General features: G+C 44.2%; 165 protein-coding genes, 1 pseudogene and 1 riboswitch (2 of these 167 only partly in view). Of the genes and pseudogenes, 92 read left to right on the top strand and 74 right to left on the bottom strand.

Annotated elements, in window-relative coordinates; genetic code table 11:
- A protein-coding gene (locus AC3CH3_RS09085; protein ID WP_488537010.1) for a helicase-related protein crosses the window boundary here: on the top strand, positions 1-1,158 show its end. 1,221 nt of this gene lie to the left of the window's left edge; 1,158 of the gene's 2,379 nt are visible here — the last part of the coding sequence; the start codon falls outside the window, past its left edge; it ends in the stop codon at positions 1,156-1,158.
- A 203-nt stretch (positions 1,159-1,361) separates the two neighbouring features.
- Positions 1,362-1,739, top strand: coding sequence for a hypothetical protein (locus AC3CH3_RS09080; RefSeq protein WP_019821854.1), 378 nt, complete (start codon positions 1,362-1,364; stop codon positions 1,737-1,739).
- Positions 1,740-1,891: 152 nt separating this feature from the next.
- Here the strand turns inward: AC3CH3_RS09080 and AC3CH3_RS09075 are convergent, their stop codons facing one another.
- The 7 genes from AC3CH3_RS09075 to AC3CH3_RS09045 all read right to left on the bottom strand — a co-directional run bounded on the left by AC3CH3_RS09075 (position 1,892) and on the right by AC3CH3_RS09045 (position 7,960).
- Complete coding sequence (locus tag AC3CH3_RS09075; protein ID WP_019821856.1) at positions 1,892-2,995, bottom strand: phosphoribosylaminoimidazolesuccinocarboxamide synthase; 1,104 nt, start codon at positions 2,993-2,995, stop codon at positions 1,892-1,894.
- Between the two features lie 308 nt (positions 2,996-3,303).
- Entirely contained in the window at positions 3,304-3,711 is a 408-nt protein-coding gene (locus AC3CH3_RS09070; protein ID WP_017072931.1) for a SulA-like leucine-rich domain-containing protein, read from the bottom strand.
- Between the two features lie 290 nt (positions 3,712-4,001).
- Positions 4,002-4,190, bottom strand: a complete 189-nt coding sequence (locus tag AC3CH3_RS09065; protein WP_004733419.1) for a hypothetical protein — start codon at positions 4,188-4,190, stop codon at positions 4,002-4,004.
- Positions 4,191-4,355: 165 nt separating this feature from the next.
- Positions 4,356-5,441 carry a tetratricopeptide repeat protein gene (locus AC3CH3_RS09060; RefSeq protein WP_488537009.1) on the bottom strand — a complete coding sequence of 362 codons (1,086 nt, stop codon included), beginning with the start codon at positions 5,439-5,441 and terminating at the stop codon, positions 4,356-4,358.
- Between the two features lie 157 nt (positions 5,442-5,598).
- Positions 5,599-6,264: a YiaD family glycine zipper/OmpA-like lipoprotein gene (locus AC3CH3_RS09055; RefSeq protein ID WP_488538173.1), complete on the bottom strand. Its 666-nt coding sequence runs from the start codon at positions 6,262-6,264 to the stop codon at positions 5,599-5,601.
- 113 nt (positions 6,265-6,377) lie between these two features.
- Positions 6,378-7,067, bottom strand: a complete 690-nt coding sequence (locus tag AC3CH3_RS09050; RefSeq protein ID WP_123961915.1) for a DUF2786 domain-containing protein — start codon at positions 7,065-7,067, stop codon at positions 6,378-6,380.
- Between the two features lie 209 nt (positions 7,068-7,276).
- Positions 7,277-7,960 carry a DUF3334 family protein gene (locus AC3CH3_RS09045; RefSeq protein WP_019821868.1) on the bottom strand — a complete coding sequence of 228 codons (684 nt, stop codon included), beginning with the start codon at positions 7,958-7,960 and terminating at the stop codon, positions 7,277-7,279.
- Between the two features lie 222 nt (positions 7,961-8,182).
- Here AC3CH3_RS09045 and ydiJ point away from each other — a divergent pair, with 222 nt between their 5' ends.
- The 3 genes from ydiJ to AC3CH3_RS09030 all read left to right on the top strand — a co-directional run bounded on the left by ydiJ (position 8,183) and on the right by AC3CH3_RS09030 (position 13,524).
- Entirely contained in the window at positions 8,183-11,218 is a 3,036-nt protein-coding gene (gene ydiJ / locus AC3CH3_RS09040; protein WP_488537008.1) for a D-2-hydroxyglutarate dehydrogenase YdiJ, read from the top strand.
- Between the two features lie 67 nt (positions 11,219-11,285).
- Entirely contained in the window at positions 11,286-11,747 is a 462-nt protein-coding gene (locus AC3CH3_RS09035) for a methyltransferase family protein (protein WP_019821872.1), read from the top strand.
- Between the two features lie 151 nt (positions 11,748-11,898).
- Positions 11,899-13,524 carry a S1 family peptidase gene (locus AC3CH3_RS09030; protein WP_488538172.1) on the top strand — a complete coding sequence of 542 codons (1,626 nt, stop codon included), beginning with the start codon at positions 11,899-11,901 and terminating at the stop codon, positions 13,522-13,524.
- Between the two features lie 120 nt (positions 13,525-13,644).
- Here the strand turns inward: AC3CH3_RS09030 and AC3CH3_RS09025 are convergent, their stop codons facing one another.
- The 6 genes from AC3CH3_RS09025 to hutC form a co-directional block, all read right to left on the bottom strand.
- Positions 13,645-14,370, bottom strand: coding sequence for a DUF3581 domain-containing protein (locus AC3CH3_RS09025; RefSeq protein WP_010438254.1), 726 nt, complete (start codon positions 14,368-14,370; stop codon positions 13,645-13,647).
- A 226-nt stretch (positions 14,371-14,596) separates the two neighbouring features.
- Positions 14,597-16,129 carry a histidine ammonia-lyase gene (hutH, locus tag AC3CH3_RS09020; RefSeq protein ID WP_102428045.1) on the bottom strand — a complete coding sequence of 511 codons (1,533 nt, stop codon included), beginning with the start codon at positions 16,127-16,129 and terminating at the stop codon, positions 14,597-14,599.
- Positions 16,130-16,143: 14 nt separating this feature from the next.
- On the bottom strand, positions 16,144-17,838 hold the full coding sequence (gene hutU / locus AC3CH3_RS09015; RefSeq protein ID WP_019821879.1) for a urocanate hydratase: 1,695 nt from the start codon (positions 17,836-17,838) through the stop codon (positions 16,144-16,146).
- Between the two features lie 60 nt (positions 17,839-17,898).
- Positions 17,899-18,927 carry a formimidoylglutamase gene (gene hutG / locus AC3CH3_RS09010; RefSeq protein ID WP_488537007.1) on the bottom strand — a complete coding sequence of 343 codons (1,029 nt, stop codon included), beginning with the start codon at positions 18,925-18,927 and terminating at the stop codon, positions 17,899-17,901.
- Entirely contained in the window at positions 18,914-20,164 is a 1,251-nt protein-coding gene (gene hutI, locus AC3CH3_RS09005; RefSeq protein ID WP_488537006.1) for an imidazolonepropionase, read from the bottom strand. The genes hutG and hutI overlap by 14 nt, the downstream gene beginning before the upstream one ends.
- Before the next feature lie 113 nt (positions 20,165-20,277).
- Positions 20,278-20,991 carry a histidine utilization transcriptional repressor HutC gene (gene hutC, locus AC3CH3_RS09000; RefSeq protein ID WP_488537005.1) on the bottom strand — a complete coding sequence of 238 codons (714 nt, stop codon included), beginning with the start codon at positions 20,989-20,991 and terminating at the stop codon, positions 20,278-20,280.
- Between the two features lie 181 nt (positions 20,992-21,172).
- Between hutC and AC3CH3_RS08995 the strand changes: the two genes are divergently transcribed.
- The 7 genes from AC3CH3_RS08995 to AC3CH3_RS08965 all read left to right on the top strand — a co-directional run bounded on the left by AC3CH3_RS08995 (position 21,173) and on the right by AC3CH3_RS08965 (position 26,502).
- Entirely contained in the window at positions 21,173-21,916 is a 744-nt protein-coding gene (locus AC3CH3_RS08995; RefSeq protein ID WP_488537004.1) for a sporulation protein, read from the top strand.
- A 383-nt stretch (positions 21,917-22,299) separates the two neighbouring features.
- A complete protein-coding gene (gene thrS, locus AC3CH3_RS08990) occupies positions 22,300-24,228 on the top strand; it encodes a threonine--tRNA ligase (RefSeq protein ID WP_016768282.1) in 1,929 nt (642 codons plus the stop codon).
- A gap of 83 nt (positions 24,229-24,311) precedes the next feature.
- Positions 24,312-24,782 (top strand): translation initiation factor IF-3, encoded by a 471-nt coding sequence (gene infC, locus AC3CH3_RS08985; RefSeq protein ID WP_017063602.1) that lies wholly within the window; start codon positions 24,312-24,314, stop codon positions 24,780-24,782.
- Between the two features lie 104 nt (positions 24,783-24,886).
- Positions 24,887-25,081 carry a 50S ribosomal protein L35 gene (gene rpmI, locus AC3CH3_RS08980; RefSeq protein WP_004738430.1) on the top strand — a complete coding sequence of 65 codons (195 nt, stop codon included), beginning with the start codon at positions 24,887-24,889 and terminating at the stop codon, positions 25,079-25,081.
- Between the two features lie 42 nt (positions 25,082-25,123).
- Positions 25,124-25,477: a 50S ribosomal protein L20 gene (gene rplT / locus AC3CH3_RS08975; RefSeq protein WP_004733517.1), complete on the top strand. Its 354-nt coding sequence runs from the start codon at positions 25,124-25,126 to the stop codon at positions 25,475-25,477.
- 211 nt (positions 25,478-25,688) lie between these two features.
- The gene (gene yqfB / locus AC3CH3_RS08970) at positions 25,689-26,003 is read left to right on the top strand and encodes a N(4)-acetylcytidine aminohydrolase (protein ID WP_488537003.1); all 315 of its coding nucleotides are present in this window, start codon (positions 25,689-25,691) and stop codon (positions 26,001-26,003) included.
- Positions 26,004-26,052: 49 nt separating this feature from the next.
- On the top strand, positions 26,053-26,502 hold the full coding sequence (locus AC3CH3_RS08965; RefSeq protein WP_488537002.1) for a hypothetical protein: 450 nt from the start codon (positions 26,053-26,055) through the stop codon (positions 26,500-26,502).
- A 141-nt stretch (positions 26,503-26,643) separates the two neighbouring features.
- On the opposite strand, the gene AC3CH3_RS08960 is transcribed toward AC3CH3_RS08965, so the two are convergent.
- The 4 genes from AC3CH3_RS08960 to AC3CH3_RS08945 all read right to left on the bottom strand — a co-directional run bounded on the left by AC3CH3_RS08960 (position 26,644) and on the right by AC3CH3_RS08945 (position 32,110).
- Positions 26,644-27,882 (bottom strand): leucine-rich repeat-containing protein kinase family protein, encoded by a 1,239-nt coding sequence (locus AC3CH3_RS08960; RefSeq protein WP_488537001.1) that lies wholly within the window; start codon positions 27,880-27,882, stop codon positions 26,644-26,646.
- Positions 27,883-27,997: 115 nt separating this feature from the next.
- Positions 27,998-29,572, bottom strand: coding sequence for an ATP-binding cassette domain-containing protein (locus AC3CH3_RS08955; protein WP_488537000.1), 1,575 nt, complete (start codon positions 29,570-29,572; stop codon positions 27,998-28,000).
- Between the two features lie 526 nt (positions 29,573-30,098).
- On the bottom strand, positions 30,099-30,677 hold the full coding sequence (locus AC3CH3_RS08950) for a TetR/AcrR family transcriptional regulator (RefSeq protein ID WP_488536999.1): 579 nt from the start codon (positions 30,675-30,677) through the stop codon (positions 30,099-30,101).
- Entirely contained in the window at positions 30,674-32,110 is a 1,437-nt protein-coding gene (locus tag AC3CH3_RS08945) for a coniferyl aldehyde dehydrogenase (protein ID WP_488536998.1), read from the bottom strand. The genes AC3CH3_RS08950 and AC3CH3_RS08945 overlap by 4 nt, the downstream gene beginning before the upstream one ends.
- A gap of 579 nt (positions 32,111-32,689) precedes the next feature.
- Here AC3CH3_RS08945 and speA point away from each other — a divergent pair.
- The 3 genes from speA to AC3CH3_RS08930 all read left to right on the top strand — a co-directional run bounded on the left by speA (position 32,690) and on the right by AC3CH3_RS08930 (position 54,096).
- Entirely contained in the window at positions 32,690-34,579 is a 1,890-nt protein-coding gene (speA, locus tag AC3CH3_RS08940; protein ID WP_016789240.1) for an arginine decarboxylase, read from the top strand.
- Positions 34,579-35,505, top strand: a complete 927-nt coding sequence (speB, locus tag AC3CH3_RS08935; RefSeq protein WP_010438310.1) for an agmatinase — start codon at positions 34,579-34,581, stop codon at positions 35,503-35,505. Before speA ends, speB begins: the two co-directional genes overlap by 1 nt.
- Positions 35,506-36,180: 675 nt before the next feature.
- The gene (locus AC3CH3_RS08930; protein WP_488536997.1) at positions 36,181-54,096 is read left to right on the top strand and encodes a retention module-containing protein; all 17,916 of its coding nucleotides are present in this window, start codon (positions 36,181-36,183) and stop codon (positions 54,094-54,096) included.
- A 76-nt stretch (positions 54,097-54,172) separates the two neighbouring features.
- Here AC3CH3_RS08930 and AC3CH3_RS08925 read toward each other — a convergent pair whose 3' ends face one another.
- From AC3CH3_RS08925 to AC3CH3_RS08905, 5 genes are all read right to left on the bottom strand, one after another.
- Entirely contained in the window at positions 54,173-54,937 is a 765-nt protein-coding gene (locus tag AC3CH3_RS08925) for a transporter substrate-binding domain-containing protein (RefSeq protein ID WP_488518035.1), read from the bottom strand.
- Positions 54,938-55,241: 304 nt separating this feature from the next.
- Complete coding sequence (locus AC3CH3_RS08920) at positions 55,242-56,996, bottom strand: sodium:solute symporter family transporter (protein WP_488536996.1); 1,755 nt, start codon at positions 56,994-56,996, stop codon at positions 55,242-55,244.
- Positions 56,997-57,860: 864 nt separating this feature from the next.
- Positions 57,861-58,487: a bifunctional 4-hydroxy-2-oxoglutarate aldolase/2-dehydro-3-deoxy-phosphogluconate aldolase gene (locus AC3CH3_RS08915; protein ID WP_017069898.1), complete on the bottom strand. Its 627-nt coding sequence runs from the start codon at positions 58,485-58,487 to the stop codon at positions 57,861-57,863.
- A gap of 73 nt (positions 58,488-58,560) precedes the next feature.
- Positions 58,561-59,493 (bottom strand): 2-dehydro-3-deoxygluconokinase, encoded by a 933-nt coding sequence (kdgK, locus tag AC3CH3_RS08910; RefSeq protein ID WP_488536995.1) that lies wholly within the window; start codon positions 59,491-59,493, stop codon positions 58,561-58,563.
- A gap of 34 nt (positions 59,494-59,527) precedes the next feature.
- Positions 59,528-59,863, bottom strand: a complete 336-nt coding sequence (locus tag AC3CH3_RS08905) for a cupin domain-containing protein (RefSeq protein ID WP_009846518.1) — start codon at positions 59,861-59,863, stop codon at positions 59,528-59,530.
- Between the two features lie 333 nt (positions 59,864-60,196).
- Between AC3CH3_RS08905 and AC3CH3_RS08900 the strand changes: the two genes are divergently transcribed.
- The 10 genes from AC3CH3_RS08900 (at position 60,197) to AC3CH3_RS08855 (ending at position 80,100) form a co-directional block, all read left to right on the top strand.
- Entirely contained in the window at positions 60,197-62,395 is a 2,199-nt protein-coding gene (locus AC3CH3_RS08900) for a heparinase II/III domain-containing protein (protein ID WP_171330558.1), read from the top strand.
- A 2-nt stretch (positions 62,396-62,397) separates the two neighbouring features.
- Positions 62,398-64,566 (top strand): heparinase II/III domain-containing protein, encoded by a 2,169-nt coding sequence (locus AC3CH3_RS08895; protein WP_488536994.1) that lies wholly within the window; start codon positions 62,398-62,400, stop codon positions 64,564-64,566.
- 316 nt (positions 64,567-64,882) lie between these two features.
- Entirely contained in the window at positions 64,883-65,737 is an 855-nt protein-coding gene (locus AC3CH3_RS08890; RefSeq protein WP_237300208.1) for a fumarylacetoacetate hydrolase family protein, read from the top strand.
- 390 nt (positions 65,738-66,127) lie between these two features.
- Entirely contained in the window at positions 66,128-66,844 is a 717-nt protein-coding gene (locus tag AC3CH3_RS08885; RefSeq protein ID WP_488536993.1) for a FadR/GntR family transcriptional regulator, read from the top strand.
- A gap of 781 nt (positions 66,845-67,625) precedes the next feature.
- Positions 67,626-69,404: a sodium:solute symporter family transporter gene (locus AC3CH3_RS08880; RefSeq protein ID WP_017076740.1), complete on the top strand. Its 1,779-nt coding sequence runs from the start codon at positions 67,626-67,628 to the stop codon at positions 69,402-69,404.
- A gap of 218 nt (positions 69,405-69,622) precedes the next feature.
- Positions 69,623-71,701, top strand: coding sequence for a DUF4962 domain-containing protein (locus AC3CH3_RS08875; RefSeq protein WP_488536992.1), 2,079 nt, complete (start codon positions 69,623-69,625; stop codon positions 71,699-71,701).
- Between the two features lie 636 nt (positions 71,702-72,337).
- The gene (locus AC3CH3_RS08870; RefSeq protein ID WP_004733521.1) at positions 72,338-73,219 is read left to right on the top strand and encodes an NAD(P)-dependent oxidoreductase; all 882 of its coding nucleotides are present in this window, start codon (positions 72,338-72,340) and stop codon (positions 73,217-73,219) included.
- A gap of 1,027 nt (positions 73,220-74,246) precedes the next feature.
- Complete coding sequence (locus AC3CH3_RS08865; RefSeq protein ID WP_488538171.1) at positions 74,247-76,118, top strand: methyl-accepting chemotaxis protein; 1,872 nt, start codon at positions 74,247-74,249, stop codon at positions 76,116-76,118.
- A 236-nt stretch (positions 76,119-76,354) separates the two neighbouring features.
- Complete coding sequence (locus AC3CH3_RS08860; RefSeq protein WP_488536991.1) at positions 76,355-78,106, top strand: polysaccharide lyase family 7 protein; 1,752 nt, start codon at positions 76,355-76,357, stop codon at positions 78,104-78,106.
- 425 nt (positions 78,107-78,531) lie between these two features.
- Positions 78,532-80,100 carry a polysaccharide lyase family 7 protein gene (locus tag AC3CH3_RS08855; protein ID WP_488536990.1) on the top strand — a complete coding sequence of 523 codons (1,569 nt, stop codon included), beginning with the start codon at positions 78,532-78,534 and terminating at the stop codon, positions 80,098-80,100.
- Between the two features lie 687 nt (positions 80,101-80,787).
- Here AC3CH3_RS08855 and AC3CH3_RS08850 read toward each other — a convergent pair.
- Together AC3CH3_RS08850 and AC3CH3_RS08845 are read right to left on the bottom strand one after the other, a co-directional pair.
- Positions 80,788-82,596, bottom strand: a complete 1,809-nt coding sequence (locus AC3CH3_RS08850) for a hypothetical protein (protein WP_488536989.1) — start codon at positions 82,594-82,596, stop codon at positions 80,788-80,790.
- 189 nt (positions 82,597-82,785) lie between these two features.
- On the bottom strand, positions 82,786-83,646 hold the full coding sequence (locus AC3CH3_RS08845; protein ID WP_488538170.1) for an oligogalacturonate-specific porin KdgM family protein: 861 nt from the start codon (positions 83,644-83,646) through the stop codon (positions 82,786-82,788).
- Positions 83,647-84,148: 502 nt separating this feature from the next.
- Between AC3CH3_RS08845 and AC3CH3_RS08840 the strand changes: the two genes are divergently transcribed.
- On the top strand, positions 84,149-85,000 hold the full coding sequence (locus AC3CH3_RS08840) for a polysaccharide lyase family 7 protein (protein WP_488536988.1): 852 nt from the start codon (positions 84,149-84,151) through the stop codon (positions 84,998-85,000).
- Positions 85,001-85,066: 66 nt separating this feature from the next.
- A complete protein-coding gene (locus tag AC3CH3_RS08835) occupies positions 85,067-86,104 on the top strand; it encodes a polysaccharide lyase family 7 protein (RefSeq protein ID WP_488536987.1) in 1,038 nt (345 codons plus the stop codon).
- A 241-nt stretch (positions 86,105-86,345) separates the two neighbouring features.
- Here AC3CH3_RS08835 and AC3CH3_RS08830 read toward each other — a convergent pair whose 3' ends face one another.
- The 3 genes from AC3CH3_RS08830 to AC3CH3_RS08820 form a co-directional block, all read right to left on the bottom strand.
- Positions 86,346-87,713: an MATE family efflux transporter gene (locus AC3CH3_RS08830; RefSeq protein ID WP_488536986.1), complete on the bottom strand. Its 1,368-nt coding sequence runs from the start codon at positions 87,711-87,713 to the stop codon at positions 86,346-86,348.
- Between the two features lie 148 nt (positions 87,714-87,861).
- Positions 87,862-88,584, bottom strand: a complete 723-nt coding sequence (locus AC3CH3_RS08825) for a FadR/GntR family transcriptional regulator (protein WP_488536985.1) — start codon at positions 88,582-88,584, stop codon at positions 87,862-87,864.
- A 174-nt stretch (positions 88,585-88,758) separates the two neighbouring features.
- Positions 88,759-89,535, bottom strand: coding sequence for an SDR family NAD(P)-dependent oxidoreductase (locus tag AC3CH3_RS08820; RefSeq protein ID WP_019820730.1), 777 nt, complete (start codon positions 89,533-89,535; stop codon positions 88,759-88,761).
- 342 nt (positions 89,536-89,877) lie between these two features.
- Here AC3CH3_RS08820 and AC3CH3_RS08815 point away from each other — a divergent pair, with 342 nt between their 5' ends.
- The 3 genes from AC3CH3_RS08815 to AC3CH3_RS08805 all read left to right on the top strand — a co-directional run bounded on the left by AC3CH3_RS08815 (position 89,878) and on the right by AC3CH3_RS08805 (position 93,421).
- Positions 89,878-90,597 (top strand): FadR/GntR family transcriptional regulator, encoded by a 720-nt coding sequence (locus AC3CH3_RS08815; RefSeq protein ID WP_019822229.1) that lies wholly within the window; start codon positions 89,878-89,880, stop codon positions 90,595-90,597.
- Positions 90,598-90,842: 245 nt separating this feature from the next.
- Positions 90,843-92,705 (top strand): DUF294 nucleotidyltransferase-like domain-containing protein, encoded by a 1,863-nt coding sequence (locus tag AC3CH3_RS08810; protein ID WP_017069961.1) that lies wholly within the window; start codon positions 90,843-90,845, stop codon positions 92,703-92,705.
- A complete protein-coding gene (locus AC3CH3_RS08805; RefSeq protein WP_019822233.1) occupies positions 92,705-93,421 on the top strand; it encodes a 3'-5' exonuclease in 717 nt (238 codons plus the stop codon). Before AC3CH3_RS08810 ends, AC3CH3_RS08805 begins: the two co-directional genes overlap by 1 nt.
- 134 nt (positions 93,422-93,555) lie before the next feature.
- Here AC3CH3_RS08805 and AC3CH3_RS08800 read toward each other — a convergent pair whose 3' ends face one another.
- Both AC3CH3_RS08800 and AC3CH3_RS08795 read right to left on the bottom strand, forming a co-directional pair.
- Positions 93,556-94,281: an oligogalacturonate-specific porin KdgM family protein gene (locus tag AC3CH3_RS08800; protein ID WP_019822235.1), complete on the bottom strand. Its 726-nt coding sequence runs from the start codon at positions 94,279-94,281 to the stop codon at positions 93,556-93,558.
- Positions 94,282-95,324: 1,043 nt separating this feature from the next.
- A complete protein-coding gene (locus AC3CH3_RS08795) occupies positions 95,325-95,936 on the bottom strand; it encodes a toxin-antitoxin system YwqK family antitoxin (RefSeq protein ID WP_017061462.1) in 612 nt (203 codons plus the stop codon).
- 510 nt (positions 95,937-96,446) lie between these two features.
- Here AC3CH3_RS08795 and AC3CH3_RS08790 point away from each other — a divergent pair.
- Entirely contained in the window at positions 96,447-98,219 is a 1,773-nt protein-coding gene (locus AC3CH3_RS08790) for a sodium:solute symporter family transporter (protein ID WP_488536984.1), read from the top strand.
- Positions 98,220-98,304: 85 nt separating this feature from the next.
- Positions 98,305-99,921, top strand: coding sequence for a polysaccharide lyase 6 family protein (locus AC3CH3_RS08785; RefSeq protein ID WP_019822240.1), 1,617 nt, complete (start codon positions 98,305-98,307; stop codon positions 99,919-99,921).
- A gap of 206 nt (positions 99,922-100,127) precedes the next feature.
- Here AC3CH3_RS08785 and AC3CH3_RS08780 read toward each other — a convergent pair whose 3' ends face one another.
- The gene (locus tag AC3CH3_RS08780; protein ID WP_488536983.1) at positions 100,128-100,640 is read right to left on the bottom strand and encodes a peptide-methionine (S)-S-oxide reductase; all 513 of its coding nucleotides are present in this window, start codon (positions 100,638-100,640) and stop codon (positions 100,128-100,130) included.
- A 240-nt stretch (positions 100,641-100,880) separates the two neighbouring features.
- On the opposite strand from AC3CH3_RS08780, the gene AC3CH3_RS08775 reads away from it, so the two are divergent.
- The 3 genes from AC3CH3_RS08775 (at position 100,881) to tnaA (ending at position 105,920) form a co-directional block, all read left to right on the top strand.
- Positions 100,881-101,993, top strand: coding sequence for a YcjF family protein (locus AC3CH3_RS08775; RefSeq protein ID WP_488536982.1), 1,113 nt, complete (start codon positions 100,881-100,883; stop codon positions 101,991-101,993).
- Positions 101,980-103,680 carry a GTPase family protein gene (locus AC3CH3_RS08770; protein ID WP_488536981.1) on the top strand — a complete coding sequence of 567 codons (1,701 nt, stop codon included), beginning with the start codon at positions 101,980-101,982 and terminating at the stop codon, positions 103,678-103,680. The genes AC3CH3_RS08775 and AC3CH3_RS08770 overlap by 14 nt, the downstream gene beginning before the upstream one ends.
- Positions 103,681-104,447: 767 nt before the next feature.
- The gene (gene tnaA / locus AC3CH3_RS08765) at positions 104,448-105,920 is read left to right on the top strand and encodes a tryptophanase (RefSeq protein ID WP_488536980.1); all 1,473 of its coding nucleotides are present in this window, start codon (positions 104,448-104,450) and stop codon (positions 105,918-105,920) included.
- Positions 105,921-106,041: 121 nt separating this feature from the next.
- Here the strand turns inward: tnaA and AC3CH3_RS08760 are convergent, their stop codons facing one another.
- On the bottom strand, positions 106,042-106,926 hold the full coding sequence (locus AC3CH3_RS08760; RefSeq protein WP_488536979.1) for a LysR substrate-binding domain-containing protein: 885 nt from the start codon (positions 106,924-106,926) through the stop codon (positions 106,042-106,044).
- 272 nt (positions 106,927-107,198) lie between these two features.
- On the opposite strand from AC3CH3_RS08760, the gene AC3CH3_RS08755 reads away from it, so the two are divergent.
- Positions 107,199-107,438, top strand: a complete 240-nt coding sequence (locus tag AC3CH3_RS08755) for a VPA0252 family protein (RefSeq protein ID WP_019822255.1) — start codon at positions 107,199-107,201, stop codon at positions 107,436-107,438.
- Between the two features lie 265 nt (positions 107,439-107,703).
- A complete protein-coding gene (locus AC3CH3_RS08750; RefSeq protein ID WP_019822257.1) occupies positions 107,704-108,021 on the top strand; it encodes a Dabb family protein in 318 nt (105 codons plus the stop codon).
- Positions 108,022-108,114: 93 nt separating this feature from the next.
- On the opposite strand, the gene AC3CH3_RS08745 is transcribed toward AC3CH3_RS08750, so the two are convergent.
- Entirely contained in the window at positions 108,115-109,335 is a 1,221-nt protein-coding gene (locus tag AC3CH3_RS08745) for a DUF3103 domain-containing protein (protein ID WP_488536978.1), read from the bottom strand.
- A 325-nt stretch (positions 109,336-109,660) separates the two neighbouring features.
- Complete coding sequence (locus AC3CH3_RS08740; RefSeq protein WP_488536977.1) at positions 109,661-111,484, bottom strand: M4 family metallopeptidase; 1,824 nt, start codon at positions 111,482-111,484, stop codon at positions 109,661-109,663.
- 528 nt (positions 111,485-112,012) lie between these two features.
- On the opposite strand from AC3CH3_RS08740, the gene AC3CH3_RS08735 reads away from it, so the two are divergent.
- The 14 genes from AC3CH3_RS08735 to AC3CH3_RS08670 all read left to right on the top strand — a co-directional run bounded on the left by AC3CH3_RS08735 (position 112,013) and on the right by AC3CH3_RS08670 (position 121,985).
- Complete coding sequence (locus AC3CH3_RS08735; RefSeq protein ID WP_102428449.1) at positions 112,013-112,780, top strand: BRO-N domain-containing protein; 768 nt, start codon at positions 112,013-112,015, stop codon at positions 112,778-112,780.
- Between the two features lie 144 nt (positions 112,781-112,924).
- Positions 112,925-113,374, top strand: a complete 450-nt coding sequence (locus AC3CH3_RS08730) for a hypothetical protein (RefSeq protein WP_488536976.1) — start codon at positions 112,925-112,927, stop codon at positions 113,372-113,374.
- Positions 113,375-113,414: 40 nt separating this feature from the next.
- A complete protein-coding gene (locus AC3CH3_RS08725; protein WP_488536975.1) occupies positions 113,415-113,972 on the top strand; it encodes a cysteine hydrolase family protein in 558 nt (185 codons plus the stop codon).
- 427 nt (positions 113,973-114,399) lie between these two features.
- The gene (locus tag AC3CH3_RS08720) at positions 114,400-115,818 is read left to right on the top strand and encodes an SLC13 family permease (protein ID WP_488536974.1); all 1,419 of its coding nucleotides are present in this window, start codon (positions 114,400-114,402) and stop codon (positions 115,816-115,818) included.
- A 6-nt stretch (positions 115,819-115,824) separates the two neighbouring features.
- Positions 115,825-117,180: an ATP-binding protein gene (locus tag AC3CH3_RS08715; RefSeq protein WP_488536973.1), complete on the top strand. Its 1,356-nt coding sequence runs from the start codon at positions 115,825-115,827 to the stop codon at positions 117,178-117,180.
- Positions 117,167-117,640 carry a response regulator gene (locus tag AC3CH3_RS08710; protein ID WP_017062404.1) on the top strand — a complete coding sequence of 158 codons (474 nt, stop codon included), beginning with the start codon at positions 117,167-117,169 and terminating at the stop codon, positions 117,638-117,640. Before AC3CH3_RS08715 ends, AC3CH3_RS08710 begins: the two co-directional genes overlap by 14 nt.
- Before the next feature lie 423 nt (positions 117,641-118,063).
- Positions 118,064-118,504 (top strand): hypothetical protein, encoded by a 441-nt coding sequence (locus AC3CH3_RS08705; RefSeq protein ID WP_488536972.1) that lies wholly within the window; start codon positions 118,064-118,066, stop codon positions 118,502-118,504.
- A gap of 90 nt (positions 118,505-118,594) precedes the next feature.
- The gene (locus AC3CH3_RS08700) at positions 118,595-118,828 is read left to right on the top strand and encodes a hypothetical protein (protein WP_488536971.1); all 234 of its coding nucleotides are present in this window, start codon (positions 118,595-118,597) and stop codon (positions 118,826-118,828) included.
- A gap of 74 nt (positions 118,829-118,902) precedes the next feature.
- Complete coding sequence (locus AC3CH3_RS08695) at positions 118,903-119,370, top strand: cold shock domain-containing protein (protein ID WP_488536970.1); 468 nt, start codon at positions 118,903-118,905, stop codon at positions 119,368-119,370.
- A 43-nt stretch (positions 119,371-119,413) separates the two neighbouring features.
- Entirely contained in the window at positions 119,414-119,920 is a 507-nt protein-coding gene (locus AC3CH3_RS08690) for a GNAT family N-acetyltransferase (RefSeq protein WP_488536969.1), read from the top strand.
- A gap of 85 nt (positions 119,921-120,005) precedes the next feature.
- Complete coding sequence (locus AC3CH3_RS08685) at positions 120,006-120,455, top strand: GNAT family N-acetyltransferase (protein WP_488536968.1); 450 nt, start codon at positions 120,006-120,008, stop codon at positions 120,453-120,455.
- Entirely contained in the window at positions 120,448-120,840 is a 393-nt protein-coding gene (locus AC3CH3_RS08680) for a hypothetical protein (RefSeq protein ID WP_488536967.1), read from the top strand. Before AC3CH3_RS08685 ends, AC3CH3_RS08680 begins: the two co-directional genes overlap by 8 nt.
- Positions 120,841-120,929: 89 nt before the next feature.
- On the top strand, positions 120,930-121,481 hold the full coding sequence (cyaB, locus tag AC3CH3_RS08675; protein ID WP_488536966.1) for a class IV adenylate cyclase: 552 nt from the start codon (positions 120,930-120,932) through the stop codon (positions 121,479-121,481).
- A gap of 21 nt (positions 121,482-121,502) precedes the next feature.
- Positions 121,503-121,985, top strand: a complete 483-nt coding sequence (locus tag AC3CH3_RS08670) for a tetratricopeptide repeat protein (RefSeq protein WP_488536965.1) — start codon at positions 121,503-121,505, stop codon at positions 121,983-121,985.
- Positions 121,986-122,084: 99 nt separating this feature from the next.
- Here the strand turns inward: AC3CH3_RS08670 and AC3CH3_RS08665 are convergent, their stop codons facing one another.
- Positions 122,085-123,113 (bottom strand): methionine synthase, encoded by a 1,029-nt coding sequence (locus AC3CH3_RS08665; RefSeq protein WP_050648264.1) that lies wholly within the window; start codon positions 123,111-123,113, stop codon positions 122,085-122,087.
- A gap of 45 nt (positions 123,114-123,158) precedes the next feature.
- Positions 123,159-124,136, bottom strand: coding sequence for a DUF1852 domain-containing protein (locus AC3CH3_RS08660; protein ID WP_029405689.1), 978 nt, complete (start codon positions 124,134-124,136; stop codon positions 123,159-123,161).
- 343 nt (positions 124,137-124,479) lie between these two features.
- Here AC3CH3_RS08660 and AC3CH3_RS08655 point away from each other — a divergent pair, with 343 nt between their 5' ends.
- From AC3CH3_RS08655 to mnhG, 11 genes are all read left to right on the top strand, one after another.
- The gene (locus AC3CH3_RS08655; protein WP_488536964.1) at positions 124,480-125,289 is read left to right on the top strand and encodes a sulfite exporter TauE/SafE family protein; all 810 of its coding nucleotides are present in this window, start codon (positions 124,480-124,482) and stop codon (positions 125,287-125,289) included.
- A gap of 228 nt (positions 125,290-125,517) precedes the next feature.
- Positions 125,518-125,865 (top strand): DUF6404 family protein, encoded by a 348-nt coding sequence (locus AC3CH3_RS08650; protein WP_488536963.1) that lies wholly within the window; start codon positions 125,518-125,520, stop codon positions 125,863-125,865.
- Between the two features lie 205 nt (positions 125,866-126,070).
- Positions 126,071-127,075, top strand: a complete 1,005-nt coding sequence (locus AC3CH3_RS08645; RefSeq protein WP_488536962.1) for a metal-dependent hydrolase — start codon at positions 126,071-126,073, stop codon at positions 127,073-127,075.
- Positions 127,076-127,285: 210 nt separating this feature from the next.
- Positions 127,286-128,902: an endonuclease gene (locus tag AC3CH3_RS08640; protein ID WP_488536961.1), complete on the top strand. Its 1,617-nt coding sequence runs from the start codon at positions 127,286-127,288 to the stop codon at positions 128,900-128,902.
- A gap of 570 nt (positions 128,903-129,472) precedes the next feature.
- Positions 129,473-130,408: a universal stress protein gene (locus AC3CH3_RS08635; protein WP_019823000.1), complete on the top strand. Its 936-nt coding sequence runs from the start codon at positions 129,473-129,475 to the stop codon at positions 130,406-130,408.
- A 372-nt stretch (positions 130,409-130,780) separates the two neighbouring features.
- Positions 130,781-133,396: a hydrogen gas-evolving membrane-bound hydrogenase subunit E gene (mbhE, locus tag AC3CH3_RS08630; RefSeq protein WP_488536960.1), complete on the top strand. Its 2,616-nt coding sequence runs from the start codon at positions 130,781-130,783 to the stop codon at positions 133,394-133,396.
- Positions 133,396-133,749: a Na+/H+ antiporter subunit C gene (locus tag AC3CH3_RS08625; protein ID WP_488536959.1), complete on the top strand. Its 354-nt coding sequence runs from the start codon at positions 133,396-133,398 to the stop codon at positions 133,747-133,749. The genes mbhE and AC3CH3_RS08625 overlap by 1 nt, the downstream gene beginning before the upstream one ends.
- Positions 133,746-135,299, top strand: a complete 1,554-nt coding sequence (locus tag AC3CH3_RS08620) for a Na+/H+ antiporter subunit D (RefSeq protein WP_488536958.1) — start codon at positions 133,746-133,748, stop codon at positions 135,297-135,299. The genes AC3CH3_RS08625 and AC3CH3_RS08620 overlap by 4 nt, the downstream gene beginning before the upstream one ends.
- Positions 135,296-135,772 (top strand): Na+/H+ antiporter subunit E, encoded by a 477-nt coding sequence (locus AC3CH3_RS08615; protein WP_019823010.1) that lies wholly within the window; start codon positions 135,296-135,298, stop codon positions 135,770-135,772. Before AC3CH3_RS08620 ends, AC3CH3_RS08615 begins: the two co-directional genes overlap by 4 nt.
- A 28-nt stretch (positions 135,773-135,800) precedes the next feature.
- Complete coding sequence (locus AC3CH3_RS08610) at positions 135,801-136,061, top strand: cation:proton antiporter (protein WP_009699163.1); 261 nt, start codon at positions 135,801-135,803, stop codon at positions 136,059-136,061.
- Positions 136,061-136,357: a monovalent cation/H(+) antiporter subunit G gene (gene mnhG / locus AC3CH3_RS08605; RefSeq protein ID WP_488536957.1), complete on the top strand. Its 297-nt coding sequence runs from the start codon at positions 136,061-136,063 to the stop codon at positions 136,355-136,357. The genes AC3CH3_RS08610 and mnhG overlap by 1 nt, the downstream gene beginning before the upstream one ends.
- A gap of 508 nt (positions 136,358-136,865) precedes the next feature.
- On the opposite strand, the gene AC3CH3_RS08600 is transcribed toward mnhG, so the two are convergent.
- Positions 136,866-137,510, bottom strand: a complete 645-nt coding sequence (locus AC3CH3_RS08600) for a copper homeostasis protein CutC (protein ID WP_019823016.1) — start codon at positions 137,508-137,510, stop codon at positions 136,866-136,868.
- A complete protein-coding gene (locus AC3CH3_RS08595; protein WP_019823018.1) occupies positions 137,503-138,270 on the bottom strand; it encodes a copper homeostasis protein CutC in 768 nt (255 codons plus the stop codon). The genes AC3CH3_RS08600 and AC3CH3_RS08595 overlap by 8 nt, the downstream gene beginning before the upstream one ends.
- 247 nt (positions 138,271-138,517) lie before the next feature.
- On the opposite strand from AC3CH3_RS08595, the gene AC3CH3_RS08590 reads away from it, so the two are divergent.
- Positions 138,518-139,393: an AraC family transcriptional regulator gene (locus tag AC3CH3_RS08590; RefSeq protein WP_139137173.1), complete on the top strand. Its 876-nt coding sequence runs from the start codon at positions 138,518-138,520 to the stop codon at positions 139,391-139,393.
- 232 nt (positions 139,394-139,625) lie between these two features.
- On the opposite strand, the pseudogene AC3CH3_RS08585 reads toward AC3CH3_RS08590, so the two are convergent.
- Positions 139,626-139,895, bottom strand: a pseudogene (locus AC3CH3_RS08585) (carboxypeptidase M32); the annotation flags it as partial.
- A gap of 392 nt (positions 139,896-140,287) precedes the next feature.
- On the opposite strand from AC3CH3_RS08585, the gene AC3CH3_RS08580 reads away from it, so the two are divergent.
- A complete protein-coding gene (locus AC3CH3_RS08580) occupies positions 140,288-140,566 on the top strand; it encodes a hypothetical protein (protein WP_017063787.1) in 279 nt (92 codons plus the stop codon).
- Positions 140,567-140,864: 298 nt separating this feature from the next.
- Here AC3CH3_RS08580 and AC3CH3_RS08575 read toward each other — a convergent pair whose 3' ends face one another.
- Positions 140,865-142,337 (bottom strand): carboxypeptidase M32, encoded by a 1,473-nt coding sequence (locus AC3CH3_RS08575; protein ID WP_488536956.1) that lies wholly within the window; start codon positions 142,335-142,337, stop codon positions 140,865-140,867.
- A 296-nt stretch (positions 142,338-142,633) separates the two neighbouring features.
- On the opposite strand from AC3CH3_RS08575, the gene AC3CH3_RS08570 reads away from it, so the two are divergent.
- Entirely contained in the window at positions 142,634-143,269 is a 636-nt protein-coding gene (locus tag AC3CH3_RS08570) for a LysE family translocator (protein ID WP_019823030.1), read from the top strand.
- A 106-nt stretch (positions 143,270-143,375) separates the two neighbouring features.
- Here the strand turns inward: AC3CH3_RS08570 and AC3CH3_RS08565 are convergent, their stop codons facing one another.
- The 4 genes from AC3CH3_RS08565 to AC3CH3_RS08550 form a co-directional block, all read right to left on the bottom strand.
- Positions 143,376-144,851 carry an aerolysin family beta-barrel pore-forming toxin gene (locus AC3CH3_RS08565; RefSeq protein ID WP_019823032.1) on the bottom strand — a complete coding sequence of 492 codons (1,476 nt, stop codon included), beginning with the start codon at positions 144,849-144,851 and terminating at the stop codon, positions 143,376-143,378.
- 555 nt (positions 144,852-145,406) lie between these two features.
- Positions 145,407-145,868: a hypothetical protein gene (locus AC3CH3_RS08560; protein WP_019820340.1), complete on the bottom strand. Its 462-nt coding sequence runs from the start codon at positions 145,866-145,868 to the stop codon at positions 145,407-145,409.
- On the bottom strand, positions 145,865-146,671 hold the full coding sequence (locus AC3CH3_RS08555; protein ID WP_488536955.1) for a winged helix-turn-helix domain-containing protein: 807 nt from the start codon (positions 146,669-146,671) through the stop codon (positions 145,865-145,867). Before AC3CH3_RS08555 ends, AC3CH3_RS08560 begins: the two co-directional genes overlap by 4 nt.
- Before the next feature lie 363 nt (positions 146,672-147,034).
- Positions 147,035-148,405, bottom strand: a complete 1,371-nt coding sequence (locus tag AC3CH3_RS08550) for an alanine/glycine:cation symporter family protein (protein ID WP_488536954.1) — start codon at positions 148,403-148,405, stop codon at positions 147,035-147,037.
- A gap of 128 nt (positions 148,406-148,533) precedes the next feature.
- Positions 148,534-148,653: riboswitch (glycine riboswitch) on the bottom strand.
- Positions 148,654-149,261: 608 nt separating this feature from the next.
- Between AC3CH3_RS08550 and AC3CH3_RS08545 the strand changes: the two genes are divergently transcribed.
- Positions 149,262-149,996: a chromosome segregation ATPase gene (locus tag AC3CH3_RS08545; protein WP_019820347.1), complete on the top strand. Its 735-nt coding sequence runs from the start codon at positions 149,262-149,264 to the stop codon at positions 149,994-149,996.
- 262 nt (positions 149,997-150,258) lie between these two features.
- A complete protein-coding gene (locus AC3CH3_RS08540; RefSeq protein WP_488536953.1) occupies positions 150,259-150,546 on the top strand; it encodes a hypothetical protein in 288 nt (95 codons plus the stop codon).
- Positions 150,547-150,647: 101 nt separating this feature from the next.
- Here AC3CH3_RS08540 and AC3CH3_RS08535 read toward each other — a convergent pair whose 3' ends face one another.
- From AC3CH3_RS08535 to AC3CH3_RS08510, 6 genes are all read right to left on the bottom strand, one after another.
- Positions 150,648-152,189, bottom strand: coding sequence for an alanine/glycine:cation symporter family protein (locus tag AC3CH3_RS08535; protein ID WP_146489951.1), 1,542 nt, complete (start codon positions 152,187-152,189; stop codon positions 150,648-150,650).
- 581 nt (positions 152,190-152,770) lie between these two features.
- Positions 152,771-153,943: an ABC transporter permease gene (locus tag AC3CH3_RS08530; RefSeq protein ID WP_019820702.1), complete on the bottom strand. Its 1,173-nt coding sequence runs from the start codon at positions 153,941-153,943 to the stop codon at positions 152,771-152,773.
- Complete coding sequence (locus AC3CH3_RS08525; RefSeq protein WP_488536952.1) at positions 153,940-155,241, bottom strand: ABC transporter permease; 1,302 nt, start codon at positions 155,239-155,241, stop codon at positions 153,940-153,942. The genes AC3CH3_RS08530 and AC3CH3_RS08525 overlap by 4 nt, the downstream gene beginning before the upstream one ends.
- Positions 155,242-155,248: 7 nt before the next feature.
- On the bottom strand, positions 155,249-156,223 hold the full coding sequence (locus AC3CH3_RS08520) for an HlyD family secretion protein (protein WP_019820704.1): 975 nt from the start codon (positions 156,221-156,223) through the stop codon (positions 155,249-155,251).
- A 3-nt stretch (positions 156,224-156,226) separates the two neighbouring features.
- A complete protein-coding gene (locus AC3CH3_RS08515) occupies positions 156,227-157,684 on the bottom strand; it encodes a TolC family protein (protein ID WP_488536951.1) in 1,458 nt (485 codons plus the stop codon).
- Between the two features lie 215 nt (positions 157,685-157,899).
- Positions 157,900-158,127, bottom strand: a complete 228-nt coding sequence (locus AC3CH3_RS08510) for a hypothetical protein (RefSeq protein WP_009846577.1) — start codon at positions 158,125-158,127, stop codon at positions 157,900-157,902.
- A gap of 617 nt (positions 158,128-158,744) precedes the next feature.
- Here AC3CH3_RS08510 and AC3CH3_RS08505 point away from each other — a divergent pair.
- From AC3CH3_RS08505 to AC3CH3_RS08480, 6 genes are all read left to right on the top strand, one after another.
- Positions 158,745-160,397, top strand: a complete 1,653-nt coding sequence (locus AC3CH3_RS08505) for a sensor histidine kinase (protein ID WP_488536950.1) — start codon at positions 158,745-158,747, stop codon at positions 160,395-160,397.
- Between the two features lie 69 nt (positions 160,398-160,466).
- Positions 160,467-161,162 (top strand): response regulator, encoded by a 696-nt coding sequence (locus AC3CH3_RS08500; protein ID WP_019820707.1) that lies wholly within the window; start codon positions 160,467-160,469, stop codon positions 161,160-161,162.
- A 410-nt stretch (positions 161,163-161,572) separates the two neighbouring features.
- Positions 161,573-163,075 carry a glucose-6-phosphate dehydrogenase gene (zwf, locus tag AC3CH3_RS08495; RefSeq protein ID WP_029405316.1) on the top strand — a complete coding sequence of 501 codons (1,503 nt, stop codon included), beginning with the start codon at positions 161,573-161,575 and terminating at the stop codon, positions 163,073-163,075.
- Positions 163,072-163,788, top strand: a complete 717-nt coding sequence (pgl, locus tag AC3CH3_RS08490) for a 6-phosphogluconolactonase (RefSeq protein WP_488538169.1) — start codon at positions 163,072-163,074, stop codon at positions 163,786-163,788. Before zwf ends, pgl begins: the two co-directional genes overlap by 4 nt.
- 29 nt (positions 163,789-163,817) lie before the next feature.
- Positions 163,818-165,266 (top strand): decarboxylating NADP(+)-dependent phosphogluconate dehydrogenase, encoded by a 1,449-nt coding sequence (gene gnd, locus AC3CH3_RS08485; protein WP_017059712.1) that lies wholly within the window; start codon positions 163,818-163,820, stop codon positions 165,264-165,266.
- A 416-nt stretch (positions 165,267-165,682) separates the two neighbouring features.
- Positions 165,683-166,096, top strand: a complete 414-nt coding sequence (locus tag AC3CH3_RS08480) for a VF530 family protein (protein ID WP_010438513.1) — start codon at positions 165,683-165,685, stop codon at positions 166,094-166,096.
- Positions 166,097-166,213: 117 nt separating this feature from the next.
- Here AC3CH3_RS08480 and AC3CH3_RS08475 read toward each other — a convergent pair whose 3' ends face one another.
- From AC3CH3_RS08475 to AC3CH3_RS08455, 5 genes are all read right to left on the bottom strand, one after another.
- On the bottom strand, positions 166,214-166,405 hold the full coding sequence (locus AC3CH3_RS08475; RefSeq protein WP_017059711.1) for a hypothetical protein: 192 nt from the start codon (positions 166,403-166,405) through the stop codon (positions 166,214-166,216).
- Positions 166,406-166,640: 235 nt separating this feature from the next.
- Entirely contained in the window at positions 166,641-167,399 is a 759-nt protein-coding gene (locus AC3CH3_RS08470) for a sulfite exporter TauE/SafE family protein (RefSeq protein WP_488536949.1), read from the bottom strand.
- Positions 167,400-167,595: 196 nt separating this feature from the next.
- Entirely contained in the window at positions 167,596-169,116 is a 1,521-nt protein-coding gene (locus AC3CH3_RS08465) for a tripartite tricarboxylate transporter permease (protein WP_488536948.1), read from the bottom strand.
- Between the two features lie 10 nt (positions 169,117-169,126).
- Positions 169,127-169,627, bottom strand: a complete 501-nt coding sequence (locus tag AC3CH3_RS08460) for a tripartite tricarboxylate transporter TctB family protein (protein WP_029405318.1) — start codon at positions 169,625-169,627, stop codon at positions 169,127-169,129.
- A 247-nt stretch (positions 169,628-169,874) separates the two neighbouring features.
- On the bottom strand, positions 169,875-170,846 hold the full coding sequence (locus AC3CH3_RS08455; protein ID WP_488536947.1) for a tripartite tricarboxylate transporter substrate binding protein: 972 nt from the start codon (positions 170,844-170,846) through the stop codon (positions 169,875-169,877).
- Between the two features lie 499 nt (positions 170,847-171,345).
- Between AC3CH3_RS08455 and AC3CH3_RS08450 the strand changes: the two genes are divergently transcribed.
- The 11 genes from AC3CH3_RS08450 (at position 171,346) to AC3CH3_RS08400 (ending at position 187,319) form a co-directional block, all read left to right on the top strand.
- Entirely contained in the window at positions 171,346-174,519 is a 3,174-nt protein-coding gene (locus AC3CH3_RS08450; RefSeq protein ID WP_488536946.1) for an HD domain-containing phosphohydrolase, read from the top strand.
- 390 nt (positions 174,520-174,909) lie between these two features.
- Positions 174,910-175,629 (top strand): GntR family transcriptional regulator, encoded by a 720-nt coding sequence (locus tag AC3CH3_RS08445; protein WP_029405319.1) that lies wholly within the window; start codon positions 174,910-174,912, stop codon positions 175,627-175,629.
- Positions 175,630-175,729: 100 nt separating this feature from the next.
- Positions 175,730-176,626, top strand: a complete 897-nt coding sequence (gene prpB, locus AC3CH3_RS08440; protein ID WP_019820715.1) for a methylisocitrate lyase — start codon at positions 175,730-175,732, stop codon at positions 176,624-176,626.
- A 147-nt stretch (positions 176,627-176,773) separates the two neighbouring features.
- Entirely contained in the window at positions 176,774-177,985 is a 1,212-nt protein-coding gene (gene prpC / locus AC3CH3_RS08435; protein WP_488536945.1) for a bifunctional 2-methylcitrate synthase/citrate synthase, read from the top strand.
- Between the two features lie 101 nt (positions 177,986-178,086).
- Positions 178,087-180,723 carry a Fe/S-dependent 2-methylisocitrate dehydratase AcnD gene (gene acnD / locus AC3CH3_RS08430; RefSeq protein ID WP_488536944.1) on the top strand — a complete coding sequence of 879 codons (2,637 nt, stop codon included), beginning with the start codon at positions 178,087-178,089 and terminating at the stop codon, positions 180,721-180,723.
- A gap of 9 nt (positions 180,724-180,732) precedes the next feature.
- Entirely contained in the window at positions 180,733-181,905 is a 1,173-nt protein-coding gene (prpF, locus tag AC3CH3_RS08425) for a 2-methylaconitate cis-trans isomerase PrpF (protein WP_488536943.1), read from the top strand.
- A gap of 119 nt (positions 181,906-182,024) precedes the next feature.
- Entirely contained in the window at positions 182,025-183,929 is a 1,905-nt protein-coding gene (locus AC3CH3_RS08420) for a propionyl-CoA synthetase (protein WP_488536942.1), read from the top strand.
- Positions 183,930-184,076: 147 nt separating this feature from the next.
- Positions 184,077-184,523: a hypothetical protein gene (locus AC3CH3_RS08415; protein WP_488536941.1), complete on the top strand. Its 447-nt coding sequence runs from the start codon at positions 184,077-184,079 to the stop codon at positions 184,521-184,523.
- A 238-nt stretch (positions 184,524-184,761) separates the two neighbouring features.
- Positions 184,762-185,163, top strand: a complete 402-nt coding sequence (locus tag AC3CH3_RS08410; RefSeq protein WP_019824723.1) for a YMGG-like glycine zipper-containing protein — start codon at positions 184,762-184,764, stop codon at positions 185,161-185,163.
- Positions 185,164-185,354: 191 nt separating this feature from the next.
- The gene (locus AC3CH3_RS08405; RefSeq protein ID WP_017100229.1) at positions 185,355-185,834 is read left to right on the top strand and encodes a GNAT family N-acetyltransferase; all 480 of its coding nucleotides are present in this window, start codon (positions 185,355-185,357) and stop codon (positions 185,832-185,834) included.
- Between the two features lie 72 nt (positions 185,835-185,906).
- Positions 185,907-187,319 carry an NUDIX domain-containing protein gene (locus AC3CH3_RS08400; protein WP_488536940.1) on the top strand — a complete coding sequence of 471 codons (1,413 nt, stop codon included), beginning with the start codon at positions 185,907-185,909 and terminating at the stop codon, positions 187,317-187,319.
- A 102-nt stretch (positions 187,320-187,421) separates the two neighbouring features.
- On the opposite strand, the gene AC3CH3_RS08395 is transcribed toward AC3CH3_RS08400, so the two are convergent.
- The gene (locus AC3CH3_RS08395; protein ID WP_488536939.1) at positions 187,422-188,231 is read right to left on the bottom strand and encodes a Cof-type HAD-IIB family hydrolase; all 810 of its coding nucleotides are present in this window, start codon (positions 188,229-188,231) and stop codon (positions 187,422-187,424) included.
- Positions 188,232-188,416: 185 nt separating this feature from the next.
- On the opposite strand from AC3CH3_RS08395, the gene queE reads away from it, so the two are divergent.
- Together queE and queC are read left to right on the top strand one after the other, a co-directional pair.
- Positions 188,417-189,085, top strand: coding sequence for a 7-carboxy-7-deazaguanine synthase QueE (gene queE / locus AC3CH3_RS08390; RefSeq protein ID WP_488536938.1), 669 nt, complete (start codon positions 188,417-188,419; stop codon positions 189,083-189,085).
- Between the two features lie 58 nt (positions 189,086-189,143).
- Positions 189,144-189,839: a 7-cyano-7-deazaguanine synthase QueC gene (gene queC, locus AC3CH3_RS08385; protein ID WP_488536937.1), complete on the top strand. Its 696-nt coding sequence runs from the start codon at positions 189,144-189,146 to the stop codon at positions 189,837-189,839.
- Here the strand turns inward: queC and AC3CH3_RS08380 are convergent.
- From AC3CH3_RS08380 to AC3CH3_RS08365, 4 genes are all read right to left on the bottom strand, one after another.
- Positions 189,799-191,826, bottom strand: coding sequence for a diguanylate cyclase (locus AC3CH3_RS08380; RefSeq protein WP_488536936.1), 2,028 nt, complete (start codon positions 191,824-191,826; stop codon positions 189,799-189,801). The two genes, queC and AC3CH3_RS08380, sit on opposite strands and share 41 nt — an antisense overlap.
- Before the next feature lie 162 nt (positions 191,827-191,988).
- Complete coding sequence (locus AC3CH3_RS08375; RefSeq protein ID WP_017062305.1) at positions 191,989-192,339, bottom strand: DUF2750 domain-containing protein; 351 nt, start codon at positions 192,337-192,339, stop codon at positions 191,989-191,991.
- Between the two features lie 136 nt (positions 192,340-192,475).
- Entirely contained in the window at positions 192,476-193,093 is a 618-nt protein-coding gene (locus AC3CH3_RS08370) for an OmpA family protein (RefSeq protein WP_488536935.1), read from the bottom strand.
- Positions 193,093-194,400, bottom strand: a complete 1,308-nt coding sequence (locus tag AC3CH3_RS08365; RefSeq protein ID WP_019824716.1) for a TolC family outer membrane protein — start codon at positions 194,398-194,400, stop codon at positions 193,093-193,095. The genes AC3CH3_RS08370 and AC3CH3_RS08365 overlap by 1 nt, the downstream gene beginning before the upstream one ends.
- Positions 194,401-194,803: 403 nt before the next feature.
- On the opposite strand from AC3CH3_RS08365, the gene AC3CH3_RS08360 reads away from it, so the two are divergent.
- Positions 194,804-207,571 carry a Calx-beta domain-containing protein gene (locus AC3CH3_RS08360; RefSeq protein WP_488536934.1) on the top strand — a complete coding sequence of 4,256 codons (12,768 nt, stop codon included), beginning with the start codon at positions 194,804-194,806 and terminating at the stop codon, positions 207,569-207,571.
- A gap of 77 nt (positions 207,572-207,648) precedes the next feature.
- Here the strand turns inward: AC3CH3_RS08360 and AC3CH3_RS08355 are convergent, their stop codons facing one another.
- Positions 207,649-208,842 carry a class I SAM-dependent methyltransferase gene (locus AC3CH3_RS08355; RefSeq protein ID WP_488536933.1) on the bottom strand — a complete coding sequence of 398 codons (1,194 nt, stop codon included), beginning with the start codon at positions 208,840-208,842 and terminating at the stop codon, positions 207,649-207,651.
- A gap of 128 nt (positions 208,843-208,970) precedes the next feature.
- Positions 208,971-210,374, bottom strand: coding sequence for a methyl-accepting chemotaxis protein (locus AC3CH3_RS08350; protein WP_102432723.1), 1,404 nt, complete (start codon positions 210,372-210,374; stop codon positions 208,971-208,973).
- An 88-nt stretch (positions 210,375-210,462) separates the two neighbouring features.
- Here AC3CH3_RS08350 and yccX point away from each other — a divergent pair, with 88 nt between their 5' ends.
- Complete coding sequence (yccX, locus tag AC3CH3_RS08345) at positions 210,463-210,750, top strand: acylphosphatase (RefSeq protein WP_048660773.1); 288 nt, start codon at positions 210,463-210,465, stop codon at positions 210,748-210,750.
- Positions 210,751-210,809: 59 nt separating this feature from the next.
- Here yccX and AC3CH3_RS08340 read toward each other — a convergent pair whose 3' ends face one another.
- From AC3CH3_RS08340 to AC3CH3_RS08315, 6 genes are all read right to left on the bottom strand, one after another.
- The gene (locus tag AC3CH3_RS08340; RefSeq protein ID WP_017057205.1) at positions 210,810-211,139 is read right to left on the bottom strand and encodes a TusE/DsrC/DsvC family sulfur relay protein; all 330 of its coding nucleotides are present in this window, start codon (positions 211,137-211,139) and stop codon (positions 210,810-210,812) included.
- A 160-nt stretch (positions 211,140-211,299) separates the two neighbouring features.
- Positions 211,300-211,965 carry a Bax inhibitor-1/YccA family protein gene (locus tag AC3CH3_RS08335; RefSeq protein WP_102432721.1) on the bottom strand — a complete coding sequence of 222 codons (666 nt, stop codon included), beginning with the start codon at positions 211,963-211,965 and terminating at the stop codon, positions 211,300-211,302.
- A gap of 295 nt (positions 211,966-212,260) precedes the next feature.
- On the bottom strand, positions 212,261-213,025 hold the full coding sequence (locus tag AC3CH3_RS08330; RefSeq protein WP_137002007.1) for an amino acid ABC transporter ATP-binding protein: 765 nt from the start codon (positions 213,023-213,025) through the stop codon (positions 212,261-212,263).
- A gap of 22 nt (positions 213,026-213,047) precedes the next feature.
- Positions 213,048-214,145 carry an amino acid ABC transporter permease gene (locus AC3CH3_RS08325; RefSeq protein WP_019823217.1) on the bottom strand — a complete coding sequence of 366 codons (1,098 nt, stop codon included), beginning with the start codon at positions 214,143-214,145 and terminating at the stop codon, positions 213,048-213,050.
- A gap of 1 nt (position 214,146) precedes the next feature.
- Positions 214,147-215,352 carry an amino acid ABC transporter permease gene (locus AC3CH3_RS08320; protein WP_019823219.1) on the bottom strand — a complete coding sequence of 402 codons (1,206 nt, stop codon included), beginning with the start codon at positions 215,350-215,352 and terminating at the stop codon, positions 214,147-214,149.
- 71 nt (positions 215,353-215,423) lie between these two features.
- Entirely contained in the window at positions 215,424-216,452 is a 1,029-nt protein-coding gene (locus tag AC3CH3_RS08315; RefSeq protein ID WP_010440731.1) for an amino acid ABC transporter substrate-binding protein, read from the bottom strand.
- A gap of 480 nt (positions 216,453-216,932) precedes the next feature.
- Here AC3CH3_RS08315 and AC3CH3_RS08310 point away from each other — a divergent pair, with 480 nt between their 5' ends.
- Positions 216,933-217,874 (top strand): precorrin-2 dehydrogenase/sirohydrochlorin ferrochelatase family protein, encoded by a 942-nt coding sequence (locus tag AC3CH3_RS08310; protein ID WP_019823221.1) that lies wholly within the window; start codon positions 216,933-216,935, stop codon positions 217,872-217,874.
- Positions 217,875-218,023: 149 nt separating this feature from the next.
- Here the strand turns inward: AC3CH3_RS08310 and AC3CH3_RS08305 are convergent, their stop codons facing one another.
- Complete coding sequence (locus AC3CH3_RS08305; protein WP_017059699.1) at positions 218,024-218,506, bottom strand: YajQ family cyclic di-GMP-binding protein; 483 nt, start codon at positions 218,504-218,506, stop codon at positions 218,024-218,026.
- A gap of 12 nt (positions 218,507-218,518) precedes the next feature.
- On the bottom strand, positions 218,519-219,577 hold the full coding sequence (locus tag AC3CH3_RS08300; RefSeq protein WP_488536932.1) for a 3-deoxy-7-phosphoheptulonate synthase: 1,059 nt from the start codon (positions 219,575-219,577) through the stop codon (positions 218,519-218,521).
- 207 nt (positions 219,578-219,784) lie between these two features.
- Between AC3CH3_RS08300 and AC3CH3_RS08295 the strand changes: the two genes are divergently transcribed.
- Together AC3CH3_RS08295 and AC3CH3_RS08290 are read left to right on the top strand one after the other, a co-directional pair.
- On the top strand, positions 219,785-220,672 hold the full coding sequence (locus tag AC3CH3_RS08295) for a putative PEP-binding protein (RefSeq protein WP_019823226.1): 888 nt from the start codon (positions 219,785-219,787) through the stop codon (positions 220,670-220,672).
- A 176-nt stretch (positions 220,673-220,848) separates the two neighbouring features.
- Positions 220,849-221,334: a PaaI family thioesterase gene (locus tag AC3CH3_RS08290; protein ID WP_017630032.1), complete on the top strand. Its 486-nt coding sequence runs from the start codon at positions 220,849-220,851 to the stop codon at positions 221,332-221,334.
- A 108-nt stretch (positions 221,335-221,442) separates the two neighbouring features.
- Here AC3CH3_RS08290 and AC3CH3_RS08285 read toward each other — a convergent pair whose 3' ends face one another.
- Complete coding sequence (locus AC3CH3_RS08285) at positions 221,443-222,798, bottom strand: hypothetical protein (protein ID WP_019823229.1); 1,356 nt, start codon at positions 222,796-222,798, stop codon at positions 221,443-221,445.
- A gap of 28 nt (positions 222,799-222,826) precedes the next feature.
- On the opposite strand from AC3CH3_RS08285, the gene AC3CH3_RS08280 reads away from it, so the two are divergent.
- Positions 222,827-223,735, top strand: coding sequence for a CvfB family protein (locus AC3CH3_RS08280; protein WP_017059694.1), 909 nt, complete (start codon positions 222,827-222,829; stop codon positions 223,733-223,735).
- Positions 223,736-224,039: 304 nt separating this feature from the next.
- On the opposite strand, the gene rsmF is transcribed toward AC3CH3_RS08280, so the two are convergent.
- From rsmF to AC3CH3_RS08260, 4 genes are all read right to left on the bottom strand, one after another.
- A complete protein-coding gene (gene rsmF / locus AC3CH3_RS08275; RefSeq protein ID WP_019823231.1) occupies positions 224,040-225,461 on the bottom strand; it encodes a 16S rRNA (cytosine(1407)-C(5))-methyltransferase RsmF in 1,422 nt (473 codons plus the stop codon).
- A 169-nt stretch (positions 225,462-225,630) separates the two neighbouring features.
- Positions 225,631-228,288, bottom strand: coding sequence for an MlaD family protein (locus AC3CH3_RS08270; protein WP_488536931.1), 2,658 nt, complete (start codon positions 228,286-228,288; stop codon positions 225,631-225,633).
- Positions 228,275-229,558, bottom strand: coding sequence for a PqiA/YebS family transporter subunit (locus AC3CH3_RS08265; RefSeq protein WP_488536930.1), 1,284 nt, complete (start codon positions 229,556-229,558; stop codon positions 228,275-228,277). Before AC3CH3_RS08265 ends, AC3CH3_RS08270 begins: the two co-directional genes overlap by 14 nt.
- A 54-nt stretch (positions 229,559-229,612) precedes the next feature.
- Positions 229,613-230,686: the 3' portion of an ABC transporter ATP-binding protein gene (locus AC3CH3_RS08260; RefSeq protein WP_488536929.1), read on the bottom strand. 723 nt of this gene lie beyond the right edge of the window; the window shows 1,074 of its 1,797 coding nt (coding positions 724-1,797); the start codon falls outside the window, past its right edge; its stop codon occupies positions 229,613-229,615.

Genomic DNA, 230,686 nt, shown 5'->3' with positions numbered 1-230,686 from the left:
ATTGACGCTTTGTATGCCGATATCGTTACTCGAATCAAAACCAAAGCATTAAAAGAAGCGATGGTCGATCTCACGGCGGCGCTATCTGTTCCTGCTCGCCTATATCAGTTACCTAATAATGCAGAACATCTAGAAGCGCTCGCTCAACAAGAAAAAGAAGAGTGTGATTTATCCCTGTTAATTCAGATTGTTCGCGGTCGTGATTATCCGCATCTTGAAATAGACCAGCAGGCTTTGAATGAAGCCCAAGGTTTGGCGAAGCAAATGCGTGAGGTGTTTGAACTTCCCCAGTTAGAGGTTGCCTCTCGCTATCAACGTACCGCTCTACTTGAAACTATTATTCAGTTGCACCCTGAATTGGTGTTTGTACGCCGACTGAAAAGGAAAGAAGCGTTTGCCAACGGGATGTTAGAGGTTGTACTTGGTCGCCAAAATCGTTTCCCTGACAATGCGCAAGCGATGTTGGTGTTGGACACTCACAGCTTACCGGGAAGAGGGGTTAAGCAAACACTGACCTTAGCGACGGTCACTGCACCTATTCCTCTTGAGCTTATAGTTGATGCTGAGTTAGGAGATTGGGAGCAAGGTGAAACCGTTGTGAATGATGATGGCGTCTTTACCGAGATGGCGTTGATGTACGCAGGCCGCACGATTACAACCAAGCTTGTCGCGGCTGAAGGGCAACTATCATTAAAGCCTATCGTCGATCTCGTGGTAAGTGGTGCTCAACTTCCTGGTTTTGCAAAGGTTCGCACTCAAGAGATTAAGCATTGGCAGCTGTATGTGAAACTCGGTCTCGATGAGCCAACACAATACACACCAGAAATTGAGAACATTAACTTTGAGCTATGGTTTATAGAGCAGCTTGAAGTGTTAGGGGTTACTGATGTCAGCGAATTGGAAATGTTTGACCACTCAGACATACCGTTCGATGGCATTCCAACTTGGCTCTATTCAGAATTTTCGGAAAAATACCCGTTTGCATTGAGCCTTGCCGACTTGCAACTCGATGTAGAATACTTGCCCGCGAGAAAGCTGATTTACGTTCACTATCAATCGGGTAGTCGAAAGTTATCGCCAAAACGTTGGGAGCTGCCGACATGGTCAGGCTGGCGCATTCAGTACAAAAAAGCGAGCCGAATAATTGATATCAAATAGATGGATAAGTTTTATCTCTAAAATATTAATCAAATAGGTGCATATATGATTTTTCAGTGCTTATTTTGTTACAAGTTTGATTTTTATATGCCTTTTTAACCAATCAAAAGGTCATAAAAGACTATTCTTCTATATCCTATTGCTATAAAGAAAGAGTTGATAGATATTGAGTATATTGTGTTGCCAAAGTGTCGGGGGACATCATGGATAAACAGGAAGAGACGCGTGTAGAGTTCGATTACACAACATTTCTTGGCGCCTCATGCAGTAAAAAATGGACTTTTCTGGAAGCACTCACCACAATTGCGCCAGTATTCAGTACCGTCTGGCGAGATAGCATTAAAGAGCTAGCAAGCCCTGAAGATCGTTTATGGCAGATGGCATTGAAATCAATGTCGACGCGTAAAAGTGATGAGTCGAATATTGTGACCTTACTCAAGCTCGCGAAGCTGGAAGGAATCAATGAGCTCAAAGTAGTGATGCCATATTCTCTTGAAGAAGAGCAGATCGAGTATATTGAATCGCGCAGTCATTTAGTGATTGCGGGTAATTCTGGAGAAGAGTTCACGATTAGGCTGTAACTTCAGTTTGCCTATAACCTCTTTCAGGAATAGTAAAACGCACACGTAAAAAGGGCCTCAAATATTGAGGCCCTTTTAGTATCTAAAACTTGTGTATACGAGCTTATTAGCTTTCTAGCTTTTTACTTTGAGATAAAGAAGCAATAAAGCGACTAGTCGATTAGCCCATAGTCAGCGCGCAGAACATCAATGATCTCTTGCTTAGGATTTTCGCTCAAGACAATCTCAGCACCTGTGATTTTCGCAGCGATATCAAGGTAAGTACGAGACAGAGACATTAGCGAATCAAGAGGTAGTTCATTGTCACGAGCTAGTGCTTCACGTTCTGGCATACGTTCTTTGTTCAATAGAATGTCGGCATCAGGGAAGTAGTTAAGCAAGAACTGACGGAAGCCTTCTTTTGAGTTCTCAACGATGTTGCCGTTGTTGTATTCCTGAGTATCCCAAATGCGAGATGAATCTGGAGTACCAACTTCGTCCATGTAGATAAGTTTTTCTTTGCCCTGAGCATCGTTGACGTAACCAAATTCAAACTTAGTGTCGACAAAGGTTTGGTCTACTTTCGCCAGTGCTTGGCTGATCACGTTGAAGCCTTCTTTTAGCAGCTTCTCGTAATGCGCGATGTCACTTGCTTGAGTAAAGTTGAACGCTGCGAAGTTATCTTCGATGTTGTTACGTGTGATGTTCACATCGTCAGCTTCTGGAACACCAGGGATACCTTTCAAAATCCCTTTTGTTGAAGGCGTGATAAGTAGCTCAGGCAGCTTCTTGTCTTTCTCTAGGCCTTCAGGTATCTCAATACCGCAGAATTCACGTTCGCCGTTCGCGTAAGCACGCCACATAGAACCAGTGATGTATTGACGACAAATCGCTTCAATCATTACAGGGCGAGCTTTTTGTACAATCCATACGAATGGGTGAGGGATATCAAGGATATGACTGTCAGCAAGGCCGTTGTCTTTAAACAATTTGAACCAGTGGTTAGAGATAGCATTTAGAGCTGCTCCCTTACCTGGAACACCTTTCAGATTCCCTTCACCACGCCAGATACAATCAAATGCAGAGATACGGTCACTGATCACCATGATTGCTAAAGGCGCATCTGGTGCTACATCGTAACCTTTCTCTTTAATTAGTCGTTGGCTATCTTCTTCAGTTAACCAGTAGACCGAACGAACCTTGCCACTGTGGACAGGTTTATCAGTACGGATTGGTAGGTCATCATTTACGGCAAGAACTTGATCAGCAAGGCTCATTTAGACATTCCTATTTTTTATCAAACGTCATACAGAGAAGTGCGGTGTGCACATGATTAGACGGGCATTATACCCAATCTACTATTTGCTTCCAGAGAAAAAGCAAACGATTGCTAAATCTGTTGATCAAATAAAAACCCCCGCCTAACAATCCGCTAAAAATTTGGCGAATTGTAGGGCAGGGGAAGGCAGTATATTTGGACTGTGTTTTGGAGCTATGCTGTTAAGTTAACTTAAGTTTGTTAGCTAAAAGATTAAGCTATGTTTGTGGACCGTGTTTTTGAGCCAAATGTTATTAAGCATATGGTCTAGTGAATACGCTCTGAATTTGCATCCATAAAGAAGACTTCACATTGAAAGCGTAACCCCAATGTTCTTAGGTACTGTTGGCTGAACTGATCAATCGATGAACTTGCAACTATCGCACTTGCATTCTTAGATCGAATGGCTTTCTCGACAGTCTCTACCTCAGTCATTTGATGAGAGGCTTTCATATGAATAACGCGGTCGCAGCAAACATTATGTTGCTTAAGCTGCTTAGCCGATGGTCTTGGTGTTTGAGCCGTAAACAGTAACCACTGATGTTGATTGGACAGCAACGCCATTCTTGCAAACAACGCTTCCTCGTTTGAATTTTTGCTTTTACGAGAAACTGATGTAAATGCGCAGTGAACTAGCGGGCTAGAGTGTTGGGCTTTAACGTGTGCTTGAATCATTTTGCTGTCCTTATATACATGCTGTATGTGTATACAGTAGTTTTAGTCGCTTATAAGATCAAGCGTTTTTTGCGGGATTATTGGACGATTTAGTTTGTAATTATGGATGGAAAACAATTAAATCATTGAAATAATGCGATAAATTAAATTTGAATGAATTTACTGTCTTGTCTCATAAGTTGAAAAAATGTGAGCTTTATACATCTGTATAGAAGAGAGAAGAGAGAAGATCTAAAACCGCAGGCACAAAAAAAGCGCCTTAGGCGCTTTCTTATATTTCACGGTGTTGCTTATCTCAATGTCGCTTGGGAGAGTTTTGCTCTCATTTCCATTTCACCAATATTGAACTGGCGAACATCAATGGTTGCAATATCATTGCATTCTTTACATGCATGATGACACTTACCATCTAGGTAGTCGTGCTTTTTAACTAGGCTTGGCTTTTTGCACCAATCACAAACGCCTTCTATTGTGAACATATTCTCTCCTCACCTGTTTAAGTCAGGTGTATTTTCGGCGCAGATTATGACACAAGTAAGACCCATTAGTTAATAGTTTGTTACCCATTTTTGAGAGGGGGATCGATTGCAACACCAATAAAATCGATATCTTTAAGAGCTTGAAAAATGAATATGTGTATTTGTTTACGGTCTTGTAACATTTTGTGAAATGGTTTTTAGCGCATTGTTCAAACGTTTCATTTCTTCGTCACATCCGTGACCATCTGGATGGTAGATCTTTGATAGCTGTTTGTATCGGATCTTGATGCTTTTCTGGTCAGGAATTGAGCTGGGCGTGTAGCCAAATAGCGCGCAAGCCACCTGTAAATGACTTAGACCTTTGCTGTTTTTCTGCTTTTTCAATTCGTGGAACATAGTGTGCAGCTGGCGTTTTTGCTGCTTAATCGTAAGGTCCTTCGAGCTAAGCTGTGCTTCAAGTGATTGTTGTTGCTGTCGCGAATCACCCGACTTTAGAGCTTGTCTTTTTCTTGAGATAACGAGCGTCGCAATGATGCTGACCATTGAAATCAACACGGCTAAGGCTGTGCCAATCAGATAGTCTGAATGCGTTAGGTTAGAACTGGAGAGGTTAGAGCGTGATGCTTGGTTAGATTGAACGTGCTTAGATAACCCCTGACTTGTGTCTATTTCAGAGTCGATGCTGTCATCGAGCTGTTCTATTGAAGAGATCTGTTTTGCACGTTGCTGGTTGAATTGTGCTTCCAAAATGCGGTTGTAGCCGTCTTCTGCTTGTGGATTATCTTTTAAGGCTGCTTCATACCATAGCTGCGCTTTATCTAATGGTTGAAGGAGGTCTTGTTCTAGCGAGGATTCGTAGAGTTTTGCGACCTCGATAGGCGCGCGCTGGTTACCTTGCAACGCTGCTTTAATAAACCATTCCAAAGCAAGCTTGTTACTTTGTTCAACACCTGTACCTGCCAAGTACCATTCACCCAGTCTAAATTGCGCGTTTGGGTTGCCGTTTTCTGCTGACTGCGTGTACCAATACAATGCATCACTGGTGCTAACAGGAACGTCGACACCCGATTCATAAGCTTGAGCCAATTGGTATTGAGAAACTGGATCTTGAGGTTGTGATTCTAGTGAAAACTCATCACTGCTTGCTGCGTGCACGAAATGTGTGGTGAACAACGGTATCGTGGAAAAGATGAGGGCTAGAAATAGAGTTCTAAGAAGTGATGATGGCAGAATGTTGGATAGGATCAGCAAAAGATAAGTCTCGTAAAAAAGCCCAGAATCGATATGTCAGTATGAATACGCTTTATGGTCGTTGATTATTATTATCACGTTAAATGAGTAACATAACTGATAATCAACTATATAGAGGTTATTTCAATAGATAAAGACGGACTGGGCTTTAATCGTGCTACTTAAGCGGCAAGATTTGAATTTCTACGCGACGGTTACAAGCACGACCTTGAGAGGTGTTGTTGTCACACAGAGGGTAACGCTCACCGTTACCACGAGCAATGGCACGACCTGCAGCAACGTCTTGAGAGATCAAGAATGCACGAACAGATTCAGCACGACGCTCAGAAAGGATTTGGTTCGTCGATTCGCTGCCAGTGCTGTCAGTATGACCTTCAATCACTAGGCTAGTGTCTGGGTATTCAACGAGGATGCGAGCCACGCCGCGAAGGGTGTTGTGAATGCTTGATTCCAAAGCGTAAGAGCCAGAATCAAAACCGATGCCGTTTTCTAGGCGAAGTAGAAGTTGGTTCTCACCGACACGTTCAACTTGAACGCCTGAATTCATTAGCTCTTCACGAAGGGCTGCTTCTTGTCGGTCAAAGTAGTAACCAATACCACCACCAACAGCCGCACCACCTGCTGCGCCGATAAGTGCACGTTTACCACGGTCTTTAGAGTCACCAGTTGCAGCACCAGCAACGGCACCAGCGAGTGCACCAATTAGAGCGCCTTGAGTTGCAGAGTTAGTCTCAGATTCGCCAGTTGTCGCGTTTTGGCGTTGAGTTGCCTGACAACCCGTTAGAGCGACAGCAAGTGCTAGGGCTAGTGTGATTTTCTTCAACGTATTTTCTCCATCATGTACTTCTGTCAAACGAATGAATGTGAATGACAAACATAGTCCTGTAAATCTTATTGATGGTTTTTATCAATACGCTGAAGCAATGTAAAGTGGCTCTATGATTTAGTTATCTTTTTAGCTGCCTGGGTGCCGCCAACCGGTCGATTAACAGACAATTTACGACCTTTCTTCAAACCAACTTCATAATCAGCAGTAAGGTTTTTCATCGCTTCTTTGAGTTGTTGCTTGAACGTTTCGCGGTCTATATTTTTGAATTCTTTATCAATGTAGTTATTGATCTTGTTGTTTGATTCGTCGTCTGGAGTGATGGTTGGCAGCTTTTCAAGCGCACCTTCTACCCAACCTGAAACAAACGAGTTAACGCGACGTGTCACTTCTAAGGATCCTGTGCCTGAGCCAGCAAAGCTATTTCTGAATTGGCCAGTGTGCTCATTCAGTTCGCGATAAATAATATCGAACGCAAAGGCTGCGAAGATAGCGCGATCGGCTTCACCAATGAACTCAACACGCTTAAGGCCTTTGTGATTCAGTAACACGGCTTCTACGCCAAACTTGGTGTTGATACCGCGAATAACACGCAGCAGTGTAGAACTGATATTTGCAGGTAACAGGTGACTGGACTGAGTTTTCCCCATCTTGATAAATTCAATATCGTCTTTTTCGAGACCATATTTCAGCATCAAGTTATGCGCCATTTTTATCGCATTGGCAGCTTCATTGACGTTCGCAGAATTTCCAAGCTCAAGACACTTGGCAATTTTCTTTAGGGCTTTTTTCTTATCCATCGACAATTTAATCAGTACCGCAAATTTTTAAAAGTCCAACATTTTACATGTTTTCGCGGGTAACAGAAAGGCAAAACTCGTTTGATGACTCAGTGAGACGGGGAATATCGGACAGCAGAAGCTAGCTTGGTTACACAAACAAAAACGCCATCAAGAGCATTGATGGCGTTAGTGACTTGATTTTTTAGAGTGACTAGAGCATTAGCACGCTAGATACCCAGTTCATCGAGTAGATCTGCTGCAGAATCGTTGCCTGAGCTTTGTGCTGGCTTGTTTGATTCTTGCATTTTTTTCTGAGTTGCTTCAAGAATGCTATCCGGGCATTCGTCTTCTGCGATTTCAAATTCTTCCAACTGGATGAACTCTGTCTTATCCATTGCAAGCTCAAGATAGAAGATGTTGTTATTTGCAGTAGAGAAGGTCACACGGCGAGCTTGTGGGCGATCTAGGTTGGTATCAACAGACAAGTTCACTTGCTTGTTCAGCGCAAGCATTTTCGGTTGGTTTTGTGTGATGTTGGTTTGCAGCTCTTTGCGGATTTTATTGGTGAAATCGCCAACCAATTGGTTCATCAACTCACCCAATACATCACCCACTTCGTCTGAAGTATGAAGCACAGCAAGCTCGTTTTCAGGCATGCCCATATTGCGCATGTAATTGGTGTAGATCTCTAGCGCTGCTTTGGACGTAAAATTAATAACAACGAGACCAGAAAAGCCGCCGTCAAACAGAACGAAGCAACCAAAATCTGGCTTTAGGCTTGTCTTGTTGATCTTTTGAACCATGGCTGAATAGGACACCTGAGAAGCCGTCGCTGAAGTCAGTACGCTTGAGACTGATTGGCATAGTTTAAGAAGGATATCTTCAGTTGTGACTGTTTTGTTTTTTTTCATTGTGATGTGCTCGTGGAGATGTCTTAAACAAAATGTTATTCAGTATATTGTTACTGAATTAAGACGAAAGTGACTATTTCTCCATTCTTGCACTGAGATTCTGATTTGATCACCTTTTTATATGATCTTAATAGTAGTAAAGTGACGAAATTCAAAGAAAATTATTAAAAATCTCAGATAACCCAATGCTGATAGGATCAGCGAAGTAGGGGCAGGAAGCAAATGTTACCAAGACTTCAACTCAATGCTGATGTCGATCCAGTTGTCGTACGCTTTTTAGATGAACTAAAAACAGCGGGCTTTACTGGCGACATTGAATCTCAATTTTCTAGCCGTTTGGCTGTGGCGACTGATAATAGTGTCTATCAGCAATTGCCGCAGGCGGTCATCCTTCCTAAAACAACGCAAGACGTTGTGCTTATCGGTAAAGTGGTTTCTAAATCCGCTTACGAACGCGTGACTTTTTCCCCTCGTGGCGGCGGTACCGGAACCAACGGACAATCTTTAACAAAAGGTGTCGTGGTTGACCTGTCGCGATACATGAATAAGGTTCTTGAGATTAACGAGAAAGAAGGCTGGGTAAGAGTTCAGTCTGGTGTCGTTAAAGATCAATTGAACGACGCTGTTCGCCCTTATGGTTACTTTTTCTCTCCAGACCTTTCTACCAGTAACCGAGCAACCTTGGGTGGCATGATCAATACCGATGCTTCGGGCCAAGGGTCATTGAAGTACGGCAAAACGTCTGACCATGTATTGTCGCTGCAAGCGGTGTTCGCAGATGGTTCATGTCTAGAATCTGATTTATCACACGGCTTACCCGTTGAGGGTGAATTCGCTCACCATGCACTTGCAGTAACTGAGGCGGTTTGTCGAGACAAGCGCGCTCAAATCTTAGATAAATTCCCTCCGTTGAACCGCTTTTTAACAGGTTACGATCTAAAGAATGCAATCAACGAACAAGATGACAGTTTTGACCTGACTCGCGTTCTATGTGGCGCAGAAGGTTCTTTAGCATTCATTACAGAAGCAAAGCTCAACCTAACGAAGATTCCAAAAGCGCGCACACTGGTTAACGTGAAATACAACACGTTTGATTCTGCACTGCGTAATGCGCCGTTCATGGTAGAAGCGAAAGCACTGTCTGTTGAAACGGTGGATTCAAGAGTATTGAACTTAGCGAAGCAAGACATTGTTTGGCACACCGTGAGCGACCTGCTGACCGATGTTCCTAATAAAGAGATGCTTGGTATCAACATGGTTGAGTTTGCAGGACAAGATGAAGCGGAAGTTGAACAGCAAGTTCAAGCGCTGACTGCACGCCTTGAAACCATGGTTGAAAGCGAAGAAGCCGGCGTGATTGGTTTCCAAGTTTGTAGCGATTTGGCGAGCATTGGCCGAATCTACAACATGCGTAAGAAAGCAGTGGGTCTGTTAGGTGCGGCGAAAGGCCGAGCTAAGCCAGTCGCTTTTGCTGAGGATACTTGTGTACCACCAGAAAACTTGGCGGATTTCATCTCTGAATTTAGAGTGTTACTCGATTCAAAAGAGTTGAATTACGGCATGTTTGGTCACGTTGACGCGGGCGTATTACACGTTCGTCCAGCATTGGATCTGTGTGATCCGATGCAAGAAGCCTTGATGCATGAAGTCTCTGATGAAGTGGTTAAGCTGGTGGCTAAATACGGCGGCTTGATGTGGGGTGAACACGGTAAAGGCTTCCGTTCTGAGTATGGCCCAGACTTCTTCGGTGAAGAGCTGTTTACCGAATTAAGACGTGTTAAAGCAGCATTCGACCCGCATAACAAGATGAACCCTGGCAAGATCTGTACGCCTTTAGAAAGTGACGCTGAATTGGTGAAGGTTACTGATACCAAGCGTGGCTTTTACGACCGTCAGATCGACGTACAAGTTCGTGACAGCTTCAAGCAAGCGATGGAATGTAACGGTAACGGCTTGTGTTTCAACTACGACACTAGCTCGCCAATGTGTCCTTCAATGAAAGTCACGGCTGACCGTCGTCATTCACCAAAAGGCCGCGCAGGCTTGGTAAGAGAGTGGTTGCGTCAACTGACTGAACAAGGCGTTGATATTCTCGATTTAGAACAAGAAGCGCTGAAGGATAATACTCCGGTTAAAACCATGGTGGAACGTGTTCGCAACACGATGAACAAACGCCACGAGTACGATTTCTCACATGAAGTTCATGAAGCGATGAACGGTTGTTTGGCGTGTAAAGCGTGTGCGAGTCAGTGTCCGATTAAAGTCGATGTGCCGAGCTTCCGTTCTCGATTCTTAAACATTTATTACTCGCGTTATCAACGCCCTGCGAAAGATTATTTAGTGGCGAACATTGAAACCATGCTGCCGCTGATAGCGAAAGCGCCAAAAGTAGTGAACGCTGCATTGGGGCAAAAATGGATACAAACCGCAACGGCGAAAACAGTTGGCTATGTCGATGCGCCGTTGATGTCAGTGCCTACGCTAAAAAATCGTCTGGCGAGCAAAGAGCTGCAACTCTTCGATTTACAGTATCTAGAAGGGCTCTCTTCTGAGCAGAAGAAACAGCACGTGTTGATCGTTCAAGACCCGTTTACTAGCTTTTATGATGCAGAGGTAGTCGAAGACTTCGTTACTCTGGCTCAGAAGCTTGGCAAAACACCGGTGTTATTGCCGTTTAAACCAAATGGTAAAGCACTGCACATCAAAGGCTTCTTAAGTCGTTTTGCGCGTGAAGCGAAATCAACATCGGATTTCTTGTCAATGGTTGCTGATATCGGTATACCTTTGGTGGGTGTTGATCCTGCACTGGTGCTTTGTTACCGCGATGAATATGTTGAGATCTTGGCTGACAAGCGCGGAGACTTTGATGTACTGACAGTGCATGAATGGTTAATGCCATCGTTGGGTGAGTTTGAAGCACGTTCTGCAAGTGAAGAGATGTGGTACTTGTTCGCTCACTGTACTGAGAAGACCAAAATGCCGAACGCTGAAAAAGAGTGGGGTGCTATCTTCAAACACTTTGGTGCTGCGTTAACCAGCGTTCCTGTCGGCTGTTGTGGCATGGCGGGCACCTTCGGGCACGAAGTCGATAAGCTACAAATGTCGAAAGATATATACGGTTTAAGTTGGAAGCCAAGGATGCAAGACTTACCGAAAGAGCGTTGCTTAGTGACGGGTTATTCCTGTCGAAGCCAAGTGAAGCGTTTTGAGGGTGAGAAGCTTGCCCACCCATTACAGGCGCTCGCAAAAATTCTTTAATACATTTAGCCCAGCAATTGCTGGGCTTTTTTCTAAACTAACAATGGAATTGTTAATAAGGAAAGCTATGAGATTTCTAGAGTTAAAAGTACCACCCGTTGCACTGTTCATTATTGTATTCATGGCCTCGTACTTCTGTGCTCAGCAGTTGAGCCAAGGAACATTGGCACTGCCTTATGGAATAGCTGTGCTCGGTATCGGGATTGTATTGAGTGGCGTTATTGGAATATCAGGCATATGGGAGTTTCGTAAACAGAAAACCACCGTTAATCCGATCAAAGTCGAAACCGCATCCGCAGTCGTGGACAGTGGAATTTTTGGCTACACGCGAAACCCAATGTATCTAGGGCTATTTATCCTACTGTTTTGCTTTGGCTACTTCTTCCAAAACCTATTCAGTGTTTTGCTCAGTTTTGTATTCGTAATCTACATGAATCAGTTCCAAATTAAGCCAGAAGAACGCGCTCTAGAGCAATTATTCGGTGCGGAATATGTTGATTACAAACAAAAGGTTAGACGCTGGATCTGATGTGGATTCAAATACAATTAAGTAATCAGATAAGAATTATTATCGTTTGGTTGATCTATATCACAAATTAATGTGTTTTAGGTTTCATATTGATTTCTTATAAAATAGTCTGCGCTTCATTATTAAAATGAATAAAGGCTAGGTAATGAAAATTGTTCAGGCGAAATGGTTGTCGCTAGGTGTCTGTGTAGTGAGTCTGTCTTCAACGTCGGTGTTGGCAGATGTTTCAGCTCGAATTATAAACGGTAAAGAAGCAACACAAGGAAATTGGCCATTTATGGCTGCGCTAGTCTCAAGAAACGTGAATGCTTATGACGGTCAGTTTTGTGGTGCGAGCTTTATTGGCGAGAGATATGTCCTCACCGCTGCTCACTGTGTAGAAGGTAATGGCCGTGAAGATCTCGATGTGGTGATTGGCGTATCCAATCTTTCTACCTCTCAAGCAGCACAACACAGGTACGCTGTTGAAAATATATATTTACATCAGTATTACACTCCTAATCCTATAAGTAACGACATAGCCATTATTGAACTCGTCGATAAGCCATCGGAGTCTGTGGTTAATCTCGCTGATGCCTACATGCGCGGTAACCTGAATGATGGTCAGATTCTAACCGTCATGGGCTGGGGAGATCATGACGCATCAGATGATTATGCATCGAAGAGTGAGCTGTATCAGGTGGATGTTCCTTTAGTTAACCAGTACGAATGTAATAGCGTTTCTCACAGTGGCTATGCGTCAATTGGCAGTGATGCATTCTGTGCGGGTTACAGTGATGGTGGTTATGACTCTTGTCAGGGTGACAGTGGTGGCCCAATCGTTGTCTCGACAAATGGAACATATGAGCAACTAGGCATTGTAAGTTGGGGTAAAGGCTGTGCACAGGCCAATGCCTATGGAGTGTACACCAATATTAGTTATTTCGATGATTGGATTAATGAGCAGAAAGCAGGGTTTAGTTATCGTCAAATGGAAACGTTAGGTGCAAGATTATTGGCGCCTATCTCACATACCTTTGAATTTACCAATAAATCTGACCAAAACATCGAAGTAAACCGTGTTTATCCAATCTCTGGTAGTGATACTTATATAACTAATGATGGGTGTAGCACTTTAACTGCAGGGCAAAGCTGTGAAGTAGTGGTGAGTTATAACCTAAACTCAATTGGCGAACATAAATTTGGCATTAATGTTGAAACTGATTCACTACTGGGCACGGTTACATCAACGGCTTCTGTTATAGGGGCGAGATCTGTAACGAATACTGTAAACTCTTATGTGAGTGTACCAAACGGTGGTGTCTACAGCACACAAGCGTGGGGTACCGAAGGATCAACAATCGTCTCTCCATCAATAGGTAGCGGCGAATCGATAATGTTGGTTGTAGAGGGTATACCGACCGGGACAGTGTCTTTCGATGTGACGGTATCGTCTGAGTTGGATCATGATTACCTTGAAGTCTATATTAACGGACGAGAATTCTATGTAGATTCGGGTGAACTTGCTGGCTCGCTAAGCCTTCCGCTGGTGAGAGATTCTAATAATAGTTTTGCTATTAAGTATGTCAAAGATGGCTCCGTTTCCCTCGGGGATGACAGAGTTACGGTCAACAACTTTGCTTATGCCGATGAGATAAAGACACCCGATCCAGATGGTTCGCAGGATGCGAGAAGCTCTGGTAGCAGTGGCGGTTCTCTGGCTTGGCATTGGTTATTTATGCTTTTAGGCGGTTTGATTGTACGAAAGTTACCTTCACCACTGAAGTTTAAAAAGTAACCAGTACAAATATAATTTGATGGTTAAGAACTAAAAAGCCCAGCTTGAGGATATCAAGCTGGGCTTTATTGATCTTGTTCTAGAGCTATTTACACCACTTGATGTAAATAAGAATGCTGATTATGCAGCGGCTGCGAACTGAGCTAGAAACATCTCTTTGCGCTCGTTGAAGCGGTTTACTAGGTCGTCTACAGAAGCTTGGTCGTATGGCTTAAGACCACTTGCTACCATGCGTTTCACGCCTTTACCGACTACTTCACCGTCTTCTTTGAAATCGAAGTTCAGGGTCACGATGCCACGTTTGCCTTCAACATCAAAAGTCGCGCCAGAGAATTCAACTTCTGGGTGAGACAGGTCTAGGCGAGTAAATTCAACTTCCATGCTCTCGTAAATCACAAGAGGACGTTGGCAGTTGATCATCATTTGTTGTTCTTCCATAAGAGGAACCATGATGTGCGGGAAGTTCATACCAGAGAACTTAACGTAGTTTGTTACCACGTGCTCGATGAATGCTTGGTCGTGGCTCTTTTCACCTTCACAAGACATGTGTAGGTACTCTTTGCCTTTCTCGTCAACCAGTGAGCTTTCTTTCTCACATTTGTTGTCAACGCTTAGCGCAATACCGTTACCCACCATACCGGAAAAATCAAAACGCATTTTTTGGCTGATGCCTTCTTTCTGTAGAAGAACTGCAAACAAAAGGTCGCCAGGCACGCAGAAGCGCTTGTTGTCTTCATCGTGAATTGGGTTGAAGTCAGCGGCTACTTTTTTAGCAAAGTGGCTAGCTTGTTCACGAGTGAATTGAAATTGATTGTCTTCAGTAGAAAAGTAAGGTGTCAGAAACATAGTATCGCTATTAGTCATCAAATCTGGGGTGGATTATAGCTAACTAACTTCGCTCTAATGGTCTATCCAGTTAACTTTGCTTATATATCAATCGATTAGATAAATACGTTGGATGGTATGTGACGATTTTAAGGGGAATATGGTCTTTGGCTCAATGCAACAAGGGCTAATCAATAGCCCTTGTTTATATAAAACTCTAATGGGTGTTGTTCAGATTGTTTCTCCCTTAAAAGCTACACAGAATACCTTCTGGCATTAGGTGATTGTGCACTGATAATTTGAGCAATAGGTTCGCTTGCTCGATATCTGGTGAGAAGTAGCGATCTTTGTCGTAGAAGCTGACTTTCTCGCGCAGTATCTGTTTTGCTTCTTCTACTCGAGGAGAAGAGAGATTTGGTGCTCTAAAATCTAAGCCTTGTGCTGCTGCTAAGTATTCAACAGCCAAGATGCCACGGGTGTTTTCTGCCATGTCACGCAGTCGACGACCCGCAAAGGTTGCCATAGATACGTGATCTTCTTGGTTTGCCGATGTTGGAAGGCTGTCTACTGATGCTGGGTGTGCCAGTGTTTTATTCTCGCTTGCCAGAGCAGCAGACGTTACTTGAGCAATCATAAAGCCTGAGTTAACGCCGCCGTTATCGACTAAGAAAGGTGGAAGTTTGCTTAGTGCGCTATCAATCAACAGTGCCATTCTTCGTTCAGAAAGGCTACCAATTTCTGCAATCGCAAGTGCTAGGTTATCCGCTGCCATTGCCACAGGTTCTGCGTGGAAGTTACCACCTGAAATAATGTCGCCGTCTTCAGCAAATACTAATGGGTTATCCGATACCGAGTTCGCTTCAACGTTTAACGTTTCTGCTGAATTACGAATTTGCTGTAAACAGGCACCCATCACTTGAGGCTGACAACGCAACGAGTAAGGGTCTTGAACCTTTTCACAGCAAGTGTGTGACTCACCAATCTCACTCTTTTGATCAAGCATATGGCGGTAAGCAAGCGCGGCATCCATTTGGCCACGATGACCACGAACGCGATGAATTCGAGGATCAAACGGGCGACGACTACCCAGTGCGGCTTCAACAGACATTGCACCACACACAGTCGCAGACGCAAACAAGTCTTCAGCTGCGAACAGACCTTCTAATGCAAAGGCAGTCGATGCTTGTGTGCCGTTTAGCAGCGCTAAGCCTTCTTTCGGCGCAAGTGTTATTGGCTCCAAGCCAGCGATCTGCATTGCTTCTAAGCCAGTTATGATTTTGCCGTTGTGGCGTGCTTGGCCTTCACCTAGCAGAACGGTACTCATGTGGGCGAGGGGAGCAAGATCTCCAGATGCACCTACTGATCCTTTTTGTGGAACACATGGGTAAACCTGTGCGTTCACAAGATCGATAAGGGCATTAATCACTTTGAGGCGAATACCTGAGTAACCACGAGACAAGCTGTTAATTTTTAACACCATCATCAAGCGCACAGTTTCATCAGACATGAATTTACCAATGCCCGCTGCGTGAGAAAGTACGATACTTTTCTGTAGTACTTCTAAATCTTCAGGGGCTATTTTGGTATTCGCTAATAAGCCAAAACCTGTATTGATGCCATACACGGTGCGATCTTCAGCAATCACTTGCTCGACAACGTGCATGCTCGCTTCAATATCTGGAATCGCTGCTGGATCAAGTGATAAGTTCACAGGGCTACGGCTAATCTTACGCAGTTCAGGTAGGCCTAGAAGTCCTGGTTTAAGTAATAAATTCAACATGTTCTCTCCAGACATTAAAGGCGACGAAGTTCTTCGTTTAGCATAGGTAAATCAAGCTTCTGCTCTTTAGCACACTGCTTGGCAATATCGTAACCCGCATCAGCATGACGCATAACGCCAGTGGCCGGATCATTGTGAAGTACACGAGCAATGCGCTGTGATGCGTCTTCACTGCCGTCACAACAAATCACCATACCTGAGTGTTGCGAGAAGCCCATACCAACGCCACCACCGTGGTGCAAAGAAACCCAAGTTGCGCCGCCCGCTGTGTTCAGAAGGGCATTCAATAGAGGCCAATCTGATACCGCATCTGATCCATCCATCATGCCTTCTGTTTCGCGGTTCGGGCTTGCTACTGAGCCTGAATCTAGGTGGTCTCGACCGATAACAACGGGTGCTTTCAGTTCACCATTTTTAACCATTTCATTGAATGCTTGGCCTAAGCGTTCACGGTCTTTCAATCCAACCCAACAGATACGAGCTGGTAGGCCTTGGAACTGAATGCGTTCACGTGCCATATCTAGCCAGTTATGTAGATGTGGGTTGTCTGGAATCAGTTCTTTTACTTTTTGGTCTGTTTTGTAGATGTCTTCTGGGTCACCAGACAGTGCCGCCCAACGGAACGGACCGACGCCTTCACAAAATAAAGGTCGTATATATGCGGGAACGAAGCCTGGGAAATCAAATGCGTTTTCCACACCTTCTTCCAGTGCCATTTGGCGAATGTTGTTGCCGTAATCTACGGTTGCAGCACCACGGTACTGAAGATCTAGCATTGCTTGAACTTGAATCGCCATCGATTGTTTAGCGGCTTTCACCACTTTTGCTTCATCAATGGTGCGCTCTTGTGCGGCTTTCTCCATCGTCCAACCTTGCGGCAAGTAGCCGTTCAGAGGATCGTGGGCAGATGTTTGGTCGGTCACCACGTCAGGCGTGATATTACGTTCAACAAGCTCTGGGAATACGTCTGCGGCGTTACCTAATAAGCCAACAGAGATTGGCGTGCCTGACTCTTTAATCATTGCCATCGCTTCATCTAAGCTGGTGGCTTTTTTGTCTACATAGCCAGTACGTAAGCGGTAGTCGATTCGTGATTCATCACACTCCACGGCGATCATTGAGAAGCCAGCCATCGTTGCAGCAAGAGGTTGAGCACCGCCCATGCCACCAAGACCACCCGTTAGAACCCATTTACCGTTCGCTTCACCTTGGAAGTGCTTCTTCGCAATCGCGACAAAGGTTTCGTAAGTACCTTGAACGATGCCTTGAGAGCCAATGTAAATCCAGCTGCCTGCTGTCATTTGGCCGTACATCATCAAGCCTTCTTTATCGAGCTCGTTGAAGTGTTCCCAGTTTGCCCAGTGTGGAACAAGGTTCGAGTTAGCGATCAGTACGCGAGGTGCGTTTTTATGAGTCGGGAACACGCCTACAGGTTTACCTGATTGAACAAGTAACGTTTGATCGTCTTCTAAACGTTCTAATACTTCAACAATCTTGTCATAACATTTCCAATCACGCGCAGCGCGACCGATACCGCCATACACAACCAGTGCATGTGGGTGTTCTGCCACATCTGGGTCTAGGTTGTTCATCAGCATACGCAGCGGTGCTTCTGTTAACCAAGATTTAGCGCGCAAAGTGGTGCCATGAGGTGCGCGAATTTCGCGAGTCGTGTCGAGACGAGGGTCACTGTTGTGGTGTTCCGTCATTTTGGAATTCCTTCTGTTTCACGTTATATCGTTGTAGTTGTAGCTATCGGTATAGCTGGATTAGTCGCTGGCCATTGCACTGGCTATATCCCAACACAAACGTGCCGCCAATCGAGCCGTTTGGCCATCGACGTCGTAGTCTGGGTTGTATTCCGCAATGTCCGCGATAATGAGTTTTTCACTGTGTTGGAAAATCTGTTCGAGAAAAGGAGCGAGTGCTTCATAGCTCACGCCTCTTGCTGCTGGTGCACTGACACCCGGTGCAGTCGCCGCGGGGAATACATCGAGATCAATGGTGACATAGAGGTAATCACACTCAGCGATGAATTTTTGCAACTTAACCAGTTGAGCGGCTTGGTTTACTTGGGTCATGTTGCGGTCGTGTTCATACCACACACCAAGTTGGTCGGCTTTGTTGAATAGCGCTTTGGTATTGCTGGCTGCACTCACACCAAGGCAAGCGTAGTGAAACGGCCATTGATGTATGTGGCAGTAATCACTTATCTGGTTAAAAGGCGTGCCTGAGCTCGGTTTAATATCGGCGATTTCGCTTTCAAATTCACGAAGATCAAAGTGAGCATCAAAGTTAACGATGCCGATCTTAGGATTGTGTTCTGATTGAATGTTATTTAGGTGCTCAGCGAGACCTTGAAAAGAAGCCCAAGCCACTTCGTGACCACCGCCAAGGGTAATCACTTTGTTGGTTGATAAAGCATTAGCAATAACAGAAGCACACTGTTTTTGGCTGACTTCGAGCTGGCCATCATTGCACTCGATATCACCAATATCTGCGATGTGTGCGTCACTGTGCCAAGCCATATTAGCCAACGCTTGGCGAATCAGGTTGGGTGCTTGTTTCGCGCCCACGCGTCCTTTATTTCTTGCGACACCGGCATCGCTGGCAAAGCCCACCAAGGCGATAGCGCTGTCAGTCAGATCGTCACTTAAATCACTACTTTGCACTTGCTTGGTAATGTGATGAACGCGAGTACCGAGTGCGTCATCTTCAAGATCATTACGCCCAGTCCACACAAAGTTATGTACGGTTTTTACGTTCTCTTGGATGCCGTTGGACTTAGATTGAGTCATGACACACCTCGCCATTAACAATGCGTTTATGCAGATGAGGAACACCGACTTGATAGCTCAAGTCGGCAGGGTGCTCGATATTCCAGATAGCTAAATCTGCGGCATAACCCACTTCGACTTTGCCTTTGGTTTGTGAGTCGCCAATGGCAGCCGCAGCATTACACGTCACGCCACGCAGTGCTTCTTCAGGCGTTGTGCCAAACAGGGTGCAGCTCATGTTCATCATTAACGTTAGGTCAGCAAAAGGAGAAGTACCGGGGTTTAAGTCGGTCGCTATCGCCATTGGAATGTTGTGTTCGCGAAGTAGGGCAATAGGTGGCTGTTGAGTCTCTTTTAGGAAATAGAAAGCACCGGGTAATAAGGTTGCAACTGTGCCTGATTCCGCCAGCGCTTTGACTCCGGCTTCATCTAAGTATTCAACATGATCAACAGAGAGAGCACCGTATTTCGCTGCAAGCGCACTACCACCCATATTAGAAAGTTGTTCAGTGTGGCCTTTAATCGCGAGGCCATGTTCTTTGGCCGCTGCAAATACGCGTTCGGTTTGTTCTAGGTTGAAGCCGATAGATTCGCAGAACACGTCAACTGCATCGGCGAGTCCTTGCTCTGCAGCTTTAGGAATGATCTCTTGGCAAACCAGATCGATATAGCTGTCCGGTTTCTCTTTATATTCTGGTGGAATAGCATGGGCAGCAAGGAGAGTGGTCGTGATCTTAATACGGCGATGATTCTCTAACGCTTTGGCTGCACGCAGCATCTTGAGCTCATCTTCAAGTGTTAAACCATAGCCAGATTTTACTTCGATGCTGGTTACGCCACTTCTTAGCAGACCATCAAGTCTCGGCAAGGCCATTTCAACCAGTTCGGATTCTTGCGCTGCGCGTGTTGCAGTGACTGTCGCTAGAATGCCACCGCCTTGCTTGGCGATGTCGGTGTAAGACACACCATTCAAACGCTGCTCAAACTCGTTGGCGCGATTACCCGCAAATACGAGATGAGTATGGCAATCAATTAACCCAGGTGTTACTAGCTTGTTTTTGCAGTCATAGGTGACGTAATCCAAAGAACCATCAACACTTACTTGTTCTAATTCAGAAGCAAGTGCCTCGTGGTTTGAACAAGAGATGGATACGATCTTACCGTTTTCGATAACGATATTTTGAGGGGAAGAGGGCTGATAACCATCGGCTCCCGAACTCATGGAGACCACTCGTGCGTTTTTGAGGATCAAATTCATAATCACCTAGATCTTTGCTAAACATTAAATGTATATACAAATAAATAGGCTAAACGCTGACCCGAATCAAGTTGATGTTGCAAAAATGTGATCGGCGAGCAGGATGATGTTCTTTAATCTAGAAGTATCTTGGAGCTTAATTTGTACTTAGAGCCGGGATGGTAGAGCAATGCAAAGCTGATGAGCCGTTCTTTGCTCCATGTTCTTCTATTCAAAAGAAGGCAAGGCTCTGATTCAGAAAGCTTTAGTGACGTTCTGATCTGTAAGTCTGGAATAATGGCTTCAACCGTGTGTTCGATAGCACTTAACGGGCAGCTTTTTGAAAGGTATTCGTTGGGTGTAGAGCTTGAAAAGTCTTGCTCTAGGTATTTTGGAGCGGCTCGAGAGTTCACCCAGCGCGCTTCCAATTGTATCGGTGTATTGTCGGCAAAGTGGATGATTTCACTATAAAATACTTCAGCGTTAATCATCACACCTAACCGTGTAGCCGTGCTTTCATCAGCCTTGATACTATCGTGTTTGATAACTTGGCTAGTATACGTTTGGCCACGGTCTTTGATCTCTTGCGCGATGTTGTTGATATCAAGCAGAGGAGATTGCGCTTTTTCGTCAGGCTCACAAACAAAAGTGCCCAGTCTTGGCTTCCTGATGAGCTTGCCTTCAGACACCAGATCTCGAATGGCTTTATTGACCGTCATTCGACTCACATTGAACTGCTCGGTGAGTTCGAGTTCTGTGGTTATCTGGTAACCCACTGGCCAGTGACCACTGGTGATATTGTCGTCTATGAACTGTTTTATCTGAAGGTAGAGCGGCGCTTTCGACATAATGAAACCTTATTTGACTATACAAATAGAGTAACGGATTTTTTCACGATTTCAACATTTCCTCGGGCAATGTGACCTTATTCAACATAGATGGGGCAAATTGCTTGATTCTGTGGGGCAAGTGTCGCAAATTGTCACGCAATAACTATTCGTAAATCAAATAATTACAAAGGGAAATAATATGTTTAAGAAATTAAAGGCCTCGTTGGGCATCGGTGCAGCAAAAGTTGATACCGTCTTAGATAATATTGACGTTTTCCAAGGTGGAGAGTTGTCTGGCAATGTTCACATTGTTGGTGGTGACGTTGAGCAACAAATCGACCTGATTAACTTAGTTCTCAACACCGAAGTAAAAGTCGAAACGGAAGACAGCACCAGTTACGAAACTTTTTCACTAGGTCGTATTCAAGCGGTAGAACCATTTGTGATCCAATCGGGTGAAACCAAATTGGTGCCATTCCGTCTTAAGTTAAATGATGAAACGCCAGTCACCGTCTTGAACGCACAAATGAACCAATGCCATGTGTGGGTTGAAACCAACCTAGATATCGGCTTCGCGATCGATCCTAAAGACCGCGACTTTATCTCCGTTCATCCACTACCAACAGTCGCTAAAATCATCCAAGGTGTGGAAGCATTGGGCATGGCAATGGTGAAAGCAGACGTAGAGAAGGGCTTCTTGAAAGGCAACAGCTTTGCTTCTCGCTCTGGCTGTTACCAAGAGATTGAATTTCGCAGTGGCGGCTTCATGAATAACAAAGAGATCGAACTGTCATTCATCGTAGATGGTTCTATGGTTCACTGCCTAGCAGAAATCGACCGCTCACTGAGCTTCCGCGGTGACCAATACATTTCATTCAGCTTACCTGCTAACGCGGCTGACTCAGACATCCACAATGCAGTCTCAAGAATCATGAGTGCGTAGTTCCCTTTCTGTTAGTAGTCGCTTTTTCTATTAATAGAGACAAGACAGTACGATTTCTATAGCCGAACTTATCCGTTCGGCTTTTTTGTATTGTAGATAAAGCCAACGAATTACTGATTGAGCTATGGGTTAGGCGTTAGAAGTATCTATATAGAAGAGACATTTCAGTCATATAGTTTTGTGGTGCTGCGGGACTAACATTGTCATTTCATATTATTTCGTTACAATGTTTGGCTACTCACAAATGGGGCATCTGTATTTGCTTCTATGTGGGTATCTTTATTATGCATATATCCCCAATCAGCGTACTAGTTGATTGAAAGACATATATTAAACATTTTCATGTGTTGCTTGGTGTGCAACACCACTGTAAAGGACAAATAATGCCAATTATTACTCTTCCTGACGGTAGTCAGCGTCAATTTGACAACCCTGTATCAACTCTAGATGTTGCCCTATCAATCGGTCCTGGTCTTGCGAAAGCAACCATTGCTGGTCGTGTAGACGGCGAGCGTGTTGATGCTTGTGATCTTATCGAAAACGATGCAAGCCTAGAAATCATCACAGCTAAAGATGAAGTTGATGGCCTTGAGATCGTTCGTCACTCTTGTGCTCACCTTTTAGGCCACGCGGTTAAGCAGCTTTTTCCAGAAGCGAAAATGGCGATCGGTCCTACTATCGATAACGGTTTCTACTACGATATCGACCTTGAGCACTCTCTAACGCAAGAAGATCTAGAAAAGATTGAAAAGCGCATGAAAGAGTTAGCGAAGACCAAGTACCAGGTTGTTAAGAAGAAAGTTAGCTGGCAGGAAGCGCGCGACGCATTCGAAGCTCGCGGCGAGACTTACAAGATTGAAATCTTGGATGAGAACGTTTCTAAAGACGATCGTCCAGGCCTGTACCATCACGAAGAATACATCGATATGTGTCGTGGTCCACACGTACCTAACATGAGCTTCTGCCAGCACTTCACTCTACTTAACGTAGCGGGTGCTTACTGGCGTGGTAACAGTGACAACAAGATGCTTCAGCGTATCTACGGCACTGCATTCCACGACAAGAAGGCGCTTAAAGCTCACCTTGTGCGCTTAGAAGAAGCGGCTAAACGTGACCACCGTAAAATCGGTAAAGCGCTTGACCTATTCCACATGCAGCAAGAAGCACCAGGTATGGTGTTCTGGCACCACAACGGTTGGACTATCTTCCGTGAGCTAGAAGTATTTATTCGTCAGAAGCTGACAGAGTACGATTACCAAGAAGTTAAAGGCCCATTAATGATGGACCGTGTTCTTTGGGAACGCTCTGGTCACTGGGATAAGTATGCTGAAGCAATGTTCACAACCTCTTCTGAGAACCGTGAATACGCTATCAAGCCAATGAACTGTCCTGGTCACGTTCAAATCTTCAACCAAGGCCTGAAATCTTACCGTGATCTACCGCTACGTATGGCTGAGTTCGGCTCATGTCACCGTAACGAGCCGTCTGGCGCACTTCACGGCATTATGCGTGTTCGTGGTTTTACTCAAGATGATGCACACGTATTCTGTACTGAAGACCAAGTTCAACAAGAAGTTAAAGCTTGTATTGAAATGGTTTACGATACTTACACAACTTTCGGCTTCGAAAGCATTGTTGTTAAGCTATCTACTCGTCCAGAACAGCGTGTAGGTTCAGACGAAATGTGGGACCGTGCAGAGGCTGACCTTAAGCAAGCGCTAGAGGCAATGGACATTGCATACGAGATTCAAGAAGGCGAGGGTGCGTTCTACGGACCTAAGATTGAATTTACTTTGCATGATTGTTTGGACCGCGCTTGGCAATGTGGTACAGTGCAGCTCGATTTTGCATTACCAGAACGTTTAGGTGCTACTTACGTAGGTGAAGATAACGAGCGTCACACGCCAGTTATGATCCACCGCGCGATTTTAGGTTCACTAGAACGCTTCATCGGTATTCTTATTGAAGAATACGCTGGCTTCTTCCCAACGTGGTTGGCGCCAGAACAAGCAGTTGTAATGGGCATTACAGACAAACAGTCTGAATATGTACAAGAAATTACGAAAAAACTGCAAAAAAGTGGATTTAGAGTCAAAGCAGACTTGAGAAATGAGAAGATTGGCTTTAAAATCCGCGAACATACTTTGAAACGTGTACCGTTCATGCTTGTGTGTGGTGACCAAGAAATGGAAGCCGGCGAAATTGCAGTACGTACACGTAAAGGTAAGGACCTTGGCAAATTTAAAGTGGATGACTTTATTTCATACATCCAAGCCGAGGTTTCAAGCCGTAAGCTCAATCTGGAGGAATAGCTATTAAAGGCGGAAGACGTGGCCAACAACCGGCCAAACAAAACCAGCACCGTTTAAACGGTGACATTCGTGGCGTTCGTGAAGTGCGTCTAACTGGCGCAGACGGCGAAGCTGTTGGTGTAGTATCAATCGCTGAAGCGATGGAAGCTGCAAATGAAGCTGGTATGGATCTTGTAGAGATCAGCCCTAACGCCGAGCCGCCAGTTTGTCGTGTGATGGACTACGGTAAGTTCCTCTTCGAGAAGAGCAAAGCTGCGAAAGAGCAGAAGAAGAAGCAAAAGCAGGTTCAGATCAAGGAAATTAAATTCCGACCTGGAACTGATATTGGAGACTATCAGGTAAAACTACGCAACCTGACTGGTTTCCTAGAAGACGGCAACAAAGTGAAGGTAACAATTCGCTTCCGTGGCCGCGAAATGGCTCACCAAGAAATCGGTGTTGACGTTCTTAATCGTTTGAAAGCGGATACTGAAGAATTTGCAGTAGTCGAATCTTTCCCAACGAGAATTGAAGGTCGCCAGATGATCATGGTGTTGGCCCCTAAAAAGAAGTAATTAACGGCTTTGCAAGTAATTGAACCCTGCAGCCTCAGGTTGCGGGGTTTTATTCGCCCTAATTACTATGTTATTAACAACTCAACAATGCGGAGTTATTCATCATGCCTAAGATGAAAACCAACAAAGGTGCTGCTAAGCGTTTCCAGAAAACTGCTGGTGGTATTAAGTTTAAGCACGCTGGTAAACGTCACATCCTGACTAAGCGTACTACTAAGAACAAGCGTCAGCTACGTCCGAACTCGATCCTTCCTAAATGTGAAGTTGCTCAAGTTCTACGTATGATGCCATACGCTTAATTCTTTTTAGTTTATAAATTCGTTTAGTTTAGGAGAAGCATAATGCCTCGCGTAAAACGTGGTGTACAAGCTCGTGCACGTCATAAGAAAGTTCTAAAACAAGCTAAAGGTTACTACGGAGCACGTTCACGTGTTTACCGCGTAGCTTTCCAAGCAGTTACCAAAGCTGGTCAATACGCTTACCGTGACCGTCGCAACAAGAAACGTCAATTCCGTCAACTTTGGATTGCACGTATCAACGCGGCATCTCGTCAAAATGGTCTATCTTACAGCCGTTTCATCAATGGCCTTAAGAAAGCATCTATCGAGATCGACCGTAAGATTCTTGCTGACATCGCAGTATTCGACAAAGCAGCATTTGCTGTTCTAGTTGAAAAAGCGAAAGCATCTCTATAATTTAGAGTTAGCTTAAAGGTTTAAGAAAAGGAGAACTTCGGTTCTCCTTTTTTATTGCCTGTAATTTGTCTCTTTTAGAGATTCCCAACTCCTTCCTCCGTCAGTCTAGGGAATGACGAGATGAACTTCCGCATCTAATTTTTATTCGCTTGAACAGTCATTCTGGTATATAAACATCTACCTAACCTTTAATGTTAAGCGACCAATATAAATGACCGCACCAACGACTATGACGTTCTTTGGACGTTTTGAATCTGACATCCTTTCTGGCAAAAAAACCATTACCATTCGCGATGAATCTGAGCGCAATTACCAACCTGGTAGCGTTGTAGAAGTATCAACGTTAGAAGAGGGGCGTGTATTCTGTAATCTTAAAATCATCAGCGTAGAACCAATCCTGTTTGATGACTTAGGCGAGTTCCATGCACAACAAGAGAATATGACGCTGCAAGTACTGAAAGACGTGATTCAAGATATCTATCCGGGTATTTCTCAGCTTTACGTTGTTTCTTACGAGCTAGTTTGATTGCTAACAACGCACGTTTGGTGCAGTTCTAGGATGGATAGGAGGAATTATGACTGAGTTATCGAGCGACACTAAGCTGCAAATCTTGCTTCAACTTTATTGTCGTGAGCAAACTGACCCGCCGTTAATTCCTCGTACCGGTCTCGACATCGATCTTTACGACAGCGAAGCGTTTTTAGTTTGGCGTGCAACCAAGCGCGACTTTGTTATCAGTGATATTGAAAACCGTGTTTGGGTAAAAAGCTGCCCGGGTGGCTATATTACTGAAGTGCATTTTAAAGCGGATGGCACTCTAACTGAGTACCGTTTGTTTGACCGCTTTAAAACGGTAGGGCAGTGGCAGCTAAAAGATGGTTTGGTACACGTCGAGATTTTAAAGGGTGAGAATCGATACCAGTTTGCTGTTGTGGCTCGTTCTGACCTTAATATTCACTCTGCGGTGGAATATAAAAATGGTGAGCTGCATTCGTATCTGAAATTGGTGCAAGCTAAGCGTTAATCCCTTTTAGCCGACCTTGCTTGTCCAATAAAGTGAGTGATGCACTAAGAATAAGAAAGCCAACAGTGATGTTGGCTTTGTTGTTTTCAATTCGACCGAGTACTTCTAATCAACGCGCTATTAAGCTATTCAGTTAAGCCATTAAGCTTTGAAGTTCGCTAGTTGACTATAAAGCTCGCTGTCTTGATCTTGCTTTGCACAAATCGTCAGTAGGTCTTCAATAAAGTACTTTAATGCGCGAGCTTCGATACGACGAATGCCTTGTTGCTGCTCTTCAGTTAGGTAGCCGTAGATAGTTGCCGCTCCAAAGTCGCCAAAGATCATCTGACCTTTTTCGTTCACTAAAGTGTTGTGAGCGTATAGATCACCATGACAGACTTTGTTGGCATGAAGGTGTTCAAACACATCAACCATCTGTTCGGTAATGCTATTAATCTGAGTAATTGAAAGCTCAAAGCCTTCATTGAACGTATCGCGAGTACAGCTTTCAAGAGTAGGGGGTAAGCCTAGGTTGTAATAGTTGCTTGGGATAAGCTCCATCACTAATGCGAGATAGTCTGGTTCATCGACTTGAGCTATCGACTTCACTAGGTTGCGATGATGACCAGCCTGCAAACAAGCTTCGAGCTCATCGTGTGGGTAGCCGTCGCTTGTTACTTCACCTTTAAATACTTTTACAGCGACTTCCTGTGGGAAATCAAAATCGCCGTTCAACCAGTTAGCATGTGAAATTACGCCAGATGCCCCCTGACCAAGTACTTGATTCAGTGAGTAGCATTGCGAGCTTACAGCAGGCACGCTATCTAAGCTGCTCGGGTGTTTGCAAAACGGGTTACCCGCAAATGCTAGCCAAGCCAGCTTTGGTAGCTTAATAAGGAACTCAGGGAATTCAGTCAACTGGTTTGCAGACAGGCGGACCAGTTCGAGGTTGGATAGGCTTTCCATGCTTTCTGGTAACACGCGAATCTTGTTACCCGCCAATGCCAGTTTCTGTAGTCGTGGTCTTTCACCTAGTGAGCTTGGCAGAATCTCAATCTCATTGTCGGTCAGGATTAACCAACGTAGTTGAGTAGGCAGAGACTGCTCGCTAACGGTTTTGATTTGGTTGGTTTTGAAGCCAACCATTTCGAGTTTAGGAAGTGACCCTAGAACATCAGGCAGGTGCGTAAACAGGTTATTCGACGCAAAGATAATACGCAGATTGGTAAGCTGTGATAACTCGGTTGGTAGATCTGACAGCTGATTGCCTGAAAGGTCTAGGATCTCAAGAGAATCTGCAAGCTCTATGATTTCTAGAGGAAACTCGGTGAGACTTTCCGACAGTTTTAAGCGCTTAATACCGTTTAGTTGCCCTGATTTTAATTGTTCTAGAGTATGCAAACCTTAGCCTTATGAATAGATGTTCGAGGCGCGTAGTTTACTTGTCTCAATCAAGAAAGGCGAGTATCCGGAAGAATACTCGCTTAACTAAACTAAGTGAACGAATTTACGAAGGTTAAAGTCGTATATGATTTTGGCTGACGCCGACCTCCTCAACAAAGTCGCTGTCATGACTCACCAAGATAAATGCGCCTTGGTATTCACGCAAAGCGGACGCCAATATTTGCTTTGAGTCGATGTCTAGGTGGTTGTCCGGTTCATCGAGTAATAGAAGTGGGGTGTCTTGCTTGTGGCTAACGATCAATATCGCCAGTTTCATTTTTTCACCACCACTTAAATGTGCCACTTTTCGGTATACGGAATCTCGCCTGAACCCTATTCCAGCGAGCAAGGTTCGGGCGTCACTTTCTGTTAACCCAAAGCTGTGTGTCATCAAACTATCGAACATGGTGTCGTTGGTGTCTAACAGGCCAAAGTGTTGATCCAAGTATACGGTCGCCCCTAAGTGCTTAATGGATCCGATATAGTTCGAGTGTTGGCCATGAATGGCTTTTAACAGTGTCGACTTTCCACACCCATTAGCACCGGTTAGATAACACCGTTCCCCTTGTGATAAAGAGAAACTGATTGGCGCACCTGAGCCGTAAATAAGGCGGCAGTTTTCAACGGTTAACAAAGAGCTCTTTTTACTGCTATTACTTTGCTGTAGATACAAAGCTTTTGGTTTCAGCCGTTCCTTCAGTTCTTTAAGCGACTGAAGTTTATGTTGGTTTTGGTCAATGAGATTCCTTTGGCTTGTCGCAGACGCGGCTTGGCTTTGTCCTGCTTTATCTTTCATCGCATCCAATAAGATCTTGGGTTGGCTACCTGACTTTCTGAGTCGGTTTCCCTGAGATTCTCGCTGTTGCGCCTTTTCCTTGTTGGCTTGAGCTTGACGCTCGAGTCGTTTCTTTTCGGACTGATGATGCGCGATCTGTTTGTTGAGCGCTTCGCTTTGGCTAGACACTTGTTTGAAGTAATCATCATAATTTCCTTTATAGAAACGTACACCCAAGCTATTGAGATGGTAGATCCCGTCCATTTGTCTCAATAAGCTTCGATCATGGCTGACGACAAGCACTTTGCCTTCAAACAACTGGCACTGTTCGAGTACCCAATTGCGTCCATCGTTATCCAAATGGTTCGAAGGCTCATCGAGGATCAGTATGTTGTGGTCTGACGTAAACAGTTGATGAAGCTGTAAAAGGGCAAGCTGCCCACCGCTTAGTGTGTTGCATGGCGTGGTCAACTCGCTGGTTATTTTCAGATTGGCCAATAGCCTCTGAATGTTGTCTTGCAAATCCCAATCGTCACCAACGATGTCAAAATGTTGATGCTCGCAGCTGCCTTGCTCTATCGCTTTTAATGCATCTAACTTTTCGGTGAGCCCTAAGAAGTCAGCGATGGTGGTGGCGGAATCCAGTAGCGTTGATGGCAACTGAGAGTAAAAGCCGATCGAACCTTGGCGCGAAATACTGCCTGTTGTGGGCTGTTTTTGCCCGATCAGTAACGAAAGAAGTAGTGACTTTCCAGCCCCATTCCTTCCGACTAGGCCGGTGAGGCGAGTGCTCAAATTAAAGGTGATGTCTTTGAATAACCACTCACCAGTATCGAGCTGGAATGAGAGATTGTTGGCTAATATAGTAGGCATAAAAATACCTCCCTTTACGTGTAAACGAGTAAAAGGGGTGAGGCGCTTTTTCTATATAGAACCCTACATAGAATTCTATGTATGATCGCCAAAGACGTTACTTAGGTAGCGTACCAATCAAAGATAGGAAATAGAGTGCTGATCTGATTTCTGTCTTTAACGTACTGATCTTAAAGATGTAGCTTGTCAAAAAACGGATCTTTAAGAGCTTGATTTGTCGCGAAAATAGATGACGAAGTAACGCCCACTAACCCCGAGTGTCCAAATGATTTTTATAAAAATAAATCGGATGTCAGGATGTTAGTACTTCATTATGGCGTTATTCTCTTTTGAAATGATGGTGGGATGGTACTGAAAGAAAGTACTCTGAGTCAATATGTTGAGGTGATTAAATTGTGTTCAAATAATTAAAGCGCCTGTGTGGCGCTTTAGTGATCATTATTGGAGGTAAGTTGAGTCTAGAACTTATATCTTTGGGTTTAGAGCTTAGAGCTTAGAGCTTAGAGCCTTGGGCTTAAAGCTAAAGCTACTTGTTTTGCCCACCAACGGCGCGCCAACACATATCAAAGCTATCGTTGATGTACTTCGATGTTTGCTCTGGTGGAGACTCGCTTTGTTCAATCAGCCAGTTTGCACAAATCAGAAAGTGGCTATGGATGAAGTGCCTCACAAGGTTAATGTCTAACACCATTAATTCACCATCCTCTTGCCCTTTCAAAATGATCTCGTCTAACGATGCGAACATCTGTGAAACAATCATTTCTCGAGTTTGAGTCGTCGGGTCGAAATGAACATTGGTGAAGAACTTCATCGCAACTGGATTTTCTAACGCCCATTCAAGCCCTGTAATCCACATGAACTTAAAGGCTTGGTAGCGATCTTCTACTGCCACATCAGTGTGCGGTTGAAGGGTCGAGAATAGCTCTAACTTCAGCTCGCGAAACAGTTCATCAATCAATAGAGATTTGTTTTCGAAGTGGTGGAACAGCGTCGCTTTCGCTACACCAGCTGTTTTCGCTATTTGTCCAGTAGATGTGCCCTCTAGCCCCTGTTGAGAGAATAGCAAGAGTGCAGCATCTAGGATTTTTTGTCTTTTGGTGATCATCTATTGAGTACTTTGAACATCAGTTTCTTGATTGGGTTGTTGTAAGGAGGATGCATTAACTTGGTGAAGTTGATTTTTCCTCTGCTTAGAACGGTTTTGGCATGGCTAAAGGTCTTGAAGCCTTCAATGCCGTGATAGTGTCCCATGCCTGAAGGGCCAATGCCACCGAACGGCGCGTCTTCTGCTGCCACATGCACTAGCGAGTCGTTAATACAAACACCGCCAGAATGCGTATTCGATAAAAACTGGTCTTGGGTCTGTTTATCATGGCTCATCAGGTACAGAGCCAGTGGGCGTTCTCTGGTTGTGATGTAGCTTATTGCTTCTTCAATCGAATCATAAGGCACGATAGGAAGCACAGGGCCAAACAACTCTTCTTGCATTGCCACCATGTCGTCATTCACTTCGGTGAGAAGGTGCGGCGTCATTCTGTGGTTCACGTCGTCTTGTGCTTGCTCGGTTACCGTGTGAATAACCGCGCCTTTGGCTTGTGCGTCTTCGATGACACCTTTCAAGCGATTGTATTGGCGCATGTTGATCACTGAGGTTAAGTCTTTGCTCTCAATACCGGCTTTATAAAGCTTCTTGAAATAACGCTTATAGGCTGTGATGAACTCGTCCGATTTTTCTCGCGGCAATAAGATGTAATCAGGCGCTACACATATCTGGCCAGCGTTTAAGCTTTTTGCAAACAGGATACGTTCAACAGCGTCAGCTACATCAAAATCAGGGGCAATGATGGTTGGAGATTTGCCGCCTAACTCCAGGGTAACCGGTGTTAAGTTGTTAGCCGCTGCTCTCATAACGTGTTTACCCACAGCGGTTGAGCCTGTGAAAAGGATATGGTCAAACGGCAGTTGGCTAAATTTAGCAGAAACGTCAGCTTCGCCTTCGATAATTGCGACCTGATCTTCATTAAAGCCTTCAGCCAGCATGGCTTTTAAAACACGGTTGGTCGCAGGAGTAAACTCAGACATCTTGAGCATCGCAGTGTTACCCGCCGCTAACGCCGTGATCAGAGGCCCTAAAGAGAGCATGACAGGAAAGTTCCAAGGCACAATGATGCCGATAACGCCAACAGGTTGATAATGCACAGTTATCTTAGCCGGTGTTAGCATCAAACCTGCTTTACGGCGCGATGGCTTTAACCATTTCTTAAGATTCTTATCACTGTAATTAATTTGGTGAAGAGAAGGGGTAATATCAGCGATCAAGCTATCGTGTTTTGCTCGATGGCCATAATCTTCAGACACTGCGTTAATCAATTGCTCTTGGTTGCGTATTAGTAATGCTTTTAAGGTGGAGAGATTTTTTCTTCTCTGCTCAAGCGTAGGATTAACATTATTGCGGTAGTGATCTTTTTGTCGGTTGAAGATCTGATCCATGTCGTTAATGCTCGACGGGTTTGGTTCAAAGTCTAGATTATGGCTCATAGTATCTCCTAAATTCGAAAGCTGACCGATTGGTTGGTCAGTTAAATCTACGCGAAGATTTCGACGTTTACAAGAGATGAACGGAAAAAGCTCAATATTTGAGCGGTCACAACGTTGAAGCGAGCGGTTTTTAGTTGGAAAAACGAGGTACTAATGGGTACAGAATCATAGGGTATATGCAGTGCTGGTGATAATGGGAGCTCTGACTGAGAAGTGCTGATATTTGTCATGACCTTGACTTAACCTCACTTATTTTTCGAAAAACTTGATGTATAACTAGCATTTTTTGCACCTAAATTTTTGTGGGAAAGTGCTTGAGTTGTGATGCATTTCAGCATGTTTTCTAGCCTAAAACCTTGTAATTCCTTACTTGTCACTTTAAGTCGGATCGTCGATAAAAAAATGTAATCGTAACCACAAATATCAATGGTTGGACTCACTCTTAATAATATCGGTTAATGCAGCCAACAAATCGTTTTTGAGCGTTTTTTGTTGGGTTATACCTCGCTATTCCAAAGAGGTATCTTCTGTCGATGGCCCTATAGTGTGAGGTCTCTAGAATTGGAAAATTCGGTTAATTTGGAACGCATCCGTGCTGAGTATAATGTAAAGCACTGGAGCCAAGGTTTTTATGGAATTGATGATAACGGCGAGGTGTATGTTTCACCGAGCGAAACCGATCATCAAGTTCCGCTTAGTCAGATCGTAAAACAGTTAGAGCAGCGAAATATTGGTTTGCCTGCTCTTGTGCGTTTTCCTCAAATAGTGCATCAACGTGTGCACAATATCTGTAACGCATTTAACCAAGCGATCGACGAATATCAGTACGACAACCGTTACCTGCTTGTTTACCCGATTAAAGTGAACCAGCAGAAAGAAGTGGTTGATGAGATCTTAGCGAGCCAAGCTCAATTAGAGCAGAAGCAATTGGGCCTAGAAGCGGGTAGCAAGCCTGAACTATTAGCGGTATTGGCGCTGGCTCAAAAAGCGAGCTCGGTGATTGTGTGTAATGGTTACAAAGACAGAGAATACATCCGTCTTGCGCTGATTGGCGAAAAGCTAGGTCATAAAGTATTTATCGTTCTAGAGAAGCTATCAGAACTTGATCTTGTTCTTTCTGAAGCGAAAGCGCTTGGGGTGAAACCTCGTTTAGGTTTGCGTATTCGTCTTGCTTCTCAAGGTGCAGGTAAATGGCAAGCAAGTGGTGGCGAAAAGTCGAAGTTTGGATTGTCTGCATCACAAGTATTGACCGTTATTAAACGTTTAAAAGCAGAAGACCAACTCGATGTTCTCGAGTTAGTGCATTTCCATCTTGGCTCACAAATGGCCAATATTCGTGATGTGCGAAATGGCGTGAGTGAAGCGGCGCGTTTCTATTGTGAACTGCGCGATATCGGGGCTCAATTGAAGTACCTCGATGTGGGTGGCGGTTTGGCGGTTGATTACGACGGCACACGCAGCCAGTCTTCAAACTCAATGAACTACGGCTTGCTTGAGTACGCTCGAAACATTGTGATGACAGTCGGGGACATTTGTAAGCTCTACAATCAGCCACAACCTGTGATTATTTCGGAATCTGGTCGTTCGTTGACTGCGCATCACGCTGTGCTTGTGACTAATGTGATCGGTACAGAAAGCTATTTTCCGGAAGATATGGCGGCTCCAGAAGCTGACGCACCAATGTTGCTACACAACATGTGGAAGAATTTCTTAGAACTAGATGCAGGCAACGATGACCGAGCGTTGATCGAGATCTATAACGACACTCAGAGTGATATCGCAGAAGCGCACAACCAGTTTGCAACAGGCATGCTGAATCTTCAGCACCGTGCTTGGGCAGAGCAGATGTCTTTGCGTATTAACTACGAACTTAGCTCTCGTATGAGCACTAAGAACCGTTACCACCGTCCTATTTTGGATGAGCTGAGCGAGCGTTTAGCCGACAAGTTCTTTGTTAACTTCTCGTTGTTCCAATCGTTGCCAGATGCTTGGGGTATCGATCAGGTATTCCCTGTGTTGCCTCTAAGTGGTTTGGATAATGCGGACGAGCGACGCGCTGTTGTATTGGATATCACCTGTGATTCTGACGGTACGATTGATCAGTACGTTGACGGTCAAGGTATTGAAACGACTCTGCCAGTTCCTGCATGGAACCCAGATGAACCATACCTGATGGGCTTTTTCTTAGTAGGCGCATACCAAGAGATCTTGGGTGATATGCATAACCTATTTGGTGATACCCACAGTGTCGTGGTGAATGTTGATGAAAGTGGTCAAGCGAATATCGACTACATCAATGAAGGCGATACGGTTGAAGACATGATGCGTTATGTTCACATCGATACGGATCTGATTCGTCAGAACTACAAAGATTTGGTCACGGCGAAAGTACCAGATCAAGAGCAACAAAGCGTACTTGAAGAGTTAGAGCAAGGCTTGATGGGTTACACCTATCTTGAGGATTTTTAATGAACGATCTATTTACTAAACCAGATTACTCGCTGTACTCCAATGCAATGACGTTTATGCGTCGTCCATTGGTGCAAAATCCAATCGACAATGATGCTGATGTGGTTGTGCTGGGCGCGCCGTTAGATATGGCTACGTCGGGTCGACCGGGGGCTCGTATGGGGCCTGATGCGATTCGTCGTGCGTCGGTGAACTTGGCGTGGGAAGGCAAAAAATTCCCTTGGGACTTCAATGTATTTGAACATACTTCAGTGATTGATGCTGGCGACCTTGTGTTTGATTGTGGTGATGCAGAAGACCTAACTCAACGTTTGGAAGCGGCGGCTGATGCGATTCTAAGCAGTGGTAAAACTCTGTTAGGTTTAGGTGGCGATCACTTCATTACACTGCCTTTACTTAGAGCATACGGCAAGAAGTACGGTGAGATGGCTTTGATTCACTTCGACGCGCACACTGACACTTACAGTCAGGGCAGTCGTTACGATCACGGCACTATGTTCTACCATGCGCCAAATGAAGGTTTAATTTCGCCTGAACATTCAGTGCAAATTGGTATTCGTACAGAGTACAAGCAGGAAGGCCACGGCTTTAACGTTATTAACGCGATGCAAGCGAACGACATGAGCGTGGACGAGATCATTGCTCAAGTGAAAGGCATTGTCGGTGATAAGCCAGTTTACCTAACGTTTGATATCGATTGTCTGGATCCTGCTTTTGCCCCAGGTACAGGTACTCCGGTATGCGGCGGTTTGAATTCAGATAAAGTTTTGAAAATCATCCGAGGCCTGCAAGGCATCAATATGGTTGGTATGGACGTTGTAGAAGTTTCTCCAGCGTATGACCAAAGCGAGATTACAGCATTAGCTGGTGCGACGATTGCTCTCGAGCTGCTTTACGTTTGGACGGCGAGCCGCTTAACAAAATGACACTAGTGGTTAGTTGTATTTGTTAGCTAACCGAACGTGTCACCTATTTATTCAGAAGCCCATCAGGTTGAACCTGATGGGCTTTTGTTTTTAAGAGAACTAAAATCAAAGGTTTAGGGCTGTGAAAATCGTCTTGCCGTTTCCGTGAACTAATGTGCCGATAGCTACGTAACATACAAGTTATAGCATGGCTTTTGAGCGAAAATTCATCACCTTGATCTTGAGTAATGTCTCAAAGCTGGGACTTACCTCGCTTTACTAACGATGGATAGCTCACCTCAACTAATACCCTGTATTCGTTAATGATTTATCAATTTGATTACTGTATATATTTATAAAATGAAAAGGTGCAATTACATTGTGAAATCACTTGTATATTAATCGGCATCCTACTAACTTTTAGCTAGTCTTTTTAAGCTTTCAAAGAAAGCTTAAATATTAGAAAAGACGTCTCTTAGCACAGACATGGCATTTTTTATGGGGAAGACTAGGCTTAAGAGTAAGTAAACTATAAAAAAAACAGGCGAAACGGAACTGACTCATCACATACATCTGTCTACGTAATTGATTGTTAATGAAGAGAATAAGTTCTGAATATAATTTAAGCCTGAAACCGTTATTACTATTATTTTCACGATGTTGGGCAATACAGCATTTTGTGACCTCGGGGGATATATGGGTATTGAAGTTTCGCGCCAAGCTGCAGTTGTAGAGGCAGTGAGTGGAGAAGTCATTGCGGTTAAGTCTGACGGAAGCGCACGAAAAATTTCAGCTGGCGATATTATTCGTGAAAACGAGATTGTTATCACTGCCAACCAAGCAGAGGTTGTATTAGGTACCCCAAACGGTGTCACTGAGGTGGCAAGCAATTGTGTTGGCTGTGTTGATCAAGATTTAGCGTGGGCTGATGCTCCGATCGCTGGAGAAGTTAATTTTGACTTACAGCAAGCCGATGCTGGAGATTTTGATGATGATGAATTTGCTGCAATCCAAGAAGCTATTTTAGGTGGTGCCGATCCGACTCAAATCTTAGAGGCAACAGCGGCTGGTGGCGGACTAGGCTCTGCGAATGCCGGCTTTGTGACGATTGATTATAACTATACAGAAACTCATCCATCGACATTCTTTGAGACCGCTGGTTTAGCAGAACAAACCGTTGATGAAGACAGAGAAGAATTCAGGTCGATCACTCGTTCCTCGGGTGGTCAATCAATCAGTGAAACACTGACTGAAGGCTCCATATCTGGCAATACTTATCCCCAATCTATAACAACCACAGAAACGATTATTGCTGGTAGTTTAGCTCTCGCTCCTGACTCTTTCGTACCAGAAACGCTATCCCTAGTTTCACTGCTTAGTGAATTAAACAGCGACATTACTTCAAGTGGTCAGCCCGTCACCTTCACGTATGACGCGGCGACGAACTCTATCGTTGGTGTTCAAGGTACCGACGAAGTATTACGTATCGACATTGATGCCGTCAGTGTTGGTAATAACATTGAGCTTTCTCTAACCACAACGATTTCTCAGCCGATTGATCATGTACCGTCTGTTGGCGGTGGTCAGGTTTCTTACACTGGCGATCAAATAGATATTGCCTTTGATATTCAAGGCGTAGACACTGCTGGAAATCCGCTAGCAACATTCGTTAACGCACAGGTTTCGGTGTTTGACGGGATAGATCCGTCTGTTGAAAGTGTCAATATCACTAACGTTGAAACTAGCAGCTCGACAATCGAAGGGACGTTCTCAATTATTGGTAGTGATATCCTTCAATCAGCCGTATTTGATGCAAGCGCACTCGACCAGTTTGATGGGTTGCTCAGTGACAATCAAAACACGCTTGCGAGACTTTCTGACGATGGAACAACGATTACTCTGTCCATCCAAGGCCGAGGTGAGGTTGTTCTCACCATCTCACTAGATACCGATGGTACTTATAAATTCGAGCAGTTTAATCCAATAGAACAAGTGGGCTCCGATTCACTGACGTTCGATTTACCGATCACGATTACCGATTTCGACCAAGATGTTGTAACCAATAACATCAACATTGTTATCACTGATGGCGATAGCCCAGTCATTACTAATGTCGACAGTATTAGTGTCGATGAAGCCGGCATCATTGGTGGCTCACAAGAGGGAACCGCGCCTGTAGCGGGGAGCGGAAGTATCACTGCCGATATTTTCGAAAGCGACATCATCGACCATTATGAACTGGAGCCGACGGAATTTAATACGGGTGGCACCTTGATTTCTAATGGTGCGGTGGTGCTACTCGAGTTGGTTGGTGAAACCAACGGTGTAAGAACTTACGAAGGCTATGTAGAGGTCAATGGATCGAGAATTACGGTCTTTGACGTTAAAATTGATAGCCCTTCATTGGGCAACTATGAGTTTAATCTTTATGAAGAACTTTCTCATCAAGGCGCTGAAGATGCGCTGCTAACTTTTGCATTGCCAATTTATGCTGTTGATGCCGATGGAGATCGTTCCGCACTATCTGGCGGTTCGAACACACCAGAAGCTGCTGAAATTCTCATCAATGTCACAGATGATGTTGTTGAGCTAGTTGATAAAGTTGAGTCAGTCACGGAACCAACTTTAGCCGGCGATACCGTTGTTTCGTATAACCTATTCAACTTCGAAGGCGCTGATGGCTCGAAAATTCAATCTTTTAACTATGATGGTGTTGATTACTCACTAGATCAGAGCTTGCTGCCAGATGCTGTTCAAACATTCAGTTTTACTGAGGGTGTTGTAACCATCTCACTAAATGGCGATTTTAGTTTTGAAGTTGCGCGCGATATTGACCATACAAACAGTGAAACCATTGTAAAACAGTTCTCATTTTTAGCTGAAGATGGTGATGGAGACACTGACACTTCAACGCTTGAGCTAAGTATCACTGACGGCCAAGACCCAATTATTGATTTGATCCCGCCTGTTACTCTCTCAGAAGCCAACCTTGCTGATGGATCTTCTCCAAGCGGAAGTGCGGTCAGCGCTACCGAGACGATTACCTTTACTGCTGGTAGTGATGATGTAGCTAAATTTCGTATTGAACCAACTGAATTCAATGTCGGCGGGGCACTGGAATCGAATGGGTTTGCGGTTGAGATAAAAGAAGACTCTGCTAATCCGGGCACTTACATCGGTTTTATTACCAACGGTTCTGGCTCGGAAGTTCCTGTGTTTACCTTAAGCTTCTCAAGCACCACGTTAGGTGAATACACCTTTACCTTACTTGAAGCGCTAGACCATGTGGATGGCCTAGATAAAAACGATCTAAGCTTTGCTCTTCCAGTTTATGCGGTAGACAGCGATGGCGACGATTCATTGGTATCTCAGCTTAATGTGACCATTGGTGATGACGTTCAAATCATGCAAGACGGCACGTTAGATATCATCGAGCCAAATCTTGCTGACGGTACTGTAACAACCAACACCATTGATGTGATGCCTGATCAAAGTGCAGATGGCGCGACTATCACTCAGTTTACCTATGACGGTGTCGTAAATACACTCGATCAAAGCATTTCAGGCGAGCAGCAGTTTAACTTCGCAGAAGGTAGCTTGTTCATCACTCTTGAAGGTGAAATACGTTTCGAGCCAAAACGCGATCTCGACCATAGCATGAGCGAAGATATCGTGAAGTCGATTGTGGTGACCTCAAGCGACTTCGATAAAGATTCGGTGACTTCAACGGTTACATTGACGATCACCGATGGCGATATCCCAACCATTGATCTTATTCCAACGGTTAGCTTATCTGAAACGAATCTGAGTGATGGTTCGAACCCGAGTGGTAGCGCGGTTAGTCAAACCGAGACGATCACTTTCACCAACCAAAGTGACGATGTTGAGAAATTCCGTTTAGAGCCTAGTGAATTTAATGTTGGCGATTCTCTCACGTCCGATGGTCTGGTGATCGAGATTAGAGAAGAACCTGCAGGTTCGGGTAATTATATCGGTTTCACGACTGATATTTCGAATACTGAAACTACCGTTTTCACTCTTGATTTCAGCAGTACTAATTTGGGTGAATACACCTTTACGCTTATCGAAGCGATTGACCACACGCCGATTCAAGGGAATAACGACCTAACATTCAACTTGCCAGTTTATGCCGTCGATAGCGACGGTGACGATTCTTTGATGTCTCCGTTGGAGGTGACGATCACCGATGACGTTCAAGTGATGGTCAATAGCTCACTCAATATTGAAGAGCCAACGGTTGCGGATTTAGCGGCAGGCACGCCGACCACGACAACGGTTAATGTTCTCGATGAAGAAGGTGCTGATGGAACGACCATTACTCAGTTTACCTATGATGGTGGAGCGGCACTAACACTTGACCAAAGCGATACGGGTGAACAGAAATTTGATGTTGCTGAGGGTTCGCTGTATATCACCCTACAAGGCGACGTGCGTTTCGAGCCTAATCGTAATTTGGACCACACAAGTGGAGACATTGTTAAATCGATAGTGGTGACCTCAAGTGATTCTGATAACGATCTTGTTTCTTCAACGGTTACGCTGACCATTACCGATGGCGATATTCCAACCATTGATAATGTACCAAGTGTTACGTTATCTGAAACCAACCTGAGTGATGGTTCTGCTCCAAGTGGCAGTGCGGTCAGTCAAACTGAGACGATTACCTTCACCAACCAAAGTGATGATGTGACGAGTTTCCGTATTGAACCTACTGAGTTCAATATTGGCGGCCTTCTAAAATCGAATGGACTGACGGTTGAGTTGAAAGTCGACCCAAGTACGCCTGGTGGCTACATCGGCTTTGTGATGACGGCACCTAATGTTGAAACGAACGTGTTCACGATTAGTTTCTCGGATACCAATATTGGTCAATACACCTTCACACTGTTGGAAGCGTTAGATCACGTTGATGGGCTAGGAAATAACAACCTAAGCTTTGACCTGCCGGTTTACGCTGTTGATAAAGATGGTGATGATTCACTGGTGTCTCAACTCAATGTGGCTATCGGTGATGATGTCCAAGTCATGCAAAACGGCACATTAGATATCGTTGAACCGAATGTTGCTGATTTGGCTGGTGGTACTGTAACGACCAAAACCATCGATGTGATGCCAATGCAAAGTGCTGACGGTGCGACAATCATTCAGTTCACCTACGATGGTCAAGTTCGAACACTTGATCAAACTGACAATGGCGAGCAAAAGTTCAGCTTCACGGAAGGAGAGTTATTCATCACTCTTCAAGGTGAAGTGCGTTTTGAGCCAAATCGTAATTTAGACCACACAACGAGCGAAGACATCGTGAAGTCGATTGTGGTGACTTCAAGTGACTTCGATAACGATCCCGTGACAGCAACGGTTACGCTGACGATTACCGATGGTGATATCCCAACCATCGATGCCGTGCCAAGCGTTACTCTATCTGAAACTAACCTTAGCGATGGCTCTAGCCCGAGCGGTAGCGCAGTAAGTCAAACCGAGACGATTACTTTCACTAACCAAAGTGATGATGTGACGAGTTTCCGCATTGAACCAACGGAGTTTAATGTCGGTGGTGTACTGAAATCGAATGGGTTTGCGGTCGAGATAAAAGAAGATTCTGCTAATCCGGGCACTTACATAGGCTTTATTACCAACGGCTCGAGCGCTGAAGTCCCCGTGTTTACCATTAGCTTCTCTTCAACCACGTTAGGTGAATACACTTTCACTCTACTTGAAGCGCTAGACCATGTTGACGGCCTAGCGAACAATGATCTGAGCTTTGATCTGCCTGTTTATGCGGTAGACAGTGATGGTGATGATTCACTGGTATCGCAGCTTAGTGTAACGATTGATGATGATGTTCAAATCATGCAAGGTGGTGCGCTAAATATTACCGAGCCGACCGTCGCTGATTTAGCGGCTGGTACACCGACCACGGCTACTTTTGATGTCATGCCAAACCAAAGTGCTGACGGCGCGACCATCACTCAGTTCACTTATGATGGCGTCGTAAACACCCTCGATCAAAATATTGCAGGCGAACAGCAGTTTATCTTCGCAGAAGGCAAACTGTACATTACCCTCGAAGGTGAAGTTCGCTTTGAGCCTAATCGAGATCTTGACCATACGGCTGGCGATATTGTTAAGTCGATAGTGGTGACCTCAAGCGATTTCGACAAAGACTCAGTCACGTCAACCGTTACGTTAACGATCACCGATGGTGATATTCCAACCATTGATGTTATTCCAACGGTTAGCTTATCTGAAACGAACCTGACGGATGGTTCAGCCCCAAGTGGCAGTGCGGTAAGTCAAACCGAAACCATCACCTTGACCAATCAAAGTGATGATGTGGTTCGTTTCCGCCTTGAACCAGCAGAATTCAATACCAACGATGCACTTACATCGAATGGTTTAACTGTTGAATTACGTGAAGATCCGCAAGGGTCGGGCAACTATATCGGATTTACAACCAGCTCGTCGAATGCGGTAACCACAGTATTTACGTTGAGTTTTTCTGGGACAACCTTAGGTGAATACACCTTTACCTTAATCGAAGCCTTGGATCATCAAGATGCACGTGGCAACAACGACCTGAATTTTGATCTGCCTGTGTATGCGGTGGATAGTGACGGCGACGATTCGTTAGTCTCTCAGCTTGGCGTGACTATTGGTGATGATGTGCAGTTGATGCAAGGCGGCACAATAACCAGTCGTGAGCCTGCTGGAGTCGTCGAAACATCGAATACTCTGGACGTGATGCCAAATCAGAGCGCAGATGGAGCAAAAATCACTTCATTTGTGTTTGATGGAAACAGTGCAGAAAGCCTTGATCTCAATGTGAATGGCGAGCAAGAGTTTGTGTTCACTGAAGGTTCTGTATTTATTACCACAGAAGGTGAGATACGATTCGAGCCTGTGCGAAATCAAGATCACACGAGTGGTGATATTACCAAGACGATTGTTGTTACATCTACTGACCTTGATGGTGATATCGTCTCATCTACCGTGACATTGAAGATTACCGATGGTGATCTTCCAACGATCGATTTAGTCCCTGGAATTACGCTCTCAGAAGTGGATCTCGCAGATGGTTCTTCGCCAACCGGCAATCCAGTGACGATGACTCAAGTTATTACCTACTCAGAGGGTAGTGACGATGTTAGTTATTTCAGAATTGACCCAGCACAGTTCAACATGTCTGGAGCTTTAAAGTCCAATGGCTTAGAGGTTGAGATAAAAGAGCAGCCAGCGAATTCTGGTAATTACATTGGCTTCGTCAAGGACGGCTCTAACGTAGAAACCAACGTCTTCACCATCAGTTTCTCGACCACCAATCTAGGGCAATATACGTTCACACTTCTTGAAGCGTTAGACCATACAGATGGATTACAAAACAATACTCTAAGTTTCGATGTCCCTGTTTTAGCGGTTGATACCGATGGTGATGATTCTGCAATGTCGCCAATGACCGTGGTGATCACCGATGATGTACAAGGCGTTCAAGATGGGGCGTTAAGTATCACTGAGCCTTCACTTGCTGATATAGCAGCGGGTACGCCAACCACGCCAACAATCGACGTTATGCCGACACAGAGTGCTGATGGCGCGAAAGTGACTCAGTTTATCTACGATGGTGGCACGGCTGTTACGTTAGACCCAACTGTGTCTACAGAACAAGTTTTTACCGTAACCGATGGCTTACTGTACATCACGATTGAAGGTGAGGTGCGCTTTGAACCAAGTAGAAATCTAGACCATTCAGCGGGTGATATCGTGAGAACGATAGTCGTGACGACCAGTGATTTTGATAACGATACCGATACCGCGGATGTCACGTTGACGATTCAAGATGGGATTGATCCGGTCATCGATGTTGTTCCTAGCGTGAACTTATCGGAAGTCAACCTCGCAGATGGTTCAACGCCAAGTGGTTCTGCTGTGAGTTCAACACAAACCATTACCTACACCGTGGGTAGTGATGACTTAAGCCACTTTAGAATCGCGACCAACGAATTCAATCCAGGTGATGTGCTGAAATCAAATGGTCTTGTTGTTCAGCTAAAAGAAGATCCGTCTTCTCCAGGTGATTACATTGGCTATACCGATGATGGGGCAGGTAATGTAACCGATGTCTTCACGATTAGCTTTGATAGCGTTAATAAAGGGCAGTTCACCTTCACTTTGATTGAGGCGTTAGATCACCTTGATGGTGATCTTAATAACAGCCTCAACTTCAACCTGCCTGTTTACGCCGTTGATACCGATGGTGATGATTCGGTTAAACGCGATGTCATGGTAACGATACAAGATGACATTCAACAGATGCAAGATGGCACGTTAAGCATCACAGAGCCAAATACTGGAACACCAACCACTGCTACTGTTGATGTAATGCCTACACCAAGTGCTGATGGGGCGACCATTACTCAGTTCACTTATGACGGTGGGTCTGCGATTACATTAAATCAAAACATCAGCGGTGAGCAGGAATTTGTTTTCACTGAAGGCTCACTGTTTGTCACGCTAAGCGGTGATGTAAGGTTCGAACCAAACCGAAATCTAGATCATTCTGCGGGCGACATTGTTAAGTCGATTGTGTTTACGTCTTCTGACTTTGATAAAGATACCTTTTCATCAACAGTCACGCTTACGATTGTTGATGGCGATGGACCAACAATCAACGTTGTGCCAAGTGTCAGCTTGTCGGAAAGCTTACTTGCGGATGGTTCGACACCTAGCGGAACGCCTGTCAGTGTGACTCAGACTATCACCTCGCTAGCGAGCAGTGATGACATTGGAAAAATAGTCGTTGAAGCTGGGCTGTTCAATACCAACGGCGTGTTGAAGTCTGATGGCCTTGAATTGAGTTTACGTGAGGAGCCTGCGGGTTCTGGCGACTACATTGCGTTTACGACGGATGGTTCGGGTGGTGAGAAAATCATATTCACCCTAGATTTTGATGATACTAATCCTAGCCAGTATACCTTTACGCTGCTTGAGCGTTTGGATCACGTTGATGGCTTAGGAAGCAACGATCTGAGTTTTGATCTTTCTGTTTACGCGCAAGACACCGATGGCGATATTTCAGCGTCTAAACCGCTTTCAGTAACCATCACCGATGATGTCCAGTTAATGAAGTCTGGTGCGCTTAGCATCACTGAACCAAGCACGGGCACGCCTACCACAACGACATTTGATGTGATGCCTGCGCAAAGTGCTGATGGCGCCACCATAACCAAATTTACTTATGGTAGTCAGCCTGAAGAGTCTCTGGTGCAAACCATCACTGGTGAGCAAGAGTTTGTATTTACGGAAGGTTCGTTGTTTATCACGCTTGAAGGTGATGTGCGCTTTGAGCCTAATCGAAACCTGAATCATTCTGGTGGTGATATCGTTAAGACGATTACCGTAACATCTGAAGATAAAGATGGCGATATCGTGACGTCTACCGTGACGTTAACTATTGCCGATGGCGCGCCACCAACTATCGACACCGTACCGACTGTCGCGTTGGAAGAAGCAAATCTGATTGATGGTTCTTCTCCGGGTTTACCTGTTAGCCAAACTGAAACCATTGCTTTCACAGCGGGAAGTGATGATGTAAGCTATTTCCGTATTGATACCACTCAGTTCAACACGTCTGGTGATTTGAAATCGGATGGCCTAGTGGTTCAGCTTAAAGAAGATCCAGCCAACAGCGGAACCTATATTGGTTTCGTTGAGAGTGGGGGTGTTCAAACGGATATCTTTACCATCACTTTTAGTAGTGTAGTGCTAGGCGAATACACCTTCACTTTGTTGGAAGAGCTCGATCATCTGCCTGTGCAAGGCAACAACGATCAAGTATTCACTCTGCCAGTGATCGCGGTCGACCAAGACGATACCGACTCTGTGATGAAACCTTTGACCGTTACTATCACCGATGATGTGCCTGTCATTACCGATACGACAGCGACCAGCACATTTGTGGTTGATGAAGATGATCTCGGCTCTGCGATTTCTCAAGCAACAGGTGCATTTGTTACCACAGAAGGTGCAGACCAAGTAGAGGTTTACGAACTGCGTAATATCTCTGCGCTTGAAGCGACATTGACCTCTGGAACTGAAGCGATTTCTATTACAGAAGTCACAGGTGCCGCCAACACAACGACCTATCAAGGTATGACGACAAGTGGAACTCCTATCTTCACGCTCGCGCTAGCGAATGACGGCTCTTATACGTTTACGTTGCTAGGTCCTCTAAACCATCCAACAAGCCCGAATTCCAATACCTTAACGATTCCATTTGATGTCGTTGCGGTTGATGGTGACGGCGATGATTCTAACCAATATGTATTGCCAATCGAGGTGCTAGACGATGCGCCAGTAATGAGTGCGCCGACGGGTGAAACGGTTGTCGATGAAGACGATCTTACTGGTATTGGTTCCGATCAACCTGAAGACACCATTATTAATGGGCTATTCACCGTTGATGAAGGTGCTGATGGTGTTGTTAAGTACGAATTGGTTGATGAAAACTTAGTGATTGCAGGCTTAACTTCTGATGGAGAAAGCCTAGAGTGGCTGCCTGTTTCACAAAGCGGTACAACCTTCACTTATGTTGCACAGACGGTAACCAGCAATCAACCTGTGTTTGAAATCATTTTTGATACCTCAAACAACAGCTATCAATTCGAATTGTTTAAACCACTTAAGCACCCAGATGGCGCGAATGAAAACACCATAGAGCTTGATTTCTCTGTCGTGGCTGAAGATTTTGACCAAGACAAATCGAACGCGATCGATCTGACTATTACGGTAACTGATGATGTTCCATTGGTGACCACTCAATCGATCACGCGAGTTGAGGGTCAAGGTTATGGCAACTCCAAAGTTAACATGTTTGCGAATGCGACAGATGTGGGCGCAGATGATGCGGCACTGACTCGCATAGAGGGAATTACTAGCAATGGTGCCGACATCGTGTTCCGAACAGGAAACAATGGGCCTTACAGTAGCAGTTTTGATTTGAACAGTGGTACCCAGCAGATACGAGTTTACGAACAAACCGATGATGGTAGTGGCGGTATCGACACTCGTGAACTTGGTAGACTGCGCATAAATTCAAATGGTGAGGTTGAGTTCAGAGCTAATGGTTATCTTGATCATGACGGTCTTGACACTATCGACTTCTCGATTAACGTGATCGCGACGGACGGAGACTTAGATACCTCTGAAACACCTTTAGATATAACAATTACAGACCGAAATTCGTCTTCTGTCGCGTTAAAAGTGACCACTTTCGAGGATGCGGGCAGGGACTCAACTATACCTTATGCAACGGGCGATGAGCCGAATTTTGAAAATGCTCAAGACAACCAAAGTAATTTGCCTAATGCACCAGCGCAAGTCGCGCTGCAAGTTAATCTCTACGATCAGGACAATGTCGAATCGATTGGGCAGTTGACGATTAAAAGCCCGAACGGCGGTGATAGTCACCAAGGTACTTTTTATTATTTTGATAGTGCTAGTTCGAAGTACATTGAATTAGTACCTGAGCCAAATGGGAGCATTGTATTTGGTCCTCCTCAACTTGAACAAAGCTTCGCTCCAAACCCGAGTGAACCAAGACAAACTATCGCGACGATAGACAACTTGTTCTTTGTTCCGGACCAACACGCTAGTTCGGATGAAACTGGTGGGAGAGTTCGTTATGAGCTCGAAATTGATAATAATGGCACGCTTGACCATACAGTAAATTCAAGCTTCAGAATTGAGATTGAAGCGGTAGCGGATATTGCGACTTGGGATGACACCAGTAGCACGTATCAGTATCAAGTGAACGAAGATGAAGACAATGTGATACTTCAGCTGAATGCAGAGTCGCAAGATAACAGTAATACTGAGACGATTACCTATGAGCTAGAAGCCGTTCAAGGTGATGGGAAGTTTGAGCTGTTGGATCAAAATGGCAATGTGTTAACGCCGGTCAATGGTGTCTACACGATTGCTGCCGCAGATATCAATAGCACCGTGGTTAACCCTATTGATAATTTCTCTGGGCAAATTGAGTTCAAAGCAACCGCAATTACGGAAGAGACGCGTAATCCATACGATGACGCAGCCAACGGTGGAGCAAACGATAAGACAACGGCTCGCTCTGTAGAGCAAAACATTATCATTGATGTGACTGCCGATGCGGATCCAGGCTCGTTCAGTGTTAACCGAATCCGTATTAATGAAGACAATATTGATGATCCAGACTACTTAGGTCCTCTGGCCAATAAAGATGCCTTCACGTTGGATGAAGTGATCACCATGAATGGCTCGGTGGACGCTGATGGCTCCGAAGAGCTGTTTGTTCGCATCAGCAATATTACCGAAGGAGCGGTGCTTTATTTCCTAGGAACCACTACTCCGGTTCCTACAATCACTATCAACGGTGTCGATTATCAGGAAGTGGCGTATTCCGATCTAGCCAACGTAGAGATCGTTCCGACTAAACACAGCAATGTTGACTTCACGTTTGAAGTTACGGGTGTGGTCAAGGATACCGCAAACCTCTCTACTGGTGCCCAAGTTGATGAAGAAATCCTAGGGACTAAAACGGTTAACGTTGAGGTTAAAGGCGTTGCCGATATTCCTTATGGCGGTACCAACGGTACGGCTTGGACAGCAATTACCGATGGCACAACATCTGGCGTTCAAACCACAATTCAAGAGAGTCAAAATGGCGATAGCTTTGCTGAGCTCGATTTCACTGTATTGTCGGGCGAGAGAAGGCCAGATAGCGGTACAACACCGTTACCTGACGATGTCTCAGAGTCGATAACGGTTATTCTTTCAGGCATCCCTGATGGCGTTATTCTGGAAGATGGCGATGGTACCGTGATTGACTTGAACTTTGTTGGTTATGAAACGGGACCGGGCGGTAGCCCTGATCTCTCTAAACCCATTTACGAAGCGAACATTACTGAAGCGGGTAAAACTTCAGGTATCCGCATTAGACCGGTTGATTCGTCGACAGAGAACATCCACATCCAAGGTAAAGTGATCGTGACCGAGAATGATGGTCATACGCTCTCTTTTGATCAGGAAGTTCGCATCTTAGTTGAGCCAAGGATTGATACTTCAGCGACTTATAATACTGTGACTCGAGGAGATGAAGATACGGCGATCAACATCGATTGGCACCCAGAAGGTACAGATTACATTGATGATGACGAACATTTCACTTCAATCGTTATCAGCGGTATTCCAAGTGGTGTTGAAAATGTGGTTGTAAACGGTGATGTGATTTGGAACTACGATGCTGCGGCTGGAACGCTAACCATCACACCTAAGAGCGGGCAGACTCCAGAAGCGTTCACTCAGATAGCACTGAACAATAATTTTATTCAGATAACACCGGAGCAAGATTCGAGCACCGACTTTACGCTTAATACGGTTGTCATGATTGAAGAACGCGATCATGAATATGTTGATGCAACTGACCCAGGTCAGGGTATTGCAACAGCAACAATCACGGGCTCGATTGATGTTCGTGTGCGACCAGTGGTTGAGCCTGAAGATGCTAACAACAAACTGGTTGTAGATGAGGTCGCAGGTCTTACAGACTTGGGTACAGTGGTCGCGGATGCTCTAACTGGTGTTCTCAAATTCACAACCAACAGTGACAATACATCGGTTACGGATGAGTTCGTTATTCGATACCAAGAAACTGATGCTTCGTCTGCTATTGAAGAAGTTGACCAGCTAGTGATTCAACTGACCAATGTGGACGACTCGGCGTTATCAGATGCTGTCCTCAACCAGCTGCTTGTTATTGGTGCCGCTTATGAAGGCAATGGTCGTTGGGTGGTAACAAATGAAGATCTGTTTAGTATTAGTGCACCAAACGGTCTTGCGTTTCCGCCAGTTTCTGGCCTTCCAGGCGTTTTCAATGACATCAAGATGACCATCTACAGTACCGTGATTGATCGAGGTGATGGCGCTGAAACTGAATCATCAGCTGCGGTTCAGAGGGAAGGCGAGGTGAACTTGTCATTCCCAGAAGTGCTTGTTGGCGGGAACGAGGTGGCTGCAGATATTACGATGACACCAGATAGCGTTGTCGATGCTGTAGAAGACACACAGTTAGACTTGGGAACTGCTTTAAATAGTCTGATCACATTCTCCGGTGAAGACGCTTCAACAGACCAAGTGACTATCATAATTGATGACTCTGTGACCATTCCCCCAGGAATAACTTTCCCAATCAGTTTAGGAGGAGGCAGTGATGTTGACTTCGTAAACGGGAAGTATGTGTTTGAAACAACCGTCGAGCAGGGTGTTCCAACGGATTTCTCAGGTCTGCTACTCAACCTACCTGCCGACTATTCTGGCGACTTTAGGTTACCAATCACAATAGTAACCAAAGATACACTGTCTGGTGATGAGAAAACCTTGGTGACCGATGTCGTTATTAAAGTCGCTCCTGACGTTGAAGGTAATCCAGACATTGATGTTACGGTTGTTGGCTCGCTTGATGACTCGTTTAATCCTGTTGATACTGATGGTCAACCGGGACAAGATCCAGTGGGTTACGAAGATACTTACATTCAGCTTGATTTCAGCACAACCATTACTGACCAAGTCAGTGGGGTTGAGGGTGGTGACGAAAAATTCACATCTATTACGCTGACTTTGGATGACACAAGTGTCGGCGCGTTTTACACAAGTGCGGGTGTATCGCTTGGTACGTCCGTGACCTTCAATGAAGCGGACATTAATGCCGGCGCTCTGGACAATGTATTGTTCCGTCCTGCTCCCAACTACCCAACGGGTAACGACATTAATCAAGTACAAGTGAATGTCAGCGGAACAATTACCGATACTGCTACCTACAATGACGCTTCGTCTCCAGTCGGAACGGCAACCGATACTGATACGTTCAATACCAGTGTTAGCTTTGAAGTTGTCCCTGTGGTTGATGATGTGCTTGTAACAGGGCCGGGTAGTGATCCTGATGTCATTGAGATCACGGGCAACGAAGACCAATCTATTTCTCTATCGGGAACCGGGCCTGTTTCTATTGCGCTCACTGACCTAGACGGCTCAGAGCAGTTCGTTTCGATTAAGTTCACCGGTGTACCTGATGGCTTCTTAATGAATGCAGATCCGGGCTCCGCTTATACAGTGAAGAACAATGGTGGTGGTGAGTGGAGTGTTCAACTGCCTCAAGCATCAGGGTTGTCATTTGATTTGAGTGAGATTTCGATCCTACCGCCTAAAAACTTCAGTGGTACTGCGGAATTTGGCGTTGCTGTCTTTACTCAAGAATCCTTGTTAAGCGTACCAACTGCCGCATCTAATCTGCCAAGCTTTAAGCTGCATGTGGTGCCAGTGGGTGATGATGTTGATACCAACCCAACGGATTCTGTTACTGGCAATGAAGGCCAAAACATTGATATCGAAATCAATGCGACTATTTTGGATAAAGAGCTATCTGCAACAGGCAGCGGCACGTATACCGAAAATGCGCCAGAGACACTTCGTGTAGAGGTGGCTGGTGTACCTCAAGATGCCTCTATCTACTATCCAGACGGTACGACGTTGGCTAGCTACGATCCTGTCACACAGATTTGGACGCTGGATGTACCTGCTCAGTCGCTTGATAAGATCGTATTTAATTCTGGTCAACACAACAGCGATACAGGTAATGCGTTGGGTATTACTGGCCCATTACAAATCACGGTTCGCTCTGTGGACACTGATGCTGACAACACTGAATACCTGGGTACACCAACCAGCTTCGATGTTGATTTAGTGATTGACCCTATCAACGATCAACCAACGTTCGTCAACGTTACCAATATTGAAACGCAAGAAGACTCAACTGGTGTCGCGATTAACAACTTCAGCATCTACGACGTAGACGCAAGTTTTGATAACCCAGATGCACCGTATACGCTGACGTTGAAAATTGACCAAACATTGCCAGGAGCACAGGGCGTCTTTGAGTTTACAAGCTCTCCAGATGTGACGTTTGTACTGCAACCTGACGGTTCACTGGTCATCACGGGTAAAGAAGCTGACATCAATACGGCATTGACCAATGGTGCGGTGACCTTCAAGCCGGATCCAGACCAGAACTACCTCAATCAGGGTGGGTTGGTGACAATCAACGCAACACTCGATGACGGCGGTAACAATGGTCTTATTGACGCTGGAGACCCGAATACCGCACAGACCAATCAAACGACCTTTACTATTAAAGTGACGGAAGTAAATGATGCGCCTGTTGCAACGGATGTTGATTTAGGTTCGATTGCGGAAGATGGTCAAATCGTGATTGTGGAAGGTGATTTGATTGCGGCAAGCTCCGACATCGAGAATCATAACCTGACCGTAACGGGTGTCACCCTGACTCAAGGACAAGGTCAGTTAACGCGCTTTGAAAATGCTGGTGGCGCTGATAACGCAGCGATTACCGGTCCATTCTGGTTGTTCGTTGCAGATAACGATTTTAACGGTGACGTGAAATTTAACTATTCCATTATCGATGATGGTACAACTAATGGTGTGGATGATTTCCTAACTGACAGTGCTGAAATTAGCCTTGAAGTCACCGAGGTTAATGATCAACCAGTCGCGACAGATATTGACCTAGGCACCACGCTTGAAGAAGGTCAATTGATCATCAAAGAAGAGGACCTGATCGCAGCGACCACGGATCTAGACAATGACGCAATTACTGTGACCAGTTTGGTGCTCGATCAAGGTCAGGGCACACTGCAACGCTTCGAAAACGTGGGTGGTGCGGATGATGCGACGATTACGGGCCCATATTGGGTGTTTACCGCTGCGGATGAATACAACGGCGACGTTAAATTCACTTATAGCGTTGAGGATGACGGCACGACAAACGGTGTCGATGATTTCCTAACTGACAGTGCTGAAATCAGTGTTGTGGTAACGGAAGTGAATGATAAACCGGATGCAACGGATATCGATTTAGGCACCATCCTCGAAGAAGGTCAATTGATCATCAAGGAAGAGGATTTGATTGCAGCGACGACCGATCCGGAAAATGACACGATTACCGTGACTAATCTGGTGCTCGATCAAGGCCAAGGCACACTGCAACGCTTTGAAAACGTCGGTGGGGCAGATGATGCTATGATTACTGGTCCTTACTGGGTATTTACCGCAGCAGATGAATACAACGGTGATGTTAAGTTTACTTATACCGTAGAGGATGACGGGACAACGAATGGCGTTAATGACTTCCTAACCGATACCGCTGAAATCACTGCCGTGGTACAAGGTTCGAACGATACTCCTGTCGTTAATGGTGACAGTGTCACTACGTTGATTGATGAAGACGCAGGACAACTGCTTAGTGGTATTAATGTCAGTGACCCTGATTATGTCGATAGTTTTGCTAATGACTTGATGACAGTAACGCTGACCGTTGATTACGGAACACTTTCCGTATCATTACCTGCTGGTACTAGTGTGACCGTTAATGGTGACAATAGTGGTTCGGTGACGTTAGTAGGGACGCTGAGCGATCTGAATGCCTTGATTGACACACCGACCAGCCCGAATGGGGTTTACCTTGATGCAAGCTTGGCTCCAACTAACAACATCGGCTTAGAGGTCACCGCCAAAGACAGTGGTAATCCTTCTGGTATCGCTATTGAAACGGCTCCGGTTGTTTATAACATCGCGGTGACGCCAGTGGCGAATGCACCAACCTTGTCTATCGATAGTGCGACTAACTACGTGAGAAACATTACTGCGAGTCAGTCTGTGAGTGCGAGTGGCATTCCTTTGGTTGGGATTATCGCGGCCTTAACGGACATTACAGAAGAGCTAACGCTACATATCAGTGATGTGCCTACTGGCGCTCAAATCACCAGTACTACGGGTTCTGTGACGGATCTTGGCGGCGGTGTGTGGGTGGCAACGGCGGATGCAATCGAAAGCTTGCAAGCGGTTGGGCTTTCTCAAGCTCCGGGTAACTACACACTGAAAGTTGAGGCGGTTTCTGAAGAGACTGACAACAACGATACAGCGACCTCTGCATCGATTGACCTGAACTTGAACATTGTGTCGAATGCGGTTGATATCAACTTGGCTTCGGAAACCGATGATGTTCAGTTACTGGCTGGTGCTAATGCGACTGACTTAACGGGTGGTTCAGGTAATGACCGACTGGAAGGTGGCGCAGGTGATGATACGCTTGTTGGCGGTGACGGTAACGACACCCTGATTGGCGGCGGAGGCTCAGACATTCTGACTGGTGGCGTTGGTATGGACTCGTTCGTATGGCTTAACATTGAAGATGGTGTTGAAGATACGATTACCGACTTTGATTTGTCGGAAGGGGACAGTATTGACTTGAGAGAAGTGTTGCCGGAGCTTAAAAACACATCTCCAGACATGACCGCGTTGCTACAACAGATAGACGCGAAAGTGGACGGGGATGACATTGAGCTTACGATCAACCCAGATGGCTTAGGTACCACGGAACAAGTGATTGTGGTTGAAGACCTTGCTCCTCAGTTAACACTAAGTGGCACCATGCCTTCAGACATCCTAGATGCGCTAGTACAGCAAAATGTGATAACTCACGGTTAAGCGAACCATTAAACCATAACGAAAGAGGCCAGCATTGCTGGCCTCTTTTTTGTCACTGTATAAATTGAAAAAGACGTTACTTAAGAGAGTTGTGGATCAGGAACTCTTCTTCAACGCCTTTCAATTTCATCTCATCCATAATGAAATTCACTGTGTTCAACAAACGTTGTTCGCCTTTAGGAATTAGGTAACCGAATTGGCTATTGGTGAACGGAGTTTCACAACGGGCTGCTTCAAGCCGTTCGTCCGTTACTTGATAGAACAGACCTTCAGGGGTTTCTGTCACCATCACATCAACTTTGCCTTCCGCAACGGCTTGCGGCACATCTAAGTTGTTCTCGTAACGTGTGAAGCTTGCGCTCTGTAGGTTGGCGTCTGCAAACATCTCGTTAGTGCCGCCAATATTCACGCCTACACGAACCGAAGATAGATTTACTTTTTCAATGCTGTCGTACTGTTCTGCTTTGCCTTTCGCGACTAAGAAACACTTACCAAAGGTCATGTATCCCTGAGTTTGCTCTGCGTTTAATTGGCGTTGCATTTTACGCGTAATACCACCCATCGCGATGTCGTATTTATCGTTGTCGAGGTCGGTCAGTAGATCTTTCCATGTGGTACGAACAATCTGTAATTCGACGCCTAGCTGCTCTGCAACATGCTTAGCCACGTCAATGTCATAACCAGAGTAGGTTTTGCCGTCGAAGTAAGAAAAAGGTTTGTAGTCGCCTGTGGTGCCGACGCGAAGTGTGCCTGATTTTTGAATGTCTTCTAACTGGTCAGCTTGCGCTGCGCCGGAAAGTACCAGAGTAATGGAAGCAAGTAATAGTGATGTTTTTTTCATTGTAATTATCTGTTGTGTTTGTCTAGTTGTTAAAAGTAACAGAAAGAAAAGCAGAAAGAGATCAAACCATTGGAAAGTTTAAAAGAAAGTGCGATTACAAAAAATAGAGGTAAGAAAACTCTGTCTGAAAGAAGGGTGTAACGGGTGTAATTGAAAGGTTTAGGGAAGGGGAGAAGACACATTAAAGTGCTATTCAGATTTAAAAGTATCAGAAATTTTGAGTGGTAAACAAAAAGCCCATGTTATCGAATAACATGGGCTTCATATTGGTTTAACGTGTTAGATGCTTTCTTTAGCGATTGGGCTATTTAGAAACTGACTCGTTGGTCATCTTAGCTGTAGCTCTTGATGCGTTGATTAATAGTATACCTACTGTCAAGACGATTGTGCCACACAGCACGAACATTGAGCGACCAAACATGTCGTTTGGAATCAATGCCATCAATAGAACACCAAGGCCTGCAACTGAAATCAATTTACCAAGCATACTGCGTTGTTTCATATCTAACTGTTGCTGCTCTGCACCTTCTGAGATAACAGGTGTATTCCAGTTTTCAAACAGCTTTTCAACTTCCGCTTCGCGCTCTGGCGTACGGCCTTTATAGAGCAGCATTGTTAGCAAGAAGAAACCACCTGTAAAGATAACATGGGCAGCAAGACTGAGACCTACTTTTAAGTCACCCCACTCACGTGCTGTTAATGCTTGATCTAGGTTAAACCAGTTTTCAATATCTTCTGCTTGTAATGAAATACCAAAGATATAAGAAACAACACCACCAACAACTAATGTTGCCCAGCCAGACCAGTCTGGAGTCTTGCGAATCCACATACCCAGCAAGATTGGAATTAGCATTGGGAAACCAATTAATGCGCCGATATTAAGTACAATATCAAACAGACTTAGGTGACGCAGTGAGTTGATGTATAAGCCAAGGCCTATAATGACCAAGCCCATAAAAATTGTCATTGCCTTACTTACTATAACCAACTCTTTCTGCGAAGCATTTGGGCGAACAAACGGGTTATAGAAGTTAACAACAAAAATACCTGCATTACGGTTAAGGCCAGAGTCCATTGAAGACATCGTCGCAGCGAACATTGCAGACATCAATAGCCCAACCATACCAGCTGGCATCACATTTTCCACAAACGCAAGGTAAGCAGCATCTGCGCCAACACTGTAGTCACTTACAAAATCTGGCATAAATGCAGAAACGTACCAAGAAGGAAGGAACCAAATTAGCGGGCCAACAATTGCTAGAACTGTTGCTAAGCCTGCAGCTTTACGTGCGTTTTCGCTGTCTTTAGCACACAGGTAACGGTAAGCATTAATACCATTGTTCATTACACCGAACTGTTTAATAAGAATGAAAACAATCCATAGAATGAAGATACTCATGTAGTTGAGATTGTTACCAACCCAAAAGTCACCAGTAAAGTTTGTAACAATGTTCGAGACACCACCACCGTGGAAGTATGCTGCCACAGCACAGGTAATGGTTACTGCCATTATAACTAACATCTGCATAAAGTCGGACGCAACAACCGCCCATGAACCACCAGTTACCGACATGATCACTAGTACAACACCAGTGAAGACAATCGTCACCTCCATCGGAATGTTGAATACGGCAGATACAAAAATTGCGATACCGTTTAAGGCAACACCCGCAGAGATCAAGCTATCTGGCATACCAGCCCAAGTGTAGAACTGTTCTGAACTTCTACCAAAACGCTGACGAATAGCTTCGATTGCTGTAACAACACGAAGCTGCCTAAACTTAGGCGCGAAGTAAACGTAGTTTAAGAAATAACCAAATGCATTGGCCAAGAATAGGATTACAACGACGAAACCGTCGGTGAATGCGCGTCCTGCGGCACCTGTAAACGTCCATGCTGAAAATTGTGTCATGAAGGCAGTTGCACCAACCATCCACCACAACATTTTGCCGCCACCTCTGAAGTAATCACTAGTAGAGGTGGTGAACTTACGGAACATCCAACCAATAGCGATCAAAAAGAAGAAGTAGGCGAGAACAACAAAAGTATCAATAGTCATCTTTTCAGCCTTTTAAATATCATAATTAACTGGGCTTAGATTAACGCGTCCAAAGGTTTATTTGTACTACAATATGTCTTTAGTATGATCTAGGTCGCATTGATTTTTACTTACTTACGTTGCTATTGTTTAAGTTGCTGTTTTAAATAACTAAATTGTTCACCCGATTTGTTTTAGATTCAAAATAAATTGGAGTGCAAATGTTTATATGTATTACAATATAGGCAACAAGCTTTCAGTTTGCCTTATTTATAAGATTTTAATTATAACCGTAACAAATACGCTACAACTGGACGTGATTTTACGATGGAATTCACGTTAAATTTCAATACTCAATCGCTAAGTCATGTTTCCGGCTTTTAAGTGTAGCTTATTGTTTTTAAGCCTTTATTTCTGTTTCGCGTTTCCCATTTCTTTTTGATTTGACCACGGCTTTAGCGTTTGGACTCTTAGCTTGTCGAATGGGCGGAAATAAGAGTGAGAAACCGCGCTATCTATAACAATAGCTTCAGGTTTAGGCGTTGTGTCTCTCGATGATGCTGGATTCCATTGAGATGAAATTTTTGAGTATAGCTTTCCAAGCAAAGCAAGCGCTCTGTGAAGCGTTAAGATAGCATGCTACGTAATATCATCGAGTGTGAAGCTGGTGGGTAGTTTGATTAATAGGAAGGTATTGGAGAGGTCTTTATTGGGCGTATACGTCTGGTGGAGCAGGGATACCCTAAGTTGCTAAGTTGCTAAGTTGCTAAGTTGCTAAGTTCTCCAAACTTCCGGATACCGATAACGGCAAATACTGAATTCGCAGAGCCCGAGAAAACAAAAAGCCCCACCGAGGTGAGGCTTTATCACTAAATCTGAAACAGATTAAGCGTTAACGTGATCAACTGCGTCACGAACAAGTTTGCCTAGCTCGTCCCACTTACCTTCGTCGATAAGGTTAGTTGGAACCATCCAAGTACCGCCACACGCAAGTACAGAAGGGATAGATAGGTATTCGTCTACATTCTTCAAGCTCACACCACCAGTAGGCATGAATTTAACAGGGTAAACCGCTGTTAGTGCTTTAAGCATACCAGTACCGCCAGAAGGCTCAGCAGGGAAGAACTTCAGCGTGCGAAGCCCCATTTCCATTGCTTGCTCAACTAGGCTTGGGTTGTTAACACCCGGTACGATTGCAACACCTTTGTCGATACAGTATTGAACAGTGCGAGGGTTGAAACCTGGGCTTACGATGAAATCAACGCCCGCTTCGATAGATGCGTCAACTTGCTCGTTAGTCAGTACCGTACCTGAACCGATTAGCATGTCTGGGAATTCTTTACGCATGATGCGAATCGCTTCGATTGCACATTCTGTACGTAGTGTGATTTCTGCACATGGCATGCCGTTTTCAACCAGTGCTTTGCCTAGGGGGATGGCATCTTCAGCACGGTTGATCGCGATTACAGGGATTACTTTTAAGTTTGCTAGTTGTTCATTTAATGTAGTCATGAATTCTTTCTCACGTTAATAATGGGCCTGCTTTCAACTAAGCAAACCCTTGATTAATAGTTAAAGTGCGCAATTATAGAGACAAATCAGGCGTCGCTTCTAGAGGAATGATAGCTCCTGGATACTGAATCACAGTCCCTGCCACAATATGGCCAGCCAATGCTGCATCACGCGCATTGCCACCGCTCAAGCGTTTAGCTAAGAAGCCTGCACTGAACGAGTCGCCAGCGGCTGTTGTATCAACAATGTTGTCTACTGGGTTTGGTGCAACGTACTGAGCGCTTTGGCTTTCAACCACTAGGCAGTCTTTCGCGCCACGCTTAATGATGATCTCTTTCACACCAGACTCAGACGTACGCGCAATACACTGTTCAATGCTTTCGTCGCCGTACAACTCTTGCTCGTCATCGAACGTAAGTAGTGCTGTGTCGGTGTACTTAAGCATTTTCAAGTACCAAGAAATCGCTTCTTGTTGGCTTTCCCAAAGTTTAGGACGGTAGTTATTGTCGAAGAATACTTGGCCGCCTTGAGCTTTGAATTTGTCTAAGAAGTTGAATAGCTGCGTGCGTCCGTTCTCTGTCAAGATAGCAAGCGTAATACCACTTAGGTAAACCGCGTCAAAAGAGAATAGCTTATCAAGTAGAGCAGGCGTGTCTTGCTGATCAAACATGAATTTCGCAGCAGCGTCACTACGCCAGTAGTGGAAGCTACGCTCACCAGTTTCATCGGTCTCGATGTAGTAAAGCCCTGGTTGTTTGTGATCAAGCTGAGCAATTAAGCTCGTGTCGATACCCTCTGCTTGCCACTTTTCCAACATGTCGGCACTGAATGGGTCAGTACCTAACGCCGTTACATAGCTTGTTTGGATATCTTGCTCTTTTGTTAAGCGTGACAGGTAAAGTGCTGTATTCAGTGTATCGCCACCAAAACTCTGCTTAAGCCCGTCTTGTTTCTTTTGTAGCTCAACCATGCACTCGCCAATGACCGCGATGTTTAATGATTTCATATGCTTACCTTAGCAACTGAGGTTGCGCTATTCGTTATTTTAGGAAATCTTCACGCGCAGGGTTGAAGATATCAAGAAGGATGCTGTCTTGCTCTAGAGCAACGGCACCGTGCATCATGTGTTTACGAGCAAAGTAAGCATCGCCTTCTTTAAGCACTTTCTTCTCGCCTTCGATTTCAGCTTCGAAGCTACCACGAACTACGTAACCGATTTGGTCGTGAATCTCATGAGTATGAGGGTGGCCAATCGCGCCCTTATCAAAACATAGGTGTACAGCCATAAGATCGTCAGTGTAAGCGACGATTTTACGCTTAATGCCGCCACCAAGTTCTTCCCATGGGTTTTCATCTAGGATAAAGAAAGAGTTCATTGTGTATCTCCTAATCTGTTTAAATCTTTTAAGTGTTACTTAACTTGCATCCATCATAAGGGAATGAGCTCAATTGTAATACAATATATCTAAATTTGTGTGATATTGATCAAGCGATACTTTATATAGCGTAAATAAATCAATAACTTAATAAATGACCGATATTTATCATTAGTCATTCACATCAATGACTTACGGTTGATTATGTGACTCTAATCATCATTTGGTAACGAATAGGTATAATTAAAGCTCTTATTGTATTACTTTATATGGAGTTTGAGAATTTAATCAAAGTTTAAGCAGATAAACTCTTTATTGAGGGTGACAAAGAATATGACGACTAAACCAGTATTGTTGACTGAAGCTGAAATCGAGCAGCTTCACCTTGAAGTGGGCCGTTCTAGCTTAATGGGCAAAACCATTGCAGCGAACGCGAAAGACCTAGAAGCATTCATGCGTTTACCTATTGATGTTCCAGGTCACGGTGAAGCAGGGGGTTACGAACATAACCGCCATAAGCAAAATTACACGTACATGAATCTAGCTGGTCGCATGTTCTTGATCACTAAAGAGCAAAAGTACGCTGACTTTGTTACAGAATTACTAGAAGAGTACGCAGACAAATATCTAACGTTTGATTACCACGTACAGAAAAACACCAACCCTACCGGCCGTTTGTTCCACCAAATTCTGAACGAACACTGCTGGTTAATGTTCTCAAGCTTAGCTTACTCTTGTGTTGCTTCAACACTGACACAAGAACAACGTGACAACATTGAGTCTCGCATTTTCGAACCAATGCTAGAAATGTTCACCGTTAAATACGCACACGACTTCGACCGCATTCACAACCACGGTATTTGGGCAGTAGCCGCTGTCGGTATCTGTGGTCTTGCTTTAGGCAAGCGTGAGTACCTTGAAATGTCAGTGTACGGCATCGACCGTAACGACACTGGCGGTTTCTTAGCGCAAGTTTCTCAACTGTTTGCACCTTCTGGTTACTACATGGAAGGCCCTTACTACCACCGTTATGCGATTCGCCCAACGTGTGTGTTCGCTGAAGTGATTCACCGCCACATGCCTGAAGTTGATATCTACAACTACAAAGGCGGCGTGATTGGCAACACAGTACAAGCGATGCTTGCGACGGCTTACCCGAACGGTGAGTTCCCGGCTCTGAATGATGCTTCTCGTACTATGGGTATCACAGACATGGGTGTTCAAGTTGCCGTCAGTGTTTACAGCAAGCATTACTCTTCTGAAAACGGCGTAGACCAAAACATTCTCGGTATGGCGAAGATTCAAGACGCAGTATGGATGCATCCATGTGGTCTTGAGTTATCTAAAGCCTACGAAGCCGCTTCTGCTGAGAAAGAAATCGGCATGCCTTTCTGGCCAAGTGTTGAGTTGAACGAAGGCCCTCAAGGTCACAACGGCGCACAAGGTTTTATCCGCATGCAGGATAAGAAAGGCGACGTTTCTCAGCTAGTGATGAACTACGGTCAACACGGTATGGGTCACGGCAACTTCGATACGCTGGGCATTTCTTTCTTCAACCGTGGTCAAGAAGTCCTGCGTGAATACGGCTTCTGTCGTTGGGTGAACGTTGAGCCTAAATTCGGCGGCCGTTACCTAGACGAAAACAAATCTTACGCTCGTCAAACGATTGCTCACAACGCAGTAACGATTGATGAAAAATGTCAGAACAACTTTGATGTTGAACGTGCAGACTCAGTACACGGTTTACCTCACTTCTTTAAAGTAGAAGACGAGCAAATCAACGGTATGAGTGCATTTGCTAACGATCACTACCAAGGCTTTGACATGCAACGCAGTGTGTTCATGCTAAACCTTGAAGAGCTAGAATCTCCGCTACTATTAGACCTTTACCGTTTAGATTCTGAGAAAGGCGGCGAAGGCGAACATCAATACGACTACTCACACCAATATCAAGGTCAGATTGTTCGTACTAACTTCGAATACCAAGCAAACAAAGAGCTGAACACTCTAGGTGACGATTTCGGTTACCAACACTTATGGAACGTGGCAAGCGGTGAAGTGAAGGGCACAGCACTTGTAAGCTGGCTACAAAACAACACTTACTACACGTGGCTAGGTGCAACGTCTAACGACAATGCTGAAGTGATTTTTACTCGCACAGGCGCTAACGATCCAAGTTTCAACCTACGTTCAGAGCCTGCATTCATTCTACGTAGCAAAGGCGAAACAACACTGTTTGCTTCTGTTGTTGAAACGCACGGTTACTTCAACGAAGAATTCGAGCAATCTGTAAGTGCACGTGGTGTTGTGAAAGATATCAAAGTAGTAGCTCACACCAATGTCGGTTCAGTAGTTGAGATCACCACAGAGAAATCAAACGTGACAGTGATGATCAGCAACCAACTTGGCGCGACTGACAACACTGAACACAAAGTAGAACTGAACGGCAAAGTATACAGTTGGACAGGCTTCTACTCAGTAGAAACAATTTTAAACCCAGAATTAGCAAGCACAGCAGAGCAGGGGAAATAATAATGAGCTATCAACCACTTTTACTTAACTTTGATGAAGCAGCAGAGCTTCGTAAAGAACTTGGCAAGGATAGCCTTTTAGGTAACGCACTGACTCGCGACATTAAACAAACTGACGCTTACATGGCTGAAGTTGGCATTGAAGTACCAGGTCACGGTGAAGGCGGCGGTTACGAACACAACCGCCACAAGCAAAACTACATCCACATGGATCTAGCAGGTCGTTTGTTCCTTATCACTGAGGAAACAAAGTACCGTGATTACATCGTTGATATGCTAACAGCGTACGCGACGGTGTACCCAACACTTGAAAGCAACGTAAGCCGTGACTCTAACCCTCCGGGTAAGCTGTTCCACCAAACGTTGAACGAGAACATGTGGATGCTTTACGCTTCTTGTGCGTACAGCTGTATTTACCACACAATCTCTGAAGAGCAGAAGCGCCTGATCGAAGACGATCTTCTTAAGCAAATGATCGAAATGTTCGTTGTTACTTACGCACACGACTTCGATATCGTACACAACCACGGCTTATGGGCAGTGGCAGCAGTAGGTATCTGTGGTTACGCGATCAACGACCAAGAATCTGTAGACAAAGCACTATATGGCCTGAAACTAGACAAAGTAAGCGGCGGTTTCTTAGCGCAACTTGACCAACTGTTCTCGCCTGACGGCTACTACATGGAAGGTCCTTACTACCACCGTTTCTCTCTACGTCCAATTTACCTGTTCGCAGAAGCGATTGAACGTCGTCAGCCTGAAGTTGGTATCTATGAATTCAACGATTCAGTGATCAAGACAACGTCTTACTCTGTATTCAAAACCGCATTCCCAGACGGTACATTGCCAGCTCTGAACGATTCATCGAAGACAATCTCTATCAACGATGAAGGCGTTATCATGGCAACGTCTGTGTGTTACCACCGTTACGAGCAGACTGAAACTCTGCTTGGTATGGCTAACCACCAACAAAACGTTTGGGTTCATGCTTCAGGTAAAACATTGTCTGACGCGGTTGATTCAGCAGACGACATCAAAGCATTCAACTGGGGTAGCCTGTTTGTAACCGATGGCCCTGAAGGCGAAAAAGGCGGCGTAAGCATCCTTCGTCACCGTGACGAGAAAGACGGCGACCCTAAAACCGCAGATACAATGGCGTTGATCTGGTTTGGTCAACACGGTTCTGATCACCAGTACCACTCTGCTCTAGACCACGGTCACTACGATGGACTGCACCTAAGCGTATTCAACCGTGGCCACGAAGTACTGCACGATTACGGCTTCGGTCGCTGGGTAAACGTTGAGCCTAAGTTTGGCGGTCGTTACATCCCTGAGAACAAGTCTTACTGTAAGCAGACGGTTGCTCACAACACAGTAACGGTTGATCAGAAAACACAGAACAACTTCAACACAGCATTGGCTGAGTCTAAGTTTGGTCAGAAGCACTTCTTCGTAGCAGACGACCAGTCTCTGCAAGGCATGAGTGGCACAATTTCTGAGTACTACACAGGCATAGACATGCAACGCAGCGTGATTCTTGCTGAACTTCCTGAGTTCGAGAAGCCACTAGTTATCGATGTATACCGCATTGAAGCTGACGCTGAGCACCAATACGACCTACCCGTTCACCACTCTGGGCAGATCATCCGTACTGACTTTGATTACAACATGGAAAAAACGCTTAAGCCATTAGGTGAAGATAACGGTTACCAACATCTATGGAACGTTGCTTCAGGTAAAGTGAACGAAGAAGGTTCTCTAGTCAGCTGGCTACATGACAGCAGCTACTACAGTCTAGTAACCAGCGCGAATGCGGGCAGCGAAGTTATTTTTGCTCGCACTGGTGCTAACGATCCAGACTTCAACCTTAAGAGTGAGCCTGCGTTCATCTTACGTCAGTCTGGTCAAAACCACGTGTTTGCTTCTGTACTAGAAACGCATGGTTACTTTAACGAGTCTATCGAAGCCTCTGTAGGCGCTCGTGGTCTAGTTAAATCAGTATCTGTTGTGGGCCATAACAGTGTCGGGACTGTTGTTCGCATTCAGACTACTTCTGGCAACACTTACCACTATGGTATTTCAAACCAAGCTGAAGACACGCAGCAAGCAACTCACACTGTTGAGTTCGCGGGTGAGAAATACTCGTGGGAAGGATCATTTGCTCAACTGTAAATGATTAACATACATGCTGTTTAACGATGGCATGTATTGATGTGGTGCTTTGCGGGAACGAAGCATCACATTGAATTCAGTCGTGATTGCAAAATCATTCGTTGATACCAACAACGACTGAATACATCGGGAATAAGTCAAACCGAGTAACTCACTGCGAGTTGCTCGGTTTTTTTATGCGTGTAGGAAACAGAATTGAACGGCTTACTAGAAGGGATAAGGAACAAAGAGTTAACCCCAGCGAAGGAAAATAGCTAATGCTCACCTGTGTTTAGACTACAGTAACTGATAGGAATAAACGGTTAGGGAGTGAATCATGAAGTTAATGAAAGGGTTGGTATTAATACTAGCGGTCTCTTGTTCTACCTCTGTTTTTGCTAACGCTGTTTTAGCAAATGAAGAGTCTGATAGCAGTGTCGAAACTGGGGAGTTCGTACGTTATCAATATCAAGACAAGATCAGTTATGGAAAGTTAGATAAAGGCGCAGTGCTGCCAATTAGTGGCGACATCTTTGGCGAATATTCAGTCGCGAAGGCTTCGATTCCACTGGATTCGGTTGAAGTGCTACTGCCAACACAACCAGAGAAGGTATTCGCCGTCGGGATGAACTTCGCTAGCCACTTAGCTTCACCTGCCGATGCACCACCGCCGATGTTTCTTAAACTTCCTTCCTCTTTGATTCTCACAGGCGAAGTGATTCAAGTGCCACCAAAAGCAAGAAATGTTCACTTTGAAGGCGAGCTGGTGGTTGTGATTGGGAAAGAACTCAGTCAAGCCAGTGAAGAAGAAGCCGAACAAGCGATCTTTGGTGTCACGGTGGGCAATGATATTACAGAAAGAAGCTGGCAAGGCACGGACTTACAATGGCTTCGAGCGAAAGCTTCAGATGGCTTTGGCCCCGTTGGTAATACGATTGTTCGTGGTATCGATTATAACAACGTGCAATTAACCACGCGTGTAAATGGCAAGGTTGTTCAACAAGAGAATACATCGTTTATGATTCACAAACCTACAAAAGTCATCAGCTACTTGAGCCACTATTTTACCCTCAAACCGGGCGATCTTGTTTTCATGGGCACGCCGGGAAGAACCTATGCTTTGTCCGACAAGGACCAAGTGAGTGTCACGATTGAAGGGATAGGGACTGTGGTCAACGAAGTGCGGTTCTGATGGAATTGAATTAGCGTTGGGAGCTACAGAGCTTATGTCTGAATTTGCAGTACGTAGACGACTTGAACCTATTAATTTGAACTAGGTTAACTTGTGTAGTGAATAAACTAACAGTTTTTCGGTTCCATTATTTTAGCCCAATTGAGTGATGTTTTTGGAAGCGAGCAGAGAAAACGAGAATGACGAACCTACATGCTCGGCGAGGGTTTTGTTAGTGGTGTAACACAGTGTTTCTAGCTAAGAGAAATTAGATGCTTTCTAAGTGTTTGATTAATTGAATAAATTAACAGGTACTATCCGCGTTGATTTTACTCAATTGGATGTAGGTTGAAATACTGTTATAGTACTCCTTAAATAATACATAAACATAACATATAAATAAGCGAACTTATGGCTAGCACTTTTAATTCAATTTCGGGCTCGAAGCGTAGCCTGCACGTGCAAGTAGCACGCGAAATCGCTCGTGGAATTTTGTCTGGTGATCTGCCGCAAGGTTCTATTATTCCTGGTGAAATGGCGTTGTGTGAACAGTTTGGTATCAGCCGAACGGCACTTCGTGAAGCAGTTAAACTACTGACCTCTAAAGGTCTGTTAGAGTCTCGCCCTAAAATTGGTACTCGCGTAGTCGACCGCGCATACTGGAACTTCCTTGATCCTCAACTGATTGAATGGATGGACGGCCTAACCGACGTAGACCAATTCTGTTCACAGTTCTTAGGTCTTCGCCGTGCGATTGAACCTGAAGCGTGTGCGCTGGCGGCAAAATTTGCGACCGCTGAGCAACGTATCGAGCTTTCAGAGATCTTCCAAAAGATGGTCGAAGTGGATGAAGCTGAAGTGTTTGACCAAGAGCGTTGGACAGACATTGATACTCGTTTCCATAGCTTGATCTTCAATGCGACCGGTAACGACTTCTACTTGCCATTTGGCAACATTCTGACAACCATGTTCATTAACTTCATTGTGCACTCTTCTGAAGAGGGAAGCACATGCATCAATGAACACCGTAGAATCTATGAAGCTATCATGGCCGGTGATTGTGACAAGGCGAGAATTGCTTCTGCCGTTCACTTGCAAGATGCTAACCACCGTTTGGTAACTGCGTAGTAGATGCGTAATAGAAATGGTTTAAAGTACGTCTGAGCCATTTCAGATTGAGATGAACAGCCACACGCTCAGATAAACGACTTAAAAAGGTATGCCAAGCGCATGCCTTTTTGGTTTTTAGGCCTCGTGTTGCACCATCTGTAGCACTATTTTGGGGCAGCCTTTTCGCTACGTCTCTTAAGCTATTCTTCCACGTTACAATCCGCCTTATTTTTAACGTCAACGTAACAATCCCAAATCATCGTTCTAAACACATTTTTAGACTGTCCGTATCAGACAAATAGTTATGCGACAGTCGGGATTTTTTACCTCTAAGTATTCTAAATCTGCGATAACACAAACAGGGTTCGTGGATTTAGAATACTTAGATATTTAAATTGAATTCTAATGATATTACCCGCTCGATTTTGATAAAAAACACTGGTTTATTGTGTGATGAATGATGTGAAATTGGTCTCAAATTCTCTTTTATTATTTTTTAGGTCTTTATGTTTATATGTGTTCGGTTGTATTTGTTAATAAGTGTGCAAAGTCTCACTTTTGTTTTAAGTTGTTGTTTTTAAGGTGAAATTTATTTTAAGTGTTTGATCTTTTGGATTTTTACCTAAAACCCTAACAATTTGCTTAATGGATTAGTCATATTCCATCCTATGTCATATATATAATTAACTTAATCAATCAAAATAAGATCACCATCACTTATTTGGATTATTGTACTACAAATAAAGAGTCGAATTTCCTATAGTCCTCGTAACAAATTATAACGGACAAAGGATACACGATGGAACTCAACACGATTATTGTCGGCATTTATTTCCTATTCTTGATTGCGATAGGTTGGATGTTTAGAACATTTACAAGCACTACTAGTGACTACTTCCGCGGGGGCGGTAACATGTTGTGGTGGATGGTTGGTGCAACCGCCTTTATGACCCAGTTTAGTGCATGGACATTCACCGGTGCAGCAGGTAAAGCGTATAACGATGGTTTCGCTGTAGCGGTCATCTTCGTAGCCAACGCATTTGGTTACTTCATGAACTACGCGTACTTCGCGCCGAAATTCCGTCAACTTCGCGTTGTTACGGTAATTGAAGCGATTCGTATGCGTTTTGGTGCGACCAACGAACAAGTATTCACTTGGTCTTCAATGCCGAACTCAGTGGTATCTGCGGGTGTGTGGTTAAACGCATTAGCAATCATCGCTTCGGGTATCTTCGGTTTCGACATGAACATGACTATCTGGGTGACTGGCCTAGTGGTCTTGGCGATGTCGGTAACAGGTGGTTCATGGGCGGTAATCGCATCTGACTTCATGCAGATGGTTATCATCATGGCGGTAACGGTAACTTGCGCGGTTGTAGCGGTTGTTCAAGGTGGTGGTGTTGGTGAGATTGTTAACAACTTCCCAGTACAAGATGGTGGTTCGTTCCTTTGGGGCAACAACATCAACTACCTAAGCATCTTTACGATTTGGGCATTCTTCATCTTCGTTAAGCAGTTCTCTATTACTAACAACATGCTTAACTCTTACCGTTACCTAGCGGCTAAAGATTCAAAGAATGCAAAGAAAGCCGCACTGCTTGCTTGTGTGTTGATGTTGTGTGGTGTGTTTATTTGGTTCATGCCTTCTTGGTTCATTGCAGGTCAAGGTGTCGATTTATCAGCGGCTTACCCGAATGCAGGTAAAAAAGCGGGTGATTTTGCTTACCTATACTTTGTACAAGAGTACATGCCAGCAGGTATGGTTGGTCTATTAGTTGCCGCGATGTTTGCAGCGACAATGTCTTCAATGGACTCAGGTCTAAACCGTAACTCAGGTATCTTTGTTAAGAACTTCTACGAAACAATCGTTCGTAAAGGTCAAGCATCAGAGAAAGAGTTAGTAACCGTATCTAAAATTACTTCAGCGGTATTTGGTTTCGCTATTATCCTAATCGCACAGTTCATCAACTCATTAAAAGGTTTGAGCCTGTTTGATACGATGATGTACGTAGGTGCGTTAATCGGCTTCCCTATGACGATTCCTGCATTCCTTGGTTTCTTCATCAAGAAGACTCCGGACTGGGCTGGTTGGGGCACGCTAGTTGTTGGTGGTATCGTATCTTATGTGGTTGGTTTTGTTATCGACGCAGAGATGGTAGCAGCGGCGTTTGGTCTTGATACTCTAACAGGACGTGAATGGTCTGATGTTAAAGTTGCGATTGGTCTGATTGCTCACATCACGCTAACTGGTGGCTTCTTCGTACTATCTACGATGTTCTACAAGCCTTTATCAAAAGAACGTCAAGCGGATGTTGATAAGTTCTTTGGCAACTTAGATACGCCATTAGTAGCTGAATCGGCAGAGCAAAAAGTGTTGGATAACAAACAACGTCAAATGCTTGGTAAACTGATTGCGGTAGCGGGTGTTGGTATCATGTTGATGGCTCTTCTGACTAACCCAATGTGGGGACGCCTAGTCTTCATCTTATGTGGTGTGATAGTTGGTGGTGTCGGTGTTCTACTTGTGAAAGCGGTCGATGACGGCGGCAAGCAAGCTAAAGCGGTAACTGAAAGCTAATAGCTAGCGAACGTTTAGACAAAATGCGACGACTCGAAAGAGCGTCGCATTTTTTGTTTTGCGAAGTGAGTAAACGCGCCTAGCTTACAACATCAGACCTAAATCACGAAAACTGTAAAAAATTGTACGATCGAATCGAAATACATTCAATTGTCCTACAATAAGACGTATATTGTTGCTAATTCCTTTCAATCAACTTGAAAAATAAGTGAGTTAGAATGAGCGACCAAAAATCTCTTGATGCAATCAGGAAGATGAAGCTGGAAAACGATACTTCAGCAGGTAATCTTGTAGACCTACTCCCTATCGAAGTTCAAACACGTGACTTTGACCTATCATTCCTAGACACCTTGAGCGAAGCACGTCCGCGTCTTCTTGTTCAAGCTGATCAGTTAGAAGAATTCAAAGCGAAAGTGAAAGCTGATGAAGCTCACTGCATGTTTGATGACTTCTACAACAACTCGACAGTTAAGTTCCTTGAGACTGCTCCTTTTGAAGAGCCTCAAGCGTACCCAGCTGAGACGGTAGGTAAAGCTTCTCTATGGCGTCCTTATTGGCGTCAAATGTACGTTGATTGCCAAATGGCACTGAACGCGACACGTAACCTAGCGATTGCTGGTGTTGTGAAAGAAGATGAAGCGCTCATTGCGAAAGCAAAAGCTTGGACTCTAAAACTGTCTACGTACGATCCAGAAGGCGTGACTTCTCGTGGCTATAACGATGAAGCGGCTTTTCGTGTTATCGCTGCTATGGCTTGGGGTTACGACTGGCTACACGGCTACTTCACAGATGAAGAACGTCAGCAAGTTCAAGATGCTTTGATTGAGCGTCTAGACGAAATCATGCACCACCTGAAAGTGACGGTTGATCTATTAAATAACCCGCTAAACAGCCACGGTGTTCGTTCTATCTCTTCTGCTATCATCCCAACGTGTATCGCGCTTTACCACGATCACCCGAAAGCAGGCGAGTACATTGCATACGCTCTAGAATACTACGCAGTACACTACCCACCATGGGGCGGTGTAGACGGCGGTTGGGCTGAAGGTCCTGACTACTGGAACACACAAACTGCATTCCTAGGCGAAGCATTCGATCTATTGAAAGCATACTGTGGCGTAGACATGTTTAACAAAACATTCTACGAAAACACAGGTGATTTCCCGCTTTACTGCATGCCTGTTCACTCTAAGCGCGCGAGCTTCTGTGACCAGTCTTCAATCGGTGATTTCCCAGGTCTAAAACTGGCTTACAACATTAAGCACTACGCAGGTGTTAACCAGAAGCCTGAGTACGTTTGGTACTACAACCAACTGAAAGGCCGTGATACTGAAGCGCACACAAAATTCTACAACTTCGGTTGGTGGGACTTCGGCTACGACGACCTTCGCTTTAACTTCCTTTGGGATGCACCTGAAGAGAAAGCACCATCGAATGATCCACTGTTGAAAGTATTCCCAATCACGGGTTGGGCTGCATTCCACAACAAGATGACTGAGCGTGATAACCATATTCACATGGTATTCAAATGTTCTCCGTTTGGCTCAATCAGCCACTCTCACGGTGACCAAAACGCATTCACCTTGCATGCATTCGGTGAAACGCTAGCGTCAATCACTGGCTACTACGGTGGTTTCGGTGTTGATATGCACACTAAATGGCGTCGCCAAACGTTCTCTAAGAACCTTCCACTATTTGGCGGTAAAGGTCAGTACGGCGAGAACAAGAACACGGGCTACGAAAACCACCAAGATCGCTTCTGTATCGAAGCGGGCGGCAACATCTCTGAATTCGACACTGAATCTGATGTGAAGATGGTCGAAGGTGATGCAACAGCGTCTTACAAGTACTTCGTTCCTGAAATTGAATCTTACAAGCGTAAGGTCTGGTTTGTTCAAGGTAAAGTATTCGTAATGCAAGACAAGGCAACGCTTTCTGAAGAGAAAGACATGACTTGGCTAATGCACACAACTTTCGCAAACGAAGTGGCAGACAAGTCTTTCACTATCCGTGGCGAAGTTGCGCACCTAGACGTAAACTTCATCAACGAGTCTGCTGATAACATCACTTCAGTTAAGAATGTTGAAGGTTTTGGCGAAGTTGACCCATACGAGTTCAAAGATCTTGAAATCCACCGTCATGTTGAAGTGGAATTCAAGCCATCGAAAGAGCACAACATCCTGACGCTTCTTGTTCCTAATAAGAACGAAGGCGAGCAAGTTGAAGTGTCTCACAAGCTTGAAGGCAACACGCTACTGCTAAATGTTGACGGTGAAACGGTTTCAATCGAACTGTAATTCGCTGAAGTAACAGAAGCTAGATATTAAAAACTCCGAGTGAAAGCTCGGAGTTTTTTTGTTTGGCTAGTCAGTTAAGTTGTATTAGCTGGCAACGTCGGGAACCCCATCAGGTTGAAAGAAAACTAAATGGCCAAGAGATCAATCGCTTCTCGATGCCAAGTCAGTCGCTCGAGGGTTAAACCTGGAAGCTGATACACACAAAGACTGGGTATGTACTTAGCCACTATGCTCAATGAAATGTGCAGGAGTCGTATACGAGACCCGCATGTCTCGCTTTGTTAGAAGAATAGGGCGCCAACCCCTTTTTCGTAAATACTGATATGACTTACTTCTGCGTGAACAGTCTAATCACTGGCTGAGTAAGGGAGTAGTGAACTATACATAGGTAATGGCGTAGCTTGTTCTTACTAATCGTATGACATTTAACGTATGTTATTTCATCAATAGACGAATTTTTGAGTGGGATATCGTTCCTCAAAGTACAAAGCGTGACCATATTCTCTCGTAAAGTGAATCCCCGTCACAACTTGCGTCTAAGCATCGAAGGATTACCCTAAAACTATTGCGTAACGGAAAAGACGTCGTTATTATAATGACCATATAATCATACAATACTATATTTGGAGTTTGAACATGACTAAACCTGTAATCGGTTTCATTGGCCTAGGTCTTATGGGCGGCAACATGGTTGAAAACCTACAAAAGCGCGGCTACCACGTAAACGTAATGGATCTAAGCGCTGAAGCTGTTGCTCGCGTTACAGATCGCGGCAATGCGACTGCATTCACTTCTGCTAAAGAACTAGCTGCTGCAAGTGACATCGTTCAGTTTTGTCTTACAACTTCAGCTGTTGTTGAAAAAATCGTTTACGGCGAAGACGGCGTTCTAGCGGGCATCAAAGAAGGCGCAGTACTAGTAGACTTCGGTACTTCTATCCCTGCTTCTACTAAGAAAATCGGCGCAGCTCTTGCTGAAAAAGGCGCGGGCATGATCGACGCACCTCTAGGTCGTACTCCTGCACACGCTAAAGATGGTCTTCTGAACATCATGGCTGCTGGCGACATGGAAACTTTCAACAAAGTTAAACCTGTTCTTGAAGAGCAAGGCGAAAACGTATTCCACCTAGGCGCTCTAGGTTCAGGTCACGTGACTAAGCTTGTAAACAACTTCATGGGTATGACAACTGTTGCGACTATGTCTCAAGCTTTCGCTGTTGCTCAACGCGCTGGTGTTGATGGCCAACAACTGTTTGACATCATGTCTGCAGGTCCATCTAACTCTCCGTTCATGCAATTCTGTAAGTTCTACGCGGTAGACGGCGAAGAGAAGCTAGGTTTCTCTGTTGCTAACGCAAACAAAGACCTTGGTTACTTCCTTGCTCTTTGTGAAGAGTTAGGTACTGAGTCTCTAATCGCTCAAGGTACTGCAACAAGCCTACAAGCTGCTGTTGATGCTGGCATGGGTAACAACGACGTACCAGTAATCTTCGACTACTTCGCTAAACTAGAGAAGTAATCGACGTGCGACCTCGCTAGGGTATTGCCTGTCTTTTTAGGCAGCGATACCTCAGCGAGGTTCGTTTTTATCTGCCATACCCAAACCTTTGTTCTCTCGTTAAAATCTTCTACTTCAATTTCCTCAGCTACATCTAGTCAAAACTCTGTTACTGCCTCAATTCCTATTTTTGTTTCTATATCTATTCGTAAATTCAAAGCCTTTTAGCACCCACTTGTTCACTTACTTTTCTACGTAAACTTAAAACCAGTGCACTTACAGGATTGTTGGTGATGACTTAACACCGCTCGTGTATCGGGCCTGAGAAGAAAGTAAAAAAAAGCCCACACAGCTGGTGACTGTATGGGCATGTTCGGAAGAGCCGTCTGGAAAAACAAATGATCAATAGCAAGTGAAAAAACGAATAACGAGATCCCCCGACAGTTTCTACGTTAAACGCGTTCAATGACCTTAAAGCGGCTGCTTCAATTATCACTTTGAACTGAACAAAAGCATCCAGAAAGAACTTAAGTTATGATTCAAATACACCATAACCTAAGGCTTATTGTATTACAAATAGATCTTAAGGTTGAATGCCTTTAGTGAATGGTTAGTTGGTAGAAGTGTGAGTTAAGACTCATTTTTTACTCTACTGGGTGAGGAGAAGAACAAGAGTTTCCGAAAGGGTGTTATCGGAGAAATGATGAGCTAATTATCCAAAAATCGATCTATTTTAATGTGTTATGCGTCAATGTTTAACTTCGAACAAAATCCAAATTCATAAATGATACCTATGTCACAGGGCGATTTTAGTCAGTTTTAATATATCAAGGTCGCTCACAGAATGGCTGGTTAATTAAACATACAATATTAATTAAATTGATGGTTGTGACGATGGATCGGCATGAACAAGTTTCGCTTTCCGTATCTTCGAAAATGTAAAAAGTGACCATTTCATTCGGATGAAAATAATAGACATAGGTTGATATGGATGATGAGTTTTATGAATTCAAAATTGTCTCTAGGGTTTAAAGGAAAATTGATTTTAATGGTAGCGATCGTCAGTTCTAGTGCTTTGGCATTTACGAACTGGTTTACGCTTAACTTGGCCACTGAACAGGTAAACCAAACGATTTATAACGAGATTGATCACTCGCTTACGATAGAAATCAATCAAATAGAAAGTACCGTTCAGCGCACCATTGATACCGTTAACTCTGTTGCACAAGAGTTCATGAAATCCCCATACCAAGTGCCGAATGAAGCACTGATGCATTATGCTGCAAAGCTCGGTGGCATTGACAAGATTGTGGTGGGTTTTGACGACGGCCGTTCTTACACTTCTCGTCCTTCAGAGTCTTTCCCTAACGGTGTTGGAATCAAAGAAAAATACAACCCAACGACTCGCCCTTGGTATCAACAAGCGAAATTGAAATCAGGCTTATCTTTTAGTGATCTGTTTTTCACTAAGAGTACTCAAGTGCCTATGATTGGTGTGACGTACTCATACCAAGATCGCGTGATCATGGCGGACATTCGATTCGATGATTTGGAAACTCAGCTCAAACAGCTAGATAGCATCTACGAAGCGAAAGGTATCATCGTGGATGAGAGAGGGATGGTTGTTGCATCCACAATCGAAAACGTATTTCCGCAAAGCAATATATCTTCTGCAGATACTCAAATGAAACTCAACAGTGCTATTGAACAGCCTGATCAATTCATTGAGGGTGTGATTGATGGCAACCAGAGGATTTTGATGGCCAAGAAAGTGGATATTGGCAGCCAGAAAGAGTGGTTCATGATCTCTAGTATTGACCCTGAACTCGCGCTCAATCAGTTGAATGGCGTGATGTCGAGTGCGCGCATCCTTATCGTGGCTTGTGTGCTTGGCTCGGTGATATTGATGATTTTACTTCTGAATCGCTTCTACCGCCCAATCGTGTCACTGCGCAAAATCGTCCACGATCTATCTCAAGGTAACGGAGACCTCACTCAAAGGCTTGCTGAGAAGGGGAATGATGACTTAGGGCATATCGCCAAAGACATCAACTTGTTCATCATTGGCCTGCAAGAGATGGTTAAGGACGTCAAATTTAAGAACTCGGATCTCGATACTAAGGTACTGAGTATTCGTGAAGGTTGTAAAGAAACCAGCGATGTACTGAAAGTTCACACTGATGAAACGGTTCAAGTGGTCTCTGCAATTAACGGCTTATCTGAAGCATCAAACGAAGTCGAGAAGAGTTCTCAGTCGGCGGCAGAAGCAGCAAGAGAGGCAGCCGTGTTCAGTGATGAGACGAAACAGATTAACACCGTGACGGAAACCTATATCAGTGATCTTGAGAAGCAAGTCTGCACCACTTCTGATGACATTCGTTCAATGGCCAATGAAACGCAGAGCATCCAGTCTATCGTGTCTGTGATTGGCGGCATTGCTGAACAAACTAATTTGCTGGCATTGAATGCGTCAATTGAAGCGGCGAGAGCGGGTGAGCATGGTCGAGGTTTCGCGGTAGTTGCTGATGAAGTCCGTGCGTTAGCCAACCGAACTCAAATCAGTACCTCTGAAATTGATGAAGCGCTGTCTGGCTTGCAGTCTAAATCATATGGTTTGGTTAAATCGATTGAGTTGACCAAAAGCAACTGTGAAATGACGCGTGCTCAAGTGGTTCAAGCGGTAAATATGTTGGCGAAGCTAACGGAACAGATGGAAACGGTGAGTCGTTTTAACAATGACATTTCGGGTTCGTCTGTTGAGCAAAACGCTTTAATTCAAAGCATCGCTAAGAACATGCATAAGATTGAAAGCTTTGTTGAGGAGCTTAATAAGTTAAGCCAAGATCAGTTGACTGAATCAGCAGAAATCAAAACACTTAACGGTAGCGTTAGTGAGTTGATGAGCAGCTTTAAGGTTTGAGTTTTCTAATATTTATATAAAAAATCAACACACTTAGTTTAGTTGTTGATCTGAGAGCCACTCAATAACTATCGAGTTTAGAGTGGCCTTTCTGCGTTGTTCTTGAGTCTAACTCTACGTAATATCCGTTCATTTCACTTCATTTGCCGCACCTCACATTCTGATAAATAGACAATTGACATAAAATAGTACAAATATACATTATCACTCTACTCTTATGGATAAGTGAGATAAATGTGAATAAGCCAATCTTCATCGTAGTACTCGCTTCGCTTACGTATGGCTGCGGTGGAAGCAGTTCCAGTGACTCAAGTGACAGTAGTGATCCTTCTGATAGCAATAACCCAGGAACGTCTTATGGTGTTGTTGCTCCCTATGATATTGCCAAGTATCAAAACATCCTTTCCAGCTCAGATCTTCAGGTATCTGATCCTAATGGAGAGGAGGGCAATAAAACCTCTGAAGTCAAAGATGGTAACTTCGATGGTTATGTCAGTGATTATTTTTATGCTGACGAAGAGACGGAGAATCTTATCTTCAAAATGGCGAACTACAAGATGCGCTCTGAAGTTCGTGAGGGAGAAAACTTCGATATCAACGAAGCAGGCGTAAGACGCAGTCTACATGCGGAAATAAGCTTGCCTGATATTGAGCATGCAATGGCGAGCTCTCCCGCTGATCACGATGAAGTGACCGTGCTGCAGATCCACAATAAAGGTACAGACGAGAGTGGTATGGGTTATATCCCTCATCCGCTATTGCGTGTGGTTTGGGAGCAACAACGAGATGGCCTCACAGGTCACTACTGGGCAGTCATGAAAAACAATGCCATTGATTGTAGCAGCGCTGCTGACTCTTCGGATTGTTACGCCACTTCATATAATCGTTATGATTTGGGAGAGGCGGATCTCGATAGCTTCACCAAGTTTGATCTTTCTGTTTATGAAAACACCCTTTCGATCAAAGTGAACGATGAAGTTAAAGTCGACGAAGACATCACCTACTGGCAGCACCTACTGAGTTACTTTAAAGCGGGTATCTATAATCAATTTGAAAATGGTGAAGCCACGGCTCACTTTCAGGCACTGCGATACACCACCACACAGGTCAACGGCTCAAACGATTGGGATATTAACGATTGGAAGTTGACGATTCCTGCGAGCAAAGACACTTGGTATGGAAGTGGCGGTGACAGTGCTGCTGAACTAGAACCTGAGCGCTGTGAATCGAGCAAAGACCTTCTCGCCAACGACAGTGATGTCTACGACAGCGATATTGGTCTTTCTTATTTCAATACCGATGAAGGGAGAATGCACTTTAGAGCAGATATGGGTTATGGCACTAGTACACAAAACTCTAACTATATTCGTTCTGAGTTAAGGGAGTTGTATCAAAGTAGTACTCAACCGGACTGCAGCACCGGCGATGAAGAAACAAGTTGGTATTTGAACGACACACGAACCAATAAAACTAACCATCAGCTCACCGCCACCTTGCGAGTTGAAGATTACCCGAACATCAGCAACCAAGATCCAAAAGTGGTACTTGGACAAATTCATGTTTGGAAGATCAATCAAGCATTGGTGAAACTATTATGGGAAGGAGAGAGTAAGCCAGTAAGAGTGATACTGAACTCTGATTTTGAGCGTAACAACCAAGACTGTGATCATTGTGACCCGTTCAGTGTCGAGTTAGGGACTTATTCGGCAAGTGAAGAGTGGCGATATACGATTCGTGCCAATCAAGATGGTATCTACTTGGCGACTCATGATTTAGATGGAACCAACACCGTTTCTCATTTAATTCCTTGGGGACAAGATTACACAGATAAAGATGGGGACATGGTTGCGTTAACATCAGATTGGACATCGACAGACATCGCTTTCTATTTCAAAGCAGGCATCTATCCACAGTTTAAGCCGGACAGCGACTATATCGGTGAGGTGTTTGATGTGAGCTTTAGTTCTCTTAGAGCAGAACATTATTGAATTAGCTGACGTTTGAGTAACAACAATGACTGCCTTAAAGACCATATTGATTCCCAACAATGTGGTCTTTTTTAACTGCTGCGACACTGTTGAATGATGTGTTCTGAACGACAAATGCTCTGCTCGAGTGATGCAAATTCTCACCATTACCGCTCGTTTTTTTCGCCCTTGATAGCCCATTTAGCATTCTAAATTTTTATATATTGTCTTTTATCAATAGGAAGTGTGATCCAGTTAAAGTATGGAAAAAGCGGAAAGTGTTCCCAGTCTCATTTATTCAACGAAGTGTTTTATTTGTATTATAAGATTACGTAATATTTTTATGTTGTCGCAAATACTGAGAGGGGGATTACCTTATAGCTCGTGTTTGCCAATTTTGTTTTCACTTACAAATGCTGCCTTTGTAATATAATAATGGATTAAATATGAAACAAATCACTCTAAAAACCTTACTCGCTTCTTCTATTCTACTTGCGGTTGGTTGTGCGAGCACGAGCACGCCTACTGCTGATTTTCCAAATAACAAAGAAACTGGTGAAGCGCTTCTGACGCCAGTTGCGGTTACCGCTAGTAGCCATGATGGTAATGGCCCTGATCGTCTCGTTGACCAAGACCTTACAACACGTTGGTCATCTGCGGGTGACGGCGAGTGGGCGACACTAGACTATGGTTCAGTGCAAGAATTTGATGCCGTTCAAGCATCTTTCAGCAAAGGTAACGAGCGCCAATCTAAATTTGATATTCAAGTGAGTGTCGATGGCGAAAGCTGGACAACCGTACTTGAAAACCAACTGAGCTCAGGTAAAGCGATCGGCCTAGAGCGTTTCCAATTCGAGCCAGCAGTGCAAGCACGCTACGTAAGATACGTTGGTCACGGTAACACCAAAAACGGTTGGAACAGTGTGACGGGGTTAGCGGCGGTTAACTGTAGCATCAACGCATGTCCTGCTAGCCATATCATCACTTCAGACGTGGTAGCAGCAGAAGCCGTGATTATTGCTGAAATGAAAGCGGCAGAAAAAGCACGTAAAGATGCGCGCAAAGATCTACGCTCTGGTAACTTCGGTGTAGCAGCGGTTTACCCTTGTGAGACGACCGTTGAATGCGACACACGCAGTGCACTGCCAGTTCCAACAGGCCTACCTGCTACACCAGTTGCAGGTAACGCGCCAAGCGAAAACTTTGACATGACGCACTGGTACCTATCTCAACCATTCGACCATGACAAAAACGGCAAGCCAGACGATGTGTCAGAGTGGAACCTTGCAAACGGTTACCAACATCCTGAAATCTTCTACACAGCTGATGACGGCGGCCTTGTATTTAAGGCTTACGTGAAGGGTGTACGTACCTCTAAAAACACCAAGTACGCACGTACCGAGCTTCGTGAGATGATGCGTCGTGGTGATCAGTCTATTAGCACTAAAGGTGTTAACAAGAACAACTGGGTATTCTCAAGCGCGCCTGAATCTGACCTAGAAGCGGCTGCTGGTATTGACGGCGTTCTAGAAGCAACGTTGAAAATTGATCACGCAACAACCACAGGTAATGCGAACGAAGTAGGTCGCTTTATCATTGGCCAGATTCACGATCAAAACGACGAACCAATTCGTCTTTACTACCGTAAGCTTCCAAACCAAGCAACGGGCGCAGTTTACTTTGCACATGAAAGCCAAGACGCAACAAAAGAGGATTTCTACCCTCTAGTGGGCGATATGACGGCTGAAGTAGGTGACGATGGTATCGCACTTGGTGAAGTGTTCAGCTACCGTATTGACGTTAAAGGCAACACGATGACTGTTAGCTTGATGCGTGAAGGTAAAGACGACGTGGTACAAGTGGTTGATATGAGCAACAGCGGCTACGACGTAGGCGGCAAGTACATGTACTTCAAAGCGGGTGTTTACAACCAAAACATCAGTGGCGACCTAGATGATTACTCACAAGCGACTTTCTACCAGCTAGACGTATCGCACGATCAATACAAAAAGTAATCTAACTCAATAAACAATCGCCTCCAACTCCTAGAGTTTGGAGGCTTTTTTGTGCCTGTTGTTTGGGTAAGGTAAATAGCAGGCCGTTCAATAGGTTAGATAGATCGCTGGTGGTTGACCTTGTTTGTCAGTTCTACATTTTGTCTCTCAATCCCTTGTTCAATATCCAACAAAGCTTCCTATTTGCCTCACGTGCCAGTCTTGGTAAGCTGTCGTTTAAGATGTTGTGATTGGAACGATAGGCTTAGGTTGCTTGCACAAGCTTGTATTTACATATTAAGTATTCTCGACCATTCATGGGTCGGTGTTTAAGGTTGGTTTGTAAATCGAGATTAAGCCCTAAACCCTAAATTCTATGCAAACAGGTTATTTATAGTGGTATCTAGGTAGGGAAGAGTTTGTAATTACAACATGATTTATGTTGAGACATTTCTAGCCTAAGTTAATAGTGATTCGCAGCAGAAAAACATGTCGATTAGTTAAATAATCGATGACGCGTGGAAGTTTAAAGGGACTGGTGAGCTTTCGAGGTTTGAATTTGGCATTGAATGACAAGTCTCTTAATGGCGAGAGTAAGTGGGCTATTTACGAGTTAGCTTTTTTCAAATGAACGATTTAGTTAAGTCGAATAGAAATAAAAATGCCGTCACTAGGACGGCATTTTTGACAGAGTTTTAGGTCAACTTACTACTCATCAGTGTTCAGAGGATCTTCAGAAACAACCGCAGAGAATGTACTTGAGTTGTATGGTGAAGCACTCAAATTTGCACCAATGCTGTAGTTCTCGTAGTCATCAGAGAAGATTTCAGTTGTGCCTGCTGTATCGGAGTAAACTTTGTAGTCGTCGACATATAAAGTTGTATCTGCAGTCCCACTGTTTGAAGAGAATTTAATGGCTGTCGCAGTTACTTCCACACCTGGCGTAGTATTTTGTGACGTATAAGGCCCGTACTCAGTACCATTGACCTTAACGGTGTAAGTACCAGCAACAGCTGAGCTTGATGTGTCCCAAGACATCTCAAGGTCAATCCATGTACCTGGAGTGAATGTTGTTACTTGAGTATCTTCACCACGAAGTGTGATTTTCCCTTCATCAATCTTGAATTCACCAATCAAAGATTTTGTTGAGTTGGCTGAATCAAATAGAGAGACATATGCAGACTCAGTTTCAGCAGCGTCATAGTACATCGAAACTTTATGCGTACCTGTCGTCATACCTGAGTCAAATTTGTAACGCAATTCTCCGGTGTCACCTATATCTTGGTCAGTAATTGCCGCAACTTGGTTGTCGGTAGGATCTGGTTCTGGCTCAGTGCTTCCACCATCAACAATAACAGTTGCTTCCGCAGTATTGTTGTTGTAAGGATTGCCTGATAAAAGTTGACCATTCGGGTAGTTATTGAACTTATCCTCAAATACTAACTCGTCAGTAGTTGTGTCATTTGAATACACTTTAAAGTTATCAGCGTTCAATTCGTAATGTGTTGTGTTGGAAGTATCACCAAGCTTTAACGATACGATAGTCACAGCAGTTTTATCGAAAGCTTCAAAGCCGTTACCGCTATTGTCGTATACGGTGTCATTGACCTTGAATGTGTAGTAGCCGCTGGCCCAACTGACTTCAACCGCGAGATCCTCGCCTAACGTGTAAGTGCCTACAGGTTCCTCAGCAATTTGAGGTTTACCACTACTATCGGTAACTGTAGAACGGTAGAAAATTTCTCCTGCGTTAAAAATTACTTCGCCGTGTAAATTAGTGTTAGAAGTACCAGAAGCGTAGAGACTAATATAAGCGTTGTTGCCTGAGTCGTTTTCTGGCTGCACTGAATCTTCATCTACTTGGTAGATTAGATCAACGGTCACTTTTCCTGATTCAATGCTGTCTACGGTTGCACCAGTGCTGCTGTCAGACAGTTTTAAACGCAACTCTCCAACATCATTTTTTACGCCGCCATTGTTCGTATCTAAAATTTGAACATATCCGTTGATACCACTCGCCTCATTGGCTTGACTGATGGCGTCTTGTACGCTGTCCGTATCGGCTTGATCTGACCCTGAGTAATTGATACCAGTAGATTCATCAGAAATGCTTAGCACACCTGCGTCATCTAACGAAAAGACACCATCTAGAATTTCAAGAGTGGATGATCCAGTTTCATAGTAAGTAAAAGAAACAGTGCCAGCTTCTTCATCATAATTGTTTGTAGAGGCACTTGCGTCTTTAATAGTGTATGTACCTAAGTCGTCATCGTCGTCATAGTATTTATGATTACCGTCTTCTTGGAAAACATACACATTTGGAAGATCTGCGTTTGATGACGCTGATATCGAAGCGGAGCTACCATCACTGATTTGCCAGTAACCTGAAGTTAATGTTGATGGTTGGTTGCCCGGATCGGTAGTACCGTCAGTTGGAATAGGTAAACCATCACTGTTACAACCGAATAATAAACCTGTCGAAAGAGCGACAGCTGTAGCGACTTTAGAAATCTGCATAAAATATTCTCTTTATGATATTAAATCCATATGTAAATCACATAAGAAATAGATAATGAATAGTCGTTAATATTTATTAGGATGAAGCTAATACGAATTAGAACATCCTATTATTTAAAATAAAGTGCTTAAAATATGCCCCAAAATTTTCAAGAGGAGAGGGGTACTTTATAAATCGACTATTTCTAATTAGAATGAGTAAGCAACACCAACACGGTATTTTGCTTCGCGATCTTTAGAGGATGAGCTGATATCAGAAGACCAGATCTCAGCAAAAGGTTTCCAAGAACCGAACTTGTAGTTTACTTTTAAGCCAGCATCCCATTCCCAGTCATCACTATTGTAAAGAAGTACGTTATCCAAAGATTTCACATAGTTTGCTTCGTAAGAAAGGCCAAGCTTCGGTAGAGACTTAATTTTATATGCACCAGTTAGCGTAATTTTTGATTTTTGAGCTGATTCTAAACGTTCGCCAGTTTCTGAATCTTTATCACCAAACTGCGTATGGTTGCGAAAATCAGCGTATTCATGACGGTAACGAATAGCAGTTGTTAAACCCATGTCTGCTTTGTAGCCAACACGGAATTGAGGCTTGAACGTAACCTTCTTCATTTTCCAGTCGCCGCCGTTGTAGTTCGGCTCATCCCAGTCCCAAGCGATTGGCATACCAACCTGTAGGTACCAGTTGTTATCGACCTTATAAGTTGCAGTGTTTTCGACTTCCATGCCGTAGATGTACCAATTGCCGTCATAGAAGCTTCTACTGTTCGCTGATTTAACTTCGCCAGAATCTGCGTCGTAGTAAGAATCGTCAGTATGGAATTTAACTTCAAGACCCGTTGAGTGTTTCCACTTATCTGACAGTTTGAAGCTATGACCTAGTTTTACACGGTGCTGGTGGCGAGCATCAACATGAGCTTCATCTCCGTTGGTTTTTGTATAATCAGTCGCTGCACGATACTCATAGCGGTAATCAAGTGTTGTCGCTGATGCCATTCCTGCAAATAAAGTTGTTGCCACTGCGATAGCAACCATATTCATTTTTTTCATCATTACTCTCGTATTTTTAGATTTAAGATTAAGTAAAGGTAGGGTATTCCTAGTGAGCCACCCAATAACTAATACAATAATCTTATATGTTAAGTTTATGAAAAACCGTGAGCTGGTACTCAATGCGAATAAATGGAGTATTGACTAGTTTGTTAATTCAGTTGTGAGTCACGAAAATTGCTATAATTCCAACGAAAAATGCCCTTAATTGTTAAAATATGGCGCTATAGATAACAAATGTAACTTTTTGAACTCGTCATATAGCAAAGTGTTATGAATATCCCACTTTTAATACTGTGTTTAATCTCAATAATGACTGGTCTCTCAATTTCCCCACTTGTCCAAGAAACACAATAATCATGTGATAAAATAATACAAATGTTTTATCAGTGGTCGTAACAACATGACCTGGATAGCTGGAATCAAACTGTCTTTATTTCATTGGTTAGTTTGTTGGTTCGATGGTCTGTACGTTTACCAAATGGTTGGTCGAGTAAGAAAAATGAAAAACTTAATATGCTTAGCCGCAGCAACTTCTCTTTCGTTAGGGGCGTATGCGTCCGATTTAGGAATCCCTGCTGATTCCTCTCAATTCAAAGAGATTTTGAAAGTTTCTAAGCTGCAAATGTCTGATCCTAAGGGGAAGCTCGGGAATAAAAAGGACTATGCGAGTAAAGGTGAGTTCGATGGGGTGGTGTTTGAACATTTTTATCTTGATGAACCGACTCAAGCGTTAGTCTTTAAAATGGCGGGCTATAAAAACCGCAGTGAGCTCCGTGTTAATGACAACTTCAAAATCGATGAACCCAGTAAATACCACCATTTAAGCGCTGAGTTTATGCCTATTAACCCTCGTGATTCGGTTAAAAATAGCGAAAAGAAACGAGATGAAATGACGTACTTGCAAGTGCATAACAAGGGTACGTATTACGATGGCAAACAGGATTCCCATGGAGAAGGATATATACCTCATCCGTTGGTTCGCGTGGTTTATGATGCAAATAGAAGCGGTAAGACCGATTGGTATTGGGCAATCATAAAAAATAATGCGGTTAACTGCAGCTCCAAGAGCGGCAATAAAGGCTCAGCGGAATGTAAGAAAGCTTATATAAAGTTACCGCTTGGCCCGATAGCTGAAAAAGGCTCGGACAAATTTGATATTTACGTAGGTAACCAAAGATTAATCATCAACCATAACGACAGCACTGTAGTTAATCACGACATTAGCTATTGGAAAGATATGGTGAGTTATTATAAGGCTGGCGTTTATAACCAATTTAAAAATGGTGAAAGCGAAGCCCATTTCTACAAGTTAGCTTATTCAATAAAAAATAAACCTGTTATTACAGATTAGGGTAGTACTGCCTAATTTAATATTGATGGGTCTACAAATACTCGTTTGTTATTAAGGATAATTTGGATGTTCAAAAAAAATATGCTTGCTGTAGCTTTGCTATCAGCAGTACCTATTGTGTCGTTCGCAAATAACGGTGTTTCTTACCCCGTACCTGCCGATAAATTCGATATGCATAATTGGAAAATAACCATACCTTCAGATATTAATGAAGATGGTCGCGTTGATGAAATAGAAGGGGTCGCTATGATGAGCTACTCACATAGTGATTTCTTCCATCTTGATAAAGACGGCAACCTTGTATTTGAAGTTCAGAACCAAGCGATTACGACGAAAAACTCGAAAAACGCCCGTTCTGAGTTACGCCAGATGCCGCGTGGTGCTGACTTCTCTATCGATACTGCTGACAAAGGTAACCAATGGGCATTGTCTAGCCATCCATCAGCAAGCGAGTACAGTGCCGTTGGCGGCACGCTAGAAGCGACCCTAAAAGTGAATCACGTAGCGATTAACGCTAAGTACCCAGAAAAGTACCCAGCTCACTCGGTGGTTGTTGGTCAGATTCACGCTAAAAAACATAATGAGTTAATCAAAGCTGGAACTGGTTACGGGCATGGTAATGAACCACTAAAGATCTTCTATAAGAAGTTTCCTGATCAAGAGATGGGTTCAGTATTTTGGAACTATGAGCGTAACCTAGAGAAAAAAGATCCTAACCGTGCCGATATCGCTTACCCTGTTTGGGGTAACACTTGGGAAAACCCAGCGGAACCGGGTGAAGCAGGCATTGCTCTTGGTGAAGAGTTTAGATACAAAGTGGAAGTGAAAGGCACCATGATGTACCTAACGTTTGAAACAGAACGTCACGATACGGTTAAGTATGAAATCGATCTGAGCAAGGGTATTGATGAGTTTGACTCACCAACGGGTTATGCTGAAGATGATTTCTATTACAAAGCGGGCGCATACGGCCAATGTAGTGTGAGCGATTCTCACCCTGTATGGGGGCCAGGTTGTGGCGGTACTGGCGATTTCGCTGTCGATAAAAAGAATGGCGACTACAACAGTGTGACTTTCTCGGCACTTAAGTTGAACGGCAAATAGTACATAGCATAACCAGTAGGCTAGCTAGATACAGGCCTTAAGGAATGTTTTTGAAGACCACTTAACCAAATGTTGAGTGGTCTTTTTGTTTTCTATGAGATTTAAGATGAGCCGGGTATCAGCGAGAGTGCAATGAAGCTTACCAATGAACGGTACAGCTGAAACAATACAACCTTGTCAAAAGACAAGGTTGTAATCAGAAAGCGTAGAAAGATTTTAGGACGGCAACTCGATATCGAGTTTAGTCATACATCAACTCTTTAGCTTTGTCGGCATCAAACTCTTTTAGAGACTTTCGAGCCAAGTGACGGAATGGGAAAGCTTTAACGACTTCTTCGAATGGTTGGATAGCAAAGGCCCAAAAGATAGAGCCATCTAAACCAAAGATGATCAATGCACACAGTGGAATTGAAATTACCCATTGACCAGTAAAGTTGATTTTGAAGACTGCGGTCGTTTTTCCTAGTGCTCTTAGTACATTCCCATGAACCGTGTTGTAGCCACGAACAATTGGCAAGAATATGTAGAGTGGGGCGATAACGGCCAATGCTTGATAGGTAGACTCATCCAAGCTCGGGTAAATGTCACCAATGACCAGACTTAATCCTGCGAATAAGAGTGCACAAACGAAAGAAATGACGACTGCAATATCGATACTGGTATCGACGTTTTTGACTAGGTCATCCATCTTTTTGGAGCCAATCGCTTGGCTGATAGTAATCGCGGAAGAGTGAGCCCAAGCGGTAATAAATTGAGAGACAGCCCTGATCCAAGGCATCACCAAAGTAATCGCTACGTAAGCGTTGATGTTAAGTTGCGAATACAACAATTGATATATCGTTGCGCCAATCAAAAGCATGGTCACGTTCGCTGCTACGGGGAATATTTCGATAAAGTGACGGCGAACGTTTGTAAAGAATTCAGATCGCTGAGCGTCTAATTTGAGTGAAATCGCTGAGCTTAAATACACGCACAAAACCAAATACAGCAAGCGGATCGTTATTGCGATAATGCTGCCTAGCGCAGCGCCTTGTACACCAATGCCGTCAAAATTAGAGAAACCATGAATCAGCACATATGAGAGTACAGCATTGATAGGCAGTTCAATTAAGTAACCTTTAAATGGGACTTTGGTTCTGCCTAGCGCATTAAATAAAGCAATGATCACTTGCGTCAATGCTGTGAAAATAACGATGTATTTCGAGATATCTAGATAGCGGCTGATTTCTGAATGAAGAGAAGCGTCGTCTGTTAATGCTTGAATCAAGGGTTGTTCGAAAAAAGTAAGTAGAAGCCAAAACAGCGTTGCGACGCCAAGGTTGATAAATAACCCTGCCCAAAATGCTTTAGACAATGACGCGGCGATGCCAGAGCCCACTGCACGGCTTAATACTAACTGAGTGCCATTTGCCAGCGCCATTTGAATTCCCAGTACAAATGCAACGATAGTCGTCGCAATCCCCATTGCAGCTAAAGGGATTTCACCAAGAGGAGAGACAAGCAGTGTGTCGATCATCAACATCGACTGCATTAAGATACCGTTTAAGGCGAGGGGCCAGGCGAGAGAAAAGTTTTTCCTTACGTACGATTGCGAAGACACAAACAACACCTTATGTGTATAACCGTAAGCTTTCTCTGAGGTGACGGAGTAGAGCGTTTAAAGAAGAAAACACTACGGTAGTTGATGGTTAAAAAATGGGTGCTAAAACAAGACTGACTTGTGTCTTTGAAACACAAGTCAGTTTGGTTAATCTCAGTTATGCGATGGCTAATTCAACCCTAGAGAGTTTTTGGTTCTCATCGTCTAGCAGGACTTGAGAAGCAATTCGAGCTTGCTTGGCATCGCCTGACATTATCGAGTCGTAAATCGCTTTGTGTTCTTCTAAACAGAAGCGACCGCCTTCAGCGGAGTGGTCGATAAACTGCTTGAAGATAGTCGACAGAATGTTCGCGAATGGAATGTAAAACTGATTACCTGTCGATAAGAAAATCGTTTGGTGAAACAGGTGATCGTTGGTCGTCCACTCTTCATAATCGAAGCTATTTGCTGCGATGGTCATCTTCTGGAAAAGAATCGAAAGCTCTTTGCGTTGCTCAACGGTTGCATTGGTTGCAGCGAGTGCACACGCTTCCGGGTCAATCGCTTTTCTTAAGCCTAAGAATTGAGACAAGAACGGTTTGGTATCTTCTAAATCTTGAATCCAGTACAGCAATTGCGGGTCCAAGAAGTGCCACTGTGTTCTCGGTTTGATACGAGTGCCCACTTTTGGCTTCGACTCGATTAAACCTTTCGCCGAAAGTAGCTTAGTTGATTCTCGAAGGGCAGTTCTGCTCACTCCAAAGATTTCGCACAGCTCCATTTCGCTGGGTAACTTTTGATTTTCTTCTAACTCGCCTGACAAGATCTTGCGAGCAATTTGTCTCGCCACTTGAACATGAATTCGGCGGCTTGAATCTTCCACCAATGTAAATATTGACATTTAAACCACCTGAAATTGAAACTTTGAAAACACTAAAAGCCAAACGAATCTGGCGTTTAGTGTCAGTGTATACGTCGAATTTAGTGTGAGGTTTTCCCTCATCTACTCGGGTCTTTTGACCCTATATAATGTGGCGAACTTAAATCGCTGAGTGAGCTTATATAAACCAGCTAACTAAGGTGTTATTTGTCCGCCATTAACATCTAGGATTTGACCTGTGATGTAACCGCTGCAGGCGTGCGATGCAAAGAAAGCAAATGAAGGAGCAACTTCATCAATATTGCCAAAGCGTCCCATTGGAATGTTGTTAGCAATGGTCGCTTTCAAATCGTCGCTTTTACCATCGTGAAATGCGGTATCGATAGTGCCCGGTGAAACAATGTTGAAACGGATATTGTCTTGTGCGAACTCTTTCACCCAATTGCGGTGAATGTCGTGTAACCAAGCTTTAGATGCGGCATAGATGCCAGCACCTACACCACCGCCTTCGCGAGCGGCAATAGAGCCCGTGCTAATCACACAAGATGTTTGCCCAGACTCAGCAGCAGAGGCGCGTAAGTGCGGGATAGAGAACTTAGTTGTCATCAGAGCAGAGCGAACGTTAAGGTTCATTACGCGCTCATAAAACTCATCATCGATATTTTCTAGATTGGCGCGACCACCAAGGCCACCGGCGTTGTTAATCAACGCGTCCATGCCACCAAAATGATCAGTGAACTCTTTGACTAACCTTTCGCACTCCAATGTGTTCATTAGGTTTGCAGGAAAAAATGCAACATCGCCACCCAGTGCAGTGAGTTCTGTTAGAACGTCATCCACTTTTGGGCTGAAAGCACGACTATTGATGCCAATCTTTGCACCATACTTTGCAAAAATACGTGCGGTAGCTAAGCCCATACCAGCAGTAGAGCCAGTAATTAGAATGCGTTTGCCTTTTAAATCGTTAAACATCAGAGTCGCCTATATTGTAGATTATTTGCGTCAATAAATCATACAATAACACTTGCTATATTCAAGGATGTTCATCTCAAAACCGATCATTAACGACATAAATAGTGAGAGTAAGAGTGGTTTTGTGAGTTCGCGCATACTCAAAAAGTGTAAATAAGAACTATTTGTATGAATAAATGGATTAAAGAGGTCTAATGTGTTGAATAGAGATAAGATGAGTGAAATATTGCTCTAGACTATATCAGGGTTGACCTCACGTTATTCTTATACTGAGTTGGTGCAGATATAAATCAGTGCTATAGTCCGAGTTAAATAATACATATCTAATCAGTAAGTAGACACATGGCTGGCTCTTTCAACTCTATTTCAGGCTCTAAGCGAAGCCTTCATGTGCAAGTTGCACGTGAAATCGCCCGTGGTATTTTGTCGGGCAATTTGCCTCAAGGTTCTATTATCCCTGGTGAGATGGCTCTGTGTGAGCAATTTGGTATCAGTAGAACAGCATTAAGAGAAGCGGTTAAGCTTCTGACTTCAAAAGGCCTATTAGAATCTCGTCCTAAGATTGGTACTCGTGTGGTTGACCGCGCATTCTGGAACTTCCTCGATCCACAATTGATCGAGTGGATGGATGGCCTAGCAGATACAGACCAGTTTTGTCACCAGTTCTTGGGTTTACGCCGTGCGATTGAACCAGAAGCGTGTGCTTTAGCTGCTCAGTTCGCGAGTGCAGAACAACGCATTGAGTTGTCTGGTATTTTCCAACAAATGGTAGAAATTTCTAGCGAAGAAACGCTTGATCAAGAGCGTTGGCTAGATATTGATATGAAGTTCCACAGCCTGATTTTCAACGCAACGGGCAACGACTTCTACCTGCCGTTTGGTAACATCTTAACGACCATGTTTGTTAACTTTATTTCTCACTCTTCTGAAGAGGGAAGTACGTGTATTAACGAACACCGCCAAATTTATGAAGCAATTATGGCAGGTAACAGTGACAAAGCGCGCCAAGCGTCTGCAAGTCACTTGTTGGAAACGAACCACAGATTACCCGTGGCTAGCTGATTGTTTTAAAAAGCTTTAGTTTTAACAAGACTTTGCTTTTAGAAAGATAATGATCTAAAAATCTTAGTTAAAACAAACTGACACCTAAAAAGCACGTTCAATACGTGCTTTTTTTGTATTTAAATTTGATGAAAACCTGACCGGTGTCCAATATTTAATCTATTATTTACCGTTTTATTAAAATCACTAGTAACTAGTATTTTAAGTTATATAATAATACTAATTAAATTATTGTGAGTGTGATTATGCCCCAGTCTCTACTGCCAAATATTCTTCAATTCATAGGTCAAATCGACCCATTCGATAAGATCCCTAAACAAGCACTTCGCGAACTTGCCTCTAACGTTCAAATTACTTATCTCGGTAAGGGAGATGTGGTTGATTTGTGTGAGTCGGGGAAGGAAAAATCGCTCTATATCATTCGAACGGGCTCTATGGAGCAACGAAAATCGGATGGTGTGCTTCGTGCTCGTCTAGGCAGTGAAGATTTGTTCGGCTTTACGTTCTTAGATTCTGAAGTCAACGATGAAAAAGGCTATAGAGCTGTCGCAATAGAAAACACCTTACTTTATGTGATTCCACACTCGGCACTTCAAACGCTTTTCAAAGCCTTTCCAAGTTGCGCAGAACACTTTGCTTCACAGGCGCAGGTTCGCTTGAAGTCGGCACTGGATGTGGTTTGGTCAAATAAAGAGAAAGGCCTATTCATTCGTAAAGTCGAAGAAGTAGCAAGCGGGCAGGTTGCGATTGTTAAGTCTGAGCAAACCATCCAGTCGGTTGCGGTTGAAATGCTTCATCAACGCTCACCTTGTGCCGTGATCTATGAAGGTGAAACCATTGTTGGTCTGATCACCGACCGAGACATGACTAAGCGAGTGATCGCCCACGGCGTGAGTACTGATAGTTTGATCTCTGAGGTAATGACGCACTCTCCACTTACTGTAAAACCGGATGATCTGGTGCTGCATGCGGCCTCTATCATGATGCAATTTAATATCCGGAACTTGCCCGTTGTGAAAGAGAATAAGGTCGTTGGTCTTCTTACTACGTCTCATTTGGTTCAAAACCACCGTGTTCAAGCGATATTCTTGATCGAGAAAATCAAATACGCGGGCAGCGTGAAAACCATGTCTTCGTTCACCTCAGAGCGACAAGCTATTTTTGAAGCGCTGGTGGAAGGTAAAGTGGCGCCTGAAACCGTCGGCAAGGTAATGACCATGATTATGGACGCCTACACCCGTCGATTGATTCAAATAGCGATTGATAAGTTAGGCCCACCACCGTGTGATTTCTCTTGGATCGTAGCCGGATCGCACGCACGTAATGAAGTGCACATGTTGTCGGACCAAGACAGCGCGATTGTTCTTGCTGACGATGCAACCGACAGTGACCGTATTTACTTCAAACACTTAGCGATGATGGTGACCAACGGCTTAGCAAGCTGTCATTACCCATTATGTCCAGGTAAATTCATGGCTGCGACGCCAAAATGGTGTCAGCCACTCAGTGTATGGAAGCACTACTACAAGAAGTGGGTGGCTAACCCAGAGTACGAACGCTTGCTTAATATCAGTGTGTTCCTAGAAATTCGTACTATCTACGGCAACAGTGAGTTCGAAGGTATTCTTCGCGATGAGTTACACAGCAATATTCGCGGTAACCGTGAGTTTTTAAGCACACTAGTGAAAGACGCGGTCAATACCAACCCGCCACTTGGCATCTTCAATAGCTTAGTGCTTGAGAAGTCAGGTGAGAATAAGAAAACGCTGAATGTGAAGAAGTACGCGATCAACTTGATTATCGACTTAGCGCGTATTTATGGTCTTGCTGTCGAGTGCGATTTGTCGGCGACAGACGAACGTTTCGCTGCTGCCAATGAAAAAGGCATGCTGAGCGACGATGCATTCAAGAACATTCTGGGTGCTTACCAGTTCATTCTCTCTTTCCGTTTTGGACATCAACTTGAAGCGTTGAAGAACGGGGATGTGCCTGACAACAACATCAACCCAGATAGCTTTGGTAGCTTTGAACGTAAACACTTGAAAGATGCCTTTAGGATCATTGCTGACCTTCAAGAAGCGGCGAAAATTCGTTTCGGAGCACGTTAATGAAATCGTTTTTAAATTACTTTCATCCGCTTGAGCGAATTAAACGTAAACGTAAGCAATATCTGGGAACGGTTAAGTTGCCAGAAGCGTTACATGATCTCGTAGATCAGCCTTGCCCTGAAATGACGGACTTGGCCAAAGACAGTGACTATATCGTGTTGGATCTTGAGACCACGGGTCTAGACAGCGAACAAGATCTGATTTTGTCCATGGGTTGGGTCGATGTGGTCAAGGGGCGAATAGACTTAGCGTCCGCCAAACATATTTATCTGAATAACGATTCGCAGATCAACGCTGAAACCGCCGTGATTAACCATATTACGCCGCAAATGTTGGAAGAGGGCGCGTCTATTCATGATGCGATGCTGACATTTTTCGAAGCAGCAAAAGGCAAGATCATTGTCGCGCACGCTTGTGTGGTCGAAGAGAAGTTCATTAGCCAATACCTTCTTCGCTGCTACGGTTTACGAGCGATTCCTCTGCTTTGGCTTGATACCTTGTGTATTGAGAAAAGCATGGAGAAAGCGATCAGCAATCATGAAGAAGTCGATTTAACTCTGGCAGGGACTCGCGAAAGGTACGGGCTTCCTGAGTACAACAGCCACAATGCATTAGCCGATGCCGTTTCGACAGCGGAATTGTTTTTGGCTCAGCAGAAGCGAGTTGTGCCTAACGATAATGTGACCGTTGCCTTTCTCTATCGGATTAGTCACTAGGAAAAAGAGCTGCAAGTGCGCGGCTCTTACTTTACTGATTTTAAAGGAAAAAAAGCCAGCGATTAAGCTGGCTTTTGTTTAGGTCTTAGAAAATTAGGACAGTAATTATCTTAGATTATTCATGTAGCTATCGATTAGAAGCTGTAAGTTAGACCAACACGGCTACGTAGTTCGCGAGTTGCTTTCTCTGCTGAAGTGCTCACATCACCAAACTCTACATATGGTGCCCATTGACCCATAATATGGCGAATGCTTGCGTTTAACTCGTAGTTAGTATCATCGTTGTCGTAGATATCGTAGCCATCAGCTTTGTAGTAGTTACCTTCAAAACCAAAGCGCCAGTTTTCCATTGAGTAGTTAACGTTTGCCGTTAGACGGTGACGGCGTTGGTTTTCAATGTTTTTCTCAATACCGACAATTTCATCATTATCGTCGACCTGGTACTCAGTTGCGCTAGTGTTCTGTCTCATATCGTAACGGTAACGAGCACTTAGGCTCAGGCCATCAACGCTATCCACTTTGTATGTTGCACGAACTTGAGGCTTGTATGTAACGCCAGATTCACGACCTTCAATTGGCATACCGTAAGTCATTGTCCAGTTATCGTTAAGTACATGACGGTAATTTAGACCAAGCTCCCAACCATTGTTCTTCAAATCTTCCATGAATTTACCGTCTTCTCCCTTGAATTTTGCTTCGATATCTACAAGGAAGTTGCCAATGCTATCGCCAAGCTTTACACGGGTAGCGTGTTGATCTGTATGACTTTTGTATTCGTGTCTTACATCGAAAGACGCCGCCGATACAGAGCCAGCAGTTAATACAGATGCCACAGCAATCACGATTTTAGTTTTATTCATGGTATTAGTTCCATATTTATAGGTTTAATAATGGCTTTAGTCTCAAGCCAAATAGAGTAGTTCTAGCTTTCATTGCATCCAGTGATTGAGGTTATTAAGTTTTTCCTCAACTCTAGATTTGCATTTAAATAATACAAATACACTAACAATCCGAGGCGTGATGATCTGTGAATTAGATCGTGTTGTTAGGACAAAACCACTATTTACAAAGGGTTACAAAGTTGAATTGAGCTGATAAGTTTATGATTTTTAATATTTTATTTGCCTGTTGATAATGATTTTGAAGAGTTTTGTTCGTCAATAAATGTGCGCTACAGCAAAAAATTGAATCTTTAGATGTTATTTTTATTTGTAATACATTATTATTTACTAACTTTCTGTAGCAACACATAACTTTGCTGTGTTGATTGCATGAACTGACGGTGTGAAGCCGAATAAGTAAGAATGGTCTTGAAGCTAAATGGATTAAATCCAATCGCTTTAAGAACATAAGGCATTTACTTGAGGTGATTTAAAGCTCAATCAGAGAAGGTTTGAAATGTAGTAGGCAAGGCAGTGACATAGCCTGCTATATGAGTACGAACTTGATAGGAATGAACAGGGTTCGAATAGTTACCCGTTGTTCTCATCAGCGACAAAGAAGAAATCGTTGAAGTGCTTGCGAAAGCATTTTGATTATTGCTCCCAACTATTCTAATTATAACTTCTGCTTTCATCTAGAAAGGTAGGAGATGGTAGTCGAAGAGCTACCCTTGCGCTCATGTTGATACAGGCAACATGAGCGTTTTTTTTATTTGCAATTTGAGTAGAGAGTCGTTTGAGGCTCAATAAGCGTGTAAACCGCGGCTTAAGAATAGGCTTTTAGGTTGATGACAGCACGCTCAAGTGAGTCTGTTACAGCATCAAAGCCACGAACATTCACGCTTGGTCACATGAATGTTCGTTTCTCTTCTCTTGTTGCTTAGTTTCAGATGCGTAGCTGCTGACTTTAACAGCAGGCGTTTAGCCATATCAAAGAGCTCTGTGAGAGCCGTTCTTGATGCTTAGCTTTCTGTAGGCATCCACACCTGTTTAGAGGTGACTTTGTGGTCTTTAAAGGTCAGTTCTTCAACCTTGTCACCGTTAGTATTCCAGCGAGTAAGTTTTCCGTTCGCGACTTCACCTTCATCAAACTTCGCTTGGCTGGCCTTATTACCGTTCGGGTAGTAGTCCGTTACCAATCCATCTTTTTGTCCGTCGCTGTATTCAGCTGTCAGGCTTTGTTCCCCATTGGGATACCAGCGAGAGGCGGTGCCTGATAGTTCATTGTCTTTATAATTGAGTTCTGCTTTTTTCTGTCCGTTTGGATACCAGGTTTCAGCTTTGCCTTGCAGTTCACCTTTTACGTAATTCACTTTAGAAGCGACTTGGCCATTCGGATACCAGTTAGTTTCTAGCCCAAGTTCTAAGCCATCGGCAAACTGAGCTTGGGTCGCGACTTGGCCGTTATCGAACTTCTCTTCAAATTGACCAGTGAAAGGTTTTGAATGGTTTACTTGGTAAGCCACGCCTTTACGCATCTGTAAGTAGTCAACAGCATCTTCACGTGGTGTTGCTGCATAGCTCATAGAAGATACCGTACTAAGAGCAATTAAGATTGGAACGTATTTCTTCATAATGACACCTTTTTATTGGACGGGGAAAGTGTAACGGGTGTGTTAAAAGCATTTCACTTCCGTGTATCCCTGTCAGTATCTAATAGTGGTTTTCAAGTTTTCATTATTGGCTACCTAATATAGGGAACTTTTAAAAGCAAATCCCCAATCTTATTTGTACTACAAATAAGATTGGTTTGATTTATTTTTATAAATTATATTTAACGATATTTTTACTGTTCTTCTTTGAGCTTTGATCGTGACGAATAATAGTTTTTAACGATGACTCTTCGATTTTTAGAGACTTTGTTCATGTCTTTCGGGGTTTTGGTCGAAATTTAGTGCGGATAACTGCACTGACTTGAGGAATTGCGCTCCTAGGTGGTGCAACTTTGAACTCGATCACTTGTATGATTAATTAAGTGTCAGACTGTAAGATCATTGTCACGCATTTAGATTATTGTAGTACAAATATACTTGCCATCTATCTATAGTGACCTCAACAAAAAAACATAAATAAAAGGTCTAACGATGGAACTCAATACCCTGATAGTTGGCATCTACTTCCTATTCTTAATTGCGATAGGATGGATGTTCCGAACGTTTACAAGTACGACAAGTGATTACTTCCGTGGGGGAGGTAATATGCTGTGGTGGATGGTAGGTGCAACCGCATTTATGACCCAGTTCAGTGCTTGGACATTTACTGGTGCAGCAGGTAAAGCCTTTACCGATGGTTTTGCCGTGGCGATTATCTTCATCGCGAACGCATTCGGTTACCTAATGAACTATCTTTACTTCGCTCCGAAGTTCCGCCAACTGCGCGTTGTGACGGTAATTGAAGCGATTCGTATGCGTTTCGGTAAGGTGAATGAGCAAGTATTTACTTGGTCTGGCATGCCAAACAGCGTTATCTCTGCAGGTATCTGGTTGAACGGTCTTGCGATCATCGCATCAGGTATCTTCGGCTTTGATATGACAACGACGATTGTCCTAACGGGTCTGGTTGTACTAGTAATGTCAGTAACAGGTGGCTCTTGGGCGGTAATCGCATCTGACTTTATGCAGATGGTTATCATCATGGCGGTAACGGTGACGTGTGCTGTGGTTGCGATTTACCACGGTGGCGGCGTTACGCAGATCGTTAATGACTTCCCAACAGATTCATTCATTACGGGTGATAACCTGAACTACATGAGCATCTTCAGCATCTGGGCTGTGTTCATCTTCTTAAAGCAGTTCAGCATCACCAACAACATGCTTAACTCTTACCGCTACCTTGCTGCGAAAGATTCAAATAACGCACGTAAAGCAGCTCTACTTGCTTGTGTACTAATGACGCTTGGTCCAATCATCTGGTTCATGCCTTCTTGGTTCATGGCAGGTCAAGGTGTTGATTTAGCAGCAGCTTACCCTGACGCTGGCAGCAAAGCCGCTGACTTCGCTTACCTTTACTTCGTTCAAGAATACATGCCTGCAGGTATGGTTGGTCTTTTGATTGCCGCTATGTTCGCAGCAACTATGTCTTCAATGGACTCAGGTCTAAACCGTAACTCAGGTATCTTCGTTAAGAACTTCTACGAGCCGATTCTTCGTCCTAAAGCGACAGAGAAAGAGCTAATGGTTGTTTCTAAACTAACGTCTACCTTCTTCGGTATCGCGATCATCTTGGTTGCTCTGTTCATCAACTCTCTTAAAGGTCTGAGCCTTTTCGACACCATGATGTACGTGGGCGCATTGATCGGCTTCCCAATGACCATTCCAGCATTCTGTGGCTTCTTCATCCGTAAAACACCGGATTGGGCAGGCTGGGGCACGCTAGTTGTAGGTGGTGTGGTTTCTTACTTCGTTGGTTTCGTTATCACGGCTGACATGATCCAAAACTGGTTCGGCTTGAATGAACTGACAGGCCGTGAGTGGGCTGACCTGAAAGTGGCTATCGGCCTTATTGGTCATATCGTATTTACTGCTGGCTTCTTCGTACTATCTACTCTGTTCTACAAGCCTCTTTCTGAGCACCGTGAGAAAGACGTAGACAAGTTCTTCAACAACCTAGCGACACCATTGGTTGCTGAAAGTAACGAGCAGAAGAAACTGGATAACAAGCAACGTCGTATGTTGGGTTCACTTATCGCAGTTGCGGGTGTGGGCGTAATGACAATGTTCGTACTGCCTAACCCAATGTGGGGACGCATGGTGTTCGTTCTATGTGGCTTGATTGTATTCTCCGTCGGTCTGTTACTTGTTAAAGCAGTCGATGACAAAGTCGAGCAACAAGACGAAGTGACTCCAGCCGAAGGCTAATTTAATACGCATCCTAAATAACATCACGGCCACCTGAACGGGTGGTCGTCATTTTTATAATCCAATATTTAACGTGAGATGTACGATGAACAAAAAACTATTATCGGTAAGCATTATTAGCGCGTTCACGCTTGCTTTTGCAACTGGGTGTACAACACAAGAAAAAACAGCACCTGTAGTCAGTGTCGCTAAACAAGCTGCGCCAGCTATTAGCGAAATCGACCGTAGTTACCTATTGAGCAGTGACCGCTTAACTGAGGTAGATGGCGACACTTTAGCCGTTGCTTCAGAAGAACAAGTGGCTGCGCTTAAAGCACAATTTGAAAACCTAAAAGATGGCGACGAAGTGGTGATTCCTGCCGGTAAATACGCGAACTTAGGTCAAGTGACGATCACGGCGAATGATATCACTATCAAGGCAGAGCAAGCAGGTTCTGCGTGGATCACGGGCTTGATTCAGTTTGAACTGAAAGGCGATGACATCACGCTTGATGGCTTGGTATTTACTGAAGGCGGCCCTAACGAACGCTTTGGTGCAGTTCGTATGATGGGTAATGGCAATACGCTTCAAAACTCAACATTCTACTACTTCAACCACGATTACACGTACGAGCCAGACGAGCGTCGTTCTGAGTATCCAAAGTACCTTTGGGTTTCTCTATGGGGTAAAGATGGCAAAGTCATCAACAACCGTTTCGAAGGTAAGCAAAAACGCGGCACTTTGATTGGTGTACAAAAAGATGACACAGCTGACAACCACCTGATCGCAAATAACATCTTCATGGATCAAAAGCCTAACCAGTTCAACGAATTCGACATCAAAGAAGCGATTCGTTACAACGGCAACAGCTGGGAAGCGATCCGTATTGGTGATTCTAAAGCTTCACAGTGGGATTCAAGTTCTAAGTTCGTGAACAACCTAATGATCGATATGGATGGTGAGCGTGAGCTTATCTCGATTAAGTCGGGCGACAACACGATCTCAGGCAATACGATTTTCCAAAGCACGGCGCTTATTTCACTGCGTCACGGAAAAGGCAACACGGTTGAGAACAACATGATTCTTGGTAATGGAAAGCGTCTAACGGGCGGCGTCCGTATCTACGATGAAGACCATGTGATCCGCAATAACTACATTGCAAACACTCGAGGCCGCGATGGCTTGATTGAAGGCAACGCTGACCTACGTGGCGGCATTGTTATCAACACAGGCATCATCGACGTAGCGAATGGTGAGCAGTTAGATCAATCGGTGAAAGGCAAAGAGCTGAACAAGCAGTGGACACCGAAAAACATCACCATCGAGAACAACTCTCTAGTCGATACTGAGTGGGGCATTGTTTACGGCAACCAAAGCCACCGTGTAAGTTTGTTTGACAACGCAGAAGTGGAAGGCATTTATGCGGGCGTTGATGTGGCGTTTAAACACAACGTGGTTGATAACTCGCAGTCACCTGAGTTTGTAAGTGTACGTGCAACGCAAGACTTCCCATTAGTTGGCGCAACCTACACAGACGAAACTTACGTAGGTCAAGTAACGGATTCTGAACTGATCGAAGGCTACTCGATTGAGCTGCCAAAAGTTGTTGTAGAAAACGGTATTAACGCTTACCAAGGTGAAGGCGCAGACGTGTCTAAACTTGCGGTCGTGACGGCTGAAACAGCGGGTCCGGACTACGTACTTGAGAATACGACTAAGTAATTTATTAGTTAATGGCTAATGGCTAATGGCTAAAGGTCAATGGTTTAATGGTTTAATGGTTTAATGGTTTAATGGTTTAATGGTTTGAGCTATCAAATCAATTCACGATAGCAGTCCTGACCATAACACTTAAAAAGCCTCAACAGATAATGTCTGTTGAGGCTTTATCGATCTTAGGCCGTGACCATCTCAATCTTACGTCGAGACTACTGTGATCTATACTTATGCAGCAGTTCCCAAGGGATATGACATAAGTGGTGATCTTCAGGGAAGTGACTTAAGTGATGCTGGTGGATGTCATCGCTGGCAACATAATTGGTCAATGGCAACACCTCAACAGCGATACGGTCGGCATCATCTCTTGAAGAAATATAGTGCTTAGCTTCGGTTAAGTGTTCTGCATTAATGCTGTACACGCCTGTGCGGTATTTCTCTCCGACATCAACACCTTGTTTATTGACGCTGTAAGGGTCGATAATCTCAAACAAGTGTTCCATCAAAATCGTTACTGACGTGATGCTTGGATCAAATTCAATTTGTACGCACTCCGCGTAGCCATTGTAATCGCTTTGTATGCCGTCGCTTTGAGCCGTCTTGTTTTCTGTTGGCTGGGCGCTTCCATTTGCACGGCCGGCTTCTGTGCTGATAACACCAGGAACGTACTTAATAAATTCTTGTACACCCCACAAGCAACCGCCAGCTAAATAAATTTGTTCCATACTTCTCTTTGAGCTCTCTGTGTTTGTTAATGTTCGTTCGATGCGTGAATCAATACGATGATACCCGCACGTATCAAAAAGCGTCTATCAAAAATGAGCGCGCAAATAAAAACAAGCGTTTAGGCATTGTAAACCTGTGCGACTGAACAAACATAAGTTTAATATGATTTGTGATTATATAAGTCAGTATTGCTTTGTCATCAACTCGAATCTCAACATCAAGTGAGCGTTACTCTAAACATGTTTGATCAAATAAAAGACTTCATTAATCCGAGCAAGAACCCAGACTTGACTCAGGCTCATGAATATCAGCGTAAGCATCTACCGACCTTATGGTTGTTGGGTAAAACGGGCGCAGGCAAGTCATCGTTTATTCAAGCGGTCACGGGTGACTCTTCTGTTGAAGTCGGCAATGGATTTGCGCCATGTACCATGACGGCGATGTCGTATGAGTTTCCGCAAGACAAACCGGTGATGCGCTTTCTTGATACTAGAGGTTTAAGTGAAGCGAATTACGATGCGAAAGAAGACCTAGAAGAGATTGGTCAGGCTGGTAATGCGTTAGTCGTGGTGATGAAAGCAGATGAACCTGAACAATCCTCGGTAATTGCTGCTCTGAAACAGATTAAGAAGCAAAAGAAAATTAAGCATTTGCTGCTTGTTCATACGGCGGTGTTGTCTTCCAGTGAAACCGACCGAGCAAGACAAATTCAGTTCAATTCTAATCAAGTAGAAACGGTTTGGGGTAAGAGCTTTGAATCCGTCGCGGTGGATTTTGAAACGGATGATTTGAGCAATAACAGTGGTTCAATATATAACTATGACGTTTTGTTAGAAAAGCTGACCAGTATTCTTCCTGTTATTGGAATGATGGTGCAAGACAAAGAGCATTCCACACAGGAAGAAGCCAACTTTGATCAAGTAGAAAACGAAGTGCTTTGGTATGCAGGAAGTGCCGCAGCGAGCGATCTGATTCCGGGTGTTGGCTTGGTGTCTGTGCCTGCCATTCAAGCGAAGATGCTTCACAGTTTGGCAAACCAGTATGGGGTTGAATGGAACAAGAGAGTCTTTAGCGAGTTGATAGGCACTTTGGGAAGCAGCTTTGCGTTGCAATACGGAATGAAATTGGGCACTCGACAGTTGATAAAGCTGATTCCGGTTTATGGTCAAACGGTAGGGGCGGTGGCTGCAGCGGCAATGAGTTTCGGCACCTCTTATGGTTTAGGTCGCGCGGCTTGTTTTTACTTCTATCATAAGAACAAAGGTGAAGAAGTGTCTGAACAAGAGATGCAGAAAATCTACAAAGAATCCCTGAAAAAAGGAAAGGCGGCGTCGGGCTATGAAGAAAATTAGAAACCTATTTCGATTACTGGCGGTGTTATCGAACGGCCGTTGGGGCATTGCCCTGATTTCGGCCATCTTCCCAAGCATTATCATGATGGGCTTTGGTGTGTTCTTGGCGGTCAAATACGGTTACCTACTCGAAATGTCGATTGCCATTGCCGTGAGTACCTTGGTATTCACCATTCCCTTGTTCATTTCTAGTCGTTCTTCACGCGATTATTCAAGCCGCTCTTCACGCCGATCGTCAAGTACGGAGCCCTTCTCAAATAAAGAGAGCGACGGCCTTGGCGAAGATGCTTCTGAATCTGAATCACAACATAACAAAGCTGATATCAACGATGCATTGGTTAAGGCTTCGACTGATTGGTCTCAAAAAGAACTGTCGATCTGGAATGATTCAAAACACCATGTACGCCAACAATTAATGGTCGACATAGAGTGGGGCAACCTAGACCAAACCGGTTTAGAGGTACTTGAGTTTGTGGCGAAAAAGTTTGATAAGAAATCGCTCGATTTCTCGATTCCTGAAGGGCTAAAGCTGTTCGAAGAGGTAAGCCGACGCTACAAATTGGTAGTGCGAGAGCATATACCGGGCATTGAGTATCTCAAGGTTTCTTACATTAAGGCGGGCTACGCAGCCTATGATAAATATGGTGAGCTAGGGCAGAAGATCGTTAAGGCCGCTATTTGGGGGAACCACCTCAAAAACCTCTATTTGAACCCGCTAAAAGTTGTTTCTGATTTAGGTAGAGAGCAAGCGACATCTTCAATGACAAGAGGTGTGGTTGATGACATGCAATACGCCGCTAAACAAGCCTTATTAGATGAAGTTGCGGCGGTGGCGATTGATCTCTATAGCGGACGTTTCAGCATTGAAGATGAAGCACTTAAAGCGTCCGATGTTTCTGAACTCGACGAACAACGCTTTGCTCCTGAATTAGAGCCCGTACGAATTGTGCTGGTGGGGCAAACAAGCTCGGGTAAATCCTCACTGACTAATGCCCTTAAGCAAGAGTTGGTTGCAGAAGTGGATGTGCTGCCATCAACCGACACTTCAACGGTGTACAACGCGTTTGTTGACGACAATGATGTTCGCGTTGTTGATCTTCAAGGGCTTGATGGCAATGCCAAAACCGAAGCTCTGATGCTTAAAGAGATGACCCAAGCCGATGTTGTACTTTGGGTTCTTAAGGCCAATCAATCGGCTCGTGAACTGGATAAGCAATTGAAGGGCAAGTTTGATGCTTTCTATGACGATCCTAAAAACATCTCACGCAAGAAGCCAATCGTTGTTTCGGTTGTGAATCAGGTCGACCGATTAAAGCCTGTTGATGAGTGGCAGCCTCCGTATGACTTAGAGAACCCAACATCGGCCAAAGCAAAGATCATTGCTCAAGCACTCGAATACAACCATATATTGCTGCAGTCTGATATCGTGTTGCCGCTCGCTATTGCACCAGAAAAGACGATTTTTGGTTTAGAAGCACTCAAGCAGATGCTAATCGAAGGCATAGCTGATGCTAATAATGTGCAAAGAAACCGCCAACGTTTAGAAGCCATGAAAAGAGGGACGTCGGTTAAAGGCCAACTGAACAAAGTAGTGAAGGCCGGTAAGAAGGTAGCACCAAGTGCACTGAAGGCAGCGACACCAAAACTGGCTGAAATGGCCATCAAGCAAGTTGTGAAGAAAAAGTAAGTCATTCACTGCGAATACGGTTCTGGTGGGGCTTGAGGCTCATCAGAACTTAGTTATTCTAGATCGGCGAGTTTTAGTACTTGGCTTTATTAGATGAGAGCTTTTTAGAAAACAGCCATCTTCGCCCCTTATTAGATAAGTATTGAGTTTAAAAGAGATTCGATATTATTAAGTAACTCAACGAACTAGTTTAATAGTATATAAACTGATGGGATTCACAGTTTATATGACACGCTATGGTATTTAATTGCCATTCTAAATATTGATCACATTTATACTTTCTTTCGCTGTATTTATAAAACAATTACACTATATTTAAATTTCGGATCACTTTGATTTCAACGTAGGGATATATTGTGAACATGTATCTGAAATGGCAATCAACAACATGGCTAACCTTGTTAGCTTGGTATACTTTAGATCATCAGCTCTCGTTCCACCTTTCTTCAGAGTAGTACCCTCTAGGCGTCACGCGCCAGCAGAGCCTTGAGCTTTGCCCAATCCTGTTAATTTTGTCTTTAAGAAATGTCGTAACTCATGCGTTCGATTTTTGTGTTTTGGTGCATGCAGTTCTTATCTCCTAGTCATTATTAATTGGAACCTAATCAATACGTTATTGATTAAATAAATTATTTCTAGCTATTAATTTTTCATCGTAATTATCACGAGAGTGATCGTGCGTTAAATTAATGGTGATGACTCGTGACATTTAAAAATAATGAATTTGGCTTTTCCCGTTTAGGCTGAATTTGTTGAAAGGTACTATTATGGAAAACTTCAAGCATCTACCAGAACCGTTTCGTATTCGCGTTGTAGAACCAGTAAAAAGAACAACCTCTGCATATCGTGAGCAAGCCATTGTTGACGCGGGCATGAACCCATTCTTACTGGATAGTGATGATGTGTTTATCGACTTACTGACCGACAGTGGTACAGGTTCTATCACCCAACGCATGCAAGCTGCGATGCTAATGGGTGATGAAGCTTACAGTGGTAGCCGAAGTTACTATGCGTTGGCGAATGCAGTGAAAGATATTTTTGGTTACCAACTGACGATTCCAACACACCAAGGGCGTGGAGCCGAGCAGATCTACATTCCTGTTCTTATCAAGAAGCGTGAAATGGAAAAGGGATTGGATCGCAGCAAAATGGTCGCCCTGTCTAACTACTTCTTCGATACAACACAAGGCCACACACAAGTGAACTGTTGTGTAGCGAAAAACGTCTACACCAAAGAAGCGTTCGATACTTCAGTGAATGCCGACTTTAAAGGCAACTTCGACGTTGTGAAACTGGAAGAAGCGATCTTAGAAGCGGGCGCTGCCAACGTTCCTTACATCGTGAGTACCATTACCTGTAACTCGGCTGGTGGACAGCCGGTATCAATCGCGAACTTGAAAGCTGTGTATGACGTGGCTCAGAAGTACGATATTCCAGTGATTATGGATTCTGCTCGCTACGCTGAAAATGCCTTCTTCATTCAACAGCGCGAAGCGGGTTATCAAGATTGGACAATCGAGCAAATCACGCGTGAGTCTTACAAATACGCGGATGGTTTAGCTATGTCTGCAAAGAAAGATGCGATGGTGCAAATGGGTGGCTTGTTGTGCTTCAAAGACGATTCTTTCATGGATGTGTACACAGAGTGTCGAACACTGTGTGTAGTTCAAGAGGGCTTCCCAACCTATGGTGGCTTAGAAGGTGGCGCGATGGAGCGTCTTGCGGTTGGCCTTTATGACGGTATGCGTCAAGATTGGTTGGAGTACCGCATTGGCCAGGTTCAATATCTCGTTAATGGACTAGAAGCAATGGGTATCGTGTGCCAGCAAGCAGGTGGACATGCTGCGTTTGTGGATGCAGGTAAACTGCTTCCTCATATTCCGGCAGGTCAGTTCCCAGCGCATGCTTTAGCGTGTGAACTTTACAAGGTTGCAGGTATCAGAGCGGTTGAGATTGGTTCATTGCTGCAAGGCCGCGACCCAGCAACAGGTGAACAGCATTCATGCCCTGCGGAGCTATTGCGTCTTACTATTCCAAGAGCGACGTACACACAAACCCACATGGATTTCATTATCGAAGCATTCGAAAAAGTGAAAGAGAACGCAGGGAAAGTAAAAGGGCTCGACTTTACCTATGAACCGCCTGTGTTAAGACACTTTACAGCGCGCTTGAAAGAGGTAGAAACCGTTGAAAAACATACAGGAAAAAAGAATGAACAAACGCTCGAAGAAGCATTTTAAAATAAAAACATAAGCGAATAGTCACTAGAAACATAATCAAAGGCTCCCCCGGGAGCCTTTTCTTTTGCGGAAGTCTGGAAGTGAAATCGTGGACGGTTGAGCATGAGCAGATTGATTGAGGCTACGCTTGTTTGTTTTTCAGGGTCGACTTCAACATTTGGAATAACCACTGGTTCAATGGAGCATCTTTCTGAGAACGACGGCAACTCATCACATAACTCACATCAATCGTGAGATTTTCTGGTAAATCAATGCTGCGACACCCTTCTGGCACACTGCCATCTAGGGTGATTCCAAAATAATCGGACTTCAGCACAATATCGTGGATCATTGCGGGGTGATCGGCTTCCACTTTTGGATCGACATGAAATCCGATATTTCGAAGGCGATCGAGAATAGGGTATTTATTGTCATTCCAGCCCGGGGTTTTAAATAAGATGATTGGATAGTTGACGAGCGATTTAAAGCTTTGTGCTTTATGATCTTCTCTCACAAAGAATACGACTTTTCCTTTTCCAATCTCTTTCTGTGAAATGGACTGCGGCAGGCTTTCATCAAAGTAGTGAACGGCTATTGCGTCTTCACCCTCGATGATTCTGTTTTTTACATTAGTGCTCCATCTCTCCAGTGAGAAGTGAACATGCGGGGCTCCTTTACTCAGAGTGAGGTAAAGCTTAGAACCAAAGCGCTCCCAAAAAAGTGTATTGGCGTAGATTTTTACATCTCCCTGATAAGATACAGGGCAGAACTCTTGATGCTTTATCGCCTCGACACTGCTTAGTATCTGCTCAAAATTATCAATATTGTTTTCAATAAATGTCGTTGGTTCGAACCCATGCTTGGTTTGAATGAACAGTGGGTCGTCCAGTTGTACTCTCAATTTCGAAAGGTTCTTACTGATCGCCCCTGGGGTTTTTCCTAGCGATTCTGCAACTAAGCCAACATTACGAAGCTCATACATACGTTTGATGACCAAGATATTCTGAATATCGAGATTGAAGTCCACAAGCACTCCGAATTGCTTAGATGATAACGATGCTGATCTTTGGCGCAGTGAAAGCCTAAAGATCATCTGACTCTAATATCATAATCATCACTGCCAGTTTTTAAGACAGCACAACGTCAAGATGTGAACTATTTCTTTGATTTATCAACGAGTTTCCATTTAGTAAATATTGGTTTTCCTCGAAAAGCTGATATTCGGTTGTTAAAGTTATTTCAACAAAGAAACACAACAACCAAACAAATATAATATTAAAAAATCATAAGAGGTGATGTATGAAAAAGTTAATCGCACTAGGCTTGATGGCTATCTCAATGAATACTGCTTTTGCTGCTGATGGAACTTATACAGGAACCATCGATATGACAAGAAGCGAGGGTAATCAAGTAAAGGCTGAGCGTGTTGAATCTGACTTAACACTGGAAGGAAGAAATGAAGCGTCTAACGGCGGAATCCAATTCCAAAAGAACGTAGATAAAGACCAAACGATCCAGTTGAATGGCCGTCGAGATTAATGTATTAACCTTACTATCATTGTCATAAGAAATGCTGCGCCCTCGGGTGCAGCATTTTTTGTTTTGGGATTTGGAGTGTTTTATAAAACCTAGTGATCTAGCCTTGGCATGTTGTGTAACGTGTGGCATTTTGTTCTCTAACTCTAACTCTAACTCTAACTCTAACTCTAACTCTAACTCTAACTCTAACTCTAGATCTAGATCGCTATTAGGTGTTGGTTAAGCATTACAAGCCAGTAAGCGAACGATTCGAAAAGGACAAGGAATGACTCAAAAAGAAACGGGAATGATTCGTCATATTCTACTGATTAAGTTTAAAGAAAACGCAGAGGCTTCAGAGGTTCAAAAACTAAAGATGCTGTTTGAAGCGATGCCAAACAAGGTTGACGGGGTAACTTCAGTAGAGTGGGGGTTAAATGATAGCCCAGAAAACAAGAACCAAGGTTATACCCATTCCGTTTTAATGACGTTCGCAGATGAAGCGGGGCGTCAAAACTATCTTCCGCACCCAGAGCATGATGCGCTGAAAGATGTATTTCGTCCTTTGTTAGATGACATCATCGTGTTCGATTACTCCCTGTAATTAGCTTCTCAGTATGTCTCTTATGATTTACTCACCTTTGATGATGAAGAGTTAGGGCTTATGTGATCAAGCCCTAACTAAACAAGGAACGATTTACTCTGTCGGTGAAATCGTAACAGGGGCGAACGAAGCTACTGCATTTCCGCCGGCACCTGGGTGATCAACATAAGAGGTGTTTTGCATTAAGGTGTAGTACACGTCCACAAAGTCATCATCATTGACTAATACACCATCAGGAATCACATCGATAATCTTGCCTGTGATCTGAGGGATGATCGCGTAACCCTGAACTTCTGGATCAGGAATCATTTTCAGTATCTCTTCTGCGGCTTGAACTAAGAGTTTTGCTAGCGCTTTATAGTCTGTTCCATCATCGTGCTCCATTAAGATCATATCTGCAGCGCCCCAGCGGTAGCGAGGCCAGAAAATGACCGTTTGATTTGGATAATAAGTCTGCTTGTCATAATCCAGATAAGGCATTTCTACTAGATCTATTTGTGGCTCTAAGCGGCTTGAATCGACCCCTGTCACAATGGCGTAGATTTCAGCTTTGCCAGAGATCCATGGTTCTTGGTCTACAGCCAAACGAATCTTTTTTAACTGAGTGGTATTCAACGGCTCAGGTTCTGACATAGCCATGGAGCGCGTAGCCTTACCAATAAATGTTTGTGTCTTAGTGCTACGGCTTTCACTGTTGCTGCTTGTGTTTTTGGAGCCTGAATTAATTTGTGTTGTTGTACCCAGCTTCTGCATTTCAGCCTGCATTGCCATTAAGCCTGCTTTGAGCTCTTCGGCACCGTTGCTATCAACGACAAACACTGGGACGTCTGGCATTTGGTACACATCGAGTTCATGAACCTGTCCGTACACGTCATACGCTTCAATGTATTGCCAATTCGAATCATCACCTGATGGTTCAAACGCAAATAATGGGCTTTCGCCGTTCTTCCAGGCTTCAATCATCGCTTCATCAGCCATGCGAATTTCTAACACAGAGTCGCTGAAGTCGTTGATCCCTTTCATCTTGCGATAACCAAGGTCCGCTTTCTGCATCCTGCTTGAAAATGCAGAGTAGGGCTGAGTAGAGCTCAATTTATCGACAGGCGTGGACAAGTTCTTTTCTGAGATTTGAGCCTTTAGGGAAAGCTCAAGATCGGAATAACGCTCGCTGATTTGTAACGCCAAAGATTGCTTTTGTGCTGAGGCGTTCTCCGAAAGAGAGCGTGAGTTTACTGTGTCGATATTGTTTGCATAGGACTGGAAGCCAACCACTGTCGTTGCAAGCACCATACTGATAGAAAAAGATGGTCTCATAAATAATCCTTATTTTAATTTTTATCATTAATAGAGCATTTGCCCTATAAGGATTAACCTATCAGTAACGTGAATGTGTTCAAAAGTTAGTCAGTTATTTTTGTTTCGTTGTGCAGCACAGGATCTCAATTTAAACTGTTTTTATAAAACAATGCCTAAGTAACCTTGATATTTATAAATTAATAAACGTATCAGTAAATAATTTACAATATTATTAACTACACTGGTGTTTCATGAAAAAACCTACTCAAAGTGAGTAGGTTTTTATTTCGCGGTTAACCGCTAGTTCTTCGTTTTACAACCTGTTTAAGAGGCTCGTTCTAACTCAATCTAAACGCAATGTTAGCCCTGAGTAGTTCGAGTATCCGCGCAGTAACACATGATAGGTCACGCCCGGTTGCGCGCTCACACTGCACTGTTCGTTATTTCCAGCACGATAAGGGCGACAATCGTAACTCGATGTCGTTGGCTTGCTTCCCGATTTCACGTAAAGATCGGCATCGCCGGAACCGCCAGACATTGAAACCGTCACGCTTGATGCTGAATCAACGGTGAACGTGTAGAAGCTCTCTGAAGATTGATTCCCGCTTAGGTTCGCAATCGGTGTGCCTTTCGTTAATACATTGCCAGTTGGAGGCGTGACACCACAACTTGCATTCACGCCGACGGTATTAAAAGCATCTTCAACATCAGCAACTATATAACCCATGTCTGCTGCGGCTTTCGCTACGCCACAAGCACCGGCATCAAAGGTACTGTTTGCAGTCCAATACAGTTGGTTTGCGACTGTGAATATTTCAAAGCCCTTACGTACATTCCAACCCGATTTGTTCGCTAAAAGGTAAAAGGCGCGGTTATAAACACCGCTAGATAAGTGAACGTTCAAACCATCGTAGTATTGAGAGGCGTGATCAATCGAGCGGCCATCTTTTGAAGGTTGATCAAAGTAACGCAAGCCACCTTCAGACTTGAATATATCGCTTCCGACAATCCAATCCACATTGCCACGCAAGTAGTATTCAGCCGCTTCGCCTGCAATGTCTGAGAAGGCTTCATTCATACCACCCGACATATTTCGGTACACCAGACCGGAGTTTTGCTCGGTGAATCCGTGGCTAACCTCGTGAGCGCTCACGTTAATATCGACTAGTGGGTAAAAGGTATTTTTGCCATCTCCAAAAGTCATTGATGTACCATTCCAGAAAGCATTTTCATAATCGGTGCTGTAGTGAACTCGCATCGTCAGTTGGAAAGTTAAAGGCGATGTATTCATCCACTCTTTGTACATATCGAATACGACATTACCGAAGTAGTGTGCATCGTTAAGAGGCGAGTAAGCCCCGTTAATGTATTTATGATCGGTGTAGTTGGTGCCGTCGGCACAGTTGTAACTGTAGGCTGCGCTGCCAGACGTTCCGTGGTTTAAGTTGACCGTCTTAACCGAATCGTTTTCTAACTTACACGTGGTGCCTGTTTTGTCGATGGGAAAGCTAGGGAAGTCACTACCATATTCATATCGAGTGGTTTTGATATTACCGCCGGGGCCAGTACCCAATGCTTTAGCGTGGTTTAGTCCATTCCATTTTTGGAGCACATCGCCAGTTGTGGCATCAATAAAGTAGAAAGGGCGCTCTGGCATTGAGGACGCGATAAAGAAATCGACCAGATACACCACTTGGGCGACTTGGTTCTCATCCAATCTCACCATGAGTTTTGCGTTTTTATTTTCAATCGACTTTTTGCCGACAGTAAACGTGCGATGAGCGGACAGTGCGGCTTCAATCGCTTGCTCCTGATTCAGCTTTGGTGCAATGCTGGATAGGTCTCCACTGATCCCTTGTGCCATTGAACCGAACACCTGAGTGGGTTGGTTCTTGGAAAGGGTGGCGACAACGGAGGTATCAAAGACGGGTAAGCCTAGGTGAGTTTGTTGATAGCGGACTTTCGTTTTTCCATTGGGCAATACCACCCGTTTAACTTCAGAAAAACCTAATTCAAGTGGAGCAACACTCTTCGACTGCGCGACGAGGCTTTGTTGTAGCAGTGTATCATTATCGATTCTGACCATTTCTGCAGCGTGTGCAGTAAAGCCGAAAGACGTACCTAGAATGGCTGCTATTTTCCAGCTTAGTTGACGTTGTTGGTTCATTTTTCGTTCCTGATTTTAATATAAACTCCTTCTTCCCAACGGCTTTATAGGAAGTCTATATGCAACACACTAATGCCATGTGTTGCGAATCAAGATTGGAAGAGCATTTGGAATTATGACAAGTTTATCAGGGAGATTTATTTTTAGAGTATGTAATTCAAAGTTTACAAAAACTCTTATTGATCAAATTGTTTTTATAAATACAATTTTATTCTTTATCGTAAACGTATGAAGGGGCGGGAGTTATTAAAAACCACTTAGTTTTAATTTATAGAATAACTTTATCTAAGCTAACTTCGATATTTTTCGCTTTTTATTTTAATTACAAATGAGTAAATAATCGCTTTTTTTGAAGTGGAAGTATTGTCTTTATTATCAATAGTAATCTTGTTTTAACAATATCAGTCAGAGCAGTTATCAAGTTTTCTTCATTTTGTTTCGCTAGATTTAATCCGCTAACTCGTAGCTTGTTCTCAATTAAGACAGCTAGTAATATCGTCTAGTCATCAGTTAAAAGGAATATTTTGAATGAGTTTATCCGAGGTCATGTTTTCATATGACAGTGCAGCAGGTGAAGAGGGCATAAGAACCCTTCATTATGAAGGTAAGTTATATTTCTCTTTGTTCGATGTTGTACGTACAATTCAACGAGAAAACCGTGTTTTGGCCCCTGGTCAGAACTCTAAGACAATACTCACGTTACTTAGAGCCCATATTACACATTTACTTCCACACGAAATTTATATTCGTGATGATATTCCTAAAAACATAGATGATCCCCTTCGTGAAAGTTATGTAACGAAAGCTGGTCTTTTGAGGGTTGTATTGCAAGATAATTCTCCAGCTTGTTTAAAATTCCAAGAGTGGGTATTGGAAGATGTCCTTCCTCAGATATTAGAAACAGGTCAGTATACTCATCCAAACCTTAAAAATGCTTCAACTGTGCCATCAAATGAAGACTTTGATGTTGAAACTATGCTGAGATTACAACTTCAAGAAACGATTGAACGAAAAAAAGCTGATGCAGAGTTAAAGAAGCAGATTAACTCCCTTGATTCAAAGCTTAGTACCATCGAAAGAGTCGTGAATAACGAAGAGTTAATTTACGTCACCGATGATGAATTAGTAAGCGAGCTATCAGATAACAAACAATATGAGGTTTTTTCTTATTGTCTCGGTTTATGCAGCAAGGAACCGCAGCTATATCGTGCCAGAAGAATTACAGGGAACGACGACATTGAATCAAAGATGTTCAGTAGGAACACAGTTGATAAAGCAGTCACAATGGTCAACTAAACCTAACAATCTGTTTAAGGTTGATTTGCAACGCGTGGCACTTTTACCATGCGTTGCGCTTAGTGATTAAGGTGGCTTGCGGCGGCTTTGGCATTGCGTTGCAGAACTCTTTACATGGCGTATACCTGTGAGGGAAACATAGAAATGGATAACTGCGAAAGCTTAGTTTTGGAATATTTAAGGGCAGATAGATCTGTATTTGTAAACACGCAATGCTGCATACAATTATTCGACTCACCAAACCCTGATACAAGTGGCCCTCATTGGTATTGCGACTTAGTTGCTGTTAATTTCAAAGAGAAACGGGTGTATCTTTGTGAGGTTACATACTCGAAAACTTTAGCTAGTTTACTGAAACGTTTTGCCTTATGGGATGAGCATTGGTGCGACCTCAAAGCTGCCTTAGTACGTGATTGTGGTTTGCCAGTTGACTGGGAGGTGATTCCGTGGGCATTTATTCCAGAGCATCTTCAACAAAAGTATGAAGAAAAGTTATTAACGACCAAAACACATAATATGCCTTATCCTAAGCTAACTACATTAGAGAGTATCTTACCTTGGCATTATCGTTCATGGAACCGAACGCTAGGTTAGTACGCATATAATAAGGCATTCGGTTTTCAGGGAGGTCATCGTGACTAAATTGCTACTAGTTATTGATATGCAAGAGGACTTTTTCCAGCAGGGTAGGCTTGCTAAAAAAAGAACAGAATTTACTTGCTCATTGAACAAGCTTATACACGCATTTCGTAGAGAAAGTCAGAAGATTATTTGGGTACGTCAAGTGTTCAAAGAAGACTTGTCAGATACTTATTTAGCCTTACGACAATCGAGTCAAAAATGGAATATCGAAGGTACTAGCGGTTGTGAGCTATTAGACGAATTGGTTCGACACCCGCAAGAGTATGAAGTTATCAAAAAGCGTTATAGTGCTTTCTTCGAAACAAAGCTTGATGAAATTTTAAATGAAATGGCACCTAGTGAAATTGTAATTGCAGGTGTAAATACCCACGCATGTGTAAGAGTTACTGCTATCGATGCATACCAACGCGATTACCATTTAATATTGGCAAAAGAGTGTATCGATTTATACGATCAAGGTTGCCACGATGAATCATTTGGGTACATGGTAAATAGTGGTATTGGGGTTCCATTATCTAATGCTGAGATCATCGATAGATTGAAAAGTTAATAAGAAATCTAAGATTGATTCATAACGCTTGGTACTCTCACTACAAGTAAGTTTAGTACTTATGGCCGATACTTTAGGTCAGGGTTAGCGTGGTACATATATTAACTTGTCGCTATGGCATCAATAGTTCATTCAGGTATACCTACCCCAGTGAGCTTGTTCAACGCTTTTATCAGAAGTGGCTCTTAATTTATGGACATGACTAGAAACGCAGAGACCACTCTCCTGAATTTAATTGCAACAGTAAATGACACACAAACGTAGAGGTAGCGCACAGAATCGAAAAAGGGGATATCGCGATTACGTAATCATTGATCTAGCCGATAGTGAGATAGTGATAAGAGATCGATAATTCGTTGTCGGATCTGAATTAGAACTTTAAATCTAATTTCTAAGTAGTTGTTATCTCAGGAAGAGTTTTTGTGCTATGCGCCCCTATATTAAATACATTATCCCTATTTTAATTCCTTTCATTATCCTCGTAATGCCGCTATCAGCGTTTCCATTTGAAGGCCTTACGATTATTCAACAACGCGTTATCGCGATCTTTTTATTAGCGGCATTGTGCTGGGTGTTCGAGCCTATCCCGATCTACGCGACGTCTGTTGTTATTATCGTTCTGCAATTATTGATGTTGTCGGATAAAGGGCTGATCTTTTTAAGGTTTGATCATGGACAGGAACATTTTGGTGAGTTGTTAAAATACAGCGACATCATGGCGACATTCGCCAGCCCAATCATCATGCTGTTTTTGGGCGGTTTTTTCTTAGCGATGGCCGCCACTAAGTATCGATTAGACGTAAACTTAGCTCGTGTATTATTGAAGCCATTTGGACAAGACCCGAAGTTTGTGATGCTCGGCTTAATGCTGATCACTGGTATCTTTTCGATGTTTATGTCTAACACAGCAACAACGGCAATGATGCTATCTATTTTAACGCCGGTACTGGCTGTGTTTGGCCCGAAAGACCCCGGTCGTATCGCGTTTGCGCTTTGTATCCCTGTTGCCGCTAACATCGGTGGCATTGGTACGCCGATCGGTACCCCGCCGAACGCTATCGCGCTTAAATATTTAGTTGGCGACAACCTCATTACGTTCGGTGAATGGATGGCATTTGGTGTGCCGTTTGTCGTTATTATGATGGCGTTAGCGTGGTTTTTAATAGGCTTTATATACAAAGCTGACCAAAAGAAAATCGAACTAAGTATTAAAGGTAAATTCCTTAAAACGCCCAAAGCCATTGCGGTATACGTCACTTTTGCGCTCACCATCATTCTTTGGTTAATGGGCTCAAGCCATGGCATGAACTCTTATACCGTCGCTCTGATTCCTGTTGCTGTGTTCTCTCTTACTGGGATCATCAACAAAGAAGACCTGAAGAAAATTTCTTGGGACGTATTGTGGCTTGTATCAGGTGGTATTGCGCTTGGTTTAGCGCTCGATAAAACTGGCTTAGCAAAGCTGGTGGTACACAGTATTCCGTTTGATGCTTACTCACCGTATGTGGTGTTGTTCGGAGCGGCGTTCTTGTGTTTGGTAATGGCAAACTTTATGTCTCATACCGCAACGGCTAACTTGTTAATGCCAATTATGGCTGCATTAGGTTCGTCTATGGCTTCACTCACGCCACTAGGTGGTGAGTTAACGTTAATTCTGGTTGTGACTTTTGCCGCTTCATTAGGTATGTCGCTGCCAATCAGTACGCCACCGAATGCGTTGGCTCATGCCACGGGTCATGTGCAAAGTAATCAAATGGCCAGAATTGGTATTATTTTGGGTGTGGTTGGTGTGCTACTGAGCTTTGTTATGGTGTGGCTGCTCCACTCAATTGGTCACATAGGATAACGATACGTGTATCAACAAAAGCTAGAAGCACTTATCGATCGCTATTTTAACCACGCAGAACGTCGGGTGACGTGCTGTGCCGGTAACACCATTATTGAACAATCAGCGTTAAACACTCGTTTATATTATGTGTTGAGTGGAGAACTGGAAGGGTTTTATACCGAAGAGAATACACCGCAAGTGCGAGTATTTAGCGCGGGTAGTGGGGCTTTTATAGGCGTTCATAGCTTCTTTTCTGGTAATTGGACAGCATCTTCAACGGTTGTTGCTAAAACCGATGTTGAGTTAGCGTGGATCGATAAAGACACGCCTGCAGAAGATGAAGATAAATTTGGTCCTCTTACCGCACAGTTCACACCTGTGATTGTCAATGAGTTGTCGCGTCGTCAACGCCGCGCAACACAAGAAGCGATAGCGAAACAAAAAGCGCTAGAGAAGTTACATACTGCAGAGCAAATGACGACCTTGGGTCAATTGGCTGCAGGGATTGCTCATGAACTTAACAACGCTATTGGTGTAGTAAATAGTAAATCTGGTCGACTTGAAACGGTCATTATGGATCTGCTTGAAGAAGTGCATCCAGAAGCCAGTCAATTTTTCGATTTTGGGTTAATGCATGGTCAGAAAACGTCGTCGTCAGAAGCACGAACACGTGGGCGACAATTTGAAAGAAAATATGGTTTAGACAAAAATATTGCTCGCTCTCTTGCAAAGGCGATCCCAATTGACGCTTTATCTGCAACAGACGTTATTTCAAAGCATTGGCTGAAAAACCCAGAAGAAGCGATTCGCTTTTGGCAGATGGGCTGTGATTTACATGATTTACGTTTGGCATCTAGACACACCGTCGGCATCGTAAAATCGGTTAAACAACTTGGCAGAATTGATATTGACACCGAAGAAGCGGTTGATATTAACGACTCCATTAACCATGCCTTATCGTTGTTACAAAGTGAGTTACGTAGAGTATCTGTGCGATTGAGCCCTGCAGATTTGCCGACTTTTAAAGGCTCGAAAACAGAGCTCGTTCAGATTTGGGTCAACATTGTAAAGAATGCTTGTGATGCAATGTCGAATTCAGACGATGCCGCAATAGAGATTCAAACCAGATTAAGTAAGAAAAGAATATTAGTTACGATTGCGAATAACGGCCCTGAGATAGACGAGGGGACTCGTAGAAAGGTATTTCAGCCCAACTTCACCACTAAAAAAGGTGGTTTATCGTTTGGATTGGGCTTGGGTTTATCAATAGTTAAGCGGATTGTGGCGGGTTATGGCGGAAGTATCATTGTGAAAAGTGATGCTTCTAAAACTGTATTTAGAATCAAGTTACCAATAGAGGGTGAACATGGAGAAGCTTAATTTAATCTGTGTCGATGACCAGAGAGAAGTACTGAGCGCAGTGGTACAAGATTTAGAGCCGCTGGCGAGTTGGCTGAATATTGAAGATTGTGAATCAGCGCAAGAAGTGCTTGATCTCATTGATGAACTTGACGCAGAAGGCGAACACATTACCGTCATCGTGTCCGATCATGTGATGCCAGGGAAAACGGGTGTGGAGTTACTCACTGAAGTGTTCCATGACAGCCGCTTTCCGAATACAAAGAAAATTCTTCTTACGGGGCAGGCCACTCACACCGATACCATCAATGCCATTAATGCAGCAGGCATCGACCGTTACTTTGAAAAACCTTGGCAAGCAAGCACATTAGTTGAATGCATTCGCACTCTTGTCACTGAGTACATATTTGATCAAGGGCTTGATTACACGGACTATCAGAATGAGCTCGACCAGCAGGTTGTGTTGAGACGCTTGCGCTAGTTTCTTGCGTTAGTCTCTTGCGTTAGCCATTTACGTTAGTTTCTTGCGCTAGTCATTTATGTCAGTCGCTTGAAATTATATGCACTGAAGGACGCTTTCTGAAGGAGTTTGTCTTTGAAAGACGTAATCTTTCGGTGCATATATTGCTCCTCTCATTTTAGTCGTTCAGGTTTAGTACTCAGTTATTAACACACTGGTTGCTGGCTTAAGTCTAAAACTCATACGCCAACGGATGCATTGTGTTTTCTTCACGAACGATTCCCTGAACATACAGCAGAACTTCGTACGATGCCGCTTTCTCTATATTCAACATTTGAATGCAATTTGTGGAATATATCAAAATTAATTAAATTGATAGTAAGTTATTATTTTTCATTATGTTAGGGTTCTTTTCTTAAGGTCAGCTGATTAGGGAAGAGGCTCATGAAAAAGGGATTTGTGATAGCGATATCAATCGGCTTTGTTGTCTTCTTCCTCGTTGGCCGCGAACTTCAATGGTTCGGGTCCAGTAATTCTGAGTCGTTCCCTAAACTTCCTAATAGTCCCCAATTTGTGCCTTCTACTGATTTTGACGGTGAGTGGCTAGGCCGTCGTATTAACACTACTGGCAATAATATGTGTGAGCGAACAACCATCACCGGAACCATTCGTGAAGGTAAAGCCACGCTAAGGCTTACCTACAACGGAACACCATTAGAAGGTTGGGTGACAGAAAGCGGCGACTTACGGTTATATGCCAAACATCGCCAGTGGGATTATCGCTTTTCAGCAACTGGCAGCGGTAAGAGATTTGATGGTCGGTGGCACTTAACCAATGGCCCGTGCCAAGGGAGTTGGTTTATAGAAAAGGTCGATGGCAAGTAGGGCCGTCAACTTATTATATACTTGGAATAACTTAAACAATATCCACACGCATGTGTACGATTTAGTTTAAAGATATAGATAGGAAAACCCATGAGGATTGTGATTTTTATCGTTACAGTGATTTTAGTTAAATCAATTGAAGCAAAGTTTGGGCACACCTATAACATCTTTTCAGATCCACTTGATATCAAGTTAGCTGCTCTCGATTTTGTCTTGTGGGTTTCAGTCTACTTTGGTTTATCTTTTGTTGATGAGAAGGGCAAAGGCATCCTGACTAAAATGGGTAAAGTTAAGAGTCCATCGAGTAATTTGCCCCCACATTAAGCTGTCATAATGTAATCTGCATATTGTTGGTGATATGAGTCAAGAGTTGAAAGCGGTTTGAAGAAGGGATAGCTATGAATGGAAAAATTGTTCGCTGGGTTGATGAGAGAGGTTTTGGCTTCATCAATTCAGATGAATTAGAGGGAGATGTTTTTGTTCATATATCGAAGTTTACGGACGGTTATCGTCGTCCTCAAGTTGGGGATGAAGTTGAATTTCAATTATCGAATAGTGGCTCTAAATTCAGCGCTTCGAGTGCTCAACTAGTTGGTATAGAAACATCCAAATCTAACCCTCTTTCAATTATTTTGTCTGCACTTTTCGTCGGGCTTATTGGCGCAGGTTTGTATCTTTTGGTATTGGAGCCTAAGTTAAATCCTGCATATGAGAATATGGGATTTAGTTGCCAAGGTAAAACGCATTGTAGTGAGATGCTATCTTGCGATGAAGCAAAGTTTTATTTGGCAAACTGTCCCAATGTGAAAATAGATGGTGATCGTGATGGTATTCCTTGCGAGAGTCAGTTCTGCAGTCACTATTGATGCCTGTTTATTAGTCAAAAATAGACAACTAAAAGGACATTACATGGAAATCAGAGTAGGGACATTACCTGATATTGCAGGCATCACCGATATCTTCAACTTTTATATTGAACATACCAATGCGCGCTTTGAAGAAGAGAAGTTGTCGTTGGAAAATCGCCAGCAATGGTTTTCTCAATTTTCGAGCCAAAGTAAATATCAACTGTATGTCGCGACAGAAGGTGGTGTGTTATTAGGCTTCGCGTGTTCTCAGCAATACCGGGCTATGTCGGCATTTGAAGATACCGCAGAGGTCACTATTTATCTTACGGCAGAAGCTCAAGGAAAAGGTTTAGGCTCTAAGCTTTATTCTCAGCTATTTGCATCGATTAGTGATTATGATGTTCACCGCGTAGTCTCAGGTGTTGCTTTGCCTAATGAAGCTTCAATAGCACTGCATAAACGTTTTGGATTTCGAGAAGTAGGAGTGTTCAATGAATACGCGAAGAAAAACGGCCAATACATCAGTTCAATGTGGTTAGAGAAGGCATTAAACAAGGGAGCAGAGTGATAGAATGGCTCAAACATGATGCAATACTCTTGGTACTTTAATTACATATTACTCAATGTTTAGCCTAGGAAAAAAAGGATACAATATGGAAGTAAGGTTGGTCAAAGGTTCAGATCCTAAGTTCGCTGAATCGATCACCAAAACGAATATGGCGAGTTACTACCAAGCTCGTGGCATCGCTTGGGGTCATAGTCAGTTTTTACGCAGCTGGGATGAACTGGATAACTATGAAATTTATGTAGGGGATAGCCGTATTGGTGTTATCCGCTTCAGTTACACCAGTGATACAACGTTTCTTCGGGACTTGCAGATATTAGCTGACTATCAAGGTCGAGGTTTTGGCTCTAAGTGTCTCGATTTGGCTATTGAACATGCGAACAATCAAGCATCGGCTCAGTTAGTGTTGCGCGTGTTCAGTGAGAACTCCGCGATTAAGCTTTATCAATCAAAAGGTTTTACTCAGTTGTCTGAAGTGAAAGGGCTCGTTGAAATGGAGCTGCCTTTAGGGTCATCATTGAGAGAGTGTCATGGATAACCGTATCCAATTAAATTTTGTTAAATACTTATTTTCAGAGTTGCTGTTTATTGTTATTGCATTAGGTCTTGTCTATTGGATATCAGACGGTGATCGTTCATTGCTACTAACCATAGGGCTGATAATTTGTGTTCCTCCACTAATCAAAATTCTAATGTTGTGGTGGAAGCTTCGCGATAGCTCATTTGAAATCACGAACGGTCACGTACGTTTAAATGGAGTTGCTTGTGATGTGACTTTACAGCGCAGCTTTCTTCCGTTGGAAATTGGCTCATTCATCAAACTTTCATACACGAAAGGTGCAATGCAGAAACACAATATTTACCTTTCTAAAGGCGCAATGAGCCAAGGTGAGTGGAAGCGTGTGTTAGCGTGTCGAACATAGTTCCACGGCTTTAGTTTGTGTTGTGCGTCAGTTTGTATTTCGGATGTGGTTCGTGTGCTAGTATCGCCTTTTTTGCATCGAGCTAATCTATGACTAACGATCATTTCAAAGGTAAATATGAGGTTGAGCTGAAGTATCGACTTAGCTCTAAGTCTGAGTTCTTGAAAACTTTGAACCTAATTCCTCATGAAGTAATGCTGCAAGACAACCTAGAATGCGATTGGTATTTCGATAGCCCTGATAGAAGCTTACAGGCTCAGAACAAAAGCTTGTGTATTCGTACTATGGAGCCGTCGGGCATCAAGTTATGGATTGTAAAAGGCCCTGAGCCTGATCGATGCGAAGCGACAAATATAACCGATGCGACGAATGCCAAGAGCATGCTAGAGAACTTGGGATACAAAGTGATTCTTAAAGCGCAGAAAACTCGCAGTATTTACTTTGTTGGAGAGTTCCATATCACGGTCGATTCTCTTGCGGGTATCGGTGATTTTGCTGAGTTTGCAATCATGACGAATGATGAGTCTAAGCTATCCGCTTATAAAGATGAACTTGAGTTATTGGCGAGTCAATTCGGGCTAAGCCAATCTGCGTTACAAACTAAATCATATAAGCAAATGTTTGAAGAAATACTCGCATAGCAAAGCGTTTCAGAGGGAAGTATGGATACGATTATCAAACAAGCCATCGAGTTGCGAAAAGAAGAAAAGTATCAAGAGTCGTGTGACTTACTGGCAACGCTACTCACTGATGAAAACTATGCAGCGAAAGCTCATTTGCAGATTGCGTGGTCTTACGACAACCAAGGCAAAGAGCAACAGGCGATTGAGCACTATGTATTGTCTCTGTCTGGTGCGCTTTCTTCAGTAGAACGTTTTGATGCGCTGTTCGGTTTGGCGAGTACTTATCGAATCCTTGGTCTTTATGCAGAGGCTTTAAACTATTTCGAACAGGCTATGGCTGAGTATCCTGACTCGATAGAAGTGAAACCTTTCTACGCAATGTGTTTGTACAATTTAGGTCGCCATAAAGAGGCGAAGTCGCTGTTACTTGAGCTTTTAGTTTCCACGACGAATAACGAGGCGATCAAAGAGTACCAACGAGCGATCTCTTTATATGCTCAAGACCTAGATAAAACCTGGTAAACAGTCGCGTATAAAGCTCCTTAACTCACATAACAAAAAGCCTAAGCATCAATGTGATACTTAGGCTTCAGATCATAGTTTTTGTTCGTTAGGGAAGCGTTACGCTGAAAGCTCTTTACGAACGATCTCTGCGCCAGCACTGAGCGCATTCAGCTTAGCTGAAGCAATGTCTCGAGGTAGGGGAGCCATGCCACAGTTGGTGCAAGGGTAGAGCTTGTCTGCATCAACGTACTTAAGTGTTTCTCGTAGAGTGTTAGCCACTTCTTCTGGTGTTTCAATGGAATCGGTTGCCACATCGATTGCACCGACCATCACTTTCTTACCTCGTACCAGTTCAAGTAGCTCAAGAGGTACATGAGAGTTGTGACACTCTAAAGAGATGATATCGATATTCGATTGCTGCAGCTTAGGAAATACTTCTTCGTATTGGCGCCACTCGGTGCCTAACGTTTTTTTCCAATCCGTATTCGCTTTAATGCCGTAGCCATAACAAATATGCACTGCTGTTTCGCACTTAAGCCCTTCAATGGCTCTTTCTAAGCACGCGATGCCCCAATCATTCACTTCATCAAAAAACACGTTAAACGCAGGTTCATCGAACTGAATAATATCAACGCCTGCAGCTTCTAACTCTTTCGCTTCCTCGTTGAGGATCTTCGCAAATTCCCACGCCAGTTTTTCACGGCTTTGGTAATGCGCATCGTAAAGCGTATCTATCATCGTCATAGGCCCCGGCAGAGCCCATTTAATAGGTTGGTCGGTTTGCTGACGTAAGAATTTCGCATCTTCGACAAAAACGGATTTCTGACGAGAAACAGGTCCAACGACTGTCGGTACACTTGCATCGTAACGGTCGCGGATTTTAACGGTTTCACGCTTTTCAAAATCAACGCCATTCAAGTGTTCAATGAAGGTCGTTACAAAGTGCTGACGTGTTTGCTCACCGTCACTCACAATATCAATGCCTGCTTGCTGCTGCTCGTGCAGAGAGACACGCAGCGCATCTTGTTTGCCGTCTGTGAGTTCATCGCCTTGCAGTTTCCATGGCGACCAAAGCGTCTCTGGTTGTGCAAGCCAAGACGGTTTCGGCAAACTGCCCGCTGTTGAAGTCGGTAATAGTGTTTTCATAATAATACTGCCTATCCTTGGGTGGTTTGAGAGCGCAATAGACGATTAAAGTGCGTAATTTGCCGACCAGTTCTCTAGAACTGATTGGTATGGCTTAATGAACTTCTCTTCTGCGAATTTACCTTGTTCAACAGCTAGCTGGCTTCGTTCTTCACGGTCGTACACGATTTGAGTTAGCGAGTGATCCAAGTTTTTCAAGTTTGGTTGGTAACAGTTGCCTGCAACCGCGTTCGCGTTGTAAATCTCAGGACGGTAGATTTTCTGGAACGTGCCCATGGTACTGATGGTGCTGATAAGCTCTAGGTTCGAGTAATCGTTCAATAGATCACCAAAGAAATAGAAAGCCAAAGGTGCAACACTGTTTGGCGGCATGAAATAACGAACCTGTAAGCCCATCTTCTTAAAATATTGCTCAGTTAAAGAAGACTCATTCGGTTGGTATTCAAAACCTAATACAGGGTGTTGGTTTTCAGTGCGGTAATAGGTTTTATTATCTGACACGCTTAAGCAAATAACAGGTGGTTTATTAAAGTTCTTTTTGTAAGCGTCAGAGTTAACGAAATATTTAAAAAGCTTACCGTGTAAATCACCAAAATCTTCTGGAATGCTGAATTTATCTTGGCCTTTATTATGATCCAATAGACGTACGCTAAAGTCATAATCTCGAACATAAGAAGAGAAGTTATTTCCGATAATGCCTTCAATACGCTCGTTAGTTTTACGGTCTACAATATTGGTTTTCAGCACTTCAATTGAAGGGAATGCTTCGCCGTTGCTTTCAATATCCATATCAACAGAAATGATTTCAAGCTCAACAGAGTAACGGTCGCCCTTCGGGTTGTCCCAGTGTGCTAACGCGTTGAAACTGTTATCGATCATTTGTAGCGCATTACGCAAGTTCGCTTGGCGGCTGTCACCGCGAGCCAGGTTAGCAAAGTTGGTTGTGATGCGCGTGCTGTCTGCAGGCTGGTAGTTTTCGTCGAGGCTAATGCTCTTAATCGTAAAATTAAATTCTTTATTCATGCTGATTTGGTATCCCAATTTGTTTTCTGACTCTCTCGGTCTTTAGTATTAAAACGGCTTTTATTTTTTGCTTGTGACCGGATTAAGAATCGAAGGCTATGCTGTCTGAAATTAATGCTTAGTAGAATTAATGTCGTATAAAGTTAATCGCTTAAGGTTTTTATACGTGGATAGGTTGACCATTAACAATGGTATTACTTCACATTCAACATGAGGAATATTCATGCTCTATTCTGTTTGAATATCTAAGTCGGTGTCAGTTATATTAATTAGCTTGATGGAAATATAACCACATTAATAGTGTGTTATTTAAGATGATTAATTTAATTAAGAGATGGATGAAATGAGTGATTTGCTGTTGTTGATTTTCTACTGTGCGTTACTGGGCAGTGGTGTTGGGTTTCTAGCCGGCTTGTTAGGTATTGGCGGAGGGCTGATCATTGTTCCTGTGTTAAGCAGCATTTTACTGTATTTAGACGTTCTACCGTCTGACCAAGTGGTTGTCGCGGCGATTGCTACCTCGTTGGCATCAATACTTTTCACCTCTACTTCTTCTGCACTTGCTCACCACAAAAATGGCAATGTGCCTTGGGATCTGGCGCCTTGGATCATGCTCGGTGTTGCTCTGGGTGCATTGGTTAGTGGTTTTATGGCGGCGTTGTTACCGGAAAAGGTCTTTCGTATCGTGTTTGCCGTGAGTGTGGTTCTGATTGCGATCAAGATGTTCTTAAGCAGCAAAAATGATGCCCCTAAGGAACGAAAACTGCCGAACAAAGGCGTGCTCACTGTGCTGACAACCATAACGGGTGGCTTGTCAGCCATGATAGGGATTGGTGGCGGAGCATTGCTGGTTCCGCTATTAACGTTCTTCTCTGTCGATATGAAAAAGGCCATCGGTTGTGCTTCTGCGTGTGGCATTGTGATCGCGTTGTTTGGCTCGATAGGTTACATCAGTTCAGGCAGCAGTAACTTTGCTCTATCAGACGGTTTTGCTGGCTTTGTTTATCTTCCTGCGCTGCTGGGTATTGTGTGCACCTCTTGGTTTACGGCTCCGTTGGGCGCAAAAGCCACCAACCATTTACCGGTTCCAACGATTAAGAAAATCTTCTCAATACTGCTGGTGGTTATCGCGGCAAGCATGGTGGCGCGTTAATTAAAGACCGCCCTCTGGCTCGTAATTGATTCAGTTTTTTATCAATTAGACATTTAGGTGCGAGAAAACGCATGTAAATGTCTAATTGCGATCTGAGTCTATCAATCGCCGTATTTACGCCTGTTAATGCATCATGGCTCATAATAGAATTATCCTGTTTTATAAATATTTTAAATTTGGTCAAACACTTACCCAAAGGAATTTATGATGCCGCGGGAAATCTCCAACATGAGTTATACAACAAAGCTTGAAAGGGCATTCTTGCAACTCCAAGCCGCCAAAATTCTAAAATGGAACTACAACCCGCCATTGCATCAATGGTTAAGAAAGGCAGGACTTAAGTTAAGGCCGCCTTATTATGTGTCTTTTGGACGAAATGTAGTGGTGCGCTTTGTCGAATTCTTTGTCTTTTTCCTTCCTTTGATATCGCTGTTAAGTATATCGAGAGAGGGAGTGACCTTTTCAAACTTGCTGTACGAATCATTCATCGCTGGTGCATTTTATTCTGTGTTTATGAGTGCGTATTATCTTTGGACATATCGGAAGTGCGATCTGACAAATTGGGAAGAGTTGTAAGCTAATAAAGCGATATAGAAGTAAGAACTATCGTTAAATTCAAACAAAAAGAGCAGTCACGAGGCTGCTCTTTTTTGTTTGCCAGTCTACATTTATACGATTATGTATATGAGTATGTTGATGAAATCTTGTTATTTAACCCAATTCACTGCTATAGCTACATGTATCTTGTTTGATTCAACGGAATGCTATCAATGAGTGATTTATGGATCCTTTAACGCAGGGCGTGTTAGGCGCTTCTTTGTCACAATCGGCCAGCAAAAAACAACATTTGGTTGTTGCTGGGGTATTAGGTCTACTCTCTGGATTGGCTCCAGATTTAGACGCACTGATTAATTCACAGACTGATCCTTTGTTGGCTTTGGAGTTTCATCGACAATTTACCCACTCACTCTTCTTTATCCCCATTGGCAGTTTGATCTGTGCCTTGGTTTTGCATCATCTCATTGCAAAAAGGCGCGGGCTTTCTTTCAAACAAAGCTGGCTGTTTTGTGCTCTGGGTTATGGCACTCATGCGCTTTTAGACGCTTGTACCACTTATGGCACGCAGTTACTTTGGCCTTTCACCAACGCACGTTTTGCTTGGAACACCATATCAATCATCGACCCCGTTTATACGCTTCCCATCTTAATTTTACTTGTGTTTGCAGCGTTGAAACGAGCTCCTTGGCTAGCGCGTGTTGCGTTTGCTTGGGCTCTAATTTATCCAACATTAGGGATGATTCAGCGAGACAGGGCAGAGACGATTGGCTGGCAATTAGCGCAAGAAAGACAACACACGCCGATCCGATTAGAGGCAAAACCAAGCTTTGCGAATATCTTGGTGTGGAAAGTGGTGTACGAAACAGAGGCTCAATATCATGTAGACGCCGTGCGGGTTGGCACATCGGTAAACGTATACCCTGGAGAGTCGATTGCGAAACTGAATGTTAGCAGGGATTTGCCTTGGCTAGACCCAGATTCCCAACAAGCCAAAGACATTGAACGTTTCCGCTGGTTTTCAAATGGTTATATTGCTCAGGACCCAACAGACGAGCTGCGTATTATCGATGTCCGATATTCAATTGTACTGAATCAAATGAAAGCACTTTGGAGCATCAAGCTATCAAAAGCAGTTGATGCAAACACACATGTAAAATACGAAACTCATAGAGACAATACACCAGAATCGAGACAGATCTTCTTCGGTATGCTCACTGGCGATAAATGATCTAGTTCTGAAGAGTAAAAAGGCTGAGTCAGATAATTTGCTCAGCCTTTTTTATTCCTTTATTTAACAGGTCGATGTTACATTGATTTACATCACATGTATTAATAAAATCCATAATGCTTACATTTATAAATGTGATGTATACCTCCATTCATTTTTTGATTACTTTCTAAGCTTAGTTGGTTTTTATCCAATTAAACAGAAGGTTATATGATAAATAGAATAATAACACTAAGTGGCGTTGCGTTACTTTGTTCAGCGAGTGCGCATGCGCAAATGCAAAATGGAAGTTTCGAAAACTGGGAAGGAAACGTACCATCTGGTTGGAGTGTGATTGACTCCGGCATTGCACTTTCGCTCTCTACCGATCCTGTAAATAACGGCAGTTTCTCAGCACAAGTAACAGTGAATACAAGTACTCAAAGTAATACCGACTTTCTTCAAACGATACGTGTTGAACAAGGGAAAACTTATGATTTCTCTGTCGATGTTTACCACACGGAAGGCAACGTGAAAGCTCGCCTTTTTGTTGATGGCTATTTAGGTTACTCGAATAATGGTTTAACGAATCAGTGGCAAGCATTGACTCACTCGTACAGCGCTACGAGCACTAAAGATATCGTTGTGGGCGTACGATTTTATGATGATGCAGGTTTTGATGGTTCGGAAGTGGTGTATTTAGATAACTTTCAGCCTACGGAGACTCCACCAACACAAAGCTGCAATGACACAAGTGCCGCACTCACGCTAGTTACGGATAACTATGGTTCTGAAACCAGTTGGTTTCTCAAAAACTCAGTTTCTCAAAATCTTTATTCTGGTTCAGATTATAAAAATAACACCATCAATGAAGTGGAAATGTGTTTAGCGGATGGTAACTACACCCTAGAAGTCTCAGACTCTTATGGAGATGGAATATGCTGCAGTGTGGGGAATGGTTCATACAGTTTGTCGGTAAATGGAACCGTTGTGGCATCTGGTGGTGATTTCCAAGCAAGTCAGAGTACAGAATTTTCGATTGGTGGTTCAACTGCACCACCAACTGAACCTCCAGTGTTAGGTGAGTATTACAAAGAAGCTGAAGGCAAAGTGGGCTTTGCGTTAAAAACGGCCTTATATCAAATTATTGATAATCATAGTAGTCAGGGTTACACCGCTATTTGGAGGTTGGTGTCTGAGGCTGACCTAGACGCATACTATGACACTGATGGGTCGATTCTCGATATGTATTCGGAGAAACCTTCAGGCTTAGATTCAATCCAATTTACTAAGGTGGCCGATCAATGTGGTCAATACAGAAAAGAAGGTGATTGCTACAACCGTGAGCACTCATTCCCGAAAAGCTGGTTTGGTGGGAAAGTCGAACCAATGAACTCTGACGGTCACCATTTATTTGCCACTGATGGCTACGTTAACTCGAAACGTAGTAATTGGCCATTTGGTGAGGTGAGTAGCGCGACATACACATCAAGCAATGGTTCTAAGTTAGGCAGTGCAGCGAACTCTCTTGGTTATGTAGGTACGGTGTTTGAGCCAATTGATGAGTTTAAAGGTGATTTTGCAAGAGCATATTTCTACATGGCAACACGCTATGAAAATGAAATCGCTAATTGGGAAGGGAACTCTACAAGCTCTAATGCCGTTCTGGATGGAACCAATACAACTGTTTTTGAACCGTGGCTACTTACTATGCTAAAGCGTTGGCATTCTGAAGATCCAGTAAGCCAAAAAGAAATCGACCGAAATAAGGCGGTACATGATTTTCAAGGGAATCGTAATCCGTTTATTGACCATCCAGAGTTTGTCAGCCAAATCTGGGGAAATTAATCGTAATATAACCACCATGACAGTGGCTTCATGATTATTGAATTGAGCCCAACCTTATGTTTGGGCTCTTTTATTGAGAGGCATTATAGAGCATGATTTTAAATATTTGAAAAAGCATATTGTCATGAAGGTCACGTATACTTGTCAGTGATCTGCCCCATCAATACTGGACGCTACGTTAAGCGACTTTCCATACCTTTAGTTAGCTCTGAATTGTTAATTTAGGGGAACATGTAGTTCATTTCTGCCCCTTTTCAATTCAGGACATTTTTCTATCAAACTATGTGGAAAGTCGTTTGACCTACATTTTCTAATCAGTGTGGTATCTACTCTTCAGGGTTTCTGCCGACATCCTTTCTGAACAAGTTTTTGCTTTAGCTTGCGATAAACTTTGACGTAATTTGTTACATGTCACTGCCGGAAAGGGGGGATTTTTGCACGTATTTTCGGTTATTTGTCACGTAAATAACTGAGTGATAACAAATATCATTCACCTAATGAGTGGTTACAATTACGTTCTAGGAAAGGCCGTTCAATTTGGTTAATATTTAGTCAACCAAGGAGGTGTGTATGAGACGATTCGAGAACATACTTTTTGCAACGCAAGGTCTGCCCGGCCACAGTGACGCCCTGGGTCAAGCGATTAGAATAGCGGCTAACAATCACGTTCCGGTTTCGGGCCTGATTGCCTGTCCTGACTTTCCTACCGATCTCGTTCAATATCAACAAAGCTACGAACAGTCTTTACATGATTCGCTTCAGCAGAGCGTAAAAAATTTGCTTGAAGAACTGTCTATTTCTGAAGAGCAGGTGCCGTTTCCCCTGAGAGTTAAAAGCAATGAAAATCCGGCGGTTTGTATCATCCAAGAAGCGATGCTGAATCATAATGACCTGATCATTAAAGAGGCTGAGCCACTCAGTGAAGGGGCCGAAGGCTTTAAAGCGATAGACATGACTTTATTGCGTAAATGTCCTTGTCCAGTATGGCTGCATCGACCAATATTTAAACCACGAGACAAACGACGTATTGCGGTTGCGGTCGATCCTTTGGCTATCAACGATGAGCACCAGGCACTATCGTGTCGATTGTTAGAGCTCTCTCGTTCGATTGCGGATACCTGTGATAGCCGATTACACATTATCTCTTGTTGGGAACATTATTTAGAGAACTACCTCGACAATCACGTTTGGATTCAAGTAGGTGCGGAGCAGCTGTCTGATGAGGTTTCTAAAGAGAAAGCTCGTCACGAACAAGCCTTGCACCAATTAATCGATGACTCTGGTATTGCTGGTGAGGTGGTTATTCATCACCTGCATGGCAAACCGGACGATAAAATTCCGGAGTGTGTTGATGAGGAAGAGATTGACGTGTTGGTCATGGGAACCTTAGCCCGAACCGGTATTTCTGGGTATGTGATTGGCAATACTGCCGAGAATATTCTTCAATCAATTAATTGCTCCTTAGTGGCAATGAAACCAGAGGGATTTATATCTCCAATCAAGTAACAAATTGATCTCGAAAAGCGGAAATAGCAATACTGAAGCAAGCATGTACACGACAGACTAATAACTTCTTAGTGGAGGGTAGTATGAAGAAACTATGTCCTATTTGCCAAACTGAAATGCTTGAGCGCTCTCACATTTATGCATGCCCGAGAAACGATATCGGAGACTGCTCATATGATGCTTTGAGTCTTACTCATGAAATGCCTGCGTACCAACTCAACCGCGTAAATTCCTGTAGCGACATGCACTCTTACGTCTCACAAGATAGTAAGTAACTTAAACCATTAACCGTATCGGTTTGTATCGAAATGGATGGCGATATTGAATAGTGTATTAGGGAATAAAAACACACAGGGCTCAAAAGATCGTTCTATGATTCTAGCGATCTTCCCTGTGCTGCCCATGGTCATTTTCTTCTTACTCCTCAGTTGGTATACGCCGGGAGGCGTGAGTTGGCAAGCGGCTTGGGTTCCGGGTTTAGATGTTAACCTGAGCTTCAAGTTGGATGGCTTGTCTTTCCTATTTGCGTTTTTGATCAGCGGTATCGGTGCGCTTATCCAGATATACGCACTGGCTTACCTGAAGGGACATTCGTCTCGATTCTCTTTCCACCTGTACTTAACGCTGTTCATGTTAGCCATGCTAGGTGTTGTCACGAGCGACAATATCCTGCTTCTTTTTGTGTTTTGGGAACTCACCACCATCACGTCGTATCTTTTGATTGGCTTTAATCACGAGAAAGGCAAATCCCGCAAGAACGCATTACAATCGCTCATTGTTACGGGTGCTGGAGGCTTGGCGTTATTAGCAGGTTTGATACTGCTGGGTGAAATGGCTGGTAGCTATGAGATAAGTACTATCATCGCGCAAAGTGCGCTGATTGTAAAACATGAATGGTTCCTGCCTTCACTGGTTCTGATCTTACTCGGTGCGTTCACCAAATCAGCGCAGTTTCCATTCCACTTCTGGCTACCCAATGCCATGGCAGCGCCAACGCCAGTGAGTGCCTATCTTCATTCTGCCACTATGGTAAAGGCTGGCGTGTACTTACTTGCCCGTGTGTCACCGATTTATTCACACAGCGAGATTTGGTTTTACACGCTCGGTATATTTGGTGGCTTTACCGCGATATGGTGCGCGCTGCTGGCCCTAAAGCAAACCGATGTGAAGCTGATGCTGGCATACAGCACGAATGTTGCCTTAGGTAAATTGGTGCTATTGATTGGCATGGGAACTGAGTTAGCGATGATGGCCGCGCTGCTGTTTATCTTGGCGCACTCGTTCTACAAAGCTGCGCTGTTTATGGTGGTGGGTAATATCGATAAAGCGACAGGAACGCGTGATATTCGTATGCTGCATGGTTTGAAAGCAGCACTAATACTCAGTGTCACAGCCGCAATCCTAGCCGCCTTATCGAAATCGGGTGTGCCGCCGCTACTTGGGTTCTTAAGCAAAGAGTACATGTACAAATCCAGTTTGGAAGTGAGTGTCATCCTAACTACGATATTCCTTTTGGTTAACGTCACCATGGTGGCATTGGCGTTGGCGCTGATTGTTAAACCTTTCTTCGCGACGTATGAAGGTAATCCAACGCCAGCCAAGAAAGTGGAAGCCAGTAAAGGGTTATGGATGCCAGCAATGCTGCTTGCCATAGCCAGTGTGCTTGCGCCGTTATTTGGCTTGGGTTGGATCAATAACAATGTGGTTATTCCGGGTGTTTTATCAAGCTTGCCGGATTCCGAACCACAAGCTGCCAAGTTGTGGCAGGGCGTGAATCTGCCGTTGGTGCTCAGCGCATTAACCTTGTTACTTGGCTTTGTTTTGTATCGAATCTACCCAAGGCTGCTAGTGAGCTGGCAACGTAAAGTGCCCGTGTTGCCAACGGCAGAATCCGTTTTCGACAAAATCATGGCTGGCATGATGCGTTTGGCGAAATGGCAAACGCAGTTGTTGCAGCAAAAGCGCTTAAGTCATTATGTATTGTTGTTCTTTATTGTGCTGGCAGGATTGCTGTTAAGCAGCCCGTTAGTGATCCCACAAGCTCGTTTTGCTGCATTAGCAGACATTAGTTTCTACGAGATCAGCATTGCACTTCTGCTCATTGGTGCTGCCTTAGTCTGCACCTTTACCACGTCTCGTTTGCTGGCGGTCTCTGCCCTTGGTGTGGTGGGTTTCATGACCACCTTAGTCTTTATGCTTTATAGCGCGCCAGATGTCGCGAAAACCTTGTTGTTGGTAGAAACCTTGATGGTTGTATTTGTGGTGCTCTTGATACGCCATATCCCAGATCTATTGACGGTGCCGCAACATTCTGTACGTCGAAGATTACTGCACGGAGCGATAGCAGGTGTGATTGGTATGTCGGTAACGGCGTTGTTGATAAACATCACCGCACAACCTCTAGATTCCACTCTGGCTGATTTCTTCGCAGAGAATAGTGTTCCCGGTGGGCATGGACGCAACATTGTGAATGTTATTTTGGTTGATTTCCGAGCCTTCGATACGTTGGGTGAGGTGATTGTGGTCGTGATGGCGGGTATCGCTGCGGTTAGCTTGTTGAAAACGCACTATCACAAACGTAATCGTGTCCGTTCCCTTATCTTTGCGACTACCGCACACATCGTTGCAGCGCTGATGTTGGTATTCTCACTTTACCTTTTATTACGAGGTCACAACGAGCCGGGTGGTGGCTTTATTGGCGCGCTGATCGCTGTGATTGGTTTTGCGTTACTGATGTTTGCGGAATCGCCAAAGTATGTTCGTGACCGCTTGTATTACGCACCATTTAGCATTGCTCTGTTTGGCATCTTCTTAAGCTTTGTGGCTGGCCTAATGAGCTTTGCCTTCAATTTTCCGTTCTTAACGGGTTTGTGGTGGAAAGACATTCTGCCACTTGGCACACCGTTGATATTCGACGTCGGCATTTACCTCGCCATCATTGGTGGCGTGATGGGGATGTTGCTGCGTGTGAATGAGGAGTTGGACTGATGGAAGTACTATGGAGCCTCGTGGTCGGTGTGTTTGTCGCTGCTGGTGTCTATCTCATGCTTGAACGACACATCTTACGCTTACTATACGGTCTGATCTTGTTGAGCAGTGCGGTGAACATCGCGATTTTCACCGCCGGACGTTTAACCCCCGGACTACCGCCATTGATTGAGGCGAATTCTGCGTTACCACCAGAAGGTGCGGCAAACCCGCTTCCTCAAGCCTTAATTCTGACTGCGATTGTGATTGGCTTTGGTTTGCTGGTATTCGCATTAATGCTGTTTTACCGCGCATATTCCGAAGCGGGCTCGGCCGATGTTGATGCGATGCGACGTTCTGAGGAGGATGAATGACGACGATTTGGTTAACGTTACCCGTAGTTATTTCGCTTCTTACCGCTGTCGCCATCTTCTGCGTGAAGCGTAACAAAGCACTGGTGGATGCAATAAGCGGTACAAGCGCATTGGCAACCTTGGTGATTGCAGCGCTGTTGACGCACGATGTCATCAACAGTGGTCCACAAGCAGTGGCATTCGGTCAATGGACTGCGCCATTTGGCATTGTTTTTGTGGCGGATTATCTTGCCGTCGCCATGGTGACAGTGACGGCCATTATTGGCGTAGTGATCATGTTCTACGCCATGGGCGATCTGCAAGAAAAGGCGTCTTACGGCACGTTTCATGCGCTGATGCATGTCTTGTTGGCCGGCGTGTATGGTGCGTTTCTAACTGGCGACATTTTCAACCTCTATGTATGGTTCGAGGTGATGTTGATAGCATCGTTTGGCTTGATGATTTTGGACGGATCGAAGCAACAAGTGGATGGAGCGGTGAAGTACGTGATGCTCAATCTAATATCGACCTTGGTCTTCTTGCTTGCGATTGGCTTACTCTATGGCGCAACAGGGACTTTGAACCTTGCGGATTTACACGCCAAAGCCACATTGATTCCGTCAGACACCAAAACTTTGCTCGCGGTACTGTTCCTATTCGCGTTTGCGATAAAAGCAGCGTTGTTTCCCGTTTTTGCTTGGCTGCCTGCTTCTTACCATACATTGCCAAGCGCCGTTGTCGCACTGTTTGCTGCGTTGCTGACCAAGGTTGGAGTGTATGCGCTGATTCGTGTCTTCACTTTGATTTTTCCGCTATCAGAAAGTGGTTGGCAGCCAACTCTGATGTGGGTGGCGGGGCTTACGATGTTAACTGGTGTATTGGGGGCCGCGAGCCAGTACGACATTAAAAAAATTCTCTCTTTCCATATCATCAGCCAGGTCGGTTATATGATCATGGGATTGGCGATCTACACGCCGCTCGCTATTGCGGGAGCGATTTTCTACATCATGCACCACATCATTGTGAAAGCAAATTTGTTCCTGATTGGCGGCTTTATCGAGCGTAAATATGGATCGGGCAATTTAGGGCAATTAGGCGGCGTATACAAAGCCATGCCTTGGCTCGCTTTCTTGTTTCTTATTCCAGCATTCTCTTTAGCGGGGTTTCCACCTCTGTCGGGTTTTTGGGGCAAGTTCCTTGTCATCAAATCTAGTTTGCAAACCGAGTTGTATTGGCTTGCAGGGATAGCGCTCTTAGTGGGTCTGTTAACGGTGTTCTCGATGACCAAGATCTGGAACGAGGTGTTTTGGAAAAAGCCTCAGCAAACACTCAAAGCTCAGCCAATGAACAAGTACACAAAAGGATTGTATTGCGTGCCAATAGCCACGTTGACCACGTTAAGTCTGATTATTGGTTTGGCAGCCGAGCCGTTTTACCAATTTGCAGTGCAGGCAGCAGAACAGTTGATTGAGCCCCAAGCATACGTAAAAGCGGTTCTTGGAGAGAGTACGTTGGCTGAGAGTGAAATAGCAGAACGCGTGGCATTGAATGCATCGGGAGGGAGCCAATGATTTATCTATTTTTGAATTTGTTTCTCGCCTTTGCGTGGATGCTGCTAAACGGCAACTATACAGGCACGAACTTCATTCTTGGTTTTGTGGTTGGCTTTTTGGCATTGCGACTCAGTCAACCTTTTGGTTTGAAAACCAGCTACTTCCGACGCTTCCGTGCTCTGGTCGGCCTGTTTCTTTTCTTCTGTTACGAGATGTTGATCTCGGTAGCCAGAGTCGTCTGGGATGTGGTCACGCCAACCCATTTGAGTGACCCAGATATTGTTTATGTGCCGTTAGATGTTGAGTCAGATTTAGAGATCTCGTTGCTCGCGAACATGGTTTCACTTACTCCGGGAAGCTTGAGCTTGGATGTCACACCAGATAAGAAGCACATGGTGGTGCATGCGATGTTTGCACCCGAGCACGAAAAGGTTATTAGAGAAATCAAAGGCGGTTTAGAAAAACGGATTTTGGAGGTGACGCGTGGCTGATGGATTACAAGTAGGTAGTTGGTTACAGATGAGCATCACGTTCGCTTATATTGGTTTGTTGCTCAGTGTCGTGATGGCATTCATTCGCTTGGTTCTTGGTCCTACCTTGGCCGATAGAGTGATAGCGCTTGATTTGATTTCATTCGTCACAGTGGGCTTTATTGCCGTTTATACCTTAGATAGTGGGCAACAATCCTTGTTGGATATTGCTATCACGCTCGGTCTAGTGGCTTTCCTAGGGACGATTGCTTTTGCAAGGTTGATCTTCAAAAGAAAAGGAGAGGTGTAATGGACATTATCGTTGGGATTTTACTTTGTCTTGGAACCTTGTTTACGCTCATCGCAAGTCTTGGGATCTTACGAATGCCTGATCTCTACACGCGAATGCACGCCGTAACTAAAGCTGGCACTGTAGGCTTAGCTTCGCTGTTATTAGCGGTGGCGATTGCGATACCCGATATCACGGTGATTTCTCGAGTGATTGGCACGATGTTATTTATCTTTATCACCGCGCCCGTGGCAGCGCATTTACTTGGTAAGGCAACGCAACAAAGCGGCTATCAAATCTGGAGAAATGACAAATAGCGTACTCTTTCACTTTATGAGAATGTTGTTTCATATGATAACCATGAAACTACGCAATCATAACTTGAGCAGATCAGGGTGTTACTTTTGCTTTTGGATAAACCTAATTTCGAACGCCCCTGCAAGAGCATGTAAGATTCTCCACTCCTTTCTCAGCTGAGTTGTCGCTCCGCCACTGCAGTGGAGGCTCGCAATATCTAGGGTAATTCTTGAATGCTAATTTAGCAAAGTCACTGACACAGAATTGTTCGGAAGTGCGCTGACGGGGCATGTAACACGAAAATGCCCCATTGTGTGCCAGAGCTCTATTGAACTTGATTTCAATTTCCGCGATTAGCCTTATTTTTCCTTATACCTAGAACTCTAACTAAGCGGGTAAATTCACTATGCCTCTATAAATGGGATCATATATGACCCCATTGGTATTACTGTAGGTTCTTGTCTGTTAATACAATTCGATTCTAAACTAAAATTAAGGTGAGAATTCACTAGCTGTTATTGCATTTGACTAAAACTCATAGCTATCCAACTTAACTATCTGCGAGCCATGAATCTCACTGATTTCAAGTGTTTTGGCTATCGGTTCCGCATTCATATAGTTAATTCCGCCACCGGGAATAATGGTCATCCGTCCATTGCTCATTTCAATCGTTTCTTTGATATAATCAAGATCGATTGGATCTGTTATCTTGCCACCATGAGTTAACACTGCACTTATGCCATTATTGGCAAGCCAATCTAATGTGTTTTTATGCTCGTCTCGAGGGATCTCATCGAACGCCATATGAAAGACTGCCGTAATACCTTTTGCAGCTTCAAGTAATGTAAGCATCGCGTCTTTATCAAGTGTGTTATCGTCGTTCAAGCAGCCAAAATCAACAGCATCGGTTCCCATCTCTATCGCTGTGCTAATGTCAGTCAGCATGATCTCAATTTCTTCTCGGGTATAGACGAAGTTCCCCACTCGTGGTCTGATACAACAGCAAACTGTCACATTATGAAAGTGTGCATAAGCGATAGCTTGTTTCATTACCCCTTTACTGACGGTAGTCCCCTGTCCTCGATAGTTATCTTTCAAACTAATTCTATTCGCCCCATTTCTAATGGCATCAGGAATGGATGTGAAGTTTTCTACACAAATTTCTTTAATCATGATTTATCTCATCTGAATCATTAACTAAACGTAATACCGCTGATATGGTCTCTTGATCAGTTACTGGGAGTTGATAATCATCTACATCTGCTGACCCCATCTTACTTTGCTCAGCAATGAACTTCATTTTACTGCTTCGAGTGGTTTTTCCTGACAGGTGCAGTTCAAACGCGTTAGTTTTATCTAGGATCTGTTTTGCATTGCCTGTATTAACTCCAGCGCCGGGCATGATTGAGATGCGTTCACCAGCTTGTTCAACTAACTCTTCCAGTACCTCTATGCCTTCTTGTGCAGACGATGCAAGGCCGGAAGTCAGAATGCGCTCACAACCCAGCTCAATAATATCTTCCAGTGCTTTCTTCGCGTTGTTACACTGGTCAAACGCACGGTGATAGGTCACCCCAAGACCGAGTTTGTGAGCATAGTCACAAAGTCGTCTTGAACTTATCATGTCTATGTTTCCTTCTGCATCTAATGCGCCAAGCACCACACCTTGCAGAGCAGCCTCTTTAGCTGCTTTGATGCTATACAACATGATTTGTATTTCTTCCTCGCTATAGAGAAAATCCCCTTGTCGTGGGCGAATCAATGCGTAGACCGGAATGGATGAGATACGGGCTGCAACTTTCATCGTACCAAAGCAGGGGGTTAATCCACCCAGAGCGAGTGCAGAGCATAGTTCAATGCGTGTTGCTCCGCCTGTGATTGCACTGTGTAGTGACTCTATATTGCCAACTGAGGCTTCAACTTGTATACCCAATTTCTTAATCCTCTTTTTGAACTATTCATAAAGAGCTTCGCTACAGGATAAGTTCCAAATATTTCATATTCTTCTTCAAATCTAGCGCTATGCCTTTTCATCTTTAATGTCTTCATAGTATTTTTTTTGCGATGTATATCTAATGCTCCCCTGTCAAGTTTAAATACTATTTCATCAAAGGTTAGTAATGACAGATAATTTAAGTACTATCATGTCAAAATATAATACTTTCTAGAGGCGCATCGTGGTGAGTAAAGCAAAATTTGAAAAAGTCCCTCAACGACAGGGGCTCTCTTGGCGCTACTTAAAAACCCAAGACAGCGCTGGTTTTTATGACTGGCACTACCATCAAGAATTTGAACTGGTATTACATCGGCATGCTCAGGGAGTTGGCTTTGCGGGTCACTATCAGGGAAAGATAGTGCACAATGCGCTATGGCTTATCGCTCCTGGTACGCCACACGCCTTTGATTGTAAAAGCAGCTCAACGGAGTTTCCCCCTGAACGTCATAGTATTTGGATCAAACGCGACTGGATTGCGAATATAATATTTAATTGCTTTGAACTAAGAAAATTAGACACAGTACTGAAGCGGGCCCAGAAAGGTATAATGTTGTCTAAGCTTTCTGGTGAGAGGGTATTCCTACTAATCAATGAACTTACCAATAATACTCACATCAACCAACTCGCTATTTTAATTCAAATACTGGGCGTTATTGCTGAAGATAAAGCCGCGACAAATTTGCTCTCTTTTTCAACACAAAACCTAACTGACGCAAATAGCCCCAACATTGCATCTGACCGTTCAAAAGTCGAAAATCTCAGCCATTACATCGAAAACAATTACCATCTTCCTATCACACTGGCAGATCTATCACTCCAACTAAGCACTAGCGAAAGCTCAATCCACCGAATATTTGAGGCACACTTTCACGAGAGTTTTAGTCAGCATTTAAAAAAATTACGGCTGAACCATGCAGCGGAGCTACTTACCCATTCAGATCTGGCCATTAATTTAATAGCGGAAAAAGTGGGCTATCACAATCAGGCAAATTTTAATCGTTTATTTAAGCGCTATAAACTTGTCACACCAAGTCAATATCGAAAACAGTTCAAGGTGTAATGATCGCCACCATCAAAACTGAGCACGAAGTTAAGTGCTTTCCATGCTTATTACCTATTATTGAAGGTACTAAAACGTTTATGTCCAATTTCGTGCTAGTAGGTACCAGAATCTTCCGTGATTGTTAAGTTCGATGAAGGGATAAAACCTTCAAATCAATCTAAGTATGTTTTGAAAATGTGATTAAAAAGGCTGAATCAATAAACTGATCAGCCTCTATCGATTTATTCCATTAAAGGTAACGACTTCTCAAATGATCTTTGAAGTATTGCGCATTCAAGGTTTCACCTGTTGCACCTTTCACCAAATCATCAGTAGTAAGCAGGCTGCCTTTGCTCCAAATGTTCGATTCTAACCAATTGAAGATAGGGGATAGGTCACCGCTTTCAGTCACTGAGTTCACATCCACTGTTTTCTTCATTGAAGCCATGAACTGAGCCGCGTACATCGCACCTAATGTGTAAGGTGGGAAGTAACCGAATGCGCCGTCCGTCCAGTGGAGAATGTGACCTGCATTTTAAGGTAGTTGCGGCTGTCCAAATTCTTGCTAACGGGGCGACTTAACTCACAAAGTACGAAAAGTGGGGGGCAGAGTACAGTTCTTGACTCAAACGAATTCGCTAGTTTTTGCTCTGTAAGTCGCACTGAAAGAGTCACACACATACAAGGTAGTATGAGCATAGCCTTGAACAAGCCCAAAATCCTCGCTGAGAGCGTTTGAGGCGGTCTGAGGGTTGTTTTTGGTAGCTAATTTACCCATTTACCATAATAAGAATGATGAACTCCGACTTTAATTGCATGAAACGAGAGCTATCTATTTAGTTTCACTGCTGCGACAATCTTAATTTCTTACTAAACTGGAATTAGTATTGAACTAATAAAAAAGGAATAGTTATGCGAATTGTTTTTTTTGTTTTTGCTCTTTTTTTTTCTTCCCTTTCATTTGGAGGTTTTAAACCAATTCACGATAAAGCCTTAGAAGAAAAAGCACTCGATGCATTAGAAGTTCACTTAGTAGCTGAAGGTTTGATAAGAGATGATGCTGAGCTAGCTCTCGCGTATGAGGAGGGAGGGAAAAGTATTTTTTTCTTTCGAGTAAGAGAGCATGAAGGTGGGGATGAGTTATATAGGGTTTTTTGCTCAAAGGCTAGGTGCCGTTTTAGTTATAACTGACAATTGAAGTTGTAGTGGTCTAATGATCCCTGACAATCACGTAAGCGACTTTTTCTATCCTTTTAATAATTCATGCTTTGCTTAATTGGCAATCTTGCTAAAACGGAAATGTCCAGAACCTTCACAGATGGCACTTCGTAACTCAGAAGTGCCTCTTTTCTAGTTAGAACCAAAGCTACCCTTCAGCCATAATTGTGACTTTTGACTTACAATACTTGTACTATGCTTTTTTCAGCTTGGTTCTACTTACACAGCAAGCTCTGCAAGTAGAAACCTTCAATGTAGTTGGGCGTTTTATCTACAGATAACGACTTCTCAAATGATCTTTGAAGTATTGTGCATTCAAGGTTTCGCCCGTTGCGCCTTTCACCAAGTCATCGGTGGTCAGCAGGCTGCCTTTGCTCCAAATGTTCGATTCTAACCAAGTGAAGATAGGCGACAGATCACCGCTTTCAATCACAGAGTTTATATCTACCGTTTTCTTCATTGAAGCCATGAACTGAGCCGCGTACATCGCACCTAGTGTGTAAGATGGGAAGTACCCAAATGCGCCGTCTGTCCAGTGGATGTCTTGCATACAGCCGTTAGTGAAGTTGCCTTGAGTGCTTAAACCAAGGTAAGACTGCATCTTATTGTTCCAAAGTTCAGGGACATCGGTGTGTTTGATCTTGCCGTTGATCAAATCACGCTCAATTTCGTATCGTAAGATAACGTGTGCAGGGTAGGTCAGCTCATCGGCATCAACACGGATGAAGTCTTTCTTCACACGAGTGTAGATCTTCTGGAAGTTCTCTTTTTCAAACTCTGAGCCTGAGAATTGCTGACCAGCTAAGTTTGCTAAGTGTCCAATGAACGGGTCGCTGCGGCCGACTTGCATCTCAAAGAACAAAGATTGAGACTCATGGATACCCATAGAGCGCGCTTCACCCGCCGGTTGTCCTGCTAGGTGCTTTGGTAATCCCTGTTCGTAACGCGCGTGTCCTGTTTCATGCACAATACCCATTAAGCTTTGAACGAATTCCGCTTCGTCATAGCGTGTTGTGATACGCACGTCTGAAGGGACGCCGCCACAGAATGGGTGGACACTTTCATCTAGTCGGCCGTGTTCAAAATCGAACTGAAGCAGCTTCATGACTTCTAAACCCAGTGCTTTCTGTTTCTCGGTCGAATAGATACCTGATGGTGCGTTAAATTGCTCGCTCGATTGTTTTTCGATCACTTCATCAATTAAACCTGGAAGCCAAGTTTTAACGTCTGCAAATAGGGTATCAAGTGAAGCAGAGCTGGTGCCCGGTTCATAAATATCCAGCATCGCATCATAAGGGGTTAGATTGGCTGCGTCTGCGCGAATCTGCGCTTCTTCACGAGACAGCTCAACCACTTCACGCCAGTTCTTTTCAAAACCAACCCAGTCGTTTTCTCCACGTTGGCTACGCCATGCATGTTCACACTTTGAACCAGCTAGAGACTTCGCTTCAACCAGTTTTTCTGGAAGTAGGTTAGCTTGTTGCCATTGGCGTTTTATTTCACGAAGAGACGATTGTTGCTCGTTGTTCAGCGCTTCGTTTTCAGCGTCTGCAATCCAATCACCAAGTTGTGGTTGAGTCATTAAGCCGTGAATATGAACCGAAAGCTCGGCCATCGCTTCACTGCGAGCTTGATTACCACCAGATGGCATCATTGAAGCTTGGTCCCAACCACAAATAGAGGCTAGGTGTTGAAAGCGTGAACATTTTTGAGAGTGTTCGACTAGTTTTTTGAATGCGCTCATTTGACTACTCTTAATTTGGTTTCTTTAAATGATCCTTAAATTCCTTTTCGGTTAAGGTTCATCTCTCATGTACTTTGATTATGGCTCTGCTTTTTAATGCGCTGTACTTCGTGGTCGAAGATCTAGCGATAAAAGCAGGAAGCGATATGATGCCTTGAATTTACTATTTCTTAACAAATTAAACTGTTCCATTGTGCACAAAATCAGTGACTTGTATAGCAGACGGCAATTGTTGCTTGCGAATTGTTCAGATACACGGTATTGATGATAGATCGCTGAACAAAAATGACAATGATATGGATATTTTGAACTTTGAGGCATTTCTAATTGCCATCACTATTTTAACGCTAACGCCGGGCTTAGATACGGCTTTGGTGATTCGCAATACTAGCCGCTCTGGCTTAGCTGACGGTTGTATGACGAGCTTTGGTATTTGTAGCGGCTTGTATGTACACGCGTTTTTCTCTGCTGTGGGTATATCTGCAATCCTCGCCCAATCCGCTGAACTCTTTCAAGCCGTTAAGATGGTAGGTGCGGTTTACCTCATCTGGCTTGGCTTAAGCAGTTTGCGAGCGTTGATGAAAAACGGTGGCGGTTTGAAGGTCGGAGAACAAGCTCAGCAGGCTTACAGTGCAAAGCGTTCTTTGCGTGAAGGCTTTCTGTCTAACGTTCTTAACCCAAAAACAGCAGTTTTCTATCTGGCCTTTTTACCTCAATTTGTAAACCCTGAAGGTTCGCCTTTATTGCAATCTATGTTGATGGCTTCGGTACACTTTATGATTGCGATGGTATGGCAATGTGGTTTGGCTGGCGCTCTTAACTCGGCTAAAAATTTGCTCAAAAACGCGAGTTTTATGACGTGGATGGAAGGCGTGACGGGCATGGTGCTGGTTGGGCTGGGTGTTAAGCTTCTGATGGAAGAGCCTGTGTAGTTCACCGTTTTCAGTTGAACATGAATATATGAAAGCCCACGATGTGTCGTGGGCTTTGTGCTTTATTACTGGTAGATCTTTGTACCGATCTTATTCAACAGCGCAGTTATTCCACGACACTGATGTTCATCTCAGCACCTTCGAAACCTAAGTCACTCAACTCATCAGCATTGAAGTTGGTAGTGACTTCAATATCGCCAATGCGCTCAGTCGTTTCGTTGACGGAATCAGTGCTTCTTTTGCTTCGAATACTGTTTGTAATTGGCGTTGCTTGTCCAATTTCAATGGTGCCTGCAAATTGAGACTCAGCGTTAAAATCACCAGATACGTAAGAGTGGAATGGGCGTAAGCTTCCTCCAGTCGCGTACTGCATGCTCGATAAACCGGCTTCTTTGATCGCCCAGCCCCAGTCCCACCATTTCGTTTCGCCTGGGATGTATCGGTGATCCCATTGGTAACGAATATCGGCTGATTCATTGCTGCTACGGCCCATAGTGAAGGTGTGAGCTTTGTAAGGGCGGTTATCTGGATGGGTGTGCCATGCGTTACCACCCCAACGAAGGAAGCCGTTGAATTCAACATCGTAACTGATGTCTGCGTTGAATCGGTAAGGATAAGAGATGGTTGAACGATACAACTCAACTCGAATCGGAAGCTCTGAATTCGCTGGAACCATAGGACGAGCTTGAAGTGTTACTTGCTCGCTAGTGGAGTTGCCATTGGTTTCAGCAAAGCTCTGGTTCGCTTCTAACTTAATCGTTAGCTTAGTCTCGCCAACCAAAGGCCACTTGAATGTATTCTCTGTTTGAACACTTTCGGAGAACCCATAGCTATTCGTTTTCGACCAATTTGTAGACTCATCGACTTTCAGATCGACAACGACTTGTTGCGCGATGTTACTTTTGTTTCTTGCCGTTGCATAAACGGTCTTAACCAGTTCACGATCGGACTCGACGACATCGCCGTGCCAAAAATTATTGTCGTTAACCGTGTAGGTGAAGTTGTCGACGGTGATCTTAGTCTTTTCGTTACAGCGGTAACCATCACAAGAACCACTGTTGTTGCCTTGTATTACCCAGGAGTCACCTGAGCGTTTAATCGTCATGTCCTCGCCGACATACTGACTATTATTCCCGCCAACCCATGCATAACCTAGGTTGTGCGCTAGATAGCTAAGAGGGCGTACAAAATCATTGCGGTTGTTCACTAAGTCATATTCAACATCTATCTCGCTGCCTTCTGGGACGGCTTTAGCAGAGTAGTTTGGAATTTCAGATTGATCATTGTTCGGATAACAGAATGTTGACCCGCTGTTTGATTGTTTAATTTCGCCATGATAGCCAGGCCCCATGATCACCCAGTTTCCTTTCAGCCCGGTGATCTGCCAAGTGCCCATACGAGCGACCAAAGCACTCTTCTGTTCTTCAGCCTCATAGCGGTCTAAAGGGCGATAACCAGAGCGACATACATCTTCACCAAGTTGGTCAAACACTATTTGGTCTGGGTAAACCTTTGCGTTCACACCGGTAGATAGAACAGACAACACTGCGGTTGCTAAGAGACTTCTGTTTATATTAATCATTAACAATTCCCTCGTTTGTAATTTTTCTATTTTGATAATGTTTTGTGCGCCGTGCAGTTAACAAGACCAATTCACTTTTTCATGTTGATAAATAGATAGATACTGAAAAGGGTTGAATTAAATTGCCTAATTAATTCAATGGCTTGTATTACTAGAAGTGTTTTTATGGTGAAATTGTATGCAAATGGAAGTCAATTATTTGATGGGGCTCAAACCGTTTTTAGAAAAATGAGATGTTATTCTCGCGACTTTAACGTCAAATTATTTTGACGTTGTTTAATCACATGTGAGGTGAATGAGTAAGTACAATAGGAGACATATTATTCACATCGCCTACAGCTTTATGTTGATATGTAAATTAACAATAACGATATAAATTTAACTTAGGTTTTAAATGTAATCAGTTGTTTTAAACATCCGATTAATCGAATGTTTAAACGTGAGAGTTACTTGCTGATATAGCCATAAAAATAACCATCCGTTTTTTATGTGTAATATTCAGGATGGTGTTAATTAAACGTCGATAAATTCAGTTGGTAGCCAAATAACGATAAATTATCGTTTAGCCAGAAGTTGTGTTCGCCCCGTATTACACGTTCGAATAATGGCAAATAAATCATTCGAACTTAAGACATCAACCTTCAACGTTAATGGGTCATTGTTGATGAGTAGATAGGGCGACAATAAGCTGTCATTCATTGTTTTATTTATTTTTTGTACTGAGACTAAATCAATGGTGCCAGATATTGCAAAGAAAAGTGATTGAGAAGGGCCAGCCTCACCTCTAAACCTTAGAACAATAGGGTCGGGCATGTTGTCATCTTGAACCGACATCAGGTGCAGAACTTTGTTGTTACTTATTTTGGTGAGCCCATCGGTACGTAATACATTTCCATCGAGTATGAGGTCTACCACGCTATGTTGGTAACGGTGCTCTTCTTGCGGTGGAGAGTTAGGAATACTCCATATGCCAACCAATAACGCTAACGAGGAAAACAGAGCTACAAATGGCATCATAATTGGCCTCTCTCTAGGAATAACGCTATCTCGCTACTCGCACGATCTAATTGCGTGGGTGTGTAAAAGATATTGACGGACTGGCGTGTATCTTTATTGAGTATTGAAAGCTCAGAGTAGTCAGGTTCTTCGCTAATGTATGCCACGCAATCACATTGATATTTATAGAGAATGGCTTCGAGTTCAGGGCTCATCGTCATTTCAGACTCTTGGAATACTTGAACCTGACCAACCCACTGTTCATTGAGTCGGTTGACTGAGTTGATATCGCCAAGGCTTCTGTCGTGCACTTTAGCAAAAGCCAACAGCGCTGATGCAAACAGCAAACAACCAGTTGTGAAGTAACACAGTCTATTTCTGTGTGATCTGATTTTCTGGTGAGCAGGCGACGTTGGTTTAGGTATAGATTCATGGCTACTTGCAATAGAGGTCGCAATACTGCTGTTATCGAGTGGGACTTGATCGCTCACTGGAGTGAGAGGAATCGTGGTTCCGCTTTGTGGTTGCGACTCGATAAAGACGCAATCATCGATAAGGCGGTAACCAACCTTTGGTACCGTCACGATTGGCGTCTCTTTGATACCGAGCTTGACGAATCCTTGGCGGAGTAAACTGATGCATTTCGCAAGTGATGTATCACCAATGAATTCGCTTCCCCATGCGAAACTAATGATCTCTTGCTTATTCACAATCTCTGGTGAGTTTTTAAGTAATAACTCTAAAACACGAGTCTCACGATATCCTATTTTAATAGAACGTTCGTCGTTATAAATACGGTTTTTAATTGGGTCGAATCTGATCATATAGCCAACGCTTTATTTTTATTATAATTCTCTCAACAATGTAGATGACTATAAACGGACTATTATATGAATTAAAGTCACATGTTTTATTCTAGTGATTTTTTGTGTGGTAGAAACAAAGCGTTGTTTATTCGTTTATGACTAAAAACGGCCATTTATACATAATCTGTTAAATATAAGTAATATCTAATTAAGAGTTGGTTTTATTAGCTTTCTATGAGGTATATTAATTCGCACAGCGGCCTAATTAATATCATTTTATATGTTAGGGTATAAGTGTTCGTCATGATTTTTTTAGTTTAACGTTTGAATAAATATAAAAAAGCCCACATTTTAATGCGGGCTGTATTCAATCAATCTAGGTTACGCTTTAACGGCTTCACAATCACTTGAAGAAGTTAAAGGTTTGAAGAATAGCTTTGTTTCTTCGATGACGACGCGACGCAGTAAGATCAGGCCGATTAGGTTTGGAATTGCCATCAGGCCGTTCACGATATCAGCCATCAGCCAGATCATGTCGAGCTTTAAGAAGGCACCAGAAGCAACCAACGCAATGAAGATGATCTTGTAAGGCAGAACCGCTTTAGTACCTAGCAAGAAAACAACACAACGCTCGCCGTAATAGTTCCAGCCTAAAATCGTGGTAAATGCAAAGAAGATTAAGCCAACAGAAACTAGCATTGGACCAAGAGCGTCTGCATTCAAACCAACAGCGAATGCATGAGTGGTCATCGCAGCACCAGAAAGGTCGGTTTGCCAAGCGCCCGTTAAGATAAGCGCCAGACCTGTCATGGTACAGATGATGATGGTATCGAAGAAGGTACCCGTCATAGAGACTAGCCCTTGTTTCACACATGAGTCTGTTTTAGCTGCTGCTGCAGCCATTGGTGCGCTACCTAGGCCTGATTCGTTCGAGAATACACCACGGGCGATACCTGATTGGATAGCAAGCATGATGCTCGCACCAAAGAAGCCACCGGTTGCTGCTGTGTTGGTAAATGCTGAGGTCACGACAAGGGTAATGGCATTCAATAGTTGGTCTGCATTGGAAACCAGAACACTCAAACACGCGACGATGTACATGATAGCCATGGTAGGAACGACTTTTCCTGACACCTTAGCGATAGATTGAATACCACCAAGGGTTACCACTGCCACCAATATCGTAAGAACGACAGCAGACATTTCACGCGAAGCACCAAATGAAATTTCAGTCGCGTCTAAGATAGCGTTAACTTGTGGGAAGGTACCAATACCGAAGCAGGCAACACCGAGCGCGAAGACAGCGAACATAACCGCCAAGATTCGTGAGCCGACACCGTATTGCAGGTAGTACATTGGGCCGCCAACCATTTCGCCATTGCTATCGGTTCTGCGGTATTTAACGGCAAGTAGACATTCTGCGTACTTGGTCGCCATGCCAAATACAGCGGCAAGCCACATCCAGAATAGGGCACCAGGGCCACCAATCTTGATTGCGGTCGCTACACCAACGATGTTACCTGTACCAATGGTTGCGGAAAGCGCGGTACACAAAGCGGCAAAACTTGATACGTCACCCGTACCGGATTTGTCTTTGCTGAATACCATTTTTAGCGCGGTTGGGAGGTGTCTAAACTGGAGTAAGCCTAAGCGAAAAGTAAAGTAGATACCTGTACCCACTAGCAGAATAAGCAGTGGTGGTCCCCAAACGAATTGGTTGATGGTTTGTAGTGTAGCTTGTAGGTGGTTCATAGATTCCCCTTAATAAATTAAAAATTTAAGGAGAAGAGGGAAGGCAGTGCAGATCACAGGGATCGGGAGCACTACTTAATACATACGGATTTCTAGATAGAATTCTTTTGTTAATTAAGGCTGTTGCTTTCCACTCCTCTGTCCTTTTGCCTGAGAGTTTCACTTAGCGAATCACTTATAGATAAGTAACGGGCACTAAGCTTGCTCCTTCGGCGACCGATCTAACGGTTCTCTCCAGAGGTTCCTCCAACGACAGTCCTCACTTTTCTGGATTTCTCCAGCATAAAGCACCTGAAAGATTTACTTCTTCGGCGGGTCAATCTAACTAAATGTTAATATTTAGTTAAAAACCACTCTCCTGCAGTCTTCATCGGAACAATTACCTAAATAATTAGGTAATCTGTAGGCGTATCCTAGATCATATAAAATGTGATGTCAGCTACAAAATATCTGTTTGCACAAATGTTGTTCAACTAAATGATCAAACAACGCGACTCTGACGTAACTTGCTTATTTAAATGGTATAAAATAGGGAAACAAGGAGGAGTTATGACTCGACTAATAGCGATTGTTTTTTTATTGGCTTTGGCATTTGTATTGTTTCGTTACCGGACCAACGAAAAACTGCAAAAATGGGTAGTGATAGTTATCGTTAGCAGCTTCCTTTTGTATACTGCCAGCTTGATGATTTCGGAGCTAACTCGTTAGACCGTCTGTGAGCAGATGGGGTGAACGTGTTAGTAAAGCTCAAGTGCTTGTGACTTGAGCGACAGGTTTAACTGAACCTACACAATCAGTATTGGTATTAGTACCAGTGACCGCGTAACGTTAAACATATTTTTGGGAGTACCCGCTAGTGAACCAGCAATCTGGACAAAGCGAACAAGATGAAGTGGTTGTTATTGAAGAACGCGATAAGCGCAGTCAGCTTTATATCGGCATTGCTGCGGTTATAGGTTTAGCTCTTGGTGGCTTAATCGGTTCTACAGTGACGGCTTCCAAGTGGGAGTCTACTTATCAGGTACTCGAAACTCGTTATCAAGAAGTGCGCGACAGCAAAACAGAATTGATGACGTCGGTTGAAGCTAAGGTGGCAAAAGTCGATACCGAGATCGACGCCAAAGTAGAAGTTGCGCTAGCGAAACAGGCTGAAGAGCATCAAAAAGAGCTCCAAGAGTTAGCGAAACAATCTGCGGTTTTAGAGAAGGCAAACTACTCGTTAGAGCAGCAGTTAAACGAACAAAAGCAAACGCTAGACAAAACAGAGCAAGATAACCAAAAGCTAAACCGTCAGGCGGATATGCAGTCGACCTTGTTTGAACGTTCTCGTGAACTGTTCCGTAAAGAATTACAAATATCTCAAGAACTTGAAAAGCTTGAGAAAGAAAGAGACGAGCTTGAACAGAACCTTGGTTCACTTAAGAAAGCGTGTGATGTGTTCTTAGATGGCACATCATGGGATGCGAAATCTGACGCGTGTGAGAAACAAGATAATGCCAACTCTAGACTGAGTGATATCAGACAGATGATTGAAGTCCACACCATGGATCTCAAGCAAATCAAAACACTTACTGAAGAGATGGGTTTATAAGTCGAAGGCTTTACCAACCTAACGTTAGTTTTGCACTAAATATTGAAACGCCCACATCACACACGTGATGTGGGCGTTTTGCGTTTGTCGAGAGTATAGATCCGGTGCTTTCTCATTATTGATTATTTGCGTGTTTTCATTGTTTGCTTAGATATTTGTGAATAGTTACGTATATCCACAATGATATGTTACTTGTTGTCTATTAAATGACTTTGCATAGATATTTTCAGATCAGAGTCGCTGCATAATAGTGTTGTTCAGGATGAACACGCAGTCGATTGCTAGCTCGCATTTGGCTGCTTTGACGACAAGGGATGGAGTGATGCCAGAGTATCTTTGTGAGAACTGCACCATAGCTTATTGTTTCGATGATTGTCGCTCTCCATTAGCGCAAAAAGAGATGATCGAAGTAGAGGAGTTAGTTCGTCGTGTCGAGGTTGAACACGATGATGAAAAGAGTGAAAAGGGCGAAAAGAGTGAGCAGGGCATTGAGGATAGCAACTCGCCTAATCATTCAGATATAAAAAATCCCCACAAGCAAAGCTGGTAGGGATTTTAGGTTAATTGCAGTACTGTTCTCGCTTTCTCAAGCAAAGGGTCTTACAAAAATTTTTAGAACAGTGTTATTTGACGATAAGCACTGAAGAGAAGTTATTTCTCGTAAGTTTTGATTTCGCCAGATTTCACGCGAGCAACAAATGATTGCAGTTCCTTCTTCACAACTGGCATCAAGAAGTACAGACCAAGAATGTTGAAGATAGACATTGCAAAGATAGCCGCGTCAGAGAAGTCGATTACCGCGCCAAACTGAATCGTGGCACCAATAACAACAAACACACAAAACATCACTTTAAAAATCAGTTCCGTTGTTTTGCCTTCACCAAATAGGTAAGTCCACGCCTTAAGACCGTAGTACGACCAAGAGATCATTGTCGAAAACGCAAACATGATTACCGCAAGAGCGAGTGTGTATTTAAATACTTCTGCAGTTTCAGTAAACGATGCTGCAGTAAGTGTTACACCCGTTAAACCAGAACCATCGAATGGACCTACATTTAAGCCAGCGATAGTGATAACCAATGCTGTCATTGTACAAATGATTACCGTATCAACGAACGGTTCTAATAGTGATACTAGACCTTCGGTGATTGGCTCTTTTGTTTTAACCGCTGAGTGAGCGATAGCTGCTGAACCTACACCTGCTTCGTTCGAGAATGTTGCACGCTTCAAGCCTTGGATTAACGCACCAATGAAGCCACCAACGACACCTTCACCAGTAAATGCACCTGTAAAGATTGCGCTGAACGCAGGACCAACTTGATCAAGGTTAGAACCGATTACAATCAGAGCCATACCGATATACAGAGCAGCCATCCAAGGAACAACTTTTTCCGTTACCGATGCGATAGAAGGCATACCACCAACAATCACAGAGAAAACTAAAGAGGCGAGTACAAGGCCAGTGATCACACCGTATTCACTTGGTACATCAAATGCGTAAGTTAGCATCGCGTGTGCTTGGTTAGCTTGGAACATGTTACCGCCACCCAATGCACCTAAAATACACATCAGTGCGAAGCCAATAGCGAGCACTTTTCCTAGTCCACCTAAACCTCTTTCACCAAGGCCTTGGCTTAGATAGTACATTGGACCACCCGAAACAACACCTGAAGGTAGGATAGTTCGGTATTTCACACCTAAGGTACACTCACAGAACTTAGAAGCCATACCCAGAAGGCCACACAAGATCATCCAGAATGTCGCGCCAGGACCGCCAATCGCAAGTGCAGCACCCACACCGGCAATATTACCAAGCCCAACAGTTCCAGAAAGCGCGGTTGTTAACGCTTGAAAGTGAGAAACTTCCCCTTCGTGTTTGGAACTAGGGTCTGTGTACTTACCTTTAATAATGTCTATTGCCATCCCGACACGTTTAAATTGAACAAAGCCAAAGTAAACAGTAAAGATAATTGCAGCGAGCAATAGCCAGCCAACAATTATTGGAAAGCTTGCTTCACCTACAGGGACGCTTTTAAATATCAGTCCAACGAACCAACCTGTGTATTCGTTGAAAAATCCATCAACACTTTGACTTAAGTTACTGATAGCTTGATTAAATGATCCTTCTTCTGCAAATGCACTGGAACTAAATAATAATATAAACCCAAAAAATAATTCACGTAAGTTTTTCATGGTTTTCCCTGTCTTTTTTATTAAATTATGTTTGTTGCTGTTGCTGTTGCTGTTGCTGTTGCTGTTGCTGTTGTGTTTGTTTTCTATTTGCTTTGTATATTCCAGTAACTTATCCACTTCATTCGACGGCAACATAAACGGTTGTAGCTGGGTCGAAAAACGAAATAAATATAAGTACTGATCTTGCTTTATATGTATATCCTTTTGGTATGTGCACCAATAAGACTATGGTATTCGGGCTACTAAGCCCTACTGATAATCCTATACATAAAAATAATGCCGACAAAGAAATTTTTACAATAAATTTACAATTGTTCGGGTTTTGTCATCATTTGGGAATAAGTCGATGCTTTTTAGGTTGAGAAAAGCATATGCAGTAGCTGTTATAGAGGCGAATGAAGTAGAATTCAGAGTGATGGGTAATGGGGTTGTAAGGGGGGACGTAGGGGAGTTCGAGTATTCGATATGTTTAAACATTCGAAGGCTGAAGGTGTCTTCGATTCTGAGGATATTAAAAAAGCCCTTTATCAGAGCTTTTTTGATGAGTGGAAAGCATGACTACTTTCCGCTAGAACATAAGACTAAACGGCTCGATGACTATTGCTATTGCCAACCGTGCTTTTGCTGGATTTGTGGTAGAGCTTAAGTGCCAATAACGAACCCCACAGCAAAACTTGTCCCCAGAGTAATGTCCATTGAGACGCCACTTCTTGCCAAGATGCACCCATCTGATTAAGTGCTAAGAAGCCTTGGATAGCCGGTGTGCTTGGGAATAGCTGTGATAATAGAACTAACCATTCAGGCATCATTTCAACTGGCCAGATAAAACCTGAAGAGAAGATCAGTGGCATTGAACTGATTAACACTACAACCGTGACCAGCTCTCTTCGCGGCACTAACTCACCAATAAAAATCCCGATCAAACAGCTGGCCAGTAAGAAGGGCAGAAGTAAGGTTAAGATCTGTGTTGTTGAGGCGAGCTGGTTTATCCCATACATCGAAAAGCTAGCGCCGAAGTAGTACATCGACAACAAATAATAGATGCCGACTAAGGTACAACAGCGGGCAAACATCAGTTTCGCTGGAGAGGTTTTGCTCCAGTAACCAAATGTCGATTGAGCGTTTTGGGTTGCACCCACTAAACCTGAAGCCATGGCTAAGGTTTGTTGCAGGATCAACACAAAGACGGCTGGAACTACGTAATCGATGTATCCCATGCGACTATTAAACGTTGGTTTCAGGTTCAAGCTGAATGCACTGTAGCCTTTGGCTGCCGATTCTAAAGGCACACCTTCGACCAGCAAATGACTGACCTTAACTTGCGCAGCTAACGTACCTCCTGCTTTGGCAAGCCCTTCAACAATGGTTCCGTAGACCAAGAAGTAAGAAGCATCACCAGCGTAAGAAAGCGTCGGGCTCTTACCGAGCAGCAAGTCTTTATAGAAATCTTCTGGAATGACGAGGAAGCCGCCAATCTCTTGGTTAAGCACGGCTTGTTTTGCATCGGCGATGGTGGAATCTCGACGAACCAATTCGATTTGAGAGGTGGCATCCACCATTCGTTCTAATTGGTAGCTGCTTTGACTCTTATCCAAGTTCACAACCGAGGCTTTCAGTTGTTGAGGGACTTGATTCGCGTAAGGCAATGGATACAAGAATGAATAGAAGACCACACCACCAAATACCGTAAGAAGCACGACAGGGTTGCGAAGTACCGCTAAGAGTTCTTGTTTGAGCAGTTGAGTAAAGCTCATCGTTTTACTCCTTGTTGTGCTGATGCTTCTGGCTGTGTTGACGGCGTTGTTTTTGCTGATATAGCTGTTTTTGTAGCTGGTTCTGCTTGTGCAGTTAGAGCTGATTGCGCTAAGTGTTTCTTAATTAACAACATCACCACCAAAGCAGGAACCGCGTACCACAACATAGAAGATAGGCTGACCAAAGACTGTGCTGCGCTCACACCATAACTAGACTGTCCTGTTTGTACTTCGATGTAATGACTCACAGGCAATAAGCTTCTCCAAATTTGAGCAGCTGTGTTCATGTCTGTTACTGGAAAGGTAATACCCATGAACGCAAAACTTGGTGCCGTAAACGCGCCAGCGAAACTCATCGCCCTCGCTGGGTCAAGTGTTAAGAAGAAAAACAAACAACCCATGATGATGCAACTAATCACGGTAAGCAGTTGGGCAATGGTCAATGCCACAAAGCTGCCGTTAAATGGCCAGTCTAAGAGTACATAGAACCAAAAGCTAAACGCGATACCAAACATCAAAAACAAGACAAGGTAGGGCGCTAATGTTGATGCGAGTGACTTCATAGGGGCGTTGGATAACCAAGCGTGAAGCCCACGAGCTCTAACGTTCGCCGTCAAAACCAATATCGTGCCCACCACAATCATGATCTGCCACAGTGCAGGAATAACCGCAGACACCAAGAACTGAGCATAACTGGTGTTCTTGTTGAACAGTGGCGTGATCTGGCTTTGTACCGTTACTGCTTGGCCTAATGCGGATTGCACCGTGGTATCACCGTGTGACAGCTGTTTAACGACTTCAAGTTGTGCGTTAAAAGTCCCTTGAGCCTGCAGCAACGCAGAGTTCACCAGCTTACCGATTAAGATAAATTGGCTGTTATAGAATACAGACACTTGCGGATTCAAGCCGAGCAGAAGGTCTCGGTCGAAGTGCCTTGGTATCACAACATAACCATAGATATCACGTTCGATCATCGCTTTCGCCGCATCACTTGCAGAGCTGTATTTCTGAGTGACTTGCAGCGTTGGTGACGCATCAACAAGACGTGTGAACTGTTGCGAGATTTGACTGTGCTCAAGGTCGACAACTGCGACCGGTAAGTCACGAGCGATCCCTTGTGAAAAAATCAGCCAGATATTGGCAGCAAGCAACAAAGGAATCCAAGTTAGGCAAGACAACAACCATTTGTCTTTGCGGACAATCGCCCACTGCCTAAGCAAGGTATTCTTCGCTCTATGATGCTCAGTTGATTGCGAGCCTCTAGATTGCGATCCAGGATATTGAGAGTTAGCAGACATAAGTCACCTAAAGCTCAACCACTAGGCTCATGCCCATACGCAGTGTTTCGCTCGTATCGACAGGGTGTGCTTCTACTTCAAAAGTACGTAAATCGAAGCCTTGTGCTGCGTCTGTTGAGCGCCAAGTTGCGAAATCACCCATTACGGCGATGTGAGTCACTTGGAAAGTTAATGATTTATCCAGAGCCGGTAGGTACGCCTCAAACTGGCTGCCTTTCTCGAAATGCTTAAGCATGTCTTCACGAACATTGAGCACAGCCCAAGCATCCTTGGTGTCGATAACAGTTACAACAGGGAAGCCTTGTGGTGCAAGCTCTCCACTGCTCAATAGAACCTGAGATACTTCGCCATTAAACCAGCTGTGGATCTGTGTGTCTTTTGCGTAAGCTTCAACTTCCGCTACCGCACCCGCTGCCATTAACGCTTTTTGAGCAGCGGCCACTTTGGTTTCGTCACGAGCGCCTTCTTGCGCTAATTGATACATTTGGAACGCAGCGCTTTCGGTGTACTTTGCCGCTTGCCACTGTGTTTTGGCTTCATCGCGTTTCTGTTCGGCAACCACACCATCGTTGTAAAGGTTGTTTACACGTTGGTAGGTTTTGTCCATCAGGTCGGCAGCTGCTTTGGCTTTTAACCATTGGTCTTTCGCAGCTTGGATCTGTTGAGTACGCGCGCCATTCTCTGCTTCTTGTGCTAATGCACCAGCGGCTTTCTGACCAGCTTTTGCTTGCTCTAGCTTCGCATCAATCTCAGGGCTAAGAAGAGAGAAGATCAATTCGCCTTTTTCAACTGAATCACCTTTACGCACGAATATTTCATCAATTCTGCCAGGTACTTTCGATGAAATGCTGTATTGCTGCGCGTCGATTTGACCTTGAAGCTTAACAGGCTGAGGTTGATAAGCTTGGTAGAAACTGTATCCGACCCAGCCAATAACGCCGATACCAACTAAAGATAGAAGAAGGGGCTTAATAGGTTTCATGAATTATCCTTTTGACTGGCTATCAGTGTCTGTATTTGAGTCGAAATCAGACGGAACAGAAGAGGTTAAGTAACTTGAGTAAGCATTCATTTCGCTGGTTAGCGCTAACAGCTTGTTGAGAGAGATTAGGTATTTGAATCGCGCAGCCGATTGCTGGGTTTTAATGCTCGCAAGATAAAGCTCGGCATCAACCACTTCTAATGAATTAGAGAGACCTTGTGTGAAGGCTTTTTTACGAAGCAATAGATTTTCCTGAGCCAAAGACAAGCTCGAGTTTAGGCCTTGAACCTCTTCAATTGCTTGGTTTGCTTCAAGGTAAGTTTTTTGTACCAATACGGTTAAGTCTTGCTTGGCTTGTGACTTAAGGAATTGCACCTGTGATACGGCACTGTGAGCGGCGGCGACTTTGTCGGAACGGCCTGAAGTGTCAAGCAGTGGTACATTCACACCAATGCCAACCAACCAATCAGGTTTCATTTCACTGGCTAAAGAGTCATCTTCATACAGGCTGTAATCACCATAAAGGTACACCTCTGGGTAGTATTTACCTTTCTCGGCTTTAATTAAGCTGCTTGCTTGTTTCTCTTTTGCATCAAGAATCTTAAGGCCGGGATAGGTCATGAGTGTCTGGTCAATGAACACGTCCATATGAGGCAGGTTCTTATTGATAAACAGTTGTTCAGAGGGTTCTACACTTTCACTTTGACCAAGGATCTGGGTCAACGCCAATTGCGCAATTTTAAGATCGTTCTGAGCTTTCGTGCGCTCTACAATCGCTTTATCTAAAGAAGCATCGGCTTGCAGGCGTTCTACTCGGGCTATTTGCCCTTGCTGTTCAAGCTTAATGGCGAAATCACGATGCTGAGTTAAGCCTGCTTCCACGGCTTGACGCGTTCTCACGACGTCTTCCGCTAAGATCACCGAGAAGTAATACTTACTTAAGTCTTCGTAGCGAGCTTGCTTCTCCATTAAGAGTTGGCTTTGCGCTTCTTCGCTTTTACCTTCAGCGGCATTTTGCGCAGCGGTTATTCGACCACCAGTGAAGATAGGCCACACCGCGCGAATGGAAGAGCTAAAGATGTCTTGTTCGGTAATGGTAGAGGTGATGCCACCGAGAGAGGAAGTTAACCCAGGTAACACGGCTCCAATACCAGACAAACCAGCTGGTACGCCGCTCAAGCTATCGGCAAACTGTTCACCATTAATCGTCACATCACTATCAAGGTGCGTGTAGTTAGCCCCTAAGGTAATAGAAGGAAGATTGAGGCTACTTGTTGAGTTCTGAAGGTGTTGATAACGTTCAACGTTGGCTTGTTGAGCCGCAAGTGAGTTGTTGTTTTCTTGCAATATTTGCCACGCTTCAGAAAAAGTGAGCGGAGCTGTATAGCCTGGCGAAGCCATAGTGCCGAGAAGCATACTGGCGATCGCAAGGTATCGGAATTTTGGTTTGGTCATCTGCATTAAATACCAATTAGAGTATTAACTCTAATGTTAACAGGGCAATAGTCATTTGTCTTGAATAGATTGTCTCATATGAATAGAAATCCTCATAACTCGTTAATCAAGTGTAAATAAGATTGAGTGGCGTGATTATCAAAGATAAATGAAACTTAAAAAGCACGCAGAAGCGTGCTCTTTAAGTTCAGTATAGAAGTGTTTTTACAAAATGAAGTGGCTTATTTAAAGCTAGGACAATGGTGATCGGCTCGCCATACCAATTGTCTTGAACCTTGCATTGTTTGTAATAAATCTCTACCTGACATTTGCGGGAATGCTAACAATACCTTGAGATCGAGTGGGGAGGTGCCATCTTTCTCATAGGCTCTTACGTGAGTAAAAGTCGATTGTAAGTGTTTGAACAGCATGGTCTTAGTAAGACAAATTCCAAAATTATCGCGTTTCATTGCCTGGTTTCCTTTTCAACAATGTTTATACGTTATGTTTTTAATCCTGTTTCTATTGGACGTTGCCACTGATCGATACTTCCTGCTCATCAATGTTTTATTATTGGGCGCTGCTTTATCAGGCACCTCTGAGTTGTCATGCTGGCCGATAGTGTAAATAAGGATGTGTGAATGAGGTTAGATAGATAACCTGTTTGTTCAGCAACCGTAGCGGCGAGCGTGCAACTTTTAGTTATAGATACGTCCAGTGAGTGAAGAGTTGTTGTCTTTTTGTTAACCGAAATTTCGATTTAAAGCATAGTCTGCAAATCATGACTGATGGCTTGGCAACAATAAACTTCTTCATATGCAACTATTATAATTGTATTTATTTTAAACAACCTAAAAAACACCTAAAAGCTTAGTGATCTAGCTCAATATTTATTCGTTTATTTTGATTTTTAAGCTAATCCGTTCTAAAAGCGAACGATTAATCGAGGTGAACAACGTAAAGGATTATCAATTAATAATCTGCTCAATTATTTAGTTGAGTAACAGTCACAAATTCGCGTACGTAGAAAGGTCATCTAATTAACTTAGTGTTAACATTGCTCGTCTAACACTAGGGACGGTGGAATATGAAATGGAGTAGTATCAGCTTCCGTAAAAGGCTGCTGATTATCATGACAGTCACTGGTCTTGTTGAACTTTTGATACTTTCAGCGGCTGGGTTTTATTATATCAAACAATCTCAAGAACAAGAGATGGGTTTGAAAGCGTTAGGTGTTGCTGAATTTCTGTCTGAATCGCCACTTGTCACCAGCATTATTCAAGAAAATGAAACGATGGACCCTAATGGCGCTCCCTACGTTCTGTCTGAAGAAACTCAAGTTAAATTTCGAAACCTTACCCAGCTCATTGGCGCGGCGTTTATCGTTGTGGGAGATGACAAAGGTATCCGCCTGATTCACCCTTATGATGACCGGCTTGGTAAACCAATGCGCGGTGGTGATAACCAAAAAGCATTGGTGTTGGGTGAATCTTATGTGTCGACGGCCGAAGGATCACTTGGCTTCTCTGTCCGTGGGAAATCCGCGGTTAAAGACCCACAAGGCACTGTCATTGGCGTGGTGTCGGTTGGCTATTTGTTGGACTTGTTACAAGACCGAATCGAACCTTATTTAGCCTTTTTGATTGTGATGGCGTTGCTGGTGGTTGCGGTCAACGCTTTGATTTCAAGTTATGTATCTCGCCGTTTTCAACGCGCTATTTTAGGCTTTGAGCCCGAAGAGATCGGCCGACTGTATGTCGAGTTAGATGTGACTATGAGTACCGTGAAAGAAGGTATTCTGAGTATCGATAAGCACGGCATTTTGCGTTCAATTAATAAGAGTGCCTGCGATATTTTATCGATAGACAGGGATAAAGCACTTAATCAACAGCGCCTTTCTGATGTATTGCCAGGCAGTGATTTAGAACAACTGTTATCAACGGGCGACACTGACCACGATGTTGAATTGTATTTGAACAATAAGCGAATTATTGCTAACCGCAGCCCGATTATAGTGGCTGGTGAGGTGGTCGGGGCGGTATCGAGTTTCCGATTACGCGATGAAATCAACGATTTAACAGACCAACTCTCACAAACTAAAGAGTATGCAGATCTACTCCGTTCACAAACCCATGAACATCAAAACAAGCTTAACACCATCAGTGGCTTGATCCAGATGGGCGAGTTGGACTCGGTACAACAACTGATTGGCCAAGAAACAGAACATTATCAAAGCCTTATCGAGTTCTTGCGTGAAACTGTTAAAGACCCGCTCATTGCAGGTATGCTCCTTGGTAAAACGGAGCGTGCGAGAGAAATTGGTTTAGAGCTCAAGGTCGAAGAAGGCTCAAGACTTGAAGCGCTGCCTAGCTGGCTGAATGCGGATGACGTTGTCACCATTCTTGGCAACCTGATCGATAACGCCTTTGACGCCACTATGACGGCTATTAAGCAAGAAGGGCAAATTGCTCCAGCTCGTCGGGTGATTGAAGTTTCAATCAGTGATTTTGGTAATGAAATTATCGTAGAAGTAGAAGATAAAGGGTGTGGTTTACCGAAAGACTTGGCCACCAAAGCACTCACCGAAAAAGGCGTATCGAGCAAAGCGAAGCAAAATCGCGGTGTAGGTTTGTATCTGATAAAGCAACTGGCAGACCGATACCAAGGGCAGCTGGAAATGGTCGACAACCACGATTTTGGTACACGAATGACGGTTTATTTACCAAAAGAAGAACAATAATAATTAAGCACGAAGTGATCTTGCGAAGATCATCGTGACGGAAAAAGCATGGTTAAAGGAAGAACATAAATGAACGCAATCACGAGAGTCATGGTCATTGAAGATGATATTGCGATTGCAGAGCTGCACCATCGTTATTTAGAACAGATGGGTGGCTTTGATGTGGTTGGCATCGCGACCACACAGTCTGAAGCCTTAATGCAGCTTGATATTTTGAAGCCTGACTTGGTGCTTTTGGATGTTTATCTGCCGGATGGGTGTGGGCTCGATATTCTCAATCACGTTCGCGGCAGCAATCAAGGCTGTGATGTTATCTTGATTACCGCGGCACGCGACGTCGACACTTTGCAGCAAGCAATGCGTGGCGGAGTGGTCGACTATCTACTAAAACCTGTAATGTTTCCTCGCTTGGAAGCGGCGCTGAAAAAGTACCAATCACAGCAGCAAGAATTTGAAAGTGTGTCGGATTTGAACCAAGGTTTGGTTGATAAAATGCTGCAAGCCAATGCGAAAGCAGACTCGGCTAAAGTATCGACGTTACCTAAAGGAATCGATGGTGTAACGCTCGATAAGATTCGTGCGATATTTCAACAAGCTGACGCGACGAATATTACGGCTGATGAAGCGGGTGAGCGCATTGGTGCAAGCCGAACCACAGCCAGACGTTACCTAGAATTCTTGATCACGACGGGTGAGTTAGTCGCGGACTTGAATTACGGTACTGTAGGTCGCCCGGAACGCTGCTACAACAAAGCGCAAAGATAAACACGACACCATCAAAATAAATATAAAACCAGTTGAATAAGCTGGTTTTTCCTTTCTCTCCCTTTCCCATTGCCCACTCCGCCGACCAGATACCGTTCTTTCTTGATTACAATGTTTGAGAATGCCGATTTGCTTCTCCCTCGGTCCTAATGAACTGAGCTATCGATTAGAATTTGTTCGAAATGAGTCAATATTTAATCGATTGCTTTCACAGTGGTTGATGTAAATCAAATAGTCATAGACAATACTGTCCCGAATAGAGGTGATAGCTTTCACCCTCGTTTACCAAACGCATTCTCAAATTTAATAGGCGCTTACTATTGATGTAATAGTTAAGACCTATTATCTATTTTCGTATGTCGCTGATACCTTTGGCGAATACTAAAAACCTTGTTTTTATAGGAAAGATGATGGTAATACCTGAAAACAGCAGCATCGTTATTTTTGGTGCGTCGGGAGATCTAACTTACCGTAAGTTAATTCCTGCTTTGTACCACCTGTATGCTAGCAATCAACTACCAGAATCCTTTGCGATTCTTGGAGTGAGCCGTACTGAGTACAGCGATGAGTCTTACCGTGAGAAGCTGAAGAAGTCTCTTCAGGAAATGGAAAAAACTGAGCCAGAGACGCTGAATGCATTTATTGAACATCTGCATTACCAAGCGATCAACACTTCAGATGTAGACGACTACGCTCGTTTAGCACAACGTCTAGATAAGCTTGAGCAAGACTACCAATTTGAAAACCATAACACACTGTTCTACTTGGCAACCCCGCCAAGCCTATACGGTGTTATTCCAGCAAACCTAGCTGCGCATGGCCTGAACGATGAAACGAACGGCTGGCGTCGTCTGATCATCGAGAAGCCATTTGGTTACGACTTAGCTTCTGCTCAAGCGTTAGATGAAGAGATCCATCATCACTTCCAAGAACACCAGATCTACCGTATTGACCACTACCTTGGTAAAGAGACGGTACAAAACCTTCTAGTACTTCGTTTCTCAAACGCGATGTTTGAACCACTGTGGAACCGTAACTTTATTGAATACGTTGAAATCACAGGTGCTGAGTTCCTTGGCGTTGAAGAGCGTGGCGGATACTACGACGGTTCTGGCGCTGTTCGTGACATGTTCCAAAACCACCTGCTACAAGTGCTAGCAATGGTGGGCATGGAGCCGCCTGCACAAATTAACGCTGATTCTATTCGTGATGAAGTGGTTAAAGTGCTTCAGTGTCTTAAGCCTCTTGAGGAAGAAGACCTGCGTAAAGATCTAGTCTTAGGTCAATACACAGCGTCTGATGTTCGCGGCCAGCATTTGCTTGGTTACCGTGAAGAGCACGGTGTAGCGGATGATTCTCGTACCGAGACTTACATCGGCTTGAAAGCTCACATCAATAACTGGCGTTGGAATGGTGTTCCTTTCTACGTACGTACAGGTAAACGCTTACCAACACGTGTGACTGAAATCGTGATTCACTTTAAGAACACGCCACACCCAGTATTTGGTCAAGATGCACCAGAGAACAAACTGATTATCCGTATCCAACCGGATGAAGGAATTCAGATGAGCTTTGGTTTGAAAGAGCCGGGCGCAGGCTTCAAAGCAAAAGAAGTGAAAATGAACTTCTCTTACTCTGACTTGCCTGAAACTCAAATGCTAACGGCTTACGAGCGTCTTCTTCTTGATGCACTTAACGGTGATGCAACTCTGTTTGCTCGTACCGATGCAGTAGAAGCATGTTGGAAGTACGTTCAACCAATCTTAGACTTCAAGCAAGATCCTCAAGCACTGTTTGGCTATGCTTGTGGTACTTGGGGCCCACAGGAAGCGGATGAACTTCTGCAACGTGATGGCCGCGCATGGCGTTTCCCATGCAAAAACTTAACAGACACGGATTACTGCGAACTATGATCAATCACAAGATCTTTGCAACGCCAGAATTGGTTGTTGAAACTCTAGCAAACGAAATGAAAGCGTACAGCGAGCAGGGTAAACCTGTTCACATTTCATTGTCTGGTGGCAGCACGCCAAAAATGCTTTTCAAGCTTTTAGCTCAAGCACCATACGCAGAAGGCATTCAATGGAATAACCTTCACTTCTGGTGGGGCGACGAACGTTGCGTTGCACCAGACGACGCTGAAAGCAACTTCGGTGAAGCTAACGCGCTCTTGTTTACTCAAGTGAACCTTCCTGCTGAAAACATCCACCGCATTCGTGGTGAAGATGAACCTAAAGCAGAAGCAGAGCGTTTCGCAAAAGAGATGGCAGACGTAATTCCAACTGAAAACGGCACGCCAGTTTTCGATTGGATTTTGCTAGGTGTTGGCGCAGACGGTCACACAGCTTCACTATTCCCGGGTGCAACCAACTACCAAGATGAGAACCTGTCTGTACTGGCTTCTCACCCTGAGTCTGGTCAAATCCGTGTTTCTAAAACCGCAAAAGTTTTAGAAGCAGCAAAACGAATCAGCTACCTAGTACTGGGTGCAGGTAAAGTTGAGATCGTTAAAGAAATTCATACTACCCCTGCTTCAGAGTTGCCTTACCCGGCAGCGAAAATCCAGTCTACAACTGGCGAGACAGAGTGGTTCCTAGATTCAAATGCAGCAAGTGCTATCGCATAAGTGCGACTAGCCGCAAGGAGATATAAATAATGAAAGGTGATATCGGTGTAATTGGCCTAGCAGTAATGGGTCAGAACCTTATCCTAAACATGAACGACCACGGCTTCAAAGTTGTGGCTCACAACCGTACTGCTGCGAAAGTAGACGAGTTCCTAGAAGGCCCAGCTAAAGGTACTAACATTGTTGGTGCTTACTCTCTAGAAGAGCTAGTTGAGAAGCTAGAAGCGCCACGTAAAGTGATGCTTATGGTTCGTGCTGGTGACGTTGTAGACACGTTCATCGAAAACCTAATCCCACTTCTAGACGAAGGCGACATCATCATTGATGGTGGTAACACTAACTACCCAGACACTAACCGTCGTGTAGCGCATTGTCGTGAGAAAGGCATCCACTTCATCGGTACTGGTGTATCTGGTGGTGAAGAAGGTGCTCGTTTCGGTCCTTCAATCATGCCAGGCGGCGCAGCTGAAGCTTGGGAAGCGGTTAAGCCAATCTTCCAAGGTATCTCTGCAAAAACTGACGCTGGTGAGCCTTGTTGTGACTGGGTTGGTAACGACGGTGCTGGTCACTTCGTTAAGATGGTACACAACGGCATCGAATACGGTGACATGCAGCTTATCACTGAAGCATACCAGTTCATGAAAGATGGCCTAGGTATGTCTGCTGACGAGATGCAAGCAGTATTCGCTGACTGGAACAAGACTGAGCTAGACAGCTACCTAGTTGAAATCACTGCTGACATCCTTGGCTACAAAGATGAAGACGGTGAAGCGCTAGTTGAGAAGATCCTAGACACTGCAGGCCAAAAAGGTACTGGTAAGTGGACTGGTATCAACGCGCTAGACCTAGGTATCCCGCTAACTCTAATCTCTGAGTCTGTATTCTCTCGTTGCCTGTCTGCTCTTAAAGACCAACGTGTTGAAGCTGAAGCTTTGTTTGAGAAAACAATCACTCCAGTTGAAGGCGACAAGCAAGAGTGGGTTGATGCACTACGTCAAGCTCTACTGGCTTCTAAGATCATCTCTTACGCTCAAGGTTTCATGCTAATGCGTGAAGCGTCGAACGAAAACGGCTGGGACCTAAACTACGGTAACGTAGCACTAATGTGGCGTGGTGGTTGTATCATCCGTTCTGCATTCTTAGGCAACATCCGTGATGCGTACGAAGCAAACCCAGACATCGCGTTCCTAGGTTCTGACGAGTACTTCAAAAACATCCTACAAGGTAGCCTAGTAGCATGGCGTAAAGTAGCAGCGAAATCTCTAGAGTCTGGTATCCCAATGCCATGTACGATTTCTGCGTTATCTTTCCTAGACGGTTACACAACAGCACGTCTACCAGCTAACCTGCTTCAAGCTCAACGTGACTACTTCGGAGCTCACACTTACGAGCGTACTGACCGTCCACGTGGTGAATTCTTCCACACAAACTGGACTGGTACAGGCGGCGACACTGCTTCTACAACTTACGACGTATAATCGTTAGTTAGAATCAGTTAAGAACACGTTCGTTCTTTCAGCTATAAACTAGGAAACAAAAGGATGCCTCAGTGGCATCCTTTTTTGTTGGTTCACTGTTTTAATCAGTTACTTCGAAGTATTACTATCATTTTTGTTAACTCGAACTCCGGCTATTTGCTTATACTCAGATTGAACTTGATAGCGTATGCGTAGTTGAACTGGCAGGGTGTTGGTAATGATATTCCGGACGTTAAGTGACCAATTCGAAATTAAATTCAAAGATAAATAGGATCACAAGCATGCTTTATGCCATCATAAAGGCATAAATAAGGGCAATGGATGTAATGCCCAAGTGATTGAGCTAGAAGTGGTCAGTGATGACTGTGTTCTAGAGTAAATTCAAGGCCTTTAGTTGCCTTGAAAAAGGTAATGTTATGACTGAAGAAGAAAGAATCGAACTGCAACAAAATAACCCGCTACACGGCTTAAAGCTTGAAACCATGATTACTGAATTAGTGGATCACTATGGTTGGGAAATTTTAGATGCGGCAATGCGTATGAACTGCTTTAACACTAAGCCTACAGTGGCAAGCGCAGTTAAATACCTGAAGAAAACCGAATGGGCTCGTGAAAAGGTTGAAAACTTCTACCTTTACCGTTTCAAGCGCATGCCTAAAGCATCTGACATCGAATACCAGATGCCGCCGCGTTCACGTACATTCCGTCACGGTTTAGAACCTCGTGAGCCAATGGAACTTACGGTTGAGTCTATCCACGCTTCTCAAGCTAAAGCTGCGTCTGCATTTAAAGAGCGCCGTGGCGGTAATGGTCGTAACTTCCGTCGTTAATAAGAAGGCGTCGTTAAATAAGGCGTCGGCGATTAGTACACCTAATTAGATAAGCGAAAAACACAAAAGGAGCCTATGAGCTCCTTTTTTAATTCGTTCGATTTAAACCGTAAATGGCTAAGCTTCGCGGTTCTTTCTTTGATTCTTCCAAAGATCGGTGACATAAACGATCGCACTGACCAGTAAGAATAGCGCTGACACAGAAAACAGAGCGGGCATTTTTAGGATCCACGCGAATGTGGCAGCAAGAAAAGCGACAAAGCAAATGAGTCGACTTGATGACATGACATGACCGAGTTTAGTGTTCATAACGCCTCCTAATGAAGTCTCACTTTCGACAGGAGAATTATCCCACCTTAGGCAAAATAAAGGCTAAAAAACCGTCTAAATTGTTATCAAATTTGCTAATTGAAGGACTCGCCTCACACATTTTGGCCTGGCTATTTTATAAGTAATAGAATAGCGATATGGGCATCGAGAGGAGGAGCTTTTCGGTCTGTTTTCGGTTTGTATTTCTAGTTTGAAGACTTGTTGAATCTTATGTTCAGTTCGCATAGAAAAAGTAAGCGGTGATCAAAAAGCTAGCGATAATCACCGTGGTACGAACATATTGTTGAGGGATTCTGCGAGAGATTTTTGCTGAATAATAACCGCCAACCAATGTACCCAGTAATACAGCTATACCAGACGGCCAATCAATTGAACCATTGACGACAAAAAACACAATCGCCGCGAGTGAGGCACACGCAGACACAAGAAGCTTGATGCCATTCATCACGTTGATGTTGGTGTAACCAGCAAGTGCCAAATAACTCAATGTCACGATGCCCAAACCTGCATTAAAATACCCACCGTAGATACAGACAATTAAAAGCAATAAAGCGGAAAAGAATGCGCCAGCGCTGGTGGCGTACTTATGTTTTGCTGTAGCTTGTTTAAGCCATTTATTGAGCGTGCCACCAAACGTGAATAGCAAAGCTGCAAACAGCAGCAGCCAAGGAACGGATTGAGTGAACAGAGCTTCTGGTGTGTGAAGTAGCAAGAAAGCCCCGATACCACCGCCAATCACACATAAAGCTATAGTCAGTTTTAGCTGCTTAGTACCAGATTGAATTTCGTGGCGTAGCGCATAAGCACCACTGATGTAGCCTGCACATGATGCAAAGGTATTGGTCGCGTTGGCTGCTATTGGTGGAACACCAGCAAACAATAGAGCAGGGAAGGTTATGAAGCTGCCGCCACCGGCAATAGAGTTAAGCACGCCACCAATCACGCCTGACAAGAATAGAATCAACCAATCCATAGTTTTAGAATCCAATACGTTAACTAATTGGTTACCTTACTTGAATTTGTTATGAATATCAGCGCGATGTGTGTTGTAAAGATAGGTTTGTGAGTTTGCTACCAACTTTAATCGTTAGTTTGAATAGAGGCTCTAAATGAAAAAAGGAGCCAATGGCTCCTTTTGTTGAGGTTTAGTTGATTTAGCTAGCAGAGTATTACACTTCTACTGGTTTCGCTCTAAAGCTCTTGAACAGCTTAACTAGAATCGGGCTAGACAGAACCAATACCGCCAGAATAGTGAAGGTCATGGTGATTGGGCGTTCCCATAAGAAGCTCAGCTCACCGTCGCTGATCATCAAAGCACGTCGTAGGTTCTCTTCCATCAAGCCACCTAAGATAAAGCCAAGCAATAATGGAGCGAGTGGAAAGTTGGCTAACCTTAGTGCTATGGCTGCCATCGCAACCAGTAGCATCACAAATATGTCCATGGTGTTGAAAGACACTAAGTACACGCCTGTGATTGAGAAGAAGATAATCATTGGCAGTAGAACCGTTCTTGGTACCGCCAATAGCTTAGAAATGTAAGGTATCAAAGGTAGGTTCAAGATAACCAGTACGATGTTGCCAAAGTACATAGAGATGATGACTGACCAAAATACATCTGGGTGTTCAACGAACAAGCGAGGGCCAGGCTGAATACCGTAAGCGATCAAAGCGCCAAGCATGATCGCTGTTGTACCAGAGCCAGGAATACCTAGCGTCAGTAGCGGAACAAATGAGCCACTCGATGCTGCGTTGTTTGCCGATTCTGGAGCAACAAGACCACGAATACTGCCTTTACCAAATTCTTTTTGCTTGTCTTTTGGTGCTAGGCTACGTTCCATACCGTAACTTAGGAATGCCGCAATGGTTGCACCTGCGCCCGGCAGAACACCGGTAAAGAAACCTAGAATAGAAGAGCGAATCGAAACAGGTGCCACTTCTTTGAACTCTTCTTTGGTGACCTTCATGCTGCCGATATCAGACATCTTTTGGCTTTCTTCAGCGCTGTTGTCTTGCTCAGGCTTAAGAATGCCCATTAAGGTTTCACCCAGTGCGAACGTCGCCATAGCCAGCAATAGGAAGCTGAAGCCATCCATTAGATCTGTTAGGCCGAATGTGAAACGTTCAACACCAACGCCTTTGTCGATACCGACGGTTGAAAGCATTAAGCCTAAGATAGTCATCATCCACGCCTTGATAACCTGTCCTGGGCCTGCAAACGCCGCTACAGCGGATAAACCTAGTAGCATCAGTGCAAAGTAGTCAGAAGACTGGAAGCTCAGTGATACGCTCGCTAGAGCCGGCGCTGCAATCAAAAGCATAATTGCTGAAAGTGTGCCGCCAGTAAAAGAAGAGTAAGCCGCGAGTGCAAGTGCTTTACCTGCTTGACCTTTTTGAGCCATCGGGTAGCCGTCAAACGCGGTTACTACCGTTGAAGAACAACCCGGAGCATTGATTAAGATTGATGACGTTGAGCCACCAAATACAGCGCCGTAGTACACACCAGCCATCAAGATTAAGCCTGAAGAAGGGTCTAGGCCATAAGTGATAGGGATCATCAGAGCAATGGCTGAAATTGGACCTAATCCTGGAAGCATACCGATGAAGGTACCAACGAAACAGCCCACGATGACCATCATGATGTTCATTGGCATCACGGCGGTCGAAAGTCCTTGTAAAATTCCGTCTAACATAATGTTGTCCCTACCAAAGAGTGAAGATTAAACCAGGCTCTAGGTAGATATCTAAGCCTTGAGTTAAAAGAAGAAAGAACGCGATAACGAAAGGAAACGACGCGCCAAATAAAACAGCTTTACGACGCTCACCCAGTAGGTAAAAGCCTGCAAGTAAGAAGAAGCTGGTTGCTAGAACAAAGCCAAGATAAGTCAGCCCAATACCGTACAGCGCCATTAACACCAAGAAGCCAATCAGCAGTTTCCAGTTCAGCGGCGTTGTGTCGCATATGACTTTCTTATCCGGTTGTCCTGTTATCAGCAGGATCAACGAAAGGCCAATGCCGATAAACGTCAACAGGGTAGGTAAGGTTCTTGCTGTGAAGGGTTCGTACTCGTCGCCGGGAAACAAAGGGATCAGCGTGGTTTGGTAGCCATAGCACAAGCACGCCAGCATAAAGATCATGGCTCCGATGCGATCCTTCGAAAGCAAAGATTCCTTACTCAGAAATTTGGTTGGTAAGTCCGACATGTCCAACTCCATTTGGGGTGGTGTAAAAAGTAAAAAAGCCGTACATGAGCGAGTTAATGAAGAATGTCTGGGATCACTAACTAAAGGTGAGCGAATGACATGGCTTGGATAAAGTAAGCCACTTGCATCTACAACGAATCAGCAAGCTTTAGCAATACGCTACGAATAAACAAAGGAGTTTTAGTTAACTCATGTACGGCGAAACAGGAAAGAGTAAGAGGGCACAAAGACCCTCTATGATTGTTGGTTATTTCAAGAAACCAAGCTCACGCATTAGGTCGCCCATCTGTTTTTCTTGGTCTTCTAGGAAGGCGTAAAAATCTTTGTCAGCTTTGTAGTTGTCGATCCAACCGTTACGGTCACGAACCACTTGCCACTCATCGGTTTTGTACATTTTGCCAAGAGCTTCGTTCCACTCGTCGATTTTCGCTTGACTTGTACCCGGTGCCGCGAAGAAACCACGCCAGTTAGCAAATACTGTCTCGTTGCCGTATTCAGTCAGTGTTGGGATGTTAGGCGCAGCGTCAAGACGCTTTGGAGCCGTCACAGCAAGCACTTTTACTTGGCCAGATTTAGACATCTCTAGTACTTCACCAAGGCCCGTTGAAAGCAGCTGTGTTTCGCCAGAAAGCAATGCCGCCATCGCTTTACCACCAGCATCGTAGGCAATGTAACGAACTTTCTTCGCATCAAAACCTTCGCCTTTGAATGCTGCAGCAACCACAAGGTGGTCCATGCTGCCACGAGCTGAACCGCCAGCAATTTTCACTTTACGTGGGTTGGTTTCGAATTCTTTAACTACATCTTCCCAAGTGTTGTACTTAGAATCCGCAGACGCGACGATTGCACCGTAATCGGCAATGGTTGCTGCTACCGGAGTTAGGTCACGGAAAGATTGTGGGAAGATACCCGTTAGTGAGCGAACAACGATAGGCGTTGAGTTCACCATTAGCGTGTCTTCTTGGCGTTGAGCCGTTTCGATTAGGTGAGCAATCGCTTTACCACCACCGCCACCAGAGAGGTTTTGGAAAGAGACATTTTCTACGATGTCTGATTTCACCAATACATCACCCGTACCACGAGCTGTCATATCCCAACCGCCACCAGCGCCGCCAGGGATTAGGAAGTGGATTTTTTCTACGTCAGCAGCAAAAGTGTTGAAAGAAAAGGTAGCTGCGATAATAGAAGCCGCAAGAGTAGGTTTCAGTGACTTGAACATGGTTCACGTTCCTTATGTAGGGGATCTCTTCAATCGAGAGAAACTTATGTTTTATTTCCAGCTACTAAACAGATGAGTAGGATATTGCTTAGCAGATGAAGTTAAAGTTAACGGTGTGTTAATGAAATGTCTGTAATGCGGCGATATTGAGAATAAAGAACATTGGATTAATATTGTTCATAAAGTTCACGGCGGGGTGTTTTTGTCCATTTACTTTTGAATGATATCTGGATTCTAAAATCGTAGTTATTGGCTCAGAATGGTTGAATTCATTGACAAAGGTTGGATTTAACTAGCGTTTTCTACTCGAGTGCATTGGTTGTTGGTCTATATTGTTAGATGTGACTACGATAACTATTTCTGCAAAAGAATCAGGTGTGTAGAGGTGTTAGATTTTAGATGTGGAATAATGAGTTATTATGGTTGCTATGCAACTGAAGTAGCATGGATTATGCTAGCCTATTAACTTTTGAGTTGGCGATTATTCAAGGATGAAATAATGGCATTAAAAAAAATTTCGTTACGCTTTACCGTTGGAACAATGTTCATACTCGCGACTGTGCTAACGGCTGTGGTTGCGGTCTCTCTTCAATACTACTTCAGTAAAAAAATGGCGACGGAGAATACTCTGTCAAAGTTGACGATGGTATCCCATGACCTGAGTGATTATATTGGCGCGATTGACTCTGATGCAGCCAACACCGCGCGTTTACTTGCTTCAGTGAAACGATCTATCAATAACAAAATATCGAAAGAAGAGTCGCGTAGTATTCTTTCTGAAGCCATTAAAGATAACCCTCTCTTTTATAGTATTTACATTGGCTCATCCGATGAAAATTTCTTCCAAATTATTAACCTAGAATCTGCCCCTGTCGTTAGAGAAAAAATAGGAGCACAACAAACGGATCATTGGGTTGTGGTTGAGATTCAAAATATAGGGCAGGAGCGAGTCCGGACAACGAAATACTTTGACCAAGAGTTTTCCCTCAGAAGCTCAACTACGGAGCAGAGCAACTACTTTCCAACAACCAGGCCTTGGTATGTTTCTGCCAATATTCAGTCGGTCGAAAAAACTCAGCCATATCTTTTTCAGCATTTACAAATTACCGGGCAAACTTATTCTTTAGCGTTTGAGTCGAAAATCGAATCTGGCATTCAACATGTGATTGGTATTGATATTGTGCTGTCTTCTTTGGCTAACAAATTATCGGGTACGGCGCTTGGATTAGCAGAAGATAGTAAGGTTGAGTCTTTCTTATATTCGAAATCGGGTAACATTATTGCATCTAACCTCAAAGTTAATAATCAGGAATCGGAGTTTGATGTATCAAAACTGATGCTATCATCTGAGCAAAAAGCCTTGGTTAATGATACTCCTCCGCTGTTAGTGTCTAATCAAAATGATTGGGGGCCGATGGACTTTTCAGTGGCGGGAAAACCAAACGGCTATGCGATAGACCTTCTCAAAATGATTGGTGATATGACTGGGATCAGGTTTGAATTTGTGAATGGTTTTTCTTGGGGGGAGCTTGTCAATAAGTTTCAAGAAGGAAGTATTGATGGCCTGCAATCGGTGCAAAATTATAAAAATAATGGCATAAACGGCCTCTACACCACTCCAATCTATGATTTACCGTTTGCTATCGTGACCAGAGAAGACGTGAAGATTATTACTAATTATGCCGAGCTTGAGGATAAAAAAGTGGCCATTTTATCTGGGTGGTCAATTATTCCTAAGTTAAGGGAAGACTTTCCGAATATTGATTTAGTTGAGTTTGAAAACCTAGAGTCTGCATTTAATTCAATTGAAAGCGGAGAGAACTTTGCTTTTTTAGACGCTGAACCCGTACTCTCGTTTGCATTAGATAGGTTTTTCCAGCCTGGCCTTAGTGTCAATGGGACTCTAGAAGATCTAGACCAGAACTACTCAAACCAATTCCACTTGGTGCTGCAGAGCAAGCATCAACAATTGCTTCCAATCATTAATCAAGCTATCAGCAAGTTAAGTGGTGAACAGCTTGATGCCCTAGCGAAAAAGTGGCTCCATGATACCGGCTTTAATACAAATACGACGGTCCCTTATACTGAACTTTATGATTTGACTAAGGAAGCAACGGTTGAAGGCAGTATGGTAAGGGTAGAGATGAATGGCGAGATCAAACATCTCTATTTAAAGAAAATCGACATGGGCGAACACTACTCTGAGTATTTTGCGGTATTGATTCCCGAAACTGAGATCTTTAGTACAGTCAATAAACGTCTAGCAACCTCTGTTGGCGTAACGATGTTACTGATGAGTTTGACGTTGCCTATTGCTTGGGTTTTTGGTGCACCGATAGTGCGTCCTATTCGTCAATTAGAGGAGGAGACTCATAAGATCAAGATGCGTGATTATGACAGTGTCGAGCTTGTTGAGACTCGGATCAAAGAGGTGTGGGAGCTGTCTGTAGCGGTGAAAGGCATGTCTGAGGAGATTAAGCAGCATGAACAGACACAAGAAGCCTTTGTTGAGTCGTTCATTAAACTTATCGCTCAAGCGATCGATGATAAGTCCGCTTATACGGCAGGGCATTGTAATCGTGTACCAGAACTCGGTTTGATGTTGGCTGACGCGGCTGAGAAATCACAGTCCGATAATTTCAAAGATTTTGAGTTTAAAAATGATGATGAACGTCGTGAATTCAGAATTGCGGCTTGGCTTCATGACTGTGGCAAGATCACCACACCTGAACATATCGTAGATAAAGGTACGAAGCTAGAAGCGAACTACAACCGAATTCACGAGGTGAGAACTCGATTTGAAGTACTTTGGCGTGATGCGGAAATCACCGCTTTGAGAAAGCAACTTGAAGGTACGCTATCAACCCAGCAGATCGCTGAAGAACTCTCAGTCACTAAGCAACGATTGCAAGACGATTTTGCGTTTATCGCGACATCTAATGTTGGTGGTGAATTCATGAGTGATGACAAAATCACTCGTATTCGCTCGATAGCTGAGACGACCTGGACGCGTCACTTTGATGATCAACTTGGTCTATCACCGATAGAGGCAATGAATCGAGAGCCGAGTTCAAGTTTACCAGCCACAGAACCACTTTTGAGTGATAAGCCAGAGCACATAGTGAAAAGAGATAGGCCGTTAGAATTTGACCCGAAACATCAAATTAAAATGGATGTGCCTGAGCACTTATACAACCTAGGCGAAGTCTACAATCTGAGTATTGCACGCGGTACATTGACTGCTGAAGACAGATTTAAGATAAACGAGCACATGCTTGGCACGATTAAGATGCTTGAGAACCTGCCATTCCCGAAAGAGCTAAGTCGTGTTCCTCGCTACGCTTCAACTCACCATGAAACACTTAAAGGTACAGGGTATCCAAGGAAGCTGACTGGTGATGACCTCTCAATCCCAGAACGTATTCTGGTGATCTCTGATATTTTTGAGGCGTTAACCGCTGCGGATAGGCCTTATAAGAAGGCGAAGCCAATCAGTGTTGCTGTCGATATCATGTATAAAATGGCATTGGACGAGCATCTCGATATCGAACTGTTTAGATTGTTCTTAACCAGTGGTACGCATGTTCGTTATGCAGAAGAGTATCTCAAACCGGAACAGATTGATTTTGTCGATATCAATAAATACCTAGAATTCACTCGTCAGATTACTTGAGAATAGGGGGCTTGTTAGAACGAGTTCGATGAATGAAAGGCGCACATGAGTGCGCCTTTTTTGTAGCTGTTTATCGGTAAGCATATCGATAGGCACAAAGGGTCTGCCGTTTGACAAGTGCGGCTATAAGTTGTCGACACATTGGTTTCGAGTGATTTTGGAGTAGGTAAGAATTTAGTCGCTGTTTTTCTTTATAAGTTATTAAGTAACAGGTGGTTAGGTTGTTTTTATTGCCATTTTGAGTAAGTTTTCATCGCCTATAAAAATACTACCTTAGTCTAAATTGTCGACAATTTTCTTGATTGTCGACAATTTAATCGTGTATTTTATGTTCATGTTATGGAATTGTTGACAATTAAGGTTCAGCAATCAGAAGTGAGCAGCGTGAATATGAATACTGCAATAAAAGATCTCAGCTTAAATGCAAACATGAAAACACGTGTGAGCGATAAAGAGAACACTAAATCAGAAAATCTCACTGAGTATCTCGTTGAGGCGATTGTTAGCGGTGAGTTACTACCGGGCAGTAAGATTTCGGAACCTGAACTGGCTAAACGCTTTGAGGTAAGTCGAGGTCCATTACGTGAAGCGATAATGCGTGTGGAGGGGCTAGGGCTTATTGAACGAATTCCTCATGTTGGCGCACGAGTTATTACTTTTTCGGCAGAAAAACTGCTAGAGCTTTACGCGGTGCGAGAGGCTTTGGAAGGCATGGCGGCTCGACTCGCAGCGAGACATATCACACAAGAAGAGCTTGTCGGGCTTGAAGGGTTATTGTCGACACACTCAAAGCACATCGATGAAGTCGAAGGGTCTTCTTACTTTCATCAACATGGGGATTTTGATTTCCATTACCGCATTATCAAAGCGAGTCGCAACAGCAAACTCATTTCGTTGTTGTGTGATGAGCTTTATCACTTATTACGCATGTATCGCTATCAATCACCTAGGGCGCAGTCTCGTCCAAAAGAGGCGCTAGATGAACACAAATACATTCTACAAGCGATCCGTAACCGTGATGAAGAGCTAGCAGAAATGCTTATGCGAAGACACATATCGGGAAGTCGACTGCTTATAGAACAACAAATCCAATCCAAAGATCTTGATTAACTGGCGACTGGTATCTGTCAGCGGGTCAGAGCTGGCGATAACCAAAAGCCGTAAGTCTTAAAGGTTAGCTAGAAATAAACAATTAACAGGGAGCGTCATTATGAAGTTATCAGCAGGAGCAAAGTTCCGACAAGCTGTGCAAGACAACGACCCATTGCAGATCGTTGGTACGGTGAATCCGTATTGCGCGATGATGGCAAAGAACTTGGGGCATCAGGCGATCTATTTGTCGGGTGGAGGCATCGCCAATGCGTCTTATGGTTTGCCTGATTTAGGTATCACCACATTGAACGATGTGCTAGTGGATGTTGAACGTATTACCAACGCGTGTGATCTGCCTTTGCTGGTGGATATTGATACAGGATTTGGTGGCGCATTCAATATTGCACGTACGATTCGCGCCATGGAGAAGGCAGGCGCAGCTGCAATTCACATGGAAGACCAAGTGGCTCAGAAACGCTGTGGTCATCGACCAAATAAAGCGATTGTGAGCCAACAAGAGATGGTCGATAGAGTCAAAGCGGCAACCGATGCGAGAAGCGATGACAGTTTCGTAATTATGGCGCGTACCGATGCATTGGCGGTTGAAGGCATTGATAGCGCGATTGAGCGAGCGATAGCTTGTGTTGAAGCGGGCGCAGACATGATTTTCCCTGAAGCGATGAATCAACTCGATCAATATGTGAAGTTCTCGGCGGCGCTTAAATCAGCAACAGGTAAGCACGTGCCTATCTTGGCCAACATCACTGAGTTTGGCCAAACACCACTCTACAACTGTAGCGAGTTAGCCCAATCAAGTGTCGACATGGTGCTTTACCCATTGAGTGCGTTCCGTGCGATGAACAAAGCCGCGGAGAATGTTTACAAACACTTGTTAGTTGAAGGCAATCAAGAAGCTCTGTTGGATTCAATGCAAACCCGTAAAGAGCTTTACGAACACCTGAATTACCACGACTACGAGAACAAGCTTGATCAGTTGTTTTCAAGCGAAGGGTAAAACCAGTTTCAATTAGTCAAAAATCAACTTAATCCAATAACGTGAAATGGTTAGTCGCCAAATCCAGTACCGATGATAAAGATCATCGGACATATAAATAGGCAGCACCAAAGAGTGCAGGCGGCTAACACAGAAAAGGAGTTCACCATGTCTGTATCTTTGAGTGATAAAGCAGCTGTCGAAAATGCTTCAAAAGTAGAACAACAAAGTGAAAAAACAGCAAACAAACCAGCCAGCGCACCGGCAATCGGTGGTGCTGGTCTACGTGGTCAAAGTGCAGGGTCGACTGCGCTATGTACGGTAGGAAAATCAGGAACGGGTTTAACTTACCGTGGCTATGACATTACCGACCTTGCTAACCACGCTCAGTTTGAAGAAGTGGCGCATCTGCTACTAAGAGGCCATTTACCCAATGAAAAAGAGCTAGACGATTATAAAACATTGTTGGTTGGTTTGCGCGGCTTGCCTCAACCTTTGAAAGCAGCGTTGGAGCTTATCCCTGCAGACGCTCATCCAATGGATGTGATGAGAACGGGTTGTTCGATGCTAGGTAATCTAGAGCAAGAGTCTGATTTTTCAGAGCAATTGTCTGCGACCGAACGAATGCTAGCGCTTTTCCCTGCGATTATTTGTTATTGGTACCGCTTTAGCCATGATGGCGTGCGCATTAATACTGAAGATCAAAGCGAAGCATGTCTGGGTGGTTACTTCTTGAAGATGCTAACGGACAAAGCACCGAGTGAACTGCATAAAAAGGTAATGCACTGTTCGCTAACGCTTTACGCAGAGCATGAGTTCAACGCCTCTACTTTTGCTGCCCGCGTCTGTGCATCAACGCTGTCGGATATTCATTCGTGCGTTACAGCAGCAATTGGCACACTAAGAGGCCCGCTGCATGGTGGTGCGAATGAAGCGGCAATGGAAATGATCCAAGATTGGAAAACCGCTGATGAAGCAGAAACTAACATCATGCAGATGCTTGCTAACAAAGACAAAATCATGGGCTTCGGTCATGCGATTTATCGCGAAAGCGACCCACGAAATGCTCTAATCAAGCGCTGGTCAAAAGAGCTAGCTCAAGAGGTGGGAGATGAACAGCTTTACGCCGTTTCTGAGCGTGTTGAAGCGGTAATGAAGCGCGAGAAAGGACTGTTTTGTAATGCGGACTTTTTCCACGCCTCTGCCTATCACTTCATGGACATCCCAACCAAACTATTTACTCCGATCTTCGTAATGAGCCGTCTTACAGGTTGGACTGCACACGTATTTGAGCAAAGAGAAAATAATCGCATCATTCGTCCAAGTGCTGACTACACCGGGCCAGAGCATCAAGACTGGCTGCCAATCCATTTACGTTAGTCCTCTATATCGAGCCGACTTATATCTCGAGGTGACTTTTATCTTCATATGATAAGGCCTTGAGAATCAACGAACAGAATTTAACAGATAATGGTGGATGTATGTCTGATGTGAAACTTGAACGGACCCAGAACCTTGAACGAAATCAGTACCGTAAGCCTTTACCCGGTACTCATTTAGAGTATTTCGACGCTTGTGAAGCGATAGAATCGATATCCCCGGGAGCTTACAAAACTTTGCCTTATACGTCGCGAGTGTTGGCGGAACAATTGGTAAGGCGTTGTGATCCTGAAACCCTTGAAGACAGCTTAAAACAGATCATTGAACGTAAGAGCGACTTAGATTTTCCTTGGTATCCTGCGCGCGTGGTGTGTCATGACATTCTTGGTCAAACAGCCTTGGTTGATTTGGCTGGATTAAGAGACGCGATTGCCGACCAAGGCGGAGACCCTGCCAAGGTGAACCCCGTTGTTGAAACCCAACTGATTGTTGACCACTCTCTGGCAGTGGAACACGCAGGCTTTGATAGCGAAGCCTTTGATAAAAACCGCGCCATTGAAGAGCGCAGAAACGAAGACCGTTTTCATTTTATTGAATGGTGTAAAACCGCGTTTAAGAACGTGAGTGTGATTCCTGCTGGTAACGGGATCATGCACCAGATTAACTTGGAGAAAATGTCTCCGGTGATTCAATCCAAAGAGGGCATCGCGTTCCCAGATACCTGTGTCGGTACCGACAGTCATACTCCTCATGTTGATGCTCTGGGCGTCATCGCCATTGGTGTCGGTGGATTGGAAGCTGAGACAGTGATGCTCGGTCGCCCGTCAATGATGCGTTTGCCTGATATTGTCGGCGTCAAACTGACTGGTCAGAGACAAGAAGGGATAACCGCAACGGATATTGTGCTTGCGATTACTGAGTTCCTTCGCAATGAGAGAGTGGTCTCAAGCTACTTGGAATTCTTCGGTGAAGGGGCTCGCGCACTGACCATTGGTGACCGTGCAACCATCTCAAACATGACTCCAGAATATGGCGCGACTGCGGGTATGTTCTATATCGATGAACAGACAATTCAATACCTCAAGCTTACAGGGCGAGAGCCTGAACAGGTTGAATTGGTAGAGCGTTACGCCAAGCAAACCGGACTTTGGGCTGATGACTTAGATTCCGCTCAATACGAACGTGTGCTTGAGTTTGATTTGTCTAAAGTTGAGCGTAACCTTGCGGGGCCTTCAAATCCTCATCGCCGTTTGCCAACCAGAGAGCTGGCTGAACAAGGCATCAGTCAAGCATCTTGGAAAGAGCAGCATGCTAAGCAGTACAGCGATGATCAGATGCCTGATGGTGCCGTAATTATTGCGGCAATTACTTCTTGTACTAACACCAGTAACCCAAGAAACGTGGTCGCCGCGGCATTGGTTGCTAAGAAAGCCAATCAGCTTGGATTAGTTCGTAAGCCGTGGGTGAAAACATCATTTGCGCCGGGTTCTAAAGTTGCCAAACTCTATCTCGAGTCGGCAGGTTTGCTTCCTGAACTTGAACAATTGGGCTTCGGTATCGTCGGCTATGCGTGCACTACCTGTAACGGGATGAGTGGGGCGTTGGATCCTAAAATCCAACAAGAGATCATCGAGCGTGACCTGTACTCAACCGCTGTGTTGTCGGGGAATCGAAACTTTGATGGTCGAATCCATCCCTATGCTAAACAAGCGTTTTTAGCCTCACCGCCATTGGTGGTTGCTTATGCCTTGGCGGGTACGATTCGCTTTGATATCGAAAAAGACAGCCTAGGAACAGACAATAACGGCAATCCAATCTATTTAAGTGATTTGTGGCCAAGTGATGCTGAGATCGATTCAGTTGTCGGTGACCATGTTAAGCCTCAGCAATTCCAACAAATCTACGTGAAAATGTTCCAGCCAGACGAGGATCAGGTAACTACTGAGCCGCTTTATGATTGGCGACCTCAAAGTACCTATATTCGCAGACCTCCATATTGGGAAGGGGCACTGGCTGGTGAGCGAAGCCTTTCTGGTATGAGACCTTTGGCGATCTTAGGTGACAATATCACCACGGATCATCTATCGCCTTCAAACGCGATTCTCGCTTCGAGTGCGGCAGGTGAGTACTTGGCGAAAATGGAAGTTCCAGAAGAGGACTTTAACTCTTATGCGACTCATCGAGGTGATCACTTAACCGCGCAACGAGCGACCTTTGCTAACCCGAAGCTGTTTAATGAAATGGTGAAAGACGCTGGAGAAGTCGTGCAAGGCTCATTGGCAAGAGTTGAACCCGAGGGGCAAGTTACGCGAATGTGGGAAGCGATTGAAACCTACATGAACCGTAAACAACCCTTGATTGTTGTTGCCGGTGCCGATTATGGACAAGGTTCATCACGTGACTGGGCAGCCAAAGGGGTGCGCTTAGCGGGTGTTGAAGTGATTGTGGCTGAAGGATTTGAAAGAATTCACAGAACCAACTTGGTTGGCATGGGTGTGCTGCCTCTGCAATTCAAAGTTGGGACGGATCGCAACACCTTAGAATTGGATGGCACCGAGCTTTACGACGTGTACGGCGACATTGAAGCAGGTTCTGATTTGGCTCTAGTCATTACTCGTAAAAACGGTGAAAAGCTGGATGTGCCAGTAACCTGTCGACTAGACACGGCAGACGAAGTGAATGTGTACAGTGCTGGTGGCGTATTGCAACGTTTCGCCAAAGACTTTCTCGCACAGTAGGAGCTGGTTATGAACATCAAACAGATCAAAGTACCTGCAACCTATATGCGTGGAGGTACCAGTAAAGGGGTTTTCTTCAATCTCGAGGACTTACCTGAAGCTGCGCAAGTTGCCGGAGAAGCACGAGACGCATTACTTCTGCGAGTGATTGGCAGCCCGGATCCTTATGGCAAACAAACCGATGGTATGGGTGGTGCGACATCAAGCACCAGCAAAACCGTTATTGTATCGAAAAGCAGTAAAGCCGATCACGATGTTGATTACCTTTTTGGTCAAGTGGCAATAGACAAGCCGTTCGTTGATTGGAGCGGTAACTGCGGTAATTTGTCTGCTGCAGTGGGCCCATTTGCTATTCATAGTGGACTGGTCGATTCGAATCGTATTCCAGAAAACGGCGTGGTCGAGGTGCGAGTATGGCAAGTGAACATAGAGAAAACCATTATTGTTCATGTGCCTATCGCTGATGGTGAAGTCCAAGAGTTGGGTGACTTTGATCTCGATGGTGTCACTTTCCCCGCTGCTGAGATTCAAGTTGATTTCCTAGACCCAGCTGATGCGAGTGGTTCAATGTTTTCTACAGGGAATGTTGTCGATTTCTTAGATGTTCCCGAATTGGGCTGCATCAAAGCGACATACATCAATGCAGGGATACCCACCATTTTTGTTGATGCTGAATCGGTTGGTTATCAAGGCACAGAGCTTCAATCGGACATCAATAGCGATGCCAAAGCCTTGGCTCTGTTTGAATCCATCCGAGCACATGGTGCAGTAGCGATGGGGCTTATTGATTCTTTAGAACAAGCTGAATCACGCCAGCACACACCTAAGGTTGCCTTTGTTGCTAAGCCTCAAGCGTATCAAGCCTCCAGTGGTAAATCGGTCGCAGCCAAAGACACCGACCTTCTGGTGCGTGCTTTGTCTATGGGGCAATTGCACCATGCCATGATGGGAACAGCTGCAGTCGCCATTGCTTCAGCGGCGAGTGTTCCGGGTACGTTAGTGAACTTGGCAGCCGGTGAGGGTTCTCGAGATTTTGTGACTTTTGGTCATCCGTCAGGAACGTTAAAGGTGGGGGCTAAAGCGGTACAAACAGAAAGTGGGTGGAACATTGAGAGGGCGATAATGAGTCGTAGTGCCCGAGTGATCATGGAAGGTGCCATTCGTGTGCCTTTTCCCAAGTGAAGCGATTGTCGTGAACGGTCAAATTTTCATGAACACAACGCTGAGAAAAGAGTGCACCCAAGTGACACTGCCAAAAAGCTAAGCGCTTGGAACAATGGATAAATCATGGAGGAGGCACTATGTCTGCTACAAATCGAATGAATAGAAAAACAGACTATATCACCGAGTATCAATGGGCGAGGGAAGACCCCAATTCGTTTTGGGAAACACAATCACAAGTCATTGATTGGTTTGAGTCACCCAGAACGATATCACAAACTGACGAAAACGGTATTGAACGTTGGTTTCCTGATGGGGTGATGAACACTTGTTGGTTGGCGCTTGATTATCATTGTGAAAATGGGCGAGGTGACAATACCGCACTGATTTACGATTCTCCAGTTACAGGAAATCAATCCTCGTACACTTATCATCAATTGCGTGACCAAGTGGCAAAAGTCGCTGGTATGTTAGCTATGCAAGGCGTTACTAAAGGCGATCGTGTTGTTATCTACATGCCAATGATTCCTGAAGCGGCGATGGCAATGCTGGCCTGTGCACGACTAGGTGCGGTGCATTCGGTGGTGTTTGGAGGTTTTGCTCCTCATGAGCTTGCCGTACGTATCGAAGATGCCGAGCCGAAGGTGTTGATTACCGCCTCCTGCGGTGTCGAGATAAATAAAGTCTTGCCATATAAGCCCATGGTCGATAGAGCGATCATGGACAGTCGTTGGAAGCCTGAAAAAGTGGTGGTATTCCAAAGAGAGCAGTCTTTAGCTGAATTGAGCAATGAACGCGACGTACTTTGGCAGCAAGCGGTTAACGATGCATTGCCACACAGCTGCGTTCCTGTTTTGGCAACCGATCCTTTGTATATTCTTTACACGTCAGGCACTACGGGTAAGCCAAAAGGTGTGGTGCGTGACAATGGTGGTCATGCGGTCGCCATGAAATACTCGATGAGTACTATCTACGATATGCCACAAGATGGCGTGTTTTGGGCAGCTTCTGATGTCGGTTGGGTGGTCGGGCATTCCTATATTGTTTATGCACCATTGATTCATGGTTGTACGACCATTTTGTTTGAAGGCAAGCCAGTACGAACGCCAGATCCCGGCGCATTCTGGCGAGTGTGTGAAGAATACAACGTCGATGTGCTGTTTTCTGCTCCAACGGCATTTAGAGCCATTAAGAAAGAAGATCCCAAAGGCGAGTTACTTACCAAGTATGACCTATCATCACTCAAGTCGATTTTCATGGCTGGCGAGCGTTTAGACCCGCCAACATTGGATTGGGTCGAGTCTCATACCAATAAACCGGTTATCGACCACTGGTGGCAAACCGAAACGGGTTGGGCTATTTCTGCCAATCCAACAGGGCTTGAATCATTGCCTGTAAAAGCGGGTTCTTCCACTAAACCTGTTCCGGGTTACCAAGTGGAGATTCTCAATGAACTCGGTGAAATAGCTCAGCCTAATCAACAAGGATTTGTGGCTCTTAAACGCCCATTGCCACCCGGTTGTCTACCAACAGTTTGGCGTAATCATGATCGATTTGAATCTGGCTATCTGAGCCAATTCCCGGGTTATTACGTTTCGGGTGATGGCGGTTATCTCGATGAAGATGGCTACCTATTTATCATGGGTCGTATTGATGATGTGATTAATGTCGCAGGACATCGATTGTCTACTGGTGAAATGGAAGAGATCGTGGGTGGTCACCCAGCGATTGCTGAATGTGCCGTTGTCGGTATTCACGATGACTTAAAAGGGCAGTTACCGCTGGGTTTAGTTGTGCTGAAAGATGGTGTAAAAGTCGATGGTATAGAGTTACAAGAGGAGTTGATTGGAAAGGTTCGAAATGAGATTGGTGCGGTAGCCTGTTTTAAGCAAGCCTTGGTGGTCGAGAGGTTGCCTAAGACACGCTCAGGTAAGATTTTACGTAGAACCATCCGACAGATCGCAGAAGGTGAACAATATGTGGTGCCTTCGACGATTGATGACCCTACCAGTTTAACGGAAATTGCTGAAAAGCTCGGTAAATAGGCTTAGTTGTTTTGGTAATTTGATCGTCGGCTCGTATATTAATACATAAGCCAGCGTGATGGTTTACCTAAACTCTACTTTATTCATCCGCTTATCCATTGCGTTTACTATGACCTCATTATGATTCCCACATATTGAGGTCTTTTTATGCGAGCTTACTTTTTGTTGATTGCTTTACTGGTTAGTGGTGCTGCTAGTGCTAGTACTTCAAAGGATCAAGCGAGTAGAGCGTTGTTAGAGCCTTTGAGTCATCCTAAGGTATTTAAATGTGTATCCAAGACTGGCGTAGCTCTCTATCAAGCGGTTTTTGATATCGGTGTGGGGTATGAAGCCGACCCTATTAATTCGAAGATGATCGTCAATTCAAGGAAAGGCCGCTACGAATATCAAATCTTAGGTGCGGTAAGGTCTGAAAGGGCCGGTGAAATTGTTGTGTTGACTCGCCATGTGGGAGATGGGATTAAAGTGGCTGCTATGATTGATGACGAAACTGGCAAGATACTGGGGATCGGTGATAAACACCACTACCGAGACTGCGGTGTAAGACCGCCACCTAGTGCGGCGGATATGCAGAACTTTTGGTCCAAAGGTTAAGAGCGACATGTGAAAGACAAAAATTATTGAGAAAGCTAGATTGAGGCGACCTTATTGGTCGCCTTTTTTGTTGGTGAGGATAAAGCGAGCTCAAAGCTATATATCACTAAGCAGTTATTCGACGGCTGAATAATACATAGCTGAACATGATGTATCGTCTAAACGTGGCTTTATTTATCTCATTAACGGTTCTGCTTAAGATGGCTCTACTCCAAACGAAGAACAAAGCGAGACTCCTATGAAATTCACTAAACCTTTTCTTTTAGCGACACTGATTGTGACTCTTTCTGGTTGCGCATCACCAGCAATGGATAACGAAAATGAGAATGCTGCACGTAATCGTGGTGCTGTAGGTGGTGCTTTATTAGGAGCAACAGCCGGTGCTCTAACTGGAGATGCGAGTTTAGCTGTGAAGGGCGCTGCATTAGGTGGTGTGACTGGTGGTGTGGCTGGTTCGATGAAAGATACGGATGATGCAAGAAATGCACAACGAACCCAAGTTACTGCCGATGGTCTAGCGCAAGATAATCGTACCGATGCAGAAAAGCGAGTTGCTGAAGTTGAGGCTGAAATTAAACTTATCGAACTAGAACAACAGCTTGCTGAACTCAAAGAAGAGAAAGAAGATAACGGCGTATAAAGCGAGAGCTACAGCCTCGATATTCGTTTAATTCTAAATTATTCAAACAGAATGGCCACGCAATGTGGCCGTTTTTGTATCTAAAATACGCACTTCAAACAATGAATTAATTCAATAACTTGTATAGATACTCGCGGCAAGTAAACTAGACTCAGTTTAAATATTCATTTGGTTTGAGAAGCACAATAGTCATGAATGTCACCTTAAGGGCCGCAAAGCACACGGATTTGGAACAACTTAACGAGTTAATGTTCGATCTCCACCATCATCACCACCTTGCTAGCCCAGAGCACTTTAAAACGGCAGAAGAGATTGAGCAGGAAAAAAGCATTGCACGTTACTTGGATGATCCTGAATGCTTGGTTTATGTGGCATTAAAAGGTGAGCTCATTGTTGGCTTTATCTCCGGACATTTTTGTGAGCTTATCTCAACGGTGAGTAAACCAGTGCCGATGGGCAGTGTCGATGAACTATTTGTCTTGCCTGATTATCGAAAAGAATCGATTGCTGAAAAGTTGTTTAGCAAAGTTGAAGCGACTTTTGATGATTATGGGGTTGAACAAGTCTTTGTAGAGGTTTGGGACTTTAATTCACCTGCCAAGGACTTCTATCAAAAAATGGGGTTCACACCTCACATTCAATGGATGAGAAAGGCTTTGCACAAAACGTAGACAGCGATTTTGTGCGTGTTTGATTACACTAGAGCAGTCTTTAACTTTTTCTCTTATTTTTAGGTAAACTCGTTGGCTATTCGATATTTATTAGTTTTCATACTGTCTCTTTTGAGTACTACTTCCGCTTGGGCAAACAACACTTTGCCCGATCATATCGCGGGCGCTTTGTGTGTAGTACGTGCTGATAACCAAATCGTGTTGGTTGATGAGTTGATCACAGGTCAATTGTCTCTACCGGGAGGCACTGTTGTTTCAGGTGAGCCGCCAGCAGTCGCGGCGCAACGTGAAACGTGGGAAGAGGCGGGTTTGTCGGTAACGGTCGGTGATGTGCTAGGTTATACCGACAGTGCCGTCGTGTTTGATTGTATTTCTGACTCGGAAGTGATCAGTTACAAGGCTCGAAATGAGTTAGGTGGCTTTGAGCTGCCAATTTGGTTTGCTCCTCATTATGGCGTGGAAGTCAGCCGAGCGATGTTACTTCCTCCTACTGAATTACAAGATCACCAATACCGCTATCCAGAACAGTGGTCTGAGATTAACGAGTTCTTTTTATTGGCCACTGATCAACCTGTGACGTACGTCACTGAGCTGGTGGGCGCGGCGCCGAAAGTCCATCAAGTTGAATTGAGCTGGATTGTTTCACTTCAAAACGTGTTTGATAGAATGCCGAGTGTGTTCGCGAATACTGTGCTTTTGACTGACTTGTTGGCGAAGCCATGGGTTTTTATCGTTATATTGCCGCTAATTGCTTGGTACTTTGGCCGTAATTTCGCGTTGAAGTTTGGCTTCACTCTGATCTCGGTGACTTTGCTCACTTTAATCGCACACCAAGGTTTTGGTTTTCCTCGCCCGCATGCCTACCTGCCAACATTGAAGCTAGTGATGAGCAGTGGGTATAGCTTCCCAAGCCTGTTGGCTGCCTTATGGGTCAGTTTAACCTTGTTAGTTTTTTGGAAACTAAAGCGCCTCTTGGAGCAAAAATCGATACTGATAGTACTCGCTGGCCTGCTTTGGAGCATGCTATTTAAGTCTTATTCAGGCAGTGCATTTTTTAGCGATGTATTAATGGGTGGCGTATTAGGCGCGTTAACGACGTGGCACATAGTCAGATTAGATGCGAAACCTGATGTTGATATTAGTGCCTTACTGAGTTCTAAAGGTGTCTGGTGGGCATTATGCTTACTTTCCATCGTTCTCACGGTGATATGGCCACTGCCAACATTCTCATTCTGGGTCGCTATTTTGATGACGATTGCATGCCTAGTGACGTTAACAGGCTCGAAGCCTTTGGTCGGCCAGTTCTCATTCAAGATTGTATTTGGAGTGATGGCGATGTTGTTAGCGGGGAATTTGCTGATTAGCTGGGCAGGAAGTTTTGTCTCTTTCAGTGGCATCGCTTCATTTATTGTTGAGACCTTACGTTTCCCAATCTTGATACTGTTTGGCGTCGTGGCGTTTCGTCTGCCATGGAAAAGAGAGTAGGCGAACCGACTAACTTAAAATCCAAAAAAGGCTGTGCAGTGCACAGCCTTTGTCATTTGTGCAACAAGCAAAAAGTAAACCTCACTAAAGCCTGTTGAGCTTTTACGAGTTGAAGATAAACTTTTCAATTGCGACTGCAACACCATGGTCGTCGTTGCTCGCTGTGATGTGATCTGCCAGCTTCTTGGTTTCTTCCATTGCATTGTCCATCGCAATGCCAAGGCCAGCGTATTCAAGCATATGATGATCGTTTTCAGCATCGCCCATGCAGATCACTTCTTCCGCTTTAATGCCTAAGTGTTTAGCTATTGCTTCAATGCCGACACCCTTGTTTGAATTAGGGTTTAGGAATTCTAAGAAGAATGGTGCACTTTGCACGATAGTAAACTGGGTCTTAAGCTCTTGTGGCAACTTGCTGATGATTTCGGTGAGCTTGCTTGGCTCAGCGACAATCATTGTTTTGATAATTTCGTGATTGTCTTCTAGTTGAGAAAAGTCAAACTCGGTAATCTCTAAGCCGTTAATACGCGCTTCAATAGCCGTGTACTCATTGTTTTCAGGGGTGATTAAGCCATGAATCTTGCTGAATGCATGAACATAACCACCAAGCTGTACAGCCAGTGCTGCGATCTCTTTCGCGGCTTTACCATTGCTGATCTCACTATGAATGAGTTCTTTTGTAGAGACGTTTTGAACCATAGAGCCGTTGTAGAAGAGCACAAAGTCATCTTCGCCTTTGATTGAAAGCTCGTCTAACTTACTCTGCATACCTTCTAAAGGACGACCAGAAGCCAGAACCACTTTCACACCTGCAGCGCGTGCTTTGGCAATCGCGTCTTTGTTCTCTTGAGAAATTACTTTATCACTGTTGAGCAGTGTGCCATCCATATCAAGAGCAATCAGTTTGTACATGTTGTTCCTTACTAAAAAATTAAAAGCTAACGAAATCTAATGGGCGAAAGGATAAGGGAACTTGAAAGTTCAGGCTAGGGCTTTGATCAACTCATTTATCAGTACTCATTTGTTTGACCAAAAGGGGCAAGTGCTTTAAGGTCTGCGGTTGATTAATTTCATCAAATGATTGAGCTGAGGGTAAGTTGTACAAGATTAATGAAATGTTTGAAACCATCCAGGGCGAGGGCGTATTTACCGGCGTTCCTGCTGTTTTTGTTCGACTGCAAATTTGCCCTGTAGGCTGTTCTTGGTGTGATACCAAACAGACTTGGGAAGCGTTGCCGGAAGATGAAACGAGCCTTGGTGATATTATGGTTAAGACAGAGGATTCACCGACTTGGTCTGCAATTGATGCGCAAGGAATCGTGAATGAATATATCAAGCAAGGTTACACCGCGAAGCACATTGTGATTACTGGTGGTGAGCCGTGCATTTATGATCTTGTCCCTCTTACTGAAGCATTTGAGCAGCACGGTTGTCGCTGTCAGATTGAGACTAGCGGAACATCAGAAGTAAAAGCCACACATGACACTTGGGTTACGGTGTCACCTAAAGTGGCAATGAAAGCGAAACTGGAAATCTTAGATAGCGCCTTACAACGTGCTAATGAAATTAAGCATCCAGTAGGTACAAACAAAGACATCGAACAACTTGACGTTTTATTGGAGCGAGCTGCGGTTCCTAGCGACACTGTTATCGCTCTGCAGCCAATCAGCCAAAAAGACCGCGCAACTCAGCTTTGTATTGATATCTGCATTGAGCGCAATTGGCGCTTATCAATACAAACTCACAAATATTTGAGCATCGCATAGGTTGTATTTTTGCTGGGCAAGATAAGTCGCAAGTAGAAGGTTCTCGTAAGGATTTAAGATGAAAAAAGCAGTGGTAGTATTCAGTGGTGGTCAAGACTCAACAACGTGTCTTGTTCAGGCATTAAAAGAGTATGATGAAGTTCATGCGATTACGTTTGATTATGGTCAGCGCCATAGACTCGAGATTGAAGTTGCGGAGTCATTGTCAAAAGAGCTTGGTGTGAAAGCACATAAAGTGATGGATGTGACTCTGTTGAATGAACTGGCTATTAGCTCTCTGACTCGTGACGATATTCCTGTGTCTCATGAGCTGCAAGAGAATGGGCTGCCGAATTCATTCGTTCCTGGTCGTAATATTCTATTTCTGACTCTAGCGGGTATTTATGCTTACCAAATCGGTGCTGAAACCGTGATTACAGGTGTGTGTGAAACAGACTTTTCTGGTTACCCTGATTGCCGTAATGACTTTGTGAAGGCGATGAACTCTGCACTTGTACAAGGTATGGATAAGCAGCTTGATATCAAAACACCGCTAATGTGGTTAAACAAGGCTGAGACATGGGCGCTAGCAGACCAGTACTCAGCACTTGAACTTGTTAGAAACAAAACACTGACTTGTTACAACGGCATTGTTGGCAGTGGCTGTGGCGATTGTCCGGCATGTGAACTACGTAAAGTTGGCCTTAACGATTACCTAGGTGACCGTGAAAGCATCATGGCTGAGTTGGTTCGCAAACAGGCTGAGAATAAATAACATCAGGTAAGTCTATTGGGTCGTTATAGGCATCGATGATGCAGTTCCGGCCATTACTCTTCGCTTGATAAAGTGCTTGGTCAAGCACTGAATACAAGTCATCAAAGTCACTTAATGCGTTTGAGGTTGCTAGATAAGCAAAACTCGCGGTCACATTAAGTGACTTTTTGCTTTCTGATAAGAAGACAGTGCTTGAAATGGCGTAGTGCAACTCTTCAACGCGTTCTCGCACCTCTGCTGGTTTGGTATCGGTTAACATGAGGGCAAATTCTTCGCCCCCTAAGCGGCCAAACAATTCACCATTCACTAAGTGTTTTCTAATTTGATCACTAATATGGACCAGTGCCCGATCACCCGTAGGGTGCCCATGCTCATCATTAATCTTCTTAAACTTATCGAGATCGAGCAGCACGAGTACATGCTGTTTGTCCGTCCCTTTGCAGCGTTTCACTCTTTTGATTCTTCGAATTATCTCAGTTCGGCTATATGCTTTCGTTAAGCCATCAATTGCTGCTTTTGCGCGAACCGTTTTGTTGACCAATACCGTAAAGCTTGCAGCACAAAGCAACAAAATAACAACGATGTTGTACATCCATCTTTGATGTTCCATTTTTTCAATTTGAACGCGGTCTAGTTTCGCCTGATGTGTCAGGAAAGAGTTTTCCAGTTCCTGCTCATATTTGGCGTGCGTCAGGCCGAGCGCTTCGAGTGCGAGTCGATTATCGATGTCTCTAGTTTCCATTTGTATTGACGAGTATCGCTGGTAGAAATAGAAAGCTTGTTGGTAATCGCCGAGTGATGGATGAATATCAGAAAGCTGTAGAAGTGACTGCGCGATGTATTTATGCCTTGTGACTTGTTCAGCTAATTCTAACGCTTGCTTAGCATAGTTGAGCGCTTCAGTTGGCAGTTTCTGTTCCTCGAACATATCGCTGATCGCCAAGTAAGCATTGATGCGAATGACATCATTACTCAGTTCGCTCGAAGCTGAAAGAGACTCGATTAGGTAGGCTCTCGCCAAATCATAGTCTTTCCTTTGAGTGTATGCTTTTCCCAAGCCAAGATTTGTTAGTGCGATACCGTAGCTATGCGAAGATGAGCTCAACAGTGTTCTTGCTGTCTGAAAGTGGTGAATTGCTAGGTCACTTTGCTCTTGGTTGAGGTAGAGATCCGCAAGACTGTGATGCACTTGTGCTTTCATTAAATCTGAAGCGTTTGTTCTGAGAATGAGAGCTTCCTCTAGATACTCGGCCGATTTTTCATATTGCTTTAATTCTTTGAGCAAGTTACCCACATCGTTGTAAACCCCTGAAATATCATGTCCTTGTGGAAACACGTTTATCAGTGATAGGTAAGTGTCTAGTGCAGCTTGATAGTCACTGCGGAAATGGTGATTGTTCGCGATGACTCGATAAGTCCCGAATTTTGGTAATACAGGGTCAGCGATGTCATGTAAATCTGACTCAAGGGCAGAGCAGTAATAGTTTGCTTGATGGTATTTAGCTTGCTCGTTAAGCGATCGGCATAGCTGGTACTTTAGTAAGGCTTTACCAGTTAAATCACCGCGAGATTGCATTCTCGCCAAGAGTGTTAGAAAGCCTTGCTGTGCTTGTTCATACTGGCCTTTGCCGTCTTTCATCAGAGCAGAAATAAACGCTGTTTCTATCGCTTGGTAATCGCTGTCGTTTGAAGCGATTCCGTAGAACGGCTGATCTCGGTGGCTCATGTATTGATACAGAAGAGACGCAAGGTAAAGCTTATCTCCGTAACTCGTTGAGCCGATATAGCGTGTTTGCAGCATGTTTAATGCACGCTCAGGGGAGTGGTTTAAAGTAGAAAGGTAAAGCGCGTTCCAATTAGCATTTGGAGTAGTGCTTAAATTGGAGGTATAAACTGGTGAATTGTGGTCACGATCTGACGTTGATATTTGGCTATAAGAACAAAAGCTAATGAATAATAGAAAGGTAACAAAAACGAAGTGATTCACAAGAGACGATCAATCAGATAAAGAACGATATTCTATTATTAGTTTGATGTTGCTTCAAATTTTGAGTGGTGCGGCTACGAGGTTATGCGAGGTAGGTCTCTAATTTATTGATACTAATCAGAGGTATATCGGTCGCACGATTCGCACGACCGATATCGGAAATTAGATGTATAATTTCGCTAGGTCAGAAGGCTCAAGCTCTTTGCCTTCTAATGTTGCATTCCAGTTAGTACCAACAAGAACGCCGTCTTCAGCAAGAGTCAGTAACCAATCTTCTACAAAGATATCTAGTGGAATTTCTAATACTTCGAAGTCAGCCCACTCTTCAACGTTGTGAGTTTGAGCATCTTCTTTTGAAGACCAGAATGGCATCACTTCGCTGTTTTCGAATTCACTTGAGTCACATGCTAGCCAACCTTCTTCGTTGCGAAGGCCCCATACAAGTTTAGTTTCTTGTGTTTCAGAAACGAAAAGTTCTAGATTTGCTTGAGTATCAGCTGTTAGTTTGCTCATGGATTAATTCTCTATGTTGATAACGTGGCAAGATTAACATTATAGACGGCTTAGGTATATGCTATTCAAGGAATTATCACCATACTGAAACGTTAACTTAAGATAACGTTTCAGTATGGTAAAAGCAGGGTAACGCCTACTTTTTAATTTTGGTGAAGATGTGCCATTCTTCTTTGATATTCCCCTTAAATCCAACAACGGAAGCAACAACTTTTCGATGCAGTGCGTGATTGATTTGGGTGTCATCGCTGCTGAATTCAGAGTCTCCATGACCTACGATATTAACTCTAGATGGCTGAATACCATTGCTTATCAGTGCACGCCTTACATGTAACGCGCGCTCTTTTGAGAGCTTTAAATTGTGTTCGGAATTGCCTACTTTGCTGGCATAACCTTGCAATTCAATGCTTGTACTCTCGTAGCGCTTCAAAAACGCAGCCATCTGGCGTATTTGGCTAAGGAAAACAGGGTTAATCTCCGTAGAGTTATTAGCAAAGAGTATGTGGAGCTCTTTCTTTTCTGAAGATTCGAAATATGAACCACAACCGTCGTTATCTATCTCAGCACCAATTTGCGTATCAGGACACAGATCTCTAGCATTGATTACTCCATCATTATCATCATCTTCGAGATCATAAATTTGTGTGATCTCAGGAAGAGCTCGATATTCAAATTCTTCATCGCTTGTTTCAGCTAAAACATTGGCAGAGACAACCATGATACAAAGCGGAAATACAGTCTTTATCAGCTTCATTAGTATTCTACCTTTTCATTCCATTCTTGAGGGGTTTCGACGCGTAGTCCGGTCAACAGGTTTCCTGTTGCGTTCATCACTCTGTATTTTGCGTATTGTTCGTCGTACTTGGCATCCAAATACCCTTTACGGGCTTCAAATAGTTCATTCTCGGTATTAAGTAAATCGAGAAGGGTACGTTTGCCGATACGGTACTGTTTCTCATACGAGATCACGGTGTCTGATGCTGAATCTACATGGTCAGATAAGAATTCTTTTTGTTGGACGGTCAGATCGAGAGCGCTCCACGAAAGACGCAGACTTTCCTCTACATTACGATAGGTGCTCTCACGTAGGTCTTTTGCTTTATTGAGTTGATAAGCGGCACTTTCAGCACGATCTTGATCCGCTCCGCCGTTGTAAAGGTTATACCTCAAACGAACCATGGCAGAAAACTCATCACTACTTCCTTCGGTACCGCCGGCATCATCACGCCAGGTTTGTGCTGCTTCAAAAGAAACCGTCGGGTAGTTAGTACTCTTGGATTGCTTGTATTGAAACTTGGCTGAGTCCACATCGGCTTGTGCAATCTTGATTACTGGGTGTTGGTTAAAGGCTTTTGCCAATGCGCCATCAACGGTATAAGGGATAGCCCCCGCATCTGCTCGAGGGAAGGTTAGCCCTAGCGGAGATTGACCGACAAGCCTTTTAAATTGAGTGTGAGTGTCAAAAAGGTTGTTTTGCGCTGCAAGCAAATTACCGTGTGCTTTAGCGATACGTGCCTCTACCTGTGACATATCTGCTGTTGATCCAATGCCTGATTCAACACGTTTGCGGATATCACTGTATATTTTTTTGTGTGTCGCGAGGTTGTTTTCAGAGAGTGACAGTACTTCATAGGATTTCACTGCATCAAGATAGACCTTAGTGACTTCTAAAGCGATGTCCTGTGCATTTGATAGCAGTTGATAGCGTACAGATTCTGCATCAGCTGCGGTCCGATCGATATCATTTGAGGTATTGGAACCATCCCAGATAAGTTGAGTAAGGGTAATAGTCGCTTCTTTTCGAGTTAGATCTGTTGTGCTCGAGTTAGTCGCTAGGTCGGTGTGTTCATAACCGATCCCTCCATCCAGGTCTATACTCGGACGGTAAGCACCACCAGAAGCATCATTAATATATCGCTTACTGACATATTCATTATAAGCACTTTTGATTTCAGGGTTACTTTCTAAAGTAAACGCAACGGCTTGCTCTAAGGTTTGTGCTGTCGCCGGTAAGGTAATACTTATTGCTAACCCTAATGTTGTCTTTTGAAGCCTGTTCAATGTAAATCTCCCTAAAATTGGCGTACACCTAAGTCTTGAATTCATGCCGTTATATACAAAATTTAGATGAACCGCCAAAAAAACCACGATCGCTAAGCTGGCGTTCGTAAATGGTTGTGAAAATGTTAACCGGTCAGCGTGCGTTTTATGGTGTTTTTATACACGTTAATCTTACGTTTATAAATCTATTATTTTCCGCAAACACAATAACTTATATTGCTGGCATGAGCACTAAGATTGTTATGTGATGTGATCACCATCATTAGCTTGTCACTCAAGTTGTTAAATACTAGATTCATAACTAGGAATTATATGACTTTAAGTGTTATATTTTAACTAATATTATAAATATAATGTCACTATTTTGACGTTAATGACAAGAAATGCTTTTTTAGGGGTTTATATGGATATGACAACACTGAATTTGACCGGTGCACTTGCACTGGGTCAGCGCATTGTTATTTCGGTGGATGGCACAGTTAGAGTTCTTGAAGAGGGAGAACCTCTGCAGGCTGGGGACGTAACCCTTGACTCTCTAAATACACCTAATGAACCTCAGGTATCAGTTAAGCGCTTTTCACCCGAAGATGGTGAAGTTGAACTAGACCAAGATATCGCAAATATCTTTGCCGCATTAGAAGAAGGTCAAGATCCGACTGAGTTAGGAGATGAGTTCGCTACTGCGGCTGGTCAAAATGGTTCTAGCCTGAGTACCAGCGGAACCATCGAACGTGATGGTGAAGAAACTATTCCAGGTACCGAGTTCGTAACTACAGGTTTTGAAGCGCTGGGTATGTCTCGCACTCAAAGCCTCAGTCTCCTCGATGCCTTTCGTTCGTTTGAACAACCTAATAACGAACCTACTTTTGTTGATAACAATAACTCACCAGTCGGTGACACTGTCTCTTTTACAACAAATGAAGACACACCAGTAAACGGAACCCTTTCAGCCACAGACGAAGATGGTGATTCTCTATCTTTCACCAAAGCGACAGACCCATCAAATGGCTCTGTCGTCGTCGATGAAAATGGCGACTGGACTTACACTCCTAATGAAAATTACAACGGCGATGACAGCTTTACGGTTGTTGTATCCGACGGTCAAGGCGGCACGGATACCATCACAGTTAATATTGGTGTTGTTCCTGTCAACGATGCTCCTATTGGCAATGACGTTTCATTAACCACCGACGAAGATACCCCAGTAAGCGGAACGTTAAACGCGACAGATGCGGATGGTGATTCGCTAATATTCACAAAAGGCACAGATCCGTCAAACGGCTCTGTAGTCGTCGACGAAAATGGCAATTGGACATATACCCCAGACGAGAACTACAACGGCTCTGATAGTTTTACAGTTGTTGTTGATGACGTTCAGGGCGGTACAGATACAATCACGGTTGATGTTGGGGTTAGTCCTGTTCCGAGCGTGAGCATCACAGAAACCGTGAGCGTGAGTGAAGGCTCAGCGGCCGAGTTCACCGTGAGCCTAGACAAGGAGGTGGACACGGCAGTGACGGTGAACCTGACGAGCTCAACGGCAGGCGCTAATACAGCGGAATCGGACGACATCGGTAACATGGTAGTGACGTTGTCAGATGGTGTGACGGTCGTGACACCGAACGATGACGGTAGCTACACAATCCCAGTGGGTCAGACCGAGCTGAAAGTGAGCGTGGCGACCACAGGCGATGACGTGTATGAAGGCGACGAGACGTTCAGCGTGAGCGTTGAGGGCGGCACTGGCGCGACAGGCACGGCGACAGGCGAAGCGACCATCACAGACGACGGTACAGGCCCAGGAACCCCAGACAACGATAAGCCAGCATTATCTGTGACTGACGCGGGTGACGTGAACGAAGGGACAGATGCGGTCTTCACCGTGTCACTGTCGAATGAAACCGAAGCGCCAGTGGTGGTGAATCTAGCGCCAACGACGGACGGTAACTACACAGCAGAAGCCAACGACCTTGGTGACATGGTGGTGACTTACGTCGATGGAAATAACCAGACACAAACTCTGACGGTGGATGGAAGCGGCAACGTGACGATCCCAGCGGGCGTGACAGCGATTACTGTGACCGTTCCGACTGCAGACGACAATGTCTATGAAGGCGATGAAACCTTCGGTCTAGTGGTGACAGAATCGAACGGCGTGACGTCTAACGGCACGGCGACAGGCGAAGCGACCATCACAGACGACGGTACAGGCCCAGGAACCCCAGACAACGATAAGCCAGCATTATCTGTGACTGACGCGGGTGACGTGAACGAAGGGACAGATGCGGTCTTCACCGTGTCACTGTCGAATGAAACCGAAGCGCCAGTGGTGGTGAATCTAGCGCCAACGACGGACGGTAACTACACAGCAGAAGCCAACGACCTTGGTGACATGGTGGTGACTTACGTCGATGGAAATAACCAGACACAAACTCTGACGGTGGATGGAAGCGGCAACGTGACGATCCCAGCGGGCGTGACAGCGATTACTGTGACCGTTCCGACTGCAGACGACAATGTCTATGAAGGCGATGAAACCTTCGGTCTAGTGGTGACAGAATCGAACGGCGTGACGTCTAACGGCACGGCGACAGGCGAAGCGACCATCACAGACGACGGTACAGGCCCAGGAACCCCAGACAACGATAAGCCAGCATTATCTGTGACTGACGCGGGTGACGTGAACGAAGGGACAGATGCGGTCTTCACCGTGTCACTGTCGAATGAAACCGAAGCGCCAGTGGTGGTGAATCTAGCGCCAACGACGGACGGTAACTACACAGCAGAAGCCAACGACCTTGGTGACATGGTGGTGACTTACGTCGATGGAAATAACCAGACACAAACTCTGACGGTGGATGGAAGCGGCAACGTGACGATCCCAGCGGGCGTGACAGCGATTACTGTGACCGTTCCGACTGCAGACGACAATGTCTATGAAGGCGATGAAACCTTCGGTCTAGTGGTGACAGAATCGAACGGCGTGACGTCTAACGGCACGGCGACAGGCGAAGCGACCATCACAGACGACGGTACAGGCCCAGGAACCCCAGACAACGATAAGCCAGCATTATCTGTGACTGACGCGGGTGACGTGAACGAAGGGACAGATGCGGTCTTCACCGTGTCACTGTCGAATGAAACCGAAGCGCCAGTGGTGGTGAATCTAGCGCCAACGACGGACGGTAACTACACAGCAGAAGCCAACGACCTTGGTGACATGGTGGTGACTTACGTCGATGGAAATAACCAGACACAAACTCTGACGGTGGATGGAAGCGGCAACGTGACGATCCCAGCGGGCGTGACAGCGATTACTGTGACCGTTCCGACTGCAGACGACAATGTCTATGAAGGCGATGAAACCTTCGGTCTAGTGGTGACAGAATCGAACGGCGTGACGTCTAACGGCACGGCGACAGGCGAAGCGACCATCACAGACGACGGTACAGGCCCAGGAACCCCAGACAACGATAAGCCAGCATTATCTGTGACTGACGCGGGTGACGTGAACGAAGGGACAGATGCGGTCTTCACCGTGTCACTGTCGAATGAAACCGAAGCGCCAGTGGTGGTGAATCTAGCGCCAACGACGGACGGTAACTACACAGCAGAAGCCAACGACCTTGGTGACATGGTGGTGACTTACGTCGATGGAAATAACCAGACACAAACTCTGACGGTGGATGGAAGCGGCAACGTGACGATCCCAGCGGGCGTGACAGCGATTACTGTGACCGTTCCGACTGCAGACGACAATGTCTATGAAGGCGATGAAACCTTCGGTCTAGTGGTGACAGAATCGAACGGCGTGACGTCTAACGGCACGGCGACAGGCGAAGCGACCATCACAGACGACGGTACAGGCCCAGGAACCCCAGACAACGATAAGCCAGCATTATCTGTGACTGACGCGGGTGACGTGAACGAAGGGACAGATGCGGTCTTCACCGTGTCACTGTCGAATGAAACCGAAGCGCCAGTGGTGGTGAATCTAGCGCCAACGACGGACGGTAACTACACAGCAGAAGCCAACGACCTTGGTGACATGGTGGTGACTTACGTCGATGGAAATAACCAGACACAAACTCTGACGGTGGATGGAAGCGGCAACGTGACGATCCCAGCGGGCGTGACAGCGATTACTGTGACCGTTCCGACTGCAGACGACAATGTCTATGAAGGCGATGAAACCTTCGGTCTAGTGGTGACAGAATCGAACGGCGTGACGTCTAACGGCACGGCGACAGGCGAAGCGACCATCACAGACGACGGTACAGGCCCAGGAACCCCAGACAACGATAAGCCAGCATTATCTGTGACTGACGCGGGTGACGTGAACGAAGGGACAGATGCGGTCTTCACCGTGTCACTGTCGAATGAAACCGAAGCGCCAGTGGTGGTGAATCTAGCGCCAACGACGGACGGTAACTACACAGCAGAAGCCAACGACCTTGGTGACATGGTGGTGACTTACGTCGATGGAAATAACCAGACACAAACTCTGACGGTGGATGGAAGCGGCAACGTGACGATCCCAGCGGGCGTGACAGCGATTACTGTGACCGTTCCGACTGCAGACGACAATGTCTATGAAGGCGATGAAACCTTCGGTCTAGTGGTGACAGAATCGAACGGCGTGACGTCTAACGGCACGGCGACAGGCGAAGCGACCATCACAGACGACGGTACAGGCCCAGGAACCCCAGACAACGATAAGCCAGCATTATCTGTGACTGACGCGGGTGACGTGAACGAAGGGACAGATGCGGTCTTCACCGTGTCACTGTCGAATGAAACCGAAGCGCCAGTGGTGGTGAATCTAGCGCCAACGACGGACGGTAACTACACAGCAGAAGCCAACGACCTTGGTGACATGGTGGTGACTTACGTCGATGGAAATAACCAGACACAAACTCTGACGGTGGATGGAAGCGGCAACGTGACGATCCCAGCGGGCGTGACAGCGATTACTGTGACCGTTCCGACTGCAGACGACAATGTCTATGAAGGCGATGAAACCTTCGGTCTAGTGGTGACAGAATCGAACGGCGTGACGTCTAACGGCACGGCGACAGGCGAAGCGACCATCACAGACGACGGTACAGGCCCAGGAACCCCAGACAACGATAAGCCAGCATTATCTGTGACTGACGCGGGTGACGTGAACGAAGGGACAGATGCGGTCTTCACCGTGTCACTGTCGAATGAAACCGAAGCGCCAGTGGTGGTGAATCTAGCGCCAACGACGGACGGTAACTACACAGCAGAAGCCAACGACCTTGGTGACATGGTGGTGACTTACGTCGATGGAAATAACCAGACACAAACTCTGACGGTGGATGGAAGCGGCAACGTGACGATCCCAGCGGGCGTGACAGCGATTACTGTGACCGTTCCGACTGCAGACGACAATGTCTATGAAGGCGATGAAACCTTCGGTCTAGTGGTGACAGAATCGAACGGCGTGACGTCTAACGGCACGGCGACAGGCGAAGCGACCATCACAGACGACGGTACAGGCCCAGGAACCCCAGACAACGATAAGCCAGCATTATCTGTGACTGACGCGGGTGACGTGAACGAAGGGACAGATGCGGTCTTCACCGTGTCACTGTCGAATGAAACCGAAGCGCCAGTGGTGGTGAATCTAGCGCCAACGACGGACGGTAACTACACAGCAGAAGCCAACGACCTTGGTGACATGGTGGTGACTTACGTCGATGGAAATAACCAGACACAAACTCTGACGGTGGATGGAAGCGGCAACGTGACGATCCCAGCGGGCGTGACAGCGATTACTGTGACCGTTCCGACTGCAGACGACAATGTCTATGAAGGCGATGAAACCTTCGGTCTAGTGGTGACAGAATCGAACGGCGTGACGTCTAACGGCACGGCGACAGGCGAAGCGACCATCACAGACGACGGTACAGGCCCAGGAACCCCAGACAACGATAAGCCAGCATTATCTGTGACTGACGCGGGTGACGTGAACGAAGGGACAGATGCGGTCTTCACCGTGTCACTGTCGAATGAAACCGAAGCGCCAGTGGTGGTGAATCTAGCGCCAACGACGGACGGTAACTACACAGCAGAAGCCAACGACCTTGGTGACATGGTGGTGACTTACGTCGATGGAAATAACCAGACACAAACTCTGACGGTGGATGGAAGCGGCAACGTGACGATCCCAGCGGGCGTGACAGCGATTACTGTGACCGTTCCGACTGCAGACGACAATGTCTATGAAGGCGATGAAACCTTCGGTCTAGTGGTGACAGAATCGAACGGCGTGACGTCTAACGGCACGGCGACAGGCGAAGCGACCATCACAGACGACGGTACAGGCCCAGGAACCCCAGACAACGATAAGCCAGCATTATCTGTGACTGACGCGGGTGACGTGAACGAAGGGACAGATGCGGTCTTCACCGTGTCACTGTCGAATGAAACCGAAGCGCCAGTGGTGGTGAATCTAGCGCCAACGACGGACGGTAACTACACAGCAGAAGCCAACGACCTTGGTGACATGGTGGTGACTTACGTCGATGGAAATAACCAGACACAAACTCTGACGGTGGATGGAAGCGGCAACGTGACGATCCCAGCGGGCGTGACAGCGATTACTGTGACCGTTCCGACTGCAGACGACAATGTCTATGAAGGCGATGAAACCTTCGGTCTAGTGGTGACAGAATCGAACGGCGTGACGTCTAACGGCACGGCGACAGGCGAAGCGACCATCACAGACGACGGTACAGGCCCAGGAACCCCAGACAACGATAAGCCAGCATTATCTGTGACTGACGCGGGTGACGTGAACGAAGGGACAGATGCGGTCTTCACCGTGTCACTGTCGAATGAAACCGAAGCGCCAGTGGTGGTGAATCTAGCGCCAACGACGGACGGTAACTACACAGCAGAAGCCAACGACCTTGGTGACATGGTGGTGACTTACGTCGATGGAAATAACCAGACACAAACTCTGACGGTGGATGGAAGCGGCAACGTGACGATCCCAGCGGGCGTGACAGCGATTACTGTGACCGTTCCGACTGCAGACGACAATGTCTATGAAGGCGATGAAACCTTCGGTCTAGTGGTGACAGAATCGAACGGCGTGACGTCTAACGGCACGGCGACAGGCGAAGCGACCATCACAGACGACGGTACAGGCCCAGGAACCCCAGACAACGATAAGCCAGCATTATCTGTGACTGACGCGGGTGACGTGAACGAAGGGACAGATGCGGTCTTCACCGTGTCACTGTCGAATGAAACCGAAGCGCCAGTGGTGGTGAATCTAGCGCCAACGACGGACGGTAACTACACAGCAGAAGCCAACGACCTTGGTGACATGGTGGTGACTTACGTCGATGGAAATAACCAGACACAAACTCTGACGGTGGATGGAAGCGGCAACGTGACGATCCCAGCGGGCGTGACAGCGATTACTGTGACCGTTCCGACTGCAGACGACAATGTCTATGAAGGCGATGAAACCTTCGGTCTAGTGGTGACAGAATCGAACGGCGTGACGTCTAACGGCACGGCGACAGGCGAAGCGACCATCACAGACGACGGTACAGGCCCAGGAACCCCAGACAACGATAAGCCAGCATTATCTGTGACTGACGCGGGTGACGTGAACGAAGGGACAGATGCGGTCTTCACCGTGTCACTGTCGAATGAAACCGAAGCGCCAGTGGTGGTGAATCTAGCGCCAACGACGGACGGTAACTACACAGCAGAAGCCAACGACCTTGGTGACATGGTGGTGACTTACGTCGATGGAAATAACCAGACACAAACTCTGACGGTGGATGGAAGCGGCAACGTGACGATCCCAGCGGGCGTGACAGCGATTACTGTGACCGTTCCGACTGCAGACGACAATGTCTATGAAGGCGATGAAACCTTCGGTCTAGTGGTGACAGAATCGAACGGCGTGACGTCTAACGGCACGGCGACAGGCGAAGCGACCATCACAGACGACGGTACAGGCCCAGGAACCCCAGACAACGATAAGCCAGCATTATCTGTGACTGACGCGGGTGACGTGAACGAAGGGACAGATGCGGTCTTCACCGTGTCACTGTCGAATGAAACCGAAGCGCCAGTGGTGGTGAATCTAGCGCCAACGACGGACGGTAACTACACAGCAGAAGCCAACGACCTTGGTGACATGGTGGTGACTTACGTCGATGGAAATAACCAGACACAAACTCTGACGGTGGATGGAAGCGGCAACGTGACGATCCCAGCGGGCGTGACAGCGATTACTGTGACCGTTCCGACTGCAGACGACAATGTCTATGAAGGCGATGAAACCTTCGGTCTAGTGGTGACAGAATCGAACGGCGTGACGTCTAACGGCACGGCGACAGGCGAAGCGACCATCACAGACGCGCAAGTTGCACCAAAAGTTAGTATTACTGCAGATACAGCCTCAGTAGTAGAAAACAGTGATGCGAGCTTTACCATAAGTATTGACCAGTTGGCGGCTGAAGATGTAACCGTAACGTTTACTATCGGTGGCGATGTAACTAACGGTGATTATTTAGCTCCGACTACTTATACTGTGACGATTCCTTCGGGTCAAACCTCCGCACCATTAGATATTAAAACTTTAGACGATGGCATTTATGAAAGTGCAGAAAATCTAGAGATCATTCTCACGAGCTCCGCGGGAGCTAATTCATCACTTGATACTAGTGCTTCCGAGGCGACGGTGATTATTGTGGATGCGCAGCATGCGCCAGAATTCATTTCGGATGGCGACGCTGCCGGTGACGCGCCAAATACAGATAGCTATAACTTGGGGTCAGTCAGCGAAAACTCTGTAAGCGGTACAGTTGTTGGTACCGTAATAGCCGAAGACCGAGATAATGATGACCTTCGTTATAGCTTTGTTGACGGCTCTTTAAGTAATGGATTATTTAATATCGATGCTGTAAGCGGCGATATCACTTTAAATCAGACTATCGATGATGCGGATCTTGGTGACTATACATTAAATGTTAAGGTGATTGACGGTACTGGTGGTGAAGATACTGCGGTGGTTGATATTGCTTTAACGGATGTTAACGATGCACCAGAAGCCTCGCCTTCTACAATAACTATTGGGGAAGATGCTCAGGGTATGACTTTAACCCTTGCTTGGTCATCATTCGGAGTATCAGATGTAGACTCCCCGGACCACTTATTGTCCGTCGAAATTATTTCGTTACCAGCGGATGGTGTGCTGGAGTACATGGATACACAAGGTGTTTGGCAGTCAGTTCAGCAGGGACAAGAGTTGACTAAAGGCCAATTTGATTCGAATGAAGTTCGTTTCACTCCCGATTACAATGAATCTGGTGATGACAGTTTTGGTGGTTCAAACGTTGGAGACCAATCATCTGACTATGCTCAAATTGGTTTTAGACCAACAGACGGTCAAAACGATGGTCAGGAGTCAACATTAACCATCGACGTTACACCGATAGCAGATAAGCCAAATCTGGCTACGATTACTCCTGGACTTTCATTACCTCAACAAGAGTTTAACGTCACAACTTGGAGTAACGTTAATATCGGCGGTCACAATGGCCTTGGCGTAACTGGTCTTGTGCTTATTGATGCCATTGATATGCTCGACCCGACAAGTGGTGTTCAATCCACTACAGCAAATGCCGAAGATACTGGTACAACTGCAACCTCACAAGATGAGGCCGTGTTAGTTACCGCGTTGATATACCTTGAAGCCGGTACCAGCTACGATTTTGTTGGAACTGCGGACGATAGCATTGCTATTTCAATTGGTGGAGTCTTAATTGATGAAGCTAGATGGGGTAATGACAGCGGTGACATTAAAGGCGGAGCCTTTAGTCCTTCAGAGTCTGGTTTTTACCCAATAGAGGTTTATCACCATAACCAAAGTGGTGCAGGAAATTACAATGTAAATGTTTCCATTGATGGTAATCCAGCAGTCGACTTGAGCAACAGTAATCTTTATATCGTTAGTGATGAAAATGCTTTAAATAATGTAGATGTTAGAACTTCTGAACTTCAAGAGGTGAACGGCGTTGAGTTTTATGAAACCTATGAAGTTAATGAAGGGCTTCAAGACACTGAAATTCCATTATCTGAAATCCGCGCGAGCTTAAGTGATACAGATGGCTCTGAATCGTTAGCTGTAATATTGGCAGGGCTTCCTGTTGGTGCAGTTATTTCCGACGGTAATGTGTCGGTTACAATCAGTAGTACTAGTGATAAGGTTGATGTTACGGGGTGGGCATTAGATTCTCTCACTGTTATGCCGCCACAGGGTAGTCATGACGATTTCACGATATTCGTGGCCGCAACAAGTACTGAAGATTCGAATGGAGACTTTGCTCAATCAAACGCGACTATCAATGTGATTGTTCATGAGAATCTCACAACTAATACAGTAAGTGATACAGGCCTCGTTAACGAAGATGAAATATTACAAGGTAATGTTTTAGCGAACGATACCGATGGAGATAATGTTCTCCAGGTTGACTTCATTACTATTGATGGCCTTGATTACGCGATTGGACAAACCGTGTCAATTGATGCCGGTACGTTAGTTGTGAATCAAGACGGCAGTTACAGCTTCGATCCGGCCGACCATTGGTCTGGTGACGTTCCGGCGATTACTTACACGACTAACACCGGAGCTACAGAAAACTTAGACATTGAAGTTATCGCTGTAGCAGATGCGCCTATTGTCAAGATAACACTTGGGGATATGGTTAAGTTGAATGCGACTTCGTCTCATCATGCTGATGTTATTGCTGCAGTTGGCAATAATCAAGTAGAGAACACTGACCTAGCGATTGAGATAGGGCTAGATAATTCGCTACCATCCCATCTTGGCGATAACAATGACTATAGTGACACTGAAACATTGTTTGTTGGCGGAAACAACGTCGATAGTATGTATGGAGGCGGTGGTGATGATGTCTTTGTTGGGGGGGCCCAAAACGACTCTTTCTATGGTGATGATGCGAGTAGTAATACCGTCCATGATGGGGTCGATACGGTTTATCTAACAGGTAACTTTGAAGATTATAACTTTACCTTTAAAGATAACCACGGTGGCGGCGTGCCATATTGGATCCTCTTGGATACTAATTCTATCGATTCAGTGAACGATCATAGTGGACAAGAGGATCGTGGTGACCATTTGTATGAAATTGAGCGTGTAGTATTTGCTGACAAGGTTATAGAACTGAATCCTGACGGCACATACGCAGTGCTTCTAGATAGAATAATTCCTGTCGATGTTGATGTTGACCTTGTTGATACAGACGGAAGCGAAAGTTTATCTCAGACAGTAACAGTAGCTGGCCTTCCTGAAGGTGTGGAGGTTTATGTTAATGGACAAGCTATTGATGCTGAAGTAGACGGTACTTTTCTTGTTCCAATTGATTCAAATGGGAATGCTTCATTTAATATTAAAGTACCGTTTGACTACGAAGGTACCCTTGACTTCCCAGTCAGCGTTACTGCAACGTCGGTAGAGTCCTCTAATAGTGATAGTGCTTCTAGTACTGAAACTGTTGATGTAACAGCACGCGATTACGTGTTGGAATCTGGTTCCCATGGGAATGACATGATTAATGGTAGCGCGGATCATGATTTAATTGTTGGTGATGTTCAGGGCATAGAAATTATTGCTGGTGAAGATTATAACATTGCATTCGTGCTTGATACTTCGGGGAGTATGGGGAGTTGGGTAGGTACAGCTAAACAAGAAATCCTCGATGTATTCGACGAACTTCAAGCGGCTGCAACTCAAGGTTCACAACCTGGTACTGTGAATGTTCTGTTGACAGAGTTTGCATCTGGCGCGACGTTTATTGTTTCAGTTGACTTAAGTTCTCCAACAGCAAGACAAGATTTTGTGGCGCAGCTGAACACCATTGGAAACAATGGTAGCGGTGGTACGAATTACGAATCAGGTTTACAATCTGCAGTAGACTGGTTCGGTAGTCAGCCTAATCCTAATGGTCAGAACATCACTTATTTTATCACTGACGGTAAACCTAATAGACATACCGATCTAGATAATTTGCCTCAGAGTGATTTTTCTAAAGTGATTTTAGATGTTGATTCAAGCGGCCAATTAGTGACGTTAGAAGATATTGTCGATGACTATAACTATACCTACGGTCAGACTGTGAACTATAAAGGAAACGTTCTTATTGACTCTTCAGGAAGAATTTATTCCCCGTTTACTGCTCAGAAAATTGGTGATATTGACAGATCAAATGGTAGCCTGTATTACGATGACGAAGGTGGAAATTCTGTTCAAGCTCAACACATGTATCAAGTGCTAGCTGGTCTTTCGAGTGTCGAAGCAATTGGCCTGGGTAGTGGCGTCAACGCGAATAACCTACAGCAATATGATACAGATGGCGTTGTTGACTCAAATATCGATGTGACCAAGCTTGCTGAAACTATTTTGGGCCAAGATGTACCATTAAAACAAGGTGCTGATACCCTTCATGGTGGAGATGGCAACGATATTCTATTTGGTGATTTGATTGATTTTGGTTCAAACGAACAGGGGCTGAGTGCTATTCAATCACATGTTGCCAGCGAAACTAGTCAAGATATATCAACTGTTGATGCAGAAGATATACACAACTACGTGAAGGATAACATTCAAGAGTTTAACCAAGATCACCAAGGTGACAAGACAGATTACCTCTATGGGGATGATGGTAACGACATACTATTTGGTCATGGCGGCAATGATGTTCTCGAAGGTGGGAAAGGTGATGACATACTAGTCGGTGGTTCCGGTAATGACCTATTAACCGGTGGTGAGGGTGATGATCTATTCGTTATAGGCGAGGCTGACTTCGTTAACTCATTAGATGTGATCACTGACTTTACTGTAACTGAAGATCATATTGATATTTCTGATTTGCTACACAATGGCGAGAGTATGGATGACCTATTAGGTGATGTGACGGCTAAAGTGGTAGATAACAATGATGTTGAGCTTCATATCGATCGTGATGGGAATCATCAAACTATCAAGTTAGAGGATGCTGTAGACCAGCTAGGTTATGTGGATGTCAACTCTGGTGATATAATAGGGCAAGCATTGAGCAACTTACTCAATGATGTCATATATAAACCGCAAGATTAAAATAACAAAAAAGGGCCGAAAGGCCCTTTTTTAATACGTCTGTTTTGCTATAAAAGCTAGACTCTAAAGCACAAAAATTAAAGCACCTTACAAGCAAAACCTTTTAGGTAGAAACCTTCAGGGTAAGCTGTATCGATCAAGTGATCGGCAGCTTGCTCGAAGCGTTCAACAAACTTCACTGTTCTACCCGCATCTAGAGCGGCATCAGCAATGATCTTTTGGAATAAGTCAGCCCCCATCAAACCTGAGCAAGAGTAGGTGAGTAGTGTTCCACCTGGCTTCAGGATTTGCATTGCTAGCATGTTAACGTCTTTGTAGCCGTTAGCGCCTGAAGTTAGGTTGTTCTTGCTTGAAACAAACTTTGGTGGGTCCATGATCACTACGTCAAACTTAGTGCCCTGGTCGCGGTATTCTCGAAGTAGTTTGAATACGTCGGCGTTTAGGAATACAGCACGCTTTTTCGAGATATCAAACTCGTTAAGTTCAGCGTTGAACTTAGCTGTATCAAGAGCAAGTTGAGATACGTCTGCGTTGATCACACGCTTCGCGTCGCCTTTAAGTGCGTAAAGGCCAAAGCCACCGGTGTATGAGAAACAGTTAAGGACATCTTTGCCTTTAACGTATTTCATAGATTCTTTACGGCTATCACGTTGATCCATGTAGAAGCCCGTTTTGTGGCCTTCCATAATGTTCACGCTGATCTTCACGCCGTTTTCTTCAATGACTACTGACTTAGGTGGCTCTTCGCCATGCAGTACGCCGACGGTTTGCTCTAAACCTTCTTTTTTACGAACCGCTACGTCAGAGCGTTCGTAAATATTACATTCAGGGAAGCATTCAACTAAAGCTTCAACGATAACGCTTTTGTTGAATTCCGCGCCAGCACTCAGTAGTTGGCAAACTAAGAAGTCTTGGTACTTGTCGATAGTAATACCTGGTAGGCCGTCAGATTCAGCCGCTGTTAATCGGTACCCCGTTAGGCCGTCACGTTCGATGATATCGTCACGTAGTGATTGTGCATCTTGAATTCGTTTTACAAAGAACGCCTTGTTGATTTCTTCTTTTTCAAATGTCCAAACACGAGCTCGAATTTGAGATTCTGGTGAGTAAGCCGCTTTTGCAAGCCACTGACCATTTTGAGCATATACGTCTACAGTTTCACCTTGTTTTGGTTCGCCTTCGACCTTATCGATACCGCGAGAAAATACCCAAGGGTGTTTGCGGCGTAGTGATTTATCTCGGCCTTTAGCTAGATGAATTGAAGGAGTCATAATTTACTCTGTTTGTTGAATTTGAAGGAGGGGTATTGTCGGGGAAGTACAGGTGAAAAGCAAATAAGAAAGGGCTGCAGAAGCAGCCCTAGTATGATTAATCAACACTTAGTGGTTGGATATCAGTATTAAGCTTTAAGACCTGTCAGCAAACCTTCCATCGTATCGCTTTGTTTACGAAGTTGGTCGACATTGGAATTACTCTTACTGATCATCTCGCAGATACTGTCTGATTGATGACGAATCTCTTCAACACTTTGTGCAATGTTGTCAGCGACTACGCCTTGTTCTTCAGCCGCGGTAGCAATTTGAGTGCTGCTATCTGAAATAGACTGGTTCTTTTCAGCTAATGAACCGATCTCAACGTTCACTTCCGACATCAGTGTTTGGCCTTCACCAGCATTGTTTACCGTTACTTCCATCAGTTTGGTCAGTGATTGGCTGTTACGTTGTAATGACTCAATCATACTTTGGATTTCAACCGTTGCTTGTTGAGTACGACCAGCAAGGGCACGAACTTCATCGGCAACAACAGCGAATCCACGACCTTGCTCGCCTGCACGTGCAGCCTCTATGGCAGCATTCAGTGCCAATAGGTTAGTCTGCTCTGAAATGCCATTGATGGTTGCGACCACTTCATCGATCTGCGCCGCGTTGGCATCAAGTTCTTCTACTGCTTGTGAAGCGGATTGGATCTCTTGAGATAGGTTAGAGATAGACTCCAATGTATTTGAAACCTTGACTTGACCACTCTGCGCAACGCCGCGAGCGTCCATCGTTTGTGAACTAGACTCATGAGCAAGGGTAGCTACTTCGCGAATCGTAGCAGCCATTTGCTCCGTTGCACTTGCTAAGCTATTCAGGTGTTCTTGTTGGTTACCAGAGATGTCTGAACTTTGTTGTGTTGACTGGTTTAAGTCCGAGCTGATCTGCTGCATTAGAGCGACAGACTCTTGGATTGACAGAACCATGTTTTGTTCACGCTCTGCTACTTTGTCGATCGTAATAGCGATTTCACTAAACTCATCACGAACTAAGAAGTAGTTCATGCGGCAAGTTAGGTCACCATTAGCCAGTGTGTTTAAAGCTTTGTTCATAGAGAACATCGCACCACCGATGAAGGTCATGATGTAGTAAACACCCAGCGCGATAAGCGTTAGGGTTACAGCGATGATAGAAACCTGAGTCGTAGACAGAGCAGACCAAAGGTTTTGGTCATGGTTAGCAACTAGGCTGAATGCACCATTCATTACCGAAACAGAACCAGCACCGTAGCCCAAAGAGATGGTTTCAGAGCTGCTGACAAGTTGAGCGACTTGATCTTTAGTGAGTTGACCTGCTTCGATAAGTCCTTTCATCAAGAGCATTTCTTCTTGATAAAGGTGAGCAAGCAAAGAGTCCGCGGCGCTATCTAAAACGAGAGTTAATATAACTAGGGCGAGAAGAGGTAATAAGAAGAGTAGATAGAACTTTTCTTGGATTTTTAGGTGAATGAGATATTTGTCAATCCAACGAAATGGGATTTCTTTCATAATCGTTATACTCGAAGTAAGTCCACCAATAAGTGGTGAATGAATAGAAGCTCAACTATATCATTCATATAAATTATGAGGCAACGTTATGGAAAGTTCACAATATATTTTTGTCGTGTCAGGCGTAGTTCAATGTGTTGGGTTTCGTTACCACACCAGTAGGCAGGCGCAAGCTATGGGTCTCTCAGGCTATGCGAAGAACTTAAATGATGGTCGAGTTGAAGTATTAGCTGTCGGAGAGAGTCAGCAAATAGAGAAGTTGCATGCTTGGCTCAACATAGGCCCTTCGAGTGCAATCGTAGACAACGTAGAGATGCATCAAGTTAAAGATAGTGAGCGCCAAGACGTACGTGTAGGGACGTTTAAAATACTGTAGTTATGGCACTACAGTATTTATATCGAGCGTAATTAAATAACTTAAAGCGGGTTAGGTTTTTACAAGCACTTTGCTGGTTTAGGTAAACCGGCGAGCTTGGTTGCTTGTTTTGCCGGCCCTTTTTTGAATAACTTGAATAGGTACTTGCTGTTACCTTTTTCTGGGCCGTGCGCTTTTTCCATCGCTTTAACTAGCATACGAACCGCTGGTGAGGTATTGAACTCTTCGTAAAAGCTCCTTACAAAATGGACGACTTCTAAGTGTGCATCCGTAAGTTCAATAGCTTCATCTTGAGCAAGTATTTCAATCATACCTTCTTCCCATTGCGTGTAATCCAATAGGTAGCCTTGAGCGTCGGTTTCGATTTGCTTGCCGTTATATTCAAACATGTTTAATCCAGAATCCAATTAACTATGCGGGTAGGGTACATGACCAAGTTTATCTTTCTCAACTGAAATTGTAGCTATCCATAGAAATATCGTACTTATAGATACAAAAAAGCCCAAGAGGTAGGCTCTTGGGCTAGATATTCTTCAATGATGGGAACGATTAGTCGTCGTTGCCCATGATGCCTAGGATGCTTAGCAGGCTGATGAAGATGTTGTAGATTGATACGTACAAGCTGATCGTTGCAGAGATGTAGTTTGTTTCACCGCCACGAATGATGTTTTGCGTTGTAAGCAAGATAACACCAGTCGAGAATAGGATGAACATACCGCTCATTGCCAATGATAGTAGAGGCATCTGTAGGAAGATATTTGCAACCATACCTACAAGCAGTACTACAAAACCAGCTAATAGCATGCCGTTAAGGAACGACAGGTCACGCTTAGTTGTTAGCGCGTAAGCTGATGCGCCCATAAACGCCAGTGCTGTACCGCCAAGTGCAGTTAGGATTACATCACCCATGCCTGCGCCAACGTACATATTAAGAATTGGACCAATGGTGTAGCCTAAGAAACCTGTAAATAGGAATGTGAAGACTAGACCCATGCTGTTGTCACGGTTCTTCTCTGTTAGGAAAAGTAGGCCGTAGAAGCCAACAAGCATGATAATAAGACCCGGGCGAGGAAGGTTCATCGCCATGGATACGCCTGCTACAACAGCAGACCAAAGTAGTGTCATAGACAGTAATGCGTAGGTGTTACGCAACACTTTATTGGTTTGCAGAGCACTTTCTTGAGATGCTGTGCGTGAAAACATAGGGCTGTTCATAATCTTCCTCGTAAGGTGACTTCAATAGTTATTAGTACATTTATGGGGGTGAAAGTTCGAAAAATCAAGTCTTTCATTCCTCCTGTATACGTAAAATAATAATAAAAATAGTCGGTTAAGTGTTTCTGAAGGTGTAACAAAGTATTTCTTTAGGCTGTAATTAAGTATAGCTAAAATACGATCTTCAACCTTTAGTCGTCATAGCCAGTTATTTAGAACTTTAGAAAACCATCTATAACCTTGAAAAATAAAGAGGCGACCTAAGCCGCCTCTATAGTTTATGCATCATAACACATTAATGGTGTAAGATTTGACTTAAGAAGTTCTGCGTTCTGTCTGATTGTGGGTTTTCAAAGAAGTCGACAGGGTTGTTCTCTTCTATGATTTCACCGGCATCCATGAAGATAACGCGATCTGCTACCTCTTTAGCAAAGCCCATCTCGTGCGTCACACAAAGCATTGTCATGCCTTCTTCCGCTAGCTCAACCATTACGTCTAATACTTCACGAACCATTTCTGGATCGAGTGCCGACGTTGGCTCATCAAACAGCATCACTTGAGGGTTCATACACAAAGAGCGAGCGATAGCTACACGCTGTTGTTGACCACCTGAAAGTTGACCTGGGAACTTGTCTGCTTGCTCAGGAATTTTCACACGCTCTAGGTATTTCATCGCAATCGCTTCAGCTTCTTCTTTCGGCATCTTTTTGACCCAGATAGGGGCCAAAGTACAGTTCTCTAATACCGTCAGATGTGGGAACAGATTGAAGTGCTGGAAACACATGCCTACATCTCGGCGAACGGCTTCGATGTTCTTGAGATCTTCCGTCAATTCATTACCTGAAACAAAGATATGACCCTTTTGGTGCTCTTCTAATCGGTTGATACAGCGGATCATCGTTGATTTACCTGAGCCGGAAGGGCCACAGATAACGATTTTCTCGCCTTTTTTAACTTCTAGGTTGATGTTCTTAAGTACGTGGAATTCACCGTACCATTTGTTCATGTCTTTCAACTCGATCATAAGACCTTGAGAGTTGTTTTCTGCCTGCTGCGTCATAATACGTCCTTGATCTTGTTAATTATCGTTTGTGACCGGTGTGAAGTCTGTTTTCTAGCCATATCGAATATCTCGACATGCCAAAACAAAACACCCAGAACACTAACGCGACAAATACATAACTTTCTGTTGAATACCCAAGCCATTCAGGGTCGGTATTCGCGGCTTGGCCAATTCCTAACACATCAAACATACCAATAATTAAAACAAGACTGGTATCTTTGAACAAACCAATGAAGGTGTTCACAATTGAAGGAATCGTGATTTTAAGAGCTTGAGGAAGAATGATAAGCCCTGTCTTTTTCCAGTAGCTTAGTCCCAGAGCATCAGCCGCTTCGTATTGGCCTTTTGGTATTGCTTGTAAACCACCACGAATTACTTCTGCCATGTAGGCTGCACTGAATAGTACTACCCCAACAAGTGCTCTAATCAGCTTATCGGTTTCTGTTCCTTCTGATAAAAAGAGCGGGAGCATAACTGAGGCCATGAATAGAACGGTAATGAGCGGTACGCCACGCCAAATTTCGATGTATACGGTACACATACTACGAATGATTGGCATCTCTGAACGACGCCCAAGCGCAAGTGCAACACCAATAGGGAGTGACACTACAATACCAACAAGTGCGATGATCAGTGTAACCAGTAGGCCACCCCATTTATGGGTATCAACAACTTCTAATCCAAAGACACCACCGTATAGCAAGCCTGCAATGATAAATGGGTAGATGTTTACGAAGAACAACCAGATCCACGTACGTTTAGGTGTTTTTTCGTAGGCTAGTAAGGCTACAAAAATGGCTAACGTTGCGTAGAAGAGGCGAGGTCGCCACAGTTCAGCTTCTGGGTAGAAGCCATACATGAATTGCTCCCAACGAACGCTAATAAAAACCCAACAAGCGCCTTCGCTAGTACAGGCATCGCGTGTGGTTCCTATCCAGTCGGCACTGATGAATGCCCAATCTGCTACTGCCCATATAAGAGTAAAAGCAAAGTAAGCAAGAACCACAGTGACGATGCTGTTAATTGGTCCATTAAATAGATTTTTTCTTAACCAACCGACTGGCCCAACGGTATTCGCTGGAGGCGGAAGATCAGGTTGAAATTGATGTGTACTCATCTTATCTCTCCACCAACGCTACTTTGCGGTTGTATATGTTCATTAGAGCTGATGTTAATAGGCTCAAGGTTAGGTAGACGCCCATTGTCATCGCGATTACTTCGATAGCTTGTCCGGTTTGATTCAATGTTGTTCCTGCAAATACAGAGACAAGATCAGGATAACCAATGGCCATCGCAAGTGATGAGTTTTTGGTCAGGTTTAGATACTGACTGGTTAGTGGTGGGATAATAATTCTTAATGCCTGTGGGATAATGACAAGCTTAAGGGTTCTAGAGCGTGGAATTCCTAGAGACATAGCAGCCTCTGTTTGCCCATGGTTTACGGCGTTAATACCTGAACGAACAATCTCGGCAATGAACGCTGCTGTGTAGATACTTAAAGCAAGCATCAATGCAGCAAGCTCCGGGATTATGCTAACACCACCCTTGAAGTTAAACCCTTTTAAAACAGGGTAATCAGCAGAGATAGGCATGCCCATAACAAAGTAAGTCACCAACGGTAAGCCTAAAATCAACGCTGCAGCAATTCGCAACATAGGTGTTTGTTGGCCGGTAAGTTTCTGTTTGTTATTAGCCCAAATGTTGATAATAAACGTAGCGATAATACCAACAATCAATGATGCGATGACAATGCTACTGCCTTGCTCTAACACTGGAGCAGGGAAGTACAATCCACGTACGTTCAAGAAAATTGCTTCACCTAGGCTCATGCTTTGACGAGCAGAAGGCAAGGCTTGCAGAACGGCGAAGTACCAGAAAAAGATTTGCAAAAGAAGAGGGATATTTCGGAATATCTCAATGTAGACAGCTGCAAATCGGCTAACTAGCCAGTTTGAAGACAGTCTAGCGATACCCATACTAAAGCCAAGTATCGTGGCAAGCATGATGCCTAGTACTGAAACTAAAGCGGTATTGAGAAGACCGATAAAGAATGTACGACCGTATGAGAAGGTCTCGTCGTATTCAATAAGTGTTAAGCCGATGCCAAAACCAGCTTCTTGGGAGAGAAAATCAAAACCAGTGGCGATACCACGGGAATCTAAGTTAGTGAGTGCATTATTTACAATCGTGTAAAAGAAAGCACAAAGCGCCCCGACGGCGATAATTTGGAAAATGATAGAGCGAAAAGTGGGGTTGTAAAATAAGTTGGCACTTTTGGGCTGTGGCTTTGCCTGCGCTGGAGAAATAGTTTCATTAGGTTTCATACTACTATAACCTCAAATCCATTTAATAAATAGGGCGGAAAACTCCGCCCTAATTGATGCTTGAAAATTTATTAACGGATTGGTGGAGCGTACATAAAGCCGCCCGCATTCCATAATGCATTTACACCACGAGAGATTTGAAGTGGAGAACCTGTACCAACAGTACGCTCAAAACTCTCACCGTAGTTACCAACTTGCTTAATTACTTGGTAACCCCAGTCGTCACGAATGCCAAGGCCTTTACCTTTAGGACCGTCTACACCAAGAATACGTTTGATGTTTGGATCTTTTGACTTAAGCATTTCGTCTGCATTTTTAGAAGAGATGCCGTATTCTTCCGCGTTAATCATTGCTGAAAGTGTCCACTTAGCAACGTTAAACCATTTATCATCATCTTGACGAACAACAGGGCCTAGAGGTTCTTTAGAGATGATTTCAGGAAGTACTTGTGCAGATTTAGGGTCAGCGAGGTTTAGGCGAAGTGCGTATAGACCAGATTGGTCAGTAGTTAGCACGTCACAACGACCTGCGTCGAAACCTTTAGATGTTTGTGCCGCTGTATCGAATACCACTGGCTTGTAAGACATGCCACTGTTACGGAAGTAATCGGCTAGGTTAAGTTCAGTTGTTGTACCTGATTGAACACATACAGAAGCACCATCAAGCTCTTGAGCACTTGTTAGGCCAAGATCTTTCTTAACCATGAAGCCTTGACCGTCGTAGTAGTTGACGCCTACGAAGTTAAGACCTAGAGCAGTGTCACGATGTAGTGTCCATGTTGTGTTACGAGATAGTACGTCGATTTCGCCAGATTGAAGCGCAGTAAAACGCTCTTTTGCGGTTAGAGGTACATACTTAACTTTAGTCTTGTCACCGAGTACAGCCGCTGCAAGAGCTTGACAATACTCAACATCAATTCCTTCCCATTCACCTTTTGAGTTAGGGTTAGAGAACCCTGGAAGACCTGTACTTACACCACAAGTTAGAAAACCTTGAGATGTGACTTTGTCCAGAGTGCTTTCTGCCGCTGATGCTGATGTTGCCATCATCGCAGTTGATGCAGCTACTACTGAAGCAAGAAGTGTTAGTTTATTTGTCATTTGTATCCTTCCTTGTTAACCAGGTGACACCTGATACTCGTGCTCGTTTGAGTGTCTCTTATGTGTTGCGTTTTCTATGACCTTGTTGCTCAAATTACAAGAGTTGCATTTTGCAAATGAAACTGTGTGCGATTTAAGCAACTGTTTATAAGGTTAGGAAAGGATCCGTAGTTTCACAAATGTATAATTTAAAAAGAATTTTGAATGAAATCACAAATCCGAACACAATTAGAATGACCAAATGTTAACTGAATGTAAATAGTGCAACAGTTCACACTGTTGGTGCAACGAGATTTAGAGTTTTATATTGATAATCGACTAGATAAATATTCTGAATGAATGTCACAGTTGTGGAGCATTAGCCTTAAAAAAGATTGAAATTTGGTCAATAAATATTTTTATTGCACTTCGGTAGTTATGAATATGCTCCAAATTTGGTAGCATGGCTGAATAGTTATTGAAGTAGTCTCAAGGAAGAACATGCGTTATTTCCCAATGTTTTTGGATGTAGAAAATAAGTCAATCTTAGTGGTTGGTGGAGGTGAGGTTGCTTGCCGTAAAGTCGATAGCTTGCTACGCGCTGGTGCCAATGTGACTTTGGTGTCTCCCAAGGTAGCACCTTACTTAAAGCAGCTTGTCGATGAAGGCCAACTTCACTGGGTACAAAACTTTTACTCGTCGCAAATTATTTCAAAAAATTACCTTCAGGTATGGGCGACAACAGACAATCCAAGCCTAAATCATCAAGTACATAATGATGCAAAAAAAATGGGTATTCTTGTCAATGTGGTCGATGATTTACCCTTTTGTGACTTCATTACTCCATCAATGATTAATCGCGGAAGGATCCAAATTGCCATCTCTAGTGGCGGTGCATCACCTGTTTTGGTAAGAAATATTAGAGAAAAACTCGAAACGGTATTGCCACAAAATATAGGTTTGATAGCAGACTTCGGTGCATCAAAACGCAATTCGATCAAAGAGTCATTTCCAACTGTCGATGAGCGTCGTAAATTTTGGGAGCGCTTTTTATCGTCCAGTTTCATCGAACAGGTGACTGACAGAGAGCAGTTAGAATCATACTACCAGCAAGCGCTAACGGAAGGCATTGATAGTGAAGGACAGGTGACTTGGATTGAATTCGAGCAGGACGTTGAGTTGCTGTCTATGAAGGCTTTACGTTTGATGCAAGAGGCAGAGCTCGTACTTTCACCGAGCGATTGTCCATTCGAATTTGTCGACCTGTGCCGTCGAGACGCAGAAAGAGAGAGCTATGCTAACAGCGGAGAGCTATCAACCAAGCTTGAGCAGGCAAGAGCTGAGAAATTGCGAGTGTGTGTGTTTATTCCACCAGCAAGCGTAGAGTTTAATTTGTTGGTCGGCAAAGACCTAAAATTGTCAGCGGCCAAAGTACTTAGTTGAGTTGGCTGATTACCAGCTAGGAACTTCGATTTAAACTGACCAGATAAATAAAAAGCCACTTCCTATAAAGAAGTGGCTTTCTGCTTTTCAAACACGATATTGTGATGAGGAATGAGCAATCTAAATAAGCGGTCGCTCAAACTCAAAAATTAGTCGCGGAAGTTGTCAAACTGGAATGGTTGACCAAGCTCACCGCTGCGAACTAAAGCCATAACAGCTTGTAGATCATCACGTTTCTTACCTGTTACACGAACTTTGTCGCCTTGGATAGAAGCTTGAACTTTAACTTTGTTGTCTTTGATTAGCTTAACGATCTTCTTAGCGACATCAGTTTCAATACCTTGCTTAAAGATAACCGTTTGGTGCCAAGTGCGACCTGTTTGGTCTGCCGCTTTCGCTTCCATCGCGTTAGGATCAACATTACGCTTCGTTAGGTTGCTGCGAAGGATATCGCGCATTTGCTTCAGTTGAAAATCGTCTTGAGCAGTCAATTTTACTGATTCATCTTTGTAATCAAAGCTTGCGTCAACGCCGCGGAAATCGAAACGAGTCGATAGTTCACGGTTTGCGTTGTCTACCGCGTTACGTAGTTCTACTGCTTCTACTTCAGAGATAATGTCAAATGATGGCATTGTGTTGTTTCCTTAAGCTAAGTTTCTATCTTTAATTGCTGTTGCAAGCATGTCTAGCATTGTTGCCGTATCTTCCCAGCTTAGGCATGGGTCAGTAATCGACTTGCCATATTCTAGGTTGTTGATATCTGTCATTGGCTGGTTGCCTTCAATAATGAAGCTCTCTGCCATAATGCCTGCAATTTGGTTCTTATTAGATTTAATTTGCTCACAAATGTCTTGTGCAACTTCTAACTGCTTACGGTGTTGTTTCTGACAGTTAGCGTGGCTAAAGTCTACAACTAAACGTTGAGGTAGGTCGAATTCAGCCAGTTGCTTACACGCAGCATCTACAGATTCAGCGTCGAAGTTAGGGCCTTTATCACCACCACGTAGAATAACGTGACCGTATGGATTGCCAGAAGTGCGGTAAACCGTCATGCGGCCGTTCTTATCTGGAGAGTAGAAGTAGTGTGACGCATGCGCTGCACGAATTGCATCGATAGCAATCTTGATGTTGCCGTTGGTCGCGTTCTTGAAGCCAACTGGGCAAGACAGTGCTGAAGCCATTTCACGGTGAATCTGAGATTCAGTTGTACGAGCGCCAATCGCGCCCCAAGTGATAAGATCTGCAATGTACTGACCTGTGATCATATCAAGGAATTCAGTCGCTGTAGCTAGGCCAAGCTTGTTGATATCTAGAAGAAGCTTACGTGCTTTATTCAAACCTGTTTCAAGTGCGTACGAACCATCAAGGTTAGGATCGGTAATTAAACCCTTCCAACCTACAACCGTGCGAGGTTTCTCGAAGTAGGTTCTCATTACAACGAACAGTTCATCTTTATATTGGTCTTGAATCTGGCTTAGGCGTTCAGCGTAATCGAGTGCCGCATCTGTATCGTGAACAGAGCAAGGGCCTACGATAACTAATAGGCGGTTATCACGACCAGTTAGGATATCTTCGATTTGGCGGCGAGAATTTTTAATGCGCTCAGCAACGTCGTCAGTAATAGGGTGTGCATTGCCTAGTTCGGCAGGAGTTGGCATAGGACCCAGAGCTTGGGTTCTCAACTCATCAGTTTTTAATGGCATGTGATAGCTTTTTTATTCTATTGCGAAGTGGTTAAGATAACGGAATTGAACAGAGGAATAAACTCTCTTAAGTCAAAGTTATCTCTGTTATTGCTAATATTCTTATTTTTATCAGCGGGCCAGCGTCAAATAAGGGATTTTCACTTGTATTAACAGGCAGCTATCGGTATTTTCGTTTGAACACAATATAAAAATGCTGGAGCAGCAATGACTCAAGAAAATCAAAGCACTTTGCACCCAGAACTTGTTTTAGGTGATGTGCTGCCTTCTTACAACGATAATAATAATTCCAACCACTTATACGTTTCATTATCTGAATTAGTGATGGATCGTGTCTTCTACCACCCAAGTATTGAAAGTCATTTAGATAGACTGACTGATATCGAAGAAACGTCTTTAAATGCCATCCTTGGTGATAAAACAGTCGATGAGCATTTTGTGTCGACGTTAGTGATTGCGATTCAAGCTGCCGTTCAGCCAAATCACACTTCTGTTCGTATCGCATTAAGCAGTGCAGACAGCTATGGATTCCGTTCGCTGCTTGGCGGGAACTGCGAAGCTGAAGAGATTAACCCAGCACTAGGCGTTCGTGGCGTTGCTCGCTATGCGACACCAGAATACAGCAAGGCTTTCGCTTTAGAATGTCAGGTTATTAAGGCATTACGTGAGCAGGGCATCAACGTTGAAGTAGTTGTGCCTTACGTTCGTGCGTTAAGCGATGCCGCTAAGATTATTGACCTGCTTGCCGAGCAAGGGTTACCACGTGGCCTTAATGGTTTGAAAGTACTGTTCTCGTGCGATGTGCCGTCTGCAGTGCTACTGAGCGAAAGATTGCTGCATTACTTCGATGGTGTAGTGGTAAACGTTGATAGCTTAGCGTCTTTCACTTTAGGCGTAGACAAACACAATGAAGCTCAGCAACACGCTTTTGATCCACAAAATGAGGCGGTTATTACCTTGTTGGATATGATTGTTAAAGCAACCCTGAACGCGAAGAAGCCAGTGTTGCTAGTAACTCAAGGCTTAGTGGATTACCCACGTCTACAAGGTTACATAGCTGATCTTGAAGGCGTAGAAACGGTCGTGACTGCATAGATCGGTTTGTTGTCTTAGTAAATCAACTGGCTGTATCCGTTTATTTGAAGCGCTAAAGCTTTGAGAATGAAAGAGATATCATTATGCGATGATATCTCTTTTTTGTAACATTTTTTTGACATCTCTTTCGCTAATCGATTAACTGGTCTGATGACTGATTTAACTAGGTAATCCGAATGTTGACCCCTCTACAAAAAGCAAATTTCTACTTGAGCATGTTTGGTTTTTTCAAAGTGCCTCTGATCTGGTTGTGTCGACCAAAACTGCTCGCGTTGGACAACCAACATGTTGAAGTGAAAATCCCGCTTAAAAGACGTACCAAGAACCACCTTAATAGCATGTATTTTGGTGTTTTGGCTGTCGGTGCTGATGTGGCGGGTGGCTTTCTTGCGATGAGCAAATCTCAGCAGCAAGGTGAAAAGATTTCGTTGGCGTTTAAAGAGGTGACGGGTAACTTTTTGAAGCGCCCTGAAGGTGATGTGCATTTCACTTGTCACGACGGTGAGCTGATCAACACAATGTTGGCAGAAACCATGTCGACCGGAGAACGGGTCAATCAACCCGTCACCATTATCGCGACTTGTCCATCTTTACATGGTGACGAGCCGATGGCGGAGTTCACGCTTACGCTTTCAATTAAAAAAGTCCCATCTAGAAAATAGCGATTAAATAATAGATTTTGGTTTAGAAGTCATGGGTAACGTTGAAGAGATAAAACAACGGTATGTGAATGGTTTCCACATACCGTTATAGAGAACTTTATAACGGCTCTATGACTCTTGAGTGATCTGCTCAATATCAACGATTTTTGAACGGTTCATAACGATCTTCCAACGGTAGTAGGTTGGTTCGTTATCATGGTTGTTCTCTTTAATGATCAGGTTGAGAAGATGACGCTTTTCTACTGATTCGCGGCTAACTTGCCCTTCATTCAAACGGTAGATCTTGTTCGAACCCTTATCCATCAATCGTGTCAGCGCCCTTAGGCTGATGGATAACGTTTCACGAGTCTCTTCATAACCACTCATGAACGTCGATGTCGACATCTCAGTGTGCGAACGGTAGTGCAGGATTTGCTCTTCACGTTGGACGACACGCTTCTTACGTATCGATTGAATACGGTCTGCTAACTTAGAGAAATTTGCATAGTCCAACCATTCCAGTTTATGGCCGACAGATTTATTGGTCGTTGGGTCGAAGTAACGACGCTTCCATTTCGGTTTACCTTTACGCAGCCAGCGCCAAAGAATATCTCTCAAATCATCTTTGAAGATCTCACGTAGAGCGTAGATGAAAGACATCGCCACAATGAAAGAGGCGGTAATCTCACCAAGAAAGTCACGAGCCAAGATCACAGTAGTGGTCACGACAACCATCACCAAACCCGTTGCAATACCTTTCACGGCGCGCTTAACGTTCTTACCCATCGATGTCGTCTTTTCTTTAAGCACGATAGGGTGCTCAATCAAACGACGCAGCAAACGCATCTTGTTACTCAAGCGAGTAACGTCTTCTCGAACTCTCGCTGAGTTGTAGCGGTTCAGTTTACGGTGTGCAGTCTCTTTATCACAAAGCGTTAAGAGTCGTTCTTTAATCGTTGAATACTCACTGCCACGTGGCATATGCGAAACCAGCGATAAGAACTTTTGCTCTGTGTACCATGAAAGGTAGTTATCAATGTTTGCGTAGTAGCGTTTGAGGTTCTCTTCATAGGGAATACTACGACGAAGCTTTTTCAGAATATCTAACGCCAGTTCAATTACTTCATCTACTTCATCAGCCGTTACGTCGTCACTATCAGTTTTATTTAAGCTGCTGACTGCTTTATCTAAAGCAATAACATATTGGTAGGCAAACAGACTCAAACTGACACGATACTGTGTTGTAGATAAGCGTCCACGTTTTGCTAAGCGACTGTGTACCAAAGGTAAAAGTGTTTTGTCACTATAGTAGGCACGTTTTTGAGTGATCGAGCTGTAGAAAAAGGCACTTTCAGAAAGCACTTCAGGAGTCAGTCCAAGTTCACCGGGAATGAATAGATAAACGTCCATGTCGAGCTTTTTGGTCTTAGCCATGGCATGGTTAATTTTAAGTGTTATCGCATCTTGTTTATCAACGGTGATCAACGATGTCTCCTAGAATGTAAAAATATGAATGAAACTAGCGAAAGCATATCAGAGATCACGTATAATCTCCGCCAAATTTAAAGTAGAGACAACCTTGATGATTAATATTGGTCAAATAAACAACTTAGAAGTAGTGAAACAAGCAGACTTCGGTGTATTCCTTGACGCGAGCGACTATGGAACCGTGTTGCTGCCTAAACGATTTACTCCTGAAGGTGTTGAAATTGGTCAAAAGCTAGATGTTTTCTTATACATAGATTCTGACAACCAGATCGCTGCAACGACTGAAAAACCGATCGCTCAAGTAGGCCAGTTTGGTTTGATGACGGTTGAAGGTGTTAACAGCACTGGTGCGTTCATGAGCTGGGGCGTGAAAGGTAAAGACCTTCTTGTTCCTTTCAGCGAGCAGCGCGGCCGTTTAAACGAAGGCCAGTCAATCTTAGTATATGTGTATATCGATAAAGCATCGAGCCGTATCGTTGGTACAACGAAGTTCAATAAATGGTTAGACAACACGCCTGCGACTTATAAGCAAAATGAGCAAGTCGATCTCATTATCGCTGAGCGTAGCCAACTTGGTTACAAAGCGATCGTGAACGGTGAACACTGGGGTATGATTTTCCCATCTGATATCATCGGTAAGCTGTTCATTGGTAAAACACTAAAAGGCTATATTAAAAACGTTCGTGAAGAAGACGGTAAGATTGATCTGTCTCTTCAGAAGGTTGGTGTGGCTAAGATGGATGACCTAAGCACTAAGGTTCTTGACCTGCTTGAGAAGAAAGGCGGTTACCTGCCTTTGAATGATAAGTCTTCTCCTGAAGTTATTTTCTCTGCATTCAGAACCAGCAAAGGTACGTTCAAGAAGACCATTGGTGGTTTGTACAAATCTGGCAAGATCACTATCGACAAAGAAGGCATCAGCCTAGTTAAATAAGCGAGCTTGTCGGTCAAAAAAAAGCCCAAACTTTCCTGTTTGGGCTTAGGGGAAAGGGCTCCGAAGAGCCTACGCTAATCGTTTTAATTCTTTGACTGTTAGACTGAAGTCTAGTTTAAATTTCCTAATAAGCGATTTTTGTTATTGGAAATAGCGACTTGAATTGATATTTATGTAATTAATTGTTGATTTTACAGTGCTTCCCTTGAAATGAACTAGCCGACAAGAATAGAAAAAGCCCAAACAATGAAGATTGTTTGGGCTTTTTGTTTTTCTCAGTACAGTGTGAGCTTTAATCGAACGACTAGAAAAGGTTTTTGTCGCGTACTAGCTCTCTTGGTAAGCCGTTCTTCACTCGGTTACCTACCCATTTGCCAAGGCCGATGATTGCGCCGTTGTATTTTACTAGTACTTCGCCTTTGCCTGACAAGCCTTCTGGGCGAACGTCTCGGCCCATGAACCATTCTCGAGCATCTTCGATGCTGAGGTCTATAATGTTAGCTTCATTACCTGTCGCGAGCGTTGTCGCGACTTGATGTTGCCATCGATAACCTTTTTTATGGGTTTCAGCGATCTTGATGCCCATGCGAGAGAAACGGAATGCACCGATCATAGGCTCTAGCGCTTCTGGGAATAGCCAAACGTCTTTATCTCGGATCCAAACTTGAGTATCACTTGGTAGTTCGATATCGAGAGCACTAAGCAGTTGTTCAGCGATTTCTTGCTGAGCTTTCTTTGGCGCTTTTTCAAATGGGAACTTACCCATGCGTTTTTTAACTTCTGGTGGAGTCACAGACGCTAGTTTACGGATACGTGCAACAAAGAAACCTTCAGAGTCATATACCTGAGGGAAGATGTGAAGAAAGCCTTCTTCAGTCGTCGTTGCTTTTGCGTTGTCGAACAGTGATTCAAGAGATTCAAACTCAACCGCATCACCAAAGGTTTCTTTTAGGTGATGGCACACTTGTTGGTTCTCTTCAGTGCTTAACGTACATGTTGAGTAAACCAAAACACCATTAGGTTTAAGAGCATGGAATGCACTTTCAATCAGGTCTTTTTGCGTGTCGGCAATATCGACTACAGATTGATACGTCCAGTTCTTCATCGCATCGGCGTCTTTACGGATGGTACCTTCGCCAGAGCAGGGTGCATCCAGTAAGACAGCATCAAACTGTTCTGGCAACCAACCACCGAAAACTCGACCATCGAAGTTACTGAGTGCGGCATTACGAACGCCACAACGTTCGATGTTGGCGTGAAGTACTTTCACACGGCTTGCAGCGTATTCATTGGCAACCAACACGCCGCGATTATTCATTAGCGCAGCGATTTGCGTTGTTTTAGATCCGGGTGCAGCAGCAGTATCTAGCACGGCTTGGTAATCAGCTTCGCCTTGGAAAAGAGCCGAAGGTGGCATCATCGAACTGGCTTCTTGGATGTAGAAAAGACCAGACATGTGTTCTGCCGTATTACCTAGAGGCGCTTCACTTTCATCGGCTGTAATCCAAAAACCTGTTTCACACCAAGGTACAGGTTCCAGTTCCCAGCCTTTCTCTTTTGCTCGTACTAGGAAGTCTTCAACACTGATTTTCAATGTGTTGACTCGAATACTTTTACGAAGTGGTTTTTGGCATGACGCGACAAAAGAAGCCATATCTAGATGACTAGGCATGATTGCTTCGATGTGCGTTAGGAATTCTTCAGGAATATATACGTTAGCGTGCAAAAGAGTATCTCGAATTATTGCATTAATGCGGGGAGTTTAAAGCAAAATGAGGTCGTCCTAAACCATATTTACGGCAAACAACAAAAATGCAGCCGAATGGCTGCATTTTGATGAAGAATTAATCTTCGTTAAGCTGTATTAATTTGCATGGAGCTTCTGAGGATTCACTCTATGGGCGAGGAATCGCGGTTCTCCATGACTTCCACTCATCTTCTGCTTGAGGGTATAGGTAGAAAGACTGATCTTCGCTTGCCACTGGCTGAAGTTCATTCGTCGGTGGCGTTGAGAAGGTAATTCCGCCCCTTAATAAACTGTCTACCGTTCCGGCTTTGATGTTTGCACCAGAGAGACCGATAGAGACATCGACACCCGACACGTTCCAGAACACTGTGTTTGCGCGGATCAGATACGCGTAGTCAGGCTCTATTTGAATCGTAGAGATGATGCGGTCAGCAAACTCGCCTAGTTGAACATCGATAACACTGCCGATTTCTAGCTCACGGAATAGGATAGGTGTGCCTTCAGACACCGAGCCTCGCGTTTCGCTTTGTAGCTGGAATATCTTGCCTTCAGGCTGCACTGGTCCTTTGCTAAGCTTAAATTTCGTACTTCTGTCACCATTGCCCGGATCTACGTTGATGTGCTTAGAGAGAAGCGCAGAGACGTTTTTGATGCCATTAAGGCCGATCTCAGGTTCTGCCAACCAGAAGTGACTGTTCGCCACGGCAATCTTGTCAACGTACTCAGGTAAGATTCGCGCGGTAATTTCAATACCGTCTTTATTGAAGTTAGGTATTACCAAAGTAACCTCACCAACAGTGACACCTTGGTATTTGATCGCCATACCCTTGCTGACTTCTTGATCGCCAGAAGAGGTAATCGTAATCGCGCGGCCAAATTTTCGAGCAGATTTAGAATCAGTATAGAGTTTCCAAACATCACCCAGTTTGTTGTCGATACCTGGCAGTGAATCAAACGCGATACCGCCTTGAATCAGAGTTTTAACCGGAGCCGCTTTGATGCTGATACCAGACAAAGACGCGTCAACCTCAACACCTGAACGGTTCCAGAAAACCGTGTGTTTGTTGATTAGGTGTGTGTAACGGTTTTCGATGGTGACCTGGATTCTCACACCACCGTCGGCAAGCTGGAAGTCACTGATACTACCGACCTGAAGATTGCGGTAGAGTAGTGGGCTGCCTTTTGAAATTGACGGTAATTCGCTGGCAAACAGTGACAGTGTCTTCGAACCCGATTGGTTGAACTTGGCGATTTCTGCCAGTGATTTGCTTTGGAACAGTTGGTAACTTGGTCTTGCTTGAGCCTTACCTTCACTTACAAAGCTAATTGAGCCAGTCAGTAGTTGTTTTGCAGGTGGAACGGTAACGCTTAAACCAGACTCAGTTAATTCTGCACTCGCGCTACCTGTTACGAAAAAGCGGTTGTTACTTTTTATGAGATGCGCGTATTCATTATCGATCAACGCATCCATGAACACTTCATGCTTGTCGCTTCCTGTGCCAACGCCATCAACTAAACCGACTTTGATGATAGAGCCGACTGCAATCCCTTTGTAAAGTAGCTGCGTACCAACATCTAAACCGAAAGAGTTATTGGAGGTTAAGCGAATCGCAACGGATTTTTCCTGTTCTTGGCTGTATTCCGTTTTGCGAATCGCGGTAAAGCGGCGCGCTTTTTCACCTTCGCCCGGTACCAAGGTTAAAAAGTTACCTGTCACTAAGTTGGCAATATTTTTCATACCAGTAAGTGACAGTTCAGCCTCTTCTAGAACGAATTTACTGCCGCTATTTAAAAAGTCACTGAATGCTGGTTGGATAGCGGCAGATGCAACCACGTTCTCGCGCCCTTCACTCAGCGACAAGTCAGTGATTTGACCGATTTCGATGCCGCGATACATGATCGGAGCACCTGTTGCACTGATCTTGTTGTCGTCTGGAACAGCGATCTTGATAGAGATACCACGGCCCGCTGTCTTCAAATCTGGGTAGAGCTTGAACTTGGTATTCATCTCTACGGGTTGGCCTTCTCCCGGAGAGTCGACCGCAATTGAACCGCCAAGCAATGCACTTAGGCTCTCTAAGCGAACATCAACACCAGAAAAACCAATACTGGCACCTAAGCCACTGACATTCCAAAAACGGCTTTGGTCGGTAATGATATGGCTGTATTCATCTTTAATCGACGCTTGAATCGTAACGGATTTAGCGTTGTCGTTTAACTGGTAGTTGTAAACCTCACCAATTGGGATTTTACGGTAAACGATTTGAGAACCAACAGAAACGCCACCCAGATCTTTGGTCGTCAGTGAAATATTCAAACCTTCAGAAGCCAGCAAGTCAGAAGGGGATGATTCTAAGGCTTGGAAAACGGTTTCTGGGTCTTGTTTGGTTTCGCTCGGGTGAATAGCAATATAGTTACCTGAAACAAGTGCGTCTAATCCTGAGATACCCGATAAACTTGCTGTCGGTTTTACAAGCCAGAAACGAGTGCCTTTTGAGAGTAGCTTCTTCGCTTCTGGGTAGATGTCAGCATCGACATAGATACTCGATAGATCTTTGGATAAAGTGATGTCACGCACCATACCCACCTCTAAGCCTTGGTAACGAATCGTTGTTCGACCTGCGACTAAACCTGCGGCATCTGAGAAGTATATTTGCACACGTTGCCCAGCATCGTGTATCGATTTCATGACCAACCAACCGGCTAAGGCGACGGTTAATATCGGCAGAATCCACAAAGGTGAGATGCCTTTGTTTTTTCTTACTTCGGGTGAATATGACGTTTGTGATTGGTTATCGTTGTTCATTCACTGACTCATCTTTAGAGGTGTAGTTATCCCAAATTAGCCTAGGATCTAAGCTTTCCGCTGCTAGCATCGTGAGAACAACTACGACGCCAAAAGCGACTGCACCATAACCTGGTGTAAAGTTTAAAATTTGTCCGCGGTCGACCAAGGTCATCATGATCGAAATAACGAACAGATCCATTACCGACCATTTCCCCACCCATTTCACGATGAAATAGATGGTCATACGTTGCCTGTGGTAAACGGCGCGATTCATCTTGATGCAGATTAAGATGTACGCAAGGCCCAGTATTTTCGCGACGGGCACGACGATACTGGCAATGAAAATGATTGCTGCGATGCCATACATGTCGCTATTAATCAGCGAAGCGACACCGGAAATGATGGTGTCTTCCAGCCTTTGACCGTTTGTTATCAGGATAGAGATAGGAATGACGTTGGCTGGCACAATAGCCACTGATGCGGCAAATAATAGTGCCCATGTTTTCTGTATAGAGAAGGGCTTGCGGTGGTATAAGTCATGGTGACAACGCACGCAAGTATGTCCATCCGGTTGAGATAGGTGGCAGTTGTGACAGTGTACGTTCTTACTTTCAGCAAATGAGTAGTCAGATTCTTTTGTCCAAGCTTCCCAATAGCGACGCACGCTGATGCGGCTTACCAGTAATACACTGAAAAGCTGCAGAAGAATCAGGCCAATCAACCCAGGGCCGACAAAAATATCTGAGTAATCTTGCAGTTTGAAACATGAGACCGCCAAACTTACCAGAAACACATCCAACATCATCCAATGCTTTAATGTCTGGATGATGGCTAACGCATACTTAAATGGTGTAAAAAATTTAAAGCGCAATGATAAATGGGTAATGAGTACCGACGTACACACGAGCAACGGAGCGATCGAACTACAGAACAGGATCAGTAAGCCAAGCAGAGGGAAGCCTTCACCCATTAAAGTAAAGACGCCGGATGGTAACGTTGCAGGTATCATGACGCCAATCAGGCGAATACTGATGAATTCAAAAAAATGTGAGGGGATAAACAGCAATAAGCAGGTAATCGCAATTGCTAGGTTTCCAGAGAGGCTAGGGGTGCCGCCTCTATAAAGCTGAGTACCACACCTTGGGCAGTAAGCGGATTTCCCCAAAGGGATGTCCATTTTATCTACGGGAAGCTCGCAGCCCTGACAAAGGCGCACTGAGCTGCTGTCGCATTGGTGTTTTGTTGATAAAGCGTTGGTTATGGATGGGGAGGTCACGCGACCTCCCAAGTCGAAACGTAAGTTAGGTTAGCTATCCGACTTAAAGACCCAGAGCCACAAACATCAGGCGTGCGATTGCACACTGCCGTAGAGTGTTTGATAGAGTCCTTGTTGTTCAACCAATTCACCATGTGTTCCCGTTTGTGTGACTTGTCCATCTTCTAAAACATAGATTAGATCGGCTTGTTTCACCGCTGATAATCGATGAGCCACTATCAAAGTTGTGCGATCTTTCAAAAACTCGCTCAACGCTTTATGCAGCGCTGACTCTGTTGCTGTATCGAGTGCAGATGTCGCTTCGTCAAGAATAACAAACTTAGGATTGCTCAGCACCATACGAGCTATTGCTAAGCGTTGTCGTTGACCGCCAGACAGTCGAACGCCATTCCTACCAATTTGGGTATCCAAGCCATTGCTGAGTTGCTTGATGACATCTTGCATTTGAGAAACTTCAAGCGCGCGCCACAACGACATTTCATCGTATTCAGCACCAAGGGTCAGATTATGCCTCAATGTATCGTTAAAGAGTATAGGTTGTTGTAAAACAACGGCAATTTGATTACGTATTACATCAAAGCTGATATCGTCGGTTGTTTCACCGTTATAGCGAATGTGCCCCGAGTCCGCTTGGTAAACCCCAATCAGCAACTGGATTAACGTAGATTTACCCCCACCACTCGCTCCCACCAACGCGACTTTCTTACCTGCAGGGATGTGCAGTGATAGCCTATTTAAAACAGTGTTTTCTAATGTGTAAGAGAATGTAACGTTTTCAATGTCGACTGTCACTTCTCGATCTTCATGAAACGGATTTACTTTGCTAATAGGGCGCCTCTCTTCTTCTAGTTGAAGAAGATCATTGATGCGTTGCAGTGCCGCCTTCGCACTATACCAAGAGAATTGAATCCCTAGCAGCTCTTGAACAGGGCCCAACATAAACCATAAGTAACCGAACACCGCAAAGATCTGACCGATGGTTAAGTCACTGAATAGCACCATTAACATCGCGACTGCGCGGAAAAGCTCAAAGCCTAATAGAAAGAGCAGAAACGAAACACGTCCAGCAGCTTCAGATTGCCATGCGTATTTATCGGCATCGATTCTTACTTGGTTCGCTTGAACCTTTAATTCATCTAG

This window comes from Vibrio sp. QJM3NY_35 (assembly GCF_057785915.1).
This window is presented reverse-complemented; position numbering and strand designations above follow the sequence as displayed.

Bases quoted from the DNA above. Each gene is read 5' to 3' on its own strand.
- AC3CH3_RS09080 (WP_019821854.1), top strand. From the start codon at position 1,362: ATGGATAAACAGGAAGAGACGCGTGTAGAGTTCGATTACACAACATTT.
- AC3CH3_RS09075 (WP_019821856.1), bottom strand. From the start codon at position 2,995: ATGAGCCTTGCTGATCAAGTTCTTGCCGTAAATGATGACCTACCAATC.
- AC3CH3_RS09070 (WP_017072931.1), bottom strand. From the start codon at position 3,711: ATGATTCAAGCACACGTTAAAGCCCAACACTCTAGCCCGCTAGTTCAC.
- AC3CH3_RS09065 (WP_004733419.1), bottom strand. From the start codon at position 4,190: ATGTTCACAATAGAAGGCGTTTGTGATTGGTGCAAAAAGCCAAGCCTA.
- AC3CH3_RS09050 (WP_123961915.1), bottom strand. From the start codon at position 7,067: ATGGATAAGAAAAAAGCCCTAAAGAAAATTGCCAAGTGTCTTGAGCTT.
- AC3CH3_RS09045 (WP_019821868.1), bottom strand. From the start codon at position 7,960: ATGAAAAAAAACAAAACAGTCACAACTGAAGATATCCTTCTTAAACTA.
- ydiJ (WP_488537008.1), top strand. From the start codon at position 8,183: ATGTTACCAAGACTTCAACTCAATGCTGATGTCGATCCAGTTGTCGTA.
- AC3CH3_RS09035 (WP_019821872.1), top strand. From the start codon at position 11,286: ATGAGATTTCTAGAGTTAAAAGTACCACCCGTTGCACTGTTCATTATT.
- AC3CH3_RS09025 (WP_010438254.1), bottom strand. From the start codon at position 14,370: ATGTTTCTGACACCTTACTTTTCTACTGAAGACAATCAATTTCAATTC.
- hutH (WP_102428045.1), bottom strand. From the start codon at position 16,129: ATGTTGAATTTATTACTTAAACCAGGACTTCTAGGCCTACCTGAACTG.
- hutU (WP_019821879.1), bottom strand. From the start codon at position 17,838: ATGACGGAACACCACAACAGTGACCCTCGTCTCGACACGACTCGCGAA.
- hutG (WP_488537007.1), bottom strand. From the start codon at position 18,927: ATGACTCAATCTAAGTCCAACGGCATCCAAGAGAACGTAAAAACCGTA.
- hutI (WP_488537006.1), bottom strand. From the start codon at position 20,164: ATGAATTTGATCCTCAAAAACGCACGAGTGGTCTCCATGAGTTCGGGA.
- hutC (WP_488537005.1), bottom strand. From the start codon at position 20,991: ATGTCGAAAGCGCCGCTCTACCTTCAGATAAAACAGTTCATAGACGAC.
- AC3CH3_RS08995 (WP_488537004.1), top strand. From the start codon at position 21,173: ATGTTTAAGAAATTAAAGGCCTCGTTGGGCATCGGTGCAGCAAAAGTT.
- thrS (WP_016768282.1), top strand. From the start codon at position 22,300: ATGCCAATTATTACTCTTCCTGACGGTAGTCAGCGTCAATTTGACAAC.
- rpmI (WP_004738430.1), top strand. From the start codon at position 24,887: ATGCCTAAGATGAAAACCAACAAAGGTGCTGCTAAGCGTTTCCAGAAA.
- rplT (WP_004733517.1), top strand. From the start codon at position 25,124: ATGCCTCGCGTAAAACGTGGTGTACAAGCTCGTGCACGTCATAAGAAA.
- yqfB (WP_488537003.1), top strand. From the start codon at position 25,689: ATGACCGCACCAACGACTATGACGTTCTTTGGACGTTTTGAATCTGAC.
- AC3CH3_RS08965 (WP_488537002.1), top strand. From the start codon at position 26,053: ATGACTGAGTTATCGAGCGACACTAAGCTGCAAATCTTGCTTCAACTT.
- AC3CH3_RS08955 (WP_488537000.1), bottom strand. From the start codon at position 29,572: ATGCCTACTATATTAGCCAACAATCTCTCATTCCAGCTCGATACTGGT.
- AC3CH3_RS08950 (WP_488536999.1), bottom strand. From the start codon at position 30,677: ATGATCACCAAAAGACAAAAAATCCTAGATGCTGCACTCTTGCTATTC.
- AC3CH3_RS08945 (WP_488536998.1), bottom strand. From the start codon at position 32,110: ATGAGCCATAATCTAGACTTTGAACCAAACCCGTCGAGCATTAACGAC.
- speB (WP_010438310.1), top strand. From the start codon at position 34,579: ATGAACGATCTATTTACTAAACCAGATTACTCGCTGTACTCCAATGCA.
- AC3CH3_RS08930 (WP_488536997.1), top strand. From the start codon at position 36,181: ATGGGTATTGAAGTTTCGCGCCAAGCTGCAGTTGTAGAGGCAGTGAGT.
- AC3CH3_RS08925 (WP_488518035.1), bottom strand. From the start codon at position 54,937: ATGAAAAAAACATCACTATTACTTGCTTCCATTACTCTGGTACTTTCC.
- AC3CH3_RS08920 (WP_488536996.1), bottom strand. From the start codon at position 56,996: ATGACTATTGATACTTTTGTTGTTCTCGCCTACTTCTTCTTTTTGATC.
- AC3CH3_RS08915 (WP_017069898.1), bottom strand. From the start codon at position 58,487: ATGACTACATTAAATGAACAACTAGCAAACTTAAAAGTAATCCCTGTA.
- kdgK (WP_488536995.1), bottom strand. From the start codon at position 59,493: ATGAAATCATTAAACATCGCGGTCATTGGCGAGTGCATGGTTGAGCTA.
- AC3CH3_RS08905 (WP_009846518.1), bottom strand. From the start codon at position 59,863: ATGAACTCTTTCTTTATCCTAGATGAAAACCCATGGGAAGAACTTGGT.
- AC3CH3_RS08900 (WP_171330558.1), top strand. From the start codon at position 60,197: ATGACGACTAAACCAGTATTGTTGACTGAAGCTGAAATCGAGCAGCTT.
- AC3CH3_RS08895 (WP_488536994.1), top strand. From the start codon at position 62,398: ATGAGCTATCAACCACTTTTACTTAACTTTGATGAAGCAGCAGAGCTT.
- AC3CH3_RS08890 (WP_237300208.1), top strand. From the start codon at position 64,883: ATGAAGTTAATGAAAGGGTTGGTATTAATACTAGCGGTCTCTTGTTCT.
- AC3CH3_RS08885 (WP_488536993.1), top strand. From the start codon at position 66,128: ATGGCTAGCACTTTTAATTCAATTTCGGGCTCGAAGCGTAGCCTGCAC.
- AC3CH3_RS08880 (WP_017076740.1), top strand. From the start codon at position 67,626: ATGGAACTCAACACGATTATTGTCGGCATTTATTTCCTATTCTTGATT.
- AC3CH3_RS08875 (WP_488536992.1), top strand. From the start codon at position 69,623: ATGAGCGACCAAAAATCTCTTGATGCAATCAGGAAGATGAAGCTGGAA.
- AC3CH3_RS08870 (WP_004733521.1), top strand. From the start codon at position 72,338: ATGACTAAACCTGTAATCGGTTTCATTGGCCTAGGTCTTATGGGCGGC.
- AC3CH3_RS08865 (WP_488538171.1), top strand. From the start codon at position 74,247: ATGGTAGCGATCGTCAGTTCTAGTGCTTTGGCATTTACGAACTGGTTT.
- AC3CH3_RS08855 (WP_488536990.1), top strand. From the start codon at position 78,532: ATGAAACAAATCACTCTAAAAACCTTACTCGCTTCTTCTATTCTACTT.
- AC3CH3_RS08850 (WP_488536989.1), bottom strand. From the start codon at position 82,596: ATGCAGATTTCTAAAGTCGCTACAGCTGTCGCTCTTTCGACAGGTTTA.
- AC3CH3_RS08845 (WP_488538170.1), bottom strand. From the start codon at position 83,646: ATGAAAAAAATGAATATGGTTGCTATCGCAGTGGCAACAACTTTATTT.
- AC3CH3_RS08840 (WP_488536988.1), top strand. From the start codon at position 84,149: ATGAAAAACTTAATATGCTTAGCCGCAGCAACTTCTCTTTCGTTAGGG.
- AC3CH3_RS08835 (WP_488536987.1), top strand. From the start codon at position 85,067: ATGTTCAAAAAAAATATGCTTGCTGTAGCTTTGCTATCAGCAGTACCT.
- AC3CH3_RS08825 (WP_488536985.1), bottom strand. From the start codon at position 88,584: ATGTCAATATTTACATTGGTGGAAGATTCAAGCCGCCGAATTCATGTT.
- AC3CH3_RS08820 (WP_019820730.1), bottom strand. From the start codon at position 89,535: ATGTTTAACGATTTAAAAGGCAAACGCATTCTAATTACTGGCTCTACT.
- AC3CH3_RS08815 (WP_019822229.1), top strand. From the start codon at position 89,878: ATGGCTGGCTCTTTCAACTCTATTTCAGGCTCTAAGCGAAGCCTTCAT.
- AC3CH3_RS08810 (WP_017069961.1), top strand. From the start codon at position 90,843: ATGCCCCAGTCTCTACTGCCAAATATTCTTCAATTCATAGGTCAAATC.
- AC3CH3_RS08805 (WP_019822233.1), top strand. From the start codon at position 92,705: ATGAAATCGTTTTTAAATTACTTTCATCCGCTTGAGCGAATTAAACGT.
- AC3CH3_RS08800 (WP_019822235.1), bottom strand. From the start codon at position 94,281: ATGAATAAAACTAAAATCGTGATTGCTGTGGCATCTGTATTAACTGCT.
- AC3CH3_RS08795 (WP_017061462.1), bottom strand. From the start codon at position 95,936: ATGAAGAAATACGTTCCAATCTTAATTGCTCTTAGTACGGTATCTTCT.
- AC3CH3_RS08790 (WP_488536984.1), top strand. From the start codon at position 96,447: ATGGAACTCAATACCCTGATAGTTGGCATCTACTTCCTATTCTTAATT.
- AC3CH3_RS08785 (WP_019822240.1), top strand. From the start codon at position 98,305: ATGAACAAAAAACTATTATCGGTAAGCATTATTAGCGCGTTCACGCTT.
- AC3CH3_RS08780 (WP_488536983.1), bottom strand. From the start codon at position 100,640: ATGGAACAAATTTATTTAGCTGGCGGTTGCTTGTGGGGTGTACAAGAA.
- AC3CH3_RS08775 (WP_488536982.1), top strand. From the start codon at position 100,881: ATGTTTGATCAAATAAAAGACTTCATTAATCCGAGCAAGAACCCAGAC.
- AC3CH3_RS08770 (WP_488536981.1), top strand. From the start codon at position 101,980: ATGAAGAAAATTAGAAACCTATTTCGATTACTGGCGGTGTTATCGAAC.
- tnaA (WP_488536980.1), top strand. From the start codon at position 104,448: ATGGAAAACTTCAAGCATCTACCAGAACCGTTTCGTATTCGCGTTGTA.
- AC3CH3_RS08755 (WP_019822255.1), top strand. From the start codon at position 107,199: ATGAAAAAGTTAATCGCACTAGGCTTGATGGCTATCTCAATGAATACT.
- AC3CH3_RS08750 (WP_019822257.1), top strand. From the start codon at position 107,704: ATGACTCAAAAAGAAACGGGAATGATTCGTCATATTCTACTGATTAAG.
- AC3CH3_RS08745 (WP_488536978.1), bottom strand. From the start codon at position 109,335: ATGAGACCATCTTTTTCTATCAGTATGGTGCTTGCAACGACAGTGGTT.
- AC3CH3_RS08740 (WP_488536977.1), bottom strand. From the start codon at position 111,484: ATGAACCAACAACGTCAACTAAGCTGGAAAATAGCAGCCATTCTAGGT.
- AC3CH3_RS08735 (WP_102428449.1), top strand. From the start codon at position 112,013: ATGAGTTTATCCGAGGTCATGTTTTCATATGACAGTGCAGCAGGTGAA.
- AC3CH3_RS08730 (WP_488536976.1), top strand. From the start codon at position 112,925: ATGGATAACTGCGAAAGCTTAGTTTTGGAATATTTAAGGGCAGATAGA.
- AC3CH3_RS08720 (WP_488536974.1), top strand. From the start codon at position 114,400: ATGCGCCCCTATATTAAATACATTATCCCTATTTTAATTCCTTTCATT.
- AC3CH3_RS08710 (WP_017062404.1), top strand. From the start codon at position 117,167: ATGGAGAAGCTTAATTTAATCTGTGTCGATGACCAGAGAGAAGTACTG.
- AC3CH3_RS08705 (WP_488536972.1), top strand. From the start codon at position 118,064: ATGAAAAAGGGATTTGTGATAGCGATATCAATCGGCTTTGTTGTCTTC.
- AC3CH3_RS08700 (WP_488536971.1), top strand. From the start codon at position 118,595: ATGAGGATTGTGATTTTTATCGTTACAGTGATTTTAGTTAAATCAATT.
- AC3CH3_RS08695 (WP_488536970.1), top strand. From the start codon at position 118,903: ATGAATGGAAAAATTGTTCGCTGGGTTGATGAGAGAGGTTTTGGCTTC.
- AC3CH3_RS08690 (WP_488536969.1), top strand. From the start codon at position 119,414: ATGGAAATCAGAGTAGGGACATTACCTGATATTGCAGGCATCACCGAT.
- AC3CH3_RS08685 (WP_488536968.1), top strand. From the start codon at position 120,006: ATGGAAGTAAGGTTGGTCAAAGGTTCAGATCCTAAGTTCGCTGAATCG.
- AC3CH3_RS08680 (WP_488536967.1), top strand. From the start codon at position 120,448: ATGGATAACCGTATCCAATTAAATTTTGTTAAATACTTATTTTCAGAG.
- cyaB (WP_488536966.1), top strand. From the start codon at position 120,930: ATGACTAACGATCATTTCAAAGGTAAATATGAGGTTGAGCTGAAGTAT.
- AC3CH3_RS08670 (WP_488536965.1), top strand. From the start codon at position 121,503: ATGGATACGATTATCAAACAAGCCATCGAGTTGCGAAAAGAAGAAAAG.
- AC3CH3_RS08665 (WP_050648264.1), bottom strand. From the start codon at position 123,113: ATGAAAACACTATTACCGACTTCAACAGCGGGCAGTTTGCCGAAACCG.
- AC3CH3_RS08660 (WP_029405689.1), bottom strand. From the start codon at position 124,136: ATGAATAAAGAATTTAATTTTACGATTAAGAGCATTAGCCTCGACGAA.
- AC3CH3_RS08655 (WP_488536964.1), top strand. From the start codon at position 124,480: ATGAGTGATTTGCTGTTGTTGATTTTCTACTGTGCGTTACTGGGCAGT.
- AC3CH3_RS08650 (WP_488536963.1), top strand. From the start codon at position 125,518: ATGAGTTATACAACAAAGCTTGAAAGGGCATTCTTGCAACTCCAAGCC.
- AC3CH3_RS08645 (WP_488536962.1), top strand. From the start codon at position 126,071: ATGGATCCTTTAACGCAGGGCGTGTTAGGCGCTTCTTTGTCACAATCG.
- AC3CH3_RS08640 (WP_488536961.1), top strand. From the start codon at position 127,286: ATGATAAATAGAATAATAACACTAAGTGGCGTTGCGTTACTTTGTTCA.
- AC3CH3_RS08635 (WP_019823000.1), top strand. From the start codon at position 129,473: ATGAGACGATTCGAGAACATACTTTTTGCAACGCAAGGTCTGCCCGGC.
- mbhE (WP_488536960.1), top strand. From the start codon at position 130,781: ATGATTCTAGCGATCTTCCCTGTGCTGCCCATGGTCATTTTCTTCTTA.
- AC3CH3_RS08625 (WP_488536959.1), top strand. From the start codon at position 133,396: ATGGAAGTACTATGGAGCCTCGTGGTCGGTGTGTTTGTCGCTGCTGGT.
- AC3CH3_RS08620 (WP_488536958.1), top strand. From the start codon at position 133,746: ATGACGACGATTTGGTTAACGTTACCCGTAGTTATTTCGCTTCTTACC.
- AC3CH3_RS08615 (WP_019823010.1), top strand. From the start codon at position 135,296: ATGATTTATCTATTTTTGAATTTGTTTCTCGCCTTTGCGTGGATGCTG.
- AC3CH3_RS08610 (WP_009699163.1), top strand. From the start codon at position 135,801: ATGAGCATCACGTTCGCTTATATTGGTTTGTTGCTCAGTGTCGTGATG.
- mnhG (WP_488536957.1), top strand. From the start codon at position 136,061: ATGGACATTATCGTTGGGATTTTACTTTGTCTTGGAACCTTGTTTACG.
- AC3CH3_RS08600 (WP_019823016.1), bottom strand. From the start codon at position 137,510: ATGATTAAAGAAATTTGTGTAGAAAACTTCACATCCATTCCTGATGCC.
- AC3CH3_RS08580 (WP_017063787.1), top strand. From the start codon at position 140,288: ATGCGAATTGTTTTTTTTGTTTTTGCTCTTTTTTTTTCTTCCCTTTCA.
- AC3CH3_RS08575 (WP_488536956.1), bottom strand. From the start codon at position 142,337: ATGAGCGCATTCAAAAAACTAGTCGAACACTCTCAAAAATGTTCACGC.
- AC3CH3_RS08570 (WP_019823030.1), top strand. From the start codon at position 142,634: ATGGATATTTTGAACTTTGAGGCATTTCTAATTGCCATCACTATTTTA.
- AC3CH3_RS08565 (WP_019823032.1), bottom strand. From the start codon at position 144,851: ATGATTAATATAAACAGAAGTCTCTTAGCAACCGCAGTGTTGTCTGTT.
- AC3CH3_RS08560 (WP_019820340.1), bottom strand. From the start codon at position 145,868: ATGATGCCATTTGTAGCTCTGTTTTCCTCGTTAGCGTTATTGGTTGGC.
- AC3CH3_RS08555 (WP_488536955.1), bottom strand. From the start codon at position 146,671: ATGATCAGATTCGACCCAATTAAAAACCGTATTTATAACGACGAACGT.
- AC3CH3_RS08550 (WP_488536954.1), bottom strand. From the start codon at position 148,405: ATGAACCACCTACAAGCTACACTACAAACCATCAACCAATTCGTTTGG.
- AC3CH3_RS08540 (WP_488536953.1), top strand. From the start codon at position 150,259: ATGAACACGCAGTCGATTGCTAGCTCGCATTTGGCTGCTTTGACGACA.
- AC3CH3_RS08535 (WP_146489951.1), bottom strand. From the start codon at position 152,189: ATGAAAAACTTACGTGAATTATTTTTTGGGTTTATATTATTATTTAGT.
- AC3CH3_RS08530 (WP_019820702.1), bottom strand. From the start codon at position 153,943: ATGAGCTTTACTCAACTGCTCAAACAAGAACTCTTAGCGGTACTTCGC.
- AC3CH3_RS08525 (WP_488536952.1), bottom strand. From the start codon at position 155,241: ATGTCTGCTAACTCTCAATATCCTGGATCGCAATCTAGAGGCTCGCAA.
- AC3CH3_RS08520 (WP_019820704.1), bottom strand. From the start codon at position 156,223: ATGAAACCTATTAAGCCCCTTCTTCTATCTTTAGTTGGTATCGGCGTT.
- AC3CH3_RS08515 (WP_488536951.1), bottom strand. From the start codon at position 157,684: ATGCAGATGACCAAACCAAAATTCCGATACCTTGCGATCGCCAGTATG.
- AC3CH3_RS08510 (WP_009846577.1), bottom strand. From the start codon at position 158,127: ATGAAACGCGATAATTTTGGAATTTGTCTTACTAAGACCATGCTGTTC.
- AC3CH3_RS08505 (WP_488536950.1), top strand. From the start codon at position 158,745: ATGAAATGGAGTAGTATCAGCTTCCGTAAAAGGCTGCTGATTATCATG.
- AC3CH3_RS08500 (WP_019820707.1), top strand. From the start codon at position 160,467: ATGAACGCAATCACGAGAGTCATGGTCATTGAAGATGATATTGCGATT.
- zwf (WP_029405316.1), top strand. From the start codon at position 161,573: ATGGTAATACCTGAAAACAGCAGCATCGTTATTTTTGGTGCGTCGGGA.
- pgl (WP_488538169.1), top strand. From the start codon at position 163,072: ATGATCAATCACAAGATCTTTGCAACGCCAGAATTGGTTGTTGAAACT.
- gnd (WP_017059712.1), top strand. From the start codon at position 163,818: ATGAAAGGTGATATCGGTGTAATTGGCCTAGCAGTAATGGGTCAGAAC.
- AC3CH3_RS08480 (WP_010438513.1), top strand. From the start codon at position 165,683: ATGACTGAAGAAGAAAGAATCGAACTGCAACAAAATAACCCGCTACAC.
- AC3CH3_RS08475 (WP_017059711.1), bottom strand. From the start codon at position 166,405: ATGAACACTAAACTCGGTCATGTCATGTCATCAAGTCGACTCATTTGC.
- AC3CH3_RS08470 (WP_488536949.1), bottom strand. From the start codon at position 167,399: ATGGATTGGTTGATTCTATTCTTGTCAGGCGTGATTGGTGGCGTGCTT.
- AC3CH3_RS08465 (WP_488536948.1), bottom strand. From the start codon at position 169,116: ATGTTAGACGGAATTTTACAAGGACTTTCGACCGCCGTGATGCCAATG.
- AC3CH3_RS08460 (WP_029405318.1), bottom strand. From the start codon at position 169,627: ATGTCGGACTTACCAACCAAATTTCTGAGTAAGGAATCTTTGCTTTCG.
- AC3CH3_RS08455 (WP_488536947.1), bottom strand. From the start codon at position 170,846: ATGTTCAAGTCACTGAAACCTACTCTTGCGGCTTCTATTATCGCAGCT.
- AC3CH3_RS08450 (WP_488536946.1), top strand. From the start codon at position 171,346: ATGGCATTAAAAAAAATTTCGTTACGCTTTACCGTTGGAACAATGTTC.
- AC3CH3_RS08445 (WP_029405319.1), top strand. From the start codon at position 174,910: ATGAATACTGCAATAAAAGATCTCAGCTTAAATGCAAACATGAAAACA.
- prpB (WP_019820715.1), top strand. From the start codon at position 175,730: ATGAAGTTATCAGCAGGAGCAAAGTTCCGACAAGCTGTGCAAGACAAC.
- prpC (WP_488536945.1), top strand. From the start codon at position 176,774: ATGTCTGTATCTTTGAGTGATAAAGCAGCTGTCGAAAATGCTTCAAAA.
- acnD (WP_488536944.1), top strand. From the start codon at position 178,087: ATGTCTGATGTGAAACTTGAACGGACCCAGAACCTTGAACGAAATCAG.
- prpF (WP_488536943.1), top strand. From the start codon at position 180,733: ATGAACATCAAACAGATCAAAGTACCTGCAACCTATATGCGTGGAGGT.
- AC3CH3_RS08420 (WP_488536942.1), top strand. From the start codon at position 182,025: ATGTCTGCTACAAATCGAATGAATAGAAAAACAGACTATATCACCGAG.
- AC3CH3_RS08415 (WP_488536941.1), top strand. From the start codon at position 184,077: ATGCGAGCTTACTTTTTGTTGATTGCTTTACTGGTTAGTGGTGCTGCT.
- AC3CH3_RS08410 (WP_019824723.1), top strand. From the start codon at position 184,762: ATGAAATTCACTAAACCTTTTCTTTTAGCGACACTGATTGTGACTCTT.
- AC3CH3_RS08405 (WP_017100229.1), top strand. From the start codon at position 185,355: ATGAATGTCACCTTAAGGGCCGCAAAGCACACGGATTTGGAACAACTT.
- AC3CH3_RS08395 (WP_488536939.1), bottom strand. From the start codon at position 188,231: ATGTACAAACTGATTGCTCTTGATATGGATGGCACACTGCTCAACAGT.
- queC (WP_488536937.1), top strand. From the start codon at position 189,144: ATGAAAAAAGCAGTGGTAGTATTCAGTGGTGGTCAAGACTCAACAACG.
- AC3CH3_RS08375 (WP_017062305.1), bottom strand. From the start codon at position 192,339: ATGAGCAAACTAACAGCTGATACTCAAGCAAATCTAGAACTTTTCGTT.
- AC3CH3_RS08370 (WP_488536935.1), bottom strand. From the start codon at position 193,093: ATGAAGCTGATAAAGACTGTATTTCCGCTTTGTATCATGGTTGTCTCT.
- AC3CH3_RS08360 (WP_488536934.1), top strand. From the start codon at position 194,804: ATGGATATGACAACACTGAATTTGACCGGTGCACTTGCACTGGGTCAG.
- AC3CH3_RS08355 (WP_488536933.1), bottom strand. From the start codon at position 208,842: ATGACTCCTTCAATTCATCTAGCTAAAGGCCGAGATAAATCACTACGC.
- AC3CH3_RS08350 (WP_102432723.1), bottom strand. From the start codon at position 210,374: ATGAAAGAAATCCCATTTCGTTGGATTGACAAATATCTCATTCACCTA.
- yccX (WP_048660773.1), top strand. From the start codon at position 210,463: ATGGAAAGTTCACAATATATTTTTGTCGTGTCAGGCGTAGTTCAATGT.
- AC3CH3_RS08340 (WP_017057205.1), bottom strand. From the start codon at position 211,139: ATGTTTGAATATAACGGCAAGCAAATCGAAACCGACGCTCAAGGCTAC.
- AC3CH3_RS08335 (WP_102432721.1), bottom strand. From the start codon at position 211,965: ATGAACAGCCCTATGTTTTCACGCACAGCATCTCAAGAAAGTGCTCTG.
- AC3CH3_RS08330 (WP_137002007.1), bottom strand. From the start codon at position 213,025: ATGACGCAGCAGGCAGAAAACAACTCTCAAGGTCTTATGATCGAGTTG.
- AC3CH3_RS08325 (WP_019823217.1), bottom strand. From the start codon at position 214,145: ATGAGTACACATCAATTTCAACCTGATCTTCCGCCTCCAGCGAATACC.
- AC3CH3_RS08320 (WP_019823219.1), bottom strand. From the start codon at position 215,352: ATGAAACCTAATGAAACTATTTCTCCAGCGCAGGCAAAGCCACAGCCC.
- AC3CH3_RS08315 (WP_010440731.1), bottom strand. From the start codon at position 216,452: ATGACAAATAAACTAACACTTCTTGCTTCAGTAGTAGCTGCATCAACT.
- AC3CH3_RS08310 (WP_019823221.1), top strand. From the start codon at position 216,933: ATGCGTTATTTCCCAATGTTTTTGGATGTAGAAAATAAGTCAATCTTA.
- AC3CH3_RS08305 (WP_017059699.1), bottom strand. From the start codon at position 218,506: ATGCCATCATTTGACATTATCTCTGAAGTAGAAGCAGTAGAACTACGT.
- AC3CH3_RS08300 (WP_488536932.1), bottom strand. From the start codon at position 219,577: ATGCCATTAAAAACTGATGAGTTGAGAACCCAAGCTCTGGGTCCTATG.
- AC3CH3_RS08295 (WP_019823226.1), top strand. From the start codon at position 219,785: ATGACTCAAGAAAATCAAAGCACTTTGCACCCAGAACTTGTTTTAGGT.
- AC3CH3_RS08290 (WP_017630032.1), top strand. From the start codon at position 220,849: ATGTTGACCCCTCTACAAAAAGCAAATTTCTACTTGAGCATGTTTGGT.
- AC3CH3_RS08280 (WP_017059694.1), top strand. From the start codon at position 222,827: ATGAAACTAGCGAAAGCATATCAGAGATCACGTATAATCTCCGCCAAA.
- AC3CH3_RS08270 (WP_488536931.1), bottom strand. From the start codon at position 228,288: ATGAACAACGATAACCAATCACAAACGTCATATTCACCCGAAGTAAGA.